Origin of the sequence: Mycolicibacter virginiensis, from assembly GCF_022374935.2 — a bacterium.
In the GTDB taxonomy this organism is placed as follows: domain Bacteria; phylum Actinomycetota; class Actinomycetes; order Mycobacteriales; family Mycobacteriaceae; genus Mycobacterium; species Mycobacterium virginiense.
On record NZ_CP092430.2, the window covers coordinates 3,874,467 to 4,105,152 of the forward strand.

General features: G+C 67.1%; 218 protein-coding genes and 4 pseudogenes (2 of these 222 only partly in view). 80 read left to right on the top strand and 142 right to left on the bottom strand.

Annotated elements, in window-relative coordinates:
• From MJO54_RS18830 to MJO54_RS18840, 3 genes and pseudogenes are all read left to right on the top strand, one after another.
• On the top strand, positions 1-325 hold the 3' portion of the coding sequence (locus MJO54_RS18830; RefSeq protein ID WP_046284759.1) for a TetR/AcrR family transcriptional regulator. 284 nt of this gene lie to the left of the window's left edge; only the last 325 of its 609 coding nucleotides appear in the window; the start codon falls outside the window, past its left edge; it ends in the stop codon at positions 323-325.
• 151 nt (positions 326-476) lie between these two features.
• A pseudogene (locus tag MJO54_RS18835) lies at positions 477-1,151 on the top strand (ABC transporter ATP-binding protein); the annotation flags it as partial.
• A gap of 140 nt (positions 1,152-1,291) precedes the next feature.
• A complete protein-coding gene (locus tag MJO54_RS18840; RefSeq protein ID WP_240175317.1) occupies positions 1,292-3,790 on the top strand; it encodes an ABC transporter permease in 2,499 nt (832 codons plus the stop codon).
• Positions 3,791-3,805: 15 nt separating this feature from the next.
• Here MJO54_RS18840 and MJO54_RS18845 read toward each other — a convergent pair whose 3' ends face one another.
• From MJO54_RS18845 to secY, 7 genes are all read right to left on the bottom strand, one after another.
• A complete protein-coding gene (locus tag MJO54_RS18845) occupies positions 3,806-4,300 on the bottom strand; it encodes a hypothetical protein (RefSeq protein ID WP_240175318.1) in 495 nt (164 codons plus the stop codon).
• On the bottom strand, positions 4,297-4,980 hold the full coding sequence (locus MJO54_RS18850) for a class I SAM-dependent methyltransferase (RefSeq protein WP_240175319.1): 684 nt from the start codon (positions 4,978-4,980) through the stop codon (positions 4,297-4,299). Before MJO54_RS18850 ends, MJO54_RS18845 begins: the two co-directional genes overlap by 4 nt.
• Complete coding sequence (locus tag MJO54_RS18855) at positions 4,967-5,557, bottom strand: DUF4389 domain-containing protein (protein WP_240176002.1); 591 nt, start codon at positions 5,555-5,557, stop codon at positions 4,967-4,969. Before MJO54_RS18855 ends, MJO54_RS18850 begins: the two co-directional genes overlap by 14 nt.
• Before the next feature lie 103 nt (positions 5,558-5,660).
• Entirely contained in the window at positions 5,661-6,866 is a 1,206-nt protein-coding gene (locus MJO54_RS18860) for an FAD-dependent oxidoreductase (RefSeq protein WP_240175320.1), read from the bottom strand.
• A 62-nt stretch (positions 6,867-6,928) separates the two neighbouring features.
• Positions 6,929-7,732, bottom strand: coding sequence for a type I methionyl aminopeptidase (gene map / locus MJO54_RS18865; protein WP_046286858.1), 804 nt, complete (start codon positions 7,730-7,732; stop codon positions 6,929-6,931).
• Positions 7,732-8,283, bottom strand: a complete 552-nt coding sequence (locus tag MJO54_RS18870; RefSeq protein WP_046286857.1) for an adenylate kinase — start codon at positions 8,281-8,283, stop codon at positions 7,732-7,734. The genes map and MJO54_RS18870 overlap by 1 nt, the downstream gene beginning before the upstream one ends.
• Positions 8,280-9,611, bottom strand: coding sequence for a preprotein translocase subunit SecY (secY, locus tag MJO54_RS18875; RefSeq protein ID WP_064888766.1), 1,332 nt, complete (start codon positions 9,609-9,611; stop codon positions 8,280-8,282). Before secY ends, MJO54_RS18870 begins: the two co-directional genes overlap by 4 nt.
• 315 nt (positions 9,612-9,926) lie before the next feature.
• Between secY and MJO54_RS18880 the strand changes: the two genes are divergently transcribed.
• Together MJO54_RS18880 and MJO54_RS18885 are read left to right on the top strand one after the other, a co-directional pair.
• Positions 9,927-10,859 (top strand): class I SAM-dependent methyltransferase, encoded by a 933-nt coding sequence (locus MJO54_RS18880; protein ID WP_046287070.1) that lies wholly within the window; start codon positions 9,927-9,929, stop codon positions 10,857-10,859.
• Positions 10,860-10,864: 5 nt separating this feature from the next.
• Positions 10,865-11,773, top strand: a complete 909-nt coding sequence (locus tag MJO54_RS18885; protein WP_065153378.1) for a class I SAM-dependent methyltransferase — start codon at positions 10,865-10,867, stop codon at positions 11,771-11,773.
• 84 nt (positions 11,774-11,857) lie between these two features.
• Here the strand turns inward: MJO54_RS18885 and MJO54_RS23665 are convergent, their stop codons facing one another.
• On the bottom strand, positions 11,858-16,834 hold the full coding sequence (locus tag MJO54_RS23665) for a PE family protein (protein ID WP_275564469.1): 4,977 nt from the start codon (positions 16,832-16,834) through the stop codon (positions 11,858-11,860).
• Positions 16,835-17,317: 483 nt separating this feature from the next.
• On the opposite strand from MJO54_RS23665, the gene MJO54_RS18895 reads away from it, so the two are divergent.
• The gene (locus MJO54_RS18895; protein WP_046286840.1) at positions 17,318-18,550 is read left to right on the top strand and encodes an EstA family serine hydrolase; all 1,233 of its coding nucleotides are present in this window, start codon (positions 17,318-17,320) and stop codon (positions 18,548-18,550) included.
• Positions 18,551-18,553: 3 nt separating this feature from the next.
• On the opposite strand, the gene MJO54_RS18900 is transcribed toward MJO54_RS18895, so the two are convergent.
• From MJO54_RS18900 to MJO54_RS18985, 14 genes are all read right to left on the bottom strand, one after another.
• Complete coding sequence (locus MJO54_RS18900) at positions 18,554-18,859, bottom strand: DUF732 domain-containing protein (RefSeq protein WP_046286839.1); 306 nt, start codon at positions 18,857-18,859, stop codon at positions 18,554-18,556.
• An 87-nt stretch (positions 18,860-18,946) separates the two neighbouring features.
• Positions 18,947-20,719, bottom strand: a complete 1,773-nt coding sequence (gene sppA / locus MJO54_RS18905; protein ID WP_046286841.1) for a signal peptide peptidase SppA — start codon at positions 20,717-20,719, stop codon at positions 18,947-18,949.
• A gap of 55 nt (positions 20,720-20,774) precedes the next feature.
• Positions 20,775-27,911, bottom strand: coding sequence for a PGRS repeat-containing protein (locus tag MJO54_RS23670; protein WP_275564470.1), 7,137 nt, complete (start codon positions 27,909-27,911; stop codon positions 20,775-20,777).
• A 255-nt stretch (positions 27,912-28,166) separates the two neighbouring features.
• On the bottom strand, positions 28,167-28,607 hold the full coding sequence (gene rplO / locus MJO54_RS18935; protein ID WP_046285613.1) for a 50S ribosomal protein L15: 441 nt from the start codon (positions 28,605-28,607) through the stop codon (positions 28,167-28,169).
• The gene (gene rpmD / locus MJO54_RS18940; protein WP_019738973.1) at positions 28,604-28,786 is read right to left on the bottom strand and encodes a 50S ribosomal protein L30; all 183 of its coding nucleotides are present in this window, start codon (positions 28,784-28,786) and stop codon (positions 28,604-28,606) included. The genes rplO and rpmD overlap by 4 nt, the downstream gene beginning before the upstream one ends.
• A gap of 2 nt (positions 28,787-28,788) precedes the next feature.
• A complete protein-coding gene (rpsE, locus tag MJO54_RS18945; protein WP_105295603.1) occupies positions 28,789-29,484 on the bottom strand; it encodes a 30S ribosomal protein S5 in 696 nt (231 codons plus the stop codon).
• A 34-nt stretch (positions 29,485-29,518) separates the two neighbouring features.
• Positions 29,519-29,926 (bottom strand): 50S ribosomal protein L18, encoded by a 408-nt coding sequence (gene rplR, locus MJO54_RS18950; RefSeq protein ID WP_024440397.1) that lies wholly within the window; start codon positions 29,924-29,926, stop codon positions 29,519-29,521.
• A 2-nt stretch (positions 29,927-29,928) separates the two neighbouring features.
• Complete coding sequence (gene rplF, locus MJO54_RS18955; RefSeq protein WP_046285614.1) at positions 29,929-30,468, bottom strand: 50S ribosomal protein L6; 540 nt, start codon at positions 30,466-30,468, stop codon at positions 29,929-29,931.
• 13 nt (positions 30,469-30,481) lie between these two features.
• Complete coding sequence (gene rpsH, locus MJO54_RS18960) at positions 30,482-30,880, bottom strand: 30S ribosomal protein S8 (protein ID WP_013830245.1); 399 nt, start codon at positions 30,878-30,880, stop codon at positions 30,482-30,484.
• Between the two features lie 19 nt (positions 30,881-30,899).
• On the bottom strand, positions 30,900-31,085 hold the full coding sequence (locus MJO54_RS18965) for a type Z 30S ribosomal protein S14 (protein WP_024440399.1): 186 nt from the start codon (positions 31,083-31,085) through the stop codon (positions 30,900-30,902).
• Between the two features lie 2 nt (positions 31,086-31,087).
• Positions 31,088-31,651, bottom strand: a complete 564-nt coding sequence (gene rplE, locus MJO54_RS18970; RefSeq protein WP_046285615.1) for a 50S ribosomal protein L5 — start codon at positions 31,649-31,651, stop codon at positions 31,088-31,090.
• Between the two features lie 2 nt (positions 31,652-31,653).
• Positions 31,654-31,971 (bottom strand): 50S ribosomal protein L24, encoded by a 318-nt coding sequence (gene rplX / locus MJO54_RS18975; RefSeq protein ID WP_046285616.1) that lies wholly within the window; start codon positions 31,969-31,971, stop codon positions 31,654-31,656.
• Complete coding sequence (gene rplN / locus MJO54_RS18980; protein WP_024440402.1) at positions 31,972-32,340, bottom strand: 50S ribosomal protein L14; 369 nt, start codon at positions 32,338-32,340, stop codon at positions 31,972-31,974.
• A 243-nt stretch (positions 32,341-32,583) separates the two neighbouring features.
• The gene (locus tag MJO54_RS18985; protein ID WP_046285617.1) at positions 32,584-33,513 is read right to left on the bottom strand and encodes a DUF4436 domain-containing protein; all 930 of its coding nucleotides are present in this window, start codon (positions 33,511-33,513) and stop codon (positions 32,584-32,586) included.
• 176 nt (positions 33,514-33,689) lie between these two features.
• On the opposite strand from MJO54_RS18985, the gene pstS (MJO54_RS18990) reads away from it, so the two are divergent.
• A complete protein-coding gene (gene pstS / locus MJO54_RS18990; RefSeq protein WP_046285618.1) occupies positions 33,690-34,811 on the top strand; it encodes a phosphate ABC transporter substrate-binding protein PstS in 1,122 nt (373 codons plus the stop codon).
• Between the two features lie 33 nt (positions 34,812-34,844).
• On the opposite strand, the gene MJO54_RS18995 is transcribed toward pstS (MJO54_RS18990), so the two are convergent.
• Genes MJO54_RS18995 through MJO54_RS19005 form a run of 3 tightly spaced genes read right to left on the bottom strand, consistent with a single transcriptional unit; the run spans position 34,845 to position 39,050 of the window.
• Entirely contained in the window at positions 34,845-35,714 is an 870-nt protein-coding gene (locus MJO54_RS18995; protein ID WP_046285623.1) for a formylglycine-generating enzyme family protein, read from the bottom strand.
• Positions 35,715-35,718: 4 nt separating this feature from the next.
• The gene (locus MJO54_RS19000; RefSeq protein ID WP_065153375.1) at positions 35,719-38,067 is read right to left on the bottom strand and encodes an arylsulfatase; all 2,349 of its coding nucleotides are present in this window, start codon (positions 38,065-38,067) and stop codon (positions 35,719-35,721) included.
• Between the two features lie 38 nt (positions 38,068-38,105).
• Positions 38,106-39,050: a LysR family transcriptional regulator gene (locus tag MJO54_RS19005; protein WP_065153385.1), complete on the bottom strand. Its 945-nt coding sequence runs from the start codon at positions 39,048-39,050 to the stop codon at positions 38,106-38,108.
• A gap of 471 nt (positions 39,051-39,521) precedes the next feature.
• On the opposite strand from MJO54_RS19005, the gene MJO54_RS19010 reads away from it, so the two are divergent.
• Positions 39,522-40,526, top strand: coding sequence for a hypothetical protein (locus tag MJO54_RS19010; RefSeq protein ID WP_046285620.1), 1,005 nt, complete (start codon positions 39,522-39,524; stop codon positions 40,524-40,526).
• A 137-nt stretch (positions 40,527-40,663) separates the two neighbouring features.
• Complete coding sequence (eccE, locus tag MJO54_RS19015) at positions 40,664-41,866, top strand: type VII secretion protein EccE (protein WP_065153374.1); 1,203 nt, start codon at positions 40,664-40,666, stop codon at positions 41,864-41,866.
• Between the two features lie 87 nt (positions 41,867-41,953).
• On the opposite strand, the gene MJO54_RS19020 is transcribed toward eccE, so the two are convergent.
• The 12 genes from MJO54_RS19020 to rpsJ form a co-directional block, all read right to left on the bottom strand.
• The gene (locus MJO54_RS19020) at positions 41,954-43,153 is read right to left on the bottom strand and encodes an IS30 family transposase (protein WP_165604537.1); all 1,200 of its coding nucleotides are present in this window, start codon (positions 43,151-43,153) and stop codon (positions 41,954-41,956) included.
• 464 nt (positions 43,154-43,617) lie between these two features.
• The gene (rpsQ, locus tag MJO54_RS19025; RefSeq protein WP_024440407.1) at positions 43,618-43,935 is read right to left on the bottom strand and encodes a 30S ribosomal protein S17; all 318 of its coding nucleotides are present in this window, start codon (positions 43,933-43,935) and stop codon (positions 43,618-43,620) included.
• Positions 43,935-44,177, bottom strand: a complete 243-nt coding sequence (rpmC, locus tag MJO54_RS19030; protein WP_024440408.1) for a 50S ribosomal protein L29 — start codon at positions 44,175-44,177, stop codon at positions 43,935-43,937. Before rpmC ends, rpsQ begins: the two co-directional genes overlap by 1 nt.
• Complete coding sequence (gene rplP, locus MJO54_RS19035; RefSeq protein WP_024440409.1) at positions 44,177-44,593, bottom strand: 50S ribosomal protein L16; 417 nt, start codon at positions 44,591-44,593, stop codon at positions 44,177-44,179. Before rplP ends, rpmC begins: the two co-directional genes overlap by 1 nt.
• 3 nt (positions 44,594-44,596) lie before the next feature.
• Positions 44,597-45,445, bottom strand: coding sequence for a 30S ribosomal protein S3 (rpsC, locus tag MJO54_RS19040; protein ID WP_065153119.1), 849 nt, complete (start codon positions 45,443-45,445; stop codon positions 44,597-44,599).
• The gene (rplV, locus tag MJO54_RS19045) at positions 45,445-46,071 is read right to left on the bottom strand and encodes a 50S ribosomal protein L22 (RefSeq protein WP_064888755.1); all 627 of its coding nucleotides are present in this window, start codon (positions 46,069-46,071) and stop codon (positions 45,445-45,447) included. Before rplV ends, rpsC begins: the two co-directional genes overlap by 1 nt.
• Entirely contained in the window at positions 46,068-46,349 is a 282-nt protein-coding gene (rpsS, locus tag MJO54_RS19050) for a 30S ribosomal protein S19 (protein ID WP_006245110.1), read from the bottom strand. The genes rplV and rpsS overlap by 4 nt, the downstream gene beginning before the upstream one ends.
• Positions 46,350-46,366: 17 nt before the next feature.
• Positions 46,367-47,203 carry a 50S ribosomal protein L2 gene (rplB, locus tag MJO54_RS19055; RefSeq protein WP_024440413.1) on the bottom strand — a complete coding sequence of 279 codons (837 nt, stop codon included), beginning with the start codon at positions 47,201-47,203 and terminating at the stop codon, positions 46,367-46,369.
• Between the two features lie 27 nt (positions 47,204-47,230).
• On the bottom strand, positions 47,231-47,533 hold the full coding sequence (rplW, locus tag MJO54_RS19060; protein WP_046285394.1) for a 50S ribosomal protein L23: 303 nt from the start codon (positions 47,531-47,533) through the stop codon (positions 47,231-47,233).
• Entirely contained in the window at positions 47,533-48,189 is a 657-nt protein-coding gene (rplD, locus tag MJO54_RS19065) for a 50S ribosomal protein L4 (RefSeq protein WP_240175321.1), read from the bottom strand. Before rplD ends, rplW begins: the two co-directional genes overlap by 1 nt.
• Complete coding sequence (gene rplC / locus MJO54_RS19070; protein WP_046285392.1) at positions 48,189-48,842, bottom strand: 50S ribosomal protein L3; 654 nt, start codon at positions 48,840-48,842, stop codon at positions 48,189-48,191. Before rplC ends, rplD begins: the two co-directional genes overlap by 1 nt.
• Before the next feature lie 26 nt (positions 48,843-48,868).
• A complete protein-coding gene (gene rpsJ, locus MJO54_RS19075; protein WP_003883485.1) occupies positions 48,869-49,174 on the bottom strand; it encodes a 30S ribosomal protein S10 in 306 nt (101 codons plus the stop codon).
• Between the two features lie 462 nt (positions 49,175-49,636).
• On the opposite strand from rpsJ, the gene MJO54_RS19080 reads away from it, so the two are divergent.
• Entirely contained in the window at positions 49,637-50,149 is a 513-nt protein-coding gene (locus MJO54_RS19080; protein ID WP_240175322.1) for a hotdog fold domain-containing protein, read from the top strand.
• A gap of 24 nt (positions 50,150-50,173) precedes the next feature.
• Here MJO54_RS19080 and MJO54_RS19085 read toward each other — a convergent pair whose 3' ends face one another.
• Entirely contained in the window at positions 50,174-51,826 is a 1,653-nt protein-coding gene (locus MJO54_RS19085) for a carboxylesterase/lipase family protein (protein WP_240175323.1), read from the bottom strand.
• Positions 51,827-51,940: 114 nt separating this feature from the next.
• On the opposite strand from MJO54_RS19085, the gene MJO54_RS19090 reads away from it, so the two are divergent.
• Positions 51,941-53,194: a cytochrome P450 gene (locus MJO54_RS19090; RefSeq protein WP_064888753.1), complete on the top strand. Its 1,254-nt coding sequence runs from the start codon at positions 51,941-51,943 to the stop codon at positions 53,192-53,194.
• On the opposite strand, the gene mftG is transcribed toward MJO54_RS19090, so the two are convergent.
• From mftG to mftA, 7 genes are all read right to left on the bottom strand, one after another.
• Complete coding sequence (mftG, locus tag MJO54_RS19095) at positions 53,176-54,624, bottom strand: mycofactocin dehydrogenase MftG (protein WP_046285388.1); 1,449 nt, start codon at positions 54,622-54,624, stop codon at positions 53,176-53,178. The two genes, MJO54_RS19090 and mftG, sit on opposite strands and share 19 nt — an antisense overlap.
• Positions 54,625-54,630: 6 nt before the next feature.
• On the bottom strand, positions 54,631-56,043 hold the full coding sequence (mftF, locus tag MJO54_RS19100; protein WP_240175324.1) for a mycofactocin biosynthesis glycosyltransferase MftF: 1,413 nt from the start codon (positions 56,041-56,043) through the stop codon (positions 54,631-54,633).
• Positions 56,040-56,786, bottom strand: a complete 747-nt coding sequence (mftE, locus tag MJO54_RS19105; protein WP_240175325.1) for a mycofactocin biosynthesis peptidyl-dipeptidase MftE — start codon at positions 56,784-56,786, stop codon at positions 56,040-56,042. The genes mftF and mftE overlap by 4 nt, the downstream gene beginning before the upstream one ends.
• Positions 56,787-56,982: 196 nt before the next feature.
• Positions 56,983-58,173: a pre-mycofactocin synthase MftD gene (gene mftD / locus MJO54_RS19110; RefSeq protein WP_065153114.1), complete on the bottom strand. Its 1,191-nt coding sequence runs from the start codon at positions 58,171-58,173 to the stop codon at positions 56,983-56,985.
• A 2-nt stretch (positions 58,174-58,175) separates the two neighbouring features.
• Positions 58,176-59,357, bottom strand: coding sequence for a mycofactocin radical SAM maturase (gene mftC, locus MJO54_RS19115; protein WP_064888749.1), 1,182 nt, complete (start codon positions 59,355-59,357; stop codon positions 58,176-58,178).
• Positions 59,354-59,659: a mycofactocin biosynthesis chaperone MftB gene (mftB, locus tag MJO54_RS19120; protein ID WP_240176003.1), complete on the bottom strand. Its 306-nt coding sequence runs from the start codon at positions 59,657-59,659 to the stop codon at positions 59,354-59,356. The genes mftC and mftB overlap by 4 nt, the downstream gene beginning before the upstream one ends.
• A 2-nt stretch (positions 59,660-59,661) precedes the next feature.
• Positions 59,662-59,757, bottom strand: coding sequence for a mycofactocin precursor MftA (mftA, locus tag MJO54_RS19125; protein ID WP_081654424.1), 96 nt, complete (start codon positions 59,755-59,757; stop codon positions 59,662-59,664).
• 105 nt (positions 59,758-59,862) lie between these two features.
• Here mftA and mftR point away from each other — a divergent pair, with 105 nt between their 5' ends.
• A complete protein-coding gene (gene mftR / locus MJO54_RS19130; protein WP_064888746.1) occupies positions 59,863-60,459 on the top strand; it encodes a mycofactocin system transcriptional regulator MftR in 597 nt (198 codons plus the stop codon).
• 10 nt (positions 60,460-60,469) lie between these two features.
• On the opposite strand, the gene MJO54_RS19135 is transcribed toward mftR, so the two are convergent.
• Both MJO54_RS19135 and MJO54_RS23850 read right to left on the bottom strand, forming a co-directional pair.
• The gene (locus tag MJO54_RS19135) at positions 60,470-61,516 is read right to left on the bottom strand and encodes a TIGR03857 family LLM class F420-dependent oxidoreductase (protein WP_240175326.1); all 1,047 of its coding nucleotides are present in this window, start codon (positions 61,514-61,516) and stop codon (positions 60,470-60,472) included.
• Positions 61,513-61,584: pseudogene (locus MJO54_RS23850) on the bottom strand (nuclear transport factor 2 family protein); the annotation flags it as partial. The gene MJO54_RS19135 and the pseudogene MJO54_RS23850, both read right to left, overlap by 4 nt.
• A 91-nt stretch (positions 61,585-61,675) precedes the next feature.
• Between MJO54_RS23850 and MJO54_RS19140 the strand changes: the two are divergent.
• From MJO54_RS19140 to MJO54_RS19150, 3 genes and pseudogenes are all read left to right on the top strand, one after another.
• Positions 61,676-62,687, top strand: a pseudogene (locus MJO54_RS19140) (aromatic ring-hydroxylating oxygenase subunit alpha).
• A complete protein-coding gene (locus MJO54_RS19145) occupies positions 62,684-63,301 on the top strand; it encodes a cysteine hydrolase family protein (RefSeq protein WP_240175327.1) in 618 nt (205 codons plus the stop codon). The pseudogene MJO54_RS19140 and the gene MJO54_RS19145 overlap by 4 nt, the downstream one beginning before the upstream one ends.
• Positions 63,289-64,938: a medium-chain acyl-CoA ligase Mig gene (locus MJO54_RS19150; RefSeq protein WP_046285379.1), complete on the top strand. Its 1,650-nt coding sequence runs from the start codon at positions 63,289-63,291 to the stop codon at positions 64,936-64,938. The genes MJO54_RS19145 and MJO54_RS19150 overlap by 13 nt, the downstream gene beginning before the upstream one ends.
• A gap of 5 nt (positions 64,939-64,943) precedes the next feature.
• Here MJO54_RS19150 and MJO54_RS19155 read toward each other — a convergent pair whose 3' ends face one another.
• Positions 64,944-66,371, bottom strand: coding sequence for an aldehyde dehydrogenase family protein (locus tag MJO54_RS19155; protein ID WP_240176004.1), 1,428 nt, complete (start codon positions 66,369-66,371; stop codon positions 64,944-64,946).
• Between the two features lie 17 nt (positions 66,372-66,388).
• Positions 66,389-67,207, bottom strand: coding sequence for an NAD(P)-dependent oxidoreductase (locus tag MJO54_RS19160; RefSeq protein ID WP_046285668.1), 819 nt, complete (start codon positions 67,205-67,207; stop codon positions 66,389-66,391).
• A 125-nt stretch (positions 67,208-67,332) separates the two neighbouring features.
• Here MJO54_RS19160 and MJO54_RS19165 point away from each other — a divergent pair, with 125 nt between their 5' ends.
• From MJO54_RS19165 to MJO54_RS19175, 3 genes are all read left to right on the top strand, one after another.
• Complete coding sequence (locus MJO54_RS19165) at positions 67,333-68,118, top strand: coniferyl-alcohol dehydrogenase (RefSeq protein ID WP_046285667.1); 786 nt, start codon at positions 67,333-67,335, stop codon at positions 68,116-68,118.
• 23 nt (positions 68,119-68,141) lie between these two features.
• Positions 68,142-69,422, top strand: coding sequence for a cytochrome P450 (locus tag MJO54_RS19170; RefSeq protein ID WP_240175328.1), 1,281 nt, complete (start codon positions 68,142-68,144; stop codon positions 69,420-69,422).
• 74 nt (positions 69,423-69,496) lie between these two features.
• A complete protein-coding gene (locus MJO54_RS19175; protein ID WP_240175329.1) occupies positions 69,497-70,708 on the top strand; it encodes a cytochrome P450 in 1,212 nt (403 codons plus the stop codon).
• Between the two features lie 34 nt (positions 70,709-70,742).
• Here MJO54_RS19175 and MJO54_RS19180 read toward each other — a convergent pair whose 3' ends face one another.
• Positions 70,743-72,278 (bottom strand): aldehyde dehydrogenase family protein, encoded by a 1,536-nt coding sequence (locus MJO54_RS19180; protein WP_240175330.1) that lies wholly within the window; start codon positions 72,276-72,278, stop codon positions 70,743-70,745.
• A 104-nt stretch (positions 72,279-72,382) separates the two neighbouring features.
• On the opposite strand from MJO54_RS19180, the gene MJO54_RS19185 reads away from it, so the two are divergent.
• Entirely contained in the window at positions 72,383-73,597 is a 1,215-nt protein-coding gene (locus MJO54_RS19185) for a CaiB/BaiF CoA transferase family protein (RefSeq protein ID WP_240176005.1), read from the top strand.
• On the opposite strand, the gene MJO54_RS19190 is transcribed toward MJO54_RS19185, so the two are convergent.
• The gene (locus MJO54_RS19190; RefSeq protein ID WP_046285663.1) at positions 73,580-74,401 is read right to left on the bottom strand and encodes a thioesterase family protein; all 822 of its coding nucleotides are present in this window, start codon (positions 74,399-74,401) and stop codon (positions 73,580-73,582) included. The genes MJO54_RS19185 and MJO54_RS19190 overlap by 18 nt on opposite strands.
• Before the next feature lie 101 nt (positions 74,402-74,502).
• Here MJO54_RS19190 and MJO54_RS19195 point away from each other — a divergent pair, with 101 nt between their 5' ends.
• From MJO54_RS19195 to MJO54_RS19205, 3 genes are read left to right on the top strand one after another with little or no spacing between them, the layout of a single operon-like run.
• Positions 74,503-74,916, top strand: coding sequence for a Zn-ribbon domain-containing OB-fold protein (locus tag MJO54_RS19195; RefSeq protein ID WP_240175331.1), 414 nt, complete (start codon positions 74,503-74,505; stop codon positions 74,914-74,916).
• Positions 74,917-74,930: 14 nt separating this feature from the next.
• Complete coding sequence (locus MJO54_RS19200; protein ID WP_240175332.1) at positions 74,931-76,079, top strand: thiolase family protein; 1,149 nt, start codon at positions 74,931-74,933, stop codon at positions 76,077-76,079.
• A 15-nt stretch (positions 76,080-76,094) separates the two neighbouring features.
• Positions 76,095-77,324 (top strand): amidohydrolase family protein, encoded by a 1,230-nt coding sequence (locus MJO54_RS19205; RefSeq protein ID WP_046285660.1) that lies wholly within the window; start codon positions 76,095-76,097, stop codon positions 77,322-77,324.
• Positions 77,325-77,394: 70 nt separating this feature from the next.
• Here the strand turns inward: MJO54_RS19205 and MJO54_RS19210 are convergent, their stop codons facing one another.
• The 8 genes from MJO54_RS19210 to MJO54_RS19245 all read right to left on the bottom strand — a co-directional run bounded on the left by MJO54_RS19210 (position 77,395) and on the right by MJO54_RS19245 (position 85,678).
• Positions 77,395-78,153, bottom strand: coding sequence for an SDR family NAD(P)-dependent oxidoreductase (locus tag MJO54_RS19210; RefSeq protein ID WP_064888773.1), 759 nt, complete (start codon positions 78,151-78,153; stop codon positions 77,395-77,397).
• Between the two features lie 118 nt (positions 78,154-78,271).
• On the bottom strand, positions 78,272-78,757 hold the full coding sequence (locus MJO54_RS19215) for a nuclear transport factor 2 family protein (RefSeq protein WP_046285659.1): 486 nt from the start codon (positions 78,755-78,757) through the stop codon (positions 78,272-78,274).
• Positions 78,750-79,172: a Zn-ribbon domain-containing OB-fold protein gene (locus MJO54_RS19220; protein ID WP_046285658.1), complete on the bottom strand. Its 423-nt coding sequence runs from the start codon at positions 79,170-79,172 to the stop codon at positions 78,750-78,752. The genes MJO54_RS19215 and MJO54_RS19220 overlap by 8 nt, the downstream gene beginning before the upstream one ends.
• A 6-nt stretch (positions 79,173-79,178) precedes the next feature.
• Entirely contained in the window at positions 79,179-80,387 is a 1,209-nt protein-coding gene (locus MJO54_RS19225; RefSeq protein WP_046285657.1) for a thiolase family protein, read from the bottom strand.
• 17 nt (positions 80,388-80,404) lie between these two features.
• Positions 80,405-82,624, bottom strand: coding sequence for an acyl-CoA dehydrogenase family protein (locus tag MJO54_RS19230; RefSeq protein WP_046285656.1), 2,220 nt, complete (start codon positions 82,622-82,624; stop codon positions 80,405-80,407).
• Positions 82,621-83,535, bottom strand: coding sequence for an IclR family transcriptional regulator (locus MJO54_RS19235; protein WP_105294602.1), 915 nt, complete (start codon positions 83,533-83,535; stop codon positions 82,621-82,623). Before MJO54_RS19235 ends, MJO54_RS19230 begins: the two co-directional genes overlap by 4 nt.
• Before the next feature lie 51 nt (positions 83,536-83,586).
• Positions 83,587-84,411 carry an SDR family oxidoreductase gene (locus MJO54_RS19240; protein ID WP_105294603.1) on the bottom strand — a complete coding sequence of 275 codons (825 nt, stop codon included), beginning with the start codon at positions 84,409-84,411 and terminating at the stop codon, positions 83,587-83,589.
• A 4-nt stretch (positions 84,412-84,415) separates the two neighbouring features.
• Positions 84,416-85,678 (bottom strand): amidohydrolase family protein, encoded by a 1,263-nt coding sequence (locus MJO54_RS19245; RefSeq protein ID WP_046286927.1) that lies wholly within the window; start codon positions 85,676-85,678, stop codon positions 84,416-84,418.
• Positions 85,679-85,703: 25 nt separating this feature from the next.
• On the opposite strand from MJO54_RS19245, the gene MJO54_RS19250 reads away from it, so the two are divergent.
• Complete coding sequence (locus tag MJO54_RS19250; RefSeq protein ID WP_240175333.1) at positions 85,704-86,531, top strand: AraC family transcriptional regulator; 828 nt, start codon at positions 85,704-85,706, stop codon at positions 86,529-86,531.
• Here the strand turns inward: MJO54_RS19250 and MJO54_RS19255 are convergent.
• The 8 genes from MJO54_RS19255 to MJO54_RS19290 all read right to left on the bottom strand — a co-directional run bounded on the left by MJO54_RS19255 (position 86,518) and on the right by MJO54_RS19290 (position 95,111).
• Entirely contained in the window at positions 86,518-87,696 is a 1,179-nt protein-coding gene (locus MJO54_RS19255) for an acyl-CoA dehydrogenase family protein (protein WP_240175334.1), read from the bottom strand. The genes MJO54_RS19250 and MJO54_RS19255 overlap by 14 nt on opposite strands.
• A gap of 14 nt (positions 87,697-87,710) precedes the next feature.
• Complete coding sequence (locus MJO54_RS19260; protein ID WP_240175335.1) at positions 87,711-88,796, bottom strand: acyl-CoA dehydrogenase family protein; 1,086 nt, start codon at positions 88,794-88,796, stop codon at positions 87,711-87,713.
• A gap of 1 nt (position 88,797) precedes the next feature.
• Positions 88,798-89,652, bottom strand: a complete 855-nt coding sequence (locus MJO54_RS19265; RefSeq protein WP_240176006.1) for an amidohydrolase family protein — start codon at positions 89,650-89,652, stop codon at positions 88,798-88,800.
• Between the two features lie 5 nt (positions 89,653-89,657).
• Positions 89,658-91,277 carry an acyl-CoA synthetase gene (locus MJO54_RS19270; RefSeq protein WP_240175336.1) on the bottom strand — a complete coding sequence of 540 codons (1,620 nt, stop codon included), beginning with the start codon at positions 91,275-91,277 and terminating at the stop codon, positions 89,658-89,660.
• Positions 91,278-91,279: 2 nt separating this feature from the next.
• On the bottom strand, positions 91,280-92,530 hold the full coding sequence (locus tag MJO54_RS19275) for an amidohydrolase family protein (RefSeq protein ID WP_046283985.1): 1,251 nt from the start codon (positions 92,528-92,530) through the stop codon (positions 91,280-91,282).
• Positions 92,531-92,544: 14 nt separating this feature from the next.
• Entirely contained in the window at positions 92,545-93,375 is an 831-nt protein-coding gene (locus MJO54_RS19280; RefSeq protein WP_046283986.1) for an enoyl-CoA hydratase, read from the bottom strand.
• Positions 93,376-93,526: 151 nt separating this feature from the next.
• Complete coding sequence (locus tag MJO54_RS19285) at positions 93,527-94,333, bottom strand: SDR family NAD(P)-dependent oxidoreductase (protein ID WP_240175337.1); 807 nt, start codon at positions 94,331-94,333, stop codon at positions 93,527-93,529.
• Between the two features lie 16 nt (positions 94,334-94,349).
• On the bottom strand, positions 94,350-95,111 hold the full coding sequence (locus MJO54_RS19290; RefSeq protein WP_046283988.1) for a crotonase/enoyl-CoA hydratase family protein: 762 nt from the start codon (positions 95,109-95,111) through the stop codon (positions 94,350-94,352).
• Positions 95,112-95,277: 166 nt separating this feature from the next.
• Between MJO54_RS19290 and MJO54_RS19295 the strand changes: the two genes are divergently transcribed.
• Positions 95,278-96,033: a TetR/AcrR family transcriptional regulator gene (locus MJO54_RS19295; protein ID WP_240175338.1), complete on the top strand. Its 756-nt coding sequence runs from the start codon at positions 95,278-95,280 to the stop codon at positions 96,031-96,033.
• A 63-nt stretch (positions 96,034-96,096) separates the two neighbouring features.
• On the opposite strand, the gene MJO54_RS19300 is transcribed toward MJO54_RS19295, so the two are convergent.
• The 3 genes from MJO54_RS19300 to MJO54_RS19310 form a co-directional block, all read right to left on the bottom strand.
• Positions 96,097-97,272, bottom strand: coding sequence for a thiolase family protein (locus tag MJO54_RS19300; protein WP_046283990.1), 1,176 nt, complete (start codon positions 97,270-97,272; stop codon positions 96,097-96,099).
• A 65-nt stretch (positions 97,273-97,337) separates the two neighbouring features.
• A complete protein-coding gene (locus MJO54_RS19305; protein WP_046283991.1) occupies positions 97,338-98,225 on the bottom strand; it encodes an enoyl-CoA hydratase/isomerase family protein in 888 nt (295 codons plus the stop codon).
• Positions 98,222-98,914, bottom strand: a complete 693-nt coding sequence (locus MJO54_RS19310) for a hotdog family protein (RefSeq protein ID WP_046283992.1) — start codon at positions 98,912-98,914, stop codon at positions 98,222-98,224. Before MJO54_RS19310 ends, MJO54_RS19305 begins: the two co-directional genes overlap by 4 nt.
• A 68-nt stretch (positions 98,915-98,982) precedes the next feature.
• Between MJO54_RS19310 and MJO54_RS19315 the strand changes: the two genes are divergently transcribed.
• The 8 genes from MJO54_RS19315 to MJO54_RS19350 are packed head-to-tail and all read left to right on the top strand — an operon-like array spanning position 98,983 to position 108,274.
• The gene (locus MJO54_RS19315) at positions 98,983-99,822 is read left to right on the top strand and encodes an enoyl-CoA hydratase/isomerase family protein (protein WP_082977628.1); all 840 of its coding nucleotides are present in this window, start codon (positions 98,983-98,985) and stop codon (positions 99,820-99,822) included.
• 16 nt (positions 99,823-99,838) lie between these two features.
• Positions 99,839-100,645 carry an enoyl-CoA hydratase/isomerase family protein gene (locus MJO54_RS19320; RefSeq protein ID WP_046283993.1) on the top strand — a complete coding sequence of 269 codons (807 nt, stop codon included), beginning with the start codon at positions 99,839-99,841 and terminating at the stop codon, positions 100,643-100,645.
• The gene (locus tag MJO54_RS19325; RefSeq protein ID WP_105294638.1) at positions 100,642-101,430 is read left to right on the top strand and encodes an enoyl-CoA hydratase/isomerase family protein; all 789 of its coding nucleotides are present in this window, start codon (positions 100,642-100,644) and stop codon (positions 101,428-101,430) included. The genes MJO54_RS19320 and MJO54_RS19325 overlap by 4 nt, the downstream gene beginning before the upstream one ends.
• Positions 101,430-102,899, top strand: a complete 1,470-nt coding sequence (locus MJO54_RS19330; RefSeq protein ID WP_240175339.1) for a class I adenylate-forming enzyme family protein — start codon at positions 101,430-101,432, stop codon at positions 102,897-102,899. Before MJO54_RS19325 ends, MJO54_RS19330 begins: the two co-directional genes overlap by 1 nt.
• Positions 102,889-104,406: a class I adenylate-forming enzyme family protein gene (locus MJO54_RS19335; RefSeq protein WP_240175340.1), complete on the top strand. Its 1,518-nt coding sequence runs from the start codon at positions 102,889-102,891 to the stop codon at positions 104,404-104,406. Before MJO54_RS19330 ends, MJO54_RS19335 begins: the two co-directional genes overlap by 11 nt.
• The gene (locus tag MJO54_RS19340; protein ID WP_240175341.1) at positions 104,399-105,949 is read left to right on the top strand and encodes a class I adenylate-forming enzyme family protein; all 1,551 of its coding nucleotides are present in this window, start codon (positions 104,399-104,401) and stop codon (positions 105,947-105,949) included. The genes MJO54_RS19335 and MJO54_RS19340 overlap by 8 nt, the downstream gene beginning before the upstream one ends.
• Positions 105,946-106,767 (top strand): mycofactocin-coupled SDR family oxidoreductase, encoded by an 822-nt coding sequence (locus MJO54_RS19345; RefSeq protein WP_046283998.1) that lies wholly within the window; start codon positions 105,946-105,948, stop codon positions 106,765-106,767. Before MJO54_RS19340 ends, MJO54_RS19345 begins: the two co-directional genes overlap by 4 nt.
• Before the next feature lie 7 nt (positions 106,768-106,774).
• Entirely contained in the window at positions 106,775-108,274 is a 1,500-nt protein-coding gene (locus MJO54_RS19350) for a class I adenylate-forming enzyme family protein (RefSeq protein WP_046283999.1), read from the top strand.
• Here the strand turns inward: MJO54_RS19350 and MJO54_RS19355 are convergent.
• From MJO54_RS19355 to MJO54_RS19410, 12 genes are all read right to left on the bottom strand, one after another.
• Complete coding sequence (locus MJO54_RS19355; protein ID WP_046284000.1) at positions 108,251-109,429, bottom strand: cytochrome P450; 1,179 nt, start codon at positions 109,427-109,429, stop codon at positions 108,251-108,253. The genes MJO54_RS19350 and MJO54_RS19355 overlap by 24 nt on opposite strands.
• Before the next feature lie 14 nt (positions 109,430-109,443).
• Positions 109,444-109,848 (bottom strand): hypothetical protein, encoded by a 405-nt coding sequence (locus MJO54_RS19360; protein WP_046284001.1) that lies wholly within the window; start codon positions 109,846-109,848, stop codon positions 109,444-109,446.
• Positions 109,849-109,863: 15 nt separating this feature from the next.
• The gene (locus MJO54_RS19365) at positions 109,864-110,469 is read right to left on the bottom strand and encodes a hypothetical protein (protein WP_233428730.1); all 606 of its coding nucleotides are present in this window, start codon (positions 110,467-110,469) and stop codon (positions 109,864-109,866) included.
• 86 nt (positions 110,470-110,555) lie between these two features.
• Positions 110,556-110,684 carry a hypothetical protein gene (locus tag MJO54_RS19370; protein WP_024441860.1) on the bottom strand — a complete coding sequence of 43 codons (129 nt, stop codon included), beginning with the start codon at positions 110,682-110,684 and terminating at the stop codon, positions 110,556-110,558.
• 17 nt (positions 110,685-110,701) lie between these two features.
• A complete protein-coding gene (locus tag MJO54_RS19375; RefSeq protein ID WP_046284003.1) occupies positions 110,702-111,487 on the bottom strand; it encodes a CbbQ/NirQ/NorQ/GpvN family protein in 786 nt (261 codons plus the stop codon).
• A 22-nt stretch (positions 111,488-111,509) separates the two neighbouring features.
• Complete coding sequence (locus MJO54_RS19380; protein ID WP_240175342.1) at positions 111,510-113,027, bottom strand: nitric oxide reductase activation protein NorD; 1,518 nt, start codon at positions 113,025-113,027, stop codon at positions 111,510-111,512.
• A gap of 135 nt (positions 113,028-113,162) precedes the next feature.
• A complete protein-coding gene (locus tag MJO54_RS19385; RefSeq protein WP_434085451.1) occupies positions 113,163-113,768 on the bottom strand; it encodes a hypothetical protein in 606 nt (201 codons plus the stop codon).
• A gap of 171 nt (positions 113,769-113,939) precedes the next feature.
• A complete protein-coding gene (locus tag MJO54_RS19390; RefSeq protein WP_065153084.1) occupies positions 113,940-114,554 on the bottom strand; it encodes a TetR family transcriptional regulator in 615 nt (204 codons plus the stop codon).
• Positions 114,555-114,636: 82 nt separating this feature from the next.
• Positions 114,637-114,819, bottom strand: a complete 183-nt coding sequence (locus MJO54_RS19395; protein ID WP_240175344.1) for a (2Fe-2S)-binding protein — start codon at positions 114,817-114,819, stop codon at positions 114,637-114,639.
• Positions 114,820-114,825: 6 nt separating this feature from the next.
• Complete coding sequence (locus MJO54_RS19400; protein WP_259602749.1) at positions 114,826-116,289, bottom strand: FadD3 family acyl-CoA ligase; 1,464 nt, start codon at positions 116,287-116,289, stop codon at positions 114,826-114,828.
• A gap of 2 nt (positions 116,290-116,291) precedes the next feature.
• Positions 116,292-117,482 carry an amidohydrolase family protein gene (locus tag MJO54_RS19405; protein WP_065040853.1) on the bottom strand — a complete coding sequence of 397 codons (1,191 nt, stop codon included), beginning with the start codon at positions 117,480-117,482 and terminating at the stop codon, positions 116,292-116,294.
• 35 nt (positions 117,483-117,517) lie between these two features.
• Positions 117,518-119,068: an AMP-binding protein gene (locus MJO54_RS19410; protein WP_046284008.1), complete on the bottom strand. Its 1,551-nt coding sequence runs from the start codon at positions 119,066-119,068 to the stop codon at positions 117,518-117,520.
• Between the two features lie 57 nt (positions 119,069-119,125).
• On the opposite strand from MJO54_RS19410, the gene MJO54_RS19415 reads away from it, so the two are divergent.
• The gene (locus MJO54_RS19415) at positions 119,126-119,866 is read left to right on the top strand and encodes an enoyl-CoA hydratase/isomerase family protein (protein WP_046284009.1); all 741 of its coding nucleotides are present in this window, start codon (positions 119,126-119,128) and stop codon (positions 119,864-119,866) included.
• Here the strand turns inward: MJO54_RS19415 and MJO54_RS19420 are convergent.
• Positions 119,863-120,516, bottom strand: coding sequence for a TetR family transcriptional regulator (locus MJO54_RS19420; protein ID WP_064889954.1), 654 nt, complete (start codon positions 120,514-120,516; stop codon positions 119,863-119,865). The two genes, MJO54_RS19415 and MJO54_RS19420, sit on opposite strands and share 4 nt — an antisense overlap.
• A 140-nt stretch (positions 120,517-120,656) precedes the next feature.
• On the opposite strand from MJO54_RS19420, the gene MJO54_RS19425 reads away from it, so the two are divergent.
• From MJO54_RS19425 to MJO54_RS19450, 6 genes are all read left to right on the top strand, one after another.
• Complete coding sequence (locus MJO54_RS19425; protein WP_064889952.1) at positions 120,657-121,955, top strand: cytochrome P450; 1,299 nt, start codon at positions 120,657-120,659, stop codon at positions 121,953-121,955.
• Positions 121,956-121,984: 29 nt separating this feature from the next.
• Positions 121,985-123,187, top strand: a complete 1,203-nt coding sequence (locus tag MJO54_RS19430; protein WP_240175345.1) for a cytochrome P450 — start codon at positions 121,985-121,987, stop codon at positions 123,185-123,187.
• A 35-nt stretch (positions 123,188-123,222) separates the two neighbouring features.
• Positions 123,223-124,062, top strand: a complete 840-nt coding sequence (locus tag MJO54_RS19435; RefSeq protein WP_240175346.1) for a mycofactocin-coupled SDR family oxidoreductase — start codon at positions 123,223-123,225, stop codon at positions 124,060-124,062.
• Between the two features lie 123 nt (positions 124,063-124,185).
• Positions 124,186-124,791, top strand: a complete 606-nt coding sequence (locus MJO54_RS19440; RefSeq protein ID WP_240175347.1) for a TetR/AcrR family transcriptional regulator — start codon at positions 124,186-124,188, stop codon at positions 124,789-124,791.
• Positions 124,792-124,803: 12 nt separating this feature from the next.
• Positions 124,804-125,307 (top strand): SRPBCC family protein, encoded by a 504-nt coding sequence (locus MJO54_RS19445; protein WP_240175348.1) that lies wholly within the window; start codon positions 124,804-124,806, stop codon positions 125,305-125,307.
• Positions 125,307-126,368 carry an LLM class flavin-dependent oxidoreductase gene (locus MJO54_RS19450; RefSeq protein ID WP_240175349.1) on the top strand — a complete coding sequence of 354 codons (1,062 nt, stop codon included), beginning with the start codon at positions 125,307-125,309 and terminating at the stop codon, positions 126,366-126,368. Before MJO54_RS19445 ends, MJO54_RS19450 begins: the two co-directional genes overlap by 1 nt.
• Before the next feature lie 8 nt (positions 126,369-126,376).
• Here the strand turns inward: MJO54_RS19450 and MJO54_RS19455 are convergent, their stop codons facing one another.
• From MJO54_RS19455 to MJO54_RS19495, 9 genes are read right to left on the bottom strand one after another with little or no spacing between them, the layout of a single operon-like run.
• Positions 126,377-128,779, bottom strand: coding sequence for a CaiB/BaiF CoA-transferase family protein (locus tag MJO54_RS19455; RefSeq protein WP_240175350.1), 2,403 nt, complete (start codon positions 128,777-128,779; stop codon positions 126,377-126,379).
• A 4-nt stretch (positions 128,780-128,783) separates the two neighbouring features.
• Positions 128,784-129,749: an enoyl-CoA hydratase/isomerase family protein gene (locus tag MJO54_RS19460; RefSeq protein ID WP_064889948.1), complete on the bottom strand. Its 966-nt coding sequence runs from the start codon at positions 129,747-129,749 to the stop codon at positions 128,784-128,786.
• Positions 129,750-129,764: 15 nt separating this feature from the next.
• Positions 129,765-130,883 (bottom strand): M24 family metallopeptidase, encoded by a 1,119-nt coding sequence (locus MJO54_RS19465; RefSeq protein WP_105294611.1) that lies wholly within the window; start codon positions 130,881-130,883, stop codon positions 129,765-129,767.
• Positions 130,873-132,078, bottom strand: coding sequence for a M24 family metallopeptidase (locus tag MJO54_RS19470; protein WP_065153078.1), 1,206 nt, complete (start codon positions 132,076-132,078; stop codon positions 130,873-130,875). Before MJO54_RS19470 ends, MJO54_RS19465 begins: the two co-directional genes overlap by 11 nt.
• On the bottom strand, positions 132,078-133,274 hold the full coding sequence (locus MJO54_RS19475) for an amidohydrolase family protein (protein ID WP_046285780.1): 1,197 nt from the start codon (positions 133,272-133,274) through the stop codon (positions 132,078-132,080). The genes MJO54_RS19470 and MJO54_RS19475 overlap by 1 nt, the downstream gene beginning before the upstream one ends.
• Positions 133,275-133,298: 24 nt before the next feature.
• Positions 133,299-134,489, bottom strand: a complete 1,191-nt coding sequence (locus tag MJO54_RS19480; RefSeq protein WP_082108367.1) for a cytochrome P450 — start codon at positions 134,487-134,489, stop codon at positions 133,299-133,301.
• Positions 134,490-134,539: 50 nt separating this feature from the next.
• Entirely contained in the window at positions 134,540-134,737 is a 198-nt protein-coding gene (locus tag MJO54_RS19485; protein ID WP_240175351.1) for a ferredoxin, read from the bottom strand.
• Positions 134,734-135,399: a TetR/AcrR family transcriptional regulator gene (locus MJO54_RS19490; RefSeq protein ID WP_046285783.1), complete on the bottom strand. Its 666-nt coding sequence runs from the start codon at positions 135,397-135,399 to the stop codon at positions 134,734-134,736. Before MJO54_RS19490 ends, MJO54_RS19485 begins: the two co-directional genes overlap by 4 nt.
• Before the next feature lie 44 nt (positions 135,400-135,443).
• Positions 135,444-136,274 (bottom strand): SDR family NAD(P)-dependent oxidoreductase, encoded by an 831-nt coding sequence (locus MJO54_RS19495; RefSeq protein WP_240175352.1) that lies wholly within the window; start codon positions 136,272-136,274, stop codon positions 135,444-135,446.
• 104 nt (positions 136,275-136,378) lie between these two features.
• Between MJO54_RS19495 and MJO54_RS19500 the strand changes: the two genes are divergently transcribed.
• Entirely contained in the window at positions 136,379-136,819 is a 441-nt protein-coding gene (locus MJO54_RS19500; RefSeq protein ID WP_240175353.1) for a nuclear transport factor 2 family protein, read from the top strand.
• A gap of 79 nt (positions 136,820-136,898) precedes the next feature.
• A complete protein-coding gene (locus MJO54_RS19505) occupies positions 136,899-138,143 on the top strand; it encodes an HNH endonuclease signature motif containing protein (RefSeq protein WP_046285786.1) in 1,245 nt (414 codons plus the stop codon).
• Positions 138,144-138,158: 15 nt separating this feature from the next.
• Here MJO54_RS19505 and MJO54_RS19510 read toward each other — a convergent pair whose 3' ends face one another.
• From MJO54_RS19510 to MJO54_RS19545, 8 genes are all read right to left on the bottom strand, one after another.
• The gene (locus tag MJO54_RS19510) at positions 138,159-138,983 is read right to left on the bottom strand and encodes an alpha/beta fold hydrolase (protein WP_046285787.1); all 825 of its coding nucleotides are present in this window, start codon (positions 138,981-138,983) and stop codon (positions 138,159-138,161) included.
• Positions 138,984-139,084: 101 nt separating this feature from the next.
• Positions 139,085-140,074, bottom strand: coding sequence for a cyclase family protein (locus tag MJO54_RS19515; RefSeq protein ID WP_240175354.1), 990 nt, complete (start codon positions 140,072-140,074; stop codon positions 139,085-139,087).
• Complete coding sequence (locus MJO54_RS19520; RefSeq protein ID WP_240175355.1) at positions 140,062-140,898, bottom strand: coniferyl-alcohol dehydrogenase; 837 nt, start codon at positions 140,896-140,898, stop codon at positions 140,062-140,064. The genes MJO54_RS19515 and MJO54_RS19520 overlap by 13 nt, the downstream gene beginning before the upstream one ends.
• Complete coding sequence (locus MJO54_RS19525) at positions 140,895-142,217, bottom strand: LLM class flavin-dependent oxidoreductase (protein ID WP_240175356.1); 1,323 nt, start codon at positions 142,215-142,217, stop codon at positions 140,895-140,897. Before MJO54_RS19525 ends, MJO54_RS19520 begins: the two co-directional genes overlap by 4 nt.
• Before the next feature lie 3 nt (positions 142,218-142,220).
• Positions 142,221-143,969: an FAD-binding protein gene (locus tag MJO54_RS19530; RefSeq protein ID WP_259602750.1), complete on the bottom strand. Its 1,749-nt coding sequence runs from the start codon at positions 143,967-143,969 to the stop codon at positions 142,221-142,223.
• The gene (locus MJO54_RS19535) at positions 143,966-144,916 is read right to left on the bottom strand and encodes a 3-carboxyethylcatechol 2,3-dioxygenase (RefSeq protein WP_082108368.1); all 951 of its coding nucleotides are present in this window, start codon (positions 144,914-144,916) and stop codon (positions 143,966-143,968) included. The genes MJO54_RS19530 and MJO54_RS19535 overlap by 4 nt, the downstream gene beginning before the upstream one ends.
• Complete coding sequence (locus MJO54_RS19540) at positions 144,852-146,549, bottom strand: bifunctional 3-(3-hydroxy-phenyl)propionate/3-hydroxycinnamic acid hydroxylase (protein ID WP_240175357.1); 1,698 nt, start codon at positions 146,547-146,549, stop codon at positions 144,852-144,854. The genes MJO54_RS19535 and MJO54_RS19540 overlap by 65 nt, the downstream gene beginning before the upstream one ends.
• A 1-nt stretch (position 146,550) precedes the next feature.
• A complete protein-coding gene (locus MJO54_RS19545; RefSeq protein WP_240175358.1) occupies positions 146,551-147,414 on the bottom strand; it encodes an alpha/beta fold hydrolase in 864 nt (287 codons plus the stop codon).
• A 138-nt stretch (positions 147,415-147,552) separates the two neighbouring features.
• Here MJO54_RS19545 and MJO54_RS19550 point away from each other — a divergent pair, with 138 nt between their 5' ends.
• The 5 genes from MJO54_RS19550 to MJO54_RS19570 all read left to right on the top strand — a co-directional run bounded on the left by MJO54_RS19550 (position 147,553) and on the right by MJO54_RS19570 (position 151,951).
• Positions 147,553-148,254, top strand: coding sequence for an IclR family transcriptional regulator domain-containing protein (locus MJO54_RS19550; protein WP_240175359.1), 702 nt, complete (start codon positions 147,553-147,555; stop codon positions 148,252-148,254).
• 23 nt (positions 148,255-148,277) lie between these two features.
• On the top strand, positions 148,278-149,903 hold the full coding sequence (locus MJO54_RS19555) for an FAD-dependent oxidoreductase (protein ID WP_240175360.1): 1,626 nt from the start codon (positions 148,278-148,280) through the stop codon (positions 149,901-149,903).
• A 146-nt stretch (positions 149,904-150,049) separates the two neighbouring features.
• Entirely contained in the window at positions 150,050-150,445 is a 396-nt protein-coding gene (locus MJO54_RS19560; protein WP_240175361.1) for an Rv2576c family protein, read from the top strand.
• Positions 150,446-150,485: 40 nt separating this feature from the next.
• Positions 150,486-151,298, top strand: coding sequence for an Rv1363c family protein (locus MJO54_RS19565; protein ID WP_046282808.1), 813 nt, complete (start codon positions 150,486-150,488; stop codon positions 151,296-151,298).
• Entirely contained in the window at positions 151,295-151,951 is a 657-nt protein-coding gene (locus tag MJO54_RS19570; protein WP_046282807.1) for a hypothetical protein, read from the top strand. Before MJO54_RS19565 ends, MJO54_RS19570 begins: the two co-directional genes overlap by 4 nt.
• A gap of 24 nt (positions 151,952-151,975) precedes the next feature.
• On the opposite strand, the gene MJO54_RS19575 is transcribed toward MJO54_RS19570, so the two are convergent.
• The 12 genes from MJO54_RS19575 to MJO54_RS19630 are packed head-to-tail and all read right to left on the bottom strand — an operon-like array spanning position 151,976 to position 163,972.
• Complete coding sequence (locus tag MJO54_RS19575; protein WP_024440871.1) at positions 151,976-152,434, bottom strand: hypothetical protein; 459 nt, start codon at positions 152,432-152,434, stop codon at positions 151,976-151,978.
• A gap of 36 nt (positions 152,435-152,470) precedes the next feature.
• On the bottom strand, positions 152,471-152,890 hold the full coding sequence (locus MJO54_RS19580; RefSeq protein WP_192830533.1) for a hypothetical protein: 420 nt from the start codon (positions 152,888-152,890) through the stop codon (positions 152,471-152,473).
• A 15-nt stretch (positions 152,891-152,905) separates the two neighbouring features.
• Positions 152,906-153,412 (bottom strand): Rv2253/PknI dimerization domain-containing protein, encoded by a 507-nt coding sequence (locus tag MJO54_RS19585; protein ID WP_024440873.1) that lies wholly within the window; start codon positions 153,410-153,412, stop codon positions 152,906-152,908.
• Positions 153,413-153,429: 17 nt separating this feature from the next.
• Positions 153,430-154,971 (bottom strand): MCE family protein, encoded by a 1,542-nt coding sequence (locus MJO54_RS19590; protein WP_046282806.1) that lies wholly within the window; start codon positions 154,969-154,971, stop codon positions 153,430-153,432.
• On the bottom strand, positions 154,972-156,135 hold the full coding sequence (locus MJO54_RS19595) for an MCE family protein (RefSeq protein ID WP_046282805.1): 1,164 nt from the start codon (positions 156,133-156,135) through the stop codon (positions 154,972-154,974).
• The gene (locus MJO54_RS19600) at positions 156,132-157,586 is read right to left on the bottom strand and encodes an MCE family protein (RefSeq protein ID WP_046282804.1); all 1,455 of its coding nucleotides are present in this window, start codon (positions 157,584-157,586) and stop codon (positions 156,132-156,134) included. Before MJO54_RS19600 ends, MJO54_RS19595 begins: the two co-directional genes overlap by 4 nt.
• The gene (locus MJO54_RS19605; RefSeq protein ID WP_024440877.1) at positions 157,583-158,677 is read right to left on the bottom strand and encodes an MCE family protein; all 1,095 of its coding nucleotides are present in this window, start codon (positions 158,675-158,677) and stop codon (positions 157,583-157,585) included. Before MJO54_RS19605 ends, MJO54_RS19600 begins: the two co-directional genes overlap by 4 nt.
• A 46-nt stretch (positions 158,678-158,723) precedes the next feature.
• Complete coding sequence (locus MJO54_RS19610) at positions 158,724-159,752, bottom strand: MCE family protein (RefSeq protein ID WP_046282803.1); 1,029 nt, start codon at positions 159,750-159,752, stop codon at positions 158,724-158,726.
• On the bottom strand, positions 159,749-161,050 hold the full coding sequence (locus MJO54_RS19615; protein ID WP_082108044.1) for an MCE family protein: 1,302 nt from the start codon (positions 161,048-161,050) through the stop codon (positions 159,749-159,751). Before MJO54_RS19615 ends, MJO54_RS19610 begins: the two co-directional genes overlap by 4 nt.
• Entirely contained in the window at positions 161,050-161,238 is a 189-nt protein-coding gene (locus MJO54_RS19620; RefSeq protein WP_064889916.1) for a hypothetical protein, read from the bottom strand. Before MJO54_RS19620 ends, MJO54_RS19615 begins: the two co-directional genes overlap by 1 nt.
• Positions 161,239-161,267: 29 nt before the next feature.
• Complete coding sequence (locus MJO54_RS19625) at positions 161,268-162,473, bottom strand: CaiB/BaiF CoA transferase family protein (RefSeq protein WP_046282802.1); 1,206 nt, start codon at positions 162,471-162,473, stop codon at positions 161,268-161,270.
• Complete coding sequence (locus MJO54_RS19630; protein WP_046282820.1) at positions 162,470-163,972, bottom strand: aldehyde dehydrogenase family protein; 1,503 nt, start codon at positions 163,970-163,972, stop codon at positions 162,470-162,472. The genes MJO54_RS19625 and MJO54_RS19630 overlap by 4 nt, the downstream gene beginning before the upstream one ends.
• Positions 163,973-164,207: 235 nt before the next feature.
• On the opposite strand from MJO54_RS19630, the gene MJO54_RS19635 reads away from it, so the two are divergent.
• From MJO54_RS19635 to MJO54_RS19650, 4 genes are read left to right on the top strand one after another with little or no spacing between them, the layout of a single operon-like run.
• Positions 164,208-164,966, top strand: coding sequence for an SDR family NAD(P)-dependent oxidoreductase (locus tag MJO54_RS19635; RefSeq protein WP_046282819.1), 759 nt, complete (start codon positions 164,208-164,210; stop codon positions 164,964-164,966).
• Between the two features lie 57 nt (positions 164,967-165,023).
• On the top strand, positions 165,024-165,884 hold the full coding sequence (locus MJO54_RS19640) for a mycofactocin-coupled SDR family oxidoreductase (RefSeq protein WP_046282801.1): 861 nt from the start codon (positions 165,024-165,026) through the stop codon (positions 165,882-165,884).
• 51 nt (positions 165,885-165,935) lie between these two features.
• Positions 165,936-166,130 carry a ferredoxin gene (locus tag MJO54_RS19645; protein ID WP_024440885.1) on the top strand — a complete coding sequence of 65 codons (195 nt, stop codon included), beginning with the start codon at positions 165,936-165,938 and terminating at the stop codon, positions 166,128-166,130.
• A 15-nt stretch (positions 166,131-166,145) separates the two neighbouring features.
• Positions 166,146-167,528: a cytochrome P450 gene (locus MJO54_RS19650; RefSeq protein WP_046282800.1), complete on the top strand. Its 1,383-nt coding sequence runs from the start codon at positions 166,146-166,148 to the stop codon at positions 167,526-167,528.
• Between the two features lie 86 nt (positions 167,529-167,614).
• Here the strand turns inward: MJO54_RS19650 and MJO54_RS19655 are convergent, their stop codons facing one another.
• Positions 167,615-168,790, bottom strand: coding sequence for an acyl-CoA dehydrogenase family protein (locus tag MJO54_RS19655; protein ID WP_046282799.1), 1,176 nt, complete (start codon positions 168,788-168,790; stop codon positions 167,615-167,617).
• Entirely contained in the window at positions 168,774-169,781 is a 1,008-nt protein-coding gene (locus MJO54_RS19660; RefSeq protein WP_105294622.1) for an acyl-CoA dehydrogenase family protein, read from the bottom strand. Before MJO54_RS19660 ends, MJO54_RS19655 begins: the two co-directional genes overlap by 17 nt.
• A 269-nt stretch (positions 169,782-170,050) precedes the next feature.
• Between MJO54_RS19660 and MJO54_RS19665 the strand changes: the two genes are divergently transcribed.
• The 4 genes from MJO54_RS19665 to MJO54_RS19680 are packed head-to-tail and all read left to right on the top strand — an operon-like array spanning position 170,051 to position 173,594.
• Complete coding sequence (locus MJO54_RS19665; RefSeq protein WP_205843404.1) at positions 170,051-171,148, top strand: amidohydrolase family protein; 1,098 nt, start codon at positions 170,051-170,053, stop codon at positions 171,146-171,148.
• A 27-nt stretch (positions 171,149-171,175) separates the two neighbouring features.
• On the top strand, positions 171,176-172,318 hold the full coding sequence (locus MJO54_RS19670) for an amidohydrolase family protein (RefSeq protein WP_240175362.1): 1,143 nt from the start codon (positions 171,176-171,178) through the stop codon (positions 172,316-172,318).
• The gene (locus MJO54_RS19675) at positions 172,319-172,711 is read left to right on the top strand and encodes a Rieske (2Fe-2S) protein (RefSeq protein WP_105294625.1); all 393 of its coding nucleotides are present in this window, start codon (positions 172,319-172,321) and stop codon (positions 172,709-172,711) included.
• A 16-nt stretch (positions 172,712-172,727) separates the two neighbouring features.
• A complete protein-coding gene (locus MJO54_RS19680; RefSeq protein ID WP_046282794.1) occupies positions 172,728-173,594 on the top strand; it encodes an alpha/beta fold hydrolase in 867 nt (288 codons plus the stop codon).
• Between the two features lie 5 nt (positions 173,595-173,599).
• Here MJO54_RS19680 and MJO54_RS19685 read toward each other — a convergent pair whose 3' ends face one another.
• The gene (locus MJO54_RS19685; protein ID WP_240175363.1) at positions 173,600-174,070 is read right to left on the bottom strand and encodes a hypothetical protein; all 471 of its coding nucleotides are present in this window, start codon (positions 174,068-174,070) and stop codon (positions 173,600-173,602) included.
• Between the two features lie 29 nt (positions 174,071-174,099).
• On the opposite strand from MJO54_RS19685, the gene MJO54_RS19690 reads away from it, so the two are divergent.
• The 7 genes and pseudogenes from MJO54_RS19690 (at position 174,100) to MJO54_RS19720 (ending at position 180,518) form a co-directional block, all read left to right on the top strand.
• Positions 174,100-175,413 (top strand): NADH-ubiquinone oxidoreductase-F iron-sulfur binding region domain-containing protein, encoded by a 1,314-nt coding sequence (locus MJO54_RS19690; protein WP_240175364.1) that lies wholly within the window; start codon positions 174,100-174,102, stop codon positions 175,411-175,413.
• Positions 175,410-175,598 (top strand): annotated as a pseudogene (locus MJO54_RS19695) (ferredoxin); the annotation flags it as partial. The gene MJO54_RS19690 and the pseudogene MJO54_RS19695, both read left to right, overlap by 4 nt.
• Positions 175,599-175,615: 17 nt before the next feature.
• Positions 175,616-177,280 carry a thiolase C-terminal domain-containing protein gene (locus MJO54_RS19700; protein ID WP_240175365.1) on the top strand — a complete coding sequence of 555 codons (1,665 nt, stop codon included), beginning with the start codon at positions 175,616-175,618 and terminating at the stop codon, positions 177,278-177,280.
• 34 nt (positions 177,281-177,314) lie between these two features.
• Positions 177,315-178,172 carry an alpha/beta hydrolase gene (locus MJO54_RS19705; RefSeq protein WP_064889964.1) on the top strand — a complete coding sequence of 286 codons (858 nt, stop codon included), beginning with the start codon at positions 177,315-177,317 and terminating at the stop codon, positions 178,170-178,172.
• A complete protein-coding gene (locus tag MJO54_RS19710) occupies positions 178,172-178,990 on the top strand; it encodes an NAD(P)-dependent oxidoreductase (RefSeq protein WP_046282789.1) in 819 nt (272 codons plus the stop codon). Before MJO54_RS19705 ends, MJO54_RS19710 begins: the two co-directional genes overlap by 1 nt.
• 113 nt (positions 178,991-179,103) lie before the next feature.
• Entirely contained in the window at positions 179,104-180,306 is a 1,203-nt protein-coding gene (locus MJO54_RS19715; RefSeq protein WP_046282788.1) for a cytochrome P450, read from the top strand.
• 8 nt (positions 180,307-180,314) lie between these two features.
• The gene (locus MJO54_RS19720) at positions 180,315-180,518 is read left to right on the top strand and encodes a ferredoxin (protein ID WP_046282817.1); all 204 of its coding nucleotides are present in this window, start codon (positions 180,315-180,317) and stop codon (positions 180,516-180,518) included.
• A 102-nt stretch (positions 180,519-180,620) separates the two neighbouring features.
• Here the strand turns inward: MJO54_RS19720 and MJO54_RS19725 are convergent, their stop codons facing one another.
• The 4 genes from MJO54_RS19725 to MJO54_RS19740 all read right to left on the bottom strand — a co-directional run bounded on the left by MJO54_RS19725 (position 180,621) and on the right by MJO54_RS19740 (position 183,815).
• Complete coding sequence (locus MJO54_RS19725; protein WP_105294626.1) at positions 180,621-180,926, bottom strand: DUF1330 domain-containing protein; 306 nt, start codon at positions 180,924-180,926, stop codon at positions 180,621-180,623.
• Complete coding sequence (locus MJO54_RS19730) at positions 180,926-181,132, bottom strand: ferredoxin (protein WP_046282786.1); 207 nt, start codon at positions 181,130-181,132, stop codon at positions 180,926-180,928. The genes MJO54_RS19725 and MJO54_RS19730 overlap by 1 nt, the downstream gene beginning before the upstream one ends.
• Positions 181,129-182,424, bottom strand: a complete 1,296-nt coding sequence (locus tag MJO54_RS19735) for a cytochrome P450 (protein ID WP_046282785.1) — start codon at positions 182,422-182,424, stop codon at positions 181,129-181,131. The genes MJO54_RS19730 and MJO54_RS19735 overlap by 4 nt, the downstream gene beginning before the upstream one ends.
• A 110-nt stretch (positions 182,425-182,534) precedes the next feature.
• A complete protein-coding gene (locus MJO54_RS19740; RefSeq protein ID WP_046282816.1) occupies positions 182,535-183,815 on the bottom strand; it encodes an amidohydrolase family protein in 1,281 nt (426 codons plus the stop codon).
• 259 nt (positions 183,816-184,074) lie between these two features.
• On the opposite strand from MJO54_RS19740, the gene MJO54_RS19745 reads away from it, so the two are divergent.
• From MJO54_RS19745 to MJO54_RS19775, 7 genes are read left to right on the top strand one after another with little or no spacing between them, the layout of a single operon-like run.
• Positions 184,075-184,620 (top strand): carboxymuconolactone decarboxylase family protein, encoded by a 546-nt coding sequence (locus MJO54_RS19745; RefSeq protein WP_065153130.1) that lies wholly within the window; start codon positions 184,075-184,077, stop codon positions 184,618-184,620.
• Between the two features lie 4 nt (positions 184,621-184,624).
• Positions 184,625-185,902 (top strand): aromatic ring-hydroxylating oxygenase subunit alpha, encoded by a 1,278-nt coding sequence (locus MJO54_RS19750; RefSeq protein WP_046282784.1) that lies wholly within the window; start codon positions 184,625-184,627, stop codon positions 185,900-185,902.
• Positions 185,886-186,209, top strand: coding sequence for a hypothetical protein (locus MJO54_RS19755; RefSeq protein ID WP_065153065.1), 324 nt, complete (start codon positions 185,886-185,888; stop codon positions 186,207-186,209). The genes MJO54_RS19750 and MJO54_RS19755 overlap by 17 nt, the downstream gene beginning before the upstream one ends.
• A gap of 2 nt (positions 186,210-186,211) precedes the next feature.
• Entirely contained in the window at positions 186,212-187,432 is a 1,221-nt protein-coding gene (locus tag MJO54_RS19760; protein ID WP_105294627.1) for a metal-dependent hydrolase family protein, read from the top strand.
• Positions 187,416-187,838, top strand: coding sequence for a nuclear transport factor 2 family protein (locus MJO54_RS19765; RefSeq protein ID WP_046282781.1), 423 nt, complete (start codon positions 187,416-187,418; stop codon positions 187,836-187,838). The genes MJO54_RS19760 and MJO54_RS19765 overlap by 17 nt, the downstream gene beginning before the upstream one ends.
• A gap of 47 nt (positions 187,839-187,885) precedes the next feature.
• Positions 187,886-189,007, top strand: coding sequence for an acyl-CoA dehydrogenase family protein (locus MJO54_RS19770; RefSeq protein ID WP_046282780.1), 1,122 nt, complete (start codon positions 187,886-187,888; stop codon positions 189,005-189,007).
• Between the two features lie 2 nt (positions 189,008-189,009).
• The gene (locus MJO54_RS19775) at positions 189,010-189,813 is read left to right on the top strand and encodes an acyl-CoA dehydrogenase family protein (RefSeq protein WP_046282779.1); all 804 of its coding nucleotides are present in this window, start codon (positions 189,010-189,012) and stop codon (positions 189,811-189,813) included.
• 88 nt (positions 189,814-189,901) lie between these two features.
• Here the strand turns inward: MJO54_RS19775 and MJO54_RS19780 are convergent, their stop codons facing one another.
• Positions 189,902-191,074 (bottom strand): acyl-CoA dehydrogenase family protein, encoded by a 1,173-nt coding sequence (locus tag MJO54_RS19780; protein ID WP_046282778.1) that lies wholly within the window; start codon positions 191,072-191,074, stop codon positions 189,902-189,904.
• A gap of 220 nt (positions 191,075-191,294) precedes the next feature.
• On the opposite strand from MJO54_RS19780, the gene MJO54_RS19785 reads away from it, so the two are divergent.
• The 3 genes from MJO54_RS19785 (at position 191,295) to MJO54_RS19795 (ending at position 194,748) form a co-directional block, all read left to right on the top strand.
• Positions 191,295-191,948: a TetR/AcrR family transcriptional regulator gene (locus MJO54_RS19785; protein WP_046282777.1), complete on the top strand. Its 654-nt coding sequence runs from the start codon at positions 191,295-191,297 to the stop codon at positions 191,946-191,948.
• Between the two features lie 244 nt (positions 191,949-192,192).
• Positions 192,193-193,650, top strand: coding sequence for an aldehyde dehydrogenase family protein (locus MJO54_RS19790; protein WP_064889896.1), 1,458 nt, complete (start codon positions 192,193-192,195; stop codon positions 193,648-193,650).
• A gap of 21 nt (positions 193,651-193,671) precedes the next feature.
• Positions 193,672-194,748, top strand: coding sequence for an NAD(P)H-dependent amine dehydrogenase family protein (locus MJO54_RS19795; protein ID WP_064889894.1), 1,077 nt, complete (start codon positions 193,672-193,674; stop codon positions 194,746-194,748).
• Here MJO54_RS19795 and MJO54_RS19800 read toward each other — a convergent pair.
• The 10 genes from MJO54_RS19800 to MJO54_RS19845 form a co-directional block, all read right to left on the bottom strand.
• Positions 194,736-195,029: a cytochrome C oxidase subunit IV family protein gene (locus MJO54_RS19800; protein WP_064889962.1), complete on the bottom strand. Its 294-nt coding sequence runs from the start codon at positions 195,027-195,029 to the stop codon at positions 194,736-194,738. The genes MJO54_RS19795 and MJO54_RS19800 overlap by 13 nt on opposite strands.
• A gap of 5 nt (positions 195,030-195,034) precedes the next feature.
• A complete protein-coding gene (locus tag MJO54_RS19805) occupies positions 195,035-195,607 on the bottom strand; it encodes a cytochrome c oxidase subunit 3 (protein WP_064889892.1) in 573 nt (190 codons plus the stop codon).
• Positions 195,604-196,362 (bottom strand): hypothetical protein, encoded by a 759-nt coding sequence (locus MJO54_RS19810; RefSeq protein ID WP_434085417.1) that lies wholly within the window; start codon positions 196,360-196,362, stop codon positions 195,604-195,606. Before MJO54_RS19810 ends, MJO54_RS19805 begins: the two co-directional genes overlap by 4 nt.
• Positions 196,359-197,114, bottom strand: a complete 756-nt coding sequence (locus MJO54_RS19815; protein WP_240175366.1) for a hypothetical protein — start codon at positions 197,112-197,114, stop codon at positions 196,359-196,361. Before MJO54_RS19815 ends, MJO54_RS19810 begins: the two co-directional genes overlap by 4 nt.
• Before the next feature lie 82 nt (positions 197,115-197,196).
• A complete protein-coding gene (locus MJO54_RS19820; protein WP_064889890.1) occupies positions 197,197-197,790 on the bottom strand; it encodes a TetR/AcrR family transcriptional regulator in 594 nt (197 codons plus the stop codon).
• A 21-nt stretch (positions 197,791-197,811) separates the two neighbouring features.
• Positions 197,812-198,681: a methylmalonyl Co-A mutase-associated GTPase MeaB gene (gene meaB / locus MJO54_RS19825; protein ID WP_064889958.1), complete on the bottom strand. Its 870-nt coding sequence runs from the start codon at positions 198,679-198,681 to the stop codon at positions 197,812-197,814.
• Between the two features lie 8 nt (positions 198,682-198,689).
• Positions 198,690-199,457 carry an enoyl-CoA hydratase/isomerase family protein gene (locus MJO54_RS19830; protein ID WP_064889888.1) on the bottom strand — a complete coding sequence of 256 codons (768 nt, stop codon included), beginning with the start codon at positions 199,455-199,457 and terminating at the stop codon, positions 198,690-198,692.
• An 11-nt stretch (positions 199,458-199,468) separates the two neighbouring features.
• Positions 199,469-200,557, bottom strand: coding sequence for an acyl-CoA dehydrogenase family protein (locus MJO54_RS19835; RefSeq protein ID WP_240175367.1), 1,089 nt, complete (start codon positions 200,555-200,557; stop codon positions 199,469-199,471).
• Positions 200,544-201,449: an acyl-CoA dehydrogenase family protein gene (locus MJO54_RS19840; RefSeq protein ID WP_064889886.1), complete on the bottom strand. Its 906-nt coding sequence runs from the start codon at positions 201,447-201,449 to the stop codon at positions 200,544-200,546. The genes MJO54_RS19835 and MJO54_RS19840 overlap by 14 nt, the downstream gene beginning before the upstream one ends.
• Positions 201,434-202,864 carry a class I adenylate-forming enzyme family protein gene (locus MJO54_RS19845; RefSeq protein WP_240175368.1) on the bottom strand — a complete coding sequence of 477 codons (1,431 nt, stop codon included), beginning with the start codon at positions 202,862-202,864 and terminating at the stop codon, positions 201,434-201,436. Before MJO54_RS19845 ends, MJO54_RS19840 begins: the two co-directional genes overlap by 16 nt.
• Before the next feature lie 71 nt (positions 202,865-202,935).
• On the opposite strand from MJO54_RS19845, the gene MJO54_RS19850 reads away from it, so the two are divergent.
• Positions 202,936-203,958, top strand: coding sequence for a ferredoxin--NADP reductase (locus MJO54_RS19850; protein WP_064889882.1), 1,023 nt, complete (start codon positions 202,936-202,938; stop codon positions 203,956-203,958).
• Between the two features lie 28 nt (positions 203,959-203,986).
• On the opposite strand, the gene MJO54_RS19855 is transcribed toward MJO54_RS19850, so the two are convergent.
• From MJO54_RS19855 to MJO54_RS19880, 6 genes are read right to left on the bottom strand one after another with little or no spacing between them, the layout of a single operon-like run.
• Positions 203,987-205,420 carry an aldehyde dehydrogenase family protein gene (locus MJO54_RS19855; RefSeq protein WP_046282766.1) on the bottom strand — a complete coding sequence of 478 codons (1,434 nt, stop codon included), beginning with the start codon at positions 205,418-205,420 and terminating at the stop codon, positions 203,987-203,989.
• Positions 205,421-205,436: 16 nt separating this feature from the next.
• Positions 205,437-206,366, bottom strand: a complete 930-nt coding sequence (locus MJO54_RS19860) for an SDR family NAD(P)-dependent oxidoreductase (protein ID WP_064889880.1) — start codon at positions 206,364-206,366, stop codon at positions 205,437-205,439.
• Positions 206,363-207,190: a TauD/TfdA dioxygenase family protein gene (locus MJO54_RS19865; RefSeq protein WP_046282764.1), complete on the bottom strand. Its 828-nt coding sequence runs from the start codon at positions 207,188-207,190 to the stop codon at positions 206,363-206,365. Before MJO54_RS19865 ends, MJO54_RS19860 begins: the two co-directional genes overlap by 4 nt.
• Positions 207,187-209,031 (bottom strand): flavin-containing monooxygenase, encoded by a 1,845-nt coding sequence (locus MJO54_RS19870; protein WP_046282763.1) that lies wholly within the window; start codon positions 209,029-209,031, stop codon positions 207,187-207,189. The genes MJO54_RS19865 and MJO54_RS19870 overlap by 4 nt, the downstream gene beginning before the upstream one ends.
• Entirely contained in the window at positions 209,028-210,410 is a 1,383-nt protein-coding gene (locus MJO54_RS19875) for an aromatic ring-hydroxylating oxygenase subunit alpha (RefSeq protein ID WP_064889876.1), read from the bottom strand. Before MJO54_RS19875 ends, MJO54_RS19870 begins: the two co-directional genes overlap by 4 nt.
• Entirely contained in the window at positions 210,410-211,291 is an 882-nt protein-coding gene (locus tag MJO54_RS19880; protein WP_240175369.1) for an SDR family NAD(P)-dependent oxidoreductase, read from the bottom strand. Before MJO54_RS19880 ends, MJO54_RS19875 begins: the two co-directional genes overlap by 1 nt.
• A 332-nt stretch (positions 211,292-211,623) precedes the next feature.
• On the opposite strand from MJO54_RS19880, the gene MJO54_RS19885 reads away from it, so the two are divergent.
• From MJO54_RS19885 to phoU, 5 genes are all read left to right on the top strand, one after another.
• Entirely contained in the window at positions 211,624-212,208 is a 585-nt protein-coding gene (locus MJO54_RS19885; RefSeq protein WP_064889871.1) for a TetR/AcrR family transcriptional regulator, read from the top strand.
• Positions 212,209-212,315: 107 nt separating this feature from the next.
• Entirely contained in the window at positions 212,316-213,317 is a 1,002-nt protein-coding gene (locus MJO54_RS19890) for an acyl-ACP desaturase (RefSeq protein ID WP_046282759.1), read from the top strand.
• Between the two features lie 26 nt (positions 213,318-213,343).
• Positions 213,344-214,513: a tRNA dihydrouridine synthase DusB gene (gene dusB, locus MJO54_RS19895; RefSeq protein WP_259602902.1), complete on the top strand. Its 1,170-nt coding sequence runs from the start codon at positions 213,344-213,346 to the stop codon at positions 214,511-214,513.
• A 255-nt stretch (positions 214,514-214,768) separates the two neighbouring features.
• Positions 214,769-217,024 (top strand): LCP family protein, encoded by a 2,256-nt coding sequence (locus tag MJO54_RS19900; protein ID WP_434085452.1) that lies wholly within the window; start codon positions 214,769-214,771, stop codon positions 217,022-217,024.
• Between the two features lie 54 nt (positions 217,025-217,078).
• Entirely contained in the window at positions 217,079-217,747 is a 669-nt protein-coding gene (gene phoU / locus MJO54_RS19905) for a phosphate signaling complex protein PhoU (protein WP_240175370.1), read from the top strand.
• Positions 217,748-217,752: 5 nt separating this feature from the next.
• Here the strand turns inward: phoU and hrpA are convergent, their stop codons facing one another.
• Positions 217,753-221,652, bottom strand: a complete 3,900-nt coding sequence (gene hrpA, locus MJO54_RS19910; RefSeq protein ID WP_240175371.1) for an ATP-dependent RNA helicase HrpA — start codon at positions 221,650-221,652, stop codon at positions 217,753-217,755.
• Between the two features lie 250 nt (positions 221,653-221,902).
• Here hrpA and pstS (MJO54_RS19915) point away from each other — a divergent pair, with 250 nt between their 5' ends.
• From pstS (MJO54_RS19915) to pstA (MJO54_RS19925), 3 genes are read left to right on the top strand one after another with little or no spacing between them, the layout of a single operon-like run.
• Positions 221,903-223,018 (top strand): phosphate ABC transporter substrate-binding protein PstS, encoded by a 1,116-nt coding sequence (gene pstS / locus MJO54_RS19915; RefSeq protein WP_240175372.1) that lies wholly within the window; start codon positions 221,903-221,905, stop codon positions 223,016-223,018.
• Positions 223,015-223,977, top strand: coding sequence for a phosphate ABC transporter permease subunit PstC (gene pstC / locus MJO54_RS19920; protein ID WP_046282755.1), 963 nt, complete (start codon positions 223,015-223,017; stop codon positions 223,975-223,977). The genes pstS (MJO54_RS19915) and pstC overlap by 4 nt, the downstream gene beginning before the upstream one ends.
• Complete coding sequence (gene pstA / locus MJO54_RS19925) at positions 223,974-224,885, top strand: phosphate ABC transporter permease PstA (protein ID WP_046282754.1); 912 nt, start codon at positions 223,974-223,976, stop codon at positions 224,883-224,885. The genes pstC and pstA (MJO54_RS19925) overlap by 4 nt, the downstream gene beginning before the upstream one ends.
• Positions 224,886-225,020: 135 nt before the next feature.
• Here pstA (MJO54_RS19925) and MJO54_RS19930 read toward each other — a convergent pair whose 3' ends face one another.
• The 5 genes from MJO54_RS19930 to pstA (MJO54_RS19950) form a co-directional block, all read right to left on the bottom strand.
• Positions 225,021-227,045: a serine/threonine-protein kinase PknD gene (locus MJO54_RS19930; RefSeq protein ID WP_240175373.1), complete on the bottom strand. Its 2,025-nt coding sequence runs from the start codon at positions 227,043-227,045 to the stop codon at positions 225,021-225,023.
• A 109-nt stretch (positions 227,046-227,154) separates the two neighbouring features.
• On the bottom strand, positions 227,155-228,261 hold the full coding sequence (pstS, locus tag MJO54_RS19935) for a phosphate ABC transporter substrate-binding protein PstS (protein ID WP_240175374.1): 1,107 nt from the start codon (positions 228,259-228,261) through the stop codon (positions 227,155-227,157).
• Positions 228,262-228,318: 57 nt separating this feature from the next.
• Positions 228,319-229,095: a phosphate ABC transporter ATP-binding protein PstB gene (gene pstB / locus MJO54_RS19940; protein ID WP_065153054.1), complete on the bottom strand. Its 777-nt coding sequence runs from the start codon at positions 229,093-229,095 to the stop codon at positions 228,319-228,321.
• A gap of 304 nt (positions 229,096-229,399) precedes the next feature.
• On the bottom strand, positions 229,400-230,176 hold the full coding sequence (gene pstB, locus MJO54_RS19945; RefSeq protein WP_065040942.1) for a phosphate ABC transporter ATP-binding protein PstB: 777 nt from the start codon (positions 230,174-230,176) through the stop codon (positions 229,400-229,402).
• Positions 230,177-230,228: 52 nt separating this feature from the next.
• Positions 230,229-230,686: the 3' portion of a phosphate ABC transporter permease PstA gene (pstA, locus tag MJO54_RS19950; protein ID WP_046286419.1), read on the bottom strand. The gene runs 457 nt beyond the window's last position; 458 of the gene's 915 nt are visible here — the last part of the coding sequence; its start codon lies off the right edge, out of view — the gene reads right to left on this strand; the stop codon is at positions 230,229-230,231.

Consider the following 230,686-nt stretch of genomic DNA (forward strand, 5'->3'; position numbering starts at 1 on the left):
CGCCGCCTTCACGCTGCGCGCAGCCTCCGACGATCCCCTGGTCACCGCGACGTTGACCCGCGAGAACAACGCCGAAGCAAGCCTGACTCCGCTGCTGACCGTGGGGCCGACGCCAATCCTGGCCGGTGCGATCGAGGCCATGGCGGCCGCGGTCCGATCGTGCTACGACCTGCCGGACGCCGTCGAACGGCAGCTGAATTCGATCGTCGAGGTCGACGTCCGGTTGACGCTGAGCCATATGCTGCAGCCGATGGGCAGCATCGACGACGCCGTCCGCCAGATTCACACCACCCTGCGTGCGCTGTTCGACGCCGCGACGCCTTAGCGGTCCGTCGGTGCATTTTCCCGATGACCGGACACCCACGCTGAACCGCACAGCGCCGCCATGCGTGTCAAAGATCAGAAACCGTGGATAGGGAGTGACGCCCTTGCACACCGATCTTCGTCTTCATCGGGATCAGTCGCGCCTGCGCGAGCTGACCATCGAACTGCGCGACGTCGTCCGCGAGTACCAGATCGGCGGGCAACGGGTGCGCGCACTCGACCGGATCAACCTGCATCTCAGCGGCGGCCAGTTCATATCGATCGTCGGGCCGTCGGGGGCGGGCAAGAGCACGCTGCTGCACCTGCTCGGGGCACTGGACTCCCCCGACAGCGGATCGATCATCTTCGACGGCGCCGAGATCGGCCGGCTCACAGACGAGCAGGCGTCGGAGTTTCGTCGGCACCGGGTGGGGTTCGTCTTTCAGTTCTTCAACCTGCTGCCAACCCTGTCGGCGTGGGAGAACGTAGCCGTTCCGAAGCTCCTCGATGGCAGCCGACTGGACAGGGTCAAGCACGATGCGATCGGTTTGCTGGAGCGGGTCGGGCTCGGCAACCGGGTGGAGCACCGTCCGGCGGAGCTGTCCGGCGGCCAATTGCAGCGCGTCGCCATAGCGCGGGCCCTGATGATGGATCCGTCGCTGATTCTCGCCGACGAACCCACCGGAAACCTCGACTCCGCAACGGGCGCTGCGATTTTGCGGCTGCTTTCCGAGGTGGCCCACGAGGGCGGCCGCTCCCGGATGGTGGTGATGGTGACCCATGACCGCGACGCCGCGGCGGCTACCGACCGGGTGATCAGCCTGCAGGACGGCCGGGTGGGATCAGACCGCGGGTCGCCGCGCCAGGACTCCGGCGATCGCAAGCGCGGCGAAGCCGGGCGCTGGGGGCACCTCCCGCTTGCGGGGGACGGGTCGCCGCCCCAGGACCGCAACGGGTCGCCACGCCACGAACGGGCAACGGTCCGGCGATGATCTCGGCGATCGCCGCCACCGCGAGCCGACTTCGGCTGTTCAGCCTGCGCGAATTGGCCGTACACCGGCGGCGTACCCTCGCCTCGGTCACCGTCATGGCCGTCTCGGCGATGTATCTGGTTGCCGTGCTGGGTATCTTCGGGTCGATCACCGGTTCGGTCAACCGGCTCTCCGACGGGATCGCCGGGATCGCCACGCTCGAGGTGTCCGGCGTCACCGATGCCGGATTTCCCGACTCGCTGGCAGCCGAGGTGGCCCGGGTTCCCGGCGTCGCGACCGCGGCGCCGCTGATCCGGGCGACCACCCCGACGGCTACCGGGACAATGCTGCTGTTCGGCGCGGATGCCAGCAGCGTCGCCCTGGCCGGCGCGTTGGCCGACGCGCTGGCTCATCCGCCGACGGGGCCATCGGCGACACCGAGCGGCGTGCAGGTCGGGCCCGGAGTGGGCCATGGCAAAGGTGACGGATTCCGGCTGGGCACGACCTGGGTCACGGTGACGCAGGTACTCACCGGCAAGCATCTCGCCGATCTCAACGGCGGCAACTATGTGCTGGCCCCACTTTCCTTGGCGCAGAACATCACCGGCCGACTCGGCCAGCTCGATTCGATACTGATCACCACCAAGCCGGGCACGGACGCCGCCGCGGTACGCACCGCGGTGACCTCCGCCGTCAACGGGCGAGCGATCGTCGCCGAACCACGGATGCGCGCCACTCGCGCCGGCGACGGCGTCAAGCTGATGAACTACATGGCACTGATGGGTGCGACGGTTGCGTTGGTGGTCGGCGCGTTTCTGGTCTACACCACCATGACCATGGCGATCGCCCAACGCCGCCCGGCCATCTCGACCCTGCGCGCGATCGGGGGCCGCCGCTCCACCATCGTCACGGACCTGATCGGTGAAGCCGCGACCCTCGGGGTGCTGGGCGGAGCCCTTGGCGCGGTCTTAGGAATATTCTTGGGCCACTTGGCTATCCGCCGACTTCCGCCGGCCATCACGCAGGGACTCGAAGCCCGGGTCGAGTACTGGCTGCCCGGCTACGCCCTGCCGGTCGCGATAGCCGCGACGGTGCTCAGCAGCGTGACTGCGGCGGCCATGGCGGCGCGGCAGGTCTACAAGGTGTCGCCGATCGAGGCGCTGGCGCCGGTCGGGGCTTCCGCCGCCGACACCGTCCCACGCCGGCTGCGGACCGTGACCGGGTTCGTGGCCATCGCGGTGATCACGGTGTCGTTGTTCATCATCGTGGGCCACCGCGGCGTCACCTCCCTGGCGGCGATGATCGCGGTGTTCTGCGCCGAGATCACCCTTGGCTTTGCCCTCACCGCGTCCCTGGTCGCCGCGGCCGCCGCCGCGGCCCGGACCTTCGGCACGGTCGGCGCGGTCGGGGCCGCGACGATCGAGCGTGCGCCGCGGCGGGTGTGGGCCACCGTGATGACCGTACTGATCGCCGTGGTCACCACCGTGGTGATCACCGGCACCGACAACGACATGATCTCCTCGGCGCGCGCCATCTTCGCGCCCGTCGCGGGAGTCGACGTATGGGTCAGCGCGAACGCTCCGGACAGCTTTCCCACCGACGCGCTGCCGCAGGGCCTGGAAGGTCGCGTGGCAGCGGTACCGGGGGTCGACCGGGTCAGCCCGGGCGCCTACGGATTTGCGGTGATCGGTGGCACCCGGGTAATGCTCGACGGATTCTCCCCCGGGTCGGCCGATCCGCTGTTTCGCGCACTCGGTGACCAGACGCGCCGCGACGTGCTCGACGGCCGGGGCGTGGTGCTGTCGCAGAACCTGGGCACCACCCTGGGCGTACGGGTTGGCGACGAGCTGCACCTGCAGACACCACGCGGCCCTCGGCAGGCGGCGGTGCTGGCGCTGGTGCCGTACTTCTCGACGGTCATCGGCACCGTCGGGATCGGGCTCGACCAACTACGCGCCTGGTTCGATCGCCCGGCGGTGACCACACTGCAGGTGACCGCCGCCGACGGGGTCGATACGGCCCAGCTGCGCACCGACATTCGCCGAGTGGTCCCCGAGCCGAACTACGTCTACGACGGTCGCACCGCTCTGGCGGGCCTCGAAGCGCCGCTGCGTCAGAGCATGGTGATCGCCAACGCGGTACTGCTCATCGTGGTGTTCGTCGCCGCGGTTGCCTTGTTCACCACGTTGACGCTCTCGGTGCTCGAACGTCGCCGCGAGATCGGTGTGCTGCGGGCGATCGGCGCCAATCGCCGCTTCACCGTGCAGATGGTGCTGGCCGAAGCGGCCGGCATCGGTGTGATCGGCGGCCTGGCTGGGCTGGCGATCGGCCTGACCGATCAGTGGCTCTACAGTCTGGTCAGCGCCGAGATCATGAATTTCACCGTCACGTTCCAACCGAGCGCGGCGGCACCGGCCTACGCCGTGGGCGCGGTGGCGATCAGCCTGCTCGGCTCGGTGCCGCCCGCACGACGAGCCGCCCGGCTCAACATCATCGACGCGGTGTCCAGCGAATAGGGTGGCATAACGTCCTCAGACGAGACCGAGCTCAATGAGGTCAATGAACAGCGCCGCGAACGGATCAGTGAACGGCAACGAGAACGTAAAGTCCAGGTCCGGGTTGTCCGGAACCATGAACGTGTTGACCGTCTCCCCGGCCACCCCGATGCTCGCGGCCCCGAATCCCAGATTGTCCTCCGGGTCGGTCCCAGACGTCAGAATGTCGGTGAACAGCGGGGTTTGTAGAACCACCGCAACATAATTGTCGTCGTCGGGGTCGCCCGCAGAGGTGAGGGTGAACAACCCGAAATCGGTAGTGTGACTGATGAAGTCCGGATCGTCGACCACCGTGGACAGCGCAGCACCCGGATCTCCGACATCACCGAAGAGCCAGGAGTCGGCGCCCACACTGCGACCGCCCCCGTCTGCATGGGCCGGGCTGCTGATCGCCCACGGGGCGAGCCCAGCGACTAAGAAAGCGCCGGCACCTATCGCCGCCCGGCGGCGGCGGACAACTGTTCTACTCATGGTGGGAACTCCAATCTTTCGACGTTACCTAGCCCACGTTCACGACTGCTCGGCGGTTCACCCACCACGGTGGCGAACCCCTGCAGCTGCGGTGTGCACGGCGGCGGCACCGGAGTACGGCGAATGCTGGTCAGCGCGGTGGTGTCGAATCCTGCTGCGGCGATGGCGTCCAGCGTCCGGCGGTTCGGCCGGCAGCCGGACGCCAGCCACGCCCACGGCCTCGCGATCAGATCCTGGAATCGGCCCATCGCGCCCTCACCGCGGACATGCTCGAGTACCACCAGCCGCCCGCCGGGGGCCAGCACCCGGCGAATCTCGCCGAGGGTGGCATCGACGTCATCGACCGAGCACAGCACGAGACCGACGTGTACCGAATCGAAACTGTTGTCCGGGAAGGGAATCGACTCACCAACTCCGTCGACGATATCCACCGGGACGCCGCGACGGCGCGCGACGGCGGCGGCCATCCGGCGCATCGCGGGCTCCGGCTCGACGGCCGCGACCGACGTCACCGCCGAGGGCAGAAACATCAGATCCGCTCCGGGACCGAGTCCGATCATCAACAGCCGTCCCATCGCGTAGCTCATGGCCGTACGCCGGTACCGGCGATAGAACAGCCGGTCGAAGAACGGCATTCCGAGTCGATACACATACGGGAACAACGGGTTACGTGGTGACATCGGTCGCCCACAGCTCGCCCTGATCCAGCCGGAAAGGCGGATACTCATCACGCATCAAAGAGACGTACACCGCTACCCGATAGCGCCAACGAACGATGCCCAACAACAGGTCCGACATGCCGACCGGGATCGTGCCGGTGATCAATAACGTCACCGCTGTGATCACGCACAGCAACTGCAACGCGGGTTCCAGCGCCCAACACATCAGGATCTGCGGCAACCCCAACAACCACCATTTGACCAGCACCGCCCGGCGCTCGAGCCGTTCGGGGTAGTCAACGTGCAGGTCGGCCGGATAGTCGGGCCGAGACGCCAGCGTGAACGGCGGGTATCGGTCGGTGCTGTTCATCGGAAACCGGTAGTTCATGACCCGCCACGACCAGCGCAGCACACCCACATTGAAGTCGAAGATCGGGCGCGGATAGCGACCGGTGATCAGAATCGCTACTCCGGCAACGAAAGTCAGCGGAAGGTAGGACAGATACAGCAGGATCAGAATCGGGTAGTGCGGGGTGGCCAGCACGCACCATTTGAACAGCCAGAGCCAGCGCGAGGGGTTGTCGAATTCACCGCGCACCCGTACCGGATCCGCCGGTGCCGGCGAGACGAGACGAACGGACACATCTTCACGCGCGGGAAGCGACATCGGTCTGCCCTCCTTTACGGCTGCGATCTGTTGGCTAGCCGGCGATGGGACTGATATCGGCCAGCCCGAGGGTGCGGCTGATCTCAGCCGACATCCGGCGGTGGCTGACCGAGCGCAGAAACATGGTCATCCCCCAGGTGTGCAATCGGTCCGGGATGAACGCCGCCGGTCGCAGCACCAGCTCGCTGTGCGACAGCTGCAGCGCCGTTACCCGCGACACCGCCGCCACTTTGCGGCGGCGCGTGTTCTCATACCAGCGCAACGCGCGCGCCAGATCATCAGGCGAGGGCGCCGGCGGCAGATCAGCCAGCGCCTTGCACAGCACCATGCTGTCGAGCAGGGCCTGGTTGGTTCCCTGCGCCATGGTGGGCGGCATGGTGTGCGACGCGTCGCCGATCAGGGTGACCACACCCCTGCCTGCACCGGGAACCGGGTGGCGAAAATGCGGGTAGGGCGAGCCGGCCAGGTCGTCGTCGGTCAAGGCCGCCAGCACGCGATCCACCGGAGCGGACCAGCCGGAAAACTGTTGACGGATCATGTCGATCGGGGATGCCGGGCGAACGAAGTCCGCTGACCACGGCAGGTCGAACCACCACTGCAGCTCGGGGCCACCGGCCGGCCACAGTCCAAGGTTCCCGTGCTTGCCGACGATCATCAGCGCCACCCGTTTGTCGACGACAAGGTCCGGGAGGCTGACCAGTCCCTGCCAGCTACTCCAACCGGTCGGTTTGGCAGGTGGGGCGTCGGTGAGATCTCGCACCATCGAATGCAGCCCGTCGGCACCGATCAACAGATCGCCGCGGACCGAGCTGCCGTCGTCGAAATCGACGCGCACCTCGCCGTCGGTACCGCTCACGCCCACCGCGCGGGCATTGCACCGAATGCGCTCGGCCGGAAAGTCATCCAGCAGGCGTTCCAGCAGCACCCGGCGCGGGACCATCCGAACCGGTGCACCCAGCCCGCGTGCCATCGCGGTCATGTCGAGGGTGGCCAGCGCGCGGCCGGTGGACGTCGTCACCTGGACCGCAGACAACGACTGCCCGGCTCCGGCCATGTCCACGCCCAGCTGCCCCAGCACCGTCGCGCCGTTGGACCAAATGGTCACGGCGCCGCCGCCGGCCTGAAGGTCTGGCCGCTGCTCGAAAACGATGACGTCGTGGCCGTCGCGCAGCAGACCGCGAGCAAGGGAAATCCCCGCCACACCCGCGCCGACCACAAGGACACGCAAGGCCGCGTTCAAGGCTCGCACCTTCACCGTGGTGACACGGTTCAGCCGGGAGTTTGGTTCATTCCCCTATGGGGTCAGCCGGCGGCCGGGCTGGTCAGAATTCTGGGCCCGTCCTCGGTCACCGCGACGCTGTGCTCCCAGTGCGCGGCGCGTGACCCATCGGCGGTGACGACAGTCCACTCGTCTTCAAGGATCACGGTCTGGTCGGTGCCCAGGGTCAGCATCGGCTCGATGGCCAGCACCGAGCCAGCCACCAGCAGCGGGCCGCGGCCCGGCGATCCCTCGTTGGGCAGGAAGGGGTCCATGTGCATCTGGCGGCCGATACCGTGGCCGCCGTAACCGGCAACGATGCCGAACGAGCGCTTGAACTGAGTCGACGCGGCCCGGGCGCCCATCTCGATGGCGTGTGACACGTCGCTGAGTCGGTTGCCCACCACCATCGCCGCGATGCCGGCCTCCATCGCCTGCCGGGTCGCCGCGGACAGGTTTTCGTCGGCGACACTCAGCGTCTCGATCCCGAAGGTGACCGCGGCGTCGCCGTGCCAGCCGTCCAGGATCGCGCCGCAGTCGATGGACACCAGGTCGCCGGCCGCCAGCACCTCGTCCGCCGTGGGGATGCCGTGCACCACCCGGTCGTTGACCGAGCTGCAGATCGAGGCCGGGAAGCCGTGGTAGCCCAGGAACGAGGGCGTGGCACCCGCGTCCCGGATCACCGATTCGGCGATTTCGTCCAGCTGCAGAGTCGAGACGCCGACCGCCGCCGCTTCGCGCACTGCGGCCAGTGCGGCGGCGACGACAGCGCCCGCCGCAGCCATCGCGTCGAGCTCACCGGGGCTGCGATGCGGCACCGCTTTGCGCCGCTTCGCCCACCCGACCACTACTGTCCCAAGGCGTTCAGGGCGCGGGTGAACACCTCATCGAGCGTGCCGAGCGCGTCCACCACGTGCAGGTCGTGCTCGTCCTGGTAGTAGTCCAACAACGGCGTGGTCTCCTCGCGGTAGACCATCATGCGGTTGTGGATGACGTCGGCGGTGTCGTCGGCGCGGCCACGTTCCTTGAGCCGCTTGAGCAGTTCGCTCTCGGTGACCCGGAACTCGAGCACTGCGTCCAGCTTGGTCTGGCGGCGCTCCAGCATGGTGTGCAGTGCCTCGGCCTGCTCTACCGAACGCGGGTAGCCGTCCAGGATGAACCCGTTGGCGGCGTCGGGCTGGTCGAGCCGGTCGTCGACCAGCGCGTTGGTGAGCTCCGGCGGCACCAGGTCTCCGGCATCGAGGTACTGCTTGGCCTGCTTGCCCAGCTCGGTGCCCTCGGCGATGTTGTGGCGGAACAGATCGCCGGTGGAGATCTGCGGGACGCCCAGCTTCTCCGCCAGCTTCGCCGCCTGGGTGCCCTTGCCGGCTCCGGGCGGTCCCAGCAGTACGACTCTCACTTGAGGAACCCTTCGTAGTTGCGCTGCATGAGCTGGCTCTCGATCTGCTTCACCGTGTCCAGACCGACGCCGATCATGATCAGCACCGCGGTGCCGCCGAAGGGCAGGTTCTGAACGGTGCCCGAACTGCCCATGTGCAGGAACAGGTTGGGCAGCACCGAGATGACGCCAAGGTAGATCGAGCCAGGCAGCGTGATCCGGCTGAGCACATAGCGCAGGTAGTCCGCCGTCGGGCGTCCCGGCCGGATGCCCGGAATGAAGCCGCCGAACTTCTTCATCTCGTCGGCCCGCTCGTCGGGGTTGAACGTGATCGACACATAGAAGTACGTGAAGAAGATGATCAGCCCGAAGTACAGCGCGATGTAGACGAAGTTGGACGGGTCAGACAGGTAGGTGCTGACGAACTTGTCCCACCAGCTGTTGCCCGGGCCGCCGCTGCCACTGTGGACCAGCTGGGTGATCAGCTGCGGAATGTAGATCAGCGATGAGGCGAAGATGACCGGGATAACGCCGGCCTGGTTGACCTTCAGCGGCAGGTACGTCGAGGTACCGCCGTACATGCGCCGGCCCACCATGCGCTTGGCGTACTGCACCGGGATACGGCGCTGGCCCTGCTCCACGAAGACCACGCCGACGACGATGGCCAGCGCCGCCAGGCAGACCATGGTGAACACCACGGCGCCGCGGGAGTCGAGGATGGTCTTGCCCTCGATCGGAATGCGGGCGGCGATACCGACGAAGATCAGCAGCGACATGCCGTTGCCGATGCCGCGCTCGGTGATGAGCTCACCGAGCCACATCACCAGCACCGCGCCGGAGGTCATCACCAGCACGATCACGATCAGGGTGAAGATGCTGTGGTCGGAGATGATGTCGTGGCGCAGGCTGCAGGTCTGCAGCAATCCGCCGTTGGCGGCCAGCGCCACGATGCTGGTGGCCTGCAGAACAGCCAGCGCAACCGTCAGATAACGGGTGTACTGCGTCATCTTGTTCTGGCCGGACTGGCCTTCTTTACGCAATTCCTCGAAGCGCGGGATCACCACGGTGAGCAACTGCACGATGATGCTGGCGGTGATGTAAGGCATCACGCCGATGGCAAACACCGTCAGCTGCAGCAGTGCGCCGCCGGAGAACAGGTTGATCAGTGAGTACACCTGCGCGGCGTCGCCGCCGCTGACTTCCTTGATGCACTGCTGCACGTTCTGGTAGTCGACGCCGGGCGACGGGATCGCGGCTCCCAGGCGGTACACCACGATGATGCCCAGCGCGAACAAGATCTTGCGCCTCAGGTCGACCGTCCGCAGTGATGAGATGAAAGCCGAGAACACTCTTCTCCTCCTGCGCAGCCGAGGTCCGGTCGCGGCGTTCCAATGGGCTGTTGTGTCCCAGCCCCGGTTAGTCCTGGGTTAGTCCTGCGTTTTCGCGTCCACGTGCCGGCCGATCACGACAAGGCCACGCGTGTCTTAAGCGCGTCAGCAGTCTACGAGAGTAACAGCTGCGCACCGCGGGCCGGGCGGGCGTTGGCGGCACTGACAGCGCGCGATCAGCGTAGCGGCGTACAGTCGGCGATGGCTCGTTAAATACGCTAACTAACTTCCCGGCGGCACTCGACCGGCAGAGCTAGATAGATAGGAGTGCGCACTATGGCACGTACCGCCCGATTCGATGGAGACACCTGGGACCTGGCCTCCAGCGTGGGAATCACCGCCACCGGCGTGGCCGTGGGCCGTGCGATCGCCAGCCGGGCCGCCCATCCCCTGATCAACGACCCGTTCGCCGAACCGTTGGTGCGCGCCGTCGGCCTGGACCTGTTCACCAGATTGGCCAGCGGTGAGATCGCCCCGGAAGACTTCGGCGACCAAGCCCCGAAGGACATGGCCCGGATGGCCGACAACATGGCGGCCCGCACCCGCTTCTTCGACGACTTCTTCACCGACGCGGGCGCTGCCGGCATCCGCCAGGCCGTCATCCTGGCGTCCGGGCTGGACTCGCGTGCCTACCGGCTGGACTGGCCGTCCGGCACCATTGTCTATGAGGTCGACCAGCCCGAGGTGATCGAGTTCAAGACCCGGGTGCTGGCCGCCCACGGCGCGCAGCCCACCGCCGATCGGCGGACCGTCTCGATCGATCTGCGCGAGGACTGGCCGGCGGAGCTACAGGCGGCCGGCTTCGATCCCGCCCTGCCGACTGCCTGGAGCGCGGAGGGACTACTGGGCTACCTGCCCCCCGACGCGCAGGACCGGCTGCTGGACACCGTCACCGCCCTGAGCGCACCGGGCAGCCGGATCGCCACCGAGAGCACGCCCGGCCTCGACGCGGCCACCGAAGAACAGGCACGTCGGCGCATGCAGGAGTCCGCGGAACGGATGCGCAGCCACGGGGTCGACATCAACCTGGCCGAACTGCTCTATTTCGGGGACCGCAACGAAGCCGGCAGTTATCTGGCGGGGCACGACTGGCGGGTCGACAGCCACGACGTCGGCGCGCTGTTCGCCGAGTACGGGCTGCCACCGTTGGACGTCGATGAGGAGCCCGGCTTCGGCAAGCTGGCCTACATCAGCGCGGTCCGGGGCTGACGGCCATGGCACGCACTGAGAACGACAGCTGGGACCTGGCCTCCAGTGTGGGCACCACCGCCACCATGGTGGCCGCTGCCCGCGCGCTGGCCACCGCGGAAGCCGAGCCGATCATCTCCGACCCCTTCGCAGCGCCGCTGGTACGGGCGGTCGGGATCGACTTCTTCACCAAGATGGTCGACGGCACGCTGGATCCGGCGGTGGCCGCCGAAGCCAAATCCGCCGCCGAACCGATGACCGCCGTGATGGCAGTGCGCACCCGGTTCTTCGACGATTTCTTCCTGCAAGCCGCCGATGCGGGCGTTCGGCAGTCGGTCATCCTTGCCGCCGGACTGGATTCGCGGGCCTACCGGCTGGGCTGGCCGGCCGGCAGCGTCGTCTACGAGATCGACCAGCCGGACGTGATCGAGTTCAAGTCCCGCACACTGGCCGACTTGGGAGCCCAGCCGACCGCCGATCGCCGCGCCGTGGCCGTCGATCTGCGCGACGACTGGCCGGCCGCGTTGCGCGACAGCGGTTTTGACGAGACCAAGCCCACCGCGTGGAGCGCAGAGGGCCTGCTCATCTATCTGCCGCCGGATGCGCAGGACCGGCTGTTCGACCACATCACCGCGCTGAGCGCCCCGGGCAGCCGGGTGGCCACCGAGTACCACCCCGACGGCGCGGCCACACTGAGCGGCTCGAACCAGTCGCTGGGTCAGCGGTTCGCCGACCAGGGCCTGGATCTCGACATCACCACCTTGGTGTACTCCGGCGAGCGAAACCCGGTCGGAACATACCTGACCGAACGCGGGTGGCAGGTGCGCGAGCGCGGCCGCGAGACCGTGTTCGCCGACTACGGTCGCACCTTTCCCGACGGTGACATCGTGGCCCGGTTACGCAATTCGGTTGCGATCGAGGCGATTCGGCTCTAAGCGGCATTTCGCCACTTTCAACGACCATGGCCGCCGGTCCCGAAGGACCGGCGGCCATTGTCGTGTTGCGGGGTGGCCGCGCTATCAGCTCGGGGGGATGACCCCGCCGCCCTTGCCGCCCTCGCCGGGCTGCCCGGGCGGGCCGGCGGTGCCGCCACCGGCAGCCGAACCGCCACCGCCGGCCGGGCCACCAGGCCCGGCGGCGCCGGGGCCACCCGGAGTGCCATCGGCGCCGTTGCCACCGTCTTGGCCCGCGGTGCCGTTGGGGTTGTTGGCCGCACCGCCCTTACCGCCGAGGTTGCCGCCGGCCGCGTTTCCGCCGCTGCCGCCGTTACCGCCGCTGCCGCCGTTACCGCCGGCGCCACCGTTGGGGTTCGTCGCGCTGCCGTTACCGCCGCTCGCACCGGCGCCACCGGCGCCACCGTCGCCGCCCCTGCTGCCGTTACCGCCGGCGCCACCCTTGCCGCCGTCGCCGCCGTTGCCGGAGTTGCTGCCGCCGAGGCCGCCGTCGCCGCCCTTACCGCCGTAGCCACCGTCGGCGCCGTTGGACCCGTTGCCGCCGGTACCACCGGTGCCACCGGCACCTGCCGACTCGCCAGACGCGCTACCGGCGTCGGCGCCGGTACCACCGGTGCCGCCGTTTCCGCCCTTGCCGCCGATTCCGGTGCCATTACCGCCGGTGCCGCCAGTGCCGCCGTTGGGGTTGCCGGACTGATCGCCGTCGGTGCCGGTCGACCCGGTCCCCCCGGTCGTGCCGGGGCCGGTCGGGGCATTGGCGCCCTTACCGGCGTCGCCACCGTTACCGCCGTTTCCGTCGGCGCCGGCGTTGCCGCCCTTGCCGCCGTTGCCGCCGTACTGGCCAGTGCTGGTCGCGTCGGCACCCTTGCCACCGTTGCCGCCGTTACCGCCGGTGCCGGTCGATCCGGCCTTGCCGTTCGCGGCTTGGCTCCCGTCACCGCCGGTGCCGCCCGTGCCGGCGGTTCCTGCCGTGCCGCGGTCGCCGCCGTCACCACCGTTGCCGCCGTGGCCGCCGTGCGCGCCCGATCCGGTGGTGTTGGTGGCGATCCCGTCGCCGCCGTTGCCGCCGTTGCCGGCGTTACCGGCGTTACCGGCGTTGCCGCCCTTGCCGCCAGCACCGGCGCTGCCGCTGCCGCTGGCCCCGGTACCGGCCGCGCCACCGTTGCCGCCACTGGCGCCGTTGCCACCGTTGCCGCCGCTGCTGGCGTCGCCGCCGGCGGAGCCGTCCGGGTTCGCGGTGGTGCCATTGCCCCCGGTGGTGCCGTTACTGCCGTGGCCGCCGTTGCCGCCGTTGCCACCAGCACCGCCGGCTCCACCGTTGCCCCCGACGCCGGAGTTGGTGCCGCCCAGACCGCCCGCACCGCCGTTACCGCCGGCGGTGCCGTTGCCGCCGTCGGTGCCGTCGACGCTCGGGTCCGTGGAGTTGGTGCCGTTGGCGCCGTTGAAGCCGTTGCCGCCCGCACCGCCGTTACCACCCCGGCCATCGGGACCGGCGTTACCGCCCTTGCCGCCGTCGCCGCCGGTCTGGTTCGCGTTGGTCGCCGCACCGCCCTTGCCGCCGGCGCCACCGTCGCCGCCGGTCGCATTGGCACCGGTGGAACCGTTGGCCGCCTGGGTGGCTCCGTCGCCGCTGGTTCCGCCCTGGCCGCCGGCCCCGGCCGTACCACGCACGCCGCCGTCGCCACCGTCGCCACCGTTGCCGGCCGCCGCACCGGCACCACCGCCTAGACCGGCGCCACCGGCACCGCCGTTACCGGCGTTGCCGGCGTTTCCGCCCGCACCACCGACTCCGCCGTCGCCGGCGTTGCCATCCTTGCCGTCGGTGGCAGTGCCGCCGACACCGCCGTTGCCGCCACTACCACCCGTGCCGCCGATACCGCCGTTGCCGGCGTCGCCGCCGTCCGTACCGTTGCCGCCGGGCAGGGTGGCGTCGATACCAGCGGTGCCGTTGGCGCCGCTTCCGCCGATACCGCCGACGCCACCGGCCCCGCCGACACCGCCGTTTCCGGCGTCACCGGAGGTGGTGCCCCCTGCGCCACCGGCGCCACCGTTACCACCCTGGCCGCCATCGCCGCCGAGGGTGCCGTTGCCGTTGCCGTCGGTCACACCCGCCAGGCCGTTGGCACCCGTACCGCCGGCGCCGCCGTCACCACCGATGCCGATGGCCCCGGCGTTACCGCCGGCACCACCGTTACCGCCGTTGCTTCCAGGTGCGGTCGCGTCGAATCCTCGACCGCCGTTACCGCCGTTGCCGCCTGCGGTGGCGTCCGCGCCGACTGTGCCGTCAGTTCCGGCGGTACCGCCTTCGCCACCGGTGCCGGCTCCGGCGCCGGTGCCGCCCAGGCCGGCCTGTCCGCGGTTGCCGCCGTCGCCGCCCTTACCGCCGTCGGGGTTGTCGGCGTCACCGGCGGCACCGGTTCCGCCGTTGCCGGCGTTCCCGGCGTTCCCGCCGTCACCGGCGTTCCCACCGTCACCGTTGCTGCCGCCATTGCCGTTCGCCGCGGTGCCGGCATTGCCGCCCACGCCGCCATTGCCGCCCACGCCACCGTTGCCGCCATCGCCGGCGTTGCCGCCCGCGCCGTCGTCGACGCCGGCCACCCCGGTCGCTCCGTCCTGACCGGTACCGCCGCTGCCGCCCGTTGCGCCGTTGCCGCCGTCGCCGCCGTCGCCGGCGTTACCAGCAAGCGCGCCGCCGTTGCCGCCGGCGCCACCGGCACCACCGTTGCCGCCGGCACCGCCGGTACCACCGGATGCGCCGGGCACGTCGCCGTCAGTACCGACTGCGCCCAGCGCACCGCTACCGCCGGCTGCACCGTTGCCGCCGTTGCCGATCAGACCACCGTGGCCGCCGGCACCGCCGGCCCCGCCGTCGGCACCCGGAACGGCGTTCGGGTCAGCGGAGGCGTCATAGCCCGCGCCGCCGTTGCCGCCGTTGCCGTGAATGCCAGTCACTCCGGTCCCGGCCACGCCGTCGAGACCGTTGACACCGCTGGCCGGGTTGCCGCCGGTGCCGTGCACACCGGCGACGCCGGCGTTGCCCGCCGTACCGGGGTCACCACCGTTGCCGCCCTTGCCGCCGTTGGGGTTTTCGGCGTTGCCGGCCGCGCCGTTGCCACCGTTGCCGGGGGTGTTGGCGTTGCCGCCGTTACCGGCGTCGCCGCCGTTGCCGTTGAGCCCGACCACGCCGTTGTAGACGACGCCCGCGTTGCCACCGTTACCGCCGGCGCCACCGTCACCGCCGCTGCCGCCGCGACCACCATCCTGGCCGTCCTGGCCCGGAAGGATCCCGTCCGCGCCGTTGGCACCGGCTCCGCCGTCGCCGCCATCCGCGCCGTTGCCACCGTTGCCGCCGTTGCCGGAGTTCCCGGCATCGCGTCCACCGGCGCCACCGTGTCCACCGTTGCCGCCGTAACCGCCGACCTTGCCGTCCACACCGGCGTCGCCGGGGTTGGCGCCGTCGGCACCGGCGGCGCTGTCGCCGCCATGGCCGCCGTTACCGCCGTTACCGCCGTCGCCGATCCGGCCTGCGGCGCCACCGTTTCCGGCAGCACCACCGTTCTGACCCTGGCCGTCGGCGAGCACGCCGCCGTTGCCGCCGTTACCACCGTGACCGCCGTTGCCACCACTGATGGCCACCGCACCGTCCGCGCCGGAGGCGGCGCGGGTGCCGTCGCTGTTCAGACCACCGAGGCCCGCGATGCCGACGATGCCACGGTCACCGCCGGCGCCACCGTTACCGCCGTCGCCGGCGGACAGGCCCGTTCCATCGTTGCCACCGTTGCCGCCGTTGCCGCCGTTGCCGGCATTGCCGGCGTCACCGGCGCTGCCGCCGGCCCCGGCCACACCGGACGCACCAGCCGGGTGGATGCCGAGGAATCCGCCCGCGCCGCCCTTGCCCGCGTTTCCACCGGCGCCACCGTTGCCGCCGTTGCCACCGTTACCGGCGTCCATGCCGTCTTGTCCGGGCAGGCCGCTGCTGACGCCGGCGCCACCGGCGTTGGTGCCATGCAGGCCGTTCTGACCATCACCGCCGGCGCCACCGTCGCCGCCGACACCACCGTTGCCGCCGTTGCCCGCGGCACCGAACAGCAAGCCCGCGCGGCCGCCGGTACCACCGTTGCCGCCGATGCCGCCGAAGCCGCCGTGATCACCGCTCGCGCCGAACGTGGCTCCGTCGGCACCGTCGCCCCCGAAACCTCCGGCGCCACCGGCACCACCGGCCCCGCCGTTGCCGATGAAGATGGCCGCGCCGCCGGTTCCACCGAAACCACCTGCGCCACCGCCGATTCCACCGACACCGCCGGCACCGCCCAGGCCTCCGTTGCCCAGCAGCCAGCCACCGGCACCGCCGTCACCGCCGTTACCGGCGTCGCCACCGGCAATACCAGCGAGTCCGGCGCCACCCGCGCCGCCATTGCCGATCAGTCCGGCCGCTCCGCCGATCCCACCGTCGGCGTTGATGGCGTCACCGGCCACCCCGGCGCCGCCGTCGCCGAACAGGAAACCACCGTCGCCGAGGTTGCCGAAGAGTCCCGAGCTGCCCAGCAGCGAGTCGTTGACCCCGTCGAAGCCGTCGATGCCGTTACCGATCAGCACCCGGCCGAACAGGTCGACGAAGGGCTGGTTGACGAGGTTGAGCAGCGGTTCGGCGTAGCCCATCAGGTCTTGGCTGATGGCATACAGCGGTAGGTAGACGTAGTTCTGGAAGCCCGTGTAGAGCACATGGTCCATCTCCGCCAGCCAGGGGCCCAACGGCTGTGTCGGGTCGAAGGCGAAAATGCTGGAGTCGAACGCGGCACCCGCGTCCAGGCCGTCCAGGAAATCGGCCGACGACCCGGTGAGCCACAGGTCCGAGCCAACCGACCAGGACTCGAACATCTCCAGGATGGGCTGCGAGAACAGGTCGTCGAAGTCCGCGCTGGCGGGAGCGGTTGCGACCGGGCTCACCCCGAAGGCCAGGAATGCGCCGACTGCGCTACCCGCGCCGGCCACCCGCCGAGCGACGCCACGGGCACTTTGCCGACGGTCACGACTCTGTTTCATGCCGAATCTCCCAATTTCTGAATTCATTGCCTAATTAATCGCCGGTTCAGCATGAAATCCGCGAACCGTAACGACTCACTCGCGCTGCAAGCTAGCCGAATTTGACGTCGCCGACGAATTGAAAATTAGGTATTCACAGAGCCTCGTGCTGCGATAAACCATGATTGACCTGAGAATTAGCCGAAATTGAGAGGTGCGCCATATGGGCGACATCATGATTTACTGACGGCTGTGACCACCGCCACGCATTAGGTAATATTGCTTACGGGTCAGCCCCCATATTGAAATAGCAACGCCCTTGAAAAAGGACTAACGGCCCTATCGGACGATCGCAGGCCTCGGCAGGACAACCGTCGGGACCAGTTGCGGGATGGCAACGCTGTCCAGCCCTACGCTTAGCCACTGACGCTCAGCCCCGCCGCGGCCCCCGGCGAAATCGCCATTCGGCGATAGCCGGGCGACCGGCGACGGTATAACCACCCCATGGTGCTCAAGGTCAAGGTTCCCCAGGATCTGATCGGCGGCGACGTCGATGTGGGCTACGGCAAGGTCGCCGATGCGTTCCGGGCCAACTTTGCAGCAGGCCGGGAGGTGGGCGCCGCGGTCGCGGTGTATCGCGACGGCGTCAAAGTCGTTGACCTGTGGGGCGGCTACCGCGACGGGGTTACGCGTGCACCATGGCAGCAGGACACCATGGTCAACGTCTTCTCCAGCACCAAGGGTGTGGCGGCCCTGACCGTGGCACTGGCCGTCTCGCGGGGACTGTTCGGCTACGACGACACGGTGGCAACCCATTGGCCGGAGTTCGCCCAGGCCGGCAAGGGGGACGTCACGATCCGCCAATTGCTGGGCCATCAGGCCGGGCTGAGCTCGCTGAAGCCCGCACCCAATCTGGCCGATGTCGCCGCCCCGGATCGACTGGCGCCCATGCTCGCCGCGCAGAAACCGCTGTGGGCGCCCGGCACCCGGCACGGCTATCACGCGATCTCGTTGGGCTGGTACGAATCCGAACTCATCCGTCGCACCGACCCGGCGGGTCGCACCTTGGGCCGGTACTTCGCCGACGAGATCGCTCGGCCACTCGGACTGAACCTGCACATCGGCCTGCCCACCTCGGTAACCCGCGATCAAGTGGCGTTGCTGCACCAGTGGAAGCGCGCAGAGTCGCTACTGCACCTCAATGTGATGCCGGCGGCCCTGGTGGCGGCATCGTTCAATCCGTTCGGGCTGCTGGGACGGGCGAGTTCCCTGCCCCGTGACATCAAACCCTGGGACGGCGACTACAACCGCGACGAGGTGCGTGCCGTGGAGATCCCGTCGGCCAACGGGATCGGCTCCGCCTCGGCGATCGCGCGGCTCTACGGCGCTGCCGCAACCTCGGATCCGGTGCTACCGCTGAGCCCCGATGTGCACGACGAACTCACCGCGATGCCGGCACCACCATCTCGCGGAGAACGCGACAAGGTCTTGGGTGTGGAGGTGGTGTTCTCGCTGGGGTTGTCCAAGCCGGCGTTCGCCTCGGCCTTCGGTTCCTCGGACAGGGCTTATGGCACACCGGGTTTCGGTGGTTCTTTCGGATTCGCCGATCCCGACACCGGCATCGGTTACTCGTATGTGATGAACCGCTTGGGTTTTCACCTCTACAGCGATCCTCGCGAACTCGCGCTGCGCCAGGCCTTATTCCGCGACGTGTTGGGCACCCGGCTGCAGTCCTGACCCCTACATGTACTGGGGGCAGTAGTGCGCCGTCGAGATCGCGGCGAACTGGCCGGCGGTCTGGATGGTGAATCCCGGGTTGGTGGCCTGCACCGCGACGACGGTGTCCATCGGGGACAGTCCAGCGTCCATCAGCTGGCACACCGCACGGCCTGCCGACACGGTTGCCTGGTCGCCGGCGCGGTGGCTCAGCCCGGCGCCCGAGAGAGTGGCCAGAAACTGCCCATCGACGCCGGACGGCGTGGCGTTGGCGGGGGCGGCCAGGACGACCATCGCGCTCAAGCCTGCCAGCAGCAGTAACCGTTTCATGGCTGTAAGCATGGGCGGCACCCGTTAAAGACGTGTTACCGAGCTTTTACTGCCGCGAAGAGAATTGTTGATTCGAAGTTACGCGCTTTACCAGCGCGACTCCCCCAGCCACAGCACGTGCGCACCGTTGACCGAGCGTTCGACCTGGTCGACGAGCCCGGCCAGCGACCGCACCAGCAGGCTGCCGACCGCATCGGACAGCGCTGCCGCCGGCTGCGACGATTGGCGCGGCCGGACGAACTCCCACAACGACGAGCCGGGGTAGGACACGGTGCGGACCTGCGCGTCCGCTTCGAGCCCGGCCAGCACCTTGGCGCGGCGTACCGCCGTGCGCAGGCCGCCCAGCTCGTCGACCAGCCCGCGTTCGGCCGCGTCGGCACCGGTCCACACCCGCCCGCGCGCCACCGCGTCCACCGCATCGGTGGACAGGTTGCGGCCTTGCGCCACCCGCGCCACGAAGTCGTTGTAGAACAGATCGGCTTCGGTCTCGACCTGTCCTTGCTGCTCGGCGGTGAACGGGGCGTTGATCGACCAGGCGTCGGCGTTGGCGCCGGTGCGCACCGAGTCGGTCCCCACGCCGAGGCGTTCCTTGAGCTCGCGAGCGACCAGCTTGCCGGTCACCACCCCGATGGAACCGGTGATGGTGGCGGGGTTGGCCACGATGGTGTCGGTGCCCGCGGAGATGTAGTACCCGCCGGAGGCCGCGACCGCGCCCATCGAGGCCACCACCGGCTTGCCCGCCGCGCGGGCCTGCTGCACCGCTCGCCAGATGGTTTCGGACCCGGTGACCGAACCGCCCGGGCTGTCCACCCGCAGCACGATTGCGGCGACCTCCTCGTCGGCCGCGGCCTCGCGCAGCGCGGCGGCGATCGTGTCGCCACCGACATTGCGGTTGCCCAGCGGCGACAATTGCGGCCCGCCCGAGCCACTGACGATCGCCCCGGACACCGTCACCACCGCGATCGCCGGCTTAGGCTTGCGACCCGGCAGGGTTGGTCCCGACCCGCCGGCCGTGGCGTGGGCATAGCGCCCCAGGTACAGCCGCGGTGGTGCGCCGTCGTCGTCGGCGCCGGTGGTGTCCTCGGCTCCGGACAATGCGGCGATCCGGTTGTAGGCCTCGTCGCGGAATCCGATCCGGTCGATCAGGCCCGCGGCCACCGCATCGTCACGCAGCAGCGGTGCTTTGTCGGACAGGGCATCGACCGTGGCGGCGTCCAGATTCCGGGATTCGGCGACGGCCGCGCGCACCTGGGCGTGCAGGCTCTCCACCAACGCGGTGTCGGCCTCGCGGTGCGCGTCGGTGTAGGAGTCCTGGGTGAACAGGTTGGCCGCCGACTTGTATTCGCCGCGGGCGACGAACTGCGCCTGAATGCCGGCCTTGCCCAACGCACTGCGCAGGAAGGTCGCGTTGGTGGCGAAACCGATCAGCCCGACCGTCCCCGACGGCTGCATCCAGACCTCGCCGAACGCCGAAGCCAGGTAGTAAGACAGCGTGCCCGGGTAGGTTTCGGCCCACGCCAGCGATGGTTTGACGGCGGAGAACTCGGCGATCGCCGCCCGCAGCTCTTGCACCGGCCCGGCGGCCGCCGACGAAAGCTGCACACGGGCAATCAATCCGGCGACGCGGGGGTCGTCGGCGGCACGGTGGATCGCGGCCACCACATCACGCAGCACCGGCGGCCGACCACCGGATCGGATCAGGGCCAGCGGGTCGAAGGCCCCGGTCTCGTGGGGCAGCTCCTGCAGGTCGAGTTCGAGGATGACGCCGTTGGGCACGCCGTGGTGCCGGGCGGTGTCGATGCGGCGCGCGACGCCGCGCAGGTCGTCCAGGCCGGGCACGCCGGTCAACAGGGAGAACATGATTTTGAGCGTACCGGCGCCGCCGGACATACCCGGGCGACCAAAGTCCGGTCGGCTATCCGCCGACGATGTGCCCAGGCGCGCCGGCGCCGCCGGCCCCGCCCGTGCTTCCACTCGGCGCGCTGCCGGGCTGGCCTGCCGTCCCGCCTGCCGAGCCACCGTCGCCGCCGGTGCCGCCCGGTGCCCCATTGCCGTTTCCTCCGGTACCTCCGGTGCCGCCGGAGCCGGTGAGGACACCGATGAAGTCGCCACCGGCCGCGCCGCCGTCGCCGCCGTCGCCACCTATGGTGCCCGGCGCGCTGCCGGCACCCCCCTTACCGCCGGAGCCCCCGTCACCGCCCAAGACGCTCAAGGCATTGCCGCCGCCGGCTCCGCCGGTCCCGCCGGCGCCGCCGGTGCTTCCGGCTGCGGTCCCGGAGGCACCACCGGTGCCACCGGAGCCGCCGGTGCTGCCCGGGGCGACACCGAGGAGGTTGTCACCGCCGGTGCCGCCGGTGCCGCCGGCACCGCCGATACTGCCGATCCCGCTGCCGCCGGCCCCGCCGGTCCCACCGGAGCCGCCCGCGCCGCCGGACAAGGCACCGGCGACGTTGCTGCCACCGGTTCCACCGGTACCGCCCTGGCCGCCGACGCTGTTGACGCCGCTCCCGGCGGCGCCACCGGTACCGCCAGTGCCACCGGCGCTGCCGACTGCCAGACCGGCGAGGTTGGTGCCGCCAGTGCCACCCGTTCCGCCCTGGCCGCCGATGCTGCCAGCAGCGTTGCTCGCCACACCACCGTTTCCGCCGGTACCGCCCTTGCCGCCGCCGATGGTTCCGGCCAGGCCGTCACCGCCGTGCCCGCCCGCGCCGCCTTGGCCGGCAACACTGTCGGCCTGGTTGGCGGCTGCCCCGCCGGTGCCGCCCGTGCCGCCGAGTCCCCCGCTGGCTCCGACGATGGTGATGGCCGAGTCGCCTCCGTGCCCGCCGTCACCGCCGGCGCCGCTGACCCCGGCGGCTCCTTGGCCGGCCCCGCTGCCGCCGCCCACTCCGGCCACCCCGCCGTTGCCACCGGTCCCGCCCTGGGCGCCCGCGCCGATCACGCCGAGCAGAACGCTTCCGCCCTTGCCGCCGTCGCCACCGACTCCGCCGTTGCCGCCGTCACCGTTGCTACCGGCGGCTCCGCCGTTAGCCGTTCCGGCCACACCACCGACACCGCCGACACCGCCGACACCGCCGGTGCCACCCACCTGCGGCCCGAGAAGACTGGCCAAGGCATCGGCGCCGTCACCGCCGGTACCGCCGGTGCCGCCCACACCGCCCTGGCCGCCGTTGCCGGCGTTGAATCCGTCTCCGCCGGTGCCACCGACACCGCCCGCGCCGGCAGTACCGCCCGTCTGCGGCGGGGTGGCGGTGACGACGATGTTGGTGCCGTCGGCGCCGTCCTTTCCGGCGCCGCCCTTGCCGCCGTTGCCGCCGTCGCCGCCGTCGCCCTGCTGGGCGCGGGTGGCGTTGTCGGTCTCCAGGCCGCCCTGACCGCCGTTCCCGCCGGTGCCGCCCTTGCCGCCGGTCCCGGCCGTGGTGTTCACCGAGCCGGAGGCGGTGCCCTGCGCGCCGTTGCCGCCGACACCGCCGTCGCCGCCGGCACCGGCGTGGCCGTCGCTGCCGGTCGTGCCGCCGGCGCCGGAGGCGGCTGGGCTGACGCCGGCTCCGTTCAGACCGCCACTGCCGGCAGTGCCGGCGGCACCACCGTGTCCGGCATTGCCGCCGCTGCCACCGGTTCCACCGTTTCCGCCGTCGGTGCCGTTGGCGGTCGGCGAGGTGTAACCGGCGCCGCCGGTGCCGCCGACACCGCCATCGCCACCCGCACCGCCATCGCCGGCGTCGCCGCCCTTACCGCCGGCGCCGACGCTGCCACTGGTGCTCCCGACTCCGGCGGCGCCACCCTGACCGCCGGTTCCGCCGTTGCCGCCGGTTCCGCCGTCGACTCCGTTGCCGCCGGTGCCCCCGGTGCCGCCGTTCGGGGTGCCGGCGGTACCGGCGATGCCGGTGCCGCCGGCGTTGCCGTTGCCGCCGGTGGTGCCGGTCGCGCCGTCACCGCCGGCGCCGCCCTGGCCGCCGTTACCGCCGGCCCCCTGCAAACCGGTGCCACCAACGATTCCCGAGGCCGCCTGGTTGGCACCGGCCCCGTCCAGGCCGCCGAGGCCGGCCTGGCCGCCGCTGCCACCCGCGCCGCCGGTGCCGCCCACACCGCCGGCACCACCGTTGCCGCCGGACAGGCCGGTGGTGCCGGTCTGGTCATAGCCGTCACCGCCCGTGCCGCCGTTGCCGCCGGTGCCACCGGTGCCTCCGGTGCCGCCGTTGCCACCCTTGCCGCCGAGGCCCACCGAGCCGGTGGTGGACCCGCTGCCCGCCGCGCCGCCCTGACCGCCGCTGCCGCCCTTACCGCCGGTCAGGCCTTGCCCACCGGTGTGTCCGGTCTCCCCGGTGCTGCCGTTCGGGGTTCCACTTGTCCCCACGGTGCCGGTGCCACCGTTCGCGCCCGTCTGCCCAATTCCGCCGGCCGCACCGTCACCACCCTTGCCTCCGTCGCCGCCGCTGCCGGCGCCGCCCTGGCCCCCGGCCGCGCCCTGCCCGCCCGAGGCGGCCTGCCCTGTTCGGCCGATGCCGCCGGCGCCGCCGGCGCCCCCGGCTCCTCCGGCACCGCCGTTGCCTCCGGCACCACCGGCCGCACCGTCACCACCGTTGGTCCCCGGCGCCGCGGTCGGGTCAGCCGCGGCGTTGTAGCCGTCACCACCGTTGCCGCCGTTGCCGCCGACACCACCGGTGCCGCCATCGCCGCCGGTGCCCCCGATACCGCCGAGGCCCTGCAGCCCATCGGTGGAACCGTGACCAGCGGCACCGCCATTGCCGCCCGCACCGCCCTGCGTGCCGGTCCCACCGGTACCACCGACACCACCCTCGACACCGGCCGTGCTCGCCTGGGTTGCGGTGCCGTTGGCCCCGTCACCGCCGTAGGCCCCCACGACGCCGGCGGTGCCATGGAAGCCGCGGCCACCCACGCCGCCGTCGCCACCATCACCACCGGCACCCTGGGCGCCGTCGAAGCCACTGGCCGTCCCACCGGCGGTCAAACCACCCAGGCCTCCAGCACCCCCATCACCACCAGCACCACCGTCTTGACCCACGCCACCGGGCACAAAGAACTGCGTCGACGCCGTACCCGTAGCACCGTCGGCGCCGTCACCACCGCGGCCACCGGCACCACCATGGCCAGCCACCCCATCGGCACCGCTGGCGGCGCGCACGCCGCCGGCCCCGAGGCCGCCTAGACCGCCGACTGCGGCATTACCGCCGCCACCACCGGTCCCACCGGTAGAGCCGGCAGCGCCCGCAGTGACACCATCAGCGCCCCGGGCACCCACCGACCCATCGCCACCGGATCCGCCGCTACCACCAACCCCGCCGCCGGCCTGGTTGCCGACGCTGCCGTCAGCCCCCGCGGCGGCCTGACCACCGCGACCTACACCGCCGGCACCACCGGCGCCCGCCGCGCCCCCGGCGCCCCCGGCGCCGCCGGCACCACCGACCGCGCCATCACCACCCCGGGTCCCGGCCGCCGCACCCAGATCTGAGGCCGCGTCATACCCATCGCCACCCTTGCCTCCGGAACCCCCGGTCCCACCGGTCCCGCCGTTGCCGCCGGCACCACCCACACCACCGAGGCCCTGCAACCCATCGGTGGACCCATGCCCGGCGGCACCACCGGCTCCACCGACACCGCCGGCACTGCCCGACCCGCCGGCGACACCGTCACCACCGGCGATACCTGCCGTGCTCGCCTGGGTTGCGGTGCCATTGACCCCGTCATCGCCGGCCGTACCGACACCACCGGTCACCCCGTCGAACCCGCGGCCACCCACCCCGCCGTCGCCCCCGTCACCGCCGGCACCCTGCCCGCCGTCGAAGCCACTGGCCGCCCCACCAGCGGTCAAACCACCTGCGCCCCCGGCACCGCCGTCACCGCCGGCGCCACCGGCTTGACCCGCACCACCAACCACCCCGGCCTGTGTCGACGCCACCCCTGCCGCACCATCGGCACCATCACCACCGCGACCACCGGCACCACCATGACCGGCCACGCCGTCCGCGCCATTGCCGGCACCTCCGGCGCCTCCGGAGCCGGCGTTGCCGCCGTTACCGCCGGCGCCGCCGGTCGTGCCGTCAGCGCCCGCGAGCGCACCATCGACACCCCGTGCGCCCGTGGCGCCGTCGCCGCCGTTGCCACCCAGGCCGCCGGTTCCCAATGCAGTGGCGGTGCCGCCGGTGCCACCGTTGCCGCCGCTCGTGCCGGCCGGGGCGGCCGGATCGCTGGCTGCGTCGTAGCCGTTGCCCGCGTTGCCACCGTTGCCCTGCGGGCCCGACGGCCCGGCGCCGGCGTGGCCGTCGTCGCCGGGTGTGGAGCCAGATCCCCCCGTACCCGCCGCGCCGGCCCCGCCGGTGGCACCGCCACTGCCGCCGTTGCCACCGTCATGGTGTGCTGCGGTGCCGTCAGCGCCATCTCCGCCGTCGGCGGCCACGCCCGCGTCACCGCCATTGCCGCCGGCGCCGCCCCCACCGGCCAGACCGGCAGTCGCACCGTTGAGGCCCTGCCCGCCGGCTCCGCCCGCGCCACCGGCACCGCCGGCCGCGCCACTGCCCGCGGCGCCCCCGTTGCCGCCAGAGCCGGTACCACCGTTAGCGAAAGTGCCGGCGGCACCGTCGGCGCCGTCGCCGCCCTTGCCGCCGTTGCCACCAGCGCCACCGACCCCGCCCTTGCCGCCGTGGTTGCCCGCACCGGAGCCATCACCCCCGATGCCGCCGGTGCCGCCGGTCTGGCCAGCGACGCCGTCTCCCCCGGCGCCACCGGGCAGCATCGCGGTGGCGCCGTCCGCGCCGGTAGCCCCCGCGGTCCCGTCGCCACCGTTGCCACCGTTGCCGCTGCCCACGGCGTCGCCGCCGTTGCCGCCGCTGCCTCCGTCTGCTCCGCCGTTTCCGGCTGCGCCGCCGTCACCCCGTTGTGTGCCGCCGTCGCCGCCGTCGCCGCCATAGCCGCCGGTGCTTCCTGCGATTCCGGTGCCGTCACCGCCGGTGCCGCCCTGCCCACCGTTGCCGGTCGCGCCGGCGTGGCCGCCCGCTCCACCGTCACCACCATTGCCGCTGCCTTGCCCGGCACCGCCGTTGCCGCCGGCGCCGCCGTCGCCGGTTATCGTCCCGCCGGCCCCGCCCGCGCCGCCCCGGCCACCGGCCGCATCCTCACCCCCGTCGCCACCGGCGCCGCCCGCCCCGCCGGTACCGCGGGTTCCACCGCTGCCGCCGGCACCGCCCGCGCCACCCGCCACACCGGGCGTCGTCGACGTGAAGCCCTCCCCGCCCTTGCCACCGTGGGTGGCGTCCGGCGCCGGGTTTGACCCGTCGGCTCCGTTCGAACCCGCAACGCCGGTGCCGGCTGCCCCGCCGGTCCCCGCCGCGCCGCCGGTCCCGCCGCCGCCCGCGATGCCCGCGTCACCGGCCGCGCCGCCATTGCCGCCGTCACGGTTGGTCGCGCTGCCGGCGGCGCCGTCGCCCCCCACACCGCCGGCCGCTGCATCACCACCCGCCCCACCGTCGCCGCCGTTCCCGTTGACGCCGGCGGTACCGGTCGACAAGGTCGCCGCGCCGCCATTGCCGCCGTGCCCGCCGGCACCTCCCGCCCCACCGTTGCCACCGGCCTTCCCGGCGGTTCCGGCGTCACCAGGGTTGGCGCCGGCCGTTCCCGCCAGCCCACCCGTCGCGTCCCCGCCGCGGCCGCCGTCCCCGGCATTACCGCCCGCGCCTCCGCTCGCGCCGGTACCGCCAGCCCCACCGTCACCGCCGGCACCACCGCGCCCGCCGGAGAGGCCGGGCGCAGCACCGGAATCGGATGCGGCGTCATATCCCGCGCCGCCGTTTCCACCGATGCCCCCCGCGCCGCCGTTGCCGTCCGCCGCGTGGGTGATGCCGTCGAGCTCCAGGCCTCCGAGCCCACCGTTTCCGCCGCGACCACCGTTGCCGCCGGCCGTCCCGTCGGGGTCAGTGGGGGTTCCGGCGACACCAGCGATGCCGTCGCCGCCTTTGCCGCCGTTCCCGCCGAGACCAGCGTGGCCGTCCGGGCCCGCCGTGCCCGCATCGCCCGAACTGCCGAACAGGTATGCGCCCGTGCCCCCGGCGCCGGCTTGGCCGCCGCGGGCCGCGTCGCCGCCGTTGCCACCGCTGGATCCGTTGCCGCCGTTGCCGTCGCCGCCGTTGGCGAACGACCCCGCCGGCCCGCCGAACCCGGCACCGCCCGCGCCGCCGTTGCCGCCCGTTCCGCCATTGCCGCCGCGGCCGCCATCCCCGAGCCAGAGCGAACCGGCGCCACCGGCACCGCCCTTGCCCCCGGCGGTGCCCGCGCCACCATTGCCCCCGTTGACCCCGGCGCCACTGGAATTGGCGCCCGCGGCACCGTTGAAGCCCGCTCCGCCGTTGCCGCCGTCGCCGCCATTGCCGGCCGCGCCGATCCCGAAGAAGTCCTGGACATGGCCGGCGCCACCGCCCGCGCCACCATCGCCGGCTGCCAGCAGGACGCCGTCAACGACGGCGGCGGCACCACCATCGCCACCGCGGCCGCCGTTGCCCATCCATTCCCCACCGGCGCCGCCCATGCCGCCGTCGGCGCCAAGTCCGCCCGCACCACCGTCACCGCCGTTGCCCAGGCCGCCGGCGACACCGCCATTACCGCCCGCGACTCCGGCCTCGGTGCTGGTCCAACCCGCGCCGCCGTCACCGAAGAACAGGCCCCCGCCTTGGCCGTCGGGATTCTCCGCGGTCCCGTCAGCGCCGTCGCAGATGATGCCGCAGAAGCCCGGCAGGGTGAAGGGTTTGAGCAGCTCGTTGATCACGTCGTTGACCTGGGAGCCGAAGGGGCTGGCGATCCAGTCCTCGAGCTGGGCGTGCAGCGGCAGCCACAGGTCCGTCTGGAATTGCTCAGCCCAGGCGCTCGCGTCAGCCGGCCAGCTGAAGCCGTCCCCGCTCGAGATCCCACCGTGGAGGTCGCCATCCCAGCCGAGCCAGTCCAGGATGTCGTCGAATCCGACGTCTGCGGCGGCGGGCGGCGGCGCAGCTAACGGCGTCATCCCGAACGCCAGGAAGGCGACGATCGTGCTGCCGGCGCCCACAACACGGCGAGAGGCAGTTCGCCGCTCGGAATCTGAACCCAATCGACGACTCATATGCCCATGCCTTCCTCGGAACGCAACGGGGGCGAGTGACGTACATCACCACGTCCTACGATGGTTATATAAGGCTGTGAACGGCATATCAATCATTAATTTTTTGACGGTTCACCAAACGTCCAGCAAACACAGAATCGCACCCCGTGATAATCACGGGGTGCGATTCTGTGAACGATTGTGGAACTGAAGAGACCGTCCCTACAGCTCGGTGGCGGAGCCCCCGGCTGCGGTGATCTTGTCTCGGGCACTGCCGCTGAACTTGTGGGCGGTGACGTCGACCTTGACCGTCAACTTGCCGTCGCCGAGCACCTTGACCAGGGTGTTCTTCCGGACGGCGCCCTTGGCGACCAGTTCGTCGAGACCGATGGTGCCCCCCTCCGGGAACAACCGGTTGATGTCACCGACGTTGACGACCTCGTACTCGGTACGGAACCGGTTACGGAAGCCCTTCAGCTTGGGCAGCCGCATGTGAATGGGCATCTGCCCACCCTCGAACCGGACCGGCACGTTCTTCCGTGCCTTGGTGCCCTTGGTGCCGCGACCCGCGGTCTTACCCTTGGAACCCTCACCGCGGCCGACGCGGGTCTTCTTGGTGTTCGACCCGGGCGCAGGGCGCAGGTCGTGCAGCTTGATGGTCATTCTGCTTCCTCCACTTGCACGAGGTGGTGAACAACCCGGATCAGCCCACGGGTCTGCGGGTTGTCCTCACGCACCACCGACTGGCGGATCTTGCGCAGGCCCAGGGTGCGCAGGCTCTCGCGCTGCTTCCAGCGTGCACCGATGGTGCCGCGGACCTGGGTGATCTTCAGGTTAGCCATGATTACGCCGTGCCTTCCCGCGCCGCGGCGGCAGCCAGAGCTTCGCTCTCGCGACGAGCCTTGAGCATCGCGGCCGGCGCAACATCTTCGATGGGCAGGCCACGACGGGCCGCCACCTCTTCGGGACGCTGCAGCATCTTCAGCGCGGCAACGGTGGCGTGCACCACGTTGATCGCGTTGTCGCTGCCCAGCGACTTGGACAGGATGTCGTGCACGCCCGCGCATTCCAGCACGGCACGCACCGCGCCGCCGGCGATCACACCGGTACCCGGGCTGGCCGGGCGCAGGAACACCACACCCGCGGCGGCTTCACCCTGCACCGGGTGGGTGATGGTTCCACCGATCAGCGGCACCCGGAAGAAGCCCTTGCGAGCCTCCTCCACGCCCTTGGCGATCGCGGCAGGCACTTCCTTGGCCTTGCCGTAGCCGACGCCGACCAGGCCGTGGCCGTCGCCGACGATCACCAGAGCGGTGAAGCTGAACCGGCGGCCACCCTTGACCACCTTGGACACCCGGTTGATCGCGACGACGCGCTCCAGGTAGTTGCTCTTGTCGCCGTCCCGGTTGTCGCGGCCGCCACGGCCGCCATCGCGGCCACCACGTCCACCGCGGTTGTCACGGTTGTCGCGCCCGTCGCTGCGGGGGGCACTGCCCGTGTCGGGACCTGCCGAGGAGGCCCCTGTCGGCTGCTCCGCCATCATGCGGTCCTTCCAGTCATCTTCACGTCGGTCATCAGAAGTTCAATCCGCCCTCGCGCGCCGCGTCGGCCAGCGCCGCAATGCGCCCACCGTAGGTGTAGCCACCGCGGTCGAACACCACGTTCTCGACGCCGGCGGCCTTGGCACGCTCAGCGATCAGCTGGCCGACCCGCACACTGTGGGCCTTCTTGTCGCCGTCCACACCCCGCACGTCGGCCTCGATCGAGGAGGCCGCGGCCACCGTGTGACCAGCGAGGTCGTCGACCAGCTGCACGTGGATGTGCCGCGAGGAGCGGTGCACGACCAAGCGCGGACGCTCGGCGGTGCCGGACACCTTCTTGCGCAGCCGCGCGTGCCGACGAATCCGGTGCGCACGCCGAACCTCGGAGATGTTCTGCCCGACGGGTTTGCGGTCCGGGGTGCCTGTTTGTGATTGCGCCATGACTACTTACCTGTCTTTCCGACCTTGCGGCGAACCTGCTCACCCTCGTAGCGCACGCCCTTGCCCTTGTAGGGGTCGGGACGACGCAGACGGCGGATGTTCGCCGAGATCTGGCCGACCTTCTGCTTGTCGATGCCCGAGACCGAGAACTTGGTGGGCGTCTCCACCGCGAAGGTGATGCCCTCCGGAGCCTTGATCAGCACCGGGTGGCTGTAGCCCAACGCGAACTCCAGGTCGCTGCCCTTGAGCGCGACGCGGTAGCCGACGCCGAAGATCTCCATCTTGCGGACGTAGCCCTCCGACACACCGGTGACCAGGTTGGCCAACAGGGTGCGGCTCAGGCCGTGCAACGACCGGTTGCGCCGGTCGTCGTCCGGCCGGGTCACCACGAGGGCGCCGTCATCGTTGCGAGCAACGTTGATGGGCTCCGCCACGGTGAGCTCCAGGGTGCCCTTGGGCCCCTTGACCGAAACGTTCTGACCATCGATGGTCACGTCGACCCCGGTGGGAACCGGGACCGGCTGCTTACCAATACGCGACATGTCTGCTACTCCCTCACCACACGTACGCGAGGACTTCGCCGCCCACGCCCTGCCTGGCCGCCTGACGGTCGGTGAGCAGACCCGAGGACGTGGAGATGATCGCCACGCCCAGGCCGCCGAGCACCCGTGGCAGGTTGGTCGACTTTGCGTAGACCCGCAGGCCCGGCTTGGACACCCGGCGCAGACCGGCGAGGCTGCGCTCCCGGTTCGGGCCGTACTTGAGGTTGACCACCAGCGCCTTGCCCACCCGGGCGTCTTCGACGTGGTAGTCGGTGATGTAACCCTCACGCTTGAGGATCTCGGCGATGTTGGCCTTGATCTTCGAGTGCGGCAGGGTCACCTCGTCGTGGTACGCCGAGTTGGCGTTACGCAGACGGGTCAGGAAGTCCGCGATCGGATCCGTCATAGTCATTTAGGCTGCTCCTCCACCCTCACCAGCTGCTCTTCTGCACACCGGGCAGCTCGCCGGCGTGCGCCATTTCGCGCAGGCAGATTCGGCACAGGCCGAACTTCCGGAGCACCGCGCGCGGGCGGCCGCACTTGTTGCAGCGGGTGTAGGCGCGCACCGCAAACTTGGGCTTGCGGGCCGCCTTGATAACCAACGCCTTCTTAGCCATGGTCAGTTCTCCTTGAACGGAAAGCCGAGAGCCCGCAGTAGCGCTCGTCCTTCGTCGTCGTTGGTCGCCGAAGTGACGACGGTGATGTTCATCCCCCGCGGACGGTCGATGGAGTCCACGTCGATCTCGTGGAACATCGACTGCTCGGCCAGCCCGAAGGTGTAGTTGCCGGAACCGTCGAACTGCTTGGCCGACAGCCCGCGGAAGTCGCGGATACGCGGCAGAGCAATCGAGGTAAGCCGGTCCAGGAACTCCCACATCCGGTCACCGCGCAGGGTGACCCGGGCACCGATCGGCATGCCCTCGCGCAGCTTGAACTGTGCGATGGACAGGCGGGCCTTACGGATCTCCGGCTTCTGGCCGGTGATCGCGGCCAGGTCGGTGACCGCGTTGTTGATCAGCTTGGCGTCCCGGGCGGCTTCGCCAACACCCATGTTCACCACGACCTTCACCACGCCCGGGATCTGCATCACGTTGGCGTAGTTGAACTCTTTGTTGAGCGCGTCCCGGATCTCCTCGCGGTAGCGCACCTTCAGCCGAGGCTGGATCTTCTCTGCAGTCGTCATCTCTAGATGTCCTTGCCGTTGCGCTTGGAGACGCGAACCTTCTTGCCGGACTCGGCGTCCACCCGGTAACCGATCCGGGTGGGCTGTCCGTCGGAGTCGACGACCATCACGTTGGAGACGTGGATCGGGGCCTCTTGGGTGACGATGCCGCCCGAGGAGGCGCCGGCCTGGTTGGCCGAGTTCGCGACGTGCTTCTTGATCCGGTTGACGCCCTGGACCAACACGCGGTTGCGGGCGGGGTAAGCCTGCAGGACCTTGCCCTTGGCGCCCTTGTCCTTACCGGCGATGATCAGGACGGTGTCGCCCTTGTGGACCTTCATCTACAACACCTCCGGTGCCAGCGAGACGATCTTCATGAACTTCTTCTCGCGCAGCTCGCGACCGACCGGCCCGAAGATGCGGGTTCCGCGCGGGTCGTTGTCGGCCTTGATGATCACGGCCGCGTTCTCGTCGAACTTGATGTAGCTGCCGTCGGCGCGGCGACGCTCCTTGACGGTGCGCACCACGACGGCCTTGACGACATCACCCCGCTTGACGTTGCCGCCCGGGATGGCGTCTTTGACGGTTGCGACGATGACATCACCGATGCCTGCGTATCGCCGCGACGAGCCGCCGAGCACCCGGATGCACAAGATCTCCTTGGCGCCGGTGTTGTCGGCGACCTTCAACCGCGATTCCTGCTGAATCACCAGATCTCCTAAATAATCGAGTCGACGCGCGGCATGGCGGTACCAGCCGGAATCTCCCCGGACGTGCGTGGTCTTGCTCTTCTTACGGAGCCGATGAGCACGCAGGGCCAACTTTCGCTGGCCGAGGTCTGCTCACGGCAACCCCTGAAGTCTAGGTGACGTACCGCCCAACACCAAATTGCTGGTCGAGAGGGTCCGCAACGGGCGGCGACAGCGTCCCACGCACTTCGATTCCGGCCGGACTCAGTCGTCGCCTTGCCGCACCCAGGCGTAGATGAACAGTCCCATCGCCGCCGCCAGCGCGATCAGCACCCACTGGACAATTGCCTGGTCAATCCAGGAGCCCGGCGGCGGAGCACCGGGAAGGATGTTGCGCAGCGGGATGATGGCGAACAGATTCGCGGCGTACCAGGTGGCGAATGGGGGCAGAAACTTCCGTCTGCCCATCGCCATCGGCACGGCCACAATCAGCGCCAGGGTGGGCAGGCTGATCAGGACCAGGCAGATTCCGAGGTCGAAGATCAGTGGCCCCCTGGCCCGCTGGATCTTCAACACCACCGCGGCGTCGGCATCGCCTCGCTGATTTCGGGTCCGGCTGGCGTCGTGCACCCGGGCGACGCTGGCGTCCCAGCCGTCCAGCGACCCGGTGACCTCAACTCGAGCGGGGAGCCGTTTGCGGCCTTCACCGGTCCCCACGAAAACATCGGCCGACAGCTCTTCGGTGGTGTAGGTGTCGAAGGGCCAGTTTCCCGGGGCGCCGTATGCCTCGATCGTCGTGCTGACTCGAGCCGGCGCATCTCCGGCCGGGAAATGCAGGTCCCCCAGGTCGTTCGGGGGATACAACCGCACCGCGAGCTCGGTGTTCAGTACATCGAATCGCTTGTCGTACAACGCTTCTCCGGGGTGGACGAGCACGTCCACGGCGAGTCGATTCGCGACTGGGTTCAGCTCCTGAAGGCGCACCTGCACGATGGTGTCCTCCGGGTTCGCCGCACTCAGGTCGAGCGGCGGCAGCGGACTGTCCGATCGCTGAAGGGTGTGAACGCCGAACAACGAAGACGCGTAGGCCACAACGATCGCGGCCAGGATCACCGCGCCGGTCAGAAAGCGCGGCCGTTGGCGCCGCTTCGCCGCCGCAGCGCCGGCCGGTTCCAGTTGGGGCTCAGTGGTCATCGGCAGTCAGGGTAGCGAACAGCGGCGGCACCCGTACCGCGCAGGAGATGCCCGAAACATGCTGGCCGGCAAGCATATCGGAATCCGATCCAACTCGCGCAGACGTCACCCTCCGCCCGCACACCGTTTACCTTCCGTTCGGCAATGTGCGGGTTTCGGTTGTTATACACACGGCCATGAATCGATTTCGGGCTGTCGCAACCCGAACGCCGGCCGTGGCCGCCGGCATCCTGTTGGCTGCGTCCGCAGTGGCCCTGTCGGCATGCACCGTTCCCCATATGACGCTGGCCTATGCCAGTGAACTCGTGACCTGTGGCGGCAAGACCGATCTGAAAGCCAGCGGTTCGACCGCGCAGGCTCATGCGATGGCCGAGTTCGTCGGCGTCTACCGCACCGCCTGCGTCGATCGCACGCTCGACTACACCGCCAACGGTTCAGGCGCTGGCATCGCCGATTTCCTGGCTGGGGACACCGATTTCGCGGCGTCCGACTCGCCGCTCAACGCTGAGCAGCGGAGGCTGGCCAAGCAGCGCTGCGGCGGAGCGGACGCCTGGCACCTACCGATTGTGTTCGGGCCGATGGCTATCACCTACAACCTTCACGAGGTCGAATCGCTGGTGCTGGACGCGCCCACGATCGCCAAGATCTTCACCGGCAGCATCACCCGCTGGGACGACCCGGACGTTGTCGCGCTCAACGGGCCCATGCCTGCTCAGGACATCCGCGTCGTATATCGCAGCGACTTGTCCGGCAGCACCGAGAACTTCCAGGCCTACCTGCGGGCCGCATCCGGCGGCGTTTGGGACAAAGAGGCGGACAAGACGTTCAACGGTGGCGTCGGCGTGGGCGCCAAGGGCAATGAGGGCACCGCGGCGCTGGTACGCACCACCGAGGGTTCAATCAGCTACAACGAGTTGGCCTTCGCCATGGACCAGGGGCTGTTCGCCGCCGAGATCAAGACCCCGGCGAGCCGCAAGTCCAAACGCCCGGTGCGCATCGGCGCCGACTCGGTCGGCAAGACCATCGCCGGCGCGAAGATCACCGGAACCGGCAACGATCTCGTGGTCGATATCTCGTCGTTTTATAACCCGACCCAGGGCGACGTGTATCCGATCGTGTTGGCCGGCTACGAGATCGTCTGCTCGAGATATCCAGACCCGGTCGTGGGACAGGCGGTCAAGGGGTTCCTGCAGGCGGCCGCCGGCCTGGGCCAGGCCAACCTCAACAAGCAGGGCTATATCCCGCTACCACCTGACTTTCAATCGCGGGTCTGGACGGCGATCGACGCCATCTCCTGAGACCTCGCGTCGGCCCCGAGCACGCCGAGCCGGTTAACGCAGTTCGGCCGCGCAACGAAACCCGATATGGCTCGTAGCCGTGTCCTGTGACTGCGGGGACCGGGCTGCGGGGCGATAGCGGTGGCAGTACTCCGGCGCGCACAGATGCGAGCCGCCCTTGAGGGTCTGGCTGATGTCGGGGTGGGCGGGGCCGGCCGGCGCGCAGCAGGCCTTCGGCGGGGTGTCGAGCCGATGGTGGGCCGAGAACTCGGTGGTCGTCCACTCCCAGACGTTGCCGATCATGTCGAGGAGCCCCCAGGCGTTCGGGGGAAATGTGCCCACCGGTGAGGTCCCGGCCCAGCCCAGCGCGCCGTCGTTGCGGTAGGGAAAGTCGCCCTGCCAGGTGTTGGCCATCAAGGCACCGCCCGGCTTCTCCTCCTCCCCCCACGCATAGGTGCTCACGCTGCCGGCTCGGGCGGCGTACTCCCATTCGGCCTCGGTCGGCAGCCGCCGCCCCGCCCACCGGGCAAAGGCCGCCGCGTCGGGATAGGCCACCTGGACCACCGGGTGATCCGGCTTGTCCTCGACGGTGCTGTCCGGTCCGAACGGGTGCCGCCAGCTGGCGCCGGGTACCCATTGCCACCACTGGCGCCAATCGCGCAGGTCGACCGGCCCGTCCGTGGGGCGAAACACCAGGGCGCCCGGGTCGGCGTCGCCGTACAGGGCGGGATCGAGCTCCTGTTCGGCGAGCGTGAGGTAGCCGGTTGCGTCGACGAATGCGCCGTACTGCGCATTGGTCACCGGATGACGCTCCAGCGCGAACGGCTGGACCGCCACGCTGTGAATGGGTGCCTCTTCGGGATAGAAACTCGTCGAACCCATCCGGAACACCCCGGGTGGGATCTCAACGAGGTCCGTCAACATCACGTCAGTCCCGCGAAAATGCGGCAGCGATAGTCTTTTTCACATCCAGGTACGGGTCACCGCTGACATCCACGGCGACGTCCGCGATGGTCCCGCCGGTGAAGGCGAACGGCGCACGGTACGCCGACGACACCGCCTGGCCGGTATTGCGCCCGACGCTGACTCCACCTCCGGCCAACGCGAAGGCACCCGGCTGGGCGACCATGTCGGGCAGGGTGGCTACCACCTTGTCGTCGATGTACAGCGAGGTCTCGCCGACCGGCGTGTGACTGCCCTCGACTGTTCCGGTGCGCTCGAACCGGATTCCGAAAATGTGCTGTCCCAACGGAACCGGACCGGGCGATGACAGCCACTGTTCGCGCTCGCCGAGAAAGTTGTAGACGTAGTGCAGTCTGCCGCCCTGAACGAACAGTGCATGACCGCCGTGTCGGGCACCCTGCTTGAACAGCAGCCCCTCCGCAGCAGCGGAATCCACCGTGACGCGGGCCAACACCGAGAACGACCGGCCGCGAAGCTCCACGCACGCGCCCAACGGCACCTCGGCGGTGTTCGGGTAGTAGGTGTAGCCGGTACGGTCACCGGACAGATACGGCCGCTGGCGGGTGGTCATCTCGAAGATGTTCAAGTCCGCCAACGGCAGGCCGTTGTACTTCTCTGCCTCGGCGAACCACATCGCCTGCAGTTCTTCGAGTTTCTCCGGATACTCGGCGGCCAGGTCGTGGCACTGACTGCGGTCCTCGGCAAGATGGTAGAGCTCCCACCGGTCGTCGTCGAAGTGACTCCAGCCCGACGGGGTCGCCGCATGCACCGTGTTGGCGAACCAGCCACGGTGCCAGATCCCGCGGGTGCCCAACATCGTGTAGAACTGGGTGTGCTTGCCGGTGTCTGCGGTCGGATCAACCAGCGCCGCTTTGAAACTCACGCCTTCCAGCGGCCGCTGCGCAATGCCGCGCACGGTCTCCGGCGGCGTTATGCCGAGCAGGTCATAGACCGTCGGGGTCACGTCGCAGACGTTGACATAGGTGTCGCGTACCTCGCCGCGCGCGGCGATTCCCTTGGGCCAGCTGACGATCGCGGGGTCGGCTATGCCGCCCTCGTGGGAGGCATAGCGCTTGTAGAGCTTGTAGGGCGTGTTGAACGCCATCGCCCACCCGACCGGGTAGTGGTTGTAGGTTTCCGGACTACCCAACTGATCGAAGAGTTTCATCGCCTCTTCGACCGAGTCGATGTAGCCGTTGAAGAATTTGTTCTCGTTGGGCGAGCCGTTCGGGCCGCCCTCGCCGCTGGCTCCGTTGTCCGAGATCACCACGACGATGGTGTTGTCGAGTTGCCCGGACTCCTCCAGGTAGTCCAGAATCCGCCCGATCTGGGCGTCGGTGTACGTCTGGAAACCCGCGAACACCTCAGCCATCCGTGCGAACAGCCGCTTCTCGGAGTCATCGAGGCTGTCCCACGGGCGGACCATGTCCAGCAGCGGCCAGGGCTGGCCGTCGGCACTGGCGACGCCGGCGTAGGGGTTGACCTCGGACAGTTCGGTGTCCTGCGGTACCAGTCCCAGCTCCTTCTGGTTCGCCAACACGACTTCCCGGTACTTCTCGTAGCCCATGTCGAAGCGTCCGGCGTAGCGGTCGGCCCATTCGGCGAACACATGGTGCGGGGCGTGGCCGGCACCCGGGCAGACGTAGCCGAACCAGGGCTTGCCGGGCGCGATGGTCTGCGCATCCCGAATGAATTCGATTGTCTTGTCGGCGATGTCCTTGGACAGGTGATAGCCGTCCTCCGGCGTGGCGGGCGGTGCGACCGGGTGGTTGTCATAAACCAGATCCGGGTACCACTGGTTGGTCTCGCCTCCCATGAATCCGTAGAACCGTTCGAATCCCCGCTGGGTGGGCCAGTGCCGTCGGGCGCCGGCCATGTTGGACTCTTCCAGCGGGGTCAGGTGCCACTTGCCGACGCAGAAGGTGTTCCAGCCCTGTTCGGCGAGAACCTCACTGAGCAGGGCGGTTTCGAAGGGGATGCGTCCGCTGCAGTTAGGGAAGCCATCGGTGAACTCTTCGATGGTGGCCATCCCGACGCTGGTTGCGTTACGCCCGGTCAGCAGCGAAGCCCTGGTCGGGGAGCACAGGGCGGTGGTGTGGAACTGGGACAGCCGGACACCGCGCTCGGCGATCCGGCTCATGGTGGGCATCTCCACCAGTCCGCCGAAACAGTCCCAGGTGGCGATACCGGTGTCGTCCCAGACCAGGTACAGCACGTTGGGCGCCCCTTCGGGGGCGGTCGGCGCCGCGAACGGCCCCCAGTCCGGTTCGGAATCCCGGATATCGAGACTGACCTTGCCCGTGAATTCCACCATTGCTCACTCCGTCGTCGGCCCCCGGATCGGATGAGACACTACCGGCCCGGTGCCGAGGCGGCAGCGATTGGAGCCGGGGGCCGCTCGCGCGGAGCCGATGGCCGGTTGTCGCCGACGCCGGCCGACACCAGCTCGCCGAGGAAGGCTGCGGCCGCCGGCGAGGGTGCCCGTTCCAGTGGGGTGATCAGCGCCAGCTCGCGTGGGATCGCCGGATCGGTTGCCACCCCGACCAGCTGGTCTGACTTCGCCACCAGCGCCGGCGGCAGAAATGCCACGCCCACGCCCGCAACAACCAGGTTGACCAGGTCGAGCGGACTGTTGGATTCGGCGCAGACGGTTGGGACAAACCCGAGGTCGGCGCAGATGCCATCGATGTGCAGGCGCGTCCGAAGGTCCGCCCGGCGTTCGACGAACTCGCGCTCACGCAGGTCAGTCAGCGGGACGACTTCGCTGGCCGCGAGCGGATCGTCGCGGCGTACCGCCAGTACCAGGGGCTCGATTCCCAACGACAGGTCCTTGACCCGGCTCCCGTCATAGGGCCGGCAGACGAAGGCGAGGTCCACGTCGCCGTCGGCGGTCGCCTGCACCAAGGTGTCGATGGAGTCGTGCCGCAGCGTGATTTCGATGCGCGGAAAGTTTCGGTGATAGCGGGCCAGCAACCGCGGCAGATCGACGGTTCCCAGTCCCTGGATCAGGCCGATGCTCAGCCGCCCGCACAACACTCCCCTGACCGCGTCAACGGCGGCCCGAGCGTGGTCGGCCGCAGCCAGAGCATTCTGCGCATCCGGCAGCAGCGCCAGGCCGGCGGTGGTGAGGTCGACGCGGCGATTGTTACGGACCAGCAGGGCGGTTCCGAGTTCCTGCTCCAGGCTGCTGATCGATGCGGACAGGGTGGACTGCACCACGTGCACCTTCGCAGCCGCCCGAGTGAAGTGCAACTCTTCGGCCACAGCGACAAAGTGTTTCAGCTGCCGCAGCTCCATAGCGATCAGTGTGACGCCCGACGCCGATTGGTCAAATCGAATGTTGGTTTGCTCCAACACGATTACTTTGAGGCGGCTGAGACCAACCCGCAACGAACGCTGATTGTTGCCGCAACCCCACTGCCGCAATGACTTACATCGTCGCCCTCACGTGCGTCGATCGACGCTGACGATTCTCTACATTGAGATTAACTGTTGAAATATCCACGCACAGGGGTGGTGACGACGCCGTCCACCCGTTAGCGTCTGACGAGGATGCCAAGGGGGGTTGAGGCAGAGTCCCTGACATCCGGACATCCGTTGTCGCACAACATCATCGCCGCTACTACAACGCCTGGACTGGATTTGTCGTGCGCGCGAAGGGGGCGAACGCCGGTGTTCAGCACGCCCGGCACGTTCGAAGGGGAACGCACAGGACCGGGGCTACCCAAGTACGGAAGGAACGCACCGAAAATGAATCGTCGGACCATAATGTCGGCCGGTGGGGTCACCGCGGGTCTACTCTCGACCACATTCCTGCCCGCCACAGTCGCTTTCGCCGACAGCGGTGTCGGCGCAGCCGGAAATGTCGGCAGCACCGCGATTCCGGTGGACCTGGCGAGCAATGTCGCCGGTACCGGAGGAACAGGAGCCCTGGGCGATGCCGGCGCCCTTGGCCCGGAGGCATCCGCACCCGCCCCACACCCATTGGCGGATCTGGGCGCCCTGAGCCCCACCGCCGGTACGCCCAGCCCGTCGCCGCTCGGTGATACCGGTGCGATCCCGCCGATCACCGGCACCTCGGATGCCGTGCCGGGTGCCACTCCCGATGCCGCTCCCGGCACCGGCGATGGATTCACCATCGGCGATACCACCTTCAATCCCGTCCTCGACGACGGATCGGCGGGATTCACCCCACTCAGTCCGCTGTTCAGCGCACCGCCGCTATTCCAGGTCGGCGAGGGTGAGCAGTCGTTCGACGTGTCCAGTGGCACGGGCGGCAGTGCCACCGATCTCGGCAACGTGACCGCCAGCGAGAACGTCACGAACCTGTTCGGCGGTATCCACAACACCGAGTTCACGATCACCGACGTGGATCCGGCCGCCGGTGCGACCGCCTCCGACCTGCCCGCCGTGGGAACGGTGTATGACGTGATGAACTTCGGCAACGGGTTCGCGAACGTCTATACCGATATCCCCGGGGCCGACGGCGCCGCCAATTCCATCACCGACACGCTGACGACGCCGTTCGGCGACTTCAACATTCCGACCGATTTCGACGCTGCCGGTCTGCTTGATCCGGGCGACGCCTTCGGCTTGTCGGCGATGGGCGCAGATGCCGCGGGCGGTGCGGCCGACGCCGCTTCCGTAGCAGCGGGAAGTGCGGCCGACGCAGCCGGCAGCGCCGCCGACGCCGCCGGCGGTGCGGCCGACATCGCCGGGGGTCTCCCGGACCTGTCGGGCATGTTCGATCCGTCGGACCTATTCGGAATCTGACCCGCGCCACAGGCCGAACATCCCAGGTCCACCCTCGCGCCCCGGTCCTGGGATGTTTGGCCTGCGCGCGGAACGGGTAGCCCGGTCACCGCATACTTCATGGAAGTTCTGGGGGGAACCATGAGTTGGACACATCGATGAGGGCACAGCATTCGTTGGGGCTCAATCTGTCTTGGCTGCGCGTGACCACGGTATTTCTGATCGACATCGGTATCTTGTGGATCGGCGGCCATTGGCCGGCCCAGCTCGGGCCCCCCGAGCGCGCATGGTGGCCGGCGGTGGGCCTTGCCGCGGTGCTTTCCACGGCGGCGTTGATCACCCACCGTCGAGTACCGCTGACGGCGATCGTGCTGGCGCGGCTGCTCGATCGCTTTGCGACCCCTGCAGCGTTTCTCACCGAAGGCTGTACGCCCGGCTTCGACCACCGCCGTCGCTACAGCCGCGACGTCGTCGGAGTACGCGAACACCGCGGGCGGCTGGTGTCGGTGATCGCCGTACCGGCCACACCGACCGAAGCGACCGGGCGGCATCGCCGCGTCCCGGCGCCGGTGCCGACTCTCTCCGCTGAGCTCGTCGCCGCCGGGCTGCGCCAGTTCGACGTACGCCTGGATGGGATCGACATCGTGTCGGTACGAACGTGTGACTCTCCCGCCGACTCTCCCGATGACGAACGCGCCACCGCCGACGCGCCGGCGGTCAATGAGCCCGGCTCCAGCGGACCACAAGACAACTGGCTGATCCTGCGGATGGATCCGATGCACAACACCGAGGCGGTGGCGGTTCGCGACTCAGTCGCCGCGACCCTGGCCGTAGCCACCGAACGACTGGCGCGCGACCTGTGCGAACGTCACCTGGACGCGCGCATCCTGTCCGCCGACGAGTTCGACCAGGTCGACACGGCTCTCTTGGCCGGTCTGCAGCCCACCCGGCTCCGCCGACGTCGCCGCCGACTGAAGCAGAAAGAGAGCAAGGGCCCCAAGCAGTTCGCGGCCACATTCTGGATGTCGCCGCGCGACATCTCGACGGAGAATCTCGAACGGCTGTGGCTGCCGGAGACCGATACGACCGCGGTCACGGTGCGCCTGACGCCGCAACAGCGCCACACTGACGTCGCGGTCCTGGTGCGCTACCACACCGCGCGTAGATTGCGCCGGAACGCCTCGGCCGGATTGAACCGTCTCAACGGCCGACAGTTGACCGCCTTGAGCACCAGCCTGCCGACGCCGACGCAACGCACGCTGGCGGTTCCGGCCCGGGTGCTCAACGGCGAGGATTCACTGCAGGTTCCGCTAGGCCCAACTGCGCCGCAGCCGTTGGCGCGGATCAAAGTTCCGGCATGACCGGCACAAGACCCCGGAAACAACCCCAATCACGACGAAGCCCCGCGACGCAGGGGCGGTTTCTAGGGGTCGTCGCAACACTGCTGGTTAGTTGGCCAGTAGTAGATCACGCAGGCGCTCGGCTGGGGTATCCCAGCCGAGCGTTTTGCGTGGGCGGCTGTTGAGCTCTTGGGCGACGTGTTCGAGGTCTTCGGGTCCGTAGATGCTCAGGTCGGTTCCTTTGGGGAAGTACTGCCGCAGCAGTCCGTTGGTGTTCTCGTTGCTGCCACGCTGCCAGGGGCTGGCCGGATCGCAGAAATAGACGGCCATGTCGGTGGCCATGCTGAACTGCTTGTGCCCGGCCATCTCGGCGCCTTGGTCCCAGGTCAGTGACCCCCGCAGATGTGCCGGCAGGGTGCTCATAGTTGCGATCAGTGCATCGCGCACGGTCTCGGCGTCATGCCCGCCCGGTAGGTGCAGCAGCATCGTGTAGCGCGTCGTTCGCTCGACGAGGGTGCCGATCGCGGTCTGGTTCTTCTCCCCGGTGATCAGATCGCCTTCCCAATGCCCGGGGATCGCACGGTCTTCGACTTCGGCGGGGCGGTCGCTGATCATCACCATCGGGTCGGTGAACCGCTGATAGCGTTCGCCGTCTTTGCGGTGCGGTTTACGTCTCGTTCGTCCGGTCCGAAGTGCTTGCTGCACTTCTCGTTTCAAGCCACCTCGGGCCTGGAAGTAGAGGGCCTGGTAGATCGTTTCGTGGCTCACCCACATGCTCTCGTCGTCGGGATGATCCCGGCGCAGGCGGCGCGAGATCTGCTCCGGTGAGAGCTTGCGCGATAAGCCTTCCTCGACCGCCTCCCGCAGGACCGTGTTCACCACCAGTTTGGACCCCTTGGGCCGCGCCCGGGCCGCCACTGCCACACGATCGGCCTGATACGGCAGGTATCGGCCATCAATGCTGTGTCTGCGGACCTCCCGCGAGACGGTGGAGACGTTCTTGCCGATCCGGTCGGCGATCGCCCGCAGCGAATCCCTCCCGAGCAGGCCCTCGGCGATCGCTACCCGATCCTCGATCGACAGATACCGGCCGTCAATCGCCGGCGGCCCGGTGTCATCGCAGGTCACACTGGTCACAGGCTGTTTGTAGACGGTGCCGTGGTTGTAGTCCACGACCCGGCCATCGGGATAGATCCGCGTGTTGTTGACGTGGCGAATCCCCTGGCGCCAGTCCCGCGCGGTCCGTACGTTCACACCGACCTCACGAGCTGCCTGCGCGGTTGACCAGCCGGCCGCGAGCAGCTCCATGCAACGACGTTTGGCCTCGTCCTTGCCCTTCGGCGGGATCTTCTCGGTGGTGACCAGACCCTCGACGACCAATATTCGACGCGCCACCGAATGCGATACCCGACAGGCTTTTGCCGCCTGATTGATCGAGCCCGTCTTGTCGAATACGGCCACGATGATGTCCCGATCGGCAACCCCACGCTGATCACCACGCTTGCCAGGACCCCGGGCCTGCCCGGCCGGCCGGCCGATGGCCCGCAGAATCGCATAGCACCGGTCACGGGACAGGCCGACCGCGACCGCAGCCTCCTTAACCGGAACCCCAGCATCGACCAACTTCGCTAGCTGGTCACCGAACCGCGCACAGTCCTCCAAAAACGACATGGTCGCCGCAACCTCTCAATCGAGAGTGTTGCGACGACCATGTGAACCCGCCAGGTCGCGGGGCTCTGTCGTTACTACGGCGTCGTTATCACGCCGTCGAATTACTTGGCCTTCTCCAGGATCTCGACCAGGCGCCAGCGCTTCGACGCCGACAACGGACGGGTCTCCATCAGCGACACGCGGTCACCGATGCCGGCCGTGTTGTTCTCGTCGTGCGCCTTGACCTTCTTGGTGGTCCGGATGATCTTGCCGTACAGCGGGTGCTTCACGCGGTCCTCGAGCTCGACGACGATGGTCTTCTCCATCTTGTCGCTGACCACGTAGCCGATCTGGGTCTTGCGGCGGCCCCGCGGGGTTTCCGTACGCGCGGTGTGCTTGGGACCCTTCTCCGCGGCGTTAGCCTTTGCAGCCTGTGCCATTACGATGCCTCGCCTTCAGAACCAGCGGGACCGGACGCCAGGCCCAGTTCCCGTTCGCGCAACACGGTGTAGATGCGCGCGATCTGGTGGCGCACCGTGCGGAGCCGACGGTTGTTGGTGAGCTGCCCGGTCGCCATCTGGAAACGCAGGTTGAACAGCTCCTCTTTGGACTCGCGCAGCTGCTCGACGAGTTCGTCGCCGTTAAGCTCGCGCAGTTCGCCAGCGGTAACTCCCACTGCCATCAGAACTGCTCCTCTCGGGTCACGATGCGCGCCTTGATCGGCAGCTTGTGGATCGCCCGGGTCAGTGCGGCGCGGGCAATGGCCTCATTCGGGTAGCTCAGCTCGAACAGCACCCGACCCGGCTTGACGTTGGCGACCCACCACTCCGGCGAACCCTTACCGGAACCCATGCGGGTTTCGGCGGGCTTCTTGGTCAGCGGACGGTCCGGGAAGATGTTGATCCACACCTTGCCGCCACGCTTGATGTGCCGGTTGATGGCGATACGAGCCGACTCGATCTGCCGGTTGGTGACGTAGGCGTGCTCCAGTGCCTGGATGCCGTACTCACCGAACGTCACCGCGGTGCCGCCGCTGGCGATACCGCGCTGCTTGGGGTGGTGCTGCTTGCGGTGCTTGACCTTACGGGGAATCAACATGGTCTAGTTCTCCGTGCTCTGCGTTGCTTGTGACTCCGCGGTCGCTGCGCCCTCGGTGACCGTTTCCGCAGCAGCGGCGTTCTCAGTGCTCTCAGCGGCCCGCCCGGCGTCGGTGCTGGTCGCGGTGGTACCCGAAGCGCCGCTGCGGCGCGGGCGGGTGCCCGACGGGCGCTCCCGGCGCGGACGGTCGGCCGACGGTGCGGCGACGGCCAGCTCGCGCTTGCCACCGACCACGTCGCCCTTGTAGATCCAGACCTTCACACCGATCCGGCCGAAGGTGGTCTTCGCCTCGTACAGCCCGTAGTCGATGTCGGCGCGCAGCGTGTGCAGCGGCACCCGACCTTCGCGGTAGAACTCCGAGCGGCTCATCTCGGCGCCGCCGAGACGGCCCGAGCACTGCACCCGGATGCCCTTGACGTTGGGCTGACGCATCGCCGACTGGATCGCCTTGCGCATCGCGCGGCGGAACGCCACACGGTTGCTCAGCTGCTCGGCGACACCCTGCGCGACGAGCTGGGCGACGGCCTCCGGCTGCTTCACCTCAAGGATGTTCAGCTGCACCTGCTTACCGGTGAGCTTCTCCAGGTCGCCACGGATCCGGTCGGCCTCGGTACCGCGGCGGCCGATCACGATGCCCGGCCGGGCGGTGTGGATGTCGACCCGGACCCGGTCCCGGGTGCGCTCGATGGTCACGTCGGCGATGCCGGCGCGCTCCAGGCCGCTCGACAGCAGCCGGCGGATCGCCACGTCTTCCTTGACGTACTCCGCGTACTGCTTGTCGGCGTACCAGTGCGACTTCCAGTCGGTGGTGATCCCGAGCCGGAAGCCGTGCGGGTTGATCTTCTGGCCCATTACTCCGAGCCCTCCTTCGCGTCGGACGTCTCAGGCGCCTTCTTGGCTGCCGCCTTCTTGGCGGGCGCCTTCTTCGCCGCCGCTTTATCAGTCGTCTTCTCGGCAGCCTTGGCTGCGGAAGCCTTCTTGGCCGGCGCCTTCTCGGTCGCCTTGGCCGCCGAAGCCTTCTTCGCCGGGGCCGTCGCACCCGCCTGGTCGGAGGCCGCCTTGCTGCCCTGCGCACGACGCGCCCGGGCCGCGCTGGCGGACTGCGCGGAGCCGCCACCGGAGGACGGCCGGCTCTCCACCACCACAGTGATGTGGCTGGTGCGCCGACGGATCCGGTACGCACGCCCCTGGGCGCGCGGCTTGATCCGCTTGGCGGTCGGGCCCTCGTCGGCGTAGACGCTGGCCACCACGAGGGTGGCCGGGTCCAGGCCGTCGTTGTTCTGGGCGTTGGCAGCCGCGCTGGCGATGACCTTGGCCACCGGCAGGCTGGCCTGCTGCGGTGCCCAGCGCAGGATGTCCAATGCGTCGGACACCGACTTGCCGCGGACCAGGTTGATCACCCGGCGGGCTTTGCTGGCCGAAACCCGCACAAAGCGGGCCTTGGCGACAGCGGACGGAAATTCAGTCGTGGCACTCACCGGCGCTTAGCCTTCCGGTCGTCTTTGATGTGTCCCTTGAAGGTGCGCGTCGGAGCGAATTCGCCGAGCTTGTGCCCGACCATCGACTCGGTGACGAATACCGGAACATGCTTGCGGCCATCGTGTACGGCGAACGTGTGCCCGATGAAGTCCGGGATGATCGTCGACCGACGCGACCAGGTCTTGATGACCTGCTTGGTGTTCTTCTCGTTCTGGACGTCGACCTTCTTGAGCAGATGGTCGTCGACGAACGGACCCTTCTTGAGGCTGCGTGGCATCGCTTTCCCTCCGATTCCTAGCGCTTCTTGCCGGTGCGCCGGCGTCGGACGATGAGCTTGTCGCTGGGCTTGTTCGGCCGGCGGGTGCGACCCTCCGGCTTACCCCACGGGCTGACCGGGTGCCGGCCGCCGGAGGTCTTGCCCTCACCACCACCGTGCGGGTGGTCCACCGGGTTCATGACCACACCACGGACGGTCGGGCGCTTGCCCTTCCACCGCATACGGCCGGCCTTACCCCAGTTGATGTTGGCCTGCTCGGCGTTACCCACCTCGCCGACGGTGGCGCGGCAGCGCACGTCGACTCGGCGGATCTCGCCCGAAGGCATACGCAGCGAGGCGTAGGCGCCTTCCTTACCCAGCAGCTGGATGCTGGACCCAGCCGAGCGGGCCAGCTTGGCCCCGCCTCCCGGGCGCAGCTCCACCGCGTGCACCAGGGTGCCGGCGGGGATGTTGCGCAGCGGCAGGTTGTTGCCCGGTTTGATGTCGGCGTTGGCGCCCGACTCCACCACGTCGCCCTGAGACAGACCCTGCGGGGCGATGATGTAGCGCTTCTCACCGTCCAGGTAGTGCAGCAGCGCGATACGCGCGGTGCGGTTGGGGTCGTACTCGATGTGGGCGACCTTGGCGTTGACGCCGTCCTTGTCGTGCCGACGGAAGTCGATCACGCGGTAGGCACGCTTGTGACCGCCACCCTTGTGCCGGGTGGTGATCCGGCCGTGGGCGTTACGCCCACCGTGGCCGTGCAGCGGCCGAACCAGCGACTTCTCCGGGTGAGAGCGGGTGAGCTCAGCGAAATCGGAGACGCTGGCACCGCGACGACCGGGGGTCGTCGGCTTGTACTTGCGGATTCCCATGTCAGTTAGATCTCTCTCTCACTCCGGTCAGGCCGGTGCGGCGAACAGGTCGATCGGCTTGCTGCCGGGCGCCAGAGTCACAATGGCGCGCTTGGTGTCCTTGCGCTTGCCGTAGCCGGTCCGGGACCGCTTGCGCTTGCCCGGCCGGTTCGCGGTGTTCACCGACGAAACCTTGACCGCGAAGATCTTCTCGATCGCGATCTTGATCTGCGTCTTGTTCGAGTCCGGGTGCACCACGAACGTGTACACGTTGTCCTCGATCAGTCCGTAGGACTTCTCGGAGATGACCGGCGCGAGGATGATGTCGCGGGGGTCGGTGATGGTCGCCATCAGGCCGAAACCTCCTCGGTTTTGGCGGTGTGAGCCTCGATGTAGGAGTTCAGAGCCTCGACGCTGAACACCACGTCGTCGGCACGCAGCACATCGTGGGTGTTGAGCTGGTCCGGGGACAGGATGTGCACACCCGGCAGGTTGCGCACGCTCTTGGCGCCCGTCTCGTCGGCCCGGCCGATGACCACCAGCACCTGCTTGCGGTCAGTGATCGAGCCCAGGAACATCTTGGCGTCCTTGGTCGACGGGGTCTGTCCGCTCACCAGTTCGGTGACCGCGTGGATCCGGCCGTTGCGCGCCCGGTCCGACAACGCTCCGCGCAGGGCGGCGGCGATCATCTTCTTCGGGGTGCGCTGGCTGTAGTCGCGCGGCTTGGGGCCGTGCACCACGCCACCACCGGTGAACTGCGGCGCCCGGGTCGAACCCTGACGGGCCCGGCCGGTTCCCTTCTGCCGGTAAGGCTTACGGCCACCGCCGCTGACCTCACCGCGGGTCTTGGTCGAGTGCGTACCCTGACGGGCCGCGGCCAACTGAGCGATCACCACCTGGTGCATGAGCGCGATGTTGGCGGGAGCGTCGAACAGCTCGGCGGGCAGCTCAACCGAGCCGCTGGACTTGCCGTCCGGAGTCTTGACGTCAATCTTGATGCCGGCCATTACTTCTCACCCTTTTTGATCGCGCTGCGGACCAGAACCAGCCCACCGTTGCGGCCCGGAATGGCGCCCTTGATCAACAGCACACCGTTCTCGGCGTCGACCTTGTGCACCACCAGGTTCTGGGTGGTGACACGGTCGCTGCCCATCCGGCCCGACATCCGGGTGCCCTTGAACACCCGGCCGGGGGTCGAGCAGCCACCGATCGAACCCGGCCGGCGGTGCACCGCCTGAGCGCCGTGACCGGCGCCCTGGCCACGGAAGCCGTGCCGCTTCATGGTGCCGGCGTAGCCTTTGCCCTTGGAAGTTCCGGTGACGTCGACGTAGCTGCCGTCACTGAAAATCTCGGCGGTCAGTTCCTGGCCGACCTCGTACGCGGCCGCGGCGGCCTCGTCGTCGAGCCGCAGCTCGGCGAGGTGACGGCGGGGGTTCACACCCGCGGCGGCGTACTGACCGGTGACCGGCTTGTTCACCTTGCGGGGGCTGATCTCGCCGTAGGCGAGCTGCACGGCGCTGTAGCCGTCGCGCTCGGGGGTACGGATGCGGGTCACCACGTTTGGCCCGGCCTTGACGACCGTGACCGGCACGACCTTGTTGTTCTCGTCGAACACCTGCGTCATGCCCAGTTTGGTACCCAAAATACCTTTGCGTGCCATGGTTTTCGGTAGCTTCCTACTGGGATCTATTGGATATTGACGTCGACGCTGGCCGGCAGATCGATGCGCATCAAAGCGTCAACGGTCTTCGGCGTGGGATCGAGGATGTCGATCAGCCGCTTGTGGGTGCGCATCTCGAAGTGCTCCCGCGAGTCCTTGTACTTGTGCGGGGACCGGATAACGCAATACACGTTCTTTTCGGTCGGCAGTGGCACCGGGCCGACTACGGACGCACCGGTACGAGTGACCGTCTCAACGATCTTGCGCGCCGAGGCGTCAATCGCCTCGTGGTCGTAGGCCTTGAGCCTGATGCGGATCTTTTGTCCCGCCACGCTTCTGCTACCTCACTCCTGCAAAGGGGGTCCGTTTTTCGAACCCTTTGTGCCCCAGCTCGTCGCTACCTTTTCGGACCCGTGGGCCCGGTGTCGACACTGCGCTGGGCGCTGCCGCCGCTGTTTACCTGTCCTGGTCCACCGGTCCCCGCGGTCGGGCGTGTCGCCCTCACACGGCCCCGTGCACGGCGAAAATGCTCCGTACGGCGAGAATGGGACCGGACGCGCCCGGGTGGGCGCTGGTCGTATGCCCGGCCAGGGACAACCCCGGCGCAGGCGAACCTGAATAGTATGCCCCAGATCGGGTCAGCGGCCAAATCCCCGCGGTTTAGCGAGGCTCGATGACGGAGAGGCCAGGCTGGAGCCGCAGCATCAACCCAGCGATAGCGTTCCCGGACCTTGCGGCCAGCCGCCGGTGAGCGGCCCGGAAGCTGATCTTACTTGCCGGTAAGATCGCGAGGCGTGACCGGATCTACCAGTACTTATCAGGCATGGCGACGGCTGGCGGGCATCCCCGGCGGCACCCGGCTGTTCTCGGCCGCGGCGATGGCCCGGGTCCCCTACTTCGCCTCGGTGCTTCCGCACGTGGTCCGAATGGAGCCCGGGCTGGCCGAGGTGCTGGTGCCCAAGTGGCCGTTCGTCTACAACCACCTGCACACCGTGCACGCGATCGCGTCCTGCAACGCGGCCGAAGTCGCGATGGGGATGTTGATGGAGGCCACCGTGCCGCGCAGTCACCGCTGGATTCCCAAGGCGATGAACGTGGCTTACCTGGCCAAGGCGACGACGTCGTTGCGGGCAACGGCCCGGCTGGACCCACCGGACTTCAGCGCGATCACCGAAGGCACCGAAGTGGTGGTGCCGGTCAGCATCACCGACAAGGCGGGCGTCGAGGTGGTGCACGCCGATATCACCACCTGGGTGACGCCGGCCCAGATCACGGGCGAGCCGGGCCCGCTCCCCCGTCGAGCGTGAAGCACGGCGACGAAGAAGTAAGGGTCAGCCGCGGATCGTCGCCCAGAAGTCGCACTGGTGCTCAGCGGCGTAGTCGGTGATCATCCGACTGCCGTCGGTGCGCAGTGACATCCACCGCCGGTCGGGCCCGGCTCCGATCGCGGGCCAGTCGGGCTGGTCGACGGCGATCGGCGCACCGGTGACGACGAACCCTGTCCAGTACTCGATCATCTGGTCGGACAGCCGGCGCTGGGCGGAGTCCAGAGGCGGGGCGCCGCCGATGTCGAAGAGATAGCGCATCTCCAGCGAGTGGGTGGCGCCGATCGGGAACGGCACCTGGTCGTACAACTCCGGGGCCGGGGCGTGCGGGTCGTCGAATTCGTAGCCGTAGACGGGCGCGCCGCCGGCCAGGCCGCGCGCCATCCGGTCGGCCAGGCAGGCGAAGATGTCGTCAGTGGCAGCGGCCGCGTAGGCCAGCGAGACGCTGCCGTCGAACCGGCCCGGCGGATAGTGCTCGGCTACCGCGGCGGCGGAGTCGCGACCGAAGGTGTCGGCCAGCTCGTCCGGGTATTCGGCGGCGGTGATCTCCTGTCCGACGCGCAGATACCGCAGCGCGACGAACATGGTGAACTCATCACGGTTGACCCCCAGCAACACCGGCTTGCCCGCGGGGCCGCCCTCTGCCGGAGATTCCCGGAACGCCCGCACCGGATCCTTGGGCAGCAGCGCGCCGCCGACCACCGGCCCGCTGAGGTAATCGGTGCCGAACCGGGAGTACCACAGCGGCTTGGCCAACCGGTCGGGCGGCAGCGCCCGCAGACACGACGCAGTCAGCTCGTCAGGGTCGTGCGGCGCCGTGGCCCGTTCGCCGCACCCCAGGGACTCGGCGTATTCGCGGCTGATCCGCTGCGCCTCGGGCACCTCGACCTGGGCCTGGCACGGCCCACTCTGAATGATGGCGGCCCGAAACAGGCCCGCCGAGTCCGGGGCGGCCAGATGGTCACAGACCGACATGCCACCGGCGGATTCGCCGGCGATCGTCACTTTGTCTGGGTCGCCGCCGAATTCGTCGATGTTGTCGCGAACCCAACGCAGGGCCGCCTGCTGGTCGGCCAGCCCATAGTTGCCGGGGTCCCCCAGCGCCGGGTCGGCCAGGAAGCCGAGCGCCCCCAGCCGATAGTTCATCGTGACGACGACGATGCGTCCCCGGACGGCAAGCCGTTGCGCGTGGTAGATGTCGCCGGCCCCCCGCATGAAACTGCCGCCGTGGATCCACACCATGACCGGTAGCGGTTCGGCGGACGAGCCGGTGGGCGTCCAGACGTTGAGCGTCAGGCAGTCTTCGCTGATCGGATCGACGTCGGCAGCGTCGGGCTGGATGCACCAGGGCCCGCGTCTGACCGCGTCACGCACACCCGGCCACGCCGGCATCGGCGCCGGTCGTTGCCACCGCAACGGCCCGACCGGCGGCGCGGCGTACGGGATCCCTTGAAACAGCCGGTGATCCGGACCGACGGTTCCCCTCACCAGGCCGGAGCCGGTCCGCACCACGTCGGCGTTGAGCGCGACAGCCCGCGGCCCCACGCTCCGGTGCGACGCCGCCCCGTCCGAGCGCGCGCAGCCGCCGGCCAACACCGCAGTCAGCGCCAGGACGACGGCGCCGACCCGGCGACCCCACCGGCACGATCCGATCGACATGACCGAAGAGCCTAATCGGGGTGGATCAGCCCAAAGCGCCGCCACGACGGCCGGTGATCCGCAACACTGGGCTCAAACCTGACACGTGTCAAAAATATCGGCGAGGAGCAGGGTATGAGCACACCGATCATCGACCAGGCCGCCCGGGTATTCGTCGACCCCAGCGCCTATGCCGATGAACCTCGTCTGCACGCAGCCCTGACCCACCTGCGCGCACACGCACCGGTGTCCCTGGTCGATCATCGGCCCTACCGCCCGTTCTGGGCCATCACCCGCCACGCCGACATCATGGAGATCGAACGCGACAACCAGCTGTGGATCAACGCACCGCGTCCGGTGCTGGCGCCCGCCGACGCCGACGACCTGCAGCGCTCCCTGCTGGAGTCCGGAATGGGTCTGCGGACCCTGATCCACATGGACGATCCGCAACACCACAAGATGCGCGCAATCGTCTCAGATTGGTTCCGCCCCAAGGCGATGCGAATGCTCAAGACGCGCATTGACGAGCTCGCCCTGCAGTACGTCGAGAAGATGGTGCAGCTCGGCCCGGAGTGCGACTTCGTCCAGGAGGTCGCGGTCAACTACCCGCTGTTCGTGATCATGTCGCTGCTGGGCCTGCCGGAGACGGACTTCGGCCGCATGCTGCGGTTGACCCAGGAACTGTTCGGCGGCGACGACGAGGAGTATCGCCGCGGGTTGACTCCCGAGGAGCAGCTGCCGGTGCTGCTCGACTTCTTCTCTTATTTCGGGGCGTTGACCGCGGCACGGCGAGCACAACCCACCGAGGACCTGGCCTCCACGATCGCCAACGCGACCATCGACGGCGCACCGCTGTCGGACGTGGACACCGCCTCCTACTACGTCATCATCGCCACCGCCGGCCACGACACCACCAGCGCGGCGATCAGTGGCGGCCTGCGCGCACTCGTCGAGCACCCTGATCAGCGCGAGCGGCTCCGCTCCGACCTGCGCCTGATGCCCACTGCGGTCGAGGAGATCATCCGCTGGGTGACGCCGGTCAAGGAATTCATGCGTACCGCCACCGCGGACACCGAGGTCCGCGGCGTGCCGATCGCCGAGGGCGAATCGGTCTACCTGTCCTACGTTTCGGCCAACCGCGACGAGGACGTGTTCGATGACCCGTTCGCGTTCGACGTCGGCCGCGACCCGAACAAGCATCTGGCGTTCGGTCACGGCGTGCATTTCTGCGTGGGTTCGGCCTTGGCACGCATGGAGATCAACAGCTTCTTCAGCGCGTTGTTGCCGCGGCTGGAAGCCATCGAACTGGCCGGCGAGCCGCAGTCGGTGTCGACGACGTTCGTCGGCGGCCTCAAGCACCTGCCGATCCGCTACCGGCTCCGGCCCTGACCTGACAGCAGTGTCGCGGCACGGTGCGCGAGCATCGCGATCGTCGCGTGCGGCCCGCGACTGGTGATCCGGGGCAGCGCCGAGCCGTCGATCACCCACAGCCCGTCGATGCCACGCACCCGACACTGCGCGTCGAGCACCGCCGCCTGGTCGCCGTCGGCGCCGATCGGCGCGCTACCGCACAGGTGCTGTGATGTCGACCAGCGCGGTTCGCCACCAACGCCTCGCAACGCCAGTATCTGCTTGACCAGGTCCACGCCGCGGCGCAACGCCACCAGATCTTCGGGTTCGGTGTCATAGCGGTGTTCGATGCGGGGCGCTACCTGCGGATCCGCCGAGATCAGGCTTATCCGGCCGCGAGTTCGCGGAGTCATCAGCGCCACCCCGATCTGCGGCTGATCGGGCGTGTCGGTCTCCCCGACCATCGTGGCGAAACCGGCTGTGTAGGGCCGGATCTCCAAGTTCTCATGGTGCAGCACGGTCTCCAGTACGGGGCGACCCGGCGTGCCTGGCCATTCCGCTGCCACCAGCCATTCCGGGTGATCGGCACAGTGCGTGCCGACGGGAAGCGCTGCCCTTACCGCGACTCCCGCATCGCGCAACATCTTCTCCTCACCGACACCGGACAGCATCAACAGATGCGCTGAGCCGATCGCCCCGGCGCACAACACGATTCGATCCGCCGTCAGCGTCATGGGGCCCTGCTCACCGACCGCTTCGACTGCGATAGCTCGATCGGCTTCGATGGCAACACGTACCGCTCGGGTCTGCGTGAGTACCGCGAGGTTAGGCCGCGACAGCGCGGGCCGCAGGTATGCGGCACCCGGTCCGGTACGCACGCCGTCCTCAGTGACGTTGAGTGGCACCGCTCCGGCGCCGGATTGTGTCGTCAGCGTCGCGTCATTGAGGTCATCGATCCAACCAAACCCGGCTCGCTGTACGGCATCATTGAATCGCTTTGTGTTGTCGCACATTTCACGGGTGCGACGAACCGGTATCGGGCCCGCATCGCCGTGTTGGGGGCCCTGGAAGTCAAGGTCGGTCTCGACGGCCCGAAAGGACTCCAGCAGTTGCGGCCACGACCAGCCCGCGGGGTAGCCGGCAAAGTCTGCCGGGAGCCCCCGGCAGAAGTACCCTCCGTTGACCGCGCCGGAGCCTCCGACGGTCGCGCCGCGCACGATCGTCAGCGCATTGTCGGCTCTGCTGATCAGCTCGGCGCGGTACCGACGCACCAGCCGGCTGGCCGGCCCGATCGGCAACCTCAGCGCGTCGGCGGTCTGCGCGGCCAGGACCGGATCCTCCAGACCTGGGCCCGATTCGACCACCGTGACGGTGTAGGAGGGATCCGACGAGAGCATGGTCGCGACAATCGATCCCGCGCTTCCAGCCCCCACCACCAGCGCATCGCTGTGTACCACCGGAACGGTCAAGGCGGCCTAGCTGCGGATCTGCGGCTTGAGTGCGGCAATATTGCGTTCGCGCACCACCCCGGTCCACAGGCCGGCGCCGTATGCCAGATCGTCGACTCGCTTGAGCAGCAGATAGGCCGGCAGCCCCAGGGGCCGGGAATCGTCCTCACTGCGCGCGTGCCGCAGCCAGTCCACCACCCCGTCGGCGACCGCCGCCAGCAGAAGCGCCCGGCGGCATCGCTGTGACACGCAGGCGGCCAGCAGGGCGACCGGCCAGTAGTGCCGGCACAGGGCCGAGGCGAGCTGCAGCCCGGCGCTCGCCAGGCCGCGCAACGTCACCATCAGCACATCTGCCGGCGCGGTGTCCGGGCCGCGCATAGATCGGGCAACCCGGTGTCCGGTCATCGCGGCGATCGCCAACGAGACCAGATAGCCCACCGCCGAGCCGAGCGCCATCAGCGCCCAGCCCGCCAGCGCCCAACCCGAGATCACCATGGGTGCGGCCTTGTCGGGATGACGGGCGGACAGCGGCGCCGCCGAGCCCCCGTAAAAAGCCTTGCGCGCCACCCAATCCCGCAGCTCTATCCGATGATCGTGGGCGACCTGCGCAATCGGCTCATAGCGCAGCCTGCTGCCGGCGTCCACTAACCGCCAGCACAGGTCGACGTCTTCGCCGGAATGCAACGCCTCGTCGAAGCCGCCCAGCTCCCGTAGCGTGCTGGAGCGGCAGATGATCGCCGCACTGGGGACGTAGGCGACCTTGCCGTAAGGCACCACCGGCGCCTCGCAGCCACCCAGGTCCAGCGACGAGCGGATGGCCTCGTACCGCGCGACCAGGTGACCGCTGTCGGCCATACCGACAATGCGGGGGGCGACCAGGGCCACGGCCGGGTCGCAGAAGTGCCCCAGCAGTGCCTCCAGCCAGCCCCGGCGCGGCAGCACGTCGGAATCCAGGAACGCCACGAAATCTGTCGTGCAGGCCATCAACCCGGTGTTGCGCGCGGCCGCCGGCCCCCGGTTCTCCTCGTGGCGCAGCACCTGCACCTCGCAGCAGTGGGCAGCGGTCAGATCCTCTTGGCGGATCGGGACCTGCGATCCGTCGTCCACCACCACGACACGTAGGCCGCGAAGTGCCGCTACCAGCCGTTGCAGCCCGACGATGTTGTCTCGCACCGGGATAACCACCGTCACGTCGCGATACGATGGCCCACCTGCGGGCCGGGGGTGGGCAACGGTGGCGTCGAGCAGGGTACGGGCCAGTTGTGCGCTGACGGCGTCGCGTACCTCCAACCGGCCGTCGGACAACATGCCCTGGGCGGCCGGCGCCAACCGCAGCAGCCGGGTCGGCGAACCGCCCAGAAGCGTGGATCCCCGCCCCAGCACCCGCACCTTCCGGTCGACCTGCACGGCGAAACCGTCCGGCAGCCTAGCCGCGGTCATCGCAGCATCCCGTCGGGCCCGGGCGCCCAGGCGCCGAGGGCCGCCAGGCCGGCCTCGGTCATCTCGCCGAAGAGTCGTTGCCCCTCGACTGCCGTGGCGGTGGTCGGGTCCCCCAGCACGCCGACGGCACTCACCGCGGCAACACCGCCCTCGCGCATCGCGGGCAGCAGTTGCACCAATGGCGCGCTGTTGCCCGGAAGCGCCCGGTCAAACCTGACACTGTCGGGCGAAAGATGCAGCAGCAGAGACGTTTCAGTGTGGCCGGCATGGGCATCGGCCCCCGGAGCGGCACACGGGAGCCACGCCACGTCGCGGCCTTCGAACCGAAGCCGGCCTACCGCCTCGATCAAGGCGGGCACATTGCCGCCGTGGCCGTTGACGAAAACCACCCGCCGCGCCCAGCAGCAGGCCGAGCGGCCGTACTCCAGCAAAAGCTGGATCAGCGCCTCGGTGCCGATCGAGATGGTGCCGGCAAAGCTCTGATGCTCGCCGCTGGCCCCGTAGGCAATGGCCGGCGCGACCGCCCAGCCCTGCCCCGGCCCGGCCCCGGGCGACCGCTCGGCCAGCTCCTGGGCGAGCGCCTGCGCGACCCGGGTATCGGTGTCCAGCGGTAGGTGCGGGCCGTGCTGCTCGGTCGACCCCACCGGGACCAGAAGCATCATCCCTTGCCCCGACAGCTGACCCTGTAGCCGGTTCTGCAGCTCGCTCCAGGTCGAACCACCGAGCTCGCCGCCAACCGCCATCGGACGATGGTAAGCGAATTCACCTGTCGTACACCAGTTGTTGACGAGTACGACCGCCGTAAATTTTTCGCGCCAGGGGCTCGAAATGCTCCCGGCTGATCACGTCCGTCCCGTCCGCCACGGGCGTATCAGGATTGGCCCTGATTTAGCAGGTGGGCGCTCCAGTCCGACGAACGGCGGACCGGAGCCATCACGACTAGACCTCAGCGTTGGGCACGCCCAGCGCCCGGGTGAATCCGGCCGGAATCAGGATGTCGTCCGTCGACAGATCGTGCACCGAGGCCCGGCCGAGGCCCATCAGGGCCGAGTCGATGCCGCCCCGGAGGATGTCCAACACGTTCTCCACCCCGGGCTGTCCGGCGGCGCCCAGCCCCCACAGGTAGGCGCGTCCGATCATCACGGCACGGGCTCCCAGCGCCACCGCCTTGACGACGTCGCTGCCCCGTCGGATGCCACCGTCCAGCAACACCTCGATCTGGTCGCCCACGGCCTCGGCGATGGCCGGCAGAGCCCGGATCGCCGCCGGGGTGCCGTCCAGGTTGTTGCCGCCGTGATTGGAGACTGAGATCGCCGAAACACCGGCATCCACAGCACGTTTCGCATCGTCCACCCGCATCACGCCCTTGAGCATGAACGGCCCGCCCCACAGCTCACGCAGCCAGGCGATATCTTCCCAGGTGGGCGGTGGGGTACCCATCCACTCCCCATAAGCCTGGAAGAACGGCGGCCCCGCCTCGCCGCGGCCCGCCTGGTTGGGCACCCGCAGGCTCGGCGGACGCATGGTCTTGGCCCACCGCAGGAACCATCCCGGCCTGGTGAGAGCCTCCGGCATCATCTTGACCATGGTCTTGAGATCCATCTTCTCCGGGATGGTGGGGCTGCCCCAGTCCCGCCCGTGCGAGAAGCTCCAGTCGGTGGTGGCGATCATCCCGACGGCCCCGGCCGCCCGGGCGCGCTCCACCCGCTGAGCAATCGCGTCGCGACCGCCCAGCCAATAGATCTGAAAGAAGGTCTTGGGGTTGGCCGCGATGACCTCTTCCATCGGCTTGCTGGCAAATGACGAGAGACCCATCGCGGTGCCGCGCGCCGCCGCCGCGCGCGCGACGGCTACCTCGCCATCCGGGTCGACCGCCTGCACTCCAGTCGGCGAGATCATCACCGGCATCGAGATCTCTTGCCCCATAACCGTTGTCGACAGTTCGCGACTGGCAGGCGCACCCACCACATGCGGGGCGAATCCCAGTTCGCTGAACGCCGCCACGTTGTCGCTGACCGTCAGGCCCTTTTCACTGGCCGAGATCAGCGAGGAGTAGGCAGACTTCGGGAGCCGCTTTTTGGCTCGTTCCTGGGCAATAGCAACAGTTTCGAACCAGACATCACGAGCCATTATCAGATGGGACTTTCATTGCAGAGGCGGGCCGGCGGACGCATGGACAGCGTCAACGGCACCACAGTGGTGATCGGCTTGCCGCGGGAATGGTCCGCGGCCGGGCGGGGCTTGGTGCGATCGGCAGCCAGCGCGGGTGCGCCGTAGCCCTGGACGCATTCCGGATCCGGTCCATCCAGCGGCAGTCCGGTGAAGAACTTTGCGGCCATGCAGCCGCCCCGGCAGCTGTCGTAGTGGTCGCAGCTTCCGCAGGCGCCGGCGGACTGCGGCTCCCGCAGTTCACGAAACAGCGGAGCGTGCTTCCAGACGTTGTCGAAACCTCCGTCGGACAGCACGTTTCCGGCCAAGAAGCGGTCGTGGATGGCGAAGGGACAGGCGTAGACATCACCGACGGGGTCGATGAGGCACACCACGCGCCCGGCGCCACACATGTTCAGCCCGGCCAGCGCGCCGGGCGCGCCAAGTCCGGACAGGTGGAAGAAGGAGTCACCGGTGAGCACCCGCTCCCCGTTGGCCACCAGCCAGTCGTAGAGCTGGACCTGCTGGTCGGCGGTCGGGTGCAGGTCGTCCCACACATCGGCGCCTCGCCCCGACGGCCGCAGTCGGGTGATCCGCAGCGTCGCACCATAGCGGCTGGCCAACTCGGCAAAGTCGTCAAGCTGGTCGATGTTGTGGCGGGTCGCGACGACCGAGATCTTGGCGTCGGAGAATCCGGCCGCGGCCAGGTTCTCCAGCGCCCGGATCGCCATATCGAACGAGCCGGGGCCACGGATCGGGTCGTTGACCTCTGCGGTGGCACCGTCCAGGGAGATCTGGACGTCGACGTAGTCGCTGGCCGCCAGCTTGGCCGCCACCTCGGGGGTGATCCGCAGGCCGTTGGTGGAGAACTTCACGCCGACGTGGTGCTCGGTGGCATAGTCCACCAGCTCCCAAAAGTCCGAGCGCACTGTGGGTTCCCCGCCACCGATGTTGACGTAGAACACCTGCATGCGTTCCAGCTCGTCGATGATGTCTTTGCACTGCCGCGTGGACAGCTCGCGGGGATCGCGCTTGCCCGACGAGGACAGGCAGTGCACGCACGCCAGGTTGCAGGCGTAGGTCAGCTCCCACGTCAGGCAGATCGGAGCGTCAAGCCCGTGCTCGAATTGTTCGATAAGCCGGGGCACCGGTGCCACGGATGTCATTGGCCCTCCCTGGGCATCAGCATCTTCGAGTCCGCCAGCACGCCCAGCGCATGCAGGTACGGACCCTGATCGGCATCGTCGACTCCGGCTGCGCGGCAGGCGGATCGGACATCGTCGTGGTCCGGAAGAGACCGCACCACCTCGACGATGGTGCGGTTCTTCAGGAACGACAACTTACGGGTGCCGAAGTGGTACAGCAGCGCACCAAACGGCTCCGGGCGGAGCGCCACCTGCGGGTGCAGCTCCCAGCCGCGGTCGGGGTCGAACACTGTTGCCTCCGAGGCCACGGCGACCTCCGGCATGGTCAGTAGACGCCGCACATGCCGTCGATGGACACCTCTTCGACCAGGCTTTCGGTGACGAGCTCGGCATTGGTGTCGTTCTGCTGGTTCTGGTCCATGACGCGGGCCTTTCTCACGTTCGGGTTCGACAAAGGACTGTCGTGTCGGTCACAATCTCGGACAGAATATGGCATCGAGTGCCGTAAAGGAAGTGGGGCTGTGAGATGGGCGGTACGCCGGGTCCGCACCCCCGCGCCGGGCGGCGCCGCTCCACCACGCCGCAGCACATCACCGACGTGGCGATCGACCTGTTCGCCGCCCGCGGATTCGGCGAGGTCAGCGTTGATGACGTGGCGCAGGCCGCCGGCATCGGCCGTCGCACGGTGTTCCGGTACTACGCCTCGAAGAACGCCATCCCGTGGGGCGACTTCGACGCGCACCTGCACCAGCTACGGGAACTGCTGGACGGTATCGAACCCGGAGCGCCACTCGGTGACGCGCTGCGTGCGGCGCTGTTGGCGTTCAACACGTTCGGCGAGAGCGAGACGGCGCGCCACCGCCGGCGGATGCGGGTGATCCTGCAGACCGATGAGCTGCAGGCCTACTCGATGACGATGTACGCCGGCTGGCGCAGCGTCATCGCGGAGTTCGTGGCACGCCGGGCGGGTCTGGACCCTGATGACCTGCGGCCGCAGACGGTGGCGTGGATGATGCTGGGGGTGGCGCTCAGCGCTTACGAACGCTGGCTCGGCGATGAGTCGCTGGTGTTGCCACAGGTTCTCGGCGACGCGTTCGACGCGATCCGCGGCGGCCTGGACTGAGCGTCAGCATCTACCCCGCGATATCGCGATAGGCGGCCACTACCGGCTCCAGCTCGTCAGGGGTGGCGCCGTGCATGATCAGCGCGTCGGCGCCGTAGTCGAACTCCTGGCGGATGCGCTCGGCGCAGCGCCGCGCCGTACCGGTGGCCGCCGGCTGAAGCCACTCGTCGGGGATCAACGTCGCGATGTGCTCGATCTGCGCGGCGCTGGCCTTGTGGTCGATACCGCCCGGAATCGACGTCACCACCGGGTCCTCGCGGAAGCGCTGCAGCACCGCCGGGTCCCAGTTGTTGGTGCGCACCAGCAGATCGCCGTAGCCCTGCAGGTAGGTGGCCAGCCGCGCCACGGTCTTTTTCAGCCGCAGCTCTTCGGGCAGGTGATCGCCCACCGTGGCGAAACACGACCACACCCGCACGCTCGCCGGGTCGCGGCCGGCTCGTTCCGCGGCGTCCTTCACCGTTTTCACGCTGCGCTGCAAGGTCTCCGGAGTGAAGTAGGTGTGCAGGATGACGTCGTCGAAGAACGCTCCGCCCAGCTCGAGCGTCTTCGGCCCGAATGCCACCAGCGCCAGCCGGATGTCTTCGGCGAAGTCCGGGTCCAAGAACAGCACCTGATAGCGGCCGATCGGCCCGTCGTGGTTGAAGATCACCTCGCCTTGCCAGAGTCGGCGCATCACCTGTGCGAAGTCGGCCATCTGCGCGGTGGTGACGTTCGGGATCCCGAATGCGGCGTACATGGCAGCCACGCCGCGGCCGATGCCCAGGGTGAACCGTCCCCGCGACAGTCGGTGCATGGTGGTTGCCCATGACGCGGTGATCAACGGATGGCGGGTGTTGTGATTGGTTGCCGCGGTGGCGATCTGCATCCGGCCGGTGACCGCACACGCGGCCCCGACCAGCGACGATGCCTCTTTGACGTTCCAGCGTTCGGAGATGAACGCGGTCCCGAACCCGAGGTCCTCGCCACGGCGGGCTTCATCCATCAGCGCGGCCGGACCTTCCCCGCCGGCGCCGGCCAGCAAGTAGTAGCCCAGTTCGTCGAGGACCCGTTCAGTCATGCCCAAACCCCTTGCTTGTAGCCGCAATTCCACACCTCGGTGATCCTGCCGTCGATCACGCGGAACACGTTCGGCCGCCTTTCGTCGACACTTCCGCAGGGTTGCCTATCGATGGGTTTACGGTACGGTATTCAGTTGGATGCCGTGGGAGGAAATGCGATGAAGGTTCCGTTCACCTGGAAGGTCACCGGCTGGTTCATGATCGGCTGGTCACCGGAGTTCGCCGCCGGAACGACCCGGGCCCTGCACTACTTCGGCGAGGACTTGGTCGCCTACCGCGACGCCGACGGCGAACTGCATGTGATGGAGGCGCACTGCAAGCACATGGGCGCCCACCTGGGCCACGGCGGCACGGTGGTCGAAGACCGCGTCGAGTGCCCGTTCCATGGCTGGCAGTGGGGCCCCGACGGCTGCAACAAATTCATCCCCTATCAGCCGGACCGGCCGAACAAGGCGTTGCGCCTGCGGGTCTACCCGGTCCGCGAACAGCACGGCTGCGTGTTCGCATGGCACCACCCCGACGGCGCCGAACCCCACTGGGAGATGCCCGACATCTTCGGCAAGTTTCCCCAGTTCACCGCCGGCCCGCAGGACTACTACCGGGCCTACCCGGAATTCTCCCGACGCCTGGAGGGCGAACCGGTCCACCCGCAGATCGTCGCCGAGAATGCCGCTGACAGCGCACATTTCCAGTACGTGCACCACGCGACGGTGACGCCGAGGGTGCTCGATTGGAAGATGGCCGACCAGGAATGGCAGTTCGTCGCAGGCTGGCCCGACGAGCGCGCCGACGACCCGGAGCAGATGGCGTTGCGGTTCCACAGCCATCTGTTCGGGCTTGGCGGGGCGATCAGCATCTTCGAGGGCGTGCAGCAGCATCGGCTGATCTTCACCTGCACCCCGGTCGACGAGGGCCGCTCGGACCTGTTCTATTCGATCTGGTGGCCGCGGATTCCCGGTGATGACTCCGAGGCACCGCCGGATGACGTGCGCGCGCGGGTCGAGAAGCAGTTCCTGACCACCGTCGAAGACGACCTGGGAATCTGGCGCTACCAGCGCTACATCCAGAATCCGGCACTGTCCAAAGTCGACGCGAAACCCGTTTATGACGCTGCGGAAATGGGCTACACAGTTTTACGATGTGCCGCCCACCGAGGCCGTCTTGAGATGACCGCCGGGCTGGCGGACCTGGTAGCGCCTGCGCACACCGCACTGATCACCCAGGAGCTGCAGGGCGCGGTGGTGGGGCCCGACGCCGGCTTGGCGGCCCTCGCCGACGAGGCGCGCCGTGAGGCATTGCCCAACATCAGCCGGCTGCTGCCGGCGGCGCGGTCGGTCGGCGTTGCGGTGGTGCACTGCCTGGTGCACCGTCGCCCGGACGGCTTGGGTTCCAACCACAACGCGCGGTTGTTTTCCGCCGGCCGCCGCGCGGTGCGCATCGATCCGGGCAGCGCCGGTGCCACCCTGCTGCCCGAGTTCGGGCCGGAGCCGGCTGACCTGGTACTCAGCCGCTACCACGGCCTCGGGCCGATGGGCGGAACCGATCTGGATGCGATCCTGCGCAACCTGGGAATATCCACCGTTGTCGCGGTGGGGGTCTCGCTGAACGTCGCCATCCCCAACCTGGTGATGGACGCGATCAACGCCGCCTACCGCGTGGTGGTGCCCCGCGACGCGGTGGCCGGTGTCCCGGCCGAGTACGGTGCTGCCATCATCGACAACACGCTGTCGCTGCTGGCGACGATCACCACCACACAGGAGCTGATGGACACGTGGCAACCCTGACCCAGTTCACCGTGCCGGAGGTCACCGACGCCGTGGCCGCGGCGATTCCCGACCGCGACATGATCATCCAGGGCGACCGACGCTACACCTATGCGCAGATCCTCGAGCGGTCCAACCGGCTGGCGTCCTACCTGCACTCTCGCGGGCTGGGGTGCCACACGCCGCGGTCGGACCTGTCTGCGCACGAGACCGGCCAGGATCTGTTGGGGATCTACGCCTACAACGGCAACGAGTTCGTCGAGACCCTGCTGGGCAGCTTCCGGGCCCGGGTGGCGCCGTTCAACGTCAACTACCGCTACGTGCGCAAGGAATTGGCCTACCTGCTGGCTGATTCCGGCGCCACCGCGCTGGTATATCACGCCGCGTTCGCCCCCACCCTGGCCGAGGTGCTCCCCGAGCTTCCCCAGCTCAAGGTGCTGATCCAGATCGCCGACGACTCCGGCAACGCCCTGCTCGACGGGGCGGTCGACTACGAGACGGTGCTGGCGGAAAGCTCCCCGGAGCCGCCGCCGGTGCAACCCTCGCCCGACGACCTGTATGTGCTCTACACCGGTGGCACCACCGGGATGCCCAAGGGCGTGCTCTGGCGTCAGCACGACATCTTCATGGGCTCGTTCGGTGGCCGCAACTTGATGACCGCCGAAGAGGTCAGCTCCATCGATGACATCGTGGGGCCGGCCGGGGCGAACCCGGGGATCAAGCTGATGATCCTGCCGCCGCTGATCCACGGCGCCGCGCAGTGGGCCGTGATGACCGCAATCAACACTGGCCAAACCCTGGTCTTCCCTTCGGTTGTGGACCATTTCGACGCCGATGACGTGGTACGCGCCATAGAGCGGGAAAAAGTGATGTCGGTGACCGTGGTCGGCGACGCGATGGCCCGGCCGCTGCTGGATGCGATCCGCAAGGGCAGCGCCGACGTGTCGTCGCTGCTGGTGGTGGCCAACGGCGGCGCCCTGCTGACGCCATATGTCAAACAGCAGATCGTCGAGACCCTGCCCGGCGCCATGGTGATCGACGGGGTCGGCTCGTCGGAGACCGGCGCCCAGATGCGTCACATGTCGACCTCGGGTGCCGTCTCCACCGGAACCTTCGCCGGCGGACCGGACACCTGCGTGGTGGCCGAGGACCTAGGGGCCGTGCTGCAACCCGGGCACGACGGGCTGGGCTGGCTCGGCCAGCGCGGCTACGTCCCGCTGGGTTACAAGGGCGATGCAACCAAGACCGCCGCGACGTTCCCGGTGATCGACGGGGCGCGCTTCGCCGTTCCCGGCGACCGGGCCCGGCACCTGGACGACGGTTCGATCGAGCTGCTCGGCCGGGATTCGGTGACGATCAACTCCGGTGGGGAGAAGATCTTCGCCGAGGAAGTCGAGACGGCGCTCGCCTCACATCCGGGTGTCGTCGACGTGGTGGTCGCGGGCCGGCCCAGTGAACGCTGGGGCCAGGAGGTGGTGGCCGTGGTGGCCCTTGCCGAGAATGCCGCCGTCACGGCCGCCGAACTCATCGAGCACGCCGGCGGGTCACTGGCCCGCTACAAGCTGCCCAAAGCAGTCGTGTTCCGGTCGACGATCGTGCGCAGCCCGGCCGGCAAGGCCGACTACCGGTGGGCGCGCGAACAGGCCGAGCAGGGCTAGCGTCGTCAGCCGCGTTTGATCCGCCGGCGAGTCCGGTTGCGCGCCGAGCGCAGCATCGCGTCGGCGTAGAAGCGCATCGCGGGCCGAAACGGCGGCGCCGCACTGCCGGTCATGCTGAACGGCAGGTCGGAGCCCACCACGGTCCGGTAGTGGCTGAACGCGTCAAAACCCGCCTTGCCGTGGTAGGCGCCCATGCCGCTGCGACCCACCCCGCCGAACGGTGCCCCCGACGGAATCATCTGTGCGGCAAAGTCGTTGCGGGCCACTCCACCGCTTCGGGTGCGCTGCACGAAGGACCGGAATCCCTTGCCGCCCGGACCGAACCAGTAGGCGACCAGCGGGGCGGGGCGCGAGTTAATCGTCTCGATTGCTTCGTCGAGGGTGCCATAGCCCTGCACCATGAGCACCGGACCGAAGATCTCCTCGTCGGAGATGCGCATGGTCGCATCGGCGCCGCGCACCAGGGTGGGGGCGATCTTGCGGGAAGCGCGATCCGGCAGCGCCTCCCCGTCGGGCGCGACGGTCTCTACCACGGCGCCGCGGTCGCGCGCGTCGTCGATCAGACCCAGCACCCGGTCGAAGTTGGCTTCGTTGACACTTGAGCAGTAGTCGCCATTGGTCAGGATCGTCGGGAACATGTCCCGCAACGTTTGCCGGGCGACATCGACGAATGCGTCGACGTCGCGCTCGGGCACCAGGACATAGTCCGGGCACACGCAGACCTGACCGCCGTTGACCATGCGGGCTGCCGCGATCCGCTTCGCCGATCGCGCGATATCGGCGCCGGGCGCCACCACGACGGGGTTCTTCCCGCCCAGTTCCAAGGTCACTGGGACCAGGTTGTCCGCGGCAGCGCGCTGCACCAGCGCACCCACCGACGGCGAACCGGTGAAGAAGACGTGATCGAACGGCAGCCCAGCGAACGCGGCCGCCACATCAGCGCCGCCGGTGATGACGGCGAATTCGTTCTCGTCGAAGTACTTCGGTGCCAGGTGCGCCATCAGCTCGGCGGTGTGCGAGGTGATCTCAGACATTTTGACCATCACCCGATTGCCCGCCGCGAAGGCTGCCGCCGCCGGCACCACCACCAATTGCAGCGGGAAATTCCACGGCCCGATGATGCCCACCACGCCAAGCGGACTGGGCCGCACCTCGGCATGCAATCCGACCAGCCGGGCCGCACGCAGCAGCTTGCTGGGACGCATCCATTGTCGGACATGCGATCTGGTGTGCTCGACCACGGGGACGATGCCGATCATCTCGGTGGCCAGTGAGGCCGCGCGTGACCGGGTGCCGAAATCTTGTGCCATCGCCTCGGTGAAGGCGTCGACGTTTTCGAGCACCATCGCCAGCAACCGATCGATGCGGTTGCGCCGGACCGCGGCACCCGGCGGCCCGTCGTCGGTGAAGGATCGCCGCTGCTTCTCCAGCAGACTCGCCAGCTCGGCGGTCACGACAGGTCCAGCGGCCCGTTTTGTGCCACGGTCTGCAGCTGACCCAGTTCCACGCCACGGTCGGCAGCCGCTTCGATGCAGGCCGCAACGTCCTTGCGCATGAAGGGTGCAACGACTTTGGCGAAGCTGTCCACGCCACCGGCCGATTGCACGTATCCCGCGGCCCGGCTGCCGCCGCTGCACTGCGCCAGCGCCTCGAACAGGCTGGTATCGCGCACGCCGAGGTTCTTGCCCAGCTCGACCGCGGCGGCGACCAGTTGCGCGTTCGCGGCGAACAGCACGTTGTTGATCAGCTTGAGGTTGAGCGCGGTGCCCAGTGCCCCGGTAAGGATCACCGGGTCGGCGTAGGCCGCCAAGACCGATTGCGCGCGGGCCACCGCGTCGTCGGGGCCGCCGAGCAGCACGGTCAGCCTGCCGGCCTCGATGTCATGAGCGCCGCCGCTGACCGGAGCATCCACCAGCGCCGGGCCGTTCGGGAACTCCGCCGCCAGTGCGGTCAGCGTGCTCACCGTCCCGGTGGTGTGGGAAACCACGACCGTGCTGGAGTCGGCATTGGCCAGCAAGCCGTCGGCGCCGCCGGCGACCTCGAGCAGTTGTGCGTCGGAGAACAGGCAGCTGATCACGACGCCGGCATCGCGGGCGGCCGCGGCGATCGACTCCACTGGCACGGCGCCGGCGGCGTCGAGCCGTTCGCGCACCTCGGGCCGTCGGGCATAGACCTGAACCCGATGCCCGGCGGCGACAAGGCGCGCGACCATCGGTTCGCCCATCTGGCCGGCTCCCACGAATCCGACGACCTGGCCCGTTGTGCTCATTCTCGGCTCCTCAAGGCAGCTTTCGGCTATCCGGTAAGGGCAACCGTAGCATTGTCCGCGAGCGCCGAATTCGTTACAGTCGTGCTTACTGTCGACTTTTCGGGTACACCAGAAGGCTGGCGAGGATGACCAACCCGCAGCGCAAGGTCGTGGTCGTGGGCGCGGGGTCGGGAATCGGCGCCGCCACCGCCGCGCACTTCTACGAGCGCGGAGATTTCGTTCTCGCCGTCGACGTACACACCCACCACACGCCGGCATCGCAATACGCCAACTGCGACCTCCGGGATGCCGCGGCCATCGCGGAGTTCGCCGCCGAGATCGGTGACGACTGGGATCTGTTGGCTCATGTCGCCGGCGTACCTGGCACCGCATCGGCCGCCGACGTGCTGACGGTCAACTACCTGGGCATGCGGCTGATGACCGAGGGCCTGCTGCCGCGGCTTCGTCGCGGCGGGGCGGTGGTCGCAGTGGCATCGACGGCGGCACTCGGGTGGGACCAGCGCATCTCGGTGCTCAACGGCCTACTCGAAGCGACAGACGCGCAGGCCGTCCAGCGCTGGCAGGCTAGCCAGGACCCGGCCTATCCTATCTACAGCACCTCCAAGCAGGCCATGATCCTGTACGCCAAGCGGCGCGCCGCGACCGCGCACGCCGAGTACGGCGTGCGAATCAACACCGTGAGCCCGGGCCCCGTCGAAACGCCGATCCTGCCCGACTTCGAACAGTCGATGGGCAAACAGACGCTCGACACCGTACGCGCCACCGTCGGCCGGCACGCCGGCGTCGACGACATCGTCCCGGTGATCGACTTCCTGGGCTCCCCCGCCGCCGGCTGGATCACCGGCCAAGACGTTCTCGTCGACGGCGGCTTCATCAACGCGATCACCGCCGGCACACCCATCCCCACATAGGGCCAACCTTCCGAGAGGAAACCATGACAATCGATTCGTCACCTGCCGCACCGATTTCCCCACACCCCTACCATCGCCTCGACATCTCTGAAACCGAGTTCTGGGGCAAGGACTTCCGGACCCGGGACGAGACGTTCGCGACGCTGCGCAACGAACCGGGCCTCACGTGGCACCGGCCGATAGATGCCGTGTTCCCCCACCAGGAGACCGGCTACTGGGCGGCAACCCGGCACGCCGACGTCAAGTTCATCAGCCAGCACGAAGAGCTGTTCTGTTCCCGCGAAGGCGTCAGCGTCGACCCGATGCCGGCGGAGATCCAGCGCAACATGACGTTCTTTCTGGCGATGGACCCGCCGGAGCACACCCGGTACCGCAAGCTCATCAGTTCGGGCTTCACACCGCGGCAGGTCCGACGCATCGAGGATCAGATCAAGGCCAACTCCCGCAGCATCGTCGACGACCTGTTGACCCAATTGCGCAGTGGAGACCAGATCGACTTCGTCACAAGCTGTTCCGGCCAACTGCCGATGCGCACCGTCTCCGACATGATCGGCATCGACCCGGCCGACCAGCAGAAGGTCGCCTACGCCGCCGAATGCCTGTTCAGCGGGAGCGACGACGAGTACGCCTCACTGGAGGAGCGGGCGGTGCACGTCATGACGCAGCTGGGCGTGCTGGCCGGCTCCGGCGTCGAGCTGGCGCAGCGCCGCCGTGCCGAACCGCACGATGACCTGATGACCGAGTTGGTCAATGCCGAGGTCGACGGCCATCGTCTCACCGACGCCGACCTCGGCTCCTTCATGGTGCTGCTGGGCTCTGCGGGCAACGACACCACCAAGCAGGCCACCACGCACGCATTCAAGGCCCTCGTCGAACATCCCGAGCAGCGCGCCTGGCTACTGGCCGACTACGAGAATCGGATCGGCGGGGCGGTCGAGGAATTCGTGCGCTGGGCGACACCGGTACTCGCCTTCGCCCGCCACGCGGTGGTGGACACCGAGGTCGCCGGGACCGAGATCAAGGCCGGCGAGAAGGTGGCGCTGTACTACTGCTCGGCCAACCGCGACGAGTCGGTGTTCGACCGGCCGCATGAGTTCGACCTCACCCGCACCACCAACCCCCACCTGGGCTTCGGCGGCGGTGGTGCGCACTACTGCCTGGGAACCCACGTCGCCCGGATGGAGCTGCGGCACCTGTTCTACGAGCTGCTCACCCGGTTGCCCGACGTCACCCTCGGCGAGCCGGAATACCTGCAGAGCACCTTCGTGCACGGCATCAAGCGGATGCCGATCAGCCTGGCCTGACGCTGGTGCGATACTTGCTTAGTCATTTACTGTAACCTTTACAGTATGTTGCTACGCCCGACGGGAGATCAGCCGTGGAAAGCCAGCTTGACGACATTGCTGCCGCACTCGACAAGCCGGCCGACTACCTGAAGAACCCCTACCCGTACTTCCGGAACAAGCGCGAAGGGCTCGGGGTCTTCCCCGGAACGGTCATGGACTATTCCAAGACCCCGGCGTCGCTTCGGCCCAAGACCCAGTTCGCCGCGGTCTCCTTCGAGGCGGTGAATCAGGTCTTCCGCGAGGCGGATTCGTTCAACTCGCACATCTACGACGTCACGATCGGCCTGTTCATTGGACCGACCATCCTGGCGATGGAGGGCGAACCGCACCGCAAGCATCGCAACCTGGTCTCGTCGGCGTTTAAGCGGAAGTCGTTGGTGCACTGGGAGCCGGAGGTGGTCAGGCCGGTCTGCACCGCATTGATCGACGAATTCATCGCCGACAGCACCGCCGATCTGGTATCCGGCTTCACCTTCGAGTTCCCCACCCGGGTCATCTCCAAGCTGTTGGGTCTGCCCGAAGAGGATCTGCCCTGGTTCCGCCAGCGCGCGATCGAGCTGATCAGCTACACCGTCAATTACGAACGAGCGTTCGCCGCTTCGGCGGAGTTGAAGGACTACTTCCTGGCTCAGATGGCGAAGCGCAAATCCCAGCCGACCGAAGACATCATCGGCGACCTGGTCACCGCCGAGGTCGATGGCGAGAAGCTCAGTGACGAAGCGATCTTCTCGTTTCTTCGCCTGTTGCTGCCGGCCGGCCTGGAGACCACGTATCGGGCCACCAGCAACCTGCTGTACCTGCTGCTCACCCATCCCGAACAGTTCGCCGCGGTGCGCGCCGACCACGATCTGATCGGCGCCGCCATCGAGGAAGGGCTGCGCTACGAGACGCCGCTGACCACGGTGCAGCGCACCGCCATCCGCGACACCGCGGTGGCCGGCGTCGAAGTTCCCGCCGGCGCCGTCGTCGACGTCTGCATCGGGTCGGCGAACCGCGACGAGGCCCGGTGGGAACGGCCGGAGGAATTCGACATCTTCCGCAAATGGATTCCGCACATCACGTTCGCCGCCGGCGAGCACACCTGCATGGGCCTACATCTGGCCCGCATGGAGATGCGGGTCGCGATGGAATGTCTGCTCGACCGCCTCGGCGAGATCACCCTGCTCACCGATGACAACCCGCACATCTACGGGCAGCCGTTTCGCTCCCCGCGTTCGCTGCCGGTGACCTTCACCGCCCGATAAGTCTGCCGGCTCACGCCCGCGCGGCGGCTGCGGGTCAGGTGCCGCGCGGTTTGCGGTAGCCGATCGTCTTGGTCTCCAAGTACTGCGCGAATCCCTCGATTCCGCACTGCCGGCCCCAGCCGCTGCTCTTGTAGCCGCCGAACGGCGCGTCGGCGCCGTAGTACATGCCGCCGTTGACGCCGATTGCGCCGGTGCGGATCCGGCGCGCCACGTCCAGTGCCCGTCCGTTCGATGCCGAGACCACCGCACCGGCCAGCCCGTAGGCGCTGTCGTTGGCGATCCGCACCGCCTCGTCGTCGTCACTGAACGGCAGCATCACCAGCACCGGCCCGAACACCTCCTGCTGCGCGATGGCGGCGCTGTTGTCGACCCCGACGATCACCGTCGGCTGCACGTAGTGTCCGCCCGCCAGCTCGTCCGGCAGGCCGGTGACTTCGCCGCCGCCGGTGGTGATCTCGGCACCGTCGCGGCGAGCCTGCGCGTAGGCGTCGAGCACGCGCTGCTTCTGTGCGGCGCTGATCAGCGGGCCGACCAGGGTCTGCGGCAGCGCCGGGTCGCCCACGGTGACGGCCGCGAAGGCCGCGGTGACCGAGGCGACCAACTCGTCGAAGAGGCTGGCATGCACCAGCATCCGGGTGGTGGCCGCGCAGGCCTGCCCGGCGTGCACGCACACTCCGACTGCTCCGGGGATCACCTTGGCCGAGTCGGCGTCGTCGAGCACGATCAGCGCCGACTTTCCGCCCAGCTCCAGGAAGGTCCGCTTCATGGTGTCGGCGCTGGTGCGCGCCAGTAGCTTGCCGACCGTGGTGGATCCGGTGAACGAGATCATGTCGACGCGAGGGTCGGTGCCGAGCAGTCCGGCCACCTCGTTGGACGGCGTGGGCACCACGTTGACCACCCCCGGGGGGATGTCGGTGTGCTCAGCGATCAAGCGACCCAGCCGGGTGGCGTTCCACGGGGTGTTCGGGTCGGGCTTGAGCACGACGGTGTTGCCGGCCGCCAGGGCCGGCCCCAGCTTGTTGAGGATCACCTCGATGGGAAAGTTGGACGGTGTGATCGCAGCGACCACACCGACCGGCTCTTTGACGACCGTGCGAATGTTGCGGTCGCCGAACAGTCCGCCGCCGTCGAGCTGCCGCTCCCAGTCGAATTCATCGATCAACCGTCCCGGGTAGCGCAGCCCGTCGACGAGCGGCCAATCCAGCTGTGCCAGTTGGGTCGTCATCACCGGGCAGCCGACCTCGGCGATCAGCTCGGTGCGCAGCTCCTCCTTCTCGGCCTCCAGCGCCGACTGCAGTTGCGCCAGGCAGCGCTTGCGCAGTTCTCGGTTGGTCGACCAATCGGTGTCGTCGAACGCTCGCCGGGCCGCACCGATCGCCTGCTGCATGTCGCGGCGGTCGGCGGCCGCGGTGGCCCCCAACACCCGTCCGGTGGCCGGACAGTGATTGTCGAACTGCGCACCCGAGGCCGCCGCCACCAACTTGCCGTCGATCAGCAGGCGCGACTCTGCCGCCGCAGCAGCCCGTTCGCCGATCGCAATGCTGCTGACCCGATGTCCGACGTCGCTCACCTCGCCCCTTTCGGAACCCCAACCGTAACCATTACAGTAGAATACTTCAATTGGTTCTCCAGAGGTTCGCACGGCGGCAGGAGCGCGCTGAGTTGATCAAGGTGATGGACGGCTTCCGGGTACTGGAGGTCGCGCAGTTCACGTTCGTCCCGGCGGCCGGGGCGATCCTGGCCGATTGGGGGGCCGATGTCATCAAGGTCGAGCACCCGGTGCGCGGCGACACCCAGCGCGGGTTCATCCGGATGGGCGGCTTCGAACTCGACCCCGACCGGCATCCGCTGATCGAACATCCCAACCGCGGCAAGCGCAGCGTCGGCATCGACGTCTCGACCCCGGACGGTCAGCAGGTGCTCTACGAGCTCGCCGCCTCCGCCGACGTGTTCCTGACCAACTACCTGCCGCGGGCACGGCAGAAGAACAAGTTCGATGTGGAACACATCCGCGCCGCGAATCCGGACATCATCTATGCCCGCGGCAGCGCATACGGCGACAAAGGCCCCGAACGCGACACCGGCGGCTTCGACGGCACCGCGTTCTGGACCCGCAGCGGGGTGGGGCACGCTCTGAGCCCGGAAGAGCTCGGTGCGCCACTGTCCCAGGGAATCCCGGCGTTCGGCGACTCGGTCGGCGGCATGAACATCGCCGGCGGCATCGCCGCCGCGCTGCTGCATCGCGAGCGCACCGGGGAAGCCCTCGAGGTCGACGTCTCGCTGCTGTCCACCGCATGGTGGGCGGCCGGCGCCAGCGTGACCCAGGGCATGGAGACCGGCGAGGCCATGCGCGCACTCATGCCGCAATCCGGTGGCTCACCGGTGAATCCGTTCCTGGGCAACTACACCACCTCCGACGGCGGCACCATCAATCTGTGCATCGTCAGCCCGACCGGATACATCCGGGACACCTTCGAGCATTTGGGCATTCCCGATGCGGCCGACGACCCCCGCTTCTCCGACGTGCTGCCGCTGATGCAGAACGCCGAGGCAGCCAGCGCACTGATCGTCGCCGCGATCGGCTCCAAACCGTTCGAATACTGGCGTCAGCACCTCAAGACCATGAAGGGCCAGTGGGCACCGTTCCAGAGCCTGGTCGACCTGGGCTCCGACGAACAGGCCATCGCCAACGACATGATCGTCGAAGTCGAGGCCGGCGACGGCGGGCCGGCGTTCAAAGTGGTCCGCGGTCCGGTCCAGTTCAACCATGAGCCGCTGGAGACGACCCGCGCCCCGCAGGCATCCGAGCACACCGAGATCGTCTTGATGGAGCTCGGGATCGACTGGGACCGCATCGAAAAGCTCAAGGAGTCAGGCGCTATCGCCTAGCCGGCGCGGGGACTTCTCACCGTATTTCCGGTCGGCATCGAAATTGAAGTTCGCGATGGCGGTCGACACACCGCTGCCGATCGGGCCGAGAGTGTCGAACAGGCTTGCACTTCCGGTCGCCACGCCCGCGTCGCTGTAGTGGGTCAGCGCCGCCAGCCCGATGTAGGGACCGACCGGCAGCCTGCTCAGGGTCAGGGTGTAGTCGGCGTTGATGAAGGCCAGGCCCTTGGTGCTGAAATTCGTCAGCGAGGCGGTGACGTCGACGGCCATCGCCGCCCGGACGAACGGCGTCAGTTCTTCGCCCTCGACCAGGTCACGGATCTCACGCAGCCACGCGTAGCGCGGTCCGGCGTGCTGCCACGGGAAGCCGGCGCCTTCGTCGTTGCCATAAGCCCGGATGAACATGGGCACCGAATCATCCAGCCGGGCCGGCTCTTCCGGGACCGGCGGCAGGCAGACCTCGGTGGTGAAGAAGTCACCGTCGGGCTGCGGACCGCGACGCAGGTACAACGCCGAAGCACGGGCCACCAGCTCGCCGTCCTGGGTCATCTCGGCGTCGATCGCACGCATCCGCGAGCCGGAGCGCACCACCGACGCATCGACCCGCAGCGGTGCACCGGCCACCCGGCGCAGGATCTCGACGGTCAGTCGCGCCGGCTGCAGGTCGGCTTCTCCCGCGTGCCGCTCGACGGCGCGGGCCAGCAGCCCGCCCACGACCTGTCCCCCGAGGGTCGGCCCCCACCCGCCGTGCGCGATCGGGTTGGGCGCCAGGTCGTCGCCACGACGCACCACAAACGGAATCATGTCTTACTGCGCTCCAGGTAGAAAAAACCCCGCTGGTCAACTCGCGCTATCGTACATTACTGTAAGCATTACAGTTAATAGACCCGTTGCGCGGAGGTCCCATGCAGAAAGCGCTAGCTCCCGACATCTCGACCTGGCCGGAGGAGAGCCCGCAGTTGGTGGGCAGTCGGTGCGCGGACTGCGCCGCCACGGTCTTTCCGGCCCAGCCACGCTGCCCGAGCTGCAGCGGCGACCGGATGAGCCAGGAACTGCTTCCGCGCACCGGAACCCTGGTGGCCTGGACCACCCAGGGTTTTCCGCCCGGGGCGCCGTACCTGGGTCCCACCGGCAAGGACTTCGTACCGTTCGGTGTCGGACTGGTGCAGCTGGGCGACGTCGTCCGGGTCGAAGGCCGGCTCACCGAGAACGACTCGGACAAGCTGGAATTCGGCATGCCGGTGGAGTTGGTCATGGTGCCGTTCACCTCCGACGCCGACGGCAACGAGGTCATCACCTTCGCCTTTCGGCCGGTATAGGAGACCGCGATCCCATGACTCATGACGTAGCGATCATCGGTGTGGGCCTGCACCCATTCGGCCGATTCGAGGGCAAGTCCGCGATGGCGATGGGGGTCGACGCGATCTTCGCCGCGGTGGCCGACGCGGGGGTGAACTGGAAAGACATCGGCGCCGCGACCGGTGGCAGCTGGACGGTGGCCAACCCGGATGCGATCGTCGGAATGGTCGGGCTGTCGGGTATCCCGTTCACCAACGTGTTCAACGCGTGCGCCACCGCGGCCAGCGCGGCCAAGGTCTGCGCCGACGGTATCCGGCTGGGCGACTACGACATCGGCATCGCCGTCGGCCTGGACAAGCACCCGCGCGGGGCGTTCACCGAAGACCCGGCGTTGGTCGGAATGCCGCGATGGTATGCCGAGAACGGCCAGTACCTGACCACCCAGTTCTTCGGCATGAAGGCCAATCGCTACCTGCACGATCACGGCATCTCCCGGCAGACGTTGGCCAAAGTCGCGGCGAAGAACTTCCGCAACGGCGTGCTGAACCCGAATGCGTTCCGGCGGAAGCCGATCTCCGAGGAGGAGATCCTGGACTCGGCGATGCTGAACTATCCGCTGACCCAATACATGTTCTGCGCTCCCGACGAGGGCGCGGCGGCGGTTGTGATGTGCCGCGCCGACATCGCGCACCGCTATACCGACAAGCCGGTGTACCTGCGCGCGGTGGAGGTCCGCACGCGGCGCTACGGCGCCTACGAGGTGAACACCACCTTCGCCCCGGTCGTCGAAGACGTGGCACCCACGGTGTACGCCGCCCGCGCCGCCTTTGAAAAGGCCGGTGTCGCACCCGAAGATGTCGACGTCATCCAGTTGCAGGACACCGACGCCGGCGCCGAGATCATTCACATGGCCGAGTGCGGCTTCTGCGCCGACGGCGACCAGGAGAAGCTGCTGGCCGACGGCGCGACCGAGATCACCGGGTCACTGCCGATCAACACCGACGGCGGGCTGATCGCCAACGGTGAACCGATCGGCGCATCCGGACTGCGCCAGATCCACGAGCTGGTGCGCCAGCTGCGCGGCGAAGCCGGCGACCGGCAGGTGCCCGGCAAGCCGAAGGTGGGATTCGCTCAGCTCTACGGCGCTCCAGGCACCGCCGCGGCAACCATTCTGACCCGCTGACGACCCGGAGCAATCATGAGCCAATTCCGTGACGCACCGATCTTTGATGCCGACCAACACATGTACGAAACCCCCGAGGCACTGACCAAGTACCTGCCGGAGAAGTATTCGCGGGCGGTCCAATTCGCCCAGATCGGCCGCCAGACCCGGATCATCATCAACGGCAAGGTCAGCGACTTCATCCCCAATCCCACCTTCGAGCGGGTCGCCGCGCCGGGCGCACACGAGAAGTTCTTCGCCGGGGAGAACACCGAGGGACTGACCCTGCGTGAGATGCAGGGCCAGGCGATCGAGGCGCCGGCGGCAACCCGCAACCCCGCGGACCGGGTCGCCGAGCTGGACCGCCAGGGCGTCACCGAAGCATTGAACTATCCCACGTTGGCCAGCCTGGTCGAGCATTCCAGCGCCGACGACCCGGAGCTCACGCTGGCCATCATTCACGCGCTGAACCAGTGGATGGCCGAGCACTGGTCCTACGACTACGACGGCCGGGTGTTCTCCACGCCGATCATCAATCTGTCCGAGGTCGAGGGCGCACAGCGGGAACTGGAGTACATCCTCGATCAGGGCGCAGCGGTGGCGCTCGTCAAACCCGGACCGGTCAACGGCATCCGCGGTTGGCGCTCTCCGGCGCTGCCGGAGTTCGACCCGTTCTGGCGTGATGTCCAGGCCGCCGGTCTGCCCATCGTGCTGCATGCCAGCTTCCCGCCGCTCGACGACTACGTCGGCCGGTGGGAGCCGCCGTACACGCAGAACTTCATGACGCAAAGCGCTTTCCGCTGGATGGTGCTGGGGCACCGCGAGATCGCCGACATGATCACCGCGCTGATCTGCCATGGCACCCTGACCCGCTTCCCCAAGCTGCGCATCGCCAGCGTGGAGAACGGCAGCTCCTGGATCGGGCCGCTGTTTCACGACTTCGGCGACCTCTACAAGAAGATGCCGCAGAACTTCCCGGAGCATCCACACGAGGTGTTCCGGCGCAACATCTGGGTCAGCCCGTTCTGGGAGGGCGCCGTCTCCGACGTGGTGGACACCGTCGGCTGGGACAAGGTGCTGTTCGGATCGGACTATCCGCATCCCGAGGGACTGGCCGAGCCGAAGGGATTCTGGCGCTACGCCGAGGGAATGGACGTCCGGCGCACCTATGACTTCATGGGCGACAACGCCCGCCGGTTCATGGGCCGACCGATCGCGAACCCGGATCCGGCGGCCCTCAAGCCACCAGCGCTCGCCGACGCCTAGCGTTGACTCTGCGGTCTCCGGCTGCGACACAACGCAATTCACCGCCGGCGACCGCAGAGTCAACGCGGTATCACTTCGGCGCGAAGCGCTGGCCGGCGTCCAAGCGGATGCACTGGCCGTTGAGCATCGGGTTCTCGACGATGGCGGCCGCCAGCTTGGCGTACTCCTCGGGGCGACCCAGCCGCTTCGGGAATGCCGCGTCCTTGGTCAGCACAGCGGCGAACTCGTCGGGGATGCCCTGGGTGAGGCCGGTGGCGAACAGGCTGGGCGCGATCGCCAGCACCCGGATGCCCACACCGCCCAGGTCACGGGCCATTGTCAGGCACATTCCTGCGATGGCGGCCTTGGACGCGGTGTAGGCGATCTGCCCGATCTGGCCTTCGAACGCCGCGATCGAGGACGTATTGATGATCACGCCGCGCTCATCGTCTTCCGGCTCATTGGTGCTCATGTGCCAGGCCGCGAGCCGGCTGACGTTGAAGGTCCCGACGACGTTGAGATCCTGGGTGCTGCGAAACGCCTCCAGGTCGTGCGGCCCGTCGCGAGTGATCGTTCGCTGGCCGATACCGCCACCGGCGGTGGTGACCGCGATGTGCAGCCCGCCCAACGCCTCGACCGCCTCGTTCAGCACCCGCTCGGTACCGGAGAAGTCGGTGACGTCGGCTTCGAAGAAGAGGCCGCCGATCGACTCGGCCACTTCCTTGCCCTTGGACTGCGGCCGGTCCAAGACCGCCACCTGGGCACCGCGTTTGGCCAACAGCTCCGCTGTCGCCTTACCGAAACCCGATGCGCCACCGACGATGATCGCGCGCTTGTTTTCGATCTCCACGAACACTCCCCTTGTTTGGACACGACGATCCGGGATCCACCCCGGCGCCTATACTATAGCCGTTCCCGTAATCCATTCAGTATGATCTACAAGGGTCCCGGGCAGGCGTATCAGACGCTCAGTTGATGAACCGGCTGGCGATTCTGGCCAGCGACGATCGGACACGCGGCGAGAGGTAAACCGCGAACACCCCGTTGAAGATGTCCTCGCGCAGCCTGGTCAGCGTCGAGGTCGTGATCCGCCAGTCGCCGTCGACCTTTTCATACGTCTCGGTGTAGTGGCCGTAGCCGCGCAGGTTGACGCCGGGACCGAACCGCACCACGTCTTCGAGCGCCCACACCCCGTGTGCCGTGGTCGGCGAGTCCAATTCGATGTCGGGGGCGTGGACCTGGTGGACAGTGGGCTGGTCTCGCAGGCTTTTGCGGGTGAAAGCCACGAATTCATCGGCGCCAGTGATGACTTTGCCACCTGCACTCGACGTATCGCTGACGAAGTCATCAGTGAACAGCGCACGCCAGGCCGCCCAGTCTTTGGTGTCCAGGTACCGGCAGTAGCGGGACTTGAGGCGTTTGATCGCCTCGATCTGCGCGGCGTCGTCAGCCACGATTCGGAACCGGTTCGTAGCGCAGCATCGTGACGTCGTGGTCCGGGTAGTCGCAGAACACCGGCTGCACCCGCATCCCCACCACCAGATCCGCGGGATCGGCGTTGACCAGTTCGGTGGAGAACCGCGGGCCTTCGTCCCATTCGACGATCGCCAACAGCTGCGGGACGGCGTCGGCGAAGTGCAGCCCGACCGGCCGGCGGGCCACCGTGAAGGAGTACAGCGTGCCCATTCCGGAGATCTCGCGCCATTCCAGATCATCAGCCAGCGTGCGCGGCGCCCGAACACGCGGATAGAACACGTAACTCTCGGTTGACGGTGAGTACTGGATGACGATGCGATGCTGCGCCAGCGCATCCCAGAACGGAGCGGTGGTGGGCGTCTTGACCGGCATCGGCCGCTCAAAAGTGGTCATCGGGTTTCAGTCCCCTTCCAGGATGAGGGTCGTCTGTTCCGACAGGATCCCGCCGTTGCCCGAGACGAAGGCCCGGTTGCAGTCGGCCACCTGCGCAGCCTGAGCCCGGCCCATGATCTGGCGGGTGGCGTCGCAGACGTGGTGCATGCCGCCGGCCAGGCCGGCCTGGCCAAATCCGAGTTGACCGCCCGCGGTGTTGAGTGGGAAGTCGCCGCGGAAGGTCAGGTCGTGATCGGCGAGGAACTGCATGCCCTTGCCCTTCTCGCAGAACCCGGCGTCCTCCAGCGACAGCAGCACGGTGATCGTGTAGCAGTCGTAGATGGAGACCATGTCCATATCCGCGCGCGTCAGATCCGTCATGGCGAAGGCGGTGTCGGCGGCCTCGCGGATGGGAGTCGCCAGCAGGTCTGCGGCGTATGTCGGTGTCTTAAACGGCACGTGTTCGCCGAATCCCTTGATCCACACCGGACGGTTGCGGGCTCGCTTGGCGACCTCGGTGCTGGCGATCACCACCGCGGCGCCGCCCACGCAGGGCATCACGATCTCCAGCATGTGCAGCGGGTCGGCGATCACCGGGCTGGCCAGTACGTCTTCAACGGTCAGCGGGGTGTCGCGCCAGATGGCGCCGTCGGTGTGATTGGCGTTGACGCGCTGATCGACGACCAGTTTGGCCATCGCCCGCTCGTCGTAACCGTAGACGGCGCCGTAGCGAGTGGCGACCTGGCCGTAGGGGCCGTTCTGCCCCAGGTTGCCGTAGGGAATCTCGAACTCGGCTTGCGGAGAACCGTATTGGTTGCTCGAGGACCCGAAGAACATGGCGTCGACCAGTGGCTTGGGTTTACGTTCCGACATCGGGGTGATGTAGCGGGCCGGCAGCGCGCACAGCACCACATCACAGATGCCCAGTTCGATCGCCGCCGCGGCACGCCAGACCATGGCCGCGGCACTGGCCCCGCCCAAGTCGACGATTTCGGCGAACCGCGCTGGAACACCCAGGTATTCGGCGATCGTGGAGGGTACGAAGATCTCGGATTCGCCCAGGTGTGAGGTGACGATGCCGTTGACGAGTTCGCCCGGCAGGCCCGCGTCGGCCAGTGCTGCCGCGCTCAGTTCGGCCCACTGCTCCAGGGTGAACGGGGCCGGGGTGGCCTTGTTCATCCGTTCCGGCGGCAGCTCGACGTAGCCGACGATCGCGGCGTCTCCACGTAGTCCCATGTGGGGTGTCCTTCATCTCATTTGCGGGGCAGGCCGAGAATCATCTGCGCGATGATGTTCAGCTGAATTTCCTTGGTACCGCCGCCGATCAGCTCGGCCGGCGACAACAGATATGGTTCGACGACAGCCGGCTCGGAATCGGCGACCATCGCCAGTCGCCCGACGGTGGCCAAGGTGGCGTGGAAGGTGCGGCGCAGCAGCACGTTCATCGCCACTTTCGCGATGCTCGACGACGCCCCCGTGCCCTCGCCGTCCAGCAGCCTGATGGTCTCGCGCACCCCGAGTGCCCTGATCGCGTTGGCGTAGGCGTCGAGTTCGCCAAGTGCGCGCAGTGCGTCATCGCGCGATCGGCCCGGGGCCGCGGCGATGGCCCGCAGCGCCACGGCCCGGTCGTTCTCGACGTATCCGCTGATGGCGGTGCGCTCCTCGGCCATGGTGGCGATCGCCAGCTGCCAGCCTTCGGTGGGCTCTCCGAGCAGCATCTCGTCGGGTACGAAGACGTCGGTGAGGAACACTTCGTTGAATTCGGCTGCCCCGGTGGCCATCACGATCGGCTGGACTTCGATGCCCGGCGAGCGCATGTCCACGATGAAATAGCCGATCCCGCGATGCTTGGCTGCCGTGGGGTCGGTACGGGCCAGCAGTGCGCCGTAGTCTGCGCGCTGCGCGGCCGAGGTCCAGATCTTGTGGCCGTTGATGCGCCATCCGCCGTCGACCTTGACCGCGCGAGTGGTCAGCGACGCCAGGTCGGAGCCGGCTCCGGGCTCGGAGAACAGCTGGCACCAGGCGAGTTCGCCGCGCTGGGTCGGGGGAATCAGCCGCTGCTGCAGGGCATCCGGTGCGGCGCGCACGAGCGACGGCAGGATCCATTCGGCGATGCCCAGCGACGGCCGGACCAGACCGGGCCGTTTGGCGAACTCCTCGATGATGATCAGCTGCTGCAATGGGGAAGCGTCGCGTCCCCACGGCGCGGGCCACTGCGGGGCGATCAGCCCGGCTTCGGCGATCAGCGTCCGCTGCGGGCCCGTTTCGAAGTGCGGGTAGTCGCCCTGGCGTCCCGGACCGTCGTTGACCAGCGCTTGGGCGGCGTCGAGAGTCGCGGCGACCCCCGCCCGGAACTCGGCTTCCGCGCCGCCGAGGTCGACGGTGAAGTCCCGCTGCTGCGCGACGGTCAGCTCGCCGAGCCGACGGGCCCAGTCGGTGGCAGCACCGATCGAAGCGGCGATGCTGGTGGCGCGGCGCCAATACAGGTGCAGATCGTGTTCCCAGGTGAACCCGATCGCACCGAACATCGTCAGCGTGTCGAACACGGTGTCCGGGCACGGTGCGACTGCCGCCAACGCCGCGGTGGCGGCGGCGATGCGATGCTGCGGGGCGGAATCGGCGACAGCTCGCAATGCGTCCCACGCTGCGGCACAGGCCAGTTCGGCGCTGACCAGCAACATGGCCGCCTGGTGCTGCAATGCCTGGAACGTACCGATCCGGACACCGAACTGTTCGCGGGTGTGCAGATGCGCGGTGGCCGCCTCGACGCACCACCCGGCGATGCCGGCACACACCGCTGCGGCAAGACCGACGGCGAGATACTCCGCGCGCCCGGTGTCGATCCCGGTCAGTGCCTCGGCGGCGCGCACCGGGTGATCGGCCAGGGTGATCGTGGCCAGGTCGGTGAGCAGGTCCGTGCCGGCCACCGGCTGGATCGTCGCCCGGGCTGTGTCGACCACGGCCCACAGGCCGGTCCCGTCCTCGCAGCGGGCGCAGACCAGCGCGAGGCGGGCCGAGCGGGCACCGGAGATCACGTCCGAGGCACCGCTGATCAGCCAGCCGTCGTCGGCTCGTCGTGCGACGAAGTCCGATTGCCCGCCGAGCACGACGGCTGCCGGCGCACCGGCGGCGAGGGCACGCAAATACTCCTCCCGCGCCGGCGTGGCCTCGGCGAGCAGACCGACCGCGCCGGCGGTCACCGTCGGCAGCAGCGGACCCGGTAGCGACACTGTTCCCGCGGCCTCCAGTACGGCGGCGACGTCGAGCAGCCCACCGCCCTGGCCGCCGTACTGTTCAGGCAGATGAATCGCGTGGAACCCGTTGGCGACCAAGTCGTCCCACCAAGCCGGCAGTTCCCCGGCAGCCAGCGCATCGAAGGCCTTGCGGGTGTCGGCCATCGGTGCGTGCCGGCCGGCGAACTGCCGCAGCGACTCGCCGAGTTGGCGTTGTTCGGCGCTGAGCGTCACGCTCACGTGCTCTCCTCATGTTCTCCACGTGCAGTCCACTGGGATTGGATACGCGCGGCGGTCTCTCGCACGGCCGCACCGAGTTCGGCGACCTCCGCCGCGGTCAGGGCCGCGAAGGGGGCGACTCCCACCGACATCGTCGCCGTCCCGTCGATGTCGCGGACCGGAGCCGAGACACTGGCGATCGGATGCCGCTCGGTGTTGCCGAGTTCGTCGGGCAGGTAGTCGACCTCGGTGAGATCGGCGAACGCCGTGGCCAACCGCGCGGTGATCTCGTCGGGCTCGCCGTCGGCCGCCAGCGCCTGCAGGGCCGAGTACACCCGCACATATTCGCGGCTCATCCGGTCGATCGCGTAGCCGCGCCGGCCGACCTCGTCGAGCACGGCGGCCAGCCGTCGCCGCAACCGCGGCGACGGCGCGCCCAGCCCGCTGAGCCATTCCTTCTTGACCGGTTCGCCTGCGCCGGCGATGAACTCACGGCCGAACGGCGCCACCAGCGGAATCCGGAAGCCGGCGCCCAACCGCAAGCCGGCGATCGACTCCCCGACCGAATCGGTCACCACCACTGTCGCGCCCTGGCGGGCCCCGAGGATCACCTGTCGGCCGACCGCGTCGAAAAGCCGCTGCAGCTCCGGCCGGAAGGCCTGCCGATTGATGGGGCGGGCGAGCGCGGCCAGCGCGGGGCCCCAGGAATATCCGCCCGACCGGCGGTCCCGCACGAGCCACTGCCGGCCGGCCAGGGTGGCGAGGATCGCGTGGCAGGTGCCGTGGCTGATGCCCAAAGTCTGCGAGATCTCCGACAGGGAGAAGTGTCGTTCCGGGTCGGCGGCCAGCAGCTCCAGGATCCGCATCACCCGCTCGGTCGGCGGCGACGACACCGGACGGACCGTGCCGCCCGCACCCATCGCTGCCGTCATACTTTCGAAAAGTACGTCGAATAGTCGACGCACGCAAGTTCGCGGCGGACCTCAGCCGGCCGCAGCCACCCGCGCGCGCTCCCGTACCGACGCCACCACCCCGCCGTCGTTGAGAATGTCGGTTCCGGTGAGATAACCCGCCTGGTTGCTGACGCAGAACGCCAGCAGTTCAGCCATCTCCTCAGGCGTTCCCCAGCGCGGGACCGCGGCGTCGGTAACCATCGCCCCCGCACCGGCCCGCTCCTCCAACCGGCCCATCTCGGTGTCCACCGAACCGGGCGAGACCGAGACGATGCGCAGCCCGCGACCGTTGAACCGCTCGGCCTGCGCGCTGGAGTACCAGCGGACGAACGCCTTGCTCACCGCGTAGGCGAAACCCGAACGCACCTCCGGCGGCATCGGGTCGCATACCGCCGCCATGGCATCGGTGAACTCACCGGAATCGTGCAATGCCAGCGGGAACTGGCCGGTGGGAATCAACTCGTCGGGCAGCAGGTGTGCGGCCATGGACGCGACGTTGACGATCGCGGCGCCCCCGGGTGCCGTACCAAGGAAGATCTCGTTGACGTTGAGAGTGCCGATCGCATTGGTCCGCATGACGTAGTCGGCGTCACCCATGCTCGGGCTGACTCCGGCGGCGTGGATCACCGAGGTGAGGGGCCCGATTCCGGCCGCGGTGGCGAACAGCGAGGCGACCGCGTCGCGATCGGTGACGTCGCAGTGCACGGTCACGATGTCGTGTTCCTGCAGCACATCCGCAGCGGCCTCCAGCCGGTCTTGCCGGATATCGCAGAGCACGACGGGCTGCTGGCGACCGACGATCTTCGCGGTGGCCAGCCCCATCCCCCCGGCACCGCCGGTGATAACGGAAACCATTGCGCTATGCCTGCGCCAGCTGCTTGTCGGTGTAGCGGCGCGCCCATTCGGCACGCGGCCGGATCGACACGTCCACATCGGTGGCCGTCGCCCGTAGCGCCCCCACCGTCGCCTGCTCGCGCGCGGTGTGGGCGAACGGATCCCAGCCGAAGAACCGACAGGAGTTCTCCCAGGTGATCTTGTTGATGTCGGCGTCGTCGGCGCCGGCGGCCTCCAGTTCGGCGAGCACCTGCTCGGGGGCGTCCGGCCAGAAGCAGTCCGAGTGCGGATAGTCGCATTCCCAGGCGATGATGTCGATGCCGATCTCGTGGCGCAGCTTCAGCGACGTCTTGTCGGTGACGTAACACGCCAGCGAGTGCTCGCGGAACACCTCGGACGGCAGCTTGTCACCGAAGTCGCGACGCAGCCACTTCTGGTTGGTGTAGTGCCGGTCGCTGCGGTCCAGGTAGAAGGGGATCCAGCCGATACCGCCCTCGGAGAACGCGAACTTCAGGTCCGGGTAGTTGCGCATTGCCGGGCCCCACAACAGGTCCTGGGCGCACATCGCCGAGATCTGGGTGGCCAGGATGATCAGGTTGTCGATCGGGGCGTTGGGGGCCATGCTGATCGCCCCGAAGCCGGTGCCGATGTGCAGACACATCACCACACCGGTCTCCGACAGCGTGCGGAAAACCGGGCCCCAGTACTCCTCGTCGTGATAGCTGGGCAGGCCCTCCAGGTGCGGCAGTTCGGGCATGGTGACCGCGCGGCAGCCCTTGGCCGCCACCCGGCGGATCTCGGCGCACATCGCCTCGGGGTTCCAGGTCGGCAGGATCGCGATCGGGATGAAGCGGCCCGGATAGGAACCGGCCCACTCGTCGATGTGCCAGTCGTTGTAGGCCGACACCATCACCAAGGTGACGTGTTCGCGGGTCATGTTCAGGTGGCGCGCGGAGAACCCGGTGAAGGTCGGGAAGCACATCGAGGCGAGGATGCCGTTGCGGCTCATGTCGCGCACCCGTTCGTGCACGTCGTACACGCCGGGGCGCATCTCGGCGAAACCGGCGGGGTCGCGCCCCCACTCCTCGGCCGGCCACGACACCACGGCATTGAGCCCGCTGACGCCTTGCGGGCGGCCCTGATACATCCACTGGTCGACGCCTTTGTCGTCGGTGACGACGATCGGCGCCTCCGCCTTGTACTTGGCCGGGACATGGTTGAGGAACATGTCGGGCGGCTCCACCACGTGGTCGTCGATGCTGACCAGGATCAAGTCGTCGATGTTCATGGCTCTACTAGTACCCTGGAAAATCGTGACCGTCTCCGCGCGTTCGGCCATAGATTTTGCAGAACCGGCCAACATCGATCTGCGCCGTGGCGGCCGCGCGCGGGCCGGCAGCTACCTCTACGAGGGACGGCAGTTGGTCACCGGCTGGCATTCCCATGACTTGCACCAGATCGAGTACGCCGTCGGCGGCGTGGTCGAAGTCGAGACCGCCGCGGCGCACTATCTGTTGCCACCGCAGCAGGCGGCCTGGATCCCCGCCGGCCTGGAGCATCAGGCCGTCATGCGTGCCGAGGTGCGCACCGTGGCGGTGATGTTCGACCCCGAGCTGGTCGCCCACGCTGGTGACCGGGCCCGCATCCTGACCGTTTCGCCGCTGATCCGGGAGATGATGCTGCATTCGCTGCGCTGGCCCATCGAAAGGGCCGACGGCGACGTGGTCTCCGACGACTTCTTCCGCACCCTGGGGCACCTGGTTTCCGCCGCACTGGACCACGAGGCGCCGCTGAGCCTGCCCACCTCGGATCACCCGATCGTCGGCGCGGCCATGGTCTACACCAAGGAACACCTGGCGTCGGTGACCGCGGCCGAGGTCGCCCACGCCGTCGCCGTGTCCGAGCGCACCCTGCGCCGTCAGTTCGAAGCGGTGATCGGGATGTCCTGGCGCACTTACCTGCTACACGCCCGAATGCTGCAGGCGATGGCGCTGCTGGCCGCCCCCGACCAGGGGGTCCAGCAGACCGCGACGGCTATCGGCTTCGACAGCCTGTCCGCGTTCACCCGGGCGTTCACCCGCTTCGCCGGTGAGGCTCCGTCGAGCTACCACCGCCGAATCATGACCACTACGGCGTCTTAACCACTGGCGGCGAATAATTCGGCTTGCCGAGGCCCAGCACGTATTGGGCGATCATGTTGCGGAAAACCTCCAGGGTCCCGCCGTAGATGCCGACCAGTGGAGCGAACCGGAAGACGTAGTCCGAGGCCCCACCGTCGATGGCACCGTCGGTGTCGATCGGCAGCGCCGACGCACTTCCGAGCAGGTCCATCAGGTCCGGCGAGACATCGCGCATCGCCTGCGCCAGCGCCACCCGTCCGAAAATGGACGGCGCCGACAGCGACGCCTCGACCCGCGCCGCGGCGCGCCCGAGCCGGTAGGCCACCGAACGATCCGCGATGCTCCCCGACCGCCCGGCCACCTCGCCCGCCTTGTCGACGGCGACGGCCATGAAGTTCGCCTGGTGCATCATGATCGAGACATCCTGCAATCCATCGGGATTGGCGTCCACCGCGCCGTGCTCGACGTTGAGCGGCTCACGCAGCACCGTCCAGCCGCCGTTGACCTCGCCGAGGCGGTACTTGTCGTCGACGCGCACGTCGCTGTAGTAGACGATGTTGGTGCGGTCGCCGTCGACGGTGCGCAGGCCCTGGATCTCGATGCCCGGAGTGTTCAACGGCACCAGGAACATGGTGAGGCTCTTGTGTTTCCGCGCTTCTGGGTCGGTGTTGGTGATCAGGAAGACGTACTGGCAGTTGTGCGCGCCGGTGGTGAACATCTTGGAGCCGTTAATGACCCAGCTGTCGCCGTCGCGCACCGCGCGGGTCTTGCAGGTCGCGACGTCGGAGCCGCCCTCGGGCTCGGTGTAGCCCAGGCAGAGCCGGATGTGGCCGCTGAAGACCCCGGGCAGGATCTCCTCGCACAGCTCGGGCGAGCCGAAGGAGGCAACCGACCGGGCGACCATCGCGGTGGTTCCCCAGGTGACCCAGGGCACGTGGGCGCGGCGCTTCTCCAGTTCCCAGATACGTCGGCGCACGCGCGGCAGGCCGCCGTCGGCCTCGGTTTTCCATTCCGCTTCCAGGTAACCGGCGGCGCCCAACGCCAGGTGAACGACCTCGTCGAAGTTGTCCCCGGTCTCCCGGTCTCGGCGCTTGACGTCCGCGGTCACATGGGTGGCCAGGAATGCGCGCACCTCCTCGCGGAAAGCCAGGTCGTCGTCGGTCAGCTGCGGTTGTGAGAAGTCCATGTTTTTCGGGTGTCCTATTCGGCTGCGCGGGTGGCGGTTTCGCGGGCGGCTGCTTCACGAGCGGCGACGAGGTTGCCGATGCGGCAGGCGGTGGCTCCGGGGTCGCCCCCGGCCAGGGGCCAGCCGCGGGCCCGGACCAGGTACGCGGTGGCCGCGGCTTCGGCTGAGACGCCCAGGCCGCCCTGGATGTGCACCGCCATGGTGGCGGCCTTGGCGGCTTCCTCTGCCATGAACACGAAGACCGAGGCCGCCAGCTCCGGACGCTCATCGGGCTCGTTGTCCATGAACCATCCGGCGCGGTAGGCCAGGTTGCGTCCGGAGGCGACCGTGATCGCCATATTCGCCAGCGGGTGCGAGATCGCCTGCAGGGTGCCGATCGGCACACCTAGGGTGTAGCGGGTCTTGGCGAATTCCGCGGCGATGGTCATGGTCTGCTCCACCATCCCGACCAGCGCAGCGGCCGTCAGCAGTCGCCATTCATCCAGTGCCCGCTGATATTCCGCCAGCGCCTGAGGTCCGCTGGCCAGCACGGTCGCTGCATCGGCGTCGGCCGGGTCGACCCAGGACATCGGCAACCGGCCGATGTTGTCGACCCGAGCCGGCCGGGTGGCGAAGGAAAGTCGCATCACTGCATCGCCATCACGGACGATGATCGTGTCGGCGATCGAACCGGTCGGCAGCAGCCGAGGGCCGGCGGTGGCCTCCTGGTGCGGGTCGAACGCAACCAGTCGATTCCCGCTCACGATGTCGCAGGTGTGGTCGGCGTCCGGCGACAATCCACCGAGGCGGCCCAACAGGCGCGCGGCGCAGACCTGGTCGATCCAGGGAACCGGCGCCAGCGAGCGACCGATCTCCTCGGCGACCAGCGCAAGATCGACCAGCGTGGCGCCGTCGCCGCCGACCGATTCCGGCAATGCCATGGTGGTGGCGCCCATCGCGCACAGCCGCTCCCACAAATTTTTATCGAAGCCGGATTCCTCTGCGGCACGAACTGTTTCGATGCCGCAGTGCGTGGTGAAGAACTGTTTGTAAGCAGACTGCAATGCGACGTGGTCTTCGGTCAGGCTGTAGTCCAACCTGCGCAGTTCGAAACGATCCATCTCAGCTCTCCTGTTCGGGTACGGCGCCGCGTTCGGCGAAGAAGAAGTCGGCGGCGTTGCGGTAGAGGTACTTGTCGAGCACGTCGGGTGGCAGGTCCAGCGCGCGCGCCTCGGGCACCACCCGGTCCATCCGCAGCACCGGCCAATCCGAGGCGAAGATGACCTTGCCGGCGCCCCGGGTGCGCATGAAGTGCAGCAGGGTTTCCGGCAGTCGTTTCGGCGACCAGGCCGAGGTCATCAGCCGTAGATTGCGGTATTTGATGAGCATGCGAACCGCGACGTCCCACCAGGGGTCGGCGCCGTGGATCATGCACAGCCGCAGTTCGGGGAACCGCACACAGACCCGGTCCAGGTGGATCGGGTGCTGCACCTCACCCGGGATCGGCGGCCCCGGAATTCCGGTGTTGACGCACAGCGGCAGATCCAGCTCGGCGCACTTGGCGTAGAGCGGGTAGTAGACCGCGTCGCTCGGCGGATACTGGCCATCGCCCCAGAAGCTGGGCCCCACAACGGCGTAGACCACCGGCAGGTCGCCCGCGACGGCACTCAACTCCCGCAGCGCGGGCACCGGGCGCAGCAGGTTCATGCCGCCCATTGCCAGCGCGAACCGGTCTGGCCTGGCTTCCACGAACTTTCGGGCGGTCACCGACGGTTTGACCAGGTTGTCCATCAAGACGGCCTTGGTCACGCCGTGGGTGTCCATCTCGTCGAGCAGTGCCGACATGTCGGCCGGCGCGAACATCGACGCGGGGCCCTTGAAATAGTCATCGCGCGTTCTGACCATCCAGGACGGCTGCTCGTTCTCGCCGAAGTGCACGTTCACCAGACAATCGATGACGTGTGACTGCTCGCTCATGCCCGTCATGCCGTAGCCACCTCATTCACCCGTTGTTTAGCCCAGCGGTAGTCGGCCTTGCCATTGCCCAGCCGGCGCACCTGCGCCACCATGACGAACGCCTTGGGCACCTTGAAGCCCGCCAGCACCGATCGACAGTGTGCGTCCAACTGCTCCTCGACCACGCCCGAATCTGCCAGCGGGACAACCAGGGCCACCAGCTCTTCACCCCAACGCTCGCTCGGTCGACCCACCACCAGCGCGTCGGCCACCGCCGGGTGAGCACGCAGCACGCCCTCGACCTCCTCGACGAACACCTTCTCCCCGCCGGTGTTGACCACCAGGGAGTCGCGACCGAACAGCCGCAGCGTGCCGTCTTCCTCGATGCTGGCGCGGTCGCCGGAGATCACCATCCGCTGACCGTCTATCTCACCGAAGGTGCGCTGTGTCGCGTCGGCATCGTCGAAGTATCCGAGCGGGATCCGGCCGGTCCGCACCACCCAACCCACTTCCGCGTCACCGGGCTGCAAAAACCGGGTCCGGTCCTGCGACACCACCGATCCCCCGGTCCGCAGATCGAAGGTGTCGCGCCGCGCGTCGTGCTGGCTGCGCCCGAAGCCCAGATTGCCGGTCTCCGAGGAGCCGTACCCGTTGATCAAGGTGATCTGCGGGAGAAGTTCCAGCAGCGCCGCCTGGTACTTCGGATTGGTTGCGGCACCACCGGTTCCGATCGAATGCAAGGAAGACAGGTCATAGGGACCCCTGCGCAGTTCGGCGACCAGTGGCGCGGCGTAGGCATCGCCCACCATGGTCATCAATCCGACCTTCTCCCGCGCGGCGGTTTCCAGCACCGAACGGGGATCGAATCTGGTGCGGGTGTCGTTGAGGATCACGGTCTGGCCGCTCAGGATCGCCGAGAATGCGGTCCACAGTCCGGCGGCGTGCATCAGCGGCGACAGCGCGAACCAGGGCGGACCGGCGTACTGCACCTTCTGGTGGATCTCCGCCGCGCAGGCGTGGTCGTCACCGACCATCGATGACACGTAGATGTCGCTTTGTCGCCACAGCACGCCCTTCGGGCGGCCGGTGGTTCCCCCGGTGCAGATCATCAACAGATCGTCCGGGGACGGCGTCACCGCCTGATCGGTATCGCCCTGCGCCAGGGCATCGTCCAGCGATACCGCGTCGAGCCCGGGTCCGGCGGCGGCAGCACCGTCATCGATCCGGATCAACAGCTCGGCGCCGGATTCGCGGAGCGTGTCAACGAATTTCGCCTCCAGGCTGGCGTGGTAGATCACCGCTCGAGGACGCAGATAGTCGAGTAGCTCACCGGCCTCGGCCGGGGTGTAGTAGTGGTTGACGTTGACCGGGACCGTGCGTGCCTTGAGGCAGCCGATCACCATGTCGGGGTACAGATCGTTGTGCATGAGCAGCGCGACGCGGTCCTGGCCGCACTCCCAGTTGCGTAACTCCGAACGCTCACGCTGGGCGCCGAGCCCGCGTCCGGCCAGGTAGTTGGCCAGCCGGCGGGTGCGCTCCGCGGCTTGCGCGAACGTGCTACGCCTGTCCCCGCAGATGGTCATGGCCCGGTCGGGCACAGCCTCGGCGATCGCGTCGAGGACCGCGCCAAGGGTCCATTCGCCCACCGTCAGGCCGAAGCTGTCAGGTGGGCGACGCCCGGCGCGCAGCGGTTCGGATCACCCAGCAGAGTCAATGCGTTGTCCCGCATCACCATTCGGGTATCTTCCGCGCTGAACTCCGGGAACTGCGGGATGTCGGCGGTGAAGGTGGTCGGGTCGGCCAGGCCCTCACCGTGCGGCCAGTCCGAACCGAACAGGATCTTGTCGACGCCGATCGTGTCGGCCAGCAGCTTCACATCGTCCTCGTAGTAGGGGGCAATCCAGACGTTGTTGCGCAGCTGCTCGATCGGATCTTCCTTGTAGTGGTACGGCGCGTTGTTGGCCGACTTCTTCAACCGCTTGATCAGCCGGTAGACGAAGTAGGAGCCGTTCTCGATGCTGACCACCTTGAGCTTGGGGTGACGGGTGAACACCTGGTGCACGATCATGGAGGCGATGGTGTCGTGAATCGCGCGATCGTCCATGATCACCATGTCCAGCGGGTCGCGCTTACCGAATCCCTTGAACACCCCGCTGCCGCCCCACAACGCCGGGATCGCCATGTAACCGGAGTCCGACAGGTGGAAGACGACTGCGACGCCCGCCTCGGCAAGGCGCGCCCACACCGGGTCGTGCACGGGGTCACCGAGGGACCGGGCCCTAACCTCGCCGGGCACCGGAGCCGGGCGCACACACACCAGCTTGGCTCCGCGACTGATCACGAATTCGACTTCCTCGACGGCCTTTTCGGGGTCGGCCAGCGAGATGATCGGTGCGGATATCACCCGGCCGTCGGGACGGTCGAAGCCCCAGTCCTCGTCGAGCCACAGGTTGAACGCATGGACCGAGGCAATGGTGGCGGGGATGTCGTGCTTGAGCCCCTCCTCCACACCACAGGCGAAGGTCGGCAGCATGAACACCGCCTCCAGCCGCTGCCGGTCAAGCACCTGCACGCGGGCGTCGCGGTTCTGGTATTCGGGATGCTCGGAGAGCCGGTCGAGCTTCATCAACGACGCCGGGTCGACGCCTTCGGGGATCTCACCCCGGAACAGCAGATCCAGGCAGCCGGGTTCGATGATCGGATCGAAGTTCGGGTTCGGAATGAAGTGGTTGACGACCCCGCCGAACACCGCCAGGGTGCGATTGCCGTCCTGCACCATCTGGACACCGCGGCTGCGGAACTCCTTGGGTAGGTGCCGAGTGAAGGCATCCAGCGGCTCGTAGTAGTGGTTGTCGACGTCGACGGCCAGGTACGGGAGCCGTTCAGGTGCGGCAGTCATGCGCTCAACCTTTCTTAAGTGAGGGGCGGGAAGTTCGGGGGGCGTTTCTCGAAGAAGCTCGTGATGCCCTCGATGAGGTCAGGCCGCGCCAGCGATTCGTACATCAGGGTTTCGGCGCGCGCGCTCACCGCCGCGACGTCGTCCAGGGCGTCGCCGTAGGCCTGCGCCTTGATCACCGCCAGCGATGCCGGTGAGCAGTTCGCGGCGATGTCGGCTGCGTATGCCATAGCACGTTCCAGCAGCAGCTCGGGCGCCACGACGTGGTTGACCAGACCGAATTCGCGGGCCTCCTCGGCGAGGAAGGTGCGTCCGGACAGCAGCAGGTCCATCGCCGCGCCCCAGCCCGCCAGGCGCGGAAGAATCCAGGTGATTCCGTGTTCGGCGATCAGTCCGCGTCGGGTGAACGCGGTGGCGAACTTGGCTCCGGCCGCGGCGAATCGGACGTCGCACATCAGGGCGTGCGTCAGACCGATCCCGACGCAGGAGCCGTTGATCGCCGCGATCACGGGCTTGCGCAGTCGGGTCAGGAAATGCGGGGGACGGTCCCCGACCAGCTGGGCCACATCGGTGTCGGAGGTGTCGGCATCGGGATCCTCAAGAGTGGCCGCGGGACCCAGATCGGCACCGGCACAGAAACCGCGGCCGCTGCCGGTCACCACGATCGCGCGCACCGCAGGGTCCGCCTCGGCGTGATCGATCGCGGTGTAGAAGCCCGCAGCGATGTCAGGCCCCCAGGCGTTGAGCCGCTGCGGGCGGTTGAAGGTGACCACCGCGACGCCGTCGCGCACGTCGTAGAGCACAGCAGCGCCGGTCGCCACGAGCGTGCCGTCGTCGGCAGCGGTCATCGACCCCGCACCTCCTCGCCTCGGCCGCCTGCAGGAATCGGACTGAAATAGTTCTTTACTGTATACCTTTCGGTAGCGCATTCCGCAACCCGCATCGACCCGGCCGAGAATGACTATGTCACCAGGTCAGAGCCGATTCCGCGCCTGCTGATCAGGTGAAATCCGAGCCGCCGTCGACGTTGACGTTGGCGCCGGTCATGTAGGCGTTGCGACGCGAGGCCAGAAAGGCTGCGACCGCACCCACTTCGTCCGGCAGGCCCGCCCGCGGCAGCTGCGACGAGTGGCCGAAATGCTCGGCAATGGCCTCCATCAGCCGGTATGGGTCCACCCCGTCCGAGTCGTCCACACCGACCGACCGGGCCCAGCCGACCAACGCCTCGGAGGCGACGCTTCCGGGCGAGACCACGTTGACCAGAATCTCCTCGGGCGCCAGCAGCAGGGCCAGATTCTTCGAGATGCTGTTCACCATCGCCTTGGCCGCGGTGTAGGCGACCAGGACTGTGCTTTGGCGCTGCGTCGACTGCGCCGAGAAATTGACGATTCGGGCCCACTGCGCCTTGCGCAGCAACGGCAGCGCCGCCTGCACGGTATGCACCATCCCCATCGCACCCTGGTCGATCGCCCGGCGCCACTGCTCATCGGTGAGATCTTCGAAGGTGCCCTGCACGTCGGGGCCGGCCGCGTTGATCAGGATGTTGAGCTCGCCGCCCCAGCGCCTCCCGAGTTCGGCGAAGGCTTCGCGCACCCGCTGCTCGTCGCAGGCATCGGCGACTATGCCGATCGCCTCCGGACTGCCGCGTCCCCTCAGGTCGTCACACGCGCGGTCCAGGTCGGCAGCCGAGCGCGCCATGACCGCCACCCGTGCGCCGTCGTCGGCCAGGCAACGCGCGGTCGCCAATCCCATCCCCCGGCCACCACCGACGACGACGGCGCGCGCGTTGCGCAAACCCAGTTCCACGGCCTAAGCCCCAGCGTCAGGCGCCGGTCCAGTTCGGGGCGCGCTTCTCAGCGAACGCGATGGCGCCCTCTTTGGCGTCGTGGGAGGTGAACACCGGCGCGATCAGTTCGCCCTGCTTCTGCCAGATCTCATCCTGGCTCCAGCCGGCCGACTTGACCATGATCTCCTTGGTCACCGCGACGGCCAGCGGGCCGTTAGCGGTGATCCGCTCGGCCAGGGCGATGGCCCCGTCCAGTGCTTCACCCGGCTCGGTGAGCACGTTGACGAAGCCCCACTGGGCGCCCTGCTCGGCGGTGAAACTCTCACCGGTCAAAGCCAATTCGAGCGCCTTCTGATACGGAATGCGGTGCGGTAACCGCAACAGGCCACCGCCGGCGGCCACCAGGCCCCGCTTGACCTCCGGGATACCGAATTTCGCGTCCTTGGCGGCCACCACCAGGTCGGTGGCCAACACCAGCTCGGTGCCACCGGCCACCGCGTGTCCTTCGACCGCGGAGATGAGCGGCTTGCGCGGCGGGCGCTCGGTGAAGCCGAGCCCCCGTCCCGGGACGTACGCCAACTCCCCGGCCGCGAATGCCTTGAGATCCATTCCCGCACAGAAGTTGCCGCCGGCTCCGGTGAGCACCCCGACCGACAGTTCGGGAGTGTCGTCGAGTTCGTCGCAGGCCGCAGCCAACCCCTCGGCGACCGCCTTGTTGGCCGCGTTGCGCGCCTCCGGCCGATTGATCGTGATGACAAGAATCCGTCCGCGACGCTCGCGCAGTACCGCTTCTGACACGGCTCACCCTTCAGGCGTTGTGACAAGGTATATCAAAATGCTTACCATAGGCTTTACGGTAAGAGAAGCTCATTACCCCGCGCAGGCGAGCGGTACAGGTAGGTTTGACGGCTAGGTTTAGCAGCGAAGAATCCGGCCGTGTCGACCAGAACTGGAGGTACCCGCAGTGGCAAAGCAGCCAGTCGCCGAGAAACGGCAACGGCGCGAACGCGGATCGATCAACCCCGATGACATCATCGACGGCGCGTTCGAGCTCGCCGAACAGATCGGCGTCGACAACCTGAGCATGCCGTTGCTCGGTAAACATCTCGGCGTCGGCGTGACGAGCATTTACTGGTACTTCCGCAAGAAGGACGACCTCCTCAATGCGATGACCACCCGGGCCCTACGCCAGTACACATTCGCCACCCCGTACGTGGAGGCCAAGGACTGGCGTCAGACGTTGAGCAATCACGCACACAGCATGCGGTCGACGTTTCTGGGCAACCCGATCTTGTGCGATCTCATCCTGATTCGGGCCGCACTGAGCCCGCGAGCCGCGCAGCTCGGCGTCCAGGAAGTGGAGCGGGCGATCGCCAGCCTGGTGGAGGCCGGCTTGTCGCCGCAGGATGCTTTCGACACCTATTCGACAGTCTCGGTGCACATCCGCGGGTCGGTGGTGCTGCAGCGGCTCTATGAGAAGAACCGGGCATCGGATGCCGAGGGGCCGTCTGATTTCGAGGAGGCCCTCGTCATCGACCCGGCCGTGACCCCGCTGCTGGCAGAGACCACCCGCCAGGGCCATCGGGTCGGCGCAGCAGATGACGCCAACTTCGAATACGGGCTCAACTGCATTCTCGACCACGCCGAGCGGCTGATCGAGAAGAACGCCAAGCCGCCGCGGCGTCGCACCGCGCCGACTTCGTCGCCTAAAACCCGCTAGAGGTCCGCTGAGCCTGACGGCGGCGTCCCGCTGCGCCCGGCTCCGCCGCGCTTGCGAACGCCGCTAGACCTCGATCACCACCGCGCCGCCCTGGCCGCCACCGGCGCACATGGCGGCCACACCGATGCCACCGCCGCGTCGCTTGAGTTCGTAGAGCAGCGTGGTCACCATCCGGGCACCGGATGCGGCGATGGGGTGGCCGAGGCTGCAGCCGCTGCCGGAGAAGTTCACCAGCTCTTCGTCGATGCCGTATTCCTTGCACGCCGCGATCGGCACCGAGGCGAAGGCCTCGTTGATCTCCCACAGCGCGACATCGCCGACGGACAGCCCGGCCCGCTCCAGCACCTTGCCGATCACCTTGACGCCGCCGAGCCCGGTATCACGCGGTGCGACACCGACCGAGCCCCAGGCTTTGACGGTGCCCATCACGGTAAGGCCCTTATCACTCGCGTAGTCCGCGTCGACGAGCGCGACAGCCGCCGCGGCGTCGTTGGTGCCACTGCTGTTGCCGGCGGTGATCGAGAATCCCTCGATCTCGGGGTGCAGCACCTTCAGGGCCGCCAGCTTCTCCGCGGTGGTTTCGCGGCGTGGGAACTCGTCGACCTTGAACTCGGTCACCGACCCGTCGGGCAGTTCGACCTTCAGCGGGATGATCTCGTCGACGAATTTGCCGGCGTCGATCGCGGCGATCGCCCGCTGATGCGACCGCGCGGCCCAGGCGTCCATCTCCTCGCGGGTGATGCCCGCCGCCTGCGCGGTGTTCCAGCCGACCGTGATCGACATGTCGCGGGTGGGCGCATCCGGGGTCTCCGGGTGAGTCGGGGGCATCCAGCGCTCCTCGAACTTCAGCTCGGGGCCGGGGATGCGCCAGTTCGTCAGCGGCGTCATCGACAGCGACTGCACACCGCCGGCGATCAGCACCCGCTCCATCCCGGAACCGATCTGCGCGGAGGCGTTGCCGATCGCGGTCAGGCTGCCGGCGCAATGCCGGTTGACCGACTGGCCGGGCACCGACTCCATGCCGCACGCGGCGGCCGCATAGCGAGCCAGATCGCCGCCACCGTAGTGGGATTCAGCGAAGATGATGTCGTCGATCTCGGTCGGCTCGATGCCGGCCCGGCGCACCACCTCGGGCAGCACCGTGGTGATCAGCGCCTCCGGGGGAGTGTTGACCAGAGTTCCTTTGAACGAACGTCCGATGGCCGTACGAACGGCGCCGACGATGACAGGTGTAGGCATTTTTCCGACCTTACATTATTCGCTGTTTTTGTAAAGACACGCGCCTGGTTCACACACGCCGATTCTCACGGCTCCGGGACGTGGAAGTGCTCGTCACGCAGCCGGAACGCCTCCTTGGTTCCGTGCTGCGCCCGGGTCTTGACGAAGTTGAACTCCCCCGGCGCGAACTGCAGGTTGGTGCCATAGGCGTGAAACAGATAGCTGGCCACCTCTTCACCCTGATACGCCTGGCTCTGTTCGACGAGCCGAAACGCCTCCTTGGCGATGACGACTCCGTCGGCGGGCATCTTGGCGGCCTTGCACGCCCAGTACCGGGCCCGCGCGGTCACCGCCGCCGGATCGCAGGTCTCGGTGAACACACCCAGATGTTCGACCGCAGCGGCCTCGATGATGTCTCCGGTCAACAACAGCCGCCGCGCCAGCACGGGCCCGAGGCGATGAAAGAACATGTGCAGGCTGCCCAGCGCCGGGCCCAGAAACCGCGTCGCGGGCATGCCGATCTTGGTGTCACGCGCGATCACCGAGATGTCGGTCATCAGCGCCATCTCGAAACCGCCGCCGAGCGCATACCCGCTGATCTCACCCACGGTGACCTTCGGGAAGCCCATCAGATTGTGGTAGAAGCCGAAAGATTTGCGGTCCACGGTAAGTCGGCGCCGTTGGCTGGGCCGGCCCTTGGCCGGCGGCTGCGCGGTCTCCCCGCGCTCGCCGTACCAGCCGTAGGCGTTGTTCATGTCCGCGCCGGTGCTGAACACTCCTTCGGCGCCCCGCAGCAGCACCACCACCAGATCGTCGTCCTCGGCGACCCGCTCCAGGCAACGGGCGACCGCGTCGCGCATCGCGGCATCGTAGGAATTGCGCCGGCCCGGGTTGTTCAGCGTGATGGTCGCGATGCGCCCGTCGGGATCGACATCGAAGAGCACGCGATCGTCGGCGGTCTGGGCTGCGCTCATCGGTGGGACCCCTCATCTTGTCTGCGGCCGAATCGAATGGCACTCAATTTGTTCGGCGGCGCCGCCGCCGTGGTGACCTCGCCGGTACACAGCAGCTCGCCGCGGTGGAGAAGCCGCGCGGTGGAAGCGATACCCCGCTCCACCTCGGTTCGCACGATGTCGAAGTCCAGCTCGGTGAGGATCGGCGTCGGACGCCGGTAAGTGACCAGCAGTGATCGGGTACGCCCGGCCGAGCCCGCCGCGCAGCTCTGGTGCTGAGTCACGCAGTCGAAGAACACCCCGAGGAAGCCGCCGTGCACCAACCCTGGGGGACCTTCGTAGGGCAGCGGGAAGGTGACTGTGCCCGAGGCGGTCTCGCCATCGAGGTGGTCGAACCGGTACTCCGGAAAGCAGGGGTTGAACGATCCGACGTTGAACGCGTGCGCCAGGTAGACCCGACCGTCCGAGCCGTCAGCCGATTCCAGGCGGGGCATGGCCTCCACCGAGGCGACAGCAGCCAGTTGCCGCTCCCAGTCGGCGAACTGCGTCAGCATGTCGTCCACCAGCGGATGGGGGTGCTCCAAGGCGAGCAGCAGCCCGGTCAGGCGGCGCATCACACCGGCCACCGCAACGGTCTGCCCCAGCGGCAGCTCGCCGAAACGGGCGGTATCTCCGGCCGCAACCACAGAGTCCCTCGAACCGTCCGCCATAGGCCTTTCTCCGCCGAATCGCGCTAATCGTATAGCCTACTGTAGCTATCACGATATAGCGTTGAAAGGTGGACACCACCGTGGCCGACTCCCCCGAATCCGGGTCCGGCTCCGCCCCCGATGGCGCAGTCACGGCGCAGCGTGACGGCACGCTGCTACGCCTGACCCTGGCGCGCCCGGATCGCCGGAACAGCCTGAGCTCGTCGATGACCGATGCACTGGTCACGGCCCTGACCGAGGCGGCGAGCGACGACACGTTGCGGGCCATCCATATCCGGGGCGCAGGCGATGATTTCTGCGCCGGCGCCGACTGGGTGGCCACCAATACCGGCGGCCAACGACCCCGCACCGGCGATCTGGTGCGCCGCGTACCGCACGCCGCGCACCGGGCGATCGAACTGCTGCAGACGATCCAATTGCCGGTCGTGTGCAGCGTCCGGGGTTGGGCGGTGGGCCTGGGCTGCAACCTGGCGCTGGCCGCCGACTTCACGGTGGCCGCCACCGACGCGGTGTTCTGGGAACCGTTCGTGGCGCGCGGCTTCAGCCCCGACTCGGGATCGACCTGGCTGCTGCCACGGCTGGTGGGACTGGCTCGGGCCAGGCGCATGTTGCTGCTGGGCGAACAGGTCAGCGGTGCATCCGCGCAGGATTGGGGACTGATCCACCAGGCCGTGGCACCGGCGGACCTGGACTCGGCCACCGAAGAGCTGCTGGCCGCCTTGGCGCAGGGACCCACGGTGGCGATCGGCCTGACCAAACAGGCGCTGCATCACGCACAGCACGCGACGTTGCCGCAAGCCCTGACCCAGGAGCTGTTCAACCTTGAACTCAGCTGCCGGACAGGAGATTTCAAAGAAGGCCTAGCCGCGTTCGCGCAGCGGCGACCGCCCGGCTTCACCGGCCGCTGACAAGGAAGAGACGGCAATGCCGACATTCGACACCATCGACTACGACGTGCGCGGACACACCGCCACGATCACGCTGAACCGCCCCGAGGCGCTCAACGCGCTGAGCCCGCACATGGTCACCGAACTGCGGACCGCCTATGCCGAGGCCGAGAGCGACGAGGCGGTGTGGGTGGTCATCGTCACCGGCACCGGGCGGGCGTTCTGCACCGGCGCCGACGTGAAGGAGATCCCCGGCGACGGCAAGGTGATCAACGAACGGCCCTATCTGTCGACCTACGAGCAGTGGGAGGCTCCGCAGGAGGGCACTCCCCCATTCCGGACGATGGCCAAACCGGTGCTGGCGGCGATCAACGGGATCTGTTGCGGCGCAGGACTGGACTGGGTGACCACCTGCGACATCGTGATCGCCTCGGACCGCGCGACGTTCTTCGACCCGCACGTCTCGATCGGCCTGGTCGCCGGTCGCGAAGTGGTGCGGTTGGCCCGCGTGCTGCCGCGCTCCGTCGCGCTCCGGATGGCCATGATGGGCAAGCACGAGCGCATGGACGCCCAACGCGCCTACGACCTCGGCATGATCAGCGAGGTCGTGGAGCACGACCGGCTGCTGGCCCGCGCCCACGAGATCGCCGACATCTTGAACTCGAACGCTCCGCTGGCGGTACGCGGAACGCGGCTGGCGATCCTCAAGGGCCTGGATCTGCCGCTGCACGAGGCGGAGATGCTCGCGGAGTCGTTCCGGGAACGCAACCTGCACACCCAGGACTCCCTGGAGGGGCCGCGGGCCTTCGTCGAGAAGCGCGCACCGGAATGGCAGTGCCGATGAGCGGCGAATTCACCACGGTCCTGCTCGACTTCGACCGCACCGCACGCGTCGCGACCATCACGTTGAATCGGCCGGAACGCCTCAACGCGTTCGACCGCACCATGTGCGAGGAGATGGCCGCAGCATGGCGGATCGTCAAACTCGATACTGAGGTCAACGCCGTCGTGCTGCGCGCCGCCGGCGACCGGGCATTCAGCGCCGGACTGGACATCAAGTCCTCCTACGGCCAACCCGACAACGTCTGGAACCACGAAGATCCCGGCGAATTGCTGAGCCCCAAGTGGCAGAAGATGTTCAAACCGGTCATCTGTGCCGTGCAGGGCATGTGCACCGCGGGTGCGTTCTACTTCCTCAACGAGGCCGACGTGGTGATCTGCTCGGACGACGCCACGTTCTTCGACTCCCACGTCTCCGCCGGACTGGTCTGCGCACTCGAGCCGATCGGGCTGATGCGCCGAATCGGGTTGGGCGAAACCCTGCGGATCGCCCTGATGGGCAACGATGAGCGGGTCAGTGCCGACACCGCGTTGCGCATCGGCCTGGTGACCGAAATCGTGTCGCGCGAACACCTCTGGACGCGAGCGCACGAGATCGCCGCCACGATTGCGGCCAAGCCGCCGTCGGCCACCCAGGGCACGGTGAAGGCGATCTGGGAATCCCTGGACAAGCCCTACCGTGCCGCGCTGGACCAGGGCCTGATCTACACCAGGCTGGGCAACCCGCTGGGCAAGGCCGAACTCGACGCGCAAACGCCGCTCCCCGCCGCACCGCCGCGGATCCGCTGATGGCGCATCCGCTGAGCCGGCGCATCGCCGAGGTGCTCGATCTGGCGCCAGAGGCACCGGCATTGCAGTACGACGGCCGGTGGTCGTCGTGGTCGCAACTCGGAGCCCTGGCGCAGCGCATCGCGGACCTGACGCCGTCCGGTGGGCGGGTCGGGATCGTGCTGCGCAACCGCCCCCCGCAGGTAGCCGCCTTGCTCGGCGTCTTGCTCGCCGGGGGCTGTGTGGTAGTGATCAATCCGTCGCGCGGCGACGACCGCACCCGCACCGAGATCGCCGCGCTGGAACTGCCGGTGATCATCGGGCACGCCGACGATCTGGCCGCCCTGGTCACCGCGACACCGCACACCAAGGTCGTGACGATCTCCGATCTCACCGCAGGCCCGCACATCACCGTGGCCAGCGAGCCCAAGCCCGATCCCGGACGCCCCGGCGTGGCGGTGTGGATGCTGACCAGCGGAACCACCGGACCACCCAAACGCGTCGACCTGCGTTACGACATGCTGGCGCACAGCGTGATCGGCCCCGACCCCAAGCATCTCCCCACACCGGCCGAGGTGCGCCGCGGCATCGCGATCGTCAACGCGCCGCTGGTGCACATCGGAGGCGTGTACCGCGTGTTGCAGTGCATCGCCGAGGCACGCCCCTTCGTGCTGCTGGAGCGATTCGAGCTGCAGCGCTGGGCCGAAGCGGTACGAACCTGCCGACCGCGCGCGGTCTCGTTGGTGCCGGCCGCGTTGCGCGCAGTACTGCATTCCGACCTGAGCCGCGAGGATCTGGCCGGCATCCGTGCGGTCACCTCGGGGACTGCCCCGCTGTCCGCCGACGACGCCGACGCGTTCACCGCCAAGTTCGGCATCCCGGTACTCACCTCCTACGCCGCAACCGAATTCGGCGGCGGCGTGGCCGGCTGGACCCTGGCCGACTATCAGCAGTACTGGCAGGACAAACGCGGCAGTGTCGGGCGGGCGAGCCTCGGCGCGCAACTGCGCGTCGTTGACGACGACGGCGCACCGCTCGGCGCCGATCAGCCCGGGCTGCTCGAGGTCAAGCCCGGCCAGCTGGGGCCCGCTGCGAACTGGATGCGCACCACCGATCTGGCCCGTATCGACGCCGACGGCTTCCTGTGGATCCTGGGCCGGGCGGATCAGGCCATCATCCGCGGCGGATTCAAGGTTTTGCCCGACGATGTGCGGGTCGCGCTGGAAGCACACCCGGCGGTCAAAGGCGCCGCCGTGGTGGGCCGTGCCGACGAGCGCCTGGGACAGACGCCGGTGGCGGCGGTCGAGCTGCGTTCTGGAGCCTTCGCCGACGCCGGGACGCTGACCGAATTTCTGCGCGGCCGGCTGGCCGGCTATGAGATTCCCACCGAGATCGCGATCGTCGACGTCATACCACGCACGCCGTCGGGCAAGGCCGACCTGGGCGCGGTTCGGGACCTGATCGGCATGTCGAGCAAGCATGCCCGCTGAGACCCTGCCGCAGATCCTGCGCACCCAAGCGCGGACCCGCGGAGCCCACCCGCTGCTGATCTGCGACACCGAACGGATCAGCTACGCCGACGCCGAGCAGCGCTCCGCGGCATTGGCCCGCCGACTCGTTGCGCTGGGCGCCGGCAAAGGCAGCCACATCGGGCTGTTGTATCCCAACGGCCCAGCCTTCGTGGTCGGAATGCTCGCCGCGGGCCGGATCGGCGCGGTGGTGGTCCCATTCCCCACCCTGTCAACTGCTCCCGAGCTGCGCGACCAGCTGGCGCACAGCGACGTGCGGATCCTGCTGGCCGCCGAATCCTACCGATCGCACGACTACCGGGCGCGGTTGACCGAAGTCCTCGGCGACGTCGATATCGATAGCGCAGCAACGCTGTTCAGCGTCCACGCGCCGCAGCTGCGCCATGTCCTGTTCGGCGCCGAACACTGGGGACCACCGGACGACCAGGACACCCTCGAAGCCATGGAAGATGATGTCGACGGCGGCGACTCACTGGCGATCATCTACACCTCCGGCTCCAGCGGCACACCCAAGGCCGCGGTGCACAGCCACGCCAGCCTGATCGGACACCAACGCAATCTCAACGCGATCCGGCAACTCACCGCCGAAGACACCCTGTTCTGCAACTCGCCGTTCTTCTGGATCGGCGGGTTCGCATTCGCGCTGCTGGCCACGATGGTGGCCGGATCGACACTGCTGTGCTCCAATGCCACCGACCCCGCTGCCACGCTGGACCTGCTCGAAGCCGAGAAGCCCACGCTGACCAATGGTTACGTCGCCGGCATCGCAGCCCTGGCGCAGCACCCGAGCTTCGCCGGACGCGATGTGTCCACCCTGCGCCGCGGCAACCTCTACCCGATCATGGCGCCCGGCGCCCGCCCTGCCGATCCCGAGCTGCGGCACAACATGCTCGGGCTGACCGAGACCGGCGGCGTCGTACTGCTCAGCGGCGACGAGACCGACCAGCCCGAACACCGGCGCGGAAGCTTCGGCATACCGGCCCCCGGTTTCGAATGCCGCGTCGAGTCCGGCGAACTGTGGGTACGCGGCCCCTACCTGATGCAGCGCTACCACAAGCGCAGCCGGGAGGAATGTTTCGACGTTGACGGCTGGTTTCACACCGGCGATCTGGTCCGCACCGACGCCGACGGCTTTTTCTACTACCTGGGTCGACAAGACCGGGTGATCAAGACGGCAGGAGCCAATGTCTCTGCCGCCGAGGTGGAGCGAGCCATCGCCAAGGTCACCGGCGGATCGGTCGCGCATGTGTTCGCGGTGCCCGACCCGCAGCGGGGTCAGTTGGTGGCCGCGGTCATCGTGGCCGGCGACACCGATATCGACGAGGGACAGTTACGCGCGCAGCTTGCCACCGAGCTGTCCGCCTACAAGATCCCGCGCAGGATCGCCTACGTCCGCGCCGCCCAGATCCCGCTGCTGTCCAGTGGGAAAGTCGACCTGCGGCGGCTGGCGGAGGTGCTCGATGTCTGAGGCCCTGACCGTCGACACCGTGGTGCGTTCGCGCGCCTCCGCCGATCCAGCCAAGCCGGCGGTGATCGACCCGAACAACCGGCTCAGCTACTTAGACCTCGAGGTGTCATCACGTGAGCTGGCCGCGGTGTTCGTGCAGGCTGGTATCGGCAAGGGCAGCCGGGTGGGGCTGATCATGCCCAACGGTGTCGACTGGGTGCGCATCGCGGTCGCTGTGACCCGGATCGGGGCGGTGCTGGTGCCCCTGAGCACGCTGCTGACACCGCCGGAACTGGCCGCGCAGCTGCGTGTTGCTTCGGTGCAGTTCCTGATCAGCGTCCAGGAGTTTCGCGGCCGCCGTTACCTCGATGGCCTTCCCGAGGATCTTGCGTCACTGCAACGTATCTGGACAGCAGACCAGTTGGCCGACGCGGTCGCCGAAGCCGGACCCACTCGAATCGTCGACGCCCTGACCGCGACCGTGACTCCCGCCGATCTGATGCTGATCATGTTCACCTCCGGCAGCAGCGGCCCACCCAAGGGGGTGCTGCATTCGCACGGCAGCGCGCTGGGCGCGGTCGCCTCCGGCCTGGCGGCCCGCTGCATCGACGTCGATACCCGGCTGTATCTGCCAATGCCCTTCTTCTGGGTCGGTGGCTTCGGTGGCGGGGTGCTCTCGGCGCTGCTGGCCGGGGCGACCTTGATCACCGAAGGGAGCCCGACCCCCGAGACCACTTTGCGCCTGTTGGAATCCGAGCGGGTCACGTTGTTCCGCGGCTGGCCGGACCAGGCCGAAGCACTGGCCCGCCACGCCGGGGCCACCGACCTGTCGGCGCTGCGGCCCGGCAGCCTGGAGGCGCTGCTGCCGCCGGGATTGCGCGCCGAGCACGGGGCACGCGCCAATCTGTTCGGAATGACCGAAGCGTTCGGGCCGTACTGTGGCTATGCCGCCGACACCGACCTGCCGCCTTCGGCGTGGGGAAGCTGCGGTAAACCCTTTGCCGGTATGGAGGTTCGGATCGTCGACGCCGATACCGGCGCTGCGGTGCCACCCGACACCGTCGGGATGATCCAGCTGCGTGGGCCGCACACGCTGCGCGGCATCTGCGGACGCACCCGCGAGGATGTCTTTACCGTCGACGGCTTCTACCCCACGGGCGACCTGGGCCGCCTCGATCGCGATGGATTCCTGTTCTACCACGGCAGAGCCGATGAAATGTTCAAGGTCAGCGGCGCCACGGTCTATCCCAGCGAAGTCGAGAAGGCCCTGCGCAGCATCGCCGGTGTTGCGGCCGCGGTCGTCACCAACGTGCCCGACGGGGAACGCAACCGGGTGGGAGCGATGGTGGCCGGCGACGGGCTGACCATCGACGCACTGCGCAGCCGATGCCGCGATCTGTTGAGCTCGTTCAAAGTGCCGGCGGTATGGCTGGTGGTCTCCGGGCCCGATGCCATTCCGCACGGGCCGACCGGCAAAGTGGACAAACGGCACGTACGAGACATGTTGACCGCGGGATATCCCGCCGATACAGGCGTGAACCAACAACGGAGGGAACGGATATGACAGGCCGACTGGCTGGCAAGGTGGCATTCGTCACCGGAGCAGCACGGGGACAGGGACGTGCCCACGCGGTGCGGATGGCGAGCGAGGGCGCAGACATCATCGCCGTGGACGTGGCCGGGAAACTGCCCGACTGCGTGCCATACAACCCGGCAAGTCCCGAGGATCTGGCCGAAACCGTCCGACTGGTCGAGGCCACCGGCCAAAGTATCGTGTCCACGATCGTCGACACCCGCGACTACGACGGCTTGCGTGAGGCGGTCACCGACGGGGTCGCCAAACTCGGGCGCCTCGACATCATCGTCGCCAACGCCGGTGTTGCTGCCCCGCAGGCCTGGGATGCCATCTCCCCGGAGAACTTTCGCGATGTCATAGACATCAACGTGACCGGCACCTGGAACACCGTGATGGCCGGCGCCCCGCACATCATCGCCGGGATGCGCGGCGGTTCCATCATCTTGATCAGTTCGGCCGCCGGGATCAAGATGCAGCCGTTCATGGTCCACTACACGGCCAGCAAGCATGCCGTCACCGGAATGGCCCGCGCGTTCGCCGCCGAATTGGGCAAGCACGCAATTCGGGTCAACAGCGTGCACCCCGGCCCGGTGAACACCGACATGGGAACCGGCGACATGGTCAGCGCGCTGGGCCAGGCGATGGAGACCAATCCGCAGCTTTCGCAGATGCTTACCCCGTTCCTGCCCACCTGGGTAGCCGAACCGGAGGACATCGCCGGCACCGTGTGCTGGCTGGCCAGCACCGACTCGCACCTGGTCACCGCCGCCGCGATTCCGGTGGATCAGGGCTGCACACAGTACTGAGCACGTCATGGAACGGTTCAGCGCGGCACTGTCTGCGAGTTTGAACAGCTACGGGGCGGCACCGTGCATCGAATTCGATCGGCACTGGTACTCCGGCGACGACGTCACCGGATACATCGCTGCTGTCGAAGATCACCTGCGGCGGGCCGGAATCGGTCCCGGCGAGCCGGTTGGACTGGTGGTGCGCAACCGAGTACCCCACGCCGCCGTCATCCTGGGGTTCATCGCCGCCGAGCGGCCGATCGTGATGATCTACTCCTACCAATCCGCGCAGGCGATCGCACGCGACATCACCGCGCTGCGCCTACCGGCGATCCTGGCAGACCGGCTGGACTGGAGCGATGTGGCGATCGAGGCTGCCGACGCCCGCGGATCCGCCGCGCTCGCGCTGTCCGATCGTCCCCTCGGCGTCGAAACCCTCACCGGACGAAGACAGCTCGACGATCACCACACCGAGCCGCAACTGGAGCGGCCCGGCCTGCACATCCTGAGCAGTGGTACCACCGGACCGCCGAAGCGCGTACCGGTCGACACATCGGCGTTGCAGCACACCGTGTTGACCATGACGGTCGGCCGCACTCCGCTCCCCGATGATCCACCGGAATTGGTGTACTGGCCGTTCGGCAGCATCGGGGTCTGCCAACTGCTGGTCGGTCCGTACCTGCGCAAGCGGGTCGTACTGCTGGAGAAGTTCACTGTTGAAGCGTGGGTGCGGGCGGTCAAGACCTACCGGATCAGGCGGACCGGTGTGCAGCCCGCGATCCTGCGGATGCTGCTCGACGCCGACGTCGCCAAGGAGGACCTCGCGTCTTTGGAGTACTTGCCCGGGGGTTCCGGGCCGCTCGACCCACAGCTGCGTGAAGAGTTCGAGACTCGCTTCGGCATACCCCTGCTGTGGGCATACGGCGCAACCGAGTTCGCCGGATCCGTCTGCGCCTGGACACCGGAGCTGTACCGCCGCTACGGTGCGGCGAAACCGGACAGCTCCGGCAAGCCACTGCCCGGCGTGCAGGTGCGCATCATTGATCCAGCTAGCGGCGACGAGGTCGCGGTCGGTGAGCGCGGCGTGCTGCAAGCCCGGATAGCCGTGGTGCGTCCGGACTGGATTCGCACCACTGACATCGCGTCGGTGGACCCCGACGGTTTCATCACCCTGCACGGACGCGGCGACGGGGCCATCAACCGCGGCGGGTTCAAGATCCTGCCGGAGACGGTGCGTGCCGTGCTCATCACGCATCCGGCGGTTCGGGACGCCTGCGTGGTCGCCATCCCCGATCCCCGTCTTGGCCAGGTGCCTGCCGCCGCGGTCGAACTGCGGGAAGGCTTTCCGTCACCGACCGCCGAAGAGCTCATCAGCCTGGTGCGCGAGACACTCCCCAGCCATCATGTGCCCGTTGCGGTTGCGATCGTCGATGAGTTGCCGCGCAACCCAGCGCTGAAGGTGCGTCCGGCCGACGTAGCCGCGTTGTTCCAGGCGCGAGCATCAAGAAGCCGGACCGATCCTTAATGGCAGCGCGGGTAGCGCGCACGTCGCAGAGGGCCAGGTGATCTCTGGAACGAAACCCGGGGCGAGCTCGAAATCAGGAATACGGGCCAGCCATTCCGCGACGATAAGTCTGAGTTCCATGCGAGCCAGGTGGGAGCCGAGGCAGCGATGCGGTCCGCCGCCAAATCCCCAGTGCTTGTGGACTTTTCCGTCGAGGACCAACTCATCCCCGGAGCGCTCGTCGGTCCCGTCGCGATTGATCGCACCGAGGCAGAGGCGCACCTGGGCGCCCGCCGGAAGTTCGACGCCGGCGACCGTGACCGGACGAGTGGTCGATCTTCCGACGACCGGTGCCGCAGGTTCGAGGCGGATCATCTCCTCGACGAAGACCGCGATGCCGTCGGCATCGTCACGCAACCCGGCACGCAACTCGGGTCGGCGGGCGAGTTCGAGCATCGTTGCGCCGATAGTTGCGGTGACGGTGTCCAGGCCTGCCAGCACGAACACCAGGGACAGCCCGATCGCCTCATTGTCGCTCAGCGCGTCCGCGCCCCGCAGAAGCTCCGAGAGCATGCCGGGGAACGGATCCTTCCGTTGTTGTGCAACCGCTTCGGCGAGATATCCGTACAGTTCCACCGTAGGGCTCAGATCGACGCTGGAAGGGTCATTGGCAAGACTCAAGGCGATGATCGCGTCCTTCCAGGCGACGAGGCGATCTCGATCCTCGAGAGGCAGCCCGAACAGCGTCAGGAATACCTGCGAAGGATACGGGGTGGCCAGCTGCGCCATCACCTCACACCGATCACGCTGCGCGATCTCGGAGATGATCTCAGCGGCCTGCGCCTGCAACGAGGGCAGCACGGCGATCAGGGTCTGGGGACTGAAATAGCGATGCAGCAGCTGCCGATAGCGCGTGTGCTCGGGGGGATCGAAGCCCAACGGAACCAGCGGGACCGGGCTGATCATGTCGTCGTAGGGAATCCTCGACGAGAACACCTCCCAATTGCGCAGTGCGGCGAGAACATCTTCGCGGCGAGTCAGGTAGTACCAGCCGTCGCCGACCAGCACCGGCCCGAGATCACGCAACGCCGCCCAACCCTCACCGCGGTCACGGGCCATGGGCAGATCGGCGTAGGCGACGTACGGCAGTTCCGGCGCTACGTGTGCATCGGTCATGGCCGCAGAAGTCTTCAACCGCCCACCGATCGTTCGGCATTCTGTTTGGCCTGGCGGCTCTCGTACCGGTCGACCAACTCCCGGAAACCGAGCCGGTGGTATTGCGGGACAGGCTGGATACCCCAGATGTCCTTGGCGGTGTCCTTGCCCTCGGCGCCCTCCGGAGGACCGAGCGGCGGATACGGATACTTGCATTCGAGGTCGTCGTCGGAGTAGCGCACCTTGAGCAGTTCGCTGCAGATCTGGGTAAGACTCAGCGTCGGGTACCCGTAGTAGACCGCCATGAACGGCAGGGTGAACGCGCCCTCGATGACGAGCGCCACCAGGCACACCAAAGTGGCGCGCTTGATCCACTTGTGCATTCGCGCGTAGTACGCGGTGGTGCCCGGCGGAAGTACGTCGGCGGCAGGTGTTTCCATGGTTGCGCTCCTTGCTCAGTCGGAGAAGATTTCCCGGTTGACGGTGTGCAAATATGGGATCGCCAAGAACGGTGTGATGTAAAAGATGTCGTAGAGCCACCAGCCGATCACCGGGAAGATCACCCCGGCATAGCGCACGTCGGCATACATGGTCATGTTGAAGACATAGAGAATCCAGATGAGTACACCCATCCAGCAGGTGACGATCATCCACTGGTGACCCCAGCGCTTCATCTGCAGAAAGCCGATCGCGGCGGCGCAGCGCATCGCGAACACCGTGAGGATCATGCCGAAAACCATGGATTTCTCACCCGGCCCAGCGGCACCCCCGACCCACAGTTCGTTGTAGTGCCAGAAATAGCCGGCGTCGAACATGTGGCCCCAGCCGATCATTAACACCCGGTTGATCAGGGTGTGGTTGGCCACCAGGTCCAGCGACCAGCCCAGGCTGTTGAGCATGCCGTCGATCAGCACCAGGTAGCCGATCAGGGTGACGATCATGGGCCGCACTGCCAGACCTGCACGCTGGGCCTCGCGCTGCAGCCAGACGCCGCGCAGGAAGATCGGCAAGCCGACGAAGCCCGGTACCCACATCCCCATCAACGCTGCGCCGACGATCATCCAACGGTCGGCTCGGCGCTGGGCGGCACGCGATTGCGTCTCATGAACTTCGAGGGCGGCAAAGTCTGTCGCCGAGCCCGACCCGCTCACAGCTGCCACCAACCCCGTGCGAACGACATGTACAGCTGGATACCGAACATGATGGCCAGGTAGCCGTAGATGAAGATCTGAAACACGATGAGGGCTCGCTTGCGGTTACGTTCTTGCTGGTCCATATCTGCGACTTCCTTTCCTAGGGACGCTCGGTGAGCACGCTGGCCGCCACTTCACGTAGGCCGTCGTGAATTCCGCCGTCGGTGGTCAGCGGCGCCAGGATGCACGCTTCGGCGGCCTCGGGCTCGCTAGCCCCGGCGGCGACCAGTTGCGCGGCGTTGACCAGGGTGCGCGTCGAAGGCGGTTCGAAGTGCAGGGCCTGGTCCGCGGTGCGCAGGGCAATGGCGCACTGCACCAGGCGATTGGCGATCTCCGCTTCGACACCGGTCTCGGCCACGATCACCTGTGCCTCACGCTGCGGCGGCAGGTAGTGCATCGGCAGCGTGGCGAACCGCTGCCGGAAGGACGGCTTCAGCTCTTTGAGCGAACTCCGGTAGGCGGGGTTGTAGGAGCAAACCAGCATGAAGGCGTCTGGCGCCGTGATGGTTTCACCGGCGCGATCCAGGTACAGGGTGCGACGGTGATCGGTCAGCGAGTGCAGCACGGCCAGCGAGTCATGCCGTGCCTCCACAACCTCGTCGAGGTAGCAGATCGCTCCGGAGCGCACCGCCTTGGTCAGCGGCCCGTCGGTCCACACCACGTCACCGCCGGCCACCAGGAAGCGGCCCACCAGATCCGAACTGGTCAGGTCGTCATGGCAACTGATGGTGATCACCGGCCGGCCCAGCAGCAAGCCCATGTGCTCGACGAGCCGGGTCTTACCGCAGCCGGTCGGGCCGGTGAGCATAACCGGGATGCGGCGCAGATACGCCTTTTCGAACAACTGCACTTCGTTGCCGTTGGCGAAGTAGACATCGCTGCTCATCGGGCTCCTCGCACGTGGTCGGTCATGCTGCGGTCAGTTCGCGGTGAACGTGGGCCAGGACGCGCGGTAGTTCCGAGACCCGCCGAATCCGTTGGGAACGACGCGGTCCGAACACCTCGGGGAGTGGATCGACGCGCACCGGCCCGACGCCGACGTAGTACACGCACACGCCCGCGTGGTCGGCTTCTTCGACGGCGTGCGCGACATCGGCCCAGGCGTATCGGCCTTCGTATCCCTCGTCGGACATCAGTCCATCACCGATCATGATGAGCAGACGCCGCTCGGAAGGCTGCGCCAGCAGCCGGCTGGTCAGATGTCGCAGCGGTGCACCCAGCCGGGTGTAGCCGCCGGCGCGCAGTCCCAGGCCGCTCGGTGCGACGAACTTGCGGTCGCCGAAGTCTTTGAGGCAGTGCACTTCCACGTGGTGGCGGGTGTTGCCGGTGAACGCGAAGATCCCGTGGCGCTGACGCGCGCTCGTCATCGCTGCCGAGAGCGCGTCCGCGCAGGCCAACTCCAGGCTGAACAGTCGGCCGCCATGCACCCCCAGCGACGAGCTCGCATCGAGCAGCACCGCCGTGGTCACGTCCCGGCCTGCCGGCAGCAAGTCCCGGAAGATCCGCGGCTCCCCCGCCTCCCCGGCCAGCACGTCGAGACGGTGACTGACGTAGGCGTCGACGTCGAGATCGGATCCCTCGGCGAGCCGATTGGTCATGGCGCGCACGGTGTGTTGTTCGAACCACTTACGCAGCTCGATCGCAGCCGGTGAGGGCTCGCCCGATGGTGTTCGCCGATCGCGTTCCACTACCGCGACGTGGTCGGACAACAAGCTGCCGGCGTGCATGTTCCACTCCGGGTACGGGATGCCCGCTCGCCGGTCACGACCGAGAAAGCGATCATCGTCTTCGGGCCGGCTCGGCGGCGGCATGGTGGTGTTGCGAACGCCCCCGTCACCACCCACCGGTACCGAATAGGGGCGGGGGCGCCGCTTTTGGTTGCTCGACCACGGCATGCGGCCAAGGCGGCGCACCGAGGAGGCCAGGCGCCCCGGCTCGGTCCAAGCCGCCGGCAGCGTTCCGGTCAGTGGATGCCCGGCCAGCGGTTGCCGGGTGCGCGCCAACCCGGTCGCTCGATCGAACATCTCAGCGGCCGTCATCTCGGGATCGGCGGGTTCGAGGTCCGGCAGCACCCGCTGTAGCTCGGCCACCAGGCCCGGCCACCGCCCAGCCACCCAACCGAGGGCCACCTGCGACTCGACGAACGTCAGGGCCAGAAGCTCACGCGGCGAAAAGTCGGCCAACCGGTACTGCGCGATTCGCTCCTTGGAGGGTGAGCATTGCAGCGCCACCCCGCAGGTCAGTGTCCGTCTGGTCCAGCCGGGCTCAAAGGGGCCAGGGGGGTGAGGAACGTAGACGGTGGACAGATTCGGATTCAGGCTGAAACTTCTTCGGGCGCCGGTCATCAACCGCGCACCGTCGCGGCGTCGGTCGCTCAATGCGACTGCCGTCAGCGCGCAGCTGGTCTCCAGCGCCAGGGGCTCCATGTCCGCCTCGGTCAGAAAGTTCCGATGCTGGAGAACATCCAGTACCAGAATGCGATGATCAAACACGTTCCGCCCCATGCGGCGACGTAGCGCAGAATCTCCCAAAGCCAGGTCATCACAGTTTCCTATCGTTGGTCAGTCGGAGAAGATCTCCCGGTTGACGGTGTGCAGGTACGGGATCGCCAAAAATGGTGCGATGTAGAAGATGTCGTAGAGCCACCAGCCGATCACCGGGAACACCACACCGGCGTAACGCACATCGGCGTACATGGTCATGTTGAACACGTAGCCGATCCAGATGAGCACGCCCATCCAGCAGGTCACCACCATCCACTGATAACCCCACCGCTTCATCTGCAGAAACCCGATCGCCGCCGCGATCCGCATGGTGAACACAGTGAAGATCAGGCCGACCTCCCAGCCCTTCTCACCCGGGCCGGCCGCCCCGCCGATCCACAACTCGTTGTAGTGCCAGAAGTAGCCGCCGTCGAACATCGCGCCCCAGCCGTTGAGCAACACCCGGGCCAGCAGGGTGTGGTTTGCCACCACGTCCAGCGCCCAGCCCACGGCGTTGATCGCGGCGTCGATGATCACCAGGTAGCCCAGCAGCGTCACCAGCATGGGCCGCACGGTCAGTCCGTCGCGCTGGGCATTGCGCTGCAACCAGATTCCCCGCAGAAACAGCGGAAGACCGAAGACACCGCATGCCGCCGTACCGATCAGCATGCCGCCACAGATCATCCACCGGTCTGCTCGGCGCTGGGCGGCCCGTGACAGCTCCAGGTGCTCATCGAGCCCGAGCCCGTCGCGCAGTTGCTGCGGTGCAGTAGGCAATGGCCGCCCCCTCGCCGTTTGAGGAACGCCTACGACGGTAGGGAAATTACTGACTTAAGTCAATGACTTTTGGCGAGTTCAGTGCGCAGCCCCCAGGCCACGCAAGGTCCTGGTCACGTAGTCGGCGACCAATTCCGGACGAGTCGGCCAGTCATGGGTGGTGATGAGCAGGGCGTAGAGGCCGAGCAGGAAGAACACCGCGCTGTTCATCGCCACGACGTCGTTGTCGATCTCGCCGCGCTCCCGCGCCAGTTCGATGCGCCCGGCGATCAGCACAATCAGCGGGTGATGCTCGCCGTTCTCGGCGGGGGGCCGGGTCGGCGAGAAGTGCAGCGCCAGGAATTCGGTGAACAGCGGATCGCCCAGGCGTCGCTCCAGATCGATGATCAGGCGCGCGGACTCACCCAAGATGTCCGAAAGCCCTTGGTGCTCACCAAGGAACTTCTCGAACTGCTTGGTGATTCGCTCTTCCTCCCGGCGCTCCAACTCCAGCAGCACGTGTTCTTTGGTGGGGAAGTGAAAGAAGAATGTGCCGTGCGCGACGCCGGCGGCGGCCACGATGGCGCCGACGTCGGCCTGGGCCATCCCGGTCCGCTTGAATTCGGCAGTCGCCGCACCCAGCAGCCGCTCGCGCGTCTGCAGGCGCCGCGCCTCGCGTGCCGTCACCTTCGCCGGCTTGTCCGCCACGGCCATGCCTTGATCCCTCTGTCCACCGACTCTGCACCATTCGCCGTACGACAGTATCGCCTCCCGGCGGCCGCGCATATCAGATGACTTAAGTCAGCGTTTTGGATTCCTGCAGGGTCGTCGAGATCAGGGCGCGGATGTTGTTTCGACAGCGTCCACACACCGTCCCGGCCCCGGTGCACTCACCGACCTGCTTGGTGGCGGTGGCACCGGCCCGGGCCGCGTCGATGACCTGCTGACTGGTCACCCCGGCGCACAAGCAGACGTACACAGCGCGTCAGGCCCCGGTCTCGAGGGCCTTTGCCTCCAGCTGCGCTTTGTCCACCTTGCCGGTGGCATTCAGCGGCAGCGCATCGACGAAACACACCGAGCGCGGCACCTTGAACCCGGCCATTCGGTCGCGGCTCCAGGCAATCAGGTCCGTCTCGGAGAGCGGCGGGTCCGCGGCACTTCTCACCACAAACGCCTTGCCCACCTGGCCCATTCGCGCATCGGGTACGCCGATCACCGCAACCTGCGAGATCCCCGGATGCTCCAGCAGGAAGCCCTCGATCTCGGCGGGATAGGCGTTGAAGCCGCCGACGATGAACATGTCCTTCTTGCGGCCGACAATGCGCAATCGGCCGGCGGCATCCAGCGTGCCGACGTCCCCGGTGTGCAACCAGCCTTGCGCGTCGATCGCCTCGGCGGTCGCGTCCGGGTCGTCGAGGTAGCCGACCATCACGTTGTAGCCGCGTACCAGGACTTCACCGTCATCGGCGATGCGCAACTCGATGTCTTCGCAGGCCCGTCCGGCCGTGGTCGCGATGTCCTCGAACGAGTCGCCGCGTCGGGAGGCCGTCACCGTCCCGGCTTCGGTGAGCCCGTAGCCGGTCATGATGGACCGGAACGGCAGCTCGTTGCGGATCCGGCGGATCAGATCGACCGGAATGTCCGCGGCACCGGTGACCGCGGCCCGTAGCGACGACAGGTCGCGAGTCCCACGCGCGTCCAGCAGTGACTGATAGAGCGTCGGGGGGCCCGGAAGCATCGTGATGCGCTCGGATTCAATGAGTTCGGCCACGGTGTCGACGTCGAAGACCCGCACCGGCACCATGGCGGCGCCCCGGATGCACGCGGCGATACAGCCCGCCTTGTAGCCGAACGTGTGGAAGTAGGGGTTGACCATCAGGTACCGGTCGCCCTCGCGCAGGTCGGCCAGATCGCACCATTCGGCGTAGAGCCGCAGGTTCTGTTGGTGGGTCATCATCACGCCTTTGGGCCGGCCGGTGGTACCCGAGGTGAAGATGATGTCGGCGATGTCGTTGCCCGCGCCGCCGCGCTGTAGTGGCGAACCGCTGCTCAAGAAATCCGATCTCAGGTCGATCACCGGAACACCGGGCGCGGCACTGAAATCCAGCCCCAGAAAGCCCTTCTCCACCAGGACTAGCTTGGCGCCACTGCGGCGGATGATGTCCTCGGCTTCACTCGGCTTGAACCGCGTGTTGACCGGAACCAAGACACCGCCGGCGGTCAGCAGCCCGAATGCGGCGATGATCCAGTCCGCCGAGTTCGGCGCCCAGATCGCCACCCGATCGCCCTTGGCGACACCCGCTGCCGCGAACGCTCCTGCCGCGCAACGGACCCGATCGGCCAGCTCAGCGAAGCTCAACCGTACCGGGCCGTCGGCGATCGCCTCGGCATCCCCGAAGCGATCGCCGACACTTAGGACCATCTCGGGGATGGTCTCCCAGCGTGGCACCCCTAGACGGTGACGAGCCGACCGAGATTGCCGCCCATGATCTTGGCCTGGTCCTCGATGGGCAGATGCGACAGCGCGGTGATGTAGTGGGTCGGCTCGGCCAGCCCCTCTGGGTGCGGCCAGTCCGAACCGTAGAGCACCTGGTCCACGCCGACCAGGTTGATCAGGTCGTCGATGCCCTCCTCGTAGAACGGGCTGACGTAGATCCGGTTCTTGATCTCTTCCATCGGGTTTCCGAGGAACGCCTCGGGCGCCTTCCGGTAGACCTCGGCCATGGAGTCCAACAGCGGGAACATCCACTTGGAACCGGCTTCCACGATGCCGACCTTCAGCTTCGGGTGACGGAACAACGCACCGTGAATCACCCACGAGGCCACCGCATCCTGGATCGGACGCCACTCGTTGAGGATGCCCATGGCGTTGGTCTGGAACGGCAACATCTCTTCCACCGCACCGTCCCACTCGGAGGTGTAGCGGGAATAGCCACTGTCCGACGAGTGCATCCCGATGAAGACGTCGTATTCGACGCACTTCTCCCAGAACGGGTCGAATTCGGGCAGCGCGAACGACCGCGGGCCGCGGAAGCCGGGCACCGGTGCCGGGCGGATCAGAATCGCCCGAGCGCCGCGCTTGACCACCCACTCCAGTTCCTCAATCGCCTTCTCGACGATCGGAAGGGTGATGACCGGCGTGGTGAAGATGCGGTTCTGGTAGTTGAAGCCCCAGACCTCGTCCAGCCACTGGTTCAGCGCGTGGATGATGACGTGGATGGTGACCGGGTCGTCGCGCAGCCGTTCCTCGATGAGGCTGGCCAGCGTCGGGAACATCAGCGAGCGATCGATACCCAGTTCGTTCATCAGCTCCAGTCGCGGGGCGGGCTCGAAGAACGCCGGGATGGACTTCATCGGCTCGCCGAACAGTTCGCGCTTGCTCTTGCCGTCGGGGTTGCCGTACTTGAAGTACTCCTCCCAGGCGCCGGGCTTGGCGACCACCGAGAAGGTGGGGTTAGGGATGTAGTTGCTGATCTGGCCGCGGATGGCGATCTTGGTGCGCCCGTTGACCTCGACGTACTGGACGACGTCCTTGTACTCCTTGGGCAGGTACTTGGTCAGCGCTTCGGGCGGCTCGTAGAGGTGGTTATCCGCATCGAACAAGGGGAACGGGACGTCCACGCGATGTGACAGTTGGCCCATGAAATGCTCCTTTTCGGTTCATGAGAATCTTATTCTCATAGGGGTGTCGTTGCAACACTCTCGGCGAGCTGCTTGCGGACCAGGTATTTCTGCACCTTGCCGCTGGCGGTGCGCGGGAAGTCCTCGACCTCCTGCAATTCCTCGGGCCACTTCTGCCGCGCGACGCCCAGCCGCTCGAAGTGCTCCCGCACCTGCGACATGGCGGGCAGCTCACACCCCGCCTTGAGGCGCAGCACCGCGACCGCCCGCTCCCCCAGCCGGGCATCCGGCGCCGCGACCACGACCGCTTCGGCCACCGCCGGCATCGCCAGCAGGACGTCCTCGACCTCTACCGCGCTGATGTTCTCGCCGCCGCGGATGATCACGTCTGCCTTGCGGTCGGTGATGGTCAGATACCCGTCGGCGTCGAGCACCCCGATATCGCCGGTGTGGTACCACCCGTCGGCGTCGAAGGCCGCCGCGGTCAGCGCATCGTCGGTGTAGCCCAGGCACAGGTCGGGTCCGCGGCTCAGGATTTCGCCGTCCGGGGCCAACCGCACCTCCACGCCGGGCCGGGCATCGCCGTCGGTGAACAGCCGCTTGTCCTCGGGAGCACTCGGGCGGGACCCGGTGATCGACGGGTGCTCGGTGCTGCCGTAGGAGCGGAAGACGAAGATGCCCAGGTCGGCGAGCCGTCGGGTGACGGCTCCCGGCACCGTCGACCCACCCAGGCCGACGTGGCGAATGTGCTGTAGGTGGGCGTCGGTGAAATCCGGGTGGTCAAGCAGGCTGGTGACGAAGTACGGCGGTCCACCGCCGATCGACACCCCCTGTTCTGCCATCAGCGCCAGCACCTTGGCGGGATCCCAGACGTCGGCGAGATCGATCGGCGCCCCCTCCAACACCGGGATGAGAAACGCCCCGACCATGCCGATGAAGTGTCCGACCGGGGTGGCGGTGAGCTGCCGTCCGCGGTCCTTGGGGTAATTGGCCAGCAACTGGCGCGTCTCGCAGCACAGGGTCTGATGACTGTGGATCACCCCCTTGGGTTCGCGGGTGGTCCCGGAGGTGAATGCGATCAACGCGGGCGCCCCGGGGTCGGCGTTCAGGGTTCCCGCCATCGGTTCGTCGGCGAGTAGGTCTTCGAAGTTCTGACCCACCACCCCGATGATCGGGATGTCAGCGCACAACTCGGGGCGGAAACTCATCCGCCCGAACCGCTCGGCGGTGATGAACACCCGCGGCCGGCTGGCGGACAAGATGAAGCCCAGTTCCCGTGGACCGTAGAAGTGCACGACCGGCACCACGACCGCGCCCAGAAACGCCGCCGCCCAGAACGCCGCGGCGGCCTCCATCCAGTTGGGCAGCTGCAGGGCCACCACGTCACCGGGACCGACGCCGCGAGCTCGCAGGCCGGCCGCCAGTCGGCGGGCAACCAGCTCCACATCGGCAAAACTCCCCCGCCACGGCCGAACCGCCGAGTGCACCTCGAACCCTGCCTCGGAGCTGGCCGCCAACCCGGTGGCGAGCAGGTCACCAAGGGTTTCGCGGGTCCACCATCCCTGCTCTTCGTAACGCCGAACCAGGTCGGCAGGAATCTTTCGCATCTTGCCCGTGATGCTATTCTCCGTTTTTGAGAATGCCAATATCTTGAGCGGAGAGCCATGGGTCACGACCCGGACGAGCTGGACGTACAACTCGATGACGGCCTGGCCGTCATCACCATCGACCGGCCCCAGGCCCGCAACGCCATCGCCCCCGAGACCATGGAGCAACTCGACCGGGCGCTGGACAAGGTCGCTGGGGCACAGGCCCTGGTGATCACCGGCGGCGGCGACCGTGCCTTCGTCTCCGGCGGCGACCTCAAACAGCTCGCCGCCCTGCGCACCGAAGCCGAAGCAGCCGCCATGGCCTGGCGGATGCGCACCCTGTGCGATCGGATCGCCGCGTTCCCGGCACCGGTGATCGCGGCACTGAACGGTCACGCGCTGGGCGGTGGCGCCGAAGTGGCGGTCGCCGCCGACATCCGGATCGCCGCCGCCGACATCAAGATCGCGTTCAATCAGGTGTCCCTGGCGATCATGCCGGCCTGGGGCGGCGCCGAGCGGCTGGGCAAATTGGTCGGACACAGTCAGGCGCTGCTGCTGGCCGGCACCGGGACCATGCTGGACGCTTCGGCGGCCGAACGCATCGGCCTGGTCAATCGGGTGGTCCCCAGGGAGTCCTTCGACGCCGAATGGCGCGCCTTGGCCCGGTCATTGGCCAACCCGTCGGCCGGTGAGATCAAACGGGTGCTCGGTGGCGCATCGGCGGACGAGGCGGTGGCGGCGTTCGCCCGGTTGTGGGTCGCCGACGAGCATTGGGAGGCCGCCGATCGCCTCCAACAGGGCAGGAAGCAGCGCTAATGCTCGACGGGTCCCGAGGCCAGCGCGACGCCCGAGAGCGGCGCGTACGGCGGCGGGTCACCCTCGAGCCGTTGCAGCCAGCGCTCGACGAACTCGATGGTCTCGGGGTGGCCGAGGGTCATGCCCAGCGCCTCCTGCTCGATGATCAGCATCCGCGAGGCGCTCGTCATGAGAACCATCAGCACCGTTGGCGGGAACTCCTCGTCGTCGACGCCGTACCGGGCAAACAGCCCGGACACCGCAGCGATCTGTTCGGCGCGCAGCCGCTCGGCGTAATTGGCGATCTCGGCCCGCAAGGCCTCGCGCTCGTTGGCCACGGTGATGAACTGCATGGTCAACGCCGTCCATGCCGGATCGGTGTTGAATCGCCACAGCGCCCAGAGCGGCTGCGGCGACGCCAACACCGCCGCCTGTTCGGCCAAGCCCTGATCGCCACGCCGGCGGAAAATCGCCAGGAACAGGTCGTCCATGGTGCGGAAGTAATAGTGGACGAGCTGATGCTTGAGGCCCGCCCGCTCGGCGACGCGACGGGAGCTGACCGCGCCGGCGCCGTCGGTCAGCAGAAGCTCTTCTGCAGCGTCGAGCAACAGGGTCCGGTTCTTCGCGTCCGGGGCGCCAATCCTGCGCTGTCCCTTAGCCGATTCGGGCATGCCGTTTGCTCCGCATCGTGGTCGTCACCTTTACACCTTCGGCGGCCATCGTAGTGGCGCCGCAACCCTTGACCCCCCAACCCCGCCCATGCTAAGCAGGTGCACAGCATCTGTCAGCCCGTTCCGCAGAGAGGTCCACGTTGACTGACTTCGCGACGATCGATTTCTTCACCGATCAGTCCCTGGTACCCGATCCCCACCCGTACTTCGACTACCTGCGGGCCCAGAACCCGGTCACCCCGCTGGGCGTGTACGACGTGGTCGCGGTAACCGGCCACGAGGAGGCCAACGAGATCTACCGCGACTCCGACACCTTCTCCAACCTGGTCGCGGTCGGCGGGCCTTTCCCGCCGCTGCCGTTCACCCCCGAGGGCGACGACATCAGCGAGCAGATCGAGGCGCACCGCCACCTCATGCCGATGACCGAGCACATGGTCACCATGGACCCGCCGATGCACACCAAGGCTCGATCGATACTGAGCCGGCTGCTGACCCCGAAGCGGCTCAAGGAGAACCAGGACTTCATGTGGCAGCTGGCCGACCGCCAGCTCGACTACTTCATCGAGCGCGGCAGCTGCGAGTTCCTCTCGGAGTATGCGAGGCCGTTCGCGCTGCTGGTGGTCGCCGATCTGCTCGGTGTGCCCGAGGCCGACCGGCCGGCCTTCCAGGAGGTGCTGGGCGCGCCGCAACCCGGTGCCCGCATCGGCTCGCTGGACCACGAAGAGCTGGCCCATGACCCGCTGGCATGGCTGGACGACAAGTTCAGCCGCTACCTGTCTGACCGGCGGGAGAACCCGCGCGCCGACGTGCTGACCGACCTGGCCACCGCCACCTACGAGGACGGGTCTATTCCCGAGATCATCGACGTGGTCAAGAGCGCCACCTTCCTGTTCGGGGCCGGCCAGGAGACCACCACCAAGCTGCTCAGCGCCGCGTTGCGGTTCATGGCCGAGGATCCGGCCCTGGTCGAGCAGCTGCGCAGCGACCGCAGCAAGATCCCGAACTTCCTCGAGGAGACGCTGCGCCTGGAAAGCCCGGTGAAGACCGACCCCCGGCTGGTGCGCAAGACCACCACGCTGGGCGGGGTCGAGCTGAAGGCCGGCACGGTCGTGGTGATGTTCCCCGGCGCCGTCAACCGTGATCCCCGCAAATTCGAGAACCCGCACGAACTGCGGATCGACCGTCCCAATGTCCGCGAACACCTGGCGTTCGCCCGCGGCAGCCACACCTGTCCGGGTTCACCGCTGGCACGCGCGGAGAGCCGCATCTCGCTGGAACGAATCCTGGATCGTATGACCGACATCCGGCTCGACGAGACCCAACATGGCCCGGCCGACGAGCGCCGGTTCACCTTCGAACCGACCTTCATCCTGCGCGGCCTTACCGAACTGCACCTGGAATTCACCCCGGTGGCGGCTCCGGTCAGCGCTGGCCTGTAGACCGCTGCTCTGCCGAAGGGACCAACAACATGACGGTGACCGCCACCGACGAAGCGCGCTACGACCCGTATGACGTTGACCTCAACAGCGATCCGTACCCGATGTTTCGTCGGCTTCGCGAAGAGGCACCGCTGTACTACAACGCCGAGCACGACTTCTACGCGCTGAGCCGGTTCGACGACGTCAACAAGGCCCTGGTCGATCACCAGACGTTCAGCTCGGCGCGGGGGGCGATCCTGGAGCTGATCAAGGCCAATACCCCGATCCCGCCGGGGTTGATTCTGTTCGAGGACCCACCGATCCACGACATCCACCGCAAGCTGCTGGCCCGGATGTTCACCCCGCGCAAGATCGCCGAACTCGAATCCAAGATCCGCGAGTACTGCGCCCGTTGCCTCGATCCACTGATCGGTACCGGCCGCCTCGATTTCGTTGCCGACCTCGGTGCCCAGATGCCCATGCGCGTGATCGGCATGCTGGTGGGCATTCCCGAAGCCGATCAGGAGATCATTCGGGACCGCTCGAATGACAACATGCGCACCGAAGCCGGCAAGCCGATGACGGTTGCCTCCGAAGGCTTCGACGACGGTTCGATCTTCGCCGACTATCTCGACTGGCGCGTCGAGCACCCGTCCGATGACATCATGACCGAACTGCTCAACGTCGAATTCACCGACGAATCCGGCACCACCCGGCGGCTGACCCGCGACGAGCTGCTGATGTACGTGATGCTGGTGGCCGGCGCCGGAAACGAGACCACCACTCGGCTGATCGGCTGGACCGGAAAGGTGCTGGCCGAACATCCCGACCAGCGTCGCGAGTTGGTGGCGAACCCGGCGTTGATTCCGCAGGCGATCGAAGAGCTGTTGCGCTTCGAACCACCGGCACCGCATGTGGCGCGCTACGTCACCCGCGATGTGGAGTACTACGGCCAGACCGTGCCCGAAGGCAGCGTGATGATGATGCTGATCGGCGCGGCCAACCGCGACCACCGCAGGTTCGCCCCCGACGGGGACGTTTTCGACATCCACCGCGAGGCACGCCAGCACCTGACTTTCAGTGTGGGCGCACACTACTGCCTGGGTGCCGCATTGGCCCGCCTGGAAGGGCGAATCGCATTGGAGGAGATCCTCAAACGCTTCCCCGAGTGGGACGTCGACCTCACCAGCGCGGCACTGTCACCGACTTCGACGGTCCGCGGGTGGGAGTCCATGCCCGCTTCTGTCGGATGAATCCACTTCTACAAGTTACGAATTGAGGTTTTCCTATGGCTGGACGTGTTGAGGGCAAGGTCGCGTTCATCACCGGCGCGGCCCACGGTCAGGGCCGCAGTCACGCGGTGCGGCTGGCCGAGGAGGGCGCCGACATCATCGCGATCGACGTCTGTAAGCCGATCGTCGAAAATTCCCCCATTCCGCCGGCCACCCCCGAGGAACTGGCCGAGACCGTCGATCTGGTCAAGGCCCGCGGCCGTCGGATCTTCACCGCCGAAGTCGATGTGCGCGACTTCGACGGACTCAAGGCCGCGGTGGACGCCGGTGTGGAGGAGCTGGGTCGCCTGGACATCATCGTGGCCAACGCCGGCATCGGCAACGGTGGCGACACCCTGGACCAATGCAGCGAACACGACTGGCAGGAGATGATCGACATCAACCTGTCGGGCGTGTGGAAAACGGTCAAAGCGGGTGTCCCGCACCTCATTTCCGGCGGAAAGGGCGGCTCGATCATCCTGACCAGCTCCGTCGGCGGGCTGAAGGCCTACCCGCACTGCGGCAACTACGTCGCCGCCAAGCACGGCGTGGTGGGCATCATGCGCTCGTTCGCCGTCGAGTTGGGGCACCAGAACATTCGCGTCAACACCGTGCACCCCACCCACGTCAGCACCGGCATGATCATGAACGAGGGCACCTGGAAGATGTTCCGCCCGGACCTGGAGAACCCGGGTCCCGACGACATGGCGCCGATCTGCCAGATGTTCCACACCCTGCCGGTGCCCTGGGTGGACGCGGTGGACATCAGCAACGCCGTGTTGTTCCTGGCCTCCGACGAAGCCCGCTACATCACCGGCGTCACCTTGCCGGTCGACGCGGGAAGCTGCCTGAAATAGCTGTCTCGGTACGTTGACTCTGCGTCCACCAGGCGAAAGTGCGAGTGACCTGTCTGGTGAGCGCAGAGTCAACGACCTGGATATGCGTTGACGGCCGATTATGCAACTGATCATAATCGGCCGATGGCGCGCGACACCCGGCAGGCGATGGTGCTGACCGCCGTGGCACTGCTGCGCGAACGCGGCGCCGACGGGATCACCCTGGACACCCTGGTGAGCCGCAGTGGCGCGCAGCGCGGCTCGATCTATCACCACTTTCCGGGCGGACGCGCCCAGATCCTCGACGAAGCCGTTCAACTCGGCGGCGATGCGATCGGCTCACTCATCACCGGCTCCGCAGCCGGCGGTCCGATCGCGGTGCTCGATCGGCTGGCCGCCTTCTGGCGAAAGATGCTGACCGAGACCGGCTATACCGCCGGGTGCCCGGTGGTATCGGCCGCGGTCAGTTCCGGGCCCGACTCGCCGCTGCTCCAACACGCCGAACGGATCTTCGCGGCCTGGAAGACGCGGTTGATCGACTGCTTCGTGACCGACGGCCTGGACGCCGACGCGGCCGGCCGGCTGGCGACCATGTGCATCGCCGCGATGCAGGGCGCGATCATCATGTGCCGCACCGAGGCGAGCCTGCAGCCGCTGGACGATGTCGCCGGCGAGCTGCGGGTCCTGGTCTCCGCCCGAACCCTGTTCTGCACCACAGCTGACCCGGCCGGTTGCCCGGGCAGCAACTGAGAGGAAACCGCCATGGAATGGACCGGGGCCGTATACGCCGACGCACCAACGGTGGAGGTCTCCACCTGGATCGACGCCCCGCCGGAGCGCGTCTGGGAACTGGCCAGCGACATCCACGCGGTCGCCGAGAGCAGTCAGGAACTCCAGCGCGTCGAATGGGCCGACGGTGATGGGCCCCGGCTGGGCGCGCGATTCACCGGGTACAACCGGCATCCCGCCCTCGGGGAATGGTCCACGATCTCCGAAGTGGTCGAGTTCGAACCGATGACGGTGTTCGGTTGGGCCGTCAGCGATCCCGACAACCCCACGTCGTCGTGGCGGTTGAGCCTGGTCCCGGAAGGGACCGGCACCCGCCTGACCGAATGGATGCAGCTGGGGCCCGCGCCGTCCGGGCTTTCGCTGGCCATCTCCGCGATGCCGGACAAGGAACAGAAGATCGTGTTCGTGCGGCTGCGTGAATTCGAGGCGGGTATGACGGCCACCCTCGATCACCTCAAACAGCGCGCCGAGCACTGATGCGCGCGTCGATCACGCTGGAAGCGGCCAGCGTCGGCAGCTGGGAGCATCAAAAGCTGCTGGTCCGCGAGGCCGAGAAGATGGGCCTAGACATCTGCTGGGTCGCCGAGGCCTGGGGGGCGGACGCGGTCTCGGCACTGGGCTACTACGCCGCGTGCACCGACCGAATGCTGCTGGGATCGGGGATCATCCAGCTGTCCACCCGGACCCCGGTCGCCATCGCCCAAGCCGCCATCACACTGTCCAACCTGTCCGGCGGACGGTTCCTGCTCGGTCTGGGCGCCTCGGGCCCCCAGGTCATCGAGGGGCTGCACGGTCAGTCCTTCGACCGGCCGCTTCCCCGGATGCGCGAGACCATCGAGATCATCCGGCAGGCGATCGCCGGCGAGCGCATCGCCTATAGCGGCAAACAGTTCCAGATCCCCCGACTCGGTTCGGCCACCAAGCCCATGCGGTTGTCGATGCGCGCCGAACACCCGATCCCGCTGTATCTGGCCAGCCTCACCCCGGCGATGCTGACGCTGACCGGCGAAGTCGCCGACGGCTGGCTCGGCACCAGCTTCGTGCCCGAGGGCGCCGACGCGGCCTACTTCACCCATCTCGACAGCGGCCTGGCCCGCTCCGGGCGCACTCGAGCGGACCTAGACGTCTGCCAGGGCGCCGAAGTATCGTTCGCCGACGACGACAAGCATCTGAAGGAACTGATCGACAGCCGCAAGACCGAGCTGGCCTTCAGCCTGGGCGGAATGGGTTCGGCCAGTACCAATTTCTACAACCAGGCCTACAGTCGGCAGGGCTGGTCGGATGTCGCCGCCGCAGTGAAGGAACGCTGGCAGGCCGGCGACCGGAAAGGCGCCGCCGCGCTGATCACCGACGAGATGGTGCTGGCCACCACCTTGATCGGCACCCCCGCAATGGTCCGCGATCGCCTGCAGTTCTGGTGCGACGCCGGGGTGGACACCGTGCGGGTCTACCCGGCCGGCGAGCGCCTCGAAGATCGGATCGCCACGCTGGGCGCCGCGATCGAGCTGGTGCACTCGATCACGCGCACCGGCCGGTAGCTGCCCGGCTATCCCGGCGAGCTGCCGATAACCCCATCGGCTACCAACGCGGCAATCTCGGCCTCGGTAAGCCCCAGCTCGCTGAGCAGCTCATCATTGTGCTGGCCCAGTAGCGGTGCCGGTCGGGTATGAATACGGCTCGGGCCCTGCGACATTCGGGCCGGCAGTGTGCTGTGCGGAGCGGCACCGTTGACCGGGTGATCGACCCGCTCGAAGAAGTTCCGCGCGGCCAGCTGCGCCAACTCGGTCTGGCGATGCGGTTGCATGACCTTGGCGACCGGTACCCCGGCGTCCCACAGTGCTGCGACGACGTCGTCGGCGCTGCGCCTCGCGCACCAGGCGGACAGCTGTTCGTCGATCAGGTCGTGGCGGGCCCGTCGTCCGGTCGCGTCCGACAAGGCCGCATCGGCAGTCCAGGCCGGGTCACCCAGCGCAGCCCGCAGACCGGCCCACTGCCCATCGGTAGCGACCGCAATCGCTACCCAGCAGTCTTGCCTGCCGAATTCGTCGACGCCGGCGGTCCGATAGAAGTTCTGCGGGGCGGCCGCCGGCCCGCGGTTTCCGTCACGTTGCAGCAACGCACCGTTGGCGGAGTATTCGATCACCTGCTCGGCGGCGATGTTGAGTGCGGCGTCGACCATCGCCGCCTCCACCAGCACCCCCTGCCCGGTGCGGCGCCGATGCTCCAGGGCCAGCAGCAGACCCGTCAGCGCATGCACACCCGCGTTCGGGTCACCGATCGAGTACGGCTCGTAGGGGTTGCGATCGGGGTAGCCGGTCAGCCAGCTCAGGCCGGAGACGTCCTCGATGACGTAGGCGAACGCCGGGTTATCCCGCCACGGGCCGTCCAGGCCGAATCCGGGCATTCGCAGCATGATCACGTCGCTGCGCAGCGACTGCACGAAGTCGAAGTCCAGACCCAGATTCTCGACGACGCGGGGGGTGAAGTTCTCGACGATGACATCGCAGCCGGCGATCAGGCGGTGCAGCACGTCGCGGCCGGCCTCGGTCTGGAAGTCCAGCGTCAGACCCTTCTTATTGGTGTTGAGCGCCGAGAAGATCGGCGACTTCTCCCACCATGACTCCTCGCTGACCGGTATCCCGGCGATCAGCCGGGTGCCGTCGGGATGCCGGGTCGACTCAAGATGGATCACCTCGGCGCCGAGCATGGCCAGCAGGTGCGTGCACGACGGACCGGCCCAGAAAGTGGTCATGTCCAGCACCCGGATGCCGCTCAGCGGCAACCGATCCCCGGCCGGTTCCGATGCCGGGGCGTCTCGGCGCACCGGCGGCAGCTGTCGGTAGAAGTCGGTGTGTTCGCCCAGCCGCGGAGCCGGGGTCGGCGTCTGTAACGCCACACCGCGCAGCCGATAGGGCGGTACCGGTTGGACGAACCCGTCGCGCGGATTGCGGGTGAACACCTCGCGATACCGGAAGTGGTCAAACGTCGGCACGTTCTCCCCGTTGCCGACCGGCGAGTTGGGTATCCGGAAGGCCGACGCCAGGTCGCGAACATCGTCGACCTTGTGACTGCGCACCCACTGGTACAGCTCCGGCGCGTGCAGGTTCGCCTGCTCGGTGATCGACAGCGGCGAGTTCTCGTCGATCCACTCGTCGTGCCCCGACATCGCACACAGGTCGAACCACTGCTGCGCGGTGCCGCAACCCAGCGCGACCAGACCGTCGGCGGCCTCGGCCACGCCGGGCACCGTCGGCCGCCGTTCGGACCGCCACGGGTGATCGAGGACCTGAAAGTAGGTGACGGGATAGTAAGTCAGGCCGAGGATCTGGGCTTCCAGCCCGGACAGGTCGATCAGCTCGCCGCGGCCGTCGCGCAGCGCGCGGACCCGCGAGGCCAACGTCATCGCGGCGGCATACGCCCCAGCGAGCCAGTCGCCGACCTGACCGCCGATGTGTACCGGTGCGCGATCCTGCGAGCCGCGGCCGAGCCCGACCGCTCCCCCGGACCAGGCCTGCAGGGTGAACTCGGTGGCCGGGCGGTCCCGCCAGGGACCTTCCAGCCCGAACGGCGTGATGGCGGTGACCACCAGGTGCGGGTGCCGCCGGTGGATCTCAGCCGGCGCCAACGACGGGTGCCGGCCGACGGCCCCGTCCGGCGACCACACCACCGCATCGGCGGAGGCCAGCAGCCGATGCACGAACTCGATGTCGTCGACGTTGCCTGGGTCGGCGACCACACTGTGTTTGGAGCAGCCCAGGAAACTGAACAGTGCACCGCCGGACGCGGGATCGACCTCGGCCTGTGATGCCGACCAGCGGCGCATCGAATCCCCCTGCGGGGGTTCGACATCTACCACCGTTGCGCCTCCGTCGGCGAGCATCTTGGTGGCATAGGCCCCGGCGATACCGTCGGACAGGTCGACGATGGTGTAGCCGTGCAGCGGCGCCACGGTGTCAGGATTCCTTGTTGCGACTGGACTTGCTCAGCCGGAAGTCGGGCGGGAACTTCGAGTCGTTGTCCTTGACCGCCCCAGAAAGACCGGATTCGATGGCGTCGTCGAGCATCAGGTCATCGGCGTCGGGTGCCACACCCGAACCCATCGACTCGAAGAACGCCGACAGCAGGCTGCCCATGTACTCACCCTGATGCTGCTTATAGACCTCGAAGAACATCTTCTGCATGAACACGGTGTCGACCGGACGGTTGCGCGCGCAGGCCAGCGCGTACTTGTCGACCTCGGCTTCGAGTTGGTCGCGCGGGACCACCTTGTTGAGGAAGTTGCACTTCTCCATGTCGGCGGCGGTGAAAGGCCGGCCGGTGAACACCATCTCGGAGAATTTGCGAAGCCCCATCATCTGCACCCAGGTCCACATCCGCGGCCCCCAGCCGTAGTAGCGGAAGGACGGGTGGCCGAACAGTGCGTCGTCGCTGGAGATCACCAGATCGGCGTCGGCGGCCTGGTAGAAGTGCCAGCCATAGCAGTAGCCCTTGGCCTCGACGATGCTGATCTTCTTGAGCTCCTGCAGCGGACGGTTGCCGGCCTGCACATTGGCGTACCAGGCGCTGATGGTGGCGCCGTTGCGAAAGGTGCCCTGGGGCGGATAGTTGACGTCCATGCCTTCCAAACGCAGTTCAGCCAGCCGCCTTTCGGGATCCTCGACGCCCTCCATGAATTCGGGAAGGTCCGCACCGCTGCCCAGGTTGTCTCCGACACCACGGATCACCACGACCTTGACGTCGTTGTCCACGCTGGCCCCGCGCAGCAGGTCCGCGTAGCGCAGCCGCGCCGATGATGTCGGGGCGTTGAGGTATTCGGGCCGGTCGAAGGTGATGGTGGCGATTTTGGTGGCCGGGTCCTTGTGGTAGCGGATGATCTCTTCCGCGGACGGCCGCTCGGAAGGCCCTGGCGTGTCTGACATTCGCGAACTGCTCCTCTAATTGGAAGGTCTGGTGGTCAAAACTTCGTGGCCGTCCTCGGTGATCAGTACGGTCTCGCGCCCCAATACCGCACCCAGCCCGGGTTCGAACACATAACCGGTGACGGCCAGCACCATGCCCGGCTCCAGCCGTCCGGACGCCGCGGTCTGTGGCAGGTGCGCCGATACCACCGGCGGGTCGAATCCCAGCCCCAGACCATGCGCCACCGGGACCGGCGGCAGCGGTTCCCCGGCGTCGGCGTAGGCACTCAGCAGCGCACTGCCGGAGGCTCCGGGCCGGCAGGCACCGGACAGTTTCTCCCACAACACATCCCAGCGCCGGTAGAGTGCAGCGGTCCTGGTGTCGGGACTGCCGCCGACCGCGAAGGTGCGTCCCACCTCTCCGAGGTAGCCGTCGGCGAGCACAGCCGCCGAGATCGCTACCAGGTCCCCGGCCCGGACCCGGCCGCCTCCACCCGCATGCCGCCACGGGTGTTCCCGGGAGGTCACCCAGACGACGTCTTGGTTGGCCGGGGTGCTGTCCCCTCCCGCGCTCATCGCCTCCATCAGCACCCCGACCAACGTCTGTTCGCTGACACCGTCGTCCACGGCGCCCGCCGCCACTGCCAACGCCGACTCAGCGACCGCCACCGCGCTGCGCAGCGCCGCGACTTCCTCGGCGGTCTTGATGGACCGGGCGGCCCGCATGGCGGGTTCCCCGTCGACAAGTTCGGCTTGCGGGAAGGCCAGCGGGAGCAGTTGGGCGAACATCGGTGACATCGCATCGGTTCCGACCCGTCGTGCGCTCAGTGCCCCGTCGAGATGCGCCAGTGCGGCGATGATGTTCGTCGGATTCCACGAAATCTCGTTCAGGTGATCATGCGGAATGTCCTCGGCCGCACCGTGGCCGGAGGAGCTCAGCAGGTGAACCGCGCCGCTCGCGCGCACCAGCACGCAGTTGGGTGCAAACGAGCGGGTGCCCGCCATCCAGCGCTGGGGAGTGCCGGTGAGGTAGCGGACGTTGGCCTGGCGCCCCAACACCAGCACATCGAGGTCGTGGGCTTCCATCTGAGCCAGCGCGCGCTCACGTCGCCCGCAGCTCAGCGCCAGCGCATCCGGCGCAACCTCAGTACGCATACGGCGTCCGGGGGTCGTCGGTCAAGGAGAGGAAGCCGTCCTCGGTGATCACCACGACATGCTTGCGACGGTATCCGCTGGTGCCGTCCTGCCACACCCTCGGCTCCAGCACCAGCACCATGCCCGGCTCGAACACGAAGTTCTCGTCGAATTCGGCACCCAGGTCGGTGCCGATCATCGGCGCTTCGCCGGCGGTCACCCCAAGTCCGTGGCCGAGGTGGCCGTGCGGCAGCCACGGCCGCCGTCCGCCGTTGGCGGCAGTGGCCACTCGGGCCAGATCTCCGGCGGTGACACCGGCCCGCGTCACGTCTAGCACGGCGGACAGAACCGCCTGCCACTGTCGAAACTGCGCCTGCTGGCGTGGTGTCGGGTCGGTGCCGACGAGCCAGGTATGACCGAAGGCCGAGCAATATCCGCCGTAGCTGATCGAGGCGTCCGACCACACCACGTCGCCGACGGACAGCTCACGGCCGGCAGCCGTCATCGACAGAGCTCGGCCGCCGGGCATCACCTGCCAGACCGGCTCCAGCATGATGGCGTCGGCACCGAATTCGAAAGCGCGCCGCAGGAAGTGCGCGGACAGGTCCCGCTGCCGGACGCCGGGACTCAGCCGCGCCCGCACCTCGCCCATCACCCGCCCGGTGATCCGGCATGCGGTCCGGATACACGACAGTTCATCGGTGGTCTTGGTCAACTTGGCGGCGTTGACCACCTGCGCCGCATCGACCGGCCGGCGCGCCGCGAACAGCCGCTCCTGGGCGCGCCGCATGGCACCGGTGCACTCGTCGACCCCGACTACGGCGCTGCCCGGGATCAGCTCGGCGATGCCTCGGGCGAATTGGTCGACACCTTCGTCGCATTCGAGGAACGCCGGCGGGTGCAGGTGATCGGCGGCCAGATCGGATTCCCAGGCGTTCCGCACAGGTGCGAACAGATGCGGCCACGGGTCGTCGGCAAGCACCACGGCGACCGGTCGATCGATGTGGGACAGACCTGCGTCACCCAGTCGCCAGCTGGTACCGGTGGCATAGGTGACGGTGTCATTGCCCAGCAACACCAGGGCGTCGATACCCCGCTCGGCCATCGCCGCCCGCAGCCGCGCGCCGGTCTCCCGACGCAGCCGCGTCCGGTCCGGAGCTTCTGCGATCTCTACGCCGCCGGCCACGGCCGACAGCGTTGCCGCGGCAGCCGCCATCAGACACCCAGGAATGCTTTGATGTTGCTGCTCACCACTTTCGCCGCGTCCTGCGGTCCCAGGGCTGCGACAACGTTGGCCAAGGACTTCTCCGAGTAGCCAAAGGTGCTCTCGTTGTGCGGGTAGTCCGACGACCACATCACCTTGTCCACCCCGATCTGATCGATCAGTCGCAGGCCGAGCGGGTCGACCATGAACGACGCGCTCATGTGGGTGTCCCAGTAGTGCCGGATGTCGTGCTGCAGTTGATGGGTGAACATGTGCTGATAGGAGGCCAGCAGGTGTTCGGCGTCCTGCAAAGCGGTGGGAACCCAGGCGATCCCGCCTTCGAACCAGCCGATCCGCAGGCCCGGGTGACGGTCCAGGATGCCGGAGAAGATGTATTTGGCGAACTGTTCGCGGAACGAGTCGACATTGACCATCATGCCCACCACGACGCTGTTGACCTCGCAGGGCGTCTTCGGCGGGGTTTCACCGATGTGATGGGTGATCGGTAGCCCGGCCTGCTCGATCTCATCCCAGACCGGATCCATCGCCCGGGCACCGAAATCGATGATGTTGCCGTCGTCGTCCTTGCCGGGGTTCAGCGGCAGCAGGAACGTCTTGAGCCCCAGCGCCTTACACTCTTCCACGGTGCGCCTGGTGCCGGCGGGGTCCCACCAGTTGATCAGGCCCACCCCGTAGAAGTGGCCGTTCGACCGCTCCTGCAACTCGGCCATGTACTCGTTGTAGATGCGGAAAACCCGCTCCCGCAGCTCTTTGTCGGGGAAGTGAAACAAAGCGAGGACAGCGTTGGGGAACGCCAGTTCCTTGTCGACGCCGTCGGTGGCCAGCTCGGCGATCCGGGCCTCGATATTGCTGCTGGCCGCACCGGCCAGATCGTCGTATTGCATGAGCACCGCCGAGAAGTCGCCCGGCAGGAACGACTGCCCCTTGCGGCCGACCATGTACGCGCCGTCTTCGTACCAGATGCGGGGTGCCTTGTCCTTGAGGTCCTCGGGGAACCGTTGGTAGAAGATGTCGTCGGCGATCGAGATGTGGTTGTCGGCGGAGAACACTTCGGTACCGGCCGGGAGGCCGACACCAGCTATGCCCGCACCGGCGCGCCCATGACGGTCCTTGGGCGCCCCGTAGCCGCCGGCGGGATAGAACGCTGTGCTGTGAAACGCGGCGGCTTCAGTTGGTGTGCTGGCCATGTCAATCCACTTCCAATCGGGCGGTTACCAGGTGACGGGGAGTTCGTAGACGCCGTAGGCGAGCCGGTCGTTCTTGAACGGGATCTCGTCGATGTCCACCGCCAGCTTCAGGGTGGGGATGCGCTGGAACAGGGTGCGGAAGGCGATCACCATCTCGGCGCGGGCCAGCTGCTGACCGACGCACTGGTGCGGGCCAAACCCGAACGCCATGTGCTGGCGGGCCGGGCGCGCCAGGTCGAGCGCATCCGGATCGGGGAAGACCGAGGCATCCCAGTTGGCCGGCGCCAAGTCGATGATGATGCCCTCACCGGCGCGAATGGTCTCGCCGCCGATCTCGATGTCCTCGAGGGCCACCCGGCGCTGGCCGGTGTGGATGATCGACAGGTAGCGCAGCAGTTCCTCGATCGCGTTGGCGATCGCGGCGTCGTCGTTGCCGCGGAACACCGCTGTCTTCTCGGCGATCTTGTCGGGTTCGTGTAGCAACGCCACGATGCCCAGGCCGATCATGTTCGCGGTGGTCTCGTGCCCGGCGATGAGCATCCCGGTGCCCAGCTGGGTGGCCTCGCGCACCGACAGCTCACCGTTTTTCACCCGCTTGCCCAAGTCGGAGACCATGTCGTCGGTCGGCTCGGCCATGCGGGTCTCCAGTAGCTGGACCAGGTACTTGGAGAGTCCGGTGGCGCCCTCGGCGAGGTCGTCGGAGGTGGCGTTGCGGTCCACGCCCATGGTGGCGTGCTGCTGGAAGAACTCGTGGTCCTCATAGGGCACGCCGAGCAGTTCGCTGATGACCAGGGAGGGAATCGGCAACGCGAATCCCTCGATCAGGTCGGCCGGTTGCGGTCCGGCCAGGATCGCGTCGATGTGTTCGTCGGTGATGCGTTGCGCGACCGGGGCCAAGGCGTCGACCCGTTTCATGGTCAGAGCCGGGGACAGAATCCGCCGGTACCGGATGTGTTCGGCGCCGTCGGTGGTGAACACCGACTTGGGTCGGTGGTCGACGCTGGCGCGCATCATCTCGTTCCAGTGCGGGAACCCGGGCTGGTGGTCGTCGACGCTCACGCGGGGATCGGAGAACAGGGTGCGCACCGCCTCATAGCCGGTGATCAGCCACGGGGTGCTGCCGTCCCAGATCCGCACCCGGCTCAGCGGCCGCTGTGCGGCCAGCGCCATGGTCTCCGGCGGCGGCGCGAACGGGCACCGGCCGTCGCGGCTCATCGGATACTCCGGCGTTGCAGTGCTGGCAATGGTGGACGCTTCGGTCACGCTCACTCCTCGACGATCTTGATGGCTCCGGACGGACAGACTTGGGCCGCCTGGTGCACGGCGTCGGCCAACTCCTGCGGCGGGGAATCATCGAGCAGGACGACGACACCGTCCTCATCACGCTGGTCGAACACCCGGGACGCAAACCCCACGCACTGCCCCGAGGACGCGCAGATGTCTTGGTCGACGGTCACTTTCATTGCGGGCCTCCCTGAGCTCCGGTGACCGGAGCGAGCCACAGACCCACGATTGCGTCGATCAGGTCGGATCCGGCTTCGGTCCAGCTGGCGGATGCCGACGCTCCAGATGCCAGCGCGCGCTCGTGTTCGGCGCAGGTGTGCATCAACAGGTTTCGGGCCATCACGTTGCGGGCCTGGTGGACCCGCAGTGGAAGATCCGGCAGGCAGGTGTTGATGCCATCGACGACCTGCACCAGCGACGGCGAACTCAGCGCGTCCTTGACGACGATGTTGTGGTAGGCCGGATCGGCCATCACCTGCGCAGCAAATCGCGCATACCAGGTCGGATTGCCTAGCGCGGCAAGGTGATCGGTGAGTGGACGGACCAGGCAGGACACCCAGTGGCGCAGTTCGGTGGAATCCGACGCGTCCGACACCATCTCTTCGCGCAGCCGCTCGACCGGCACTCGGTGGCGGCGCTCGATCTCGCGGACCAGGTCGGTCTTGGTGCCGAAGTGGTATCCGACGGCGGCGTTGTTGCCCTGTCCGGCGGCTTCGCTGACCTGCCGGTTGGAGACCGCGAATACCCCGTGTTCGGCGAACAGCCGTTCGGCCGCGGTCAGGATCGCTTCCCGCGTGCTGCTGGCTCGTTCAGCCCGCACGGCCCGATCAGCGGTGGTCACGGCGTCAGTCAACCGCGGTTCACGGTTTAAGTCAAGCGATTGATTTAATTTTTTGCGGCATCCGCCGGCTTGCTGCGGCGACGGATCGCCTTGCCTGCGACGGTTCCGCCGTCCACCGGCAGCACCACGCCCGTCACGTACCGGGAGCGCTCACCGGCGAGGTAGAGCGCAGCTTCGGCGACGTCAGCCGCGGTCCCCTCCCGCTTCAGCGGCCGGTCGGCCCGCATCGTCTCGCGAATCGCCGCTTCGTACCGTTCCAGGTCCTCCGGATCCAGGTTCGCCGCCGCCGACGACGCCACGAACGGCGTCGGAACGTTGCCGGGCGCAATGGCATTGACCCGGATGTCGTAGTGGGCCAGCTCAATCGCCGCGGATTTGGTGAACTGGATGACCGCGGCTTTCGACGCGCGGTAGGTCATCACCCCGCCGCCGGCCTGAATCCCGCCGATCGAGGTCAGATTGAGGATCGACCCGCCGCCGGCTTTGGACATGTACCGGGCGGCGTCGCGAGTACCGGCCATCACACCGAGCACGTTGACCGCCATGATGCGGTGAAAGTCAGCCAGGTCGTCGTCGAGAAACCTGTTGTGCATGGTGCCCGAGACCCCGGCGTTGTTGACCATGATGTCCAGTCCGCCGAACATCTCGACGGCCGATTCGACCAGGGCGCCCACTTGGGCCGGGTCAGAGACATCGGCGACCCGGAAGATCGCCTCCGCACCGAGTTGGCCCGCGAGCGCTTCGCCGCGTTCGCGATCCATGTCGGCGATGACGACGCGCGCTCCCTCGGCGAGGAATCGCTCGGCGATCCCGCGGCCGATACCCGATGCACCTCCGGTGACGATTGCCACCTTGCCGGTCAATTCGTTGCCCATCTGCACCCTTCCGCTGCGGACCACGTCCGTGATCGACTCAACCCGTTGGTCCGGGTTCAGTCAAGCGACTGAATTAAATGGTCGGGCGACCTAAAGTCGGCAGCATGACAGGCCCCGTCTCGACCGACGACCGGCTGGAGATCGCCGCGCTGCTCTACCGCTACGCCCGAGCCGTGGACACCAAGGACTGGACGCTGTATCGGTCGGTGTTCACCGAAGAGGCCGTCATCGACTACTCATCAGCGGGCGCGATCTGCGGCACGCGTGACGAAGTCGCCGACTGGTTGGCGACCGGTTTTGCGTCGATTCCGATGTCGATGCACTACATCACCAACATCGAGATCCTGGATCACACTGCCGATTCCGCGCTCGCACGGGCGATGTTCTACAACCCCATGCAGCTGCCCGGAATGACGGGCTTGAGCCACTGCGGTGGCTACTACCACCACGAGCTGGTCCGCACCGGCGGCGGTTGGCGTAGCGCACATCTGCGCGAGGAGAACGTCTGGTTCACCAATTCCCCGGGCCGCCACCAGGTCGGTTGATCACCTGGCGCAGAAGCGTTTTGCAACCCGCGCAGATTCGGCAGCACAACATGTCAGACCCCTCTGCAATGCTTTGGCTATGCCCTCGATCGCACCGTCAGCCAGTGCCGAAGCGCGAGGCGGCACGCGCCTTGAGGTGCTCTTCGAGGAGCTGGCCGAGTTGTGTGGTCAGCGCAACGCGATCGATGGACGCATCGTGGACATCGCCGCCGAGATCGAGCGAGACGAGCTGTGGGGTGGTACCGGAGCGCGGTCTGTCGCTGCGCTGCTGGCCTGGAAGACCGGGGTGTCACCGGGCAACGCCCACACCATCGCAACGGTGGCCCATCGAGCCGACGAGTTTCCCCGCTGCGTCCAGGGCATGCGGGAAGGTCGCGTGTCACTCGATCAGGTCGGGGTGATCGCAGGGCGGGCCGCCGACGGCTCCGACGAGCACTACGCACAGCTGGCCGGCGTGGCCACGGTCAACCAGCTGCGCACCGCAGTCAAACTGGAACCGCGACCCGAACCCGATCACCGGCCTGAGCCGGCGTGCTCGATCACCAAGACCGGCGACGAGCAGGGTAGCTGCTGGCGGATCAAACTCGATCACCTCAACGCGGCGAAGTTCGATGCGGCACTGCGGTCTCACCTGGACGCCCTGATGGCCGAGTGGAAACACGACCACGATGGCCGCGCAATAGATCAGGCGCCTCCGTTGCCGACTACGGCTGACGCGTTTCTGCGTCTGGTCGAGGCTGGATGGGATGCGGCGGCAGCCCGCCGGCCCCACGGGCAGCACACCACCGTGGTGGCGCACCTCGACATCAACGACCGGGCCGCGGCACTGCACCTGGGGCCGCTGCTGTCGGACGAAGAACGCCGATACCTGCTGTGCGACGCCCGCTTTGAGGTGTGGTTCGAGCGCAATGGCGAACCCATCGGCGCCGGCCGCACGACCCGCGGGATCAGCCGCCGGCTTCGACGGGCCATTGAGCACCGCGACCGCTGCTGCGTGGTTCCCGGCTGCGGGGCCACTCGAGGGCTGCACGCCCATCACATCCGGCACTGGGAAGACGGCGGCGAAACCGAACTGCCCAACCTGGTGCTGGTCTGCCCGTATCACCATCGGCTGCACCACCGGGGCATCATCACCATCACCGGGCCAGCCACCCACCTCACCGTCACCGACAACACCGACCGACCACTGAGCGCCGCATCGCTGGCCCGCCCACCCAAGCAACCGCGACCCACGGTGGCAGCATGTTCCGGGCCCACCGGCGAACGCGCCCAATGGTGGTGGTACTCACCATTCCAACCGCAAGCACCACCGACAACTAATTAGGTCACGGGCGGCTGATCACCCGGCAAAGAAGTCCAGCAGTAAGCCGTTGACCTGTTCGGCCTGTTCGATCTGCGGGCAGTGGCCGGCACCCTCCACGACGACGGCGCGCCCGCCGGGGATCTTGTCGACGATCTGCGCCGACCACCCCGGCGGGAGCAGCTTGTCGCCGGCACCTTCAATTACCAACGTCGGTACTGAAATGCGTTCGTAGGCACGGTCGCTCGACGCCGGCGGTGGGGTCTCGGCGCCGGGCCGGCGGAAGCGCGCCGCCGCTACCGCCTCCCATGCGCCGGGTGCGATGCTCGAAACGTACCGCCGCCGTACGTAGTCGTCGTCGTCAGGATAGGCCGGGTCGTGAAACAGCGCGGCCACGATCCGGCGCATGGCGGGCACCGTCGCGTCGTAGTCGTAGAGCGCGGCCATGTGTTCGTTCTGCTGGATCTCTCCGCCACCGCAGATGGCGACCAGTCGCCGCACCGGCAACAGCGGCGCCTCCGACGTGGTGTCGACCAGCAGCATGATGGCGCCCATCGAATTGCCCACGAAATCCGCCGATTCGACTCCCAGCGTCGCGCAGAACCGCGCGACGTGGCGAATCCGCATTCCGCGCCCGTCGTTGAAGTCGAGGACCTTGGCCGACTCCCCGAACCCGAGCAGGTCCGGCGCGAGTACCCGATAGCGCTCGGCCAGTGCGGGGATGGTGTGTTCCCAGCCGATCTCAGCGCCGGCACCGAACTCGCCGCCGTGAAGCAGCACCAGCGCCGGGGCGAACGGGTCACCCGATTCCAGGTAGGAAGTGCTCAGGCCGTCCACGACGACGGTCTTGCGCGTGATCAGCACGTGGGCTCCTCAGTCGGGGATCAGCGGGCCGATCGGCCGGGTCGTAGTGGCGTGAAATCCACCGTGCACGAAGACGAATCGCATGATGCTCCTGCCCCGGGCTATTTGATCGCGATCGGGTTCACCGGTGACCCGACTCCGCCGGTCACCCGCAGGGGCGGCGCCACCAGTTGGAATTCGTAACGGCCGTCGGCGGCGCAATCCGCGGCCAGTGCGCCGAGGTCCCAGTACTCCCCGAGCATCAATCCCATGTCGCGCAGGCACAGCATGTGCAGGGGCAGATATGTTCCCTCGACGCCGGAGACCGGGTCTTCGACCATCAGGTTGTCGGCGGCCACCGCGGCAACGTCGTGGGCGTGCAGCCAGGAGGCGCACCGCCAGTCCAATCCGGCGCCCGGTTCAGCGCCGTTGCCGGTCACCGAAAACCTTTCCCACCAACCGGTTCGAACCACCACGATGTCGCCGGGTTCGACGCTGACATTCTGGGCGCGGGCGACTTCGTCGAGTTCCTCGGGGGTGATCGGGATACCCAAGGGCAGGAAGGTGTCCGCGCCGCGGTGCGCGACCACATCGAGAAGAACACCACGCGAGGTGATCCCCTTGCCGTCGACTTTGTCGATACCGCAGTGGTAGGCGCCCTGGCTGGTCACCGAGGCTGCCGGGAAGCCGTTGTAGAGCTGGTCGTCGTAATAGACGTGCGAGAGCGCATCCCACTGGCTGGCGGCCTGCAGCGGCATCACGATCATGTCGTCGTTGAACCGGAATGGGTTGTCGACGAAGAACTCGCCCAGCTGCTGCGCCACGATGTTGCGGTGCCATTCCGGGCCGTATTGCGCCAGCGTGCTCACGTCGCCGCCGTCGACGGTCATCACGTGAATCGGGTTGTGCCGGAACTGGAGCGCGCCCTGCGGTCCCGAGGACCCGAAATCCACCCCGAGCGGGAACACCTTGCCGTGCCGAACCAGGCCGGCGGCCTCGGCAACCTTCTGCGGTGTGATGAGGTTGAGGGTGCCCAGTTCGTCGGCGTCGCCCCAGCGCCCCCAGTTGCGGACCGACTCGGCCACCCGCCGGAACTCGGTCAGGCCGGCCACGGCGCCGATCCGTCCGTCAGGGCGGCGGCGGCCCGGCCGCTGATGTTGCCGCCATCGACCCAGAGCACCTGGCCGGTGATGTAGCCGGCCGCCGGACTGTTCAGAAACACCAGTGGTGCAGCTTGTTCTTCGGCGCTGGCGACCCGCCCCAGCGGTTTGGGAATGTCGTCGAGAAAGTCCTGCCCGTAACTGCCGCGCAGTTGATCGAGGATCGGGGTTTCGGTGACGCCGGGCGCGGTGCAGTTGATCCGGATTCCGCGTTGCGCCAGGGGTTCGGCGCGGAGCATGCCGTAGAGGATGATGGCCTCTTTGGACAGCCGGTAGCCGCCGTCGGCAAGCGCGGCGGGATTTGCACGGCACCACTGTAATCCGGCAGCCATGCCTTGGGAGTTCAACAGGCCGACCGTGGTCTGGACGTTCTCACGGTAGGCCGCCGCAGCCAGCGAGGACACATTGGCGACCGCCGACCCCGCCGGCATCGCCGGCAACAGTGATTCGGTGAGGTGACGCAAGCCCAGAAAGTTGATCGTGACCACCCGCTCGGGGTCACCGATGCCCGAGGAGACCCCGGCGACGTTGAACAGCGCATCAACGTATCCCGCCGCCCGGATCGCTGCGGCGGCGTGATCGATGGACGCCGGATCAGACAGATCCGTCGCGTGAAATTCGTCGACGCTTGCCGCAGGCTCGACCCGGTCCAAGCCGACGACCTGCGCCCCGAGTTCACCGAGCTGCGTCACCAGCGCCGCGCCGATTCCCGACGCGCAGCCGGTGACCACGGCTCGTCGACCGTCGTAGCGCCACAGTCCAGACGGCGCGCTCACTGCTGGCCGCGTTCCCGCTCTTCTCGCTCTTCCCGGGCAAGTTGCGCAGCCTGCACCCGACCCTCGTTCATCTCGGCCATCGCCTCGGGGATCTCGGTGGCGGTGAACGTGCCGCCTCGACCGGTCGGCAATCCGCCGAACGAGTAGGACTCGTCGAATGCCGGTGCGGTGGAGGCTTGTCGGCGGGACTCCAGCTTCTCCAGCACCGGTTCAAGACGCTTGGCCTTCTCGGCAACTGCCTTCTCGTCGCGTTCGATGAACTCCGGCAGCACCTCTTTGCCCATCAGTTCGATGGCCTCCATGGTCGCCTCGTGGCTGCGCGGGTTGAGCAACAGGATGAGCTCGTCGACGCCGCTCTCCTCATAGCCACGCAGGAACTCCCGTGCGGTCGCAGGGCTTCCGATTGCCCCGCGGCCCGGTCCATAGGCCAGCGTCGGATCCTTTTCCACTTCTTCGAGGTAGCGGTTCCAGACCCCGGTTCGGCCCGGGGTGTGCTCGCCGGTCATGTAGTAGTGCATGATCCCGAACGAGAAGAATCCGCCGCCGACCCCGAGGCGTGCGATGGCCTGCTCGTCGGTGGGGGCCACCATCATCGACAGGTCGCCGCCGATGGCCAGGATGTTGGGGTTCACCTGGGGGGTGACCGGGACGCCGTTCTCTTCGAGTTCCTTGTAGTAGCCGTTGACCCGCTCGGCCAGCGGGCCGGGACCGGTGTAGGCGAAACTCAGTGCACCGATGCACTTAGTCGCGGCCATCTGCACCGAAGCCGGCCGGGTGCAGGCCACCCAGACCGGCGGATGCGGCTTCTGCAGCGGCTTGGGCACCACGTTGCGGGCCGGCATCTGCACGTGCTGGCCGTCAAAGCCGGTAAACGGCTCCTCGGTCATGCAGCGGATCGAGACCTCGAGTGCTTCCTCCCACTGGGTGCGCTTGTCGGCCGGGTCGATCCCGAATCCGCCGAGCTCGGCGATCGAGGATCCCTCTCCGGTGCCGAATTCGACCCGGCCACCGGAGAGCAGGTCCAAGGTGGCGACCCGCTCGGCCACCCGGGCGGGGTGGTTGACCACCGGGGGCAGGTGCATGATCCCGAAACCGAGCCGGATGTTCTTGGTCCGCTGGCTGGCCGCGGCCAAGAACATCTCCGGCGCGGTGGCGTGGCAGTACTCCTCCAGGAAGTGGTGCTCGGTGAGCCAGACCGTGGAGAACCCGGCCTTGTCGGCCAGCTCCACCTCGTCGAGTCCGTCGGAGAACAGCTGGCGTTCATCGTCGTCGGACCATGGACGCGGCAGCGCGAATTCGTAGAACAGTGAGATCTTCACGGTTTACCTCCTGGGCGATTGGTTGGGAGCCTGCGATTCGGCGGACGGCTGGCGATCAGAAATGTCGGCAAGGTGTTGGGCGGCGACGTAACCGAAGGTCATCGCGGGGCCGATGGTCGCTCCGGCGCCGGCGTAGCTGCGGCCCATCACCGGGGCCGAGGTGTTGCCCACCGCGTAGAGGCCCTCGATCACCGAGTCGTCGGCGCGCAGTACCCGGGCGTGCTCGTCGGTACGCAGGCCGCCCGAGGTGCCCAGATCGCCGAGGATGATGCGGAAGGCGTAGTAGGGCGGCTTGCCCAGTGGGTGCAGGTTGGGGTTGGGCAGCGTCGGGTCCCCGTAGTAGTTGTCATAGACACTGTCGCCGCGATTGAAGTCGTCATCGTGGCCGGCGCGGGCCAACTCGTTGAACCGCTGTGCCGTGCTCCGCAGCCTTTCGGCCGGGACGCCGATCTCACCGGCCAGCTCCGCGAAGGAGTTGGCCGCCTTCACCACGCCGGAGTCCAGCCAGGCCTGCGGTATTCGGCGCCCGGTCGGCACGGGTGCGCCGGGGATCTTCGGGATCGGCAGGTGTCCGGCGACGACGTAGCGGTGAAAGGATCGCTGGTCGGTGACCAGCCAGCATGGGATGTGAGTGACACCGGCCTGCTGGCCGGCGATCATGGCGTGCGCGAAATCCATGTAGGGCGCCGCTTCGTTGATGAACCGCTCGCCGGCACCGTTGACGATGAACTGGGAGGGCATCATGCGTTCGTTGAGCATGAACTGCAGGCGCCCGTCGGGCCAGCACACCGCCGGGAACCACCAGGCCTCGTCGAGCAGGTCGGTCGCCGCGCCGACACGTTCCCCGGCCCGGATGCCGTCGCCGGTGGCCAGCGGGTTGCCGAAGCTCCAATCGTGTTCCAGCACAGGCTGATGCTGCTGACGCCACGCCAAGTCATGGTCGAACCCGCCGCTGGCCAGGATCACACCGCGGCGCGCCGCGATGCGCTGTGTCGCGCCGTCGCGCTGCACCACCGCACCGATCACCGCCCCGGAGTCGTCGGTGATCAGCTCGGTCATCGGTGCGTCCAGCCACAGCGGTATGTCCCGTTCGACCATGGCCAGCCGCAGCCGCGCGGCCAGCGATTGGCCGATGGCGGCCATCCGGTCCCCGAACACCCGGGCGCGAAACATCCGCCACAGCAGCTTGACCAGAACCGCTTTGCCCCGCCACGACTGGCGGACTTGGTAGAAGAGCCGAAGGTCCTTGGGGCCCAGCCAGATCCCCTTGGGCGCCAGCGCCAGCGGGGCCAGCAGGTTCTGCTCCTCGTCGCCGAGCTTGCGCAGGTCGATGGCGGGTACGTTGATGGTGCTGCCCAGCTCTGAGCCGCCCGGCAGCTCCGGGTAGTAGTCGGCGTAACCGGGCTTCCAGACGAATTCGAACCAGCAGCTGGTGGCCTCCAAGAATTCCATCATCTGCGGCGCGGCATCCACGTATTGCCGCAGCCGCGCATCATTGACCAGCCCGTCGGTGATGGTGCGCAGGTAGGTGAGGACGTCGTCGGGGTCGGGCACATAGCCTTCTCGGCGCTGCGACGGCGCCCCCGGCACCCAGATGCCGCCGCCGGACAGCGCAGTGGATCCGCCGAAGTACCGCGACTTCTCCACGACCAGGGTGTTCAGGCCGCGGGCGTCGGCGGCCAGTGCCGCGGTCATTCCGCCGCCGCCGGAGCCGATGATGAGCACGTCGACGACGTGGTCTGGATCGGTCACCGGATCACCTCCGTGGGTTGCGCGGTGCGGATGGCGAATCCGGCGATCAGTTCGGGGGCCGGCCGGTAGTAGCGATCGGTGATTCGGTAGTGGCCCTGCGCCGCGAGCGCACCGAACGCGGCTGCCCAGGTGCGGATCTCGTGTGCGGAGCCACCACCGGACTCGGTGATGAACGCGTTGGACCAGTCGTTGAGGTCGTCGAGGCGGCCGCTGTCCACGATCGACAAGAACCGCTCGTCGAATTCGGGGTTCAGCGGTGCGAGATTGGTCGTCCCGGCCGCGAAGTCGCGGGCCGCCGCGATCACCGTGTCCTGGCGAGCCTGGCGCTGCTCGGCGCTCATGGCGGTGCCGTGCAGGATCCGGTCCCGGGTGATCGGTGGCGCGGTCGCCAATGTCGGGATCGGCGGATCATGCGAGAGCCCACCGGATCCCACCACCAGTACCCGCAGGTCCAGGCCGGCCAGGAACTCCCCCACCGCGGTGCCCAGCGCGCGGGCGCGGTGTATCGGCCCGAGCGGGGCGGCGACGGCATTGAGGAAGATCGGGATCACCGGGCACGCCGCGGCGTCCCCAAACAGCCGCTCCAGAGGCTGGGCAACGGCATGGTCGACGTCCATGGAAGCCGAAACGGACACGTCCACACCGCGTTCCAGCACTGCCTCCGCGCATTCGCGCGCAATGTCGGCCGGAACGTTCAGCGACCCCAGGTGCGTGCCGTAGTCACCGATGCCTTGGGCCGCCGTGCCGATGCAGAACGGTGGCATCAGTTGCAGGAAGAACCCGTTGTAGTGGTCCGGCGCGAATATCACCGTCAGCTGCGGGTCGAAGTCGGCGACGAAGGCCGCGGCGTCGGCGATCGCGGCCTCGATGTCGTCCATCAACTCACGGGGTGGTCCCGGCAGATTCAGCAGTGGACTGTGGGACATGCAGCACAGGGCCAGTGTCATCGCGGCGATCACCCCCTTGCATGGTCGCGGCCAGCACGTCAAAGAGTCGTGCGCTCACTTCGGGGGCGCGCTGGGCGATGCAGGCCGCGGCGATGCAGCGGTCCGGGCGCAGGAACAGCACCGATTCGCTGTGGCGGTCGAACCACGCTTTCAGCGCGCCGGTCCGATCGCCGACGATGGTGATGGCGGGGTCATCGGCCTGACCGGACGGGGTCCAGTGCAGCTGGGTCGAGGGCCGCACCGCGATGAAGCTCGCCCCCAGCGCCGTCCACCGCGCGAACGCCTCCTCGCCGAGCAGCGCCCGGGGATTGTTGTTCCAGGCCAATACCGCGAAACCGGTGCCGATCACGTCGTCGAGGAGAAGGTCTGTGCCACTGCGGGTGTCGACGCGCGGCTGGATGAACAGGGTCCCGGTCGGGGAATCGGGGCGCCGTGGCTGGTCATGGACGACTGCACCCTGCTCATAGCGCGGCATCGGCTTGAACCGCATCTCCAGGACGTAGCGTTTGAGGGTCGGTACCGCCGAGGCGGCCCGGATCACCCGATCACGCAGGCCCGCGACGCGGCGGTTGGTCGGCGAGATCACCTTGCCCACCATCGTGGACAGGTCGATCATCGCGCGGGCGTGCTTGCGCCGCTCGGTGTCGTAGCTGTCCAGCAGGCTTGGCCGAGCCTGCCCCCGGACCACCGCGGCCAGCTTCCAGCCCAGGTTCATCGCGTCGCGGATCCCGCTGTTGTAGCCCTGGCCCTGCCAGACCGGCATGAGATGCGCGGCGTCGCCGGCCAACAGCAGCCGCCCGCGCCGAAAGGCCCCGGCGATCCGGGAGTGGTGGGTGTAGAGCCGGTGGCGGATCACATCGACGTCGTGCGGATAAGGCAGGAACGGGGCCAGCATGGCCGCGACGAATTCGGGATCCTCGGCCTGCTCATCGGTCTCGTGGGCGTGGATCATGAACTCGAACCGGCGAATACCGTGCGCAATCGAGATCGATGCGTACGGGCGCGCCGGGTCGGCGCCGACTTCACTGTTGGGATGGCCGAGCGGGTCATTGGCGATGTCAACCACCAGCCAGCGCGTCGACGAGGTGGTGCCGTCGAAGGACACTCCCATCAGCCGGCGGGTGGCGCTGCGCCCGCCGTCGCACCCGACCACGTAGCGAGCCGACACCGTCTCGGGTTCCGGTCCGTCGCCACCGATGCTGACCGCCACCGCGTCGTCGGTTTCAGCACACCCAGTCATCGGCCGGCCCCACAACACCTCGACGTGGTCGAAGCGTTCCAAGCCGCGCAGCAGTTCGGCGTCGACCAGCGGCTGCACGAATCCATTGCGCTTGGGCCAGCCGAAACAGGCGTCGGCAGGCGCCATTTCGGCCAGCAGTCGCCGACGGCCGTCGTAGAACCGCAGGATCTGGTTCGGGACGGTATGCGGCAGCACAGCATCCACCAGGCCGATCGCCTGGAAGGTGCGCAGCGACTCATCGTCGAGGCCGACCCCGCGGGGATAGTCGATGAGGGTGTCGCGGTCCTCGATGACCAGGGTGCGAATCCCTTGCAGGCCGAGGATGTTGGCCAGGGTCAGGCCGACCGGCCCGGCGCCGACCACGACGACTTCGACATCACTGAGCGCAGCCACGCTAGCGCTCCAGCAGAAATTCCAGGTGAAGGCGGTTGAAGGTCTCGGGGTCCTCATACTGGGGCCAGTGGCCGCAGCCGGGCATCAGTTCGAACCGGGCGCCCGGGATCATCGACGCGATCCGTTTGCCCTCTGCGACGTCGGCCGTCGGGTCGTCACTGGTCCAGACCACCAGCGTGGGCGCGGTGATCTTTCCGTATTCGGCTGGCCCCAACAGATTGCGGGCCCGGATCTGCGGGTCCTGCAACGCCATGATGTCGCGCATGGCGTCGACGAATCCCGGCAGCCGGTAGATCCGCTGGCGGCTGGCGACGATGTCGTCGTAGTCCTTGGTCTTGTCGGCCATCAGCCACTTGATGCGCGCCTGAACCGTTTCCCAGCTGGGATCCTCGACCGCGGCCATCGACAGCGTGATGATTCGCTTCATCACCTCGGGGTCGGCTTGAGAACCACCGGCGGTGTTGAGTACCAGCCGATGGACCCGGTCCGGGTGGTCGATGGCGGCGCGCGCCGCCACCCATCCACCGAGGGATTCGCCGCTGATGCTGGCCGTCTGCGCACCGATCGCGTCCAGCACGGCCAACAGGTGCGCCACGTAGTGCGGGATTTCGAGTGGATGGCCAGGTTTGTCGGTGTAGCCGTGGCCGAGCATGTCGATCGACCACGTCCAGAAGTGTTCGGCGTGCGCGGCGAGATTGCGGACGTAGGCCTCGGCGTGTCCGCCAGAGCCGTGCAGTAGTACCAGCACCGGCTTGGCCGGGTCGCCGGCCCGCAGGTACCGGGTGCGTACGCCGTTCGCGTCGAGGTACCCCTGCTCGAACGCGACGCCCTGGAGGTCACTCCAGACGCTCTCGAACTCCGGCACCTGCCACCTCTTCTCTTGCTCGTGTGGAAATGCGATTCTCGTTTTGCGGCATATCGAACGTGCTTTTATCGCACACATATGTACGTTATATTCAAGAGCATCACTCTCACGCGGGTGTATGTCAAGGAGGCCCTGCTGATGCCCAGCCTGATGCCCGACGCTGCCGCCGAGACGGCGCGGGGTTCGCAGACCCTGGCCCGGGGGTTGGCCGCCTTGCAGGCCGTGGCCGCCGCGCCGGAGGGATTGACGGTGCAACAGGTCGCCGACCGGGTGGGCGTGCACCGGACGATCAGCTACCGACTGCTCAACACGCTGACCGGCTTCCGCCTGATCGCCAAGGGCGACGACGGCCGGTACCGCTCGGCCGCCGCATTGGCCGTCCTCGGCGCCTCGTTCGATAACAACGTGCGACAGCTGAGCCTGCCGACGCTGCGGGCGCTCGCCGACGAACTCGGGACCACGGTGTCACTGCTGGTTGCCGAGGGCGATCAGCAGGTGGCCGTCGCGGTCATCGTCCCCACCCAGGTCGGCTACCAGCTCGCGTTCCACGAGGGCAGCCGCCATCCGCTCAGCCTGGGTGCCGCCGGGATCGCACTGCTGGCAGCCATGCCCGCGCGGCCCGGCGAGCGCGACGTCGTCCCCCAGACTCGGGAGCGCGGCTGGGTGGTCACCCATGGCGAGATCGAGCCCGGAACCTTCGGACTGGCCGTGCCGGTCCGCCGCCGCCGCCCGGCACCGCCGACCTGCATCAACCTGATCTCGCACCGCGAGGACGTGGTGCTGCGCGGCCGCGATGCCGTGCTGGCCGCGGCCGGCCGACTGTCCGAGATCTTGAGCTGAATCCGCCGGAGAGGAACACAGTGATGTCAGCCGGTTCGCCTGGTGATTGGGACGACACCTTCGATGTGGTGGTGTTGGGCACCGGCGGCGCCGGGCTCACCGCCGCCCTCACCGCGGCGGTGCACGGCGCGTCGGTGGCCCTCTACGAGAAGTCCGACACAGTGGGCGGCACCACCGCGGTCTCCGGCGGCATCGCCTGGATTCCGGCGCACAATCGCGCTCCCGAACTGACCGTCGAGGCGGCGATGGACTACCTGCGCGCCCAATCCTTCGGCGCGATGGACGACGCGCTGGTCTCGACGTTCGTGCGGACCGGTCAGGAGATGGTCGACTTCGTCGAAGCCCACAGCGATGTCCGCTTCGAGGTCGCCACCGGTTTCCCGGACTACAAGCCGGAACTGCCCGGCGGACGCCCGTCCGGGGGGCGCTCACTGAGCCCGCTGCCCTATCCCGTCTCCCGCGTGGGCTCTTGGCAGGACCGGATCACGGCGTTTCCCGCCGACTACAGCAATGTCGGATTCGACGCCGAGACGCGCGCCCGGTTGCACGCCGACATCGACGCGACAGCCGCGGGCGAAATCTGCGTGGCCGGCACCGCGTTGATCGCCGGGCTGTTGCGCGGTGCGCTGGACGCCGGCATCACGCCGCAGACCGGGTGCCGCGGTGTCGAACTCCTCGCCGACGCCGAGCGCATCGTGGGTGTGCGGGTCGACGGCGACGGCTCGTCACGGCGAGTACGCGCCCGGCGGGGTGTCATCCTGGCCAACGGCGGCTTCGAATGGGACGTCTCCCTGGTGGAGGCGTTTCTGCGCGGGCCGATGCGCGGTGCGGTGTCACCGCCGAACAACACCGGCGATGCGCTGCGCATGGCGATGGCGCACGGCGCGGACCTGGCCAACATGGGCGAGGCGTGGTGGGTCCCGATCGTCCGGATCCCCGGTGACACCATCTCCGGAGAGCAGCGCAGCCGCAGCGTACGACTCGAGCGGACCCGCCCGCGCAGCATCATCGTCAACCGGGCCGGGCGGCGTTTCGTCAACGAGGCCTGCGACTACAACTCGATGGCCGGCGCCTTCCATTACCTGGAGCCGCGCGGCGGGTACGTCAACGATCCGGCGTGGATCGTGTTCGACGCCGGGCACCTGCGCCGATACGGATTCCTCGGTGTCACGCCCGACGGCACCGCCCCGGACTGGTTCTCCGAATCGCCCGATCTGGCCGCGCTGGCCGCCAAGACCGGGATAGACGCCGATGGACTGAAACAGACGGTGGCCGCCTGGAACCGCGACGTCGCTGCGGGGTCGGATCCCGAATTCGGGCGGGGATCCAGCGCCTACGACGGCTATTGGGGTGACGACCAGGCCAGCACGGTCGCCGGTCGCACCCTGGGACCCCTCGACACCGCACCCTTCTATGCCGTGCCGCTGTCCGTCGGCGCGATGGGCACCAAGGGCGGGCCCCGCACCGATTCCGACGGCCGAGTCCTGCACGTCACCGGCCATCCCATCCCCGGTCTGTTCGCCGCGGGCAACGCGATGGCGGGTGTGACCGGCCGGGCCTACGGTGGCGCGGGGGGCACCATCGGACCGGCCATGGTGTTCGGCTTCCGGGCGGGACGTGCGGCTGCCACCACCGACGCGGAGGCGTAGCCGGCCGATTGGTCTCGCGGTCGGCACAGCGGAAATGTTATTCTTCGCTACCAAGAATTTGAGTCTTTGCCCACGCGGCCGCTCCGGCCGGTGCAGCAGTGGAGGACCCCGTGACAGGCAGGCAGGTCAGCGCATCGTCCCTGGTCGTGGGGACAGCGTGCGCCGCAGCGCTGGCCGCCGCCATCCCGGCGGGCGCCGACGATCCGACGCCGCACCGGGTGCGCTACTCGGTCAGTGCGACTCAGACCGCGCAAGCGTACGTCTACTACCGCGAGGTTCAGCCGCCCAATTTCGGCGAGTACAGCCACAACCCGTACCAGTACAGTCCCCGTGCAGACGTCACGGTCGGACCGAACCAGCCCTGGATCTTCGAGACCACCCTGGCCGATCCGCAAGATTGGGCCATGGTGGTGGTGTCGCTGCCCGGAATGCATCCGGAGCTGCCCACGCCCGGGTTCGTCTGCGAACTGCGCGTTGACGACGTCGTGGTCGCCACCGACGCCGGTACCAAGGGGGCGCTCTGCTCGCTCCGCACTTGGTGAGGGACCCTGGTGCTGGGTGGACAACGGACAGGAGAGGCGTATGCCGTCGCGTGATCCGGCGAAGCCGGGGGGGCCCAGAAAACATGCCGGGAAGCACGCCGCCAAGCGCGCTTCGAAAGACGCCCTGACGCTGGCGGAGGCCGAGGCGAAGGCCGCCGAGGCGGCGGCGGAGCTGGCCCGCGCCCGAGCGGAGCTGCTCAAGGCCCAGCAGGAGCCCGAGCCGGAATCCACTGCGGCGGTCGAGCTGGAAACCGCTCAGGTGATCGAGACTTCCGAAGCGGCCGAGCCGGCCCCGGGAGTTGGCGAAGGGGTTGAGGAGGGTTCCGCCGAACAGCCGGCTGAGAAGTCCCGCACGATCACCGGAATCCGCAAAGTGCTGCCCTGGGCAGCGGCGACGCTGGCCGTGCTCACCATCGGTGGACTTATCGCGGCGGACGTGGTGATGCTGGCCCACCACAACAGTGTGGCGCTGCGCCAGCGCCAATCCGCCGAATACGCCGCGGCCGCTCGTCAGGGCGTGGTGACGCTGATGTCGCTGAATTACGAAACCGTCGATGACAACGTCAAGGCGATCCTCGACAACTCGACCGGCGAGTTCAAGAAGGACTTCGAAGCCCACGCCGGCGACTTCACCCAGGTGGCCCGCAAGTCGAAAACCGTCACCACGGTCGACACGGCGGTCGCGGGGGTGGAATCGATGTCGGACAACGACGCGGTGGTGCTGGTCGCGGCCAACACCAAGGTCACCAATATCGCTGGAGCCAAAGAGGAACCCCGCGCTTGGCGCCTCACCGTACACCTGGCCCACGAAGGCGATCGGATCAAGATGTCGAAGGTGGACTTCGCGGCATGAGCGAACCCGACGAGACCGACGTGACACCCGAGGCGACCGAGTCCGAATCCGACGACGAGGCCGTGCCCACCGAGGCCGACGGCGCCCTCAAAGATGACGCCCTGGAACCTGACCAGCAGCTGGGGGAAGAGCCACCGGCCGAGCAGCCGCAAGCCGGCCCGACCGTCTCCACGGCGCGCTGGGTCGCCGCCGCCCTGGCTGGGCTGCTGGTGGCGTCGGCGGGGCTGACCGCCTGGCTGTACTTCGGAGTGCTTCGGGCCGATCAGCAACTCGGACCCGCGGCCGAGCAGGCCGTGATGGCTGCCGCCGCCGACGGCGCGGTCGCCGTGTTGACGTATGCACCCAAGACGATGGAGCAGGACTTCGCCGCCGCCGAGAGCCACCTCACCGGCGACTTCCTCGCGCGCTACACCGATTTCACCCAGAAGGTCGTTACCCCGGCGGTCAAGGAGAAGGAAGTACAGACAGTGGCCGCGGTGGTGCGCAAGGGGCTGGTATCCCTGCACCCCAGGTCCGCGGAGGTGCTGATCTACCTCAACCAGACCACGATCAGCAAGACGAATCCGGACGGCTCGTTCTCGATGAGCAGCGTCAAGGTCGGCTTGGAGAAGCACGACGGCCGGTGGCTGATCTCCTCGTTCGACCCGGTCTGACCATTCTCTGCAGACAGCCGCGAGCTACATGCGCACCAGGGCGAACGTCCAGGTGTTGACGCCGCCCGGACCATTCATACAGCCCACGTCGAAATGTGATTCGACGACGCCGGCCAGCGTGTTCGCGTCCCAGGTGTAGGTGTCGCGCGTCGGCATTGAAGGTCCGAACGGGCAAGTCAGACCGTTCGGGTAATCAGAGGTGAACGAGTACTGACCGTTCACCAGTCTGGCGGTCCCGCCGTAGTATCCGCGGCCGAAGAAATGCGGCCGGTCGATCGCACTCACCGTTACACAGCCCGCCGGCAGGTCGTCGAACTTGCCCATCGTCTCGCAGGGGTAGGCCGCCCAGACCCACGTGGCGTCGGTCCACCGATTGGTCAGGACTTCGTAGTTGCCGTAGCGCATATCGGCTGCGGCGGCCGGCGCCACGGCTATGGCGATGGTCAACGCACCGAGCGCTGCACCGGCAGTGGTTCGGATCATGGGTGAACTCCTCGGCATACCAGAAGCGTTGTTCCGCTACAGATCACCGCGACGCCACAACGACTCACCGTCGGCGACACAGGTCAAGAAAAGCCCATCGGGTGCCTGCGCCACCTCACCCGAATACTCGTCGCACTTGCTGTTCTCCTCTTTGATGCCGTGCATCTCCGGGGAACGGAACCAGCGGGGCTCGTAGCGGCGCGGGGACGCGCAGTACACCAGTCGACCAGGCAGGGTCGAGGGCCCGGCGACCGCGGATCCGAAAACGAAGTAGGTGGTATTTGAGCACGGCGCACCCAGCACGACGTTCGGCATGATTCCGGGTGTACATGCCGGGACATCGCACATCGGCACGTACGGATCTGCGACCGTCGGCGCCGCGGGCGTCACCTCGGCGACCGTCCCGGCGGCAAGTACCGCCGCGACAAGCACTTTCATCACGCGAGTGGTCTGCATGGTCTCCCCCAGCACCTAGAGTCGCTCGACGGTCAACGGCATGAGGATCACCGTGGGCTGGTTACGGCCACACGCGCCCGAGACTCCGATCGTCCGGTCGTAACCGACGAGCCGGTCGATATTGCGTTTCTCGTATTGACCGTTGGTATCACTGCCTTGGAACTGGTAGCGCTGGCGACCCGACGAGGTGGTGCCGTCCGGGCAGGTCTGCCAGTTCTCGTGGAAGCGGTCGACGATCCAGCGCGAGGTACGGAACTCCAGCGGTGCGGTCCAGCCCTGGTCGCTGCTCACCTGGCCGGTGCAGACGTGCGCGTTCTCGCAGCTGGAGCTGAACGTCCACACCGACGTAACGGTGACCTCGTTCATGAAGACCTCGTTGGTCTTGGCCCAGTCCCCGTTCGAGGTGACCCGGTAGGGGCCGTTGAGCTCAAAGCCCAGGCCCGCGTGCGCCGGCGGCGCCGGGGTCGCCCCGACCACAAGTCCGAACGCCGCTGTGGCGACGATCAATTCACGTACGCGCATTCGTCCTCCCTCGGCGCTCAGAATGGCATCAGGTCGGTCCACGACTTGGGCCCCGCACCCGGCACCAAATTCGTCTGCTGCTCGTAGCGCCCGTCGGGGGTCATGTACTTGCCGGTGTTCGGGTCGTAGGGCACCACCGCGACCGACGGCGTCTGCTCACCGATCCCGGAGTTCCCTGCCAGCGGCGGCGGCGCGGGCACCACCGGCCGAGGCGAATCAGGCGGCGTCCCCGACGGAGTGGCCCACGGCGGCAGCGGAGTGCCTCCGACGGGAGCGAAGAGCCGGTCGCTGAAGTCGACCCGGTCATCGACCGGGACGCCCTGCTTGAGCAGGTTCGGGTCGAACGGCCCGGGGCCGGTGAGGTGCTGGCGCATCGCGATCGGGACGAAGCCCTTCGGGTCGTCGCAGAGTTCGACAGTGGGCGCACGCTTGCCCGGATGCTCGATACACGGGAAGTTGCGGGCACCGCGGACCGACACCGGTGAGTCCTGCGGCAGTTTGCAGTACAGACCGTCGGGAGTGTCGATTGTGGTGGTATCGGCCGGGGAACGCCACGACGACGGCGGCAAGAACCCCACCGTACAGGGGTTGGGGTCACCGAACGTGAGAGTGAAGTCGCCCTGGGGCAGACCAGTCGGGTTGTTCTTGGGCAGACCGAACGACTGCTGGGCCGCAATGTATCCGGGCAACAGCACCATCAACTGCTCCAGCGACGGGTTGTAAACCATCAGCACCTGGCCGAGGGTGTTCAGGTTCGCCAGCAGAATCGGCAGCGTGGGTTTGAGATCCTGCATCAGGCCGGAGACTTCGTCGGCGAATCCGGGTCCGCGTTGCAGGATGGCCCGTAACTGGGGATCGTTGGCGGCGACCTGTTCGGAGATCCCGGCAACGCTGCGCGCCCAGGTCCGGATCGCATCGGTGCTTCGTTCCTGGGAGTCCAGCAGTGGCGCACCGTCATCGATCAGTTTGCGCACCTTGTCCGAGACCCGGTTGGCGTCACCGCTGATGGTGGTGGCCGAGTCCAGCAGTGACTGAAAGTCGTAGCCGGCGCCGTCGAAGGCCTGGAACGTCTCGTCGAGCAGGCCGCTGAGCTTGTCCTTGGGGATGCTGTCGACCAGTGCACTGACCTGATCGAGCATCGGGCCGACCTGTTGCGGGACTTGCGTGTCAGCGGCTGCGATCACCGAGCCGGTGTGCAGGTACGGGCCGTTGTCGCTGCGCGGTTGCAGATCGACGTACTGCTCGCCGATCGCCGACACGCTGCGCACCGCGGCCACCAGATCGGCCGGGATCTTCGGGGACCGATTCAGCGACAGCGTGGCCCGCACGCCATTGGACGTCAACGAGACATCGGTGACCGTGCCGACCTGCACCCCGTTGTAGGTGACATTGGAGAACCGGTAGAGCCCCCCGGTCTCGGGCAGGTCCAGCTTGACCACCACCCGGCCGATCCCGAGCATGGTCGGCACCTGCATGTAGCCGAACAACATGGCTCCCACACCGATCACCGATGCCACCAGGAACAGGATCAGCTGGATCCGAACAAAGCGCGTCAGCATCTAGCCACCGCCTCCCGAGGCAACCGCTCCCGGCGGAACGGCCTGGCCCGATGACTGCAGGATCGGCTCTTGCAGCGGATCGTAGGAATAGTTCAGATACCACGGGTCACCGGGCGCCGGAACCAGTTTCGCGTCCTCGTCACCCCACTGCGTGCCGGCGAACAGCGCCCGCTTGAGTCGGGGCTTGGTGAGGTCGAAAACGGCGAACAGGTTCAAGAAGTCGCCCCGCACGGCACGCTCGATCGCGTTGGGGCCGTAGGGGAAGGCCGAGGCGTAGGCCACTGCCGAGTTGAGCTCCGGGCCGATGTTGGCCAGCGAACGCAAGGCCGGCTCGATGTGGATGAGATCGGAGACCAGTTGGTGCCCGGAGTCGTTGACCAGACCCGACGACAGGTCACCGAACTGCCCCAGCTTGGTCAACGCGGTGACGAATTTTGGTCGCTCCTTTATCAAGACGTCGATGGCCGGCGGGATCTTGTTCAGCGCACGGTTGATGGTGTCGCGCTGCCCGGCGAAAGTCGTGGCCGCCCGATTCATCTCGCCGATGGCGTCGACGATGTTGTCCCGCTGCCGGTCCAACGCGCCGGTGAAGTGGTCCAGCCGCACGATCAGATCGCGGATGTCGGCCTCACGGCCGGCCATGGACGCACTGAAGTTATGGATGATGTCACCGATCTGACCAAGTCCGCCGCCGTTGACCAGCACAGCCAGCGACGACAGCGTCTGCTCGGTCGACGGATAGGTCGACGAGTCGCTTAGCGGAATGGTGGCCCCGGACATCAGCCTGCCCGTCGGCGCCTGTCCGATCGGCGGATTGAGCGCCAGGTGCATCGAACCGAGCAGGCTGGTCTGCCCGACGGTCGCGACCGCATTCGCCGGGACTTCGACGCCGGGGTTGACCGCGATGTCGACATTGGCGTGCCAGTCGCTGACGGTCATCTTGCCGACGCTGCCGATCACCACGTCGGAAAGCATCACCGGCGAATTAGATTCCAGTGTCCCGACATTGGCCAGCTGGACCGTGAAATGCTGCGCCCCGGCTCCGCGGCCCTGAACACCCGGCAGCGCCAGCGAGTTCAAACCGCCGAAGGCACAGCCGGTCGTGGTACCGGCGACCGCGAGGGCAAGCGCCGCACTGCGCCGCAGGGAACGGAGACCGATCATGGCGAGGGTGTCCCTTCCGCCGGTAACGGACCTGGCAGGCCGGGCGGCGGCCCCGGCGGCGGGCCGCCCGGCAGCAACATCCCGTCGAAGGTGGTCGGGCTGGGCAGCGGCACTCCGGGGATCAGCGGCGGTGTCGCTGCGGCGGGCAATCCGTCCGGCGCGTAGGAACCGCGGGGCTGCAACGGATCGGTCCAGCCCGGCGGCGGGGGAACATCGCCGTGCAACCCGGTGTAGGCCGAGATCGACGGCTCCTGTTCCGGCAGGTTCCCGGGGTGCTCTGCGTGCGGCATCAACGCCGGATCGGTGTAGATCAACTTCTCCGGGCTGGCCGCCTTGGTCAGGTACGGCGACATCGGAAACGGGAGGCCGTTGAAGTTCAGCAGCCGCATAGCCGGCCCAAGGTACTGCTCGCACAGCTTGCCGGTCTCCGTCGACGTCACGTTGCCGATCGCGCCGGTCATCGTGCAGATCGCCTGGACCGGGTTACTGAAGTTGGCGAACGCGAACGAACCCACCGGGGTCCCGCTGGTCACGTTGTACATGTTGAGCGTGTTGGCGATCGCGTTCGGGGTGATGTGCAGAATGTTGCGGATCGCATTCTTCGAATCGACCAGCGTCTGACTGACCTTGGCCACGCCCTGCAAGGCCTCGGCGGTTTCGGCGCGGCTGCCCGCCACGAAATCCCGCACCGTGTCGATCGCGCCGGCGAAGTCGGTGAGAGCTGCATCCAGGTTGGATCGGCTGTCGTTGACCACGCTCGTCAAGGTGGCGAGCCGGGATTCGAACACCACGATCTGCTGATCGCTGTCGCGTAGCGCGGTCACGAAGGTCTGCAGACCCGAAATGATGTCGACGATGTTGCCGCTGCCCTCGGCGAAGATCCGGGCCACGCCGGACAGTTGCGCCAACGTCTCGCGCAGTTTGGCGCCGTTACCGTCCATCGCATTGGCCGCGCTGTCGATGAAGCGCGACGCCGACGTTCCCGAAACTCCGCTGCGCGGCCCCAATTCGGCGGCAAGCCGGTTCAACTGGGTCTTGACCTCATCCCACTCGACCGGGACAGCGGTGTGCTCGCGCGGGATCACCGCGCCGTCGGCAAGGGTCGGCCCGTCGCCGCGATGGTAGGCGGGGGTCAGTTGGACGAACCGCGCCGCCACCAGGTTGGGCGCGACGATGACAGCTTTGGCGTCGGCCGGGATCGGCACCTTGCGGTCGACCCGCAACGTCAGTTTGGCCTGTGTGCCCTGCGGTTCGATACGGTCGATGGTGCCGACCTTCACCCCGGCGACCCGGACCTCGTCACCGGGATAGATGGCGGTCGCGGTGGAGAAGTACGCCGTGATCCCGGTCGGTTTCAGTACGGTCTGACGGACGAGCATGCCCGCACCCGCCAGCAGCAGCACTGCCGCCAGGGCGGCTGCCGCAATCTGCAGTGGTTTACGAGTCCTCATCGGGGCGGCAGGTCTCCTGGTTGCGGGATCCCATTGACCGGGAACGGAAGTTCGGCACGCGGCCCGGCATTGTCCGGCGGCTGCCCGGCGTCGACGCCACGCCGGAATCCGAAGGCGTAGTCGAAGAACGGCTGAAGCAGCTGCGGCAGGAACAGGTTCGGAACGTAGGCGCTGTAGTAAGCCCCGTTGGACACTGTCTCGCCTTGGGTGAGTTCGTATTTCGCCAGACCGGGCAGCGCCTTGGCGAGGTTGTCCCGGTTCTTCACCAAGATCTTGTTCAGTTCGATGATCTTCTCGAGCGTCGGTTTGAGCTGTTCGTTGTTCTGGGCGACCAGTTCGGACAGCTGCCGGGACACCGCCGACGTGCTGACCAGCAGATTGACGATGGCCTGCCGTCGGGTGTTGAGCACGTCGACAAGGCTGTCGGCGTCCAGGATCAGCGAATTGATCTGCTGGCTGCGTTCGGAGAGCACACCGGTGAGATCTGCGGCCGACTTCAGCAGGTCGGCGAGGCCCTCATTGCGGCTGTTCACCGCCCGGGACAGCCTGCTCAGACCGTCGAACGTCGGCCCCAACTGCGGAGCGATCTGGTTGATGGTGTCCGAGAGGGTGTCCAGCGACCGGTTCAGCGACTCGGTGTCGGTGCCGGCGGTGTTCGTGGTCAGTTCACCGACCACGTCGACCAGCGAGTACGGCGAGGACGTGCGGGTGAGCGGGATGACCTCGAGCGGGCGCATCTTGCCGCTGCCGGCCGGCTCCACCGTCAGCACCCGCTCACCGAGCAGCGACCCGGTGCGGATGTGTGCGGTGGTCTGCCCGCCCAGCCCGTACTTGCCCGCCAGGGTGAAGGTCACTAGGGCATCGCCGTTGTCTAACGCGACATCGGTGACCGAGCCCACCTTGATCCCCGACAACGTGACATCGGCGCCAGTGCTGAGGCCACCGGCTTCGGCGAACCGGGCCTGGTAGCGCACGCAGGTGGCCCACTGGATCAGTTGTTCGGGCTGCAGCCCGATCGCAACGATGAACGCGACGACCACGATGCCGATCAGGCCCATTCGCGTCAGGTGGCTGCCATGGTATTTCAGCATCGGCCGATCCCCCGTCGTGGCGGGGCGGAGCCGGACGGCATGGCACTCAGTCGGTGTCGCTGCATCGGCCCTCCTCGGCCTTGATCCAGGGGAACACCGCTGTGCGGCCTTGGGTGTCGCTGACCCGGATCTGGACAGCGCAGAGGTAGTACTGGATAAACCCGCCGTAGGCGCCGAGTCGGATGGCCTTGCGGTAGTTCTCCGGAGCCTTCTGCAATGACATGTCCAGGCCGGCCAGGTCAGCGTTGATCGCAGTGGTCAACCGATCTACCTGAGTGATGGTGTTGGTCAAAGGATCCCGGGCGTTGCCGAGCAGATCGGCCAGCGACGCGGTGCCGCGGTCCAGGGCGGTCACCGCGGTCCCGATCGGGTCGCGATCGGCCGCCAGGCCGGCGACCAGCTTGCTCAGCCGGTCGATCGCCCCGGAGAACCGTTTGTCGCCGTTGGACAGGGTGGCCAGCGTCGTACGCAGTTGGTCGATCAGCGATTCGATCACCTGGTTGTTGTCGGCCAAGGAGTTTGAGAACGACGACGTCCGCGACATCAATGAGTCGATGGTGCCGCCCTGGCCCTGCATGATCTGAATCAACGAGGCCGTGAGCGAATTGACGTCCTGCGGATTGAGTCCGCGGATCACCGGCTTGAGGCCGTTGAGCAGCAGGTCCAGATCCAGCGCCGGCGCGGTGCGCTCGAGCGGGATCTGCGCTCCCTTTCCCAACAGCTGAGTCGAACCCGGCCCATCGACCAGTTCCAGGTAGCGGTCACCGACGAGGTTCAGGTAGCGCACCGAGGCCTGGGTGCCGGTGGTGAGCGGGATGTTGCGGTCGGCCTGGAACTTCACCAGAACCGTTCCGTCTGGACGCAGCGACACGCCACCGACCGTGCCGACCCGCACGCCGGCGACCCGCACGCTGTCGCCGGCCTTGAGCCGCGAAGCGTCGGCGAACACCGCCTGATAGCCCACCGTTGGGCCGGTCCGCACTTCGGCGAAGATCGCGAACAGAAATACCGTCGCCAGTACCATCACCACGGCGTAGACGCCGAACTTGACCAGAGTCGCCAGCCCGCTTCTCATCCCGGCATCCCCACTTGGGCGCTGTTGCGCGGCGGCCCACCGATCGGGCCGAACAGCGCCTGCTTGAGGCCATCGGAGTTGAGCAGGATGCCCTGGTTGCCGTATTCGTACGGGTTGGCGCCGGTGTCGGCGATCAACGCGGGCACCCGGTACTCCGGCGGTACGTCGGGCAGGCCCAATTCGGTGCAGTAGGACCGGTCGGAGCGGGCCGCCACCTTCGGTAGATGGTCGGGGTAGCGGTAGCGTTCCTTGGCCAGGGTGAAGCTGGCGGTGATGATGATGCCGGGGACATCGAACGGCGGGGATTTGGCGAACGGCACCAGACCGCCGATCGAGCAGCCGAGTTCCTCGTGATACTTGTCCAGCAGCGCGGCGGTCGGCTCCAGTACCTGTGTCAAGTCGGTCAGGGCCTGTCGATTCTCACCCAGTACCTCGTTGCCGGTGTCGGCCAGACCGATTGCGCTGAGCAGGAAGGTGTCCAGGCTGTTCTGCTCGGCCACGATGCTGTCACTCATGGTGTTGGTGGCGTTGAGCGCGGCGGTCAGGTCCGGGGCCGCATCCGCGTAGGACCGGAACACCGGTGCCATGGTGGCGGTCTCGTGTTCCAGGGCCCCCAGGCTGGGTTCGATCTCTGCCAGCAGCTTGTCGAAGTCGGTGAGCGCCTGACCCAGCTTCTGCCCGCGTCCGTTGAACGCGGTCGAGACCGCACTCAGGGTCTCGTTGAGTTTCTTCGGATCGATCTTGTCCAAGACCCGTACCAGCTGTTGGAATACCGTGTTGATCTCGACGGTGACGTGTTCGCCCGCCAGGACCTGTCCGGCGTGCATGCGGGCGGTGACCGGTTCCGGCGGCGGCACCAGATCGACGAACTTGGCCCCGAACACCGTCGAGGAGGCGATCCGGGCGCTGACGTTGGCCGGGATCAGTGACAGCTGTCCCGGTTCCATCTTCAGATGTAGGACAGCAGTGCCGTCCGGCTTGGCCTCGATGTCGCCGACCTTGCCGACCTGTACGCCGCGGATCTTTACCTTGGCGTCGGGGTACATCACCAGGCCGGCGCGCTGCGACAGCACCGTGACAGGCACCGTGCGGGTGAAGCTGCCCCGGAACAAGCCGATGGGCAGCCCGATCGCGGCCGCGATCGTCAGCACCGTCACCAGCCCGATCAGCGGACGCAGGTATGCCGGCTGCTGACGCCTTACGCCTGCGGGCCGATGCCGGCCCGCGGCGGCCGAGCCTCGGTCCGGATCGTTAAGGTGGCCACCCAGCGGCGGATCTGCGGTCGCTCCCAGGACCATTACCGCTCCGTCACCGCGGCGTTGAGGCGGACGTCATCGCGAGCTGGGATCAGCGCTCCGACACCACTGAGCACCATCGCTGCCGCCCCTTCCACGATGGTTACCGCCGACACCGCAGGCTCGAAGAGTTCTACGCACTGTGCCACACCACTGGCACCCAGCGGGTGGCCTTTGGCGATGTATGGCATCGAGAAACTCCTTGCTGCTACCCGGTCGCCTAGGTGACCGCGCCGACGGTCTTGAGTTCGATGATGCGGTCCCAGTCCAGGCCGAGCTCGGCCAGGATCTCGTCGGTCTGCTCGGCGAATCCGGGTGCCGCACCGGTCCTCGGTGCGGTCACGTCGAACTGCACCGGGTTGGCGACCAATTCGAGTTCGCCTGCCTGCACGATGTATTCGTTGGCACGGATCTGTGCGTCCTGGGCGGCCTGCAGAGTGTCCTGGACCGGCGCCCACGGGCCGGCCAGCGTGGCGAACCGCTCACTCCACTCGGGGAGCGTCCGCTTGGCCATCGCCGCGCGCAGGATTTCCACGGCCGCCGGAGTGTGCTCGGCAAAGGACTGTGCGGTGGCGAACCGTGGATCGTCGATGTAGTCGTGCAGTTCCATGTGTTGACACACGTCGGCCCAGAACTTGGTGGGCTGCATCATGACAAAGGAGATGTAGCGCTCGTCGGCGGTCGCGTACACCCCCACCAGCGGGTTGATCGGCGAACCATGCACGCCGGGCGGCTGTTGAATCAGGCGCTCACCCAGATGACTGGTCAAGGCGACGGTATGGCCCATGGCCCACAGGCCACTGCCCAGCAGGGATACGTCGACCACCGACGGCTCGCCGGTGCGCTCACGCTTGAACAGCGCCGCCGCGATACCGCCGGCCAGGTTGGTGCCGGAGATGGTGTCACCGTAGGCGGGTCCGGGCGGGCCGATCATGCCCTCGATGCCGGGCGGGGTGATGGTGGCGGCGGTACCGGCGCGACACCAGAAGGCGGTCATGTCATAGCCGCCCTTTTCCGATTCGATGCCGCGGGGACCCAGCGCGCTGCCGCGCGCGTAGATGATCTTCGGGTTGACCGCACGAATGTCCTCGACATCCATGGCGAACTTCTTGCGGTGACCGGGAAGGAAACTGGTGAGAAAGACGTCTGCGCGTTTCGCCAGTTCGAGCAACACCTCGCGCCCCTCGGGCGTCGACACGTCCAGACCGATGCTGCGCTTACCGCGGTTGGCGTGCTCGATGTTGGGATTGGGGTCGCCCTCGACCCGCAACATGCCGGTCTGGCGCAGCCCGCGCTGCGGGTCACCCGTCACCGCGTGCTCGACCTTGATGACTTCGGCACCCCACTCCGCCAGCACGGCACCGGCCGAGGGGACGAACCCGTACATCGCGACTTCCAGGACGCGAACGCCCTCGAGCGGCCTCATCCGCCTGCTCCGGCAACCGGCACGGCAAATGTCTTGCTTTCCAGGAATTCCTCCAGTCCGGCGATGCCCATCTCGCGGCCGATGCCGGACTGCTTGTATCCCCCGAAGGGAGCGTCGGGACTGAAGTAGTTGCCGCCGTTGATCGAGAATGTTCCGGTCCGGATCCGGCGGGCCAGCGCCAGCGCCCTGTCCTGGCTGCCGAAAACAGCACCGGACAGTCCGTAGATCGAGTTGTTGGCGATCCGCACCGCATCATCGTCGTCGCCATAGCCGATCACCGTCAGGACGGGTCCGAAGACCTCCTCTTGGGCGATCTCGCTGTCCGGGTCGACGTTGGTCAACAGCGTTGGGGTGTAGAAGAAGCCGGGGTCGACCTTCTCGCCGCCGGTCACCAGCGTGGCACCGGCGGCTACCGCACGCTGCACCATCCCGTCGACCTTGTCGCGTTGCTTGGCGCTGATCAGCGGGCCCATGTAGGTCTTGGGGTCGGTCGGGTCGCCGTAGCGCACGTGGGAGAAGTTGGTCTTGATCATCTCGACGATCTCGTCGTGATGGCTGTTGGGCACCAGCAGCCTCGATGTCAGTGCGCAGCCCTGGCCGGCGTGGGTGACCATCGAGAACGCGGCGAACACCGCGGCCATGTTGAAGTCGGCGTCGTCGAGGACGATGGCCGCGGACTTGCCGCCCAGCTCCAAAAAGACCCGCTTGAGCGTCCCGCTGGCAGCGGCCATGATCGCCCGCCCAGTCGGGGTGGACCCGGTGAAGGTGACCATGTCCACGTCAGGATCGGTGGTCAACACGGCACCGACCGCGGGGTCCGACGAGCTGAGCACATTGACCACCCCGGCAGGGATATCAGTGTGGTTGGCGATCAGTTCGCCGAGCGCGAGAGTGACGAGCGGGGTGTCGGGCGCGGCCTTGAGCACCACGGTGCAGCCGGCGGCCAGCGCGGGCGCGAGCTTCGCGAGGGCCAGCTGGTTGGGGTAGTTGTAGGCGATGATCGCGCCGACGACGCCGGCGCCTTCCTTCTCCACCCAACGGTGATGCAGCATTCCGCGACTCTCGACGTTGCCGAGATCTTCGGTCATCGGATAGTTCTTCAGCAGATCGGCGTAGTAGCGCACGATCGCGATCGGCTGGTCCAGCTGTGCACCCTGGGTCAGCGCCGGGGTAGCACCGACCTCGGCGATGGTCAGTGCGGCGAGTTCGTCACGGTGCTCGACGAGCGCACGGTGCAGTTGGTCCAGGCAGCGGATCCGCAGTGCGGTGTCGGTGGCCCATTCACCGGTATCGAAGGCCCGACGGGCCGCCGCGACGGCCGCGACCGCGTGCTCGACGCCGGCCTCGGGCGCATAGCCCAGGACTTCGCCGGTGGCCGGGTTGAGCGAGGCATACGTGGTGTCCGCCTCCACCAACTCACCGTTGATCAGCAGTCGCCGGTCGACAACCTGTCCCATGGAGCTATCGGCGGTGGTCCCTGCTGTGTCCTGCGAACGCATCAAGCCTCCAGACGGGTAACTAGGTTCTCATCTGCGGCGAATCATACATCTCATATGTGAGAACTCAAGGCCGCCCGAAAAGCGTTGCAACCTGCCGTTCTACGGCGAGAGTTAATGCAGCTACGGCATTTTCGCTGCTAGGAGCCCCCGCCGGCGCGCCTTGCCAGAATCCGATATACGAGAGTACGATTCTCAACGCTCGGAAAGGAGATTCTTTGTGACCGAGACGGGCCTCGTGAGGACTGCTGTCGTGACCGGGGGCGCCTCGGGTATCGGTGCGGCAGTCGTGAACCGATTACGCGCCGCGGGCCACCGGGTGGCCATCATCGACCTCAAGCCCGACGGCGGTTCAGCAAGCCTCGACGGAGGAGAGGCGAAGCTGGGGCCGGCGCATGAACACGGGCAAGATGGTGCCTTCGCCGCCGACGTGACCGATCGCGCACAGATCGACGCCGCGCTGACGCAGATCCGCGAACAGCTCGGGCCGGTCACCATCCTGGTCAACGCCGCCGGCAAAGACGGGTTTAAAAAGTTCAGCCACATCAGCTTCGAGGACTGGCAGCAGATCATCGACATCAACCTCAACGGTGTCTTCCACACCGTTCAGGCGGTGCTGCCCGACATGATCGAGGCCGGCTGGGGTCGCATCGTCAACATCTCCTCGTCGAGCACCCATTCCGGGACTCCTTATATGGCGCACTATGTTGCGGCCAAGTCCGCCGTCAACGGACTCACCAAGACATTGGCGTTGGAGTACGGGCCGAGTGGTATCACGGTCAACGCCGTACCGCCGGGCTTCATCGACACCCCCATGCTGCGCAACGCCGATCGGCAAGGGTTCCTCGGCAACATCGAGGACAACATCGCCAAGACCCCGGTGCGGCGCATGGGACAGCCTGAAGACATCGCGGCGGCCTGCGCGTTCCTGGTGTCCGAGGAGGCCGGCTACATCACCGGACAGATCCTCGGCGTCAATGGCGGCCGAAACACCTGACATTCACCACATTTCGCTACGCCACGGCGTGCAGGAGCACTAACGAAAGGAACAGCAGTGGGACGCGTTGCCGGAAAGGTCGCATTCATCACCGGAGCAGCCCGCGGACAGGGCCGCAGCCACGCACTGCGACTGGCCGAGGAAGGCGCCGACATCATCGCCGTCGACCTGTGTCAGGACATCGAAACGATCGGCTACCCGATGGCGCGACCCGAAGACCTCGAGGAGACCGCCAAGCTGGTCGAGAAGACCGGGCGCAGCATTGTCACCGCGCAGGCCGACGTGCGCGACGCGGCGGCGCTCAAGACCGCGCTCGACGCCGGCCTGGCCGAGTTCGGCAAGCTCGACATCGTTGTGGCGCAGGCGGGTGTGGCCGGCATGAAGGGCAACCCGCCGCTGCAGGCCTGGACCGACGTCATCAACACCAACCTGGTCGGCACCATCAACGGGATTCAGGTCGCGCTGCCCCACCTGTCTGAGGGCGCCTCGATCATCGCCACCTCCTCGGCGGCCGCATTGATGGACGCCCACCAGAAAGCCAACCCGGGCGGCGACCCGGGCGGGATGGCCTACATGACCTCCAAGCGGTTGATCGCGCAGTACGTGCATGATCTCGCAACGGAGTTGGCGGTGCGCGGCATCCGCGCCAACGTCATCCACCCGACCAACTGCAACACCGACATGTTGCAGAGCGAGCCGATGTACCGCTCCTTCCGGCCCGACCTGGAACACCCCACCCGCGCCGACGCCGAACCGGTCTTCTACGTCCAGCAGGCGATGAAGGTGCCGTTCATCGAACCCGAGGACATCTCCAACGCGGTGCTGTGGCTCGCCTCCGAGGAGGCCCGCTACGTCACCGGCATGCAGTTGCGGGTGGACGCCGGCGGATACCTGAAGTGGTACGACTACCACGTCTGATGACGCCCGACTATTCGCAGCGGACCGAAATCGGTTGAAAGGAGCGATAACATGAAGGTTTCCGTTGACGGCCAGCGGTGCCAGGGCCACACGCTCTGCGCGATGATCGCGCCCGATTCCTTCGTGCTCAACGACATTGACGGCACCTCTTCGCCGGTATCCGAGGTGGTTCCGGCCGATCAGCAGGACGCCGTGCGCGAGGCCGCACACTCCTGCCCCGAACAAGCCATTCTCATCGAGGAATGAATTAGGGAGGATTCCTTGAGCGTCAACGATTCCCTGGCCGCGACCGGCCACGACGATGCAGCCGAAGATCGCAAGAAGAACACCTTCTACTTCGATCGGCACACCCCGGAGTACCGTGATCGCTTCGACGAGATCACCACCGAGATGCACGCCAAGTGCCCGATGGCGTGGAGTCCCACCTACAACGGACACTGGGTGGCCGCCGACAGCAAGCACGTCTTCGAACTGGCGCGCTGCCCCGTCGTCTCCAACCATCACGACATCAGCGGGGAAACTCCTTTCCAGGGCATCACCATCCCCAAGGCCAGCCGCGCGACCGTCGTGCGCGGCGGCATCTTGGAGATGGACGAGCCCGAGCACAGCGCATACCGTGGCGCGCTGAACCCGTACCTGTCCCCCGCGGCGATCAAGCGGTGGATTCCGTTCGTAGATGAGATCACCCGCGCCGCACTCGATGAGCACATCGAGTCGGGACACATCGACTTTGTCGAGCACCTGGCCAATGTGGTTCCCGCAGTGTTCACCCTCGCCATGATGGGCATCGAACTCAAGAAGTGGAACGTCTACAGCGAGCCCACGCACGCCTCGGTGTACACCCCGGAGCACTCACCCGATCGCGAAAAGATCAACGAGCAGCATCGCGAAATGGGCATCGACATCATCAACAACATGATGGAGATCCGGGAGAACCCTCGCCCGGGCCTGGTGAACGCCATGCTGCAGTTGCGCATCGACGGCGAGCCCGCACCCGACATCGAGATCCTGGGCAACCTGGGCCTGGTCATCGGCGGCGGATTCGACACCACCACCGCACTGACCGCACACGCACTGGAATGGCTCGGCCAGAACCCGGCGGAACGCACCCGACTCAGCCAGGAACGCGCAACACTGCTGGACCCGGCGACCGAGGAGTTCCTGCGGTTCTTCACCCCCGCACCCGGTGACGGCCGAACATTCGCCGAAGATGTCGAGGTAGAGGGCCAGCAGTTCAAACAGTTCGAGCGACTGTGGCTGTCGTGGGCGATGGCCAACCGCGACCCGGCGATCTTCGAAGACCCCAACCGCGTCATCATGGACCGTAAAGGCAACCGGCACTTCAGCTTCGGCCTAGGGGTGCACCGCTGCATCGGTTCCAACGTGGCGCGCACAGTTTTCAAGTCGATGCTGACCGCGGTGCTCGACCGGATGCCCGATTATGAGTGCGACCCCGAGGGGGCGGTGCACTACGACACCATCGGTGTCATCCAGGGTATGCGGAACCTGCCGGCCACCTTCACCCCGGGTAAGCGGCTCGGGCCGGGGTTGGACGAGACCCTGGAGAAGCTGCAGCGGATCTGCGACGAGCAGGAGTGCGCCCGGCCGATCACCGAGCTCAAGGAACAGGTCGTCATCGACTGACGTTCCTTGCGCGAGCAGACATAAAAGCGCCCATTTCAAGCCGAAAATAGGGCGCTTTTATGTCTGCTCGCGGTACCGATCTCGCGCTAGCCGCGGGGCAGGCCCAGCCCCTGCTGAGCGATGATGTTGCGGTGGATCTCCGAGGTGCCCCCGGCGATGGTGCCGGAGAAGCTGCGGGCATGCCGCTCGAACCAGCTGGCGAAGTAACTGTCAAGGTTCATCGGCGCATACGGGCCCGAATTCGCAGGGTGCACAAGACCGTCCACTCCGGCCGCATCCAGCGCGTGACCGGAGGCGAACATCTCGGCCTCGGAGCCGAGCAACTTGAGCACCGACAGTGCGGCCACGTCTTCCTCGCCACGCGCCGCGCGCGCCAGCGCTGCCGACCCCAGCAGGCGCAGCGCCTGATAGTCCATGACCGCCGTGGCAAACCGGTCACGTTCGAGAGCACCCTCGGGGTGGAAGTCGGCGATGATGTTGTCCAGCCGGTCGGCGAAACCCAGCCACATCATGGTGCGTTCGTGGCCCAGGGAGCCGTTGGCCACCCGCCAGCCACCGTGCAGCGGACCGACCAGGTTCTCCGCCGGCACCCGTACATCGGTGAAGAAGACCTCGTTGAAGTCTTTGTCGTCGATCCCGCAGATGGTGGGGAACGGACGACGCACCACTCCCGGGGTGTCGGTGGGGATCACCAGCACACTGATGCCCTTGTGTTTGGGCGCATCGGGATCGGTGCGAACGAAGGTGAGCAGCACGTCGGCGTCATGCGCCCCCGAGGTCCACACCTTCTGGCCGTTGACGATGAAGTCTTCCCCGTCACGATCCGCCCGGGTCCGCAAGGACGCCAGGTCCGATCCCGCGCTCGGCTCGCTCATGCCCAGCGAGGCGGTGATCTCAGCGCGCAGAATCGGCACCGCCCAGCGCTGCTTCTGCGCATCACTGCCGAACGAAAGCAGCGATGCCGCAATGATATTCACACCCTGTGGATTAAAGCTGTGATAAATGCGGCGCCGGCACAGCTCCTCGAGGTGCACGAACTGTTGCAGCAGGGTGGCGTTGCGGCCACCGAACTCCGGCGGATTGCCGGGCAACAACCAGCCGTTGTCGAACAGCAGACGCTGCCAGCGGCGCGCCCACTGCGGCATGTGCGACACCGAACGTGGTCGCTCCATGGTGTCGGCCTCGGGGGGCAGGTTGGCGTCGAGGAAGGCCGCGAACTCGGCGCGGAATTCCTCGACCTCGGGATCAAATGCGAGCTGCAAGGTATTCCTCGGCGATCGCGGCTCGGTGCTGCGCGGCACCACCGAGCATCAGCTCCCCTGCCTTGGCCCGCTTGAGTGCGAACTGCAGGTCGTTCTCCCAGGTGAATCCCATCGCACCGAACAGCTGCAGCCCGTGCCGGAAAACCACCGACTGACATTCCCCGGCGGCAGCCTTGGCCATCGCGGACGCCATCCGCCGCCGCGGGTCATCGACTGCGATCGTCAGCGCGGCGAAATAGGCCAGCGCCCGGGCGCGTTCGATCGCCACGTGCATGTCGGCGGCCTTGTGCTGGACGGCCTGGAAGGAACCGATCGGCACCCCGAACTGTTGCCGGCTACGGACATGCTCCAGCGCCAGGTCGAGAATGCGCTGGCAGGCGCCGACCGTCGTCATCGCCATTCCGCTCAGCGCGACGTGGCGGGCCCGCTCTACATCGACGCGGAGCCGGGCGCTGTCGGGCACCTCGACTCCGGCGAACGACACGTCACTGACATGTAGCGTCGGGTCGAAGACGGCCGACTTGCGCGTCGTCACCGCACCGGCGTCGACCAAGAACACGCCCGCCGCGGTGACCACCGCCAGCCGATCGGCGCGGTCGCCGTCCAGGACATGCAGGGCGGTTCCCTCCAGCACCCAGCCGCCGGCGTTGCGGTGCGCAGTCACCCCGCTGAACACCGCCGCGCCCGTGGATCCGTCCGGGTTGTGGTGTTCACCGACCAGCGGAGCGAACTGGGTCATGGTTGCCAGGAACGGGGTGGGATCCGTGGCGCGGCCCAGTTCTTCGAGGACGATCGCCAGCTCTACCGCGGTTTCCGGCTCGTGCAACTCGGTCCAGCCCAGGTCGACATAAACCTTCCAGAGCGCGTCGACTGCGCCGCCTTCCTCGCCTTCGGCCACACTGCGCACCAACGAGGGCGAACACTGTTTGCCCACCACATCGCGTACCGTGCCCTGCCACAGTCGCTGATCTTCGTCGAACTCCAAGAGCATTACAGCCACCTCTCCCAAGCGCCGATTGAGAATAGCATTCTCGTTAACGGATGTAACGATCTCGCCATGAGGTGCCTTGTCATCGCTGCGCAACGCCCTGGCGATCGCCCCAGCGCCCCAGCACCCGCGGGCGCCGGACGCTCGCCGGAATGAGAACCTTGTTCTTGCGTACAAAGAATACAGCTATACAATGGTCTTCACCGGGGGGCCGGGCGGCACGGTGACTGCACCACAGTGCCCGGCGGGCGGTACGACGAAGGGCGGCGTTGATGATCGAGCACCCGGACGGCACGCGCACGCCCGTCATCGACGCCAGTGTGCACATCTTTGCGACGTCCAACGCCGACCTACGCAGCTTCATGCGCGAACCGTTCAAGAGCCGGGGCTTCCCCGACTACGAGATGGACTGGTACGGCGCGCCGGGCGGCGAGTACGCACCAGGCACCGACGGCCCGCAGCGCCCATACCCCGGGTCGGACCCCGAGGTAGTCGCCCAACACCTGTTCGCCGAACGCGGGGTCGACGTGGCCGTGCTGCACCCGATGACCCGCGGAGTCATGCCGGACCGGCATCTTGGATCGGCGATCGCCGCGGCGCACAACGAGATCCTGGTGTCACGCTGGCTGGACCACCCCCAGTACGGCGAGCGCTTCCGGGGCACCATCCGAGTCAATCCGGACGACATCGCCGGCGCGCTGCGCGAGATCGAGCGGTGGAAGGACCACCCCCGGGTCGTGCAGATCGGCGTACCACTGCAATCCCGGGAGCTCTTCGGCAAACCACAGTTCTGGCCGCTGTGGGAGGCGGCCATCGACGCCGGCCTACCGGTCGTGGCGCACATCGAAGTGGGTTCAGGCATCTCCGCCTCGCCAACACCGTCCGGCGTTCCCCGCACCTACGAGCAGTACGTCAGCTTCATGGCGTGCAATTACCTCTACCACCTGATGAACATGATCGCCGAGGGCGTTTTCGAGCGGATGCCGGCGCTGAAGTTCGTGTGGGCCGACGGCGCCGCGGATCTACTGACACCGCTCATCTGGCGGATGGATACCTTCGGCCGGCCACACCTGGAGCAGACGCCGTGGGCGCCGAAGATGCCGAGTGACTACCTGCCCGGCCACGTCTACTTCGTGCAGGGCGCCATGGACGGCCCCGGGGACACCGATTTCGCCGGGGAATGGTTCGGCTTCACCGGCAAAGACGACATGGTGATGTACGGATCCAGCTATCCGCACTGGCAACGCAACGAACTGACCATTCCGCACGCGTTCAGCGCCGAACAACGCGACAAGCTGTGCTGGCGCAACGCCAGTGAGCTCTACGGCATAGAAGTCCCTGCCGTACCAGCCATCGCGGGCGCACACTAGAGAGCAGTAGGACCGAGGGAGTTCACGATGACCGTGACAGCTACCGAACGTAAGCCGGCCGCCGAGCGAATCGCCGTGCGATGCGTGGATTCGGACGTTCACCCGGTGCCTCGGCGCGGCGATCTGGTGCAGTACCTGCCCGAACCCTGGCGCAGCAAGTACTTTCTGCCCCGCCGGGTCGGCGAACAGATCTACTACGACGCCCCCGACTACGCACACGCCTACGCCATGCGCGTTGACGCCTTCCCGGCCGACGGCGAATTCCCGGGAAGCGACCCGGAGTTGGCCTTCAAACAGTTGATCATGGAAGCCGGAGCCGACTACGCGATCCTCGAGCCCGCCGCCTACCCCGCCCGCATTCCCGAAGCACAGCAGGCGATGTCGTCCGCACTCAACGACTGGCAGGCCAACCACTGGCTCGACGCCAAGAACAACTGGCACGAGCGCTGGCGAGGCTCGATCTGCGCCGCGATCGAGGACCCAGCGGGCGCGGTCGCCGAGATCGAGAAGTGGGCCGGCCACCCCTACATGGCACAGATCCTGATCAAAGCCGAACCACGGCCCGCGTGGGGCGACCCCAAGTACGACCCGATCTGGGCGGCAGCCACCAAACACAACATCACCGTGAGCTGCCACCTCTCCCGCAGCCATCACGAAGAACTGCCGATGCCGCCGGTAGGAATGCCCAGCTACAACCACGACTTCATGGTCACCTACTCACTCCTGGCGGCGAACCAGGTGATGAGCCTGGTCTTCGACGGGGTCTTCGACCGGCACCCGAACCTGCGCATCGTGCTCGTCGAACACGCCTTCACCTGGATCCTGCCGCTGATGTGGCGGATGGATGCCATCTATGCGGCCCGCAAGTCATGGGTGGACATCAAGCGCAAGCCGAGTGAGTACGTCAAGGACCACATCAAATTCACCACCCAGCCGTTGGACTACCCCGAGGACAAGACCGAACTCTCGCGGGCCCTCGAATGGATGGAGTGCGAGAAGATCCTGCTCTATTCCTCGGACTACCCGCACTGGACCTTCGACGACCCGCGCTGGCTGGTCAAACACCTACCCAAGGCGGCCCGGGAAGCGGTGATGTTCAAGAACGGACTGCAGACCTACCACCTTCCCGACACGGTCCCGGCCCTCGAGGGACAGGTGCGGGTGTTCTAGATGAGTCAGGACGAGCAGCGGCCCCGGCTGGCCCAGGGCCGCGAGCACATTGTTGCCACGATCGATGAAATCCCGCCCGGCACACACAAACTCGTGCCGATCGGGCATCACGGAGTCGGCGTGTACAACATCAACGGGACGTTCTACGCAATCGCGAACTTCTGCCCGCATCAGGGCGGTCCGCTGTGCTCTGGCCGGCTGCGCGGGCGCACCGTCGTCGACGAGGAGATCCCGGGCGACGCCGCCATGGTCCGCGACCTCGAATACATCTACTGCCCGTGGCATCAGTGGGGTTTCGAACTCGCCACCGGTACGACCGCGGTCAAACCGGAGTGGAGCATCCGCACCTACCCGGTGCGGGTAGTCGGCAACGACGTCCTCGTCCAGGCCTAACACACAGGAGCTTTCGGTGGCCTCTATCGAAGTCAACGCCGGCAACGTTGTCTACGAAATCCTCGGCACGGCCGGTGATCTGATCGTCCTCACACCCGGCGGCCGGTTCTCCAAGGAGATTCCCGGACTACGCCCGCTCGCCGACGCGCTCGTCGAGGGCGGCTACCGGGTGCTGCTGTGGGACCGTCCCAACTGCGGCGCGTCCGACGTACAGTTCTACGGCCAGTCCGAATCGCACATGCGAGCCGAGACGCTGCACGGACTGCTCACCGCCCTTCAGACCGGGCCGGTCATCCTGGCCGGCGGCTCGGGCGGCGCACGTGACTCGATCCTGACCACCATGCTTTATCCGGAGCTGGTCACCAAGCTGGCGCTGTGGAACATCGTGGGCGGCATCTACGGCACCTTCGTACTCGGGTCCTACTACGTGGTGCCCAGCATCCTGGCCGCGCGTGGCGGCGGGCCGGCGGCCCTGCTGGGCGTCCGTGAGTGGCAGGAGCGCATCGAGGAGAACCCGAACAACAAGCAACGACTGCTCGACCTGGACGGTGATGCGTTCCTCAAGGTGATGTTGCGTTGGCTCAACGCATTCGTCTCCAAGCCGGGCCAGACGATTCCCGGCGTGGACGACGAGATGTTCGACCGAATCACGGTTCCCACGCTGATCATCCGCGGCGGCGAGAACGACTGGGACCACCCCAAGCGCACCTCATTGGAGGTCAACTGCCTGATCAAGGGATCCGAGCTGATCGACCCACCGTGGCCTGAAGACGCCTGGGAGCGGGCTGCTGAAGATCGGGCCTCAGGAAAAGTCAGCCACTTCAACATGTTCGACACGTGGGTGCAGGCCGCCCCGGCGATCCTGGAATTCCTGGGCCGCTGATGATCTCAGCGGGTGTGGATGTGAACCTCGCAGTTCAGCGATGCCTCCAGCGCAGTGTGGATCCGACTTTCGCCGACCCGCTGCAGATCCGGCTCCGCCAAGGTTACCTGCACGATGTCGAGACCATCGGGCCCCGACGTGCGGGCGATCTCACCGGACAGTCCCAGCCCGGCCAGTACCCCGTGCACGTCGTCATCGGTACCTCTGCTCAGGTAGGTCACCACGCCCGGCGTCGGCATCGTGTCGAAGGCTTTGGCGCACAGCCGCATACCGATATCGATGACGTCCTCTTCGGCTCCGGCGATCAGCAACCGTACGTGGCGCCGTCCCACCGGCATAGCGGCAATGTCGGCATCGATCACGTCGACACCGGCTTGGCCCGCCAGCTCTCGCAGCGTTGTCATTCCCGCCGTCAGATGCTCGGGCATCAGCTTCCCGGCCGGGTCGACGTCGAGTCGCACCACCGCTGTTCTCACGTCCGCGAGCCTAGCCAAAAGAGGTGTCAATGACGACCAACAGCACGGTCACACCGGACGCCAAAACGATCACCGTGGCCGCCTGGCCGAGCTGCCCGCCACGGCTGCTTCGCCTGCAGTCCGGCGTCGAGGACGCGACGGAATACCTGTCCGGCGGCGGCTATCAACCGCTGCCGGGCCCGGACGAATTTCTCGCAGAGGTGGAACGCAGCGGATTGCTCGGCCGCGGCGGCGCGGCATTCCCGCTCGGAGTCAAACTGCGTTCCGTGCGCGTCCGAGCCCGCCGCGGCCACGACACCGTGGTGGTAGCCAATGGTGAAGAGGGCGAACCAGCTTCGTTCAAGGACCGGTGGCTGCTGCGCAACCGCCCCCATCTGGTGCTGGACGGGTTGCGGTTGGCCGCCGCGACTGTTGCGGCACGTCGCGCCTACGTCTACGTCTCCGATGCGTGGGCAGCCCGTAGCGTCGAGAACGCATTGACCGAGATCAGCCCGGAAATCCTTGGCGGGTTGTCGATCACGGTTTTCACGGTCGAGGCGGGCTACGTGGCCGGCGAGGAGACCGCAGCGGTGCGTGCCATCAACGGCGGCCCGGCCAAACCGACGGACAAACCACCCCGCCCCTACCAACAGGGAATCGGTGCGCTGCCGACCCTGGTCTCCAATGTCGAGACGCTGGCGAACCTTCCTTATCTGCAACGGCATGGCGCGGACGCGTTTCGCACGTACGGGACCGCGTCGTCGCCGGGCACCTTCCTGGCCACAGTCAGCGGCGGCGGGAGGCCTCCCGTGCTCTACGAGCTACCGCATGGCGTCGCGATCGCCGAATTGCTGAGCGTGCACGGGGTTTCAGCCGAGCAGGTCCGTGGTGTCCTGATGGGTGGCTACTTCGCCGGTCTGCTCAACTGTGAAGCGCTGCAGGCCACCCTCGACCACGAGTCGCTGCGCGCAAGCGGCTGCGGTCTGGGCTGCGGGGCGATCTCCGTCCTCACCGACGACTGCCCGGTCGCGGTGGCGGCCGCGGTGTTGGCCTATTTCGGCAGGGAGAACGCCGGGCAGTGTGGGTCGTGCTTCAACGGAACCGTGGCTATGGCGGCGGTCGCCGAAGCGCTGCGGGACGGAGTCGCGACCGCCGAGGATGTGCAGCGGCTGCAACGGTGGGCCGGTGTGCTGCCCGGGCGCGGCGCCTGCGGCACGCTGGACGGCGCCACCAATGTTGCCGCCAGCCTGCTGACCCGATTTCCGGACTTGGTGGCGCGCCACCTCGACGGCGCCTGCGACGCCTGCCGTGGCGACGCCTTCCACGCGATGCGTCCCTACCAGGTCGAGGAGGTGACGGCATGAAGATCCGCCTGGACCGCACGCTGTGCGACGGGTTCGGCTATTGCGCCAAACACGCGCCCAAACATTTTTCGCTGGACGACTGGGGATATGCATCCCTGACCGGCGACGGATCGGTTGAGAAGGCCGACGAGCACGACGTCATGCGCGCTCTGCTGGATTGCCCGGTGCACGCCATCATCGAAATCACCGCGGAGGACGACCTGTGAGCACACCTGGGCGCCCCCTTCCCGCGGTCACCCCCGAGAACGAATCCTTTTGGACCGCTGGCGCTGATGGCGTGCTACGGCTGCAGAAGTGTGTCGACTGCGCCGCACTGATCCATCCGCCACAACCGGTGTGCCGGTATTGCCGCAGCACGAACATGGGTGTGCGCGACGTGTCTGGGCGAGCCACGCTGGCGGGGTTCACCGTCAACCACCGATTCAGCCTGCCCGGTCTGCCGGCGCCCTATGTGGTGGCCCAGGTAGCGATCAACGAAGACCCACGAGTTCGACTGACCACCAACATCATCGACTGCGACCCTGATCAACTCGAGCTGGGCCAGCAAGTGGAGGTGGCGTTCGAGCACATCGAGGACGTCTGGCTGCCGCTGTTTCGTCCCGTACCGGCCGGTGCGGAAGATGCAGCGACCAAGCCGCTCCCCGACGACGAGATCGCGCCCGAGGACTACGCACAGCATGTGCGCCCAATGGTGACCTCCGACAAGTTCGAGGACAAGGTGGCGCTCACCGGGATCGGGGCTTCACGGCTGGGCCGTCGGCTCATGGCTGCGCCACTGGCTCTGACCGTGGAGGCATGCCAGGCGGCCGTCGCCGACGCAGGCTTGACCTTCGGGGACATCGACGGACTCTCCACGTACCCGGGCTTAGACGTCGCGGGCATGGGTGAGGGCGGGGTCTCGGCGCTGGAGGGCGCGTTGGGATTCCGCCCGACCTGGATCAACGGCGGCATGGACACCTTCGGTCCGAGCGGCTCCGTCATTGCCGCGATGATGGCCGTGGCCACCGGGCTGGCCCGCCACGTGTTGTGTTTCCGAACCGTGTGGGAATCGACATTCAACGAGCTGCTGAAAGTAGGCAAAGCCTCACCACCCGGCGGACCGCGCACGAACAGCTGGCAGGTGCCGTTCGGCGCCACCTCGGCGGCACACACCCTGGCACTCAATGCGCAGCGGCATTTCCACCGCTACGGCACCACCCGCGAGACCCTCGGCTGGATCGCGTTGAACCAGCGGGCCAATGCCGCACTCAACCCGACGGCGATCTACCGCGATCCGATGAGCATGGACGACTACCTGTCCGCGCGGATGATCACCACCCCGTTCGGTCTCTACGACTGCGACGTCCCGTGCGATGGCGCGGTCGCGGTGGTTGTGTCGGCCGTCGACGTGGCACGCGACTTGGCCAAGCCGCCGATCCGAGTCGAGGCGGTCGGCACCCAGATCATCGAGCGAACCGACTGGGACCAGAGCACGCTGACCCACGAACCGCAGGTCCTCGGCCAGTCCGCGCACCTGTGGTCGCGCACGGCGTTGCGGCCGGCGGACGTCGACGTCGCCGAACTCTACGACGGGTTCACCTTCAACTGCCTGTCTTGGATTGAGGCACTGGGCTTCTGCGGCATCGGTGAGGCGAAGAGCTTTCTGGACGGGGGCGTCAACATCGCACGCGACGGGGTGCTGCCGCTGAACACCCACGGCGGTCAGCTCTCGCACGGCCGCACGCATGGCATGGGACTGATTCACGAGGCCGTCACCCAGCTGCGCGGTGAGGCCGGTGAACGCCAGGTTCCCGGCGCCCGGGTCGCGGTGGCGAGCAGCGGCGGACTGACACCGAGTGGGGTCATCTTGCTGCGGACCGACTCGTGAGGACCGACTCGTGAGCGCCACGGTGCGCCCGCGGATGGTCAGCGCCGACGGGGTGCCGATGTCGGCACTGGTCGCCGAGGTCCCCGATCCGCATGCGGTGATCGTCGCGCTGCACGGCGGCGGCACCACGTCGATCTATTTCGACTGCCCCGGACAACCCACACTGTCACTGCTGAGAACCGGTGCGGCGCAGGGCTACACCGTGATCGCGTTGGATCGTCCGGGCTACGGCAGCTCGGCGCTGTATCCGGAGGCGATGACCGAGCCCGAGCAACGCGTCCGGCTGGCCTACCTGGCGGTCGATCGGATCCTTGGGGAACGGGCACGTGGCGCGGGGCTGTTCGTGCTGGGTCATTCCAACGGCTGTGAGCTGGCGGTGCGGATGGCCGCGGCCGATCGCGGCGCGGGCCTGCTGGGCCTGGAACTGGCCGGCACCGGGCTGCACTACCAGGACGCTGCGCGCACCGCATTGAGTTCGGCCGTTCCGGGCCAACGGCCCGCCGGTCTGCGCGAACTGCTCTGGGAGCCCGCCTCGCTGTATCCGGAGGCGGTGCTACGCGGGATCACCAACGCGTCCTCGGGCGCACCGTATGAAGCCGACATGGTGGCCAGTTGGCCACGCCGGGACTTTCCGTCACTGGCCGCACAGGTTCGGGTGCCGGTGCGCTTCACCTTCGCCGAGCACGAGAAGGTCTGGGAGTCCGGCCCCGACGCGCAGCGCGAGATCCGCAACATCTTCACCGTCGCAGACAGTTTCACGACCAACCAGCAGCCCGAGGCGGGCCACAATCTCAGCCTCGGATTCAGCGCCGCGGCATACCACCGCTCGGTGCTGTCATTCGTCAACGTTTGCGCGACCGCTGTTATCGCGCGGGACTCGGAGGTCAGCTGATGCGCGTCGGATTCATCGGGTTGGGCAGCCAGGGCGCGCCGATGGCGCGGCGCATCGTCGAGGGCGGCTACGCCACGACGTTGTGGGCGCGAAGGGACGGCACACTGGAACCCTTCTCCGACACCGAGGCACGCATCGCCGACTCCCCCGCGAAGCTGGCCGGCCAGAGCGACTTGGTCTGCCTGTGCGTGGTCGGTGACTCCGATGTCGAGGAAGTGGTCCGGGGCGACAACGGTGTGCTGGCCGGCCTGCAGCCCGGCGGGATCATCGCGATTCACAGCACGGTCCATCCCGACACCTGTCGCCGGTTGGCGCAACACTGTGCCGAACGGCAGGTCTCGGTGATCGATGCGCCGGTGAGCGGGGGCGGCCCGGCCGCCGCGGCCGGCACATTGCTGGTGATGGCCGGAGGCGAAGCCGACGTCGTGGAGCGTTGCCGGCCGGTGTTCGAGACCTATGCCGACCGGGTGGTTCATCTGGGCGATCTCGGCTCCGGCCAAGTAACCAAGTTGCTCAACAACCTGTTGTTCACCGCCAACCTCGGGACTGCAGCGACGGCGCTGGCTCTGGGCAAGCAGTTGGGCGTCGCCACCGACCGGCTCGCCGAGGTGGTCTCCGGTGGCAGCGCGAACAGCTTCGCGCTGAACAGCATCCGGGGTTCCGGCGGCACTCTGGACCGGTTGGCCGGGCTGGCGGGAGCCCTGCTGCAAAAGGATGTCCGATTGGTGTCCGACTTGGCGGAGCGGGCCGGGGCTGCGCCCGGCGCGGTGCTCGATGCCGCCGATGCGGCGCTGTCGCTGATGGACCACCCCCGGTGAGGCCGGTCTGCGGTGACCCCTTCCGACAAGCTGCCGTTTGTCTTACAGTAGCGGTTATAGTCCATCGTCCCAGCGTCGGCTTCGCCTAGCGTCCGGCGCACCGAGGAGGTTCGATGACCAAGGCGGAACTCATCTTCGACCCGTTCTCCGAAGAGTATTACGAGAACCCGTTTGACATCTATCGGCGCATGCGCGAGGAAGCGCCGCTGTACTACAACGCCGAAGAGGACTTCTACGCGCTGACGCGCCACGAAGATGTGTCGGCGGCTCTCAAGGACTTCGAGACCTATTCGTCGGCCCGGGGCTGCGATCTCGCGATGGTGCGCTCGGGTGAGGCGCCGCAGAAGATGATCATCTTCATGGACCCTCCGGATCACCGGCATATGCGCAGCCTGCTCAACAAGGCCTTCACCCCGCGCGCGATTCAGGCCCAGCGCGACACCGTCGTCGAGCAGGTCGAGCGGTTCCTGGGCGCCGTCGACCCCAACGGTTTCGACGTGGTGCAGGACTTCTCCGGGCCGTTCCCGGTGGAGGTCATCACCCGGATGGCCGGGGTGCCCGATGAGTACCGGCAACAGGTACGGCATTGGATCGACACCTCGCTGCACCGTGAGCCGGGGCAGATCGAGGTCAGCGAGGCCGGTATGCAGGCCACTATCGAGACCGCGACCTACTACTACGGACTGATCCAGGAACGGCGCATCGACCCGCAGGACGACATGATCAGCAGGCTGATCGCCGCCGAAATGCCCGGCGAAGACGGCCAGATGCGGCGCCTCGACGATATCGAGATCACCGGATTCGCCTCGCTGCTCGGGGCCGCCGGCGCGGAAACCGTCACCAAGCTGGTCGGCAACGCGGCGGTGATCTTCGCCCGCCAGCCCGACCAATGGCAGAAACTCCTCGACGATCGCAGCAAGGTTCCTGCCGCAGTCGAGGAACTGCTGCGCTACGAGGGCCCGGTGCAGTACAACGTCCGCTACACCCTCAAGGAAGCCCACGTCGCCGGCGGCACCATTCCGGCCGGCAAACCGGTGTTCTTGATCGCCGCGGCGGCCAACCGGGATCCCGAAGCGTTCACCGATCCCGACACTTTCGACATCGACCGAGACCAGACGCAGGCGCAACACCTGGGCCTGGGGTACGGGATCCACAGCTGTCTGGGGGCGGCGCTGGCCCGGATGGAAAGCGTCATCGCCTTGGAGCGACTGCTGGACTTCATGCCTCGCTACGAAGTGGATTGGGCTGGCCTGCAACGAGTTCACATGCAGAACGTCTCCGGCTGGAAGAACGTTCCCGTCCGCGTGTTGCGTTAGGGGTGTCGATGTCACGCCGACAGGTAGTGGTCGATTACGGGCTGTGCGAATCCAATGCGATCTGCATGGGCATCAACCCGGAGGTGTTCCACGTCGATGACGACGACAACCTCTTCATTCTCAAGCCTGACATCACCGCCGAGACCGAACACGACGTCGCCGAGGCGGTCCGTCGCTGCCCCCGCCAGGCGCTGGCGATCGTCGACGACTAGGCGCCCTCACCGCGAGTGTGAATCTGACGACGCGACACGCCGATGTCACGCCGCCACATTCACACTGGGCAAGCGATTTCCCGCCGCAGGGCGGGTTCTGGATCAGGAGCGCGCCGGGAATCCCGACAGGATCACCGCGTTGCACTCGGCCGCGGCCTGCCGCAGCTTCACCGCCTCCTGGTAACCCTCGGAGTTGTACCAAGCACGGGCCGCGTCGACGGATTCGAATTCCAACACCACGGTTTGGTTTCCGTGCCACTCGCCCTCCAGCACCTCATGCTGGGTCTCGACGGCCAGGATGGTGGCGTTGGCCATCGTCGGCCCCGCCGCCTTACCGTAGGCGACCATGCCCGCGGGGTCCTTGATGGCCTCGGTCAAGATGATATATCCCTTAGGCGCGTTCGCCATTAGCTCTCCTGATGGTCGGTGACGTCGTCGATGGCACGTTCTGGGCATTGCTTGATGGCGTCGCGGACGGCGTCTTCGAACTCTGCCGGCACCTCGCCGACGGTGACCTCGGAGTAGCCGTCGTCGTTGATGGCGAACACCTGCGGGCAGATCGTGGTGCAGATGCCGTGTCCGGCACAGCGATCCGGGTCAACCCAGGCTTTCATCGCGCCGGCCGTTCAGCCGGGGTGAATTCCAGGTTCAATTGGATCAGTCCGCGCAGGATGTAGGTCGGGATGTAGTGGAACTGGCGCGCACCGGCCGGGCCGTGCAATTCGTCGGAGATCCTGATGTCGGTGGTGCGGTCCAGCAGCCGCTCGATGGCGATGCGGGTCTCAGCGCGGGCCAGCGGCGCACCGGCGCAGCTGTGGATACCACGTCCAAAGGTGATGTGCTGACGAGCATTCGAGCGCGCGGGGTCGAAGGTCTCAGGGTCGGTAAACCGGCGCGGATCCCGGTTCGCCCCGGCCGCCAGCACCATCAGCGTCGTGCCGGCAGGGACATGCACTCCACCGATCTCGGAGTCCACCCGCGACAGCCGGAAGTCCCCCTTGACCGGGCTCTCGAAGCGCAGCACCTCCTCGATGAAGTTCGGGATAAGACTGCGGTCATCACGGAGGCGCTGCTGGATGTCGGGCCGCTCCCCAATGATCCTCAGCGCGGAACCGAGCAGCCGCACCGTGGTTTCCTGGCCTGCCGAGTAGACATTGGCGGCCACCTTGGCCACGTCCATCGGGTCCGGAATGGAACCGTCGGGGAAGGTCGCCTCCGCCATGCCGGTCAGCACGTCGGCGCGCGGTGCACTGCGACGGTCGGCGATATAGCCGGCGAACGTGGCGTAGAGGAACTCCAACGGGCTGTGCGCCAGCGCCTTGGCATCGGTGCTGCCGATCCCGCCCCCGGCGTTGTGCTGAATGTTCTTGACGAAGTCATCACGATCTTCATCCGGGACACCCAGCAGATCCGCGATGACCAGCAGGGTGAACGGGGCGGCGAATCCGCCGATGAACTCACCGGCGCCCGGCGCCAGGAAATCGTCGAGCACCGCATCGGCGAGCTCCCACATGGCGTCCTCGTTCTCCTTGAGGCGCTTGGGGGTGAGCAGCCGCATCAGCAACGCGCGGTGATTGGTGTGCGTCGGCGGATCCAGGGTCGGCAGCTGATCGCTGAACGGCAGCTCGTCGCGGTGCTTGTCGATCAGACCCGCAACGGTCTCGCCCCCCAGGTCGCCGTCGAGCGGTACCGGGAAGCCAGGGAAGGGCCCGGTCACCGCGATACACGAAGAGAACACTTCGGCGTTGCCGGCCACCGCACACGCTTCGTCCCAGCCGGTCACCATCATCACGCCGTGGTGCGGCTCGCGGCTTACCGGCGACCGCTCACGCAGCGCGCGCAGATAGGGGTAGGGGTCGCCGACCACCGTTTGGTCGGTGAAGAAGTCGATCGTGTCTGGATCCATCGAGCCGTTTCGCTCCCTCTCACAACCGAGAATCCCATTCTCGTAACCGGTGAATAGAATTTCATAACGCGACGGTGCCCGTCAATGTTGCCCGGGCCGCCGGGACCGACTCAGCTGTTCGACCGCGCGGCCTCCATCAACGCATTCGCCTGGCGATCGCCATCCTTGTGGTGGCTGAGCGCACGGATCGAGACGTCGTGGCCCTCGGCCGCCTTCCGCAGCGCGCCGACTCCCGCCTGCTCACGGGGTATGTGCGAGAACGGATCGAACGAATACCAGCGCATGGCGTTCTGGTGAGTCATCTTGTTGATGTCGTCATCGGACACATTGTTGGCGGTCAGCACATCCCACAACTCTTCGGGCGCCCCGGGCCACATCGAGTCGCTGTGCGGGTAATCGGCCTCCCAGGCGATGTTGTCGATACCGATCAGGTGGCGCAGCTGAACACCCACCGGATCGGAGATGAAACAGGTCAGGAAGTGCTCCCGGAATACCTCGGAGGGAACCTTCCCGCCGAAGTCCTGACCGGTCCAGGTCGAATGCATCTCGTAGGTGCGATCCACGCGCTCCAGGAAGTACGGGATCCACCCGGTGCCACCCTCAGACAGGGCGATCTTGAGGTCCGGATACTGCTTGATCGGCCGCGACCACAACAGATCCGCGGCGGCTTGGACGATATTCATCGGCTGCAGGGTGATCATCACGTCCATCGGCGCATCAGGAGCGGTGATGGCCAGCTTCCCGGACGATCCGATGTGCACATTGAGCACCATGTCGGTGTCGCACAGCGCCTGCCACAGCGGGTCCCAATACGCGTCGTGAAAACTCGGGTAGCCCATCGCAGCCGGGTTCTCGGTGAACGTCAAGGCATGCACGCCCTTCTTGGACACCCGCCGCACCTCGTCGGCACACTTCTGCGCATCCCAGATAACCGGTATCGCCATCGGGATGAAACGCCCGGGATAGGCCCCGCACCACTCGTCGATGTGCCAGTCGTTGTAGGCCTGCACCAGCGCCACCGAGAAGTCCGCGTCGTCGGTGGCGAAGAGTCGACCGGCAAAGCCGGGGAACGACGGGAAGCAGATCGAGCCCAGAATCCCGCCGGCATTCATGTCCTTGACCCGCTCGTCGACGTTGTAGCAACCGGGCCGGATCTCATCGAGGCCCTGCGGCTCCAGCCCGTACTCCTCTTTGGGCCGGCCCGCGACCGCGTTGAGCGCGACGTTAGGGATCACCACGTCGCGGAACTGCCAGGAGTCGGAACCATCCGCGTTGTGCACCAGACGCGGCGCGTCGTCGAGGTACTTGCGCGGCAGGTGGTTGGCGAACATGTCCGGTGGTTCAACGGTGTGGTCGTCGACGCTGATCAGAATCATGTCGTCCTTGTGCACGGCCATCCTCCGTTCCGGGCGCGGCACAGCGGGCCGCCCCAACGACGTCTCCAATGAAAACTATCTTCCCGTTTTCGGAGAATCAACCTTCGCGCAAGGTCGCGGTGTTGCGGCGCCCGCGGCGCGACCAGGCGCGGCGAGCACCGTTGCACCTACTCGCCCCACCTGCACAAACGGCGAAGTGTTGACCAATCGAGTCAAACATGGAAATCTGTTGGTCAAATATGAGAATGCGATTCTCGCAAACGAGGAGGAACCGATGCGCCTGACTCCGCTGTCGGAGTCCCAGTGGGACGAGGAGGCGGTCCAGCGTGCGCTGGCCCAGGTGCTGACCGCCGATCGGCGCAACCCCCGCGACGCCGGGTCGGCGATGACCATGCTGGTTCACCACCCGAAGCTGGCCCGGGCCTTTCTCAAATTCAATGTCGAACTGCTGTACCGCTCAACGCTGCCCGGAAACCTTCGCGAACTTGCGATCCTGCGGACCGCCCACCGCCGCGGCTGCGAATACGAGTGGGTGCACCACATCACGATCGGCAAAGAAGCCGGCCTCACCGACTCCGACATCGAAGACCTGCAGCACGGCACGGGACGCGATGAGCTGTACCAGGCCGTGGTGAACGCAGCCGACGAACTCGAGGAGGCCTCCCGGCTCTCCCCCGCCACCGAGGCGGTCCTCGCCAAACACCTGGACGAGCAACAACTGATGGAACTCGTCTTCACGGTCGGCTGCTACAGCATGTTGGCCATGGCATTCAACACCTTTGGCGTTGAGCTTGACGAAGAATCCGAATCAGAAAGGTAGTACCGTGGCGCACTTCCCCAAGCCGGCTGCCGGCAGCTGGACGCAGAGCTATCCCGAACTGGGCACCGAGCCAGTCGATTACAGCGACTCCATCGACCCCGCATTCTTCGAAGCCGAGCGCGAAGCGGTCTTCAAGCGCACGTGGATCAACGTGGGACGCGTCGAACGGCTCCCCAAGACGGGCAGCTACTTCACCCGTGAGCTGCCCTCGGTGTGCAAGGGCACCTCGATCATCGTCGTCAAAGGCAAAGACGGCGTGGTGCGCGCCTTCCACAACATCTGCCGCCACCGCGGAAACAAGTTGGTGTGGAACGACTTCCCCAACGAGGAGACCTCCGGTACCTGCCGACAGTTCACCTGCAAGTACCACGCCTGGCGTTACGGCCTGGACGGCGACTTGACCTTCGTCCAGCAGGAGGACGAGTTCTTCAACGTCGACAAGACCGACTACGGCCTGGCCGGTGTGCGCTGCGAAGTATGGGAAGGCTTCATCTTCGTCAACTTCGACGACAACGCGCAGCCGCTTGCCGACTACCTCGGGCCGCTGGCCAAGGGGATCGAGGGCTACCCGTTCGGCGAGATGACCGAGACCTACTCCTACCGCGCCGAGGTCGGCAGCAACTGGAAGCTCTTCATCGACGCGTTCATCGAGTTCTACCACGCGCCGATCCTGCACCAGGGGCAGTACACCAAGGAGGAAGCCGCCAAGATCCAGAAGTTCGGCTACGAAGCGCTGCACTACGAGCTGGCCGGGCCGCACAGCCTGCAATCGACATGGGGTGGCCAGGCGCCGCCCCCCGACATGTCGATGGTCAAGCCGTTGGACCAGGTGCTGCGCAGCGGACTGTTCGGCCCCTGGGACAAGCCGGATCTCATCGCCAACCTCAAAGATCTGCCGCCGGGCGTGAACGTCAAGCGAGTGCCGCAGTGGGGCATTGACTCGTGGCTCTTCTACCCCAACTTCATGCTGCTGATCTGGGAGCCAGGTTGGTACCTGACCTACCAATACTGGCCGACTGCCGTCGACAAGCACACCTTCGAGGCCAACCTGTACTTCGTGCCGCCGAAGAATGCCCGCGAGCGCCTGGCCCAGGAGCTGGCCGCCGTCACGTTCAAGGAGTACGCGCTACAGGATGCCAACACCCTGGAAGCCACCCAGACCATGATCGGCACCAAGGCCGTCAAGGACTTCCTGCTGTGCGACCAAGAGATCCTTATCCGCCACCTGCACAAGGTGAACCGCGACTTCGTGAAGGAGTACCAAGATGCCGCTGCCGTCTGAGTTCGCCGCCCTGGAGCCCTATTTGGACTGGGACTTGGCTCATGAGCCCGACCGCTACGCCAAGCGGCTGACGTCATCCATGGCCGAGATGCAGCAGTTCTACGACGTTGCGTTCCCGATGCTGGACGACGTCATTACGTACTGCGATAAGTTCCCGCTGGACGACTTGCCAGATGATGCAAAGACTCTCATGCACATCATGCAATCCCTCGTCATGGTGTCGTTCCCGATCGAGGCATGGAAGCAACCGCGCGTCCCGGACAGCGGCGCGGCGTGGGTGGAACTGCTCAGCGAGCCGGTGATCTAGGGGTGCTGACGCTCAAGGCGGCCGGGCTGCTGGACGTCGACGCCGGAAAAATCGTCCGGCCCGGAGTGCTGCATATCGACGGTGACCGGATCGTCGGCGTCGGCGAGGGCACCGCTGTGACCGACGAGGTCATCGATCTCGGCGACTCGATCCTGCTGCCCGGGTTGATGGACATGGAAGTCAACCTGCTGATGGGCGGCCGTGGCGAGAACCCCGGCCTGTCCCAGGTGCAGGACGATCCGCCGACAAGGGTGCTGCGTGCGGTGGGCAATGCCCGGCGCACCCTGCGCGCCGGGTTCACCACGGTGCGCAACCTGGGACTGTTCGTCAAAACCGGCGGATACCTGCTCGACGTGGCACTGGGCAAGGCGATCGACGCCGGGTGGTTCGAGGGGCCGCGCGTGGTGCCGGCCGGGCACGCGATCACCCCCACCGGCGGACACCTGGATCCGACGATGTTTGCGGCGTTCATGCCGGGAGTACTGGAGCTGACCGTCGAGGAAGGCATCGCCAACGGTGTCGACGAGATCCGCAAGGCGGTCCGTTACCAGATCAAACACGGCGCGCAGTTGATCAAAGTGTGCTGCTCCGGCGGTGTCATGTCGCTGACTGGAGAGGCAGGAGCACAACACTATTCGGACGAAGAGCTGCGTGTGATCGTCGACGAGGCGCACCGGCGGGGACTGCGCGTGGCCGCACACACCCATGGCGCCGAGGCCGTCAAACACGCGGTGGCCTGCGGGATCGACTGCATCGAGCACGGCTTCCTGATGGACGACGAAGCCATCGCAATGCTCGTCGAGAACGACCGCTTCCTGGTCACCACCCGGCGGCTGGCCGAGGCCATGGACGTCTCCAAAGCGCCGGCCGAACTGCAGGCCAAGGCCGCCGAGATGTTCCCCAAGGCCCGCACGTCGATCAAGGCGGCCTACGAGGCCGGGGTGAAGATCGCCGTCGGCACCGACGCGCCCGCAATCCCGCACGGCCGCAATGCCGATGAGCTGGTCACCCTGGTGGAGTGGGGCATGCCGCCGGCCGCCGTGCTGCGGGCGGCAACGGTGACGTCCGCCGAGCTCATCAACGCAGCCGACCGCGGCCGCCTGGTCGAGGGGCTGCTGGCCGATGTCATTGCAGTTCCCGGTGATCCCCTGGCCGACATCACCGTCACCCGCAACGTGAACTTCGTCATGAAAGGCGGCAAGGTATATGTCAACAAGAACTGACGACCTGGTCGAGATCCAGCAGACGCTGGCCCGCTACGCGGTGACCATCACCCAGGGCGACATCGACGGCCTGGTGGCCGTGTTCACCCCGGACGGCACTTACAGCGCATTCGGTGAAACCTACTCGCTGGACCGCTTTCCGGTGCTGGTCGATGCCGCGCCCAAGGGCCTGTTCATGACCGGCACGCCGGTGATCGAGTTGGACGGCGACACCGCGACCGGCACCCAGCCGCTGTGCTTCATCGACCACGCCAGCCACGACATGCGGATCGGCTACTACAACGACACTTACGTGCGCACCGCCGACGGCTGGCGCCTGCGGACCCGCAAGATGACGTTCATCCGGCGCAGCGGTGCCCATGACGCGGGACGCCCGCACGCCATCGGCAGGCCCGAAGCCCGATGACGATGACGGCGCCAGCCGGAGGAGACATCGGGCCATCGACACCTGGGATGAGTGCGCTGCACGATCCCGCCGAGTTCCGCACGCAACTACGCGCCTGGCTCGAATCTACTGATCTGACACCGCCTCCCGATCACTCCCTGAAGGCACATCTGCATCAGTTCGCCCGGGTGCAGCAGGCGCTCTACCAGGCCGGGTGGAGCCGCTACGGCTGGCCCGAGCACGCCGGCGGCCTGGGCGGACCAGCCATGCTGCGCGCCATCGTGGGTGAGGAGGTGGTCGGCCGGCGCCTGGTGGAACCGGGCCCCTACTCCATGCTTGAGGTGCTGGCACCGACGATGATCGATTACGCCACCCCGGAGCTGGCCGCTGCGATGGTCCCGAAGTTGCTCAGCGGCAAAGAACAGTGGTGCCAGGGTTTTTCCGAGCCAGGATCCGGCAGCGACCTGGCATCGCTGAGCACCCGCGCCGTGCCACGGGGCGACCAGTGGGTGATCAACGGCCAAAAGGTCTGGACCAGCTTCGCCCAGTACTCGCAGCGCTGCATCCTGCTGACCCGCACCGGGGACGCCGAGACGCCGAATCACCAGGCGATCACCGCCTTCTTCGTCGACACCGACACCCCGGGTATCGATGTGCGCCCGCTGCGCACCATGCACGGCGTCGACGAGTTCTGCGAGGTCTACTTCGATGACGTCGTCGTCGACGGCTCACGGATGCTCGGCAAGCCCGGCGACGGCTGGCAGCTGGCCATGGACCTGCTGCCCTACGAACGCTCGACCTGCTTCTGGCAACGCATCGCCTACCTGTACTCACGCTTCGATGCGCTGATCGCCGAGGTGAAGCGCCAAGGCGCCGCGGTCGACAACGACTTGGGGGCGGTGTATCTGGCGTTGCACACCTTGCGCTGCCGTTCCCGTGCCACCCAGCACCGGTTGGCCGACGGTCATCGGCTGGGCCCGGACACCTCGGTCGACAAGGTGTTGCTGGCCGGCGCCGAACAGTTGCTCTATGACACCGCACGCGACCTGCTGCCGGGAGTCATCGAGCTGGACGAGGGCGAGTGGCGCGCCGAGTACCTGTACTCCCGGGCGGCCACCATCTACGGCGGTACCGCCGAGGTTCAGCGCAACATCATCGCCCGCCGACTGCTCGATCTTCCCAAGGAGTGACGATGACCACCGGAATGGACACCGCTTCGCTCGTTCTGCTGGAAGACACCCTGCGCAAGACCATGGCGTCGTCGTCCGGCGCTGCGCTGGACCAGGCCCTGGCCGAACTCGGTTGGGCGGAAATGCTCTCCGAGGAACCGGATTTGGCAATCCCGCTGGTGTTCCGGTTGCTCGGCGAGACCGGGGCGCATGCCTCGGTACTCAACGACGTGATCCTGGAGACCATTGGCGGCTTGCCCGGCGGCACTCCCCCGATGCCCTACGCCGGTGGCCGATGGGTGATCTGGGAGCGCAGCGAGCGCGACTCCAACCCCGTTCTTGGCGGGCTTCCGTTGCGCCAGATACCTGGCGGGGAACTCATGCGCCTGGGTGAGGCCCGCCGCGCGTTGGGATGGTGGCTGGTCGGCTCGGCGCGGGCGATGTTGACGCTGGCCCGCCAGCACGCAACCGACCGCGTGCAGTTCGGCAAGCCGATCGCGTCCTTCCAGGCCGTTCAGCATCGACTGGCCGAGACCCTGGTCGCCATCGAGGGCGCCGAGGCCACCCTCACCGTGCCCGTCATCGACAGCCCGGACCTGACGTCCATATTGGCCAAGGCCGCCGCGGGAAAGGCCGCACTGACCGCGGCCAAGCACTGCCAGCAGGTGCTCGGCGGCGTCGGTTTCACCGAGGAACACGATCTGCACCGCCACATACAGCGGGTCCTGGTGCTCGACGGTTTGCTCGGCAATGCCCGCGAGTTGACCCGCCAGGTCGGCGGCGGCCTGCGGGCCCGCGGCTCGGCGCCGCGCATGGTGCAGCTCTGACCGCCGCCGAGTGGCAATTTCGCGACGCGACACGCCGTTACGGCGTCGGTGAATTGCCGCTCGCGAGGCGGTGAGCCAGGTGACGCCCTTAGCGCGGCAGGCCGAGCACCCGCTGCGCGATGATGTTGCGCTGGATCTCCGAGGTGCCGCCGGCAATGGTTCCGGAGAAACTGCGCAGGTACCGGTCGAACCAGCTTCCAGAGGCGTGGTCCTCGTTGAGCGGCATGTAGGTACCGGAGCTGCCGGGGTGGATCAGGCCGGCCGCACCCACATTGTCGAGCGCGTGTTCCGCGGCGTTCTGGACGGCTTCTGAACCCAGCAGCTTGAGCACCGATAGCGCGGGCACGTCCTGCTCACCGCGCGCGGCCTGCGCCAGGGCCACCGAGCCGAGCAGCCGCAGCGCCTCGTTGTCCATCAGCAGGGTGGCGAAGCGGTCGCGGTCCAGCGCGTCCACCGGGCTGAAGTCATGGATCAGATCACGTAGCCGGTCGGCGAAGCTCATCCACAGCAGCGTGCGTTCGTGACCGAGTGAGCCGTTGGCCACTCCCCAGCCACCGTTGAGCGGCCCCACCAAGTTCTCCGCAGGCACCCGGACGTCGGTGAAGAAAACCTCATTGAAGTCGATGTCGTCGTGCGCACAGGCCGATGCAAAGGGCCGACGCACAACGCCTTCGGTGTCGGTGGGGATCAGCAACACACTGATGCCCTTGTGCTTCGGCGCATCCGGGTCGGTGCGTACGAATGTCAGCAGCACGTCGGCATCGTGGGCGCCGGAGGTCCAGACCTTCTGTCCGTTGACCACGAAGTGGTCGCCATTGAGCACCGCCCGAGTCTGCAGGCCGGCCAGGTCCGATCCGGCGCCAGGCTCGCTCATCCCCAGCGACGCGGTGATCTCGGCCCGCAGAATCGGTACCGCCCAACGATGTTTCTGCTCCTCGGTGCCGAACGACAGCAGCGAGGCGGCGATGATGCCAACCCCTTGCGGGTTGAAGCTGGGGTAGATACGCCGGCGGGACAGTTCTTCGGAGTGCACGTACTGCTGCAGGATCGTGGCGTTGCGGCCGCCGAATTCGGGCGGATTCGCCGGCAGCAGCCAGCCGTTGTCGAACAGCAGTCGCTGCCAGCTGCGGGCCCAGTCCGGCACGTCCGAGCACGAATGCGACCGTTCCAAAGCGTCGGCATCGGAGGGCAGATGCTCGTCGAGGAAAGCCGAGAACTCGGCACGGAAGTTCTCGACTTCAGGATCAAAGGTCAGTTGCACTGGAGAACTCCTCGACTCGGGCGCCCGGGATACCCGATTTGCGAGCGGCCGCCGATCTTGCTCGTCCGCTTCCCTAGACGCGGATATGAGAATATCATTCTCGAATGGAGAAGTTGCGATCTCTGAATCGTCGCCCCCACGCCGGTGCGCTACGCCACCGGCGCATTTGCGTCCAGTACAGTTGCGCCATGCCTCCGTCACCGCAGCGTCCGGAACGCCGGTGACCAATCCGAGCGAAGAACCCGCCTGGAAGCAGCGCGCGGTCGAACGCTCAATCAAGACGGCGAAGATCCGCGCGGCGCAACGCGTCCAGCGGTTTCTGGATGCCGCGCAGTCGATCATCATCGAGAAGGGCAGCACGGACTTCACCGTCCAAGAGGTCGTGGACCGCTCACGCCAGTCGCTGCGCAGCTTCTACCTGCAGTTCGACGGCAAACACGAGCTGTTGCTGGCTCTCTTCGAAGACGCCCTGAGCCGCGCCGCCGACCAGATTCGCGCGGCGACGGCCAATCATTCCGATCCGTTGGAACGCCTCAAGGTCGCCGTGGAGTTGCTGTTCGAGTCGTCGCGCCCGGACCCGGCCGCCAAACGGCCGCTCTTCACCGATTTCGCCCCGACCCTGCTGCTCACCCATCCCGTCGAGGTCCGGGTCGCCCACACGCCGCTGTTGGAGTTGCTCGCCGAGCTGACCGAACAAGCTGCCGACGCCGGCCGGCTGCGCACCGGTGCCCACCCCCGGCGGGTGGCGGCCATGGTTATGCAGACGGTCATGTTCAACGCCCAATCCAGCCCGGCCTCGGCCGATCCGACGGTCAATCCCCTGACCGCCGAGGAAGTCTGGGACTTCTGCGCGCACGGCTTCGGACGCAACTGAGCCGGCCGGCTACACCCGAACAGGCCCGATACGTCGACGAAAGTCCGACCCACAACAACGGCGTCGACAGCTGTGCGATGCGGTGATCGAACCGCTCGACGCCGACTGAGCCGCCACACGACGACCCGCTTCGCCCGGCTCCGCCCCGCCTGAGCCGCAGACCACGGCCAACCCTAGACATCGGCTGGGGAACCACATACCCTCGTGCAAACGCAATTATCCGAATGCGAGAAGGGGATTATCCATGTCGGTGCAGACGGTGTTGGACGACATTCGTAAGGTCCCCGGCACCGGAGACGTGATTCCGATCATCGATCCGGCCACTGAAGAGCAGCTGACCGAGTTCACCGACTGCGGACCCGAAGCGGTCAACGACGCCGTCGCCCGGGCCAAGGCCACCGCCGAGTCCGGGGTGTGGTCGCAGATGGCCGACTACGACCGAGCCAAGGTGCTGTGGAAGGTCGCCGACCTCATCGACGAGAATGCCGAGATCCTCGCCGAACTGGAGTCGGTCAACGCCGGCATTCCTGCCTCGCAGGCCGCGATCATCACCAAGGTGGGTTCGGAGTGGTTCCGCTACTACGCCGGCTGGTGTACCAAGATCGACGGCATCGCCCGCGATGTGAACACCGGTGGCCTGACGGGCATCGAGTCGCATCAGCACGTCTACACGCTGCGCGAGCCCTATGACGTGGTGGGGCTGATCTTCCCGTGGAACGGTCCGGTCTTCAACTTCTGCGCCAAGCTGGCGCCGTCACTGGCCGCGGGTTGCAGCAGTGTGGTCAAACCGGCCGAGGAGACCCCGCTGTCGGCACTGGTGCTGGACCGCATCCTGAGCGAGGCCGGAGTCCCCGACGGCGTGGTCAACATGGTGCTCGGCTACGGCCACACCGCCGGTGCGGCGATCACCGCGCATCCCGACGTAGACAAGGTCGCGTTCACCGGCTCCACCGAGGTCGGTCGTGAGATCGTCCGCGCCTCTGCCGCAACCAATCTCAACAAGGTGACCCTCGAACTCGGCGGCAAGTCACCGGTGTTGATCTACGACGACGCCGACCTCGACATGGCCATCACCATGGCGGCGTTCGGAACCTTCGTGCACTCCGGGCAGGCCTGCGTGTGCGGCTCGCGCATCTTCGCCCAGCGCGGCGTCTACGAGCGGGTCGTGGAAGGCATCGCCAACATGGCCAACATGATGCAGCTCGGCGGACCGAAGGACGAAGGCGTCATGGTCGGTCCGCTGATCAGCCAGAAGCAGCTGACCCGGGTGCTCGGCTACCTCGAGCAGGGCAAGGCCGACGGCAACGAGCTCGTCACCGGCGGCCACCGGCTGGATCGGAAGGGCTACTTCGTGCACCCCACCGTGGTCACCGGCGTCGACCCCGACTCCAGCCGGCTTTTCCAGGAGGAGATATTCGGCCCGGTGGTCACGATCCTGCCGTTCGACGACGATGACGAGGCGATCGCTCTGGCCAACAACAGCACCTACGGACTGGCCGCGACCGCATGGACGTCGAATCTGGGCCGGGCACACCGACTGGCCAAGCGGCTCAAGGCCGGAACGGTCGGGCTGAATTGTCAGATGCAGTTCGACCACTCGATGCCGTTCGGCGGATACAAGCAGTCCGGCTGGGGCTACGAATCCGGCAAGGCGGGCATCGAGACCTACCTCCAGACGAAGATCGTCTGGGCGCAGATGTAGCCGGCGACTCCGAACAACGACATGGTTGACACCCCCGCCTCCCCCTACCGGGTCGTCCAATGGACGACCGGCAACGTCGGCAAGAGCTCCGTACGGGCGATCGCCGGCAACCCGAACTACGAGCTTGTCGGCCTCTTCGCATGGTCGGACGACAAGGTCGGCCGCGACGCCGGCGAGCTTGCCGGCATCGACCCACTCGGCGTCGCCGCGACCAACGACGCTGCGGCGCTGCTGGCACTCAAACCCGACTGCGTGGTCTACAACCCGATGTGGATCAACGTCGACGAGCTGGTGCAGATCCTGTCGGCGGGCGTAAATGTCGTGACGTCAGCGTCTTTCATCACCGGGCACAATCTCGGCAATGACCGGGCCCGGCTCGACGAGGCGTGCCGCAAGGGCGGTTCGACCCTGTTCGGCTCCGGAGTCAGCCCGGGGTTTGCCGAACTGCTGGCGATTGTGGCGGCGACGGCATGCGACCGGGTCGACAAGATCACCATCACCGAGACGGCTGACACCACCCTCTACGACTCTCCCGACACCGAACGACCGGTGGGTTTCGGCGCCGCGATCGACGACCCGGACCTGGAACCCATGGCCGCTCGCGGCACGGCGGTCTTCGCCGAGGCGGTCCGACTGGTCGCCGACGCGATGGGCGTCGAACTCGACGAGATCACCTGCACCTGCGAGTACGCCCAGACCACCGCGGATCTCCCGATGGCTTCATGGACGATCCCGGCCGGCCATGTGGCCGGGGTCTTCGCCAGCTGGCAGGGAATCTCAGGCGGCCGATGCGTCATCGACATCAACGTGCGGTGGCGTAAAGGTCAAACGCTCGAGCCGGATTGGCAGCTCGACGGCGATGGCTGGAAGATCACCATCGACGGCCGGCCGACGGTGAACATGCAGGTCGGGTTCACCCCGCCACCGGACCTGATCGCCTCGGCCAAGTCCCTCGACGACTTCTTCGAGCTCGGCCACATCATGACCGCGATGCCGCCGATCAACGCCATCCCGGCGGTCGTCGCCGCCGAACCCGGTATCGCCACCTACAACGATCTGCCGCTGAACCTGCCCCGGTTCCCCGCTCAGAACAGGTAGATCACCAGTACGGCCGTGCACAGCACGGCCAGCCAGGTGTCGGTGGTGCGGCGCAACCACATCGGTGCGGTACGCACCTCCATGAAGTTGCGGATGATCAGCCGGGCTTTGACGGCCGACAGCGCGATCACCGTGACGGTAATCGGGATGCTCGGCTCCACATGCCCGGAGGTGTGTCCCGGGGCCAGCCACCACGCCAGCACGGTGATGACCACCAGCACAAGCCAAGTTCCGGTGAGCCGCGGGTCGGCTACGAAGCGGGAATGCTGCGGTGCGGTCACGGAGTTCACCTCATCACGTAGAGCAGGGCGAAGATGACGACCCAGAGCAGGTCGACCATGTGCCAGTAGGTCGCGCCCTGTTCGACCATGCTGACCCGGGCCCGGCGTGGGTTGCGCAGTTCCCGGATCACGACGCCGAGAATCAGCAAGCCAAGGCCGACGTGGAACAGGTGCACGCCGGTAAGGACGTAGTAGAAGCTGAAGAAGGCGCTGGAATTGGTGTGCCCCGCATGTATTTCCGCGGACCACTCATAAACCTTGAGCACCGCGAACATCACGCCGCACAACGCCCCAGCCCGCACCAGGCGGACGGCGCCGGTGCGATCGCCGGCCCGGGCGGACTGCACGCTTTGGGCCACCAGCCAGGAGCTGGTGATCAGCACGATGGTGTTGATCACGCCGATGGTGATGTTGAGGTGCTGCTGATCGGCCAGGAACTGCTCGGGCGCGCGCGTCCGGAAGACCAGGTAAGCGATGAAGTAGCTGCCGAAGATGAACAGGTCGCCAAGCACCATGAACCACATGTGGCCGTCGCCGGGCAGATGCGTACGAGCGCTAGACGCTTTCAGGTCAGTCATCGACGTGCCTCCGCAAGGGATTCGGGGGCTTCGCGTTTGCCTGTGACCCACATGATCGGGAAGATCAGCCCGATCCAGGAGGCGAAGATGACGACGGCGATGTAGAACGAGATGATGCCGTTCCAGGAGAAGGCGCCCGATTCAAACAGCCACATCTGGGTGGCGATCACTTCGGTGACGATCTGCCAGACGGTGATGTAGGCGAACCACTTTGGGAAGATGTTGTTCTTGTCGTAGAAGATCGCCAGCGCCAAACAGAAATAGGCGGCGGTGAAACAGCCCAGAGATCCGTTGTAGGACAGTGTCCCCAGGTCGTAGAAGAAGCGCACCAGCTCCGGGTCGCGATCTGCCCGGAACACCGCGAGCAGGTAACACAGCATCATCAGCTGAAATCCCGGGACCGCGCCGACCGCCATGGCACCGATGTAGCCGTAGGCCAGCACCGAGCCCGAGCTCATCCGTTTCATGTGATAGCCGATGAGGCCGTTGGAGATCGCGGCGCCGCCGGTGATCACCAGCAGCATCACGAAGCCGATCTGGATCGTCGGGGCATGCTGGTGATACCAGGCCTGGATCTCGGGCATGCCGACATCGGGGCGCGGTGGCGGCGTCACCCGGCCCAGCAGGCAGACGCCGAGACCCATCAGCAGGTAGAAGGTCACCGAGATCCAGAACACCACCCGCACATCGGGTTTGCCTCCGGCCGGCGGTGTCTCGTCGGCCTGGGCTCCGTAGAGCAGTGTCGCGATGTTCACCGCGCCGGTCCTTCGATCAAGCCTTCGGCCACGCCTTGGCGATAGAGCGCATCACGCAGCGCAAAGAACATCGCGATGACGAAGACTGCGAACGCGCCGTTGCGAACCCAGAACGAGATGAGCCCGTCCCAGGCCAGCGGTCCGGTGGTGAACACCGTCGCCGCGACCGACGGCAACATTGCCAGGGCGGTGATCACCGACAGGTGGGCCACCCAGCGTGGGAACACCGGATCGGGTCCGCGGTCGAAGTAGACGGCGCAGGCGAGCATGGCGAACTGCGCCACGATCATGCCGACGGGCGCGATGAACGACAGCCACGCCATGTCGTTGAGGGCTTGAATCACCTCGGGGCTGCGGTTCGGGCGAAACGCCGCCACCCCGAAGTAGATGTTGGACAACGCAAACAGCGTCGCACCGCTCACCACGGCCGCCAGGTAGGCGTAGGCGAAGACGTGACTCTGGCCCGACATTCGCTTCATCTGCGCCACGATCAACACCAGAAACGGCACGATCATGATCCCGCACAGGTTGAACCCGACCATGCTCAATCGGATCCAGGACCGATGCTCGTCATAGAACTGCGCCACCTGCCCGGCGGACATGGTCGGCGACATGGGCGGGAAGAAGCCGGGGAATGCCACGAACATCGCCAGCAATACCGCGGCGACGACCGGGCCCGACCACAGCAGCACCAACTGCGCCCGGAAGGCGGTGGCCTGCGGCGCCTCCTCCGCTTCGGCGATCATCTGCATGACGTGATCCCTTCATTGCGGGAACCGGATCGCCCCCTAGCCGATCGACTACCCGAAAGATAGCCGATCGGCTATCTGCCGGTCAATGGCGATCGACGTCCGGCGCCTCGATGAATCGCTTGGTGAGCCGCAGCAATTGGGCGCGCAACGTGTCGTCGTCGACGTGGCCCACCAGCGGATGCATCACCCCGACGGCGATGGCACCCGACAGCATCGCCGCCGACACCACGGCGTCGTCGCCGGCTTCGCCGACCAGCACCCCGTACAACCGCGCGATGAACTCTTGAAATGGCTGATGTTCGGCCAGCAGCCGGACGACCACCGGATCGAACTGCAGGGTGCTGGCCGCACCCCGTCGACGCACCGCCATGTCGATAACCCCGTCGAGCAACACTTCTCGTGCCCGCGGCCGACTCTGCTCGGCTTCGGCGGCCTCCAGCGCCTCCTCCAAAGCCCCCAGCTCCCGCTCGGTGAGCGCGACGACGATCTCCTCCTTGGTCTTGAACTGGTGGTAGACCGCCGCCTTGGTCACCCCGATCACGTCGGCGATCATCTGCAGCGACGTTCCGCCGACCCCGTGTTCGCCGATCAATTGCAGCGCAGCGTCGAGAATGCGCGTTTGCGCCGCGCTGCGGGGAATGAAGCGGAACTGGGTAGCGGCCGGAATGGATGCCATGCGATGAGAGTAGCCAGTCGGCTAGTCAGATAACAGCCGCTCCGCCGCGGAGTAGGGATCGTCGGTTCCGTCGACAACCAATTCGGTGAGCCGCTCCAGCGCGGGGTGGGTGCGCAGCCGGGTCTGAGCCAAGGACAGGATCTGCGCCCGCGCCCGGGCCAGCCGACGCTCCCGACTGTCGGTGCGGTGATGGGCTTCGACGGTGTCCACCAGCTCGTCGAGACCGTCGCCGCGTGCAGCGATCAGGGTGAGAATCGGTGCGCCGGTGTGCATCAGCTCGACCCGAAGGTCGCGCACGGTCTGCTCGGCGCCCTCGCGGTCGGCTTTGTTGACCACCACGATGTCGCCGACTTCCAACAGTCCGGCCTTGGCGGCTTGGACCGCATCACCGGCGCCGGGATTGAGGACCACGATTGTCGGGTCGGCGATCGCGGCGATCTCGATCTCGGATTGGCCCACCCCGACCGTCTCCAGCAGCAGCACGTCGAAGCCGAGCGCGGCAAGCAGCTGGATAGCCGCGGGCACCGCCTCGGCCAGTCCGCCCAAGTGGCCGCGGGCCGCCACCGACCGGATGAGCACTTCCGGGTCGTTGATGTGGGCGGCCATCCGGATGCGATCACCCAGCAGGGCGCCGCCGCTGAACGGCGAGGACGGGTCGACGGCCAGCACCGCCACCCGCAGGCCCCGTTGTCGGTATGCCCCCACCAGTGCAGCGATCGTGGTGGACTTGCCCGCCCCCGGCGGTCCGGTCACTCCGATGACTCGCGTGGCCGCAGGCCCCACGGCGGACAGGACTTCGGCCCGCCGGCCACTTTCGACCAAGCTGAGCAACCGGCCGGTGGCGCGGACGGAGCCCCCGCGCGCCGCGGCCAGCAACTCGGCAATGGTCATCGGCACCGTCAGTTCTTGTTCGCGGTGAGCCGATCGATGATGGCCGCGAATTCGTCGGTCTTGAACGACTGATCTTCGGCCATGTTGGCGAAGTCCAATGTGGCCAGTACCGCGCGCTCCAGGTGGATGTTGAGCAGCCGCTTGGTGCTCTCCACCGCCTGGCGCGGCAACTCAGCGATTCGCTTGGCACACAAAATCGCTTCCGCCAGAGGATCTTCCGCCACATGATTGGCCAAACCCAGCGCTACCGCCCGGGCCGCCGGAATACGTGCTCCGGTCAGGGCGTACTCCTTGGCCAGCAGCAGGCTCATCTGCAAGGGCCAGGTCAGCGGGCCGCCGTCGGCAGCGACCAGACCCACCTGCACGTGCGGGTCGGCCAGGTAGGCCGATTCCGAGATGTAGACGATGTCGCTCAGCGCCACCAGACTGCAGCCCAGCCCGACGGCGGGCCCGTTCACCGCGGCGATGACCGGGGTACGGCAGCGTGCCATGCCCAGCACGATATCGCGGCCGTGCGCAATCGTCTTGGCACGCAGCTTCTCGTCGCGGCGCAGTTCGTCGAGGTAGGCGAAATCGCCCCCGGCGGAGAACGCCCGACCGCTGCCGGTCAGCACCGCCGCCCGCGCCTCGTCGTCTTCCTCCAACCGCGGCCACAGTTTCGCCAGACCGGTGTGCAGCGCGTCGTTGACGGCGTTGAGCGCGTCGGGGCGGTTCAGCGTGATGATCCGCAGCGGGCCGTCGGCGCGCACGTCGATCTCAGCCGGCATGTCGTACATGTCAAACTCCTCTACTTCAATCCCAGGATTCGGCCGGCAATGATGTTCTTCTGAATCTGCGAGGTACCGCCCATCACGCTCTGGGCTCGGCTGTACAGGTAGGCGCTGAGCAGGTCCGGGTCGTCGGCCCCGCCGACCGCCAGCGCGGCGTGGCCGACGGACTGCTCCACCCAGGTCATCAGCAGCTTGTCCAGCGAGCCCTCCGGCCCGTGCGAGAGCCCGTCAAGCTGTTCGGAGAGCCGTCGGCGCACATGCAGCCGAAGCATCTCGGTTTCCACTGCCGCCCAAGCTAATTCCTCCGGCACGTCACCGGATACCCGGTTCGCCATCTGGCGCACCAGCTTGCCGTAGCGCGCCGAATACCCCAAGGTCGACGGTTCGCGCTCATGACCGACCACCGTCATCGCCAGCGCCCAGCCCTCCCCCGGCGCACCGATCATCTGGCTTGCCGGCACCCTCGCGCCGTCGAGCAGCACCTGGCCGAATTCGGTAGTGACACCGTTGATCATCTGCAGCGGTCGCTGCTCGATTCCAGGCTGGTGCATCGAGATGATGAACGCCGAGATGCCGCGATGCCGGGGCGCATCCTTATCGGTGCGAGCCAGCAGCAGACACCAGTCGGCGACGTCGGAGTAACTGGTCCAGATCTTGTGCCCCGCAATGACGTAGTCGTCGCCTTCACGAGTCGCCGTGGTGGTCAGCGATGCCAGATCTGAACCGGCCCCGGGTTCGGAGAAGCCCTGGCACCAGCGCTCGGTGCCATCGATCATGCCGGGCAGAAACCGTTGCTGCAGTTCTTTACTGGCGTGGCGGCCCAGGCCGACGACCAGATAACCCAAACTCGGCCGCGGCGGTGCGCCCGCAGCGGCCAGTTCCTCGTCGACGATGACGTCATAGACCGGGGGCAGCTCCTGGCCGCCGTACTCGCGCGGCCAGGATGCCCCGAAGAATCCACCCGCATACAGCGCCTGATGCCATTCACCCTGGCGCTCCCAGTACTCGTCGTCGCCGGCGGCGGGGAAGGTACCGGCCCGCTCGGTCAGCCAGGCCCGAAGCCTGCTGCGGAAATCGGCCTCGGCGGGCGAATCACGAAAGTCCATCTGCGATCTCCCTTATCGTCACGGGCCACAGGCCGGTCGAAGTCAGCGCCCGCCGTAGATAGACGTGCGCCGCGCACTCCCAGGTGTTGCCGATTCCGCCGTGCACCTGGATCGCGGTCTCACAGACCGTCCGAGCGGCGCGCGCGGAATAGATCTTGGCGATCCGGGCGGCTTGTACCGCATCGGCTGCGGGCGCCTCATCGACCGCCCAGGCCGCGTGCCGTAGCACGCTCACCGAACCCTCGATCAGCGCCAGTCCCTCGGCGAGCAGGTGTGCGATGGCCTGATAGGACCCGATGGGTTTGCCGTACTGCTCACGGATCTTGGCGTAATCGCATGCCAGACCGTGCGCACCGCGTGCGGTGCCGACCAGATCGGCGCACGTGGCCACCAGCGCCAACGCCTGCCACCGCAACGCGTCCTCGGCGCCGAGCTCGCCGACCCGCTGCGCCGCACCGGCAAGGTCGGCCACAGGCCGGGTGAGGTCGGCTCCGGTGCGCAGTGCGCCGACAGGGGCGGTCAGCACCGCGCGCCCGTGCACCGTCACCGCTTGGGCGGCACCGCGCGCGTCGATGGCGGTGTCACCGACCGCAACGGTGGCGGGGTCCCCACTCAGGGCCACGTGGCGGTGCAGGTCGTCGGCAAGCGCCGGCCCGAGGAACGGCACGTCGACGAGGCCGCGACCGAACTCCTCTGCGACGATCGCCACCTCAACCCCCGAGGCGCCGTCGGAACGTAAAGCGCGCCAGCCGGTCTGGGCGACGGCACGTTCCAGTCGGGTGATCCGACCCGCGTCGTCGAGCTCGGCAACCGAGTCGGGCCCCAGATCATCGGCGAGCTTGGCCGCGGCATCTCGCAGTTGGCGCTGCTCGGCATTCAGCCGGACATCCATAGGCGCTCCTTCAGTAGTCGGCGCAACAGCTTTCCGGAAGGCAACCGGGGGATCTCGGGCACGACCACCACCCGGCGCAGCCGCTTGTAGGACGCGAGGCGGTCGCTGACCAGGGCGCACAGTTCGTCGTCGCTGACCGGGGCACGCAGGGCGACCGCCGCAACGATGGCCTCACCGTCACGTTCGTCGGGCACCCCGAACACGCCGCAGTCAGCGACCGCCGGGTGCTCGTGCAACACCGCCTCGATCTCGGCAGGGGCGACCTGAAAGCCGCGGACCTTGATCATCTCCTTGCAGCGATCGGTGATCCGCAACCAGCCACCGGCGTCGAGGTATCCCACATCGCCGGTGTGAAACCAGCCGTCGCGCACGACTTCTGCGGTCGCCGACGCGGGAAGATAACCGGCCATCAGGGATTCGGACCGGACCACGATCTCGCCGGGGACACCGGCCGAGAGCTGCTCACCGGTTTCGACATCGACTACCTGCAGCTGCACGCCGGGCACCGGCCGTCCCACGGTGTCCGGAACCGCGTCGTCGAGCCGCGCCGCACCGAGGGGGTTGCATGCGATCACCGGTAGCTCGCTGGTGCCATAGGCCGGCACGAATGGCACGCCGGTGCGCCGGGTGACGGTGTCGGCGACGGCCGCGGTCACCGGGGTGGCACCCCACATGATGAAACGCAGCGAGGACAGGTCGAACGATTCCAAGTTCGGATGCGCGGCGATGGCCAGGGCGATCGGTGCCACCGCCATTTCCACGGTGATCTTGTCCGAGCCGATCGATGTGAGCATCGTGTCGATGTCGAACCGGCGGTGCAGCCGCACCCAGGCCCCGACCTGCAGTGCGGTCAGGATGTTGAGCAGCCCCAGGATGTGCGACGGCGGCGTCGCCACTTGGATCCGGTCGACGGCGGTGAGCGCCAACGCATCCCGCCAGTGCCGTACCGCCGCGGCCAGCGAGGCGTGGGTGTGCCGGACAGCTTTGGGCAGGCCGGTGGTGCCGGAGCTGAACACCAGCAGTGCATCGGAGCCGGCCGGCGGCGGCGCACCGTCCCAGGTGCCGGCCGGAATCTCAGCCATCACGTCATCGAGGTGTCGCATCGGCATCAGCTCGGCCAGCACCGGGTGATCACCGAGTGCACACCGGGGTTGCACCAGCGTGAGGGCGTGCGCCACCTCGTCGCGCTTCCAGGCGGGGCTGATCAGCGCGACGATCGCCCCCAGGCGCCAGATGGCACGCACCGCGATGACGAACTCCGGCCGATTCGACGACATCAGCGCCACCCGGTCTCCGGCACGCACACCCTCGGCCGCCAGGACGGCCGCCAAGCCGCCGGCCAGCGCGTCGATCTCGGGCAGCCGCCACTGCCGATCCTCGAACGCAAGCACTGCTGTAGACGATCCTGACGACATTTGAGAAGATCCTATCGGTTTGAGAGAATAGTATTCTCTAAAGCGAAGAACGCAAACCGGAAGGGGTGGGCATGGCGGTCACTCATGTTTTCCAGCGAGCGACCGTGACGCGCATCGTCAAGGAGACGGCCGATGCCTACACGTTCGTGCTGTCGCCGCACGAGACGCCGTTTCCCTACCGGGCCGGTCAGTACTCGACGTTCCAGGTGCGGGTGGACGGCGAAGAGCTGTACCGCTCCTACTCGATGTCGAGCGCACCCGAGTCCGACACCGAGCTGATGACCACGGTCAAACGTGTTCCCGGCGGCAAGGTGTCGAACTGGCTGCTGGACAACATCGCCGAAGGCGACGAGCTGGTCATGACCCGTGCGGCGGGGATCTTCTGCCTGCAGGAGTCGACGGCTCCGCTGCTCGCGTTCTCCGGTGGCAGCGGAATCACGCCCATCCTGTCGCTCGCCAAGAGCGCACTGGCGACCACCGACCGCGCCGTACGACTGCTCTGCGCCGATCGCGACGCCTCCGCGGCGATTTTCACGGGCGCATTGGACGAACTTGCCGCCCGCTACCCCGGCCGACTGTCCGTTCTGCGCCATTGCGATGCCGACGACGGCCTACTCGACGCCGCGGCGGTCACCGCATTTGTCGGCGCCGACACCGACGCGGACTGCTACGTGTGCGGACCGGCCGGATTCATGGATGTGGTGCGCGCGGCGTGGCCCGGTCCGGGTCGGCTGTTCATCGAGGACTTCGATGTGGCGGCTGCACCGGCGCCCTCGGCGTCTTCGGAGGCGGCCCCAGCGCCCAGCACCGACGCCGAGGTGACCGGGACGGTGACGATCCACCTCGGGCGCCAGAAGGAATCGGTGCCGCGGGTTGCCCGCGAGACCCTGCTGGAAAGCGCCCGGCGGGCCGGACTGGCTCCCCCGTTCTCCTGCGAAGCGGGCAACTGCGGCACCTGCATCGCGCACATCACCGAGGGCAGCGCGACCATGATCAACAACACCGTGCTCGACGACGACGAGGTCGCCGACGGTTACATCCTGACCTGCCAGGGCCTGCCCGAGGGCGGCTCGATCACCGTGCACTACGAATAGGTCGGCGGTGACCGCCGGCCACCGGCTCTCAGCCGGTGGCACCGACCCCGTAGCCCAAAGTGCTCTTGGTCTCCAGGTATTCGTGGAATCCGGCGTCGCTCCACTCGCGGCCGTTGCCGCTGCGCTTGTAGCCGCCGAACGGCGCGTTCAAGTCGAAGGCGTGGTTGATGGCAACCCAGCCGGCTCGAATCCGGCGAGCGATACCCCGCGCGGCGTCGAGGTCAGCGCCCGAGACGTAGCCGGCCAAACCGTACTCGGTGTCGTTGGCGATCTCGACAGCCTCGTCCAGATCGTCATAGCCGAGGATGCACAACACCGGGCCGAAGATCTCTTCGCGCGCGATCGTCATCTGGTTCGTTACCCGTGCGAAGACCGTCGGCCGGACGAAGTAACCGGTGTCGATCCCGTCGGGCCGGCCGGCGCCGCCGGCGGCGACCGTGGCGCCCTCGGCAATGCCCTGCTCGATCAGGCCCTGCACCTTGGCGAACTGCGCCGCTGACGCCACCGGACCGATCGCTTTCGGATCGGCGGGGTCGCCGACCTTTACCTGTTCGGCGACCGCATGGGCGATCGCGATGGCCTCGTCCATGCGCGAGTTCGGCACCAACATCCGCGACGGCGCGTTACAACTCTGCCCGGAGTTGACCATCATGGTCGACACCCCGGCGGTGACGCTGTCGACGAACGCGTCGTCGTCGAGCACGATGTTGGCACTCTTGCCGCCCAACTCCTGGGTCACCCGTTTCACGGTCGGGGCGGCGTTCTCGGCCACCGCGACGCCGGCGCGGGTGGAGCCGGTGAACGACACCATGTCGACGTCCGGGTGCCGCGACAGCGCCGAGCCGACTCCGGGTCCGTCACCGTTGACCATGTTGTACACGCCGGCCGGGACGCCCGCGGCGTCCATGATCTCGGTGAAGATGTAGGCCGAGAACGGCGCGACCTCAGATGGCTTGAGCACCATGGTGCAGCCGGTGGACAACGCCGGGTAGACCTTCACCGCAATCTGGTTCAGCGGCCAGTTCCACGGCGTGATGAGACCGCATACCCCGATCGGCTCGCGCTCCACCAGGGTGTCGCCGCGCTGCTCACTGAACGAGAAGTTCTTCAGTGCGTCGATCGCCGTGACGAGATGACCGGCCCCGAGATTGATCTGCACTCCGGCAGCCAGGCTGGGCGGCGCACCCATCTCTTCGTTCACCGCGTCGGCCAGGTCGCCGCTGCGCCGTTGGTACTCGGCGAGGATCGCCTGCAGTAGATCCAGCCGTTCCGCGCGGCTGCTCTGCGACCAGCTGTCAAAGGCCCGCCGGGCCGCGGCCACCGCGAGGTCGACGTCTGCCGCCGAGCCCAGTGCGATCTTCCCGCATACCTTTTCGGTGGCCGGATTGTCGACGTCGAGCGTCTTCGCCTCAACCGGGTCCACCCACCGGCCGTCGATGTAGAACTGGGTGTATTCGCGCATCACAAGTCTCCTTCTACTACTGGGTTCCGTCTGTCTGCGCCATCCCGAAGCTGTATCGGATGTGCGCGGCGTGCCCGTCGGGCACCACCGGGAAGCTCACCGGTTCGGTGACGTCGCGGATCTGTTCGATCCGGGCGTCGATGTCCTCGATGGTCCAGGACGGTTGATAAACGCCGGGGCTTTCAACCAGCGCGGCGCGGGCTACCCGCCCGGCCAGGGCGATCAGCACTTCGCCGGTGACCGAGCAGGATTCGTGTGCCAACCAACCCACCAGCGGCGCGACCAGTTCGGGTTCCATCGGCGGGTACGCCGAGGTGTCGATCCCCTCGGCCATCCGGGTCACCGCCGCCGGGACCACCACGTTGCAGCGGACTCCGTGCGCCGCGCCCTCCAGCGCCGCGACGTTGCTCAGCCCGATCACGCCCGCCTTCGCGGCCGCATAGTTGGCCACATCGGCGTTGCCGTAGATTCCGCCGATCGACGAGGTCAGCACTATGCGACCGTATCCTGCGTCACACATGGCGCCGAAGGCCGCCCGCACCACATGGAAGGCGCCACGCAGGTGCACGTCCAGCACCGCGTCGAAGTCTTCCGCACTCATCTCACGTAACGGGGCCCGACGGACGTTTCCGGCATTGTGGATCAGGATGTCGACCCGCTCGTAGCGCTCCAGCGCGGCGCCGATGATGGTCTCGCCGCCCTCGGGTGTGGCGACCGACGCGGTGCAGGCCACCGCGGCGCCGCCCGCATCGCGGATCTCGGCGGCGACCCGCTCGGCCGGGTCTTCGTGCGGGCCGTCGCCGGTCAGGCCGGCACCGGTGTCATTGACGACGACGGTGGCTCCGCGTTGCGCCAGCAACAGTGCGTAGGCGCGGCCCAGCCCCCGCCCGCCGCCGGTCACGACGGCGACACGGCCATCGAAGCGCAACGGAGGTGGTGCGCTCAAGCGAACGGTTCCTCACCGGCGAGCTTGGTCCGCTGCAGCATCCGGCCCGAGTCGGGGGCATACGGCAACGCTCGGTGCATGGTTCCGGTGTTGTCCCACATCACCAGATCCCCAACCGACCACTGGTGCCGGTAGACGAACTGCGGCCGGGTCGCCCAATCGCGCAGCCGGACCAGCGTTGCGGCGCTGTCCCGGTGGTCCATCCCGACGATGTGGCTGGCGGTGCAGCCCAAGATCAACGACTTGCGCCCGGAGCGGTGCGTCCAGACCACCGGTAGCTCACACTCCCCGATCGCCATCATCTGACGTAGCGCCGCGAACTCGGGCTCTGGGTCGTAGTACAGCAGCGTGTTCCACGCCGAATGCATCGCGCGCAACGAAGCGATCCGACCCTTGTCGTCCTCGGCGAGATCGTCGTAGGCCGCGTAGGTGTTGCAGAACTCCGTGTCCCCGCCACCGCCAGCCGGCAACACCTTGCTGGACAACAGCGACGCCAAGATCGGCACCTCGTTCATGGTGCCGTCGAGATGCCAGTAGAACGACCCCTTGAGATAGTCGGCCTGCTTGTTCACCGTGGTGTCGAGCGTGACGTCATAGACCGCCTCGCCGTCGCGTTCGGGCGCCAAAGTGCCGAGGGTCTCAGTGAACGCGACCTGCTCGGTATCGGTCAACCCGATCTTCGGGAACACCAGAACGCCACGCCGCTCGAGCAGTTCACGGATAGCCCCGGCGTGCACGCCTGACAGCAACGCTTCCTTGTCGGCCAGCACTTCGGTTCCGATGCGCTCAGTGAGATCTCGCGTCGCGAATGTGGTGGCGGTCATCGCAGATCCAATCCGTTCAGATCGCCGGCGTCGCGCCACTGCCTCAACAGATCGTCGAAGGCGTAGAAGCCCGGCGAGTACACCTCGCCCAGGAACGATCGGCTGGCGTCGCCGAAGCCGCGACCCTCGTTGTTGTAATAGCCTGGGGTGCAGGATAAGTCGAATGCCGAGTTGTCGAATGCCAGCTCGCGGATGGTGTTGACCCAGGCGTCCTGGCCCTCCTGACTGGGCTCGACGACCGTCGCCTTGCGATTGAGGGCCTCGGCGATGATGTAGGCGATGTGCTCGGCCTGCTGCTCGAACATCGCGGTGGTGTTCGCCGACACGCCGCCCTGGATGAAGCCGGTGTGGAACTGATTGGGGAACCCGCGGCTGGTCATCCCGTGCAAGGTTTGATACCCGTCGCGCCAGTGGTCAAACAGTGATATCCCGTCGCGGCCCTCGATGACGTCGATCGCGTACCGACGGCTGATCTCGGTGGATATCTCGAAACCACTGGCGAAGATGACGCAGTCGACCTCGTACTCGACGCCGCCCGCGACAACGCCTTTCTCCGTGAGCTTTTCGATTCCCTTGGATTCGGCTACGTCGACCAGGGTGACATTGGGACGATTGAACGCAGGCAGGTAGGTGTCGCTGGAGGTCGGGCGCTTGCACATGAACCGGTAGTACGGCTTGAGCGCCTCAGCGGTCTGCGGATCGTCGACGATACCGTCGATGCGGCGACGCAGCCGCTCCATGATCTTGTAGTCCTCCTCCTCCCGCATCGCCATGATCTCCTCGACACCGAGAGCCATCGGGTCGGGACTGGCACCGATGCGAGCGGTCAGGTTGCGACCCAACTCGGTCCAGAAGTCGCACACCATATCGGGGGCGTCGAACACCACGCCTTCGAACGGCGACCAGCGGTGAAAGTTTCGCTTGCGTTCGGCCTGCCAACCCGGTTGCAACGATGCGGCCCACTGCGGGTCGGTGGGCTCATTTCGGCGGAAGTCGACCGAGGATGGCGTGCGCTGGAAAACATAGAGCTGCTTGGCATCCCGACCCAGGTGCGGGACCAGCTGCACACCAGTGGCGCCGGTGCCCACCAGAGCTACGGATTTGTCCGCCAGCTTGTCCAGGCCACCGTTCGCGTCGCCGCCGGTGTAGTCGTAATCCCAGCGGGCCGAGTGGAAGACGTGGCCGCCCGCGTTCATGAAGTCCTTGATGCCCGCAATGCCGGGCAACTTGGGCCGGTTGTAGGAGCCCTGTGCCATCACCACGAAACGCGCCCGCAGGTCGTCGCCCCGGTTCGTCGTCAGCCGCCAGCGCTTGATCTCCTCGTCCCAGCGGGCGGTGCGCACCTGGGTCGAGAAGATCGCCCCGTCGTAGAGGCCGAAGTGCTTGCCGATGTTCTGGCAGTGCTGGAAGATCTCGGCACCGTCGGCGAACTTCTTGGACGGGATGAAGTCGAGCTCTTCGAGCAGCGGGACATAGCAGTATGCGTCGTTGTCGCATTGGATTCCGGGGAACCGGTTCCAATACCAGACACCGCCGAAGTCGCCGCCCATCTCGATAACCCGCACGTCGGCCACGCCGGCCTTTTTCAGGTAGGCGCCGGCAAGCAGTCCGGAGATCCCACCGCCGAGGACCACGACCTCGATATCGGCATCGATGGGTTCACGCGGAGTCACCGCGGTGTGCGGATCGACCTCGGCGAACTCCACGAAGTCATCCTTGAGTTCGAGGTACTGCTGCGAGCCGTCGGAGCGAACGCGTTTGGCACGCTCGGCGGCGTACTTGCTCCGGAGCGCTTCGATGTCGAAGTCGTCCGGGGTCTGGGTCGGCGGGCAGTCCGTCATCGATCGTTTCCTGTCGGGATTTCTTGAGGCGCACCGGCGCCCATGTACTTCGACAACTGGTGGTGCAGGTTGACGATGGCGCGTTCCCGGTAGGGGTTGGGTTTGGCGCCGGGATAGCCGAGGGATTTCATTCCCTGCTGCACCGCGGCCATGTTGGAGAAGTCCTGCGGGAGAACCGAGCGCCAGCCCGGATCGCCCACCGGGGTGTATTCCCATTCAGTCTGCGGTTCTTCACCTTTGGGAAAGAGTTCGAACACCGAGACCTCGAAGATGCACTTGTCGGGGTTGTAGCTGGGGTGCGGCCGAGCGCTGTAGCACAGCGCACTGGTCAGTCCCTGGCCGATCTGGAAGTTCGGGAAGATCTGCCAGGCGGTGCCGGCCTGCCCGAGCACATCGGTGGGAATCGTCGGCCAGACGACCCCGCGAGCTGCGTCGTCGCGGCGCGCCGAAGCGAGCCAGTGCTCGAGGACCTTGTCGGCCGGAGTGCCCTCGGGCAGCTCGTCTACCAGTCGCTTGGCGGCGTTGACCAGCGTTGCGGTGGTGGTGGCGTTGGTCTCCTCCATGGTGTAGACCTGCATCTCCGCGGTCGACACCCGCGGATCGGCTCCGGTCCCCAGCCGGATCTTCGACTTGGTCGCCTCTAGGTCCTCGGGGGCGTCGTAGCCGAGGTTGCTGTGCCTGCCCTGCACCCGCGCCCAGCCCTTGAACTCACCGAACTTGTTGAACTCCGGATGGGTTGTGTAGACGTGGTAGGTCTCGTTGAAGGCCTCCATGGCGACCTTCCAATTGCAGTCGAACTCAAGCCATTTGCGCCACTTGTAGCGCATGTTCTCCAGCCCGAACGGGTCGAGGATCTTCGCGGCCGGAAACAGGTAGTCCGCCAGCGATTCACAGTCGGGGTCCATGTTGATCCAAAGCCAGCCACCCCAGGTGTCGACGCGCACCGGACCCAGGTGGGTGTTCGCGGGCGTCAGAGTGCCTTGCCAGTCGTCCTGTTCGCGAATGTGGGTGCAGGCTCCGTCGAGTCCGTAAGTCCAGCCATGGAAACCGCAGACGAACGATTTGCGGGTGCGCGCGCAGGCGTTCTTCGCCCCGGCGGGGGTGTCGACCAGCCGCCGGCCGCGGTGCATACAGACGTTGTGGTGCGCATGAAAAGAGTCTGGTCCGCTGCGGACGACGATGATCGAGTCGTCGAGGATGTCGTAGGTGAGGTAACTGCCCACCTCCGGCAGATCTTCGACCCGCCCGACCTGCTGCCATACCTTGTGCCACAACTTGTCTCGCTCGGCGCGGGCGTAGTTCGGGCAGGTGTAGGCCTCAACACCGATCGTGACTGGGCTGGCCAGTTCTTCGTCTGAACCCTCGACCGGGTTGGTCATCACATCCTCCTTATCGCCGCGCGGAAGGTGTCGTCCTTGAGAAACAGCGAGGTGTTGTCGGCGTCGAGGTGACTCCATTTCAGGTTCAGCCCGCCGTCGACCAGCAAGGTCTGCCCGGTGATGTAGCTGGCCAGATCGGAGAGCAGAAACAGGATCGGCCCGGCCTGTTCCTCGGGCCGTCCGCGTCGCCCCATGGCGATCGCCTGCAGGTCGCGATCGGGGTCGGTGTCGGTGTAGGTGGCCGAGGCCGCGGTGTTGGTGACGCCCGGAGCCACCGCGTTGACCCGAATCCCGGCCGCTGCCAACTCGACGGCCATGGTGCGGGTCATCGCGACGATCGCGGCCTTTGCTGTGCCGTAGGCGATATGGAACGGCGCGGTGTTCATCCCGCTGATCGAGGAGATCGACACGATCGAGCCCGCCCGCTGCTGGGCCACCAGTGCGGCGGCGACCGCGCGACTCATGAAGAACGCGGTCTCCAGGTTGTGCGTGAAGATCTTTCGCCAATCGGCGCGCGACACCCTGGTGGACGGCATCCAGGTCGCCGGTTCGGCACCACCGGCGACGTTGACGAGCCCGTAGAGCTGTCCATCGGCACGTTGCGCCACTTCGAGCACCGTGGCGACGCCCTCGTCAGTGGACGCGTCGGCCGCCACGGATATCACCGACAGACCCCGCTCCGCCAGCGGCGCGATGTGCTCGTCGAGGTTCTCCTGCGAGCGACTCACCGCGATCACGGTGGCCCCCGCCTGCGCGGCCATCGCGGTGATCGTCGTGCCGATCCCGCCGCCGCCGGCGCCCGACACCACCACGATCCGGCCGCGAAGGTCCAGGGGATTGAAATCGCTCAACAGGCTGGGAGGAGTGCAGTGATCCGCCATGACCCGCTTTCACCTGGCACAGCCCGCGATTTGGATGCCCGCCGGGCACCGAGATCGCGGATTTGTCCGGACAACATACGTCATTCTTCTTTCCGAAGAACACTATTCCGCAGCGGCAAGCGCAGAGTCAAGAGCGAGGGCTCCGGGCCTGTCGGCCTTATTGTCTGGACCAATGGGACGTCGTGTGGCCGCCACGGCCCGGCGTCACCGGCCGACACGCCCCGGCGGGGCGTTCACTTGGCCCGAACGCCTTACGTCATGATGGAACCCACATCGAGCGTCGCCGAATTTGACTACGCACGTTGTCAAATCGAGCCGAGGGGAGATGCGAATTGTCTTCCAGTCAACGCCGGGGCCGCTGGTCCGGGGTCCCACTGGCAGAGCGTCAGGCCTTACGCCGAGACGAGTTTCTCGCCGTCGGGGTGCAGTTGCTCGGTGATGCACGTGGACCCACGCTGACTATCCGATCGGTATGTCGCGCGGCCGCGCTGACCGAGCGCTATTTCTACGAGAGCTTCGCCGACCGCGACGAGTTTGTGCGCGAGGTATATGACGACGTGTGCACGCGGGCGTTGGCGGCGCTGCTGTCGGCCCGAAATCCCCGCGAAGGCGTGGAATGCTTCATCACCCTGATGGTCGACGACCCGGCGCGAGGCCGGGTGCTGCTGCTGGCCCCGGAGCGGGAGCCGATCCTGGCCAGCGCCGGCGCCAAGTGGATGCCGGATTTCATCGTGATGCTGCAACGCACCCTTACTCACATTGGCGATGCGGCGGTCCAGCAGATGGTGGCAACCGGGCTGATCGGCGCGCTGACCACCCTGTTCGCCGCTTACCTCAACGGCCGACTCGAAGCCGGCCGCAGCCAATTCATCGACTTTTGCGTGGAGATGCTGCTCACCGCGCAGATCGTGCGCTAGGCGGGGGCGCAAGTCGCACCCGAACACGCACCGCGAAAACTTGATGCTACCGACAGACACAGATATATTGCCTGCAACTAGTCGACACAGATATCTGGGGAGCTGGCATGACGCGGGAATGGACCGACGTGGAGTTGCTGCACGAGCTCGAGCCCGTCGTGGAAAAACTCATCAACCGACACTTCTCCATGGCCAAGGACTGGAACCCCCACGACTACATCCCGTGGTCGGAGGGCAAGAACTACTACGCGCTCGGCGGACAGGATTGGCATCCCGAGCAGTCGAAACTGTCCGAAGTCGCCCGGACGGCAATGGTGCAGAACCTGCTGACCGAGGACAACTTGCCCTCGTATCACCGCGAGATCGCGATGAACTTCACCATGGACGCCCCCTGGGGCACCTGGGTCAACCGCTGGACCGCTGAGGAGAACCGCCACGGCATCGCGCTGCGCGACTACCTGGTGGTCACCCGCAACTGCGACCCCATCGAACTGGAAACGCTGCGGATGGAGACCGTCAATCGCGGCTTCAGCCCGGGCCAGAACCACCAGGTCCAAGATGACCTGTTCGCCGAGAGCCTGTTCGACTCGGTCATCTACGTGAGCTTCCAGGAACTGGCCACCCGGATCTCGCACCGCAACACCGGCCAGGCCTGCAACGACCCCATCGCCGACCAGCTGCTGGCACGGATCTCGCACGACGAGAACCTGCACATGATCTTCTACCGCGATGTGAGCGCCGTCGGCTTCGACATCGCACCGGAACAGGCGATGCGCTCGCTGCACCGGGTGCTGGCCAACTTCCAGATGCCCGGATTCGTCGTGCCGGAGTTTCGTCGTAAGGCCGTGATCATCGCGGTCGGCGGCGTCTACGACCCGATGATCCACCGCGACGACGTGGTGATGCCGGTGCTGAAGAAGTGGGGCATCCTCGAGCGGAGCTTCAGCGGCGAAGCGGCCCGCTACCAGGAGGGGATCGCCAAGATCGTCGCCGAGCTGGACGAGACGTGCGAGAAGTTTGAGCTGGCCAAGCAACGCCGGCTCGAGCGGGAGGCCAAGATGGCCGAGAAGCGCGCCGCCAAGAAGGTGTTGGAGCCATCAGCGCCGTAGTCGGTGGCGTAGGCAACGGCGGCGACCTGCGTCACCCGGCTCCGCCGCGCTCGCAGTCCGCGCTGAGGATCGGTTCGCTTCAGCTTGCCAGTCCCGTGGTGCTGGCCCCGATGGCCGGCGTCACCAACGTCGCATTCCGCACGCTCTGCCGCGAGCTGGAACAGTCCCGGGCCGGAACGGTCAGCGGGCTCTATGTCTGCGAGATGGTGACCGCACGCGCGCTGGTCGAACGACACCCCGCCACCCTGCACATGACGACGTTCGGGCCGGAGGAGTCACCACGCTCGCTGCAGCTCTACACCGTCGATCCCGACACCACTTACGCCGCGGCGAAGATGATCGCCGATGAAGGACTCGCCGACCATATCGACATGAATTTCGGCTGCCCGGTGCCCAAGGTGACCCGCCTCGGCGGCGGGTCGGCGCTGCCCTACAAGCGCCGGCTCTTCGGCAACATCGTCGCCGCGGCGGTGCGTGGCACGGCCGGCACCGACATTCCGGTGACCGTGAAGTTCCGCATCGGCATCGACGACGCCCACCACACCCACCTGGACGCCGGACGCATCGCCGAGGCCGAAGGGGCCGCGGCGGTAGCCCTGCACGCCCGGACCGCGTCGCAGCGCTACTCCGGCACCGCCGACTGGGAGCAGATCGCGGCGCTCAAAGCGCAGGTCCGCTCGATTCCGGTTCTGGGCAACGGCGACATCTTCGAAGCCGGCGATGCCCTGGCCATGATGGCGGCCACTGGTTGTGACGGGGTGGTGATCGGCCGCGGCTGCCTGGGTCGCCCCTGGTTGTTCGGCGAGCTCTCGGCGGCTTTCGCGGGCCGGCCCACACCGACCCCACCCACGTTGGGCGAAGTCGCCGACATCATTCGCCGCCACGGCGAACTGCTGGCCCAGCACTTCGGCGAGGACAAGGGCATGCGCGAGATCCGCAAGCATGTCGCCTGGTACCTGCACGGATTCCCCGCCGGTTCCGAGCTGCGGCGCGAGCTGGCGATGGTGACCACACTGTCCGAGCTCGACGAACTGCTCAAGCAGCTGGACGGCTCGGTCCCCTTCCCCGCGGCCGCCACCGGCCCCCGCGGGCGACAGGGCTCGCCGGCCAAGGTCACCCTGCCCGAAGGGTGGCTCGACGACCCCGACGACTGTGCGGTGCCGGCCGGGGCGGACATTATGCACTCGGGTGGCTGAAATGAGACTTTGTCGACATCGCGTGTCTGGAAAGTTCTCAGTAGAATAAGTACCTTATTGCCCCAGGCAGGGATCGTCTCTGCGCAGGCATATCCAGGTGCGGAGACCAATGCCGATCATCCGTACCGCACCGACGTGCGAGCGACGCGCGCCGGTACCGAGGACTCGGAGGCCCTTGAGGACATGAGTGACGGCGATAACGCCACTCCTGGCCGCTGGGCGCCGGAGGGCCACAATGACGGCGACCATCAGCTGATGACGATGACACCGCCGGGACCCGCACCCTGGGAACGCTGGCAGAACTCGTCTGAGGAAACTCCCGTCCCGCACCGGCGAAACGCGTCCCGGCGCCGCAACGGGTCGGTGAGCGTCGCCGACCTGATCGCCAGGGTCAACGCCGAGCCTCCGCCTTCGGGTGGGCGCAGCCAGCGCCGGGCCGCCTCAGCCTCGCCTAAGCCCGAAGTGGCCGAGTTCGTCGAGCCCGTCGAGCCGGTGGAGCCCGTCAGCTTGTCCGAGGTATCCGAGCCCGAGGCCGAGTACACCGCGCTGGAAATCGCCGATCTAGCGGCCCCGATGCCCGACATCACCGAGGTGGCCTACCCCTCGGAAGTGCCCGACCTCGACCGTATTCACGGCACGTCACTCGAGCCGGCCGGTGCCCCCGACTGGGACGAGTTGGCACCCGCCACCGAGGCGCCGGGCCTATACGGCGGTCCCGAGATGCAGCGGGGCCTATACGGCGGCCCCAGCTTCACCTCTGCTGCGTCGAGCCTCGCTGAACCGCCGGGTTTATACGGCGGTCCCAGCTTCACCTCTCCTGCGTCGAGCCTCGCTGAACCGCCGGGTTTATCCGGCGAGCCCGAGATGCTGCCGGCGCGAATCGACCCGCCTCGCCAGACACCGCCGGCTGACACCGAACCTGCCGCGCACGGGCCCCACCACCGGGCGAAGCTCGCGGGCCGGGCGGTCGCGGCCATGATGGCGATCCTTGCCCTGGTGCTGACCGGGTCGGCCTGGCAGTGGAGTTCGTCGAAAAACCGCAGCCTCAACCACGTCAGCGCGCTGGACCCCGACTCGCACGACATTCTCGATGCGGCCGGCCAGTATGGCGACGAGAACTTCCTGATCGTCGGCGCGGACACCCGCGCCGGCGCCAACAGCGACATCGGCGCCGGCAGCACCGAGGACGCCGAGGGAGCTCGCTCCGACACGATCATGCTGGTCAACATCCCGGCGAACCGTAAACGCGTGGTGGTGGTGTCGTTCCCCCGCGACCTGGCGATCACCCCGATTCAGTGCGAGGCCTGGAACTCCGTGACCGGCGCCTACGGGCCGATCTACGACGAGGAAACCGGAACCTACAGCGACGACATCGTCTACACCGAGACGAAGCTGAACTCGACCTACGCCTTCGGCGGGCCGAAGTGTCTGGTCAAGGAGATCCAGAAACTGTCCGGACTGGCGATCAACCGGTTCATGGCCGTCGACTTCGTCGGATTCGGCAAGATGGTCGACGCGCTGGGCGGCGTCGAGGTGTGCACCCCCAGCCCGCTCTACGACCTCGTGCTGGGCAGCGTCCTCGAAGACACCGGACGCCAGCGAGTCAACGGCGGCACCGCGTTGAACTACGTGCGGGCCCGGCACGTCACCACCGAGGACAACGGCGACTACGGCCGCATCAAACGCCAGCAGCTGTTCTTGTCGTCGCTGCTGCGCTCGTTGATCTCCACCAACACCTTCTTCTCGCCGACCAAGCTCAACAACGTGGTCAACATGTTCATCGGCGACAGCTCGGTGGACAACGTCACCACCAAGGACCTGGTGAACCTCGGCCAGTCGTTGCAGAAGGTCGCCGCCGGGCACATCACCTTCGTCACGGTGCCGACCAGTGAGACCGACGAGAACGGCGACGAGGTTCCCCGGATGGATGACGTGCGGGCCCTGTTCGACGCCATCATCAACGACGACCCGCTGCCCGGCGAGAACGACCACAACGCCACCTCGGTCCCCACCACGGCGGCAGCCAACCCCACGACCCCGTCGACTTCCCTGCCCGGCGCACCGGCCCCCCCGGCGGTCAAGCCACTCAGCGAGCAGGTGCACGCGGTCACGACCTCGCCCGCCGATGTCACGGTGCGGGTATCCAACGCCACCGAGCAGTCCGGCCTGGCCGGCGCCACCTCCGAGGGCCTGCAGCAGTGGGGCTTCAACGTCGACAATGCCGACGACTACCCCGGCACCGTCAAGGCCACCAAAGTGCTGTACTCCCCCGGAAACGAGCAGGCCGCCGCCACGGTGTCCTCGGCGCTGTCAGGCGCGCCGATCGAGCGGGTCAGCGGACTGGGCAGCATCGTCCGCGTTGTCCTGGGATCAGACTTCCGTACCGTGACCAAGCCGGTGGCCGCCGGCTCGCAGGTCAGCGTGCAACTCAACCGCGGCGCCAGCGTCGAACCGACCGAACTGCCCGACGACCTGACTGTCACCAACGCCGCCGACACCACCTGCGAATAGCGCCCACTCCCGCCCAACCCGCGCGAATCGCAGTCCACGGTTAGTCTTGAGGGCATGCGAACCGCGTACCACGAGCAACTCTCGGATCTGGCCGAACAGCTCGGCACGATGTGCGGCTTGGCCGGGGCAGCAATGGAACGCGCCACACAGGCCCTGCTGCGAGCCGACTTGATGCTGGCCGAGCAGGTGATCACCGATCACGAACAGATCGCCGCGATGAGTACCCGCGCCGAGGAAAGCTCCTTCGTGCTGTTGGCGTTGCAGGCCCCGGTCGCCGGGGATCTACGCGCCATCGTCAGCTCCATTCAGATGGTGGCCGACATCGACCGGATGGGCGCGTTGGCCCTGCACGTCGCCAAGATCACCCGCCGCCGCCACCCGCAACACGCACTGCCCGAAGAGGTGAACGGATACTTCGCCGAAATGGGCAGGCTTGCAGTCGAATTGGGCAACAGTGCGCAAGAGGTGCTGCTGTCCCGCGACCCGGAGAAGGCCGCCCGGATCCGCGAAGAAGACGACGCGATGGATGACCTGCACCGGCACCTGTTCTCGGTGCTGATGGACAAGGAGTGGCGGCACGGAGTGGCCGCCGCCGTGGACGTGACATTGCTTGGGCGGTTCTACGAGCGGTTCGCCGACCACGCCGTCGAGGTCGCTCGTCGGGTGATCTTCCAGGCGACCGGCAAGTTCCCCGACGAGCACACCCTGCCCTCAAGCGAGTAGCGCGGCTAAAGCTCTTTTAAAGCCCTGAGGATGCGCTGTTCGCTGACCGGTCGCGGGGTACCGAGCTGCTGAGCCCACAGACTCACCCGTAGCTCTTGGATCTGGCGCGCGATGTCGCGCACGTCGTTGTCGCGATGGCGCGCCGTAGGCAGGGTCGCCAAAAGGTCCCGGTAGGCGTCTTGCACCGCGTGCACCCGTGCCATCCGTTCCCGGTCGGCCTGCAACGCGCGGGGCAGCTGCTCCACCCGGCGACGGACGGCGGTCAGGTAGCGGACGAGATCGCCTAGGTGCGCGCGGCCGGTGGCGGTGACAAAACCGGGCGCCAGCAGCGCATCCAGCTGGCCGACGATATCGGCGATCGCCTCGGCCTGGCCGGGAGGCGGCTGCGCCGGCAGCGCCACTTGGGTGTCGCGGGCCGCGGCCAGCACCTGCGCAACTCGGGTCACCACATCAACGGTGGCGGGCACCAGCGCGCCGGCCACCCGGGTGCGCAACGCGATGTACTCCGCTCGGGTCCACACCGGCGCCGCCGTCAACGCGTCGGTCGCGGCGTCGGCGCAGTCGTCGATGAGCGCCGCCAACGTCCCGTCCGGGTTCGCCTTGAGCATCAGCCGCGTCGGCGAATCCAGCTGCCGCTCGACCGCTTTGACCGGCGACGGAACATCGCAGCGCAGCAACCGGCGGATACCAGGGCCGAGCGCGGACCGCTGCTGCGCCTCGGTGGAGAACACCCGTAGCTGCGCGGTGTCGCCGCCATCGACAAAAGCCGGGAAGCCACGAACAGCGCGCCCGGCCACCACCCGCTGCACGGCCCGAGGCAGCGTGTCCAAGTCGTCCGGCCAGCTGCGCAGGCCGCTGCGTTCCAGCTCCGCGCCGACCGCATCGGCAACCGCCTCGCGGGCTGATGCCGCCAATCGATCCTGCAAGACGCCAAGGTCTTTGCCGCGCGCCACCTCGGTGCCGTCTGCGGCCTCCACGGCGAAGGTGACCCTCAAGTGTGCGGGAAGCTTGGTCAGGTCGAAGGCATCGATCGGCACCAACACACCGGTGCGGCGACGAAGCTCATGTACCAGCGACTCCAGCAGCGGCTCGCCGGCCGGCCCGATTGCCGACAGCACCGCACGGGCGGTGTCGGGTGCCGGGACGAAGTTACGTCGCAGATCCTTGGGCAGGGACCGGATCAGCGCGGTGATCAGCTCTTCGCGCAGCGCCGGTACCTGCCAGGCGAACTCGTCGCCACCGAGGCGGGCCAGCACATCGATCGGCACATGGACGGTGACCCCGTCGTCGGCGGCGCCCGGCTCGAAGCGATACGTCAGCGGCAACCTGAGATCCGCGGTCGCCCAACTGTCCGGCCGATCGGCGCCAAGTGTCTCGTCGGCCCGCAGCAACTCGTCGCGCGTAAAGGTCAGCAGCTCGGGTGTGGCCTTCTGCTGCTTGCGCCACCAGCCGTCGAAGTGCCGTGCCGAGACCACGTCGGCGGGAATTCGGGCGTCGTAGAGGTAATACACGGTGTCGTCGTCGACGATCAGATCGCGACGACGGACCCTGTCTTCCAGCTCCTGAAGTTGGGCGCGCAGCGCGGCGTTGTCGGCGAGGAATCGGTGCCGGGTCACCCAGTCGCCCTCCACCAGCGCGTGCCGGATGAACAGCTCGCGAGCCACCACCGGCTCCACCCGGGCGTAGCCGACCCGGCGGCGCGCCACCAGCGGCAGTCCGTACAGCGTGACCTTCTCGAAGGCCATCACCTCGCCGCGCTTGGCGTCCCAATGCGGCTCGCTGTAGCTGCGCTGCACCAGATCTGCCGCGACCCGCTCGACGGTTTCCGGCTGGATGCGCGCGGCGGTCCGCCCGAACAGCCGGCTGGTCTCCACCAGCTCGGCGACCATCGTCCAGCGCGGCGGTCGTTTGGCCAGCACCGAGCCGGGCGCCAGCACGAATTTCGAGTTACGTGCACCGGCGAACTCCCGACCGTCGTCGCGCCGCATCCCGACGTGCGACAACAACCCGGCCAGCAACGCAGCGTGGATGGCTGCCGGCTGAGCGGGCTCGCCGGATTCACGGATGCCGATATCGGCTGCGATGCTGCGCAGTTGCCCTACCAGGTCCTGCCATTCCCGGATCCGCAGGTAGTGCAGGAACTCATTGCGGCACATCCGGCGAAACGCACTGCCGCTCAGAGATTTCCGCTGCTCTGACAGATACGACCACAAGTTGAGATAAGCGGTGAAGTCGGAATCGTCGTCGACGAACCGGGCATGCATGGCCCGGGCCGCCTCCTCCCGATCGACTGGCCGCTCCCTGGGATCGGGAATGGTCAAGGCCGCGGCGAGCACCAGCATCTCGCGAACACAGCCTTCGGTCTCAGCGGCCAGGATCATCCGGCCCAACCGCGGGTCCACCGGCAGCCGGGCCAGCCGGCGGCCGACATCAGTGATCGCCCCTTGCGCGGTGAACGCGCCGAGCTCGACCAGCAGCGCGACCCCGTCACGGATGCTGCGCGAATCGGGCGGGTCGAGGAAGCCGAAGTCTTCCACCGCACCCAGCCGCAGCGACGCCATCCGCAACAGCACTGCGGCCAGGTTCGTGCGCAGCACCTCCGGGTCGGTGTAGCGCGGCCGAGTGTCGAAGTCGGCTTCGCTGTAGAGCCGAATGCACACCCCTGGGGCCGTGCGGCCGCACCGGCCGCTGCGCTGCGCGGCGGACGCCTGCGAAATGGGTTCGATCGGTAGCCGCTGAACCTTCAGCCGGCGGCTGTAGCGGGAGATCCGCGCATTGCCCGGATCGATCACGTAGCGGATGCCCGGCACCGTCAGCGATGTCTCAGCCACGTTGGTGGCCAGCACAATGCGCCGACCGGCGCGCGCCTGAGCGAATACCTTCTGCTGGTCAGCAGTGGACAGCCGCGCGTACAACGGCAGAATCTCGGTGTTGGCCAGGCCGCCGAGAGCCTCTGCGGTGTCGCGGATCTCGCGCTCGCCGGACAGGAACACCAAGACGTCGCCGGGCGGTTCGGCGGACAGTTCGTGCACCGCATCGACGATCGCCTCGATCTCGTCGCGGGTCTCGGTCCGGATGATCTCCTGATCCGGGTCGTCCGGGTCATCTGCGGCCTCCGAGCTGACCGGCAGCTCCAGCGGGCGATACCGGATTTCCACCGGGTAGCTGCGGCCGGACACCTCGACGATCGGCGCACCACCTTCACCGCCGAAGTGCGCTGCGAAACGCTGGGGTTCGATGGTGGCCGAGGTGATGATCACCTTCAGATCGGGGCGGCGCGGCAACAAGTCGCGCAGGTAGCCCAGCAGGAAGTCGATGTTGAGGCTGCGTTCATGCGCCTCGTCGATGATCAGTGTGTCGTAGCGCAGCAACCGCCGGTCCCGTTCGAGCTCGGCGAGCAGGATGCCGTCGGTCATCAGTTTGACGCACGTTCGGTCGGACACGCGGTCGGTGAACCGGACCGCGTACCCGACCACATCGCCTAGCGGGCTGGCCAATTCGTCGGCAATGCGCTGCGCAACGGTGCGGGCGGCCAGCCGCCGCGGCTGGGTGTGACCGATGGTGCCCCGAATGCCGCGGCCGAGCTCCAGGCAGATCTTGGGCAGCTGGGTGGTCTTACCGGAACCGGTCTCGCCGGCCACCACCACGACCTGGTGATCCCGAATCGCCGCAGCGATCTCGTCGCGGCGGCCGCTGACCGGCAGGTCGGGATAGCGGACATCGGGCACCGCGGCCCGGCGCGCGGCAACCAGCGCTTGCGCCTCGCCCATCCGCTCGGCGAGCTTTCGCACCTGCTCGGGCTTTGCGCCACGCAGATCCTTCAGGCGCCGTCCGAAGTAGACCGCGTCCCGGAGGGTCAGCTCATCGAGGAGCGTGCGCAACTGCGCGACGGACGGTTCGGCCACTTCGCGAAGCTTACGGGCCTGGGCCGACCTGCCTGTCATCTGGCATTTAGCCAGTCCATATCGGCGTCATCTGAATTCCACCAGAATTCCACCGTTAGATCATGGCTGTTCACCCTACCGTAACCTTCGTGCACCGCATTAAATAGAGAAGTGGCCCGGATCGTACGTGGTTATTGCGAATTGTCGGCCGGGTTGATTCGGTGATGTCGCGCCGCGGCCATCACCTTAATTCGTTCTGCGAAAGGGCATTGTGAAACTGAACGGAATTGGCGCGACGCTGGGAATTATGGCGACCGGCGCGTTGGTGTTATCCGGGTGCGGCAGCGACAAGAACACCGACACCGGCGAGAAGACGACCTCGAGCTCGGCAGCCGCCGGCGGAAACTGCGGCGGCACGGACACGCTGAAAGCCAGCGGATCGACCGCCCAGCAGAACGCCATGGCCCGGTTCGTCAAGGCGTTCATCGACGAGTGTTCGGGCCACAACGTCAACTACACCGCTAACGGCTCGGGCGCCGGTATCCGGGAGTTCGTCGGCGGCCAGACCGACTTCGCCGGCTCCGACGTTCCGCTGAGCGGCGACGACTACGCCGCGGCGCAGCAGCGCTGCGAATCCCCGGCTTGGAACCTGCCGGTGGTGTTCGGCCCCATCGCGATCACCTACAACGTCCCCGGCGTCGACACGCTGATCCTCGACGGCCCGACCGCCGCGAAGATCTTCAACGGAGCCATCACCAGCTGGGATGACCCGGCGATCAAGGCCCTCAACCCGACGGCCACCCTGCCCGCCCAGCCGATCCACGTGGTGTTCCGCAGCGACGAGTCCGGGACCACCGACAACTTCCAGCAATACCTAGATGCCGCCTCCGGTGGGGCCTGGGGCAAGGGCGCTGGAAAGACGTTCAACGGTGGCGTCGGCGAAGGCGCCAAGGGCAACGACGGTACGGCCGGAGCCATCGCTTCCACCGAGGGGGCGATCACCTACAACGAGTGGTCATTCGCCCAGGCCAAGAACCTGGCCACCGCCCAGATCGTTACCTCCGCCGGCCCCGATCCGGTCGCGATCAGCACCGAGTCGGTCGGCAAGACCATCGCCGGTGCCACCATCAAGGGGCAAGGCAACGATCTGGTGCTCGACACGGCGTCGTTCTATCAGCCGACGCAGGCGGGCTCCTACCCGATCGTGCTCGCCACCTATGAGGTGGTGTGCTCGAAGTACCCGGACGCTGACGTCGGCACCGCGGTGCGGTTGTTCCTCAAGTCCACCATCGGCGCAGGCCAGGATGGTTTGGCCGACAACGGCTACGTGCCGATCCCCGAGGCTTTCAAGGCTCGCCTGGCGTCCGCGGTCGACGCCATCTCGTGACCCCCGGGCATCCATCGACGCCCTTGGCGAACAGCCGCTCGCCTCGAGGTGAGCGGCTGTTCCGGGCGGCCGCGGTCTCGGCCGGATCGACCGTGGTGGTGGCGATCGCGCTGATCGCGATCTTTCTACTGGTACGTGCTGTCCCGTCGTTGCTCGCCAACGACGCGAACTTCTTCACCAGCCCGGACTTCCGCACCAATGATCCCGACCACCTGTCGTTCGGCATCCGGGACCTGCTGATGGTCACGGTGTTGAGCTCGGTATTCGCGTTGACGCTGGCGGTGCCGATTTCGGTCGGTATCGCGATCTTTCTCACCCAGTACGCACCCCGGCGGTTGACTCGACCGTTCGCCGTGGTGATCGACCTGCTGGCGGCGGTGCCGTCCATCATCTTCGGTCTCTGGGGGATCTTTGTGCTGGCACCGATGCTGGTGCCGATCATGCGATTCCTCAGAAGTCACTTGGGCTGGCTGTTCTTGTTCCATAAGGGCAACGTGTCGCTGGCCGGCGGCGGCACGATCTTCACCGCGGGGATCGTGCTCGCGGTGATGATCCTGCCGATCATCACCTCGGTCTCGCGGGAGGTATTCCGGCAGACCCCCTTCGCCCACATCGAAGCCGCCCAGGCCCTGGGAGCCACTCGCTGGGAGGTGGTTCGCATGGCCGTGCTGCCCTACGGTCGCAGCGGCGTTATCGCCGCGGCGATGCTGGGCCTGGGGCGCGCGCTGGGCGAGACGGTCGCGATGTTGATCATCCTGCGGGCCGCGGCAAAGCCTGGGAATTGGTCGCTGTTCGACGGCGGGTACACGTTCGCCTCCAAAATCGCCTCGGCTGCCGCGGAGTTCAGCGCCCCGCTGCCGACCGGCGCCTACATCGCCGCCGGGTTCGCATTGTTCGCACTCACATTCATCGTCAATGCCGCCGCTCGCGCGGTGGCCGGCGGCAAGGTCAACGGATGACAGCCCAACTGCTCAGCGCACCGGTCAAACCGTCGGTGCCCCAGCGCCATCACCTCAGCGTGCGGCGCCGGTTGACGGACAAGATTGCCACCGCGGCATTCGTGTCCTCGTTCGCCGTCGCAGCGATTCCCTTGGTCTGGCTGCTCTGGGTCGTGGTGGCCCGCGGTTGGCACGCGATCACCAATCTGAGCTGGTGGACGCATTCGCTACGCGGCGTGCTGCCCGAAGAATTCGCCGGCGGGGTGTACCACGCGCTGTACGGCACCCTGGTGCAGGCCGGGGTGGCCGCGTTGCTGGCGGTGCCGCTGGGGCTGATGACGGCGATCTACCTGATCGAGTACGGCGGCGGCCGGTGGGCGCGATTGACCACCTTCATGGTCGACGTGCTGGCCGGGGTGCCCTCGATCGTGGCATCGCTGTTCGTCTTCAGCCTGTGGATCGCCACCCTCAGATTCGAGCAGAGCGCATTCGCGGTTTCGCTGGCGCTGGCGTTGCTGATGTTGCCGATCGTGGTGCGCTCCACCGAGGAGATGTTGCGTCTGGTTCCCGACGAACTACGAGAGGCCAGCTACGCGCTGGGGGTGCCGCGATGGAAGACGATCCTGCGCATCGTGATCCCCACCGCGCTCTCGGGAATCCTGTCGGGAATCTTTTTGTCGATCGCCCGGATCATCGGTGAGACCGCCCCCGTGCTGGTGCTGGTGGGCTACAGCCGGTCGATCAACTACGACATCTTTCACGAGAACATGGCCTCGCTGCCGCTGCTGATCTACTCCGAGCTGGGGAACCCGCAGGCGGCTGGGGCCGCCCGAGTCTGGGGTGCGGCGCTGACGCTGATCATCCTGGTCGCAGTCAGCGCGATCGTGGCGGCCGTGGCGACTCGGCTCACGTCGGTCCACGATCGCTGACCCGAAGCTGGCACCGCCGCATCAACCCGGCGGTTCAGCGACCTTCGACGCAGGAGAAGCGAAACTGGAACCACCGCATCAACCCGGCGGTTCAGCGAGCTTCGACGCAGGAGAAGCGAAGCTGGAACCGCCGCATCAACCCCGCGGTTCCGTGCCACCGACCAGTTTCACCACCCGGTTGTTGCCCCGGTCGGCGACGTAAAGGGCACCATCTGCACCGACGACGACCTGCAGCGGAGTGTTCAGCCCGGTGAACGGCAGCTTCGTCTGGGTATTGGACCCGGCGGTCAGCTTCACCACGGTGTGGCTGTCGTGGTTGGTGACGAAGACGTTGCCGGCCCCGTCAACGGTGACGCCCCACGGTGCATCGAGACCGGTGAACGGCAGCACGCTCTGGGTATTGGATCCCGCGGCGAGCCGCACCACCCGATCGTTGTCGGTGTCGGTGACGTAGACGTTGCCGGAGGAGTCGACAGCCACGTCGTCCGGGTTGTGCAGCCCGGCGAACGGCAGCACCACCTGGGCGTCGGCCCCGGCCGGCAACTTGACCACCCGGTTGTTACCCCGGTCGGCGACATAGACGCTGCCGTCCTTGTCCACCACCAGGCCCTCCGGATAGTTCAGCCCGCTGAACGGCAGCTCGGACTGGACGTGGGAATCCGGGTCCAGCTTCACCACCCGATTGTTGAAGTCGGTGACGTACACCGCGCCCGCACGATCGACGGCTACGCCCTGCGGCTCGTAGAGCCCGGTGAACGGCAGCATCACCGGAGTCTTCGATCCCGGCTCCAGCTTCACCACTCGGCCGTACATGCTCTGGTTGGTGACGTAGACGTTTCCGCTGCCGTCCAGTGCCAACCCGCCCGGGGAGAGCCGGAAGCTCAGCCCCTCCAAGGGCAGCACACTCTGACCGTTCGCCGACGCCGACGCCGACGCCCCGGCAGATGTCTCCGAACGGTGGGTGACCGCGTAACCGCCCACACCGACCGCGACCAACAGCGCCGCGGCAGCCGCGGCCGGCACCAGCCATCGGCGATCTCCGCGGCCCTTTGCCTCGGCGGCAAAAGCCGGTGCGGCTGCCGCGGGCTGCTGCGCCGGCCGGTCCCGCCAACCGGTGATGGCGGGCCGCATCTGAGTCTGCTCGTGCGGTTGGTCGTAGGAGTTCGCGCCATGGGCGCGGTGTTCGTAGCTGGCCGGCCTTTGTCGGTAGCCGTCGGCGGGAGAGCTCCCGCCGCCGTTAGTGGAGGCACCGACGGCGCTGGCCATTCGGGTGGCCACACCGCCCTGCTGAACGATCATCGCGGCCTGATGCTGCTCTGCAGTGGTCAGCGCGTCGTGTGCGGCACGCGCCAGATCGCCGGCGCTGCTGTATCGATCCCGCGGATTCTTTGCCATTCCCCTGGCGATCACCTGGTCCAATCCGACCGGCACCACACCCGGCCGCAGCTGACTGGGACGCGGGGCGGGCTCCATCAGATGGGAGGCGATCAGCCGTTCGATGGTCTCGGTCCGGTACGGCTGTTGACCGCTCAGACACTCGCTCAGCACACAGGCCAGTGAATAGATGTCGGCACGGTAGTCGACCTCGGCCCCACTGAACCGCTCTGGCGCCATGTAGTTGTAGGTGCCCAGCGCCATCCCGGTCTGCGTCAGGCCGGGATCTGCCGCGGCGCGGGCGATACCGAAATCGACCAGGTAGGCGAAGTCATCCCGGGTGAGCAGGATGTTCGCCGGCTTGATGTCGCGGTGGGTGATTCCGCCGGCGTGCGCGGCGTCCAGGGCGGCGGCCACCTGTTCGATCACCGCCACGGCTCGCGCCGGGGGCAGCGGGCCGGAGCGCTGCAACTCCATGCCGAGGTCATTGCCGTCGATCAGCCGCATCTCCACGAACATCTGACCGTCGATCTCGCCGTAGTCGTGGATGGGCACCACATGCGGCTCGGTAAGCCGGCCTGCCGCGTCGGCCTCGCGCTGCATCCGGGTTCGGAATGCCGGATTGCCCGACAGCACGGGAGCGATCAGCTTCAGTGCGACCGATCGGTGCTTGCGAGTGTCCTCGGCCTCGTAGACCTCACCCATGCCACCTCGCCCCAGCAGCCGAAGCAACCGGTAAGGACCGAATTGGGAACCCACCTGGGAAGCCGGTCCGTTATCGTTCACGACGCTCCATTCACCCGGTCAGGATTGGCATCAAGCGATCAACTGTTGCGGTGAACAGAAGATTAACCAAAGGTTACCAGTGAAAATGGATCGCCGCAGATGTCGACGATCAGGAAATAGCGTCGACCGCCGCGTTCAATTTCGCCGTAAATTCCGGAGGTAGGGGAATATAGCCGTACTGGTCCAGATCCTGCTGTCCGTCACCGATCGCCGCTTGCATAAACGCCTTGACCGCCTGCGCTGTCGCCGGGTCTGGGTATTTAGAGCAGACGATCTCGTAGGTCACCAGCACGATCGGGTAGGCACCGGCCACCGTCGGTTTGTAGAACGACGAGGTATCCACGACCAGATCGTTTCCGGCGCCGCTGAACTTGGCGCCGGCGATGGTCTTGTCCACCGAGTCGACGGAGATGGTCACCGGTTGCGGGCCAGCCGAGGTGACGATCTGGGCCATGTTGAGCTCGCGCCCCACCGCATAGGACCACTCGTTGTAGGTGATCGAGCCCTCGGTGCTCCGCAACATCGCCGAGGTGCCGTCGTTGCCGGCCGCCCCGACACCGGTACCACCGTTGAAGGCCTTGCCCACCCCGCGACCCCAGGCGCCGTCGGAGGCGATGTCGAGGTACTTCTGGAAGTTGTCGGTGGTTCCGGAGTCGTCGCTGCGGAACACCACGTGGATGGGCTCGGCGGGCAACGCCGTGTCCTTGTTGAGCGCCTTGAGCGCGGGGTCATCCCACTTGGTGATGGTGCCGTTGAAGATCTTGGCCATCGTGGGCCCGTCCAGGTCGAGTTCGTTGACGCCGCCGATGTTGTAGGTCACGGCAATCGGACCGAAGACCGTCGGGAGGTGCCAGGGCGTCGAGCCGCACCGCGCCGCCACCCGCTGCGGCTCACCGTTGGACGGATCGAGCGGCGAGTCAGATCCGGCCAATTCGGTTTGCCCACTGGCGAATTCAGCGATTCCGTTGCCAGATCCGTTGGCCCGATAGTCCAGCGTGTAGTCCGGGCAGGCCCGGATGTAGGCGTAGACGAACTGTTCGATCGCGTGCGCCTGGGCCGTCGAGCCGCTCGCGGTCAGCTTCTGCTTGCCGCCGCACTGCACCGTTGAGGAGCCCGACCCCGAGGCCGACGACGACTCGCCACCACCGCAGGCCACGACCGTCAGCAGTACAGTAGCCAGCAGACTCGCGACGATACCGAATCGGTTGATCCTCAACGGCACTCCTTCGGCAGTCAGCGTGGAAACCACACGGTAGCCGAATCCGGTAATAAGTCAGCCAAAGCGACCCGAGATGTAGTCCTCGGTTTCCTTAAGTCTCGGATTAGAGAAAATCTTCTCGGTGCCGTCAATCTCGACCAACCGGCCAGGCTTCCCGACGGCCTCGAGGTTGAAGAACGCCGTCTGATCGCTCACCCGTGCCGCCTGCTGCATGTTATGGGTGACGATGACGATGGTGTAATCCTGCTTGAGCTGCGAGATCAGCTCTTCGATGGCCATAGTCGAGATCGGATCCAACGCCGAGCAGGGCTCATCCATCAACAGTACGTCGGGCTGCACCGCGATGGCCCGCGCGATACACAACCGCTGCTGCTGACCACCGGAGAGCCCGCCACCGGGCTTGTCCAGCCGGTCCTTGACCTCGTTCCACAAGTTCGCCCCGCGCAGCGACTGTTCGACGGTCTCGTCCAGCAACTTGCGATTGCGCACTCCTTGCAGCGTCAACCCGGCCACCACGTTGTCGCGAATGGACATGGTGGGAAACGGATTTGGGCGCTGGAACACCATCCCGATCGCCTTACGCACCCCCACCGGGTCGATGCCAGCCTGGTAGATGTCTTCACCGTCGAGCAACACCGAGCCCTCAACGCGCGCCCCCTGGATGACCTCGTGCATCCGGTTGAGGGTGCGCAGCACCGTCGACTTGCCGCAGCCCGATGGCCCGATGAACGCCGTGACACTGCGCGGCGGTACCGACAACGTCACATCGGCCACCGCGTGAAACGACCCGTAATAGATATTGACGTCGCTCAGGTCCAACCTTTTGGCCACTGGCAGCCTTCTCCTCACTCGAGTCAACCTGTCCCGGCCCGAATGTCCGACGGCCCAGACCTTCTTGGAGCAACGATCTGCGCGCCAGCCTAGCCACGATCTTGAGTCCCGCAATCTGGCGAGTGGCATCGACGCTGCCCGCCTCCGCCGCGAGGCGCCACGGTCCGATGGCGGCCAAGGGCGACGATCGCCGTCAGACAAGGGTGGCGCGCCAGTAACTGACGCGGCACAGACCCTTGAATCGCTGCCCGAAATACGTTAGGACCCAGGCGGTTAAGCTGCCGGATGCGACGCGTGCACTCACCTAGCCGAAGCGGCCGGAGATGTAGTCCTCAGTCTCTTTGAAGCTCGGGTTGGAGAAGATCTTCTCGGTCCCGTCGATCTCGATCAGCCGGCCGGGCTTGCCGACATCGGCCAGGTTGAAGAACGCCGTCTGATCGCTCACCCGTGCCGCCTGCTGCATGTTGTGGGTGACGATGACGATGGTGTAATCCTGCTTGAGCTGCGAGATCAGCTCCTCGATGGCCATCGTCGAGATCGGATCCAACGCCGAGCAGGGCTCATCCATCAACAGCACGTCGGGCTGCACCGCGATGGCCCGCGCGATACACAACCGCTGCTGCTGACCACCGGAGAGCCCGCCACCGGGCTTATCCAGCCGGTCCTTGACCTCGTTCCACAGATTCGCCCCGCGCAGGGAGAACTCGGCGGTTTCGTCGAGTGTGCGGCGGTTGCGGATTCCCTGCAGCTTGAGACCGGCCACCACGTTGTCGCGAATAGACATGGTGGGGAAGGGATTCGGGCGCTGGAAAACCATTCCGACGGCTTGGCGAACCCCCACCGGGTCGATTCCGGGGCGGTAGATGTTCTCGCCGTCGAGCAATACCGAGCCTTCGATGCGGGCCCCCGGAGTGGTCTCGTGCATCCGGTTGAGCGTGCGAAGCACGGTCGACTTGCCACAGCCGGAGGGACCGATGAACGCGGTGACACTGCGCGGCGCGACCGACAGTGACACGTCGGCCACCGCGTGAAACGACCCGTAAAAGATGTTGAGGTCGGTGAGGTCCAACCTTTTAGCCACCGTGCAGCTCTCCTTGTTCGCCCACCGCTACGCGCTGGTTGTCGAGACCGATCTAGAACTTCTTGGGAGCGAAGATGCGTGCCCCGAACCTGGCCGCCACGTTGAGTAGCGCGATCAGCAGGATGAGCGTCAGCGCAGCGCCCCAGAGCCGATCCGTGGGCACCGCACTGGCGCCCGCCCCGGCTGATGTCTGGTCATACATCATTCCCGGCAGCGACCCCATGAAGCCGTGGAACATGTCGAAATTGATCGCCTGCGAGTAGCCGACCAAGATCAGCAGCGGCGCGGTCTCACCCATGACCCGGGCCAGCGCCAACAGTATTCCGGTGACGATGCCCGACAGCGCGGTCGGAATCACGATGCTGGTGATGGTCTTCCACTTCGGTGCGCCCAACGCGTAGCTGGCCTCACGCAGATCCATCGGAATGATCCGCAGCATCTCCTCGGTCGCTCGCACGATCACCGGCACCATCAGCAGCACCAACGACAGCGACACCGCGAAACCGGAGC

Bases quoted from the DNA above. Each gene is read 5' to 3' on its own strand.
- phoU (WP_240175370.1), top strand. From the start codon at position 217,079: ATGCGAACCGCGTACCACGAGCAACTCTCGGATCTGGCCGAACAGCTC.
- MJO54_RS19460 (WP_064889948.1), bottom strand. From the start codon at position 129,749: ATGTCAGACACGCCAGGGCCTTCCGAGCGGCCGTCCGCGGAAGAGATC.
- MJO54_RS19305 (WP_046283991.1), bottom strand. From the start codon at position 98,225: ATGAGCGCAGCCCAGACCGCCGACGATCGCGTGCTCTTCGATGTCGAT.
- MJO54_RS19830 (WP_064889888.1), bottom strand. From the start codon at position 199,457: ATGTACGACATGCCGGCTGAGATCGACGTGCGCGCCGACGGCCCGCTG.
- MJO54_RS18900 (WP_046286839.1), bottom strand. From the start codon at position 18,859: ATGAAACGGTTACTGCTGCTGGCAGGCTTGAGCGCGATGGTCGTCCTG.
- MJO54_RS18985 (WP_046285617.1), bottom strand. From the start codon at position 33,513: ATGACCACTGAGCCCCAACTGGAACCGGCCGGCGCTGCGGCGGCGAAG.
- rplD (WP_240175321.1), bottom strand. From the start codon at position 48,189: ATGGCCGGCATCAAGATTGACGTCAAGACTCCGGACGGCAAGTCCAGC.
- MJO54_RS18895 (WP_046286840.1), top strand. From the start codon at position 17,318: ATGGTGCTCAAGGTCAAGGTTCCCCAGGATCTGATCGGCGGCGACGTC.
- MJO54_RS19790 (WP_064889896.1), top strand. From the start codon at position 192,193: ATGTCGGTGCAGACGGTGTTGGACGACATTCGTAAGGTCCCCGGCACC.
- rpmC (WP_024440408.1), bottom strand. From the start codon at position 44,177: ATGGCAGTGGGAGTTACCGCTGGCGAACTGCGCGAGCTTAACGGCGAC.
- MJO54_RS19670 (WP_240175362.1), top strand. From the start codon at position 171,176: ATGACCGTGACAGCTACCGAACGTAAGCCGGCCGCCGAGCGAATCGCC.
- MJO54_RS19645 (WP_024440885.1), top strand. From the start codon at position 165,936: ATGAAGGTTTCCGTTGACGGCCAGCGGTGCCAGGGCCACACGCTCTGC.
- rpsE (WP_105295603.1), bottom strand. From the start codon at position 29,484: ATGGCGGAGCAGCCGACAGGGGCCTCCTCGGCAGGTCCCGACACGGGC.
- MJO54_RS19630 (WP_046282820.1), bottom strand. From the start codon at position 163,972: ATGCGTTCGCAGGACACAGCAGGGACCACCGCCGATAGCTCCATGGGA.
- MJO54_RS19575 (WP_024440871.1), bottom strand. From the start codon at position 152,434: ATGATCCGAACCACTGCCGGTGCAGCGCTCGGTGCGTTGACCATCGCC.
- MJO54_RS19475 (WP_046285780.1), bottom strand. From the start codon at position 133,274: ATGGCCAGCACACCAACTGAAGCCGCCGCGTTTCACAGCACAGCGTTC.
- MJO54_RS18845 (WP_240175318.1), bottom strand. From the start codon at position 4,300: ATGAGTAGAACAGTTGTCCGCCGCCGCCGGGCGGCGATAGGTGCCGGC.
- MJO54_RS19845 (WP_240175368.1), bottom strand. From the start codon at position 202,864: ATGTCGTCAGGATCGTCTACAGCAGTGCTTGCGTTCGAGGATCGGCAG.
- MJO54_RS19615 (WP_082108044.1), bottom strand. From the start codon at position 161,050: ATGGTCCTGGGAGCGACCGCAGATCCGCCGCTGGGTGGCCACCTTAAC.
- MJO54_RS19450 (WP_240175349.1), top strand. From the start codon at position 125,307: ATGCGCGCGTCGATCACGCTGGAAGCGGCCAGCGTCGGCAGCTGGGAG.
- MJO54_RS19730 (WP_046282786.1), bottom strand. From the start codon at position 181,132: ATGAAAGCCTGGGTTGACCCGGATCGCTGTGCCGGACACGGCATCTGC.
- MJO54_RS19010 (WP_046285620.1), top strand. From the start codon at position 39,522: ATGTCGGCCGGTGGGGTCACCGCGGGTCTACTCTCGACCACATTCCTG.
- MJO54_RS19765 (WP_046282781.1), top strand. From the start codon at position 187,416: ATGTCAACAAGAACTGACGACCTGGTCGAGATCCAGCAGACGCTGGCC.
- MJO54_RS19500 (WP_240175353.1), top strand. From the start codon at position 136,379: ATGACAGGCCCCGTCTCGACCGACGACCGGCTGGAGATCGCCGCGCTG.
- MJO54_RS19820 (WP_064889890.1), bottom strand. From the start codon at position 197,790: ATGGCATCCATTCCGGCCGCTACCCAGTTCCGCTTCATTCCCCGCAGC.
- MJO54_RS19390 (WP_065153084.1), bottom strand. From the start codon at position 114,554: ATGGCCGTGGCGGACAAGCCGGCGAAGGTGACGGCACGCGAGGCGCGG.
- mftF (WP_240175324.1), bottom strand. From the start codon at position 56,043: ATGACCGCGGCTAGGCTGCCGGACGGTTTCGCCGTGCAGGTCGACCGG.
- MJO54_RS19495 (WP_240175352.1), bottom strand. From the start codon at position 136,274: ATGGGCAACGAATTGACCGGCAAGGTGGCAATCGTCACCGGAGGTGCA.
- MJO54_RS19890 (WP_046282759.1), top strand. From the start codon at position 212,316: ATGACGCGGGAATGGACCGACGTGGAGTTGCTGCACGAGCTCGAGCCC.
- MJO54_RS19770 (WP_046282780.1), top strand. From the start codon at position 187,886: ATGAGTGCGCTGCACGATCCCGCCGAGTTCCGCACGCAACTACGCGCC.
- MJO54_RS19900 (WP_434085452.1), top strand. From the start codon at position 214,769: ATGACGATGACACCGCCGGGACCCGCACCCTGGGAACGCTGGCAGAAC.
- MJO54_RS19375 (WP_046284003.1), bottom strand. From the start codon at position 111,487: ATGAGCAGCGATGTCTACTTCGCCAACGGCAACGAAGTGCAGTTGTTC.
- MJO54_RS19710 (WP_046282789.1), top strand. From the start codon at position 178,172: ATGCGCGTCGGATTCATCGGGTTGGGCAGCCAGGGCGCGCCGATGGCG.
- MJO54_RS19020 (WP_165604537.1), bottom strand. From the start codon at position 43,153: ATGGAGCTGCTCGCGGCCGGCTGGTCAACCGCGCAGGCAGCTCGTGAG.
- MJO54_RS19715 (WP_046282788.1), top strand. From the start codon at position 179,104: ATGACCAAGGCGGAACTCATCTTCGACCCGTTCTCCGAAGAGTATTAC.
- mftD (WP_065153114.1), bottom strand. From the start codon at position 58,173: ATGGCTCGTGATGTCTGGTTCGAAACTGTTGCTATTGCCCAGGAACGA.
- MJO54_RS19590 (WP_046282806.1), bottom strand. From the start codon at position 154,971: ATGCTGACGCGCTTTGTTCGGATCCAGCTGATCCTGTTCCTGGTGGCA.
- MJO54_RS19805 (WP_064889892.1), bottom strand. From the start codon at position 195,607: ATGACTGACCTGAAAGCGTCTAGCGCTCGTACGCATCTGCCCGGCGAC.
- rplX (WP_046285616.1), bottom strand. From the start codon at position 31,971: ATGAAGGTCCACAAGGGCGACACCGTCCTGATCATCGCCGGTAAGGAC.
- rplO (WP_046285613.1), bottom strand. From the start codon at position 28,607: ATGACCATCAAGCTGCACGACCTGCGCCCTGCGCCCGGGTCGAACACC.
- MJO54_RS19000 (WP_065153375.1), bottom strand. From the start codon at position 38,067: ATGGTGGAATTCACGGGCAAGGTCAGTCTCGATATCCGGGATTCCGAA.
- MJO54_RS19610 (WP_046282803.1), bottom strand. From the start codon at position 159,752: ATGAGAAGCGGGCTGGCGACTCTGGTCAAGTTCGGCGTCTACGCCGTG.
- MJO54_RS19465 (WP_105294611.1), bottom strand. From the start codon at position 130,883: ATGCGTACTGAGGTTGCGCCGGATGCGCTGGCGCTGAGCTGCGGGCGA.
- MJO54_RS19310 (WP_046283992.1), bottom strand. From the start codon at position 98,914: ATGGCGGACGGTTCGAGGGACTCTGTGGTTGCGGCCGGAGATACCGCC.
- MJO54_RS18880 (WP_046287070.1), top strand. From the start codon at position 9,927: ATGGCACGTACCGCCCGATTCGATGGAGACACCTGGGACCTGGCCTCC.
- MJO54_RS19625 (WP_046282802.1), bottom strand. From the start codon at position 162,473: ATGAGGCCGCTCGAGGGCGTTCGCGTCCTGGAAGTCGCGATGTACGGG.
- MJO54_RS19605 (WP_024440877.1), bottom strand. From the start codon at position 158,677: ATGCTGAAATACCATGGCAGCCACCTGACGCGAATGGGCCTGATCGGC.
- MJO54_RS19775 (WP_046282779.1), top strand. From the start codon at position 189,010: ATGACCACCGGAATGGACACCGCTTCGCTCGTTCTGCTGGAAGACACC.
- MJO54_RS19245 (WP_046286927.1), bottom strand. From the start codon at position 85,678: ATGAACATCGACGACTTGATCCTGGTCAGCATCGACGACCACGTGGTG.
- eccE (WP_065153374.1), top strand. From the start codon at position 40,664: ATGAGGGCACAGCATTCGTTGGGGCTCAATCTGTCTTGGCTGCGCGTG.
- rpsC (WP_065153119.1), bottom strand. From the start codon at position 45,445: ATGGGCCAGAAGATCAACCCGCACGGCTTCCGGCTCGGGATCACCACC.
- MJO54_RS19505 (WP_046285786.1), top strand. From the start codon at position 136,899: ATGCCCTCGATCGCACCGTCAGCCAGTGCCGAAGCGCGAGGCGGCACG.
- MJO54_RS19340 (WP_240175341.1), top strand. From the start codon at position 104,399: ATGTCTGAGGCCCTGACCGTCGACACCGTGGTGCGTTCGCGCGCCTCC.
- MJO54_RS19275 (WP_046283985.1), bottom strand. From the start codon at position 92,530: ATGACTGCCGCACCTGAACGGCTCCCGTACCTGGCCGTCGACGTCGAC.
- rplE (WP_046285615.1), bottom strand. From the start codon at position 31,651: ATGACGACTGCAGAGAAGATCCAGCCTCGGCTGAAGGTGCGCTACCGC.
- MJO54_RS19145 (WP_240175327.1), top strand. From the start codon at position 62,684: ATGACCGCCGGGCTGGCGGACCTGGTAGCGCCTGCGCACACCGCACTG.
- MJO54_RS19355 (WP_046284000.1), bottom strand. From the start codon at position 109,429: ATGACCGATGCACACGTAGCGCCGGAACTGCCGTACGTCGCCTACGCC.
- MJO54_RS23665 (WP_275564469.1), bottom strand. From the start codon at position 16,834: ATGAAACAGAGTCGTGACCGTCGGCAAAGTGCCCGTGGCGTCGCTCGG.
- mftR (WP_064888746.1), top strand. From the start codon at position 59,863: ATGGGCGGTACGCCGGGTCCGCACCCCCGCGCCGGGCGGCGCCGCTCC.
- MJO54_RS19300 (WP_046283990.1), bottom strand. From the start codon at position 97,272: ATGCCTACACCTGTCATCGTCGGCGCCGTTCGTACGGCCATCGGACGT.
- MJO54_RS19170 (WP_240175328.1), top strand. From the start codon at position 68,142: ATGACAATCGATTCGTCACCTGCCGCACCGATTTCCCCACACCCCTAC.
- rpsS (WP_006245110.1), bottom strand. From the start codon at position 46,349: ATGCCACGCAGCCTCAAGAAGGGTCCGTTCGTCGACGACCATCTGCTC.
- rpmD (WP_019738973.1), bottom strand. From the start codon at position 28,786: ATGGCTAACCTGAAGATCACCCAGGTCCGCGGCACCATCGGTGCACGC.
- MJO54_RS19865 (WP_046282764.1), bottom strand. From the start codon at position 207,190: ATGACCGCCACCACATTCGCGACGCGAGATCTCACTGAGCGCATCGGA.
- meaB (WP_064889958.1), bottom strand. From the start codon at position 198,681: ATGACCATTGCCGAGTTGCTGGCCGCGGCGCGCGGGGGCTCCGTCCGC.
- pstA (WP_046282754.1), top strand. From the start codon at position 223,974: ATGACAGCCCAACTGCTCAGCGCACCGGTCAAACCGTCGGTGCCCCAG.
- MJO54_RS19550 (WP_240175359.1), top strand. From the start codon at position 147,553: ATGCCCAGCCTGATGCCCGACGCTGCCGCCGAGACGGCGCGGGGTTCG.
- MJO54_RS19435 (WP_240175346.1), top strand. From the start codon at position 123,223: ATGGCTGGACGTGTTGAGGGCAAGGTCGCGTTCATCACCGGCGCGGCC.
- MJO54_RS19195 (WP_240175331.1), top strand. From the start codon at position 74,503: ATGCAGAAAGCGCTAGCTCCCGACATCTCGACCTGGCCGGAGGAGAGC.
- MJO54_RS19335 (WP_240175340.1), top strand. From the start codon at position 102,889: ATGCCCGCTGAGACCCTGCCGCAGATCCTGCGCACCCAAGCGCGGACC.
- MJO54_RS19090 (WP_064888753.1), top strand. From the start codon at position 51,941: ATGAGCACACCGATCATCGACCAGGCCGCCCGGGTATTCGTCGACCCC.
- rplC (WP_046285392.1), bottom strand. From the start codon at position 48,842: ATGGCACGCAAAGGTATTTTGGGTACCAAACTGGGCATGACGCAGGTG.
- MJO54_RS19350 (WP_046283999.1), top strand. From the start codon at position 106,775: ATGGAACGGTTCAGCGCGGCACTGTCTGCGAGTTTGAACAGCTACGGG.
- MJO54_RS18840 (WP_240175317.1), top strand. From the start codon at position 1,292: ATGATCTCGGCGATCGCCGCCACCGCGAGCCGACTTCGGCTGTTCAGC.
- MJO54_RS19690 (WP_240175364.1), top strand. From the start codon at position 174,100: ATGACGACCAACAGCACGGTCACACCGGACGCCAAAACGATCACCGTG.
- MJO54_RS19720 (WP_046282817.1), top strand. From the start codon at position 180,315: ATGTCACGCCGACAGGTAGTGGTCGATTACGGGCTGTGCGAATCCAAT.
- MJO54_RS19225 (WP_046285657.1), bottom strand. From the start codon at position 80,387: ATGGGACTACGTGGAGACGCCGCGATCGTCGGCTACGTCGAGCTGCCG.
- MJO54_RS19555 (WP_240175360.1), top strand. From the start codon at position 148,278: ATGTCAGCCGGTTCGCCTGGTGATTGGGACGACACCTTCGATGTGGTG.
- MJO54_RS19085 (WP_240175323.1), bottom strand. From the start codon at position 51,826: ATGTCGATCGGATCGTGCCGGTGGGGTCGCCGGGTCGGCGCCGTCGTC.
- MJO54_RS19535 (WP_082108368.1), bottom strand. From the start codon at position 144,916: ATGACACTGGCCCTGTGCTGCATGTCCCACAGTCCACTGCTGAATCTG.
- rplR (WP_024440397.1), bottom strand. From the start codon at position 29,926: ATGGCGCAATCACAAACAGGCACCCCGGACCGCAAACCCGTCGGGCAG.
- MJO54_RS19755 (WP_065153065.1), top strand. From the start codon at position 185,886: ATGCCGCTGCCGTCTGAGTTCGCCGCCCTGGAGCCCTATTTGGACTGG.
- MJO54_RS19380 (WP_240175342.1), bottom strand. From the start codon at position 113,027: ATGGAGCCCCTGGCGCTGGAGACCAGCTGCGCGCTGACGGCAGTCGCA.
- MJO54_RS19365 (WP_233428730.1), bottom strand. From the start codon at position 110,469: ATGATCGTCGGCGCAGCGTTGATGGGGATGTGGGTACCGGGCTTCGTC.
- MJO54_RS19405 (WP_065040853.1), bottom strand. From the start codon at position 117,482: ATGGGCCAACTGTCACATCGCGTGGACGTCCCGTTCCCCTTGTTCGAT.
- MJO54_RS19360 (WP_046284001.1), bottom strand. From the start codon at position 109,848: ATGGAAACACCTGCCGCCGACGTACTTCCGCCGGGCACCACCGCGTAC.
- MJO54_RS19585 (WP_024440873.1), bottom strand. From the start codon at position 153,412: ATGCGCGTACGTGAATTGATCGTCGCCACAGCGGCGTTCGGACTTGTG.
- MJO54_RS19870 (WP_046282763.1), bottom strand. From the start codon at position 209,031: ATGACGGACTGCCCGCCGACCCAGACCCCGGACGACTTCGACATCGAA.
- MJO54_RS18885 (WP_065153378.1), top strand. From the start codon at position 10,865: ATGGCACGCACTGAGAACGACAGCTGGGACCTGGCCTCCAGTGTGGGC.
- MJO54_RS19240 (WP_105294603.1), bottom strand. From the start codon at position 84,411: ATGGTTTCCGTTATCACCGGCGGTGCCGGGGGGATGGGGCTGGCCACC.
- pstS (WP_046285618.1), top strand. From the start codon at position 33,690: ATGAATCGATTTCGGGCTGTCGCAACCCGAACGCCGGCCGTGGCCGCC.
- MJO54_RS19255 (WP_240175334.1), bottom strand. From the start codon at position 87,696: ATGGACTTCTCACAACCGCAGCTGACCGACGACGACCTGGCTTTCCGC.
- mftE (WP_240175325.1), bottom strand. From the start codon at position 56,786: ATGGCGGTTGGCGGCGAGCTCGGTGGTTCGACCTGGAGCGAGCTGCAG.
- mftC (WP_064888749.1), bottom strand. From the start codon at position 59,357: ATGACATCCGTGGCACCGGTGCCCCGGCTTATCGAACAATTCGAGCAC.
- MJO54_RS19345 (WP_046283998.1), top strand. From the start codon at position 105,946: ATGACAGGCCGACTGGCTGGCAAGGTGGCATTCGTCACCGGAGCAGCA.
- sppA (WP_046286841.1), bottom strand. From the start codon at position 20,719: ATGTTCTCCCTGTTGACCGGCGTGCCCGGCCTGGACGACCTGCGCGGC.
- MJO54_RS19480 (WP_082108367.1), bottom strand. From the start codon at position 134,489: ATGAGCCGCGACGGCCGGTGCCCGTTCGCGCCGCCGCCGGAGACCATG.
- MJO54_RS19470 (WP_065153078.1), bottom strand. From the start codon at position 132,078: ATGGCGGCTGCCGCGGCAACGCTGTCGGCCGTGGCCGGCGGCGTAGAG.
- MJO54_RS19600 (WP_046282804.1), bottom strand. From the start codon at position 157,586: ATGAGGACTCGTAAACCACTGCAGATTGCGGCAGCCGCCCTGGCGGCA.
- rplP (WP_024440409.1), bottom strand. From the start codon at position 44,593: ATGTTGATTCCCCGTAAGGTCAAGCACCGCAAGCAGCACCACCCCAAG.
- rpsH (WP_013830245.1), bottom strand. From the start codon at position 30,880: ATGACTATGACGGATCCGATCGCGGACTTCCTGACCCGTCTGCGTAAC.
- MJO54_RS19665 (WP_205843404.1), top strand. From the start codon at position 170,051: ATGATCGAGCACCCGGACGGCACGCGCACGCCCGTCATCGACGCCAGT.
- MJO54_RS19410 (WP_046284008.1), bottom strand. From the start codon at position 119,068: ATGCGAAAGATTCCTGCCGACCTGGTTCGGCGTTACGAAGAGCAGGGA.
- MJO54_RS19840 (WP_064889886.1), bottom strand. From the start codon at position 201,449: ATGGATGTCCGGCTGAATGCCGAGCAGCGCCAACTGCGAGATGCCGCG.
- MJO54_RS19220 (WP_046285658.1), bottom strand. From the start codon at position 79,172: ATGACCACTTTTGAGCGGCCGATGCCGGTCAAGACGCCCACCACCGCT.
- MJO54_RS19185 (WP_240176005.1), top strand. From the start codon at position 72,383: ATGGACGGCTTCCGGGTACTGGAGGTCGCGCAGTTCACGTTCGTCCCG.
- MJO54_RS19440 (WP_240175347.1), top strand. From the start codon at position 124,186: ATGGCGCGCGACACCCGGCAGGCGATGGTGCTGACCGCCGTGGCACTG.
- MJO54_RS19430 (WP_240175345.1), top strand. From the start codon at position 121,985: ATGACGGTGACCGCCACCGACGAAGCGCGCTACGACCCGTATGACGTT.
- rpsQ (WP_024440407.1), bottom strand. From the start codon at position 43,935: ATGGCACAGGCTGCAAAGGCTAACGCCGCGGAGAAGGGTCCCAAGCAC.
- MJO54_RS19880 (WP_240175369.1), bottom strand. From the start codon at position 211,291: ATGGCGGATCACTGCACTCCTCCCAGCCTGTTGAGCGATTTCAATCCC.
- MJO54_RS19485 (WP_240175351.1), bottom strand. From the start codon at position 134,737: ATGAAAGTGACCGTCGACCAAGACATCTGCGCGTCCTCGGGGCAGTGC.
- MJO54_RS19135 (WP_240175326.1), bottom strand. From the start codon at position 61,516: ATGACTGAACGGGTCCTCGACGAACTGGGCTACTACTTGCTGGCCGGC.
- MJO54_RS18850 (WP_240175319.1), bottom strand. From the start codon at position 4,980: ATGTCACCACGTAACCCGTTGTTCCCGTATGTGTATCGACTCGGAATG.
- rplB (WP_024440413.1), bottom strand. From the start codon at position 47,203: ATGGGAATCCGCAAGTACAAGCCGACGACCCCCGGTCGTCGCGGTGCC.
- MJO54_RS19735 (WP_046282785.1), bottom strand. From the start codon at position 182,424: ATGGATCCAGACACGATCGACTTCTTCACCGACCAAACGGTGGTCGGC.
- MJO54_RS19265 (WP_240176006.1), bottom strand. From the start codon at position 89,652: ATGAGCGAGCAGTCACACGTCATCGATTGTCTGGTGAACGTGCACTTC.
- MJO54_RS19815 (WP_240175366.1), bottom strand. From the start codon at position 197,114: ATGCAGATGATCGCCGAAGCGGAGGAGGCGCCGCAGGCCACCGCCTTC.
- MJO54_RS19320 (WP_046283993.1), top strand. From the start codon at position 99,839: ATGCCGACATTCGACACCATCGACTACGACGTGCGCGGACACACCGCC.
- MJO54_RS19570 (WP_046282807.1), top strand. From the start codon at position 151,295: ATGAGCGAACCCGACGAGACCGACGTGACACCCGAGGCGACCGAGTCC.
- MJO54_RS19325 (WP_105294638.1), top strand. From the start codon at position 100,642: ATGAGCGGCGAATTCACCACGGTCCTGCTCGACTTCGACCGCACCGCA.
- MJO54_RS19165 (WP_046285667.1), top strand. From the start codon at position 67,333: ATGACCAACCCGCAGCGCAAGGTCGTGGTCGTGGGCGCGGGGTCGGGA.
- MJO54_RS19370 (WP_024441860.1), bottom strand. From the start codon at position 110,684: ATGGACCAGCAAGAACGTAACCGCAAGCGAGCCCTCATCGTGTTTCAG.
- MJO54_RS19260 (WP_240175335.1), bottom strand. From the start codon at position 88,796: ATGGATCGTTTCGAACTGCGCAGGTTGGACTACAGCCTGACCGAAGAC.
- MJO54_RS19705 (WP_064889964.1), top strand. From the start codon at position 177,315: ATGGTCAGCGCCGACGGGGTGCCGATGTCGGCACTGGTCGCCGAGGTC.
- MJO54_RS19385 (WP_434085451.1), bottom strand. From the start codon at position 113,768: ATGATCTGTGGCGGCATGCTGATCGGTACGGCGGCATGCGGTGTCTTC.
- MJO54_RS19280 (WP_046283986.1), bottom strand. From the start codon at position 93,375: ATGACCGCTGCCGACGACGGCACGCTCGTGGCGACCGGCGCTGCTGTG.
- MJO54_RS19850 (WP_064889882.1), top strand. From the start codon at position 202,936: ATGGCGGTCACTCATGTTTTCCAGCGAGCGACCGTGACGCGCATCGTC.
- MJO54_RS19620 (WP_064889916.1), bottom strand. From the start codon at position 161,238: ATGCCATACATCGCCAAAGGCCACCCGCTGGGTGCCAGTGGTGTGGCA.
- MJO54_RS19205 (WP_046285660.1), top strand. From the start codon at position 76,095: ATGAGCCAATTCCGTGACGCACCGATCTTTGATGCCGACCAACACATG.
- MJO54_RS19415 (WP_046284009.1), top strand. From the start codon at position 119,126: ATGGGTCACGACCCGGACGAGCTGGACGTACAACTCGATGACGGCCTG.
- rplF (WP_046285614.1), bottom strand. From the start codon at position 30,468: ATGTCGCGTATTGGTAAGCAGCCGGTCCCGGTTCCCACCGGGGTCGAC.
- MJO54_RS19875 (WP_064889876.1), bottom strand. From the start codon at position 210,410: ATGACCAACCCGGTCGAGGGTTCAGACGAAGAACTGGCCAGCCCAGTC.
- MJO54_RS19725 (WP_105294626.1), bottom strand. From the start codon at position 180,926: ATGGCGAACGCGCCTAAGGGATATATCATCTTGACCGAGGCCATCAAG.
- MJO54_RS19330 (WP_240175339.1), top strand. From the start codon at position 101,430: ATGGCGCATCCGCTGAGCCGGCGCATCGCCGAGGTGCTCGATCTGGCG.
- MJO54_RS19595 (WP_046282805.1), bottom strand. From the start codon at position 156,135: ATGATCGGTCTCCGTTCCCTGCGGCGCAGTGCGGCGCTTGCCCTCGCG.
- MJO54_RS18995 (WP_046285623.1), bottom strand. From the start codon at position 35,714: ATGTTGACGGACCTCGTTGAGATCCCACCCGGGGTGTTCCGGATGGGT.
- MJO54_RS19420 (WP_064889954.1), bottom strand. From the start codon at position 120,516: ATGCCCGAATCGGCTAAGGGACAGCGCAGGATTGGCGCCCCGGACGCG.
- MJO54_RS19675 (WP_105294625.1), top strand. From the start codon at position 172,319: ATGAGTCAGGACGAGCAGCGGCCCCGGCTGGCCCAGGGCCGCGAGCAC.
- MJO54_RS19445 (WP_240175348.1), top strand. From the start codon at position 124,804: ATGGAATGGACCGGGGCCGTATACGCCGACGCACCAACGGTGGAGGTC.
- MJO54_RS18965 (WP_024440399.1), bottom strand. From the start codon at position 31,085: ATGGCTAAGAAGGCGTTGGTTATCAAGGCGGCCCGCAAGCCCAAGTTT.
- MJO54_RS19795 (WP_064889894.1), top strand. From the start codon at position 193,672: ATGGTTGACACCCCCGCCTCCCCCTACCGGGTCGTCCAATGGACGACC.
- MJO54_RS19835 (WP_240175367.1), bottom strand. From the start codon at position 200,557: ATGGACTTTCGTGATTCGCCCGCCGAGGCCGATTTCCGCAGCAGGCTT.
- MJO54_RS19660 (WP_105294622.1), bottom strand. From the start codon at position 169,781: ATGCTCTTGGAGTTCGACGAAGATCAGCGACTGTGGCAGGGCACGGTA.
- mftA (WP_081654424.1), bottom strand. From the start codon at position 59,757: ATGGACCAGAACCAGCAGAACGACACCAATGCCGAGCTCGTCACCGAA.
- MJO54_RS19190 (WP_046285663.1), bottom strand. From the start codon at position 74,401: ATGATTCCGTTTGTGGTGCGTCGTGGCGACGACCTGGCGCCCAACCCG.
- MJO54_RS19235 (WP_105294602.1), bottom strand. From the start codon at position 83,535: ATGACGGCAGCGATGGGTGCGGGCGGCACGGTCCGTCCGGTGTCGTCG.
- MJO54_RS19855 (WP_046282766.1), bottom strand. From the start codon at position 205,420: ATGCGCGAATACACCCAGTTCTACATCGACGGCCGGTGGGTGGACCCG.
- MJO54_RS19005 (WP_065153385.1), bottom strand. From the start codon at position 39,050: ATGGAGCTGCGGCAGCTGAAACACTTTGTCGCTGTGGCCGAAGAGTTG.
- MJO54_RS19200 (WP_240175332.1), top strand. From the start codon at position 74,931: ATGACTCATGACGTAGCGATCATCGGTGTGGGCCTGCACCCATTCGGC.
- MJO54_RS19580 (WP_192830533.1), bottom strand. From the start codon at position 152,890: ATGCAGACCACTCGCGTGATGAAAGTGCTTGTCGCGGCGGTACTTGCC.
- mftB (WP_240176003.1), bottom strand. From the start codon at position 59,659: ATGCCGGAGGTCGCCGTGGCCTCGGAGGCAACAGTGTTCGACCCCGAC.
- MJO54_RS19160 (WP_046285668.1), bottom strand. From the start codon at position 67,207: ATGAGCACAACGGGCCAGGTCGTCGGATTCGTGGGAGCCGGCCAGATG.
- MJO54_RS19745 (WP_065153130.1), top strand. From the start codon at position 184,075: ATGCGCCTGACTCCGCTGTCGGAGTCCCAGTGGGACGAGGAGGCGGTC.
- MJO54_RS19565 (WP_046282808.1), top strand. From the start codon at position 150,486: ATGCCGTCGCGTGATCCGGCGAAGCCGGGGGGGCCCAGAAAACATGCC.
- rplW (WP_046285394.1), bottom strand. From the start codon at position 47,533: ATGGCGACCATCACCGACCCCCGCGACATCATCCTCGCGCCGGTCATC.